The organism is Halorubrum sp. CSM-61, assembly GCF_003781945.1.
Classification (GTDB): Archaea; Halobacteriota; Halobacteria; order Halobacteriales; family Haloferacaceae; genus Halorubrum.
This window is the reverse complement of sequence record NZ_RJJW01000009.1, coordinates 1-165992: the sequence shown is the minus strand read 5'-3', so window position 1 is coordinate 165992 and position 165992 is coordinate 1. Positions and strand designations below refer to the sequence as shown.

Genomic DNA, 165992 nt, shown 5'->3' with positions numbered 1-165992 from the left:
GCCATCGAACGTGTCTTTTGGGAAATAGAAAGACGAACATCATCGTTTGCGAATAGTTTCAGCAATGTCGCGTTCGAGACAGCTCAAAATTGGCTCGAAGCCCTCGCAGTCTACCACAATTCACGCCAAACTTAACGCGACCGTCATTTTCTGAAGATGAGGGAACCGACCATAATTTCCAATTACAAGTTTCAGCAGAGCCCGTAGGTCAGGGTAGTAGCTGGGGGAGGGGGGTGCGTCCGACAAGACGGTAGGAGTGTAAGGAACGTACGTAGCGAGCACGTTACAACAGCGGAATCAGCAATCAGTTGGACCCGAGTGCAGAAATTCGTGGTTCGAACTCTTCCTGGAATTTTTCCATCGCATCTGCTCCCCACTCAATCATGTGGTTTTGCTGGTCAGCGGTTAATTCGGTAATTGTTCCGTCAATGTCTTGTGGCTGCTTGATACGAGATGCTTGTTTCTCAGGCAAGCGTTCCCACTCCAACTCAACCCCTAAATTCGTCTCAATATCTGTTTGTCCTTGTTTCAGTGCCTCAAATATCTCCTCGTTGCGTTCCTTATCCGGCGTGGAGATGTAGAGCTCGACGGAGAATTCCGGTCCCTGATGGAACGCCCAACCAAATCGGACTCTCGAAATGCCAGCGCTGAACGTCAAGTAACTTCGAGGTCCGGGCTTGAGCTTGTACCAGTTCGGACGTTTCTGGGAGTACGCCTCAACCATCTCGGCGAAGAACCGACGGTAGCTACGCTCGGAGTCGGAAAGAGACTCGTTACTCACCTCTCGTTCCCACTCGTTAGGCTCAACGACGACTTCGAACTCGAACCCACGCTCCTCAGATCCTTCAATACTCACGATGCGGGGTCTAATCGCGAAGAACTTCGCCCCTTTTGGCCCGGATTCGTTTAACCATTCGAGGACGCTCCGGTGTTCCGGCCGGAACTCCTCGGCGAGCCACATCGTGAATCCGGCGTTCTTTCCGGACGAATACGTCAGGAGCTTCCCCAAGTGATCGTGGTCCGTCCGATTGTATTGGTTCTCGATGACGACGGTCTCCCCCGTGTTCATCTCTCGTGCGACGATGTCGGCCGAGAAGTCTCCGACGGCTTCCTCGGCTCGTGTGTCCTCGATCTCTATCCCCAACTCGGACGCGAGCAGGTCGATGTTCTCTGTCAACCATCTCGTGAAATCCCGCTCTTCGTTCTCCCACACCGAGCGGAGGTCGTGCTCTTGGATTCGCGAGACGTTACGATCCATAGACGAGCTTCCCCGGGAGCTTTGATAAAATGTTGTGAGCTGTATGCTCTTGGAGCGTAATCCGTTAAGCTTCGTTGCCGGACGCATCCCCCTGCCCCCGGGGAAAGATTGGCCCGGATCCGAAGAACATGACCACTGTTCCAGATGCAGAGGGGCTCTGAGATCGTGTCTCGTTGATGGGGGGACTGGATTCGCAGTCAGATGTCTCGACGACTTGCTGGACGCACCCCCCTCTGTCGCCGTCTTCCAGCCAAAGTGCAGTAGAACCACAAAAGAACCAAAGAAGCATTCAGGACGCTATCCCGTCTGCTAGACAGGAAGACATGTAGGACACGGGGGTTTATATGTAATACCTAAAAACGGGAGCGTATGAAGGCGTTCGGCGACGAGGACACGATTTTCGAGGACATGGACGTCCTCAACCCTAACGAGCAGACGTATCAGCCCGAGTCGCTGCCGGAGCGCGAGGTCGAACTCGATCAGATCCACTCCGCCCTCCGTCCAGCGACGATGGGCTCAACCCCACTCAACCTGATCGTATACGGTCAATCCGGGCAGGGGAAGACCGTCGGAATCCGTCTCAAGACCGACCAACTTCAGGAGTACGCTGACGACTCCGAGATGGACCTCACCGTCGTTCACATCCGTTGTAAGGGCATGGATGGCTCCTACCACGTCCTGACGCATCTCGTCAAGCGACTCCGTGAGAAGCGGTTCGGCCCCGGTGAGGAACTCCCGAGCGGTCACCAGCGGAAGACTCTCCTCAACATGGTGATCGAGAACCTGGAGAAGGTCGGCGGGACGGTCATCGTTGTCCTCGACGAGATCGATGCCATCGGCGACGACGACTACATCCTCTACGAACTCCCACGGTCGAATCCTGACGGTGTCCGTCTCTCGCTCATCGGGATTACGAACGACCTCCAGTTCCGCGAGAACCTCGACGCCGATGTCCGGTCGAGCCTCGGTGAGGACGAGGTCCGTTTCGAGCCCTACGACGCCGATCAGCTCCGTAACATCCTCGCACGGCGTGCCGTCGGTGCCCTCCGGGACACGTATTTTGAGGACGACATCGAGGACTACCAGCACCTCCGAAGCGAGATTCTGAGCGACGACGCGATCCCGCTTGCCGCGGCGTTAGGCGCACAGGACACGGGAGATGCTCGCGAAGCGATCCGACTGCTGTTCCGTGCGACCAGATTCGCCGACGATAGGGGTGAGACGACCGTCACAGAAGAGCACGTGCGCGAGGCACGTGACTTCCTCGAGACGAAGGCCATCGAGTCGGGAATTCAGACACTCCCGAATCAGCGAATGCTCGCGCTCATGGCAGTCACGTATCACGGGATCCACGGCGACACGCCCGTGACGACGACGCCGATCTACACCCAGTACAAGACCTTCTGTGAATACGCCGATGTGAACGTCCTCTCGAACCGGCGATTCCGTGATCGGCTCAACGATCTCGCCGATACGAACGTGCTCAATAAGCGGCAGGGGCGGGGTCGTGGAGACGAAAATCAGTATTCGCTGGCGGTCGAACTTGATACGGCGCTGGAGAACCTCCCGAAGGAATCGGAGCGCCTCGGGGATGTCGCAAAGGTTCTCCGAGAACAGAGTGGATAATAAAATCTGTTGGCCTTGTTTAGACGTGGTAAAGATCCCTGCTACAGCTTTCATCAAAGGACAAAATCGAAAAGAGATGCTCATAGGCAGCTCTGGTCTCGCCAAACGAGATTCCCACTTCTATACCCGGTGTTATATGATAGCGGAGCAGTAATCGAAGTTCTATGACTCAGGGGTCTCCTACTGTTGGCCAGGATAAAGATTCTGTTCCTCGTGCTTGGCATATCGGATTTAACAACGAGACGTGGATGGATCTATTCCTCAGTTCGGATAGCACCAGTATGGGATGGCCCCAAGTAGATAAGGATATTTCTAAACTACAATCTCACGAGTCAATCGTCGACGCAACTGATGCAAGTGAATCAGTGCATCCTCGAAATCCGGCTGTCCAACTTCGAAAGTTCGCCCACGAAGCGGAGATCGGTGACATCATCGTTCTCAAAGATGGATTACGCTATCATTCAGATGATGAGTGGGGTGGCAACGGAAATATCCGTGCGATAGGCGTCATCGATGGTGAATACACCCACGCAGATGCTCGCGACTATCACGGGGAACTCCCGATAGACGCGACCAATAAAATGAACGAGCACCATCGTAGCGTCCGGTGGGTGATCAATTTCGATGAACAACTTGGTGGGCCCTTCACACCAGAGATTGCGTTCAGTCAATGGACATTCGACGAACTCGATGAATATCCCACCTTACGAGAACAGATCATCTCTAGTCGTGGACTTCACGAGAAATTCGCTGAGCTAGAGGAGTACGCCGCCAGTGTTGCTCAATCACGGAAAGAGGAGAAAGAAACCACAGTCTGGATCGAAAAGAGCTACCACAATCGTGAGGACCGCGAAGAGCCGGGGTGGGGACTTGGAGACGCGTTGTGGTGTCCCCAAACACGGACAGACGGTGGAGGCTCAATCTACTACGAGAACGCGACGGGTGTCAAGAAAGGCGACGTCATTATCCACCTCGACCAGGATCAGCGAGCATTCACCGGTGCATCGATAGCCGCAGATGATTATGAGGAAACTACGTGTCTTGAAGACACCGAATGGGATCGGAAGGGCGTTTCCGAAATGGAATATAATTCAGGAGAGCGCCCGGCCTACCGTGTTCCACTCAAAGATTATCGGGAATTGGCCTCTCCTCTCGATGTAGACGCTGTTCTGGACGAAGAGAACAAGGAGGTACTACACAAGCTTCGGGAAGATCACACGGTCGTCTACAGTAAAAATCTGAATCTCAACCAGGGGGCATATCTTACGAGATCCCCTCCAGCCCTGGTCGAGCTCATCAACGATACGGCTCACCAGAAGGTGGGCGAATCGATTCCTCATCTCGCGACCAACACCTCGAACCGCGACGTGCAATCGGGCAACGACGAGGATGAAGAGAAATCCAAGGCTCGAGAGACCGTTGATTCAATCTCCAAAGCGACATCACTCGTTGTTGAACGTCTCGCCGAGACTGAGTATGCGAATCCTCTCCGAGAAGTCTCTGCTGACCGCATCGAGCCTTGGACCCTCGCACTACGCGGGTTCAATCCAGGAGACTTTGTCGTACCCGAAGAAGAGATCGATTTTCAGGATCTCAAATCGTATCTCAAGACGAATAGAGAACACTTCGACAGGATCGCATCGGAAATCTCGATAACAGGTCTTGACAACATGAACCCCGCAGAAGTCGTTTTTCTCGCACTGCTGCGGGATCGTCAGAAGTCGCTAATTGCAAGTCGTGATCTTGACATACAACCGAACGCGAGCCAGCCCAAGCTCAACGCGATACTTCGTGGTGCTTACCAGCACTTCGAGAACCCGACGCACCCAATCATCCAGCAGGTAAGGAAGGACGATACTACCGTTTACAGGCAGAGTGCCCCAATCGATTACTGGGAACCAGTACTCCGACACCGTGCCTGCGGAGTCGGTGAGGCCGACTACGGTCTATGGGCCGGGTTGAACCGCGGGGACGTAATTGTGTTCCACGCGAACGCCGAGACAAGATTCTCTGATCCTGAGTACGACGATGGCTTCCTGTTTGGGATCGCTGTCGTGGGAGAGCGATTCGAGAGTAATGAGAAGTGGTGGAAAAATAACTATGCACGTGACGAGCAATATCCTTATCGGGTCGCATTTGACCGTCTGTTTCTCACGTCCGGTGCAGCGAACGCGTCTAACTTGACTGTGACTGATAGCGTGACGCAACTCCGCAAGGCATCTGTCTTTAGTTAAGCGAGAAACCGCGAGATAGCGGCGGCTTATCGAGGCATCTTTCGGAAGGAATGAGGAAGTCCAGTCTGTGCACGACAAGGACTCCTCATCTCGAATTATGCGTCGACTCACTACACTGTTTCCCTCTGAGTTCCTCGAAGAGCACGCCGAGGAACTCGGCGTGGTCGAACGTGACCGCAAGCTCCAGATCCCTGCCTTCGTTTGGGCGTTCGTGTTCGGCTTCGCCGCAGGCGAAAGCCGAACACTCGCCGGGTTTAGACGCTGTTACAACTCTACTGCCGATGAGACGATCTCTCCGGGTGGATTCTATCAGCGGTTGACACCGACGCTTGCAGAGTATCTCCGCGACCTCGTCGAGCGCGGTCTCGACGAGGTCGCTGTTCCTAACGCTGTTGACGCTGATATCGACCGATTTAGAGACGTGATGATCGCTGATGGAACGGTGTTGCGGTTACACGAATTTCTCTCAGACCAATTCGAAGCCCGCCACGAGGAGCAGGCTGGAGCGAAGCTCCACCTGCTCCACAATGCCACAGAGCAGACGATTGAACGGCTCGATACTGCTAACGAGAAAACGCACGACAGCACCTTGTTCAAAACAGGGCCGTGGCTTGAGAATCGCCTCGTGTTGTTCGATCTTGCCTACTTCAAGTACCGCCGGTTTGCGCTGATCGACGAGAACGACGGCTACTTCGTGAGTCGGCTGAAGCAGAACGCAAACCCGGTGATTACGGCAGAATTACGGGAATGGCGCGGCCGCGCCATTCCCTTAGAGGGCAAGCAGCTCCGAGCTGTTCTCGATGACCTTGACCGGAAATACATCGATGTGGAGGTCGAAGTCGAATTCAAACGGGGGCCGTACAATGGGACACAGTCGCTGGATACGAAGCGATTTCGCGTCGTCGGCGTCCGCAACGAGGACGCCGACGACTACCACCTGTACATGACGAATTTAGCTAGGGAGGAGTTCTTTCCGGCGGATTTAGCGGAGATCTACCGCTGTCGGTGGGAAGTTGAGTTGCTGTTCCGGGAGCTGAAGACGCAGTACGAATTGGACGAGTTCGACACGAGTGACGAACACGTGGTGAGGATCTTATTGTACGCAGCGCTGCTGTCGCTGCTTGTAAGCCGCGATCTGTTGGATCTAGTCACTGAGCAGGCGGATGATGAGCTTGTGTTTCCGACAGAGCGCTGGGCGGCGACCTTCCGGTCGCACGCCCAGCTCATTCTCCACGAACTCGGTGAGTTCCTCGGCTACTCACCGCCGCCGCTGCTCGACCGGCTGATCGAAGACGCTCAAAAGATCCACCAGCAACGACCAATCTTACAAGAGACGCTCGCTACCGCTACACAACCGAGGTGTGAGACTTAACTAAAGACGGATGCTCCGCAAGGGTACGGTCTCGACCAATACCGTTAACGATTGGTGTCAGGATGTAACTGACAGCGACTTCCCAGTGAACCACTTTCTCATCTCACTCGATGATGACAACAAGTACGGCCGTGGAGAGATAATTGCCGACCGACTCGTAAACTCAACCACCAGTGTATCTCCAGTTGCAACCACAGCCGAATTCACTGGTACGATCGACCCAGACACGTTCGACGGGATCGTGTTTCCGGAGACGTACGATCTCCCGACCGCTACGGAAATTTCCGAGCAAATTACTGCTGCTGTCCGCGCTGGCGACCACATAATCTTCACTGGACCTCCTGGAACTGGGAAGACAGAAATCGCCCAGCATGTCACGGCTGATCTCGTGGAGAACCACCCAAACCTCTACAGCGGATATCAAGTCACGACTGCGACGGCTGATTGGTCAACGTTCGACACTGTTGGGGGCTACATGCCGACAGAGTCCGCTGGTGACGACTCAAACGGAGACCTCGAATTTACCCCGGGAATTGTCCTAAATCGGCTCAAAGATCCACAGACTGGCGTACAGTCGAATGAACCCATCATTATCGACGAACTAAACAGAGCTGACATCGACAAAGGGTTTGGACAGCTGTTCACACTCCTATCTGGACAGCCTGTCAAGCTTCCGTACACGAAAGACGAGCAGGAGATTGAGCTCCTCCCGACAGACCATGCCGAAACTGTCCCGGCAGATCATCAGTACGTTGTCCCCGATTCGTGGCATATCTTTGCGACGATGAACTCATACGATAAGACGTCACTGTACGAAATGAGCTACGCATTCATGCGTCGCTTTGCGTTCATCCGCATTCCCGCCCCTAACCTTCCTGAAGGGGATGACGAAGAAGCACTAGATACGCTCGACGAGGGCATGCAGCAGTACATTGACGCTTGGGAGGAGATCAATCCGACACCCGAAGAAATTCGCGCTATCGGGCTCGTTTGGAAGCATACCAACCAGGCAGTAGAGGATCGAGCGATCGGCCCGGCGATCGTGAAGGACATGCTTGGCTACATAACCAACCATCACGACACCCAAAACGGCAATCTCAAAAGCCGCGTCACGAACGCTGCCATCAGTTATATTTTCCCTCAGTTAGAGGGGGTCCCTGAGCGCACGCAGATCGTCTCACACATCGCCGATGTCGATGAAGTTGACCGGGATATGATTGAGACAGCAGCGCGTGACATGCTCCAAGTCACGCTTGATACTGAGTCATGAATCGTGAGGAGCTCATTGAGGGTCTCACCGAGGATATCCTGGCGTACGTGATGAATGGCGGGTTTCCACAGCGGGAGCTTGCAGACTCACTAAAGTACGAGGCACTCGATGAACGATTCGAGGACTATGAAATCCTCCTCGACTTACACTTCATCCTCAAACCAGAGGTCGTCGAGTTCGTCGAAAAGTTGTCCCAGCGGTTACGAAATATTCGTACTGAAACGAAGACTGTTGCCAAGACACAACGAGGCGGAATCGATGGACACATCAACTGGGGATCTACCGTGAAAACTCGGTACGCGACTAATCCCCATGATCGGTCCCTGTTCGTCACAGAAAACCGATCAGAGGACTACGACATCCCCGAGAATCTCGTCCTCAAAAAGCTTCTTTCTGTTATTTATGCCACTCTTCGAGACGCTGACGAGTACCTCAAAACTAACTACGAATGGGTCTCTGATCGCTGGCAACAAAACGGAGAACTCATAGATGATCTTCAAAGAATTGTCGACCGTAATGTCCACGTCCGCCGTATTCGCGACCCTGAATCGTACGAACCTACTGAACGCATGCTCACCACTGCGGAGCACTCGCGGCAGGTAGTCTATCGAGATGCCGCCGCGTTATTACGCACTCGACAGCGACTCCATGACGGCCATCCCGACGAACTACGTGACCTCCTCGATGAAAACGCGATCACCCCTGATGACCAAGCAAGACTTTTCGAACTATACGTTCTTTTTCGATTTATTTCTACACTCGAAAAACTCCAAGATACCCAACCCATCTTCCAGACGATCAAAAGTGGTCGACAGGAAATTGCTCGTATTGACGGTGAGCAAGAAATCGTCGTGTATCATGACAAGTCTGCAAGCGATCGTAAGCTCTCTTTCCACACAGAGTCGGATCCCGATGACCGTGAACTCACACGAGCAGAGCAAGTCCAGAAGACCGCTCGCTCAGTCGCCAGCAACTACTTCAACAAAGAGTTCCGGAATCACACCGGCCGCCCTGACGTTATCGTCCTAGAAGTCAAAACAGACGAACCGCTCCAATACGAATACCTCATCGCTGAGGTCAAACATAGCACCCGAGAAGAGACTATCCGAACGGGGATCAAAGAAACGCTAGAGTACCTCGCTTTTCTCCGCGTTAACGAAGAGTACGTCTTCGGAGAGCATGCCGAAGAAGAGAATTACTTCGGCAGCGGATGGAACGGTCTCTTAGTCGTACAGGACCTCGACCAAGACACTCCGTCAGTTGCAGAGCAGGTCGATGAACCAATTACAATTTTACAAGCGAATAACCTGGATGAAGATCTTGAACAAGTTCTTTCGAGTGTGTTGAGATGAGATCCAGTCAAATTGGCTAATTCTTTCTGCTGAACTCAACTTCCGAGTACGCATACGTGTAGCGCTTGATCCCGTTTTCCTCACAGTAGTCAACCAACTCGCTCGGCAACACGTCCATCTCCTCAGACTCATCCAGAAACGCAACCACCACATCATCACTACCGTCGGAGCTCTCGACCACGACCGCCGTATCTGGGTCGTTGTGGCTAGTTTTGACCACCAGATCGGCGGGTACAAACGGATTTTTCGCAAATTCGAGATTTTCGTGTTTGTACGTCCAGAGCTTGATGTCCTGATCGTCACAGTATGATGCGAGGATCGCGGGGTGGTAGTCGCGCCACGCACCAGGCCCTTCATCGAGCGAACTCGGGAACGCAACCCGCACCGCTTCCCCGTCCATTTCGTGTCCGAACGCCCCGGTGTTCTGCTCCGGTGGCAACACCTCAATGACGATCCCCACCGATGGCTCCGCGTCGCTTGCCTTCACCACCCGATCCCCCGGCGAGAACGGATTCTCCGGCTTCTGGTTCATGTGAGCGGTGTTGGGCCCGAGGTCGATCAGTTCGTTCATCGGTCGGGCTGCAAGGTGGTCGAGTTTCTCCGGGGAGTCACCGGAGAAGGCCGCCTCCGTTTCGACCTTTGACTTCAGCGTCTCGAGTCGCTCCCACCCGAGTAGCATCAGACTGTCCTCGTTGTCCCGGTGCCAGACCATGACCACGATGTCGTCGTCGGGGTCCCGTTCGACCAGGGACTCGGGGAGAAAGGCAGAGACGTCTCGTGAGGATTTTACGTCGACCGTGTAGCCGAACACCTCGAAATCATGCCCGGAGAAGCTCTCGGGGTTACACCGCCGGATCGCCTCCTCGTTTTCCCACTCCCACATCTCGACGGGGAGGTACTCGCGACAGAACTGCTCGAACGCGAGCTCGCCGAGGTTACCGATCCGCTTGACGTCCAGGTCGTCGGCTCCCTGAATGACCGCTTGGTGGTGGGCTCGCTCGTGATCGATCTCGTCCGGGGTGAACCGGTACATTAGTTGAGTATCAGGCACCAGATAGATATATTTTCAGTATGAAATATCAAATCAAAGAAAGAGAATGACGAAGGCGCGTTGCGACTTCGCCTCCCGACGATAGCGGTCGGTTGATCATGGGGCCTCGGAACTGGACTGACCTCGCACGAGGAAACTACCAACCACCCAAAGGACTTTACCGCGACTCCGTCACGTGTATCTCGCGAACCGCACGAAGGCGACGACCCCCGTCACGCTGCGTGACGAACTCAAACCCGTCACTGGGGGTTCGCCTTATATACACCCGGCTGCCGTCCTGTCAATTCACCCCGTCAGAAAACGTGACGGGCGCGACGGGATCCTCGCGAGTGAGCGGAGCGAACGAGCGAGGGTCAGTCGCGCCCGTGACTGAACGAAGTGAAGGAACGGGCGCGACGGGATTTGAACCCGCGGCATCTTGGTCCGGAACCAAGTGCTCTGTCCGCTGAGCTACGCGCCCTCACGCTCGGATATCCGCGGCGAGCGTTTAACGCTTCTGACTGCGGTCGTCGAGATCGGTGCCGTCGTTCCGACGACCCGCCTCCTCGAGGATTGGACTCCACTCGAAACGGTCCCCTTCATCGCCGTCGACGACCCCGCCGTCGGTGCGCGCGTCCTCGGCGGTGCGGTCGGCGCCCTCGCTCCCGGACCCGACCCCGCCGATCACCCGCCCGATCCACAGCAGGCCGGGGCGACGCTCGACGGCGGCGGCCCAGACGACGAGCGCCGGGGGCAACACCACCAGCGAGGCGACGTACGCGAGCGAGATGCTCGCGGCGGTCAGGAGGCCGAACTGGCCGAGGATCGGGGTGATCGCGAGCACGAGCACGCCCGTGCCGAGCGCGGTGGTCGCCATGGTGCCGGTGAGCGCGCCGCCGGTGCCCCGGAGCGTGGTCTCGACCGCGGCGTCGGCGTCGCCGCACTCGACGTACTCGTCGTGGAAGCGGTGGGCGACGTGGACCGTGTAGTCGACCCCGAGCCCGATGGTGATAGAGAGGATCGTCGCCGTGAGCGCGTTGAAGGGGATCCCGGCCAGCCGCATCGTGGCGGTGAGGGCTGCGACGGTGACCGCCACGGGGAGGAGCGTGACGAGCCCGAGCGCCGGACTCCCGAGGAACAGCCGGAACAGGACGATGAGGAGGAGCGCCGAGAGCCCCAGGGCGGCCGACAGCGAGACGATCGCCGAGTCGAAGATCGTCTCGCTCACCGCTTGGAAGACGACGATCTGGCCGGTGGCGGTGGCGTCGCCGCGGTAGCGGTCGGCCACCGCGCGGGCGTCGGCGGTGATCTCCGCGTCGGCGGCGTCCGACTCCACGTCGTACACCACGCGCGTGGCCCGGTCGTCGTCCGCGAGGTACTCGCCCGTGAACCCGGCGTACCCGGAGTCGCGCAGCTCGCCGTAGATCCGGTCGAGGTTCCGGTTCGGGGGGCCGTCGTCCAGCGACGACTCGTCGACGAGGCGTTCGAACTCGGGGTTCTCGTCGGCGTAGCCGTCGATCGCGTCGGTGACGCCGGTGGCGCTGGCGCGGCCGTCGGCCTCGACGAACGTGTCGGGCGGGTCGCGCTCCGCGCGGTCGAGGCTCCGGAGGGCGGCGTCGCTCGTCATCCGCCGCTCGACGTAGACGGTCACGGTGTCGTCCTCGCTCGTGGCGAAGTTCTCGGAGAGGAAGTCGATCGTCTCGGTCGCGGTGTACTCGCCGGGCCGCATCGGGCCGGGGAAGTAGTCGACGTAGCCGGGCTGGTCGCTCGGCGGCAGGAAGTCGTCGTCGTCGAAGGTGGTGTCGACGCCCGCTCCGTACCCGGCCGCGCCGGCGGTCAGGAGGAGGACGACGGCGAGGAAGACCGCGGGGGCCGGCCGGGAGATCGCGGTCAGCGACGGGAGCAGTCGACCGAGCGCCGAGTCCTCGGAGCCGAGCGGGCGGGAGCCGAACGCGGGGATCGACCGCTCCGCGCGCCAGCGGTCGACGAGCAGCTTCGCCGCGGGGAGGAAGCCGACGAAGATGACGAGGGTGAAACAGATGCCGATTCCGGCGACGAGCCCGAACTCCCGAAGCGGGTCGAGCGCGCTGGTCAGGTTCGCGAGGAACCCGATGATCGTCGTCCCCGCGATGATCGAGTACGCGACCGTCAGCTGGCCGAGCGCGTCGCGCATCGCGGTCGTCGGTTCGACCCCCTCCGCGCGCTCCTCGCGGTAGCGGTTCACCGTGTGGATCCCGAAGTCGATCCCGATCGCGAGCAGGAGGACGGGAACCGAGATCAGCACGTCCGAGAAGGCGATGCCGGCGTAGCCGGTGAACCCGAACGTCCAGACCACGGTCATCAGGAGCGCGACACCGCCCAAGACGAAGTCGAACGGGTCTCGGTACGCGTACGCCAACAGCCCGAGGATGACGGCGAGCGCCGCCGGCACGACGATCGCGAGCGAGTCGAAGATCACCTGCGCGAACTCGTCGTCGACGACGCCGCTCCCGAAGGCGGTGACGTCGCCGGGGCCGCGCTCGGCGACGTCGCGCGCCTCCAGCTGGAGCGACTGCGCGTCGGCCGACGCCGGGAACGAGTGCGTGACGACGCCGAGCGCGGCGGAGGCGGTCTGGGACTCCCGGTTGTAGTCGTCGGAGAGCAGCGTGTCGAAGCCGGGGTCCTCGGCGGCAGCGTCGACCGCGTCGTCGATCTCCCCCTCGCTGGCGCGCTCGACCGCGTCGCGCGCGTCGGCCGCGGTCTCCACGTCCCCGTCGAGCTCGGTCGCCACGTCCATCGCCGGGGCGGACACCTCGGTCACCCGGAGGTCGTCTCTGTCCTCCAGCCGCTCGGCCGCCGTCAACATCGCCAGCAGGCCGCGCCGGTCGAGCACGTTGCCGTCCCGCTGGATCAGCTGCGTCGTCGGCTCGTCGCCGCCGAACGCGGGCTCGAACTGCTCGTTCACCCGGTCGAGCGCGTCGGCCTCGTCGATCCCCTCGGTGAACTGGTCGCTGCCGGCCTCTGACTCCAGCAGGGCCATCCCGGGCGCGAAAAGCGCCGTGACGATCAGGCAGGCGACGACGACCCGCTTCGGCCGGTCGACGACGCGGTCGGTGACCTCCAGGAAGAGGCGCTCTGCGCCCGACATCTACCGGTCGCCGCCGAACCGGTCGCGGGCCCGCTCGCGGAGCCGCGAGAGCGCTCGGCTCACCCGGCCGCGCTTCCAGACCGCCGCGGCGCCGAGCGCGAGCGCGCTCAGCAGGGCGACGATCCCGGTCGGGGACCGAAGCACGCTGCCACCGTCGTCGGTCGCGACCTCGACGGGGAGCCGGTAGGTGTCCGAGAGCTGCTCGTCGCCGTCGGCGTCGTCGTACCGGAAGTCGACAGCGGCGGCGTACGTCTTCCGTGCGGCCCCGCCGTCGGCGCTCACCTCGAAGGTGAGCGTCGTCTCCTCGCCCGGGTCTAACGAGGTGACGAACGCCTCGTCGTCGTCCGAGGAGACGGGCTCGTCGACGAACAGCTTCGCCTGCACGTCCGAGACCGGCTCCGAGCCGGTGTTGCGGACGACCACGTCGTACCGCGCGGTCTCGCCCGGCGCGACCGAGGTCCCGGTCCCGTTACCGCCTTCGTCCGCCTCGTCGCCGCTCGGCGCGGCCAGCGAGACGGCGAACGCCTCCCGCTCCGGGGTGACTCCGACGACCACGTCGGACGCGTCGGAGACGACCACGTCGTCGTCGAGCCCGCGGTAGCGCACGGCGAGGTTGAGCGTCCGGTTCCCCGGGTTCGCGTCGCTGCGGATCCCGGCGTCGAACGTCGCCGTCGCGGTCTCGCCGACCGCGAGGTCGCCGACGGTCACCCGCGTCTCGCGGGGGACGACGTTCTCGTCGGCCGGGACCGTCTCCGCGCCGACGCCCTCCGGCGCCGGCGCCTCGTTGTCGAAGGCGACGACGGCGTTCTCCACCGGACGGGGGCCGTCGTTGCGGACCTCGACCGCGAACGAGCCGTCCTTGCCGACCTCCAGCGAGCTGTTCAGGCCGGTCACGTCGAACGCCTGCCGCGAGAGCGGCGTCACCCCGGTCCGGACCGTCCGGGCGGTCGCGTCGGCGCGCTCGGCGTCGCGGTACTCCACGTCGAACTCCAGCGTCGAGGCGCGCGGCGTCGCGTCGGCCGCGGCGTCGAGCCGGTACGTGAGCGTGCGATTCTCGTCGGGCGCCCAGTCGTCGACGTACGTCTCCGTGCTCTCGGCGTCGGTGGCGAAGGTGAGGTCGGCGTCGACAGGCGTCGCCGTCACCGAGGCCTCGCGGGCGCTCTCGTTCTGCACGTTCCGCATCGTCACGTTCACCACGCCGGTGTCGCCGGCCTGCACCGCGCCGTCGACGGCGGTGACCGCGAACTGCGCGCGGTCGGTGATATCCACCTCGACGAACACGGTCTCGGTCACGACGCGCTCGTCGCGGAGGGTCGCGCCGCTGTCGTCCTCCGCGTTGTAGACGTTCCGGTACTCCAGCCGGATCGGGACTCGGTACACGCCCGGCTCCGCGTCCTCGTCGGGGACGACGGTGAAGTCGATCGGGCCGGTGACCCCCCGCGGCACGTCGCCGACGGTCTGCTCGTCGGTGCGCACGTCGAAGGGCACGTCGCGGTCGGTCTCGTCGCCGGCGAGGATCCGGGCGGTGGTCTCGTGGGCGGTCACCACCTCGCTCTCGAGGTCGTCGAACCCCTCCTCGTCGACCTCGCCGCGGTTGTTCAGGCTCACCTGCAGCGTCGACTCCTCGCCGGGGACGAACGCCGTCTCGGGCGCGAACGCCTCGATGTCGGGGTCGCCGCTGACCGTGTCGTTGGCGGCGACCAGCGCGGTGCCGGCCGTCAGCAGACAGCAGACCAGCGCGACGACCGCGACCCTCCGGATGCGACTCATATCGGTTGTCCGTTGTTTGCCGCGCCGACGTAATACCCTTCGGGAACCTACTGAAACATCGTATCAGTTTTCAGAAAATTCGCGGAATGATCAGAGGTGAGGAACCGCGTTCTCTCGGCTCGATTCGGATTCGTTCCGAGACGGCGGCTCGTTGCCACCGAAACCGATCCTCGTTTTAGCGCCACTCATTTATATAGCCTCGGCGTAGCTCGCCGCATGGAGTCGCTTCGCGATCTGGGACTGTCGAGCTACGAGGACCGCGCGTACCGCGGGCTGCTGGCGCTCGGCACCGGGACCGCCGCCGACGCCGCCGCCGAAAGCGACGTGCCGAAGGGACGCATCTACGACGCGCTCGGCGGGTTAGAGTCCCGTGGGCTCGTCCGCGTCCAGGGCGACCGGGAGCCGAAGCGGTACGCGCCGGTCGAGCCCGCGGTCGCCGTCGACCGGCTCGTCGAGGCCAAGCGCCGGGAGCTGGAGCGCCGGATCGAGACGTACGAGTCGGGGAAACGCGAGCTGATCGACCGGCTGGCCGACGCGGAGACGGCCGACGACCGGTTCTGGACCGCCGCCGTCGGCGCCGACGACTCGCTCGACCTCCTCTTCGAGCGGATCGACGCCGCCTCGGAGTCGCTCGTGGTCGTGGCCACCGAGGTCTCCTCGCAGTTCGAGGTGGACCGCGAGGGGCCGGTCCTCCTCGACCGGCTGCTCTCGGCGATCCGGCGCGGCGTCGACGTCTCCGTGCTGCTGTCGCCCGCGATGTTCGACGACGCGCTGGTCGCGATCGACGAGGACCACGCCGTGCTCGCGATGGCGCAGGGCGCGTTCGCGCTCCGCGTGACCGACGACGTGTACGGGAACTTCTACCTCATCGACGGCGAGGAGGTGTGTCTGGAGGTGTCCGACCCGCTCGCGCCGGACCGCCTCTTCGGGATGCTCGACCTGCGCGACCGCGGCTTCGCGACCCGCGTGAGCGACGGGTTCGCCGACGCGTGGGAGTCGGCGGACGTGGTCGAGGAGGTTTAAAAGTCGGAACGGGTGACTCTCCGATCCGATGACAGGAGATCGGCCGCAGGCAGCGGAATTCCCTTCTCGTTATCACATTTGATATATTTAAGGCGCAGCTTTATCCGATCGCGTCCGAAGGAGGAACCGAATCAGCGTGACTCTCCGTCCAACCGACCGCCCGTCGACCGCCCGCGCCGACGACGACCGCCGGAAATCGACCGGCGACGGCTCCGTCCCCGGATCGGCGGGTGAGGGCGGCGAGTCCTGGGCCGGCGAGGATGGACGGTCAGACGCGGTCGAATCGGCCGGCTCCGCCGCGTCGACCGGTCCGTCCGTTCCGGGCACCGACCGATTCGTCGCGGCCGTCGCGGTCGACGGCGAGGTGCTGTTCGCCGGGCCGTCGGTGCCCGCGGTGCTCGGGGTCGAGCGGGCGGCCCTCGTCGGCGAGGACCTGCTGGAGCGCGTCCACCCGAACGACCGCGATCCCGTCTCGGACGCGCTCTCCGCGGTCGCGACCGACCGCGTCGTCACCCACCGGCTCCGCCACGCGAACGGCGGGTTCGTCTGGGTCGAGTCCGTCGTCGACGAGGAGCTGGCCCCCGAGTTCGGCGGCCGCGTCGTCACCGCGCGCCGCGTCGACTCGGAGGCGACCTTCCCGGAGCGGTTCCGGGAGTTCCTGGAGTACGGGACGGACCTGGTCACCGTCGTCGACGAGGACGGCCGAGTCCGGTACGAGAGCCCGTCCGTCGAGGAGGTGATCGGCTACGAGCAGGGGTCGACCGTGGGGCGCTCGCCGCTCGGCTACGTCCACCCCGACGACCGCGAGCGCGTGACGGAGCGGTTCTACCGCGCCCTCAACGAGCCCGACGCGACGCCCACGTTGGAGTACCGCTACCGCACCGCCGACGGCGACTGGGTCTGGCTGGAGTCCCGGACCCGGTCGCTCCCGGCCGACGCCTCGGTCGGACACCTGCTCATCAACTCGCGGGACGTGAGCGAGCGGAAGGCGCGCGAGCGCCGCCTCACCGACCGCAACGAGCGGCTCGACCGGTTCGCCAGCATCGTCTCGCACGACCTCCGGAACCCGCTGTCGGTGATCCGGGGATCGATGGAGATGGCGCGGCTGAAAGACGACACCGAGCCCTTAGAGCGCGGCGAGCGCGCCGTCGACCGGATCGACCAGCTGGTTTCCGAGCTGCTGACGCTCGCCCGACAGGGCACCGGGATCGACGAGCCGACCGAGTTCGCGCTCGCCGGCGTCGCCCGCGAGGCGTGGGACACCGCCGGGAGCCCGGACGCGAGGCTCGTCGTGGGCGCGGACGCCCGAGTCCGCGGCGACCGCGGTCGCCTGCGGCAGGCGCTCGAGAACCTGTTCCGGAACGCGACCGAACACGCCGTTCCGGGCGATGAGAGAGGCGGTCGGCCGGTCGACGTCCGGCGAACCGACGGCGGCGAAGACGCCCCCCTCACCGTTCTCGTGACCGCGACCGAGGAGGGGTTCCTCGTCGCCGACGACGGGCCGGGGATCGATCCCGAGGACCGCGAGGCGGTCTTCGATCCGGGATTCACGACCCGCGAGGACGGGACGGGCTACGGCCTCGACATCGTCCGCGAGGTCGTCGAGTCGCACGGCTGGACGGTCGAGCTCCGGGGCGACGACGCCGCCCCGGCGAGCTCCGACGACGTGGGAATCCCCGACGACGTGCGGGTCCCCGACGGGGCGTGCTTCGTGGTCCGGGGTCCCGACCCGGACGCGGCCGACGCGGGCGAGCCCTGGATCGACGGGTGACGGCGGCGGCGCGGTCGGCGCGGCGGCGTCGCTTCGGGGGCGCCGCGCCGTCCCGTCGCGTTTATTTTTCCCGGCCGCCAATCCGGCCCGTGACCCCCGTGGACGCGACCGTCCGGCCGGTCGAGCGCGCCGACCTCCTCGCCGTGGTGCGGATCGAGCGCGCGTGCTTCTCGGACCCGTGGCCGTACGACGCCTTCGAGCGGTTGCTCGACGAGCCCGCGTTCCTCGTCGCGGAGCGGGAGGGGGCGGTCGTCGGCTACGTCGTCGCGGACTCGACCCCGAACCACGGGCGCGACATCGGCCACGTGAAGGACCTCGCGGTCCACCCCGAGGCGCGCGAGGAGGGGCTCGGCCGGACCCTGCTCCGCTCCGCGCTCGCGCGCCTCCGCACCGTCGGCGTCGCAGTCGTGCGACTCGAGGTCCGCGAGGGCAACGCGGCCGCGCGCTCGCTGTACGCGGACGAGGGGTTCGACCCGATCCGGCGCATCTCCAACTACTACCGGGACGGCGAGGACGCGCTCGTGCTCGTCGTCGACCTCGCGGAGTGGACGGCGGGAGAGTGAGACCGTCCACCGCTCGCGCGGACTTCCGCGTTTGACAACGCTTAGTGTCCCGGGGGCGAACCCCGTGGTATGAGTTCGGTTCCCGAGCGATCCGATATCGACGAGTCGTACAAGTGGGATCTGGAGAGCATCTACGCCGACGACGAGGCGTGGGAGGACGCGTACGAAGAGGTATCTGACCGGATCGAGGAGCTGGCGGCCTACGAGGGCCGCGTCGCCGACGACGCCGCCACCCTCCTCGAACTGCTGGAGCTGCGCGAGGAGATCTTCCGCGACCTCCAGCGAGTGACGACGTACGCCCGGCTCCGCAGCGCCGAGGACACCCGGAACCAGGAGTACCAGGCGATGTCCGCGAAGGCGTCCTCGCTCGGCTCCGAGGCGTCGAGCGCGGTCTCCTACCTCGAGCCGGAGCTCCAGTCGCTCTCTGAGGAAGACGTATCGGCCTTCCTCGACGCCGAGCCAGCCCTCGAAGAGTACGAGCACTACCTCGACGACGTGTTGCGGATGAAAGCGCACACGCGCTCGGCGGAGGTCGAGGAGGTGCTCGCCGACTTATCGGAGGTCACCGACGCACCGAGCGAGATCTACTCGATGCTGACGAACGCCGACATGACCTACGGCGTCGTCGAGGATCCCGACGGCGAGGAAGTCGAGATCACGCAGGCGAACTTCACGAAGCTCCAGAAGAACCCGGACCGCGAGTTCCGCGAGCGCGTCCACGAGACGTTCTACGACGAGTGGGCGAGCGTCCGAAACACGGTCGGCACATCCTTGGAGAAGGCCGTCCGCGAGCACGCGACCAGCGCCGAGATCCGCGGCTACGACTCCGCGCGCGAGGCCGCGCTCGACGGCTCGAACGTCCCGGTCGAGGTGTACGACACCCTCGTCGACAGCGTCGGCGACAACCTCGACGTGCTCCACCGCCACGCCGAGCTGAAGGCGGAGGCGCTCGGCGTCGACCAACTGGAGAGCCACGACCTCTACATGTCGCTGACGGGCGATCAGGGCCCCGACGTGGAGTACGAGCAGGCCCGCGAGTGGGTGATCGAGGCGGTCGCGCCGCTGGGCGAGGCGTACCAGGAGCGGATGGCCGAGGGGCTCGACTCGCGGTGGGTCGACGTGTACGAGAACCGCGGGAAGCGCTCGGGCGCGTTCTCCTCGGGCACCTACGACACCCAGCCGTTCATCCTGATGAACTACCAGGACGACATCTCCTCGATGTACACCTTAGCCCACGAGCTCGGCCACTCGATGCACTCCGAGCTCGCGGGCGACGCCCAGCCGTGGCACGACGCGAGCTACGAGATCTTCGTCGCCGAGATCGCCTCCACCGTCAACGAGACCCTGCTCACCCACCACCTGCTCGACACGGTCGAGGACGACGAGCTCCGCACCCACGTGCTCGACGAGTACCTCGAACGCTTCCGCTCGACGCTGTTCCGCCAGACGATGTTCGCGGCGTTCGAACAGCGGATCCACGAGCGCGTCGAGGCCGGCGAGGCGCTCACGCCCGACGCCTTCGACGAGATCTACGCCGACCTGAAGGGCGACTACTACGCGCCCGCGGAGCTGACCGGCGGCATCGAACGCGAGTGGGAGCGGATTCCGCACTTCTACTATAATTTTTACGTCTACCAGTACGCGACCGGCATCTCCGCGGCCGCCGCGATCGTCGAGCGCGTCTTGGCGGAGGGCGAGGAGGCCGCGGCCGACTACCGCGAGATGCTGCGGGCCGGCGGCTCCGACTACCCCCTCGACGTCGTCGAACTCGCGGGGATCGACATGGCCTCGCCCGACCCGATCGAGTCGGCCGTCGGGATCTACGACGGGTACCTCGACGAGGTCGCGGCGCTGCTCGATCTGGAGTAGACCGAACCACCGGTCGCCGAGGACCGTCCGTTGATCGAGTGCGGGAGTGAGTATTGCAGATCGGTGGCGGCGAGAGAGTATTTAAACGACCGTGAGCGGCCTCGACGATCACTTATAAATACGGTGGCGCGTGCCTCCGAGCGGCCGACAGGCCGCGAGGAGCACGCGCGAGGGAGTCGCTGGCGGCGATCGCCGCCAGCGACGAGGCTGGGGAGGCGTGAGGCGCGGTTGCGGTGCTGTGCGGGTGGGATTCAAAGGGGCAGTCGCTGTGGGCGGCGCAGGCGACGTAAGCACCGCAAGGAGCGAGTAAAACGAGCGACTGAGGCGCGCAGCGAGCGTGCGCCGCCCACAGCGACTGGGGCTTTGGAGGTCTTCGCCGCAACACCGTCGATCACTTATAAACAGCCGCCAGCAACACCACTCGATCGCTTATAAACAACCGATCAACCAATGTGCTATACCCACTCCCGAAACCGCTCGCCGCTGCGTCTGTGCCGACCGGAAGGAGACAAAACGCATCACTCGCTGACGCTTTCGGAAAGCCGAAACGATCGAAACTCGCGCAGGGCGACGCTCCCTTCGACGGCCGGTTCGGCGGCTGGCGTCAGAGGTACGCGTCGTCCCACTCGTCGGCCCGATGGACGTTCCCGCAGTTCCCGCACTCGAGCCTGTCGAGCCCGTCGGTAGCGACGTTCGTACTGCCGCATTCCGAGCAGAAGTACCCGTACTGTTCCTCTTCCGCTTCCCCGCTGTACAGGGTGAAAAACGGGGCCTCACTGCCGGGGACGGTGTCGTCGCGATCGGCGAACCGTTCCGCCCCGTCGACGGTGACCGACTCGGGGACCGAAACGGAGGGCTCGTTCGCCCGCTCCGCCGATTGCCCCTCCGTGAACACGGTGACTTCGAACTCCTCACCGCCGACCAGCAGCTGGTCGTGATCGCCCTGTTTGAGGCCGAACTCCTCGAGAAACTCGCCGCCCTCGACGGCGTCGTCGAGGATGTACGCCGACAGCGGCTTCTCGGAGAACTGGTCGCGAACGCGGTCGAGCAGCGCCGTGGCGATGCCCTCTCCCCGCGCCGCCGGGTCCACGTGCAGCCACCGAATCACGGCCTCCGTTCCGGTTTCGAGGGTGACGAACCCGCGGACGGCTTCGACGTCGTCGATCGTCGCCTCGACGACGAGCACGGTCGTCTCCGCGTCGTCGAGCAGGTCCGCGAGCGCCGCGTCGCCGAACTCCTCCTCGAGTATCACCTCGATCTGTTCCGGACTGAGCGAGTACGACGCCTGCAGCGAGTCGCGCGTGATTGCTCTGATCTGTTCCCGGTCGTCCGACTCCGCAGCGCGTACGTTCATGTGATTTGTGGCGTTGAATTCGAATGTATCGTCCGTGACTGTCTGTCAGTACGTCGATGTCCCACACTGAAAAGAGGGGTCCAGCAGGAGACGGACCGGTGAAGGCCTGTGGGAAACGCTACCTGCTCAGGTGGATCTCGTCGTCGGAGACCCGCTCGATGCTCGAGGTGTTGAGCACGTAGTCCTCTTGGTCGGCGTCGCCCCAGCCCAGTTTCGATCGGATCGTGTCCGTCAGTCCCGGGTCGGGATCGACGTGTGCCTTGCCGTGTTCCACCTTGACGACGCGGCCGATCATGTCTCCGTCCGCATTCACTACCTCCTTCCCTTCGTCGGTCTCGGTCAGCGTGTGATCGTCTTGCATTGCGATCGAACTGAGGGCGCTTTCGAGGCTAAGGATTCTGCTTGCTCGTGACGGGTGTATTTACGTGGCTCCCGAGCGATGCGATCCGCCCCCCTGTCGTCGCCGGTCGAAGCCCGGATCGGCCGATGCGGATCCGAAGCCGGTATCAGCGGTACCGGGAAGGGTCGCGACCGCTAGAACGTCTCCGTCTCCTCCGCGTCCTGGTCGTCCTCTGCGTTGCCGCCCCGGTCGCTGTAGTTCTCTCGGCCGACCGCCTCGTCGCCGACCATGTTGAGGATGGCCTGCTTGACGCCCTCCGCGTCCTCGTACTCCCCCTCGTTCTCCGGAGAGAGCACCTCCCGCACCGTGACCGGTTCCCCGACGAGCTCGAGCTCGCGATCGCCGTACCGATCGAGGACCGCCTCGTGAGACAACGGGTACGACTCCCCTTCCAGGTCTTCGACCAGACCGCCGAATTCGACGCCGTTCTCCCGGGTGTTGTCAGGCTCGTTCGCCATGGGGTAGCTTCGGCGGATCGAGTGTGAAAGGCTTCTGCACGCACACGCAAGGTCATGTCCCTCTCTACGTCTCTCTCGGACCGCCCACAGCGCCGATTCGAGCGCACATACCGGCGATCGACCGGTAATCGTCTCTTAGACAGACGTGAGTCCACACACGTTGGCCCCACATTGATCACACGAACAGGCGACGGCGAGGTATGGGTACCCAGCGCGAAGTTCAGGACGCGTCGATCGAACCGGGAGAGCTCGTGTACGACAGCGACAACGAGGTGGTCGGACGGGTGATCGGCTTCACCAACGAGGGATTCGAAGTCGAGGTGGTCGAGTCCGAGGGGGAGGTGGAGTCCGAGGAGACAGAGGTCGAGGAACTGCCGGGCAAGGAGTTCGGCGAGGGATACCTGATGTGGCGGTGCGAGGAGTGCGGGGAGATGGACGAGCTGGACGAGGGGTTGCCGGAGTCGTGTCCGAACTGCGGCGCTCCGAAGGAAGCGATCTCGGCCGCCCGCGAGGACTAGAACGCGATCCGCCGGAACCGCGATCCGCCCGTGTTCGGAATCGCGAGATTCGGGAGCGAGAACGCGCTGAGCGGACGTTTCGGTGCGGTTAGTGATCCGATTTCCGATTAGTATACTTATAATTAATACGCCGTATCTCGTGAGCGAACGTGAACCACATGACCGCAGTCAAGATCATCAAAGTGCTGGGAACTTCCACCGAGTCGTGGGAGGACGCGGCGCACGAAGCGGTTCGCGAGGCGAGCAAGACCGTCGACGACATCAGTGGCATCGAGATCCGAGACCACACGGCGGAAGTCGAAGACGGTTCGATCTCGACGTACAAGGCCACCGTCGAAGTGGCGTTCCCGGTCCGAGAAGAAGAACAATAGGCCGATAGCCGCCCGACCGCCGCGGGTTCCGAGCGGATCGCGCTCCGCGAAACGACGAACTCGCTTCTCCCACCCCCGAGATCGACTCCCCGTCGGCGATCGAGGGACCCTCGATGTCGCGGGGCGAAGCGTCTCGGGCGTACTCTTCTCGTCGTGAGATCCGCGTATCCGATCCCGCCAGCTCGCGTGTGTAAGGAGTTTCGGTTTCAGGACCGCCGACGACTCGGATCTGGCCCGTTTCCAGCTAAAGACTTAGGCCGAGGTTTCACCCGAGTCACAACAGAACCTCCAATCGGAGACAAAGTATGTCAGACACAACGGGGGAAGCCCAGATTCGGATCGGCGGATCGGGCGATCGGTCACTGGTCGTGGAGGCGGAGATGGCGTCCGACGAGGTGCTCAGCGCCATGGCAGACGAACGACGCCGCCAGGTTCTCGCGGTGATCAGCGGGGAGTCCGCGCCGATAGACCTCTCGACGCTCGCCGAGCGAGTCGCGGACCGACTGGGGTCGAGGGGCTCGAAGACGGAGTCCGATCAGGGTATCGATCGGCTCAGCGTCGCGTTACATCACCGGCACCTCCCGAAGATGGCGTCCGCGGGGCTCATCGACTACGATGCCGAGAGCCAGACCATTCAGGCGAACAAAGCGGTACTGGCATGACCATGTACTCACTCAGCGTCGGTATCGAACTGGAGCTGTGGGTCGTCGACGAGACGGGGCGACTGTGTGACGGAACGGACATCGCCCGAGCCCACCGTCGGATAGAGCCAGAGTTCATCGATCCGCTCATCGAAGTCAAGACGGAGCCACACACCAGCGAACGCTCCCTGCGACGCGAGCTTCAGTCGACCCTCCAGACGGCGATTCTGGCGGCGGAGGGCGAGGGGAAACGCCTCGTTCCGCTCGGGACGCCCTTGACCACGTCGGACGCCCCCGCGAACTGCGAGCGCGGACGGGCCTTTGAAGCCATCTACGGTAGCAACGTCGAGAGCTCGAAGAACTGCGCCGGAACGCACGTCCACTTCGAGCAGGTCGACGTCGTGGACCAGATCAACCTGCTGACCGCCCTCGATCCGGCGCTCGCGTTAGTGAGCTCCTCGTCCTATTACGACGGAACGCACGGGGCGAACTCCTCGCGCGCGCTCGCGTATCGAACGGACTGCGGAGAGGAGTTCCGCTGTTTCACCGACCTCTGCCACTACGCGGACAGCCTCTCGGAGTGGCGAGACCGCGTCGATCGAAAGTACGACCGGTTCAAGCGGCTGGCCGCCGAGGAGGGAGTCGATCCCGAGACGGTGGAAGACCTGTTCGCGCCCGAGAACACCGTGTTGAACCCGGTCCGCCTCCGCGAGTGTCAACCCACGGTCGAGTGGCGAGCGCCGGACTCCACGCTCCCCAGTCAGATCCTCCAACTCGCGACCGACGTCGAGGGCCTCGTCGCACGCACGCAAACGGAGTCCGTCGAGTTTGGGGAGCCTGACCTGAGAGACGATCGCATCCAGATCCCGGAGTTCGAGGAGCTCCGAGATCTGAGCTGGCGAGCGATCGAGTCCGGGCTCAACTCGGACGAAGTCGAGTCGTACCTCCGGACGATGGGCTTCGACACCGCCGAGTACGAACCCCTCGCGTCACGGCTTCACGGTCCGTATCAGCTCAGCGACTCGGAGGCCCGAACGCGGCGGTTACAGCAGGCCGATCGACTGGAGGCGGACGTCCAAGACCTGACCGAAGACGAATCCGAGTACTCTATGTACCCGGCCTGAGGCACCGCGATATCGGCGACGACGAACCCGCCGGGTAGATCGACAGCAGCTCCGCTTCCCTCCTCCAAACGACCCCGTCGGAGTCCCCATACGGTGGTACCTCTCCTCGAAGTGGCCAGTAGGCGTCGATCGGAGGCGTTACCGAGGATCGACGGTGTCGCAAACGGTCGGATCGGGCTGGGGTCGAAGTTGATTATTCGTATAGCGGTATGTAGTATACGAAGAGCTAATGCCGAGTGTACGGTCTCCCGCGATCGGAACCGGAGCCGTCCCATCTCCGGACGGATGGCTATTCTCGCGTTCCCTCTCCGCGGCACGACCGAATTGGGCTGACCTTCCTGACGAGGCGATCTCGGCGAGTCATCGGTTCGGCGACCGGCGACGCTATCGAGAGAGGAGAAGTGAACCCGCCCTGGTACGGTGTGCTGAAAGAGTTGCGAGTTTGACGCGCAAGGTGACCACAGCGGACACCGTCAGCGGCGGGTTCGCTTCGACCGAGATACCGTCGGCTCAAGAGGATTGCGATCACGGCCATAAGCGGGGTAGCTTGGCTCCGCGAGCTCCACGAGGGCCTCGATCTGAGCGTCGCTCTCGGGTCGCGATAACAATCGCGATAACAACGCGAGTAACGCGAGTACCCGACTGCGTGATGAGTCCGAGACCTCGATCTCGACCATCTACCCCTCTATCTGTCTTCTCGATCTAACTTATCTAAGACACATATTTAAGATATGTATCTAAGATAGACGAGTGGGGTGTCTAAGATACATAGGTAAGTGTCTGACGCACATTCATTAGCTACGAATCCCATCTGGCGTACATGCTTGCCTACACGGTATACAGCGAAGCGGGCGGCGTCGGCAAGACCTCGCTCGCGGCGAACGCGGCCGTCGCTCACCAGCGAGCCGGTCTCGACGTGCTCGTCGTTCCGCTCGATCCGCAGGACGGGGACCTGAGCCGCCTACTCGGCGTCGACGCTGATCGCGCGGACGCGGACGCGGACAGCCTGGTCCGTCACATGGTCGGGAGCCCGCGCGGCCCCTTCGAGGACCTCATCGAGACCGCCGAGGGGATCGACGTCATCCCGGAACACAACTCGCTGTCCGATCTCACCCAACACCTCGATCGGGAACAACAGAAAGCCGAGGACTTCGGCGACGCGTACAACGTCCACGCACAGTTGCGCCGGGTCCTCGGTGAGGCGGGCGTCCCCGAGAGGTACGACGTTCTCGTCTGCGATCCACCGGCGACGGAAGGATCGCACCTCTACAACGCGATTTACGCGACACGGAACCTGCTTCTTCCGGTCGAACCGTCGGCGAAGGGACGAGCCGCCGTCGAGGGACTGGAAGATCTGGCGTCGAACTTCGCCGATCAGCTCAATATCGACGTCGGGGTGTTAGGCGCGGTCCCGATCGGAGTCAAGGGCACACGCGATCAGGAAGAGACGCTGGAAACGATTCCGTACGAGGTCCCCGAGGTCATCGGCGATCGGACGTCGTTGATAGAGGGGTGCTGGCGGCAGCAGTGTTCCGCGTTCGAGTACGTGCAGACCCATCGCGATCGACGCCGCGATTACGAGGTGGAGACGCTCGCGCAGTTCGATCGCATCGCCCGGTTCATCGAAGCCCAAGGCGGGATCGAAGCCCCGAGCCCCCCCGAACCCGGCGCGCTCGATGAGAACGAACGGGAGGTGACGGCCTGATGGGCGGCTTCAAGAGCGGGGCCGCCGACGACGACTGGGGGACGGAGACGGACGACGAGACGACGGCGACCGAGACGGACGATAGCGAAAGTACGGCTGAACAGACGAGTGATAAACCGAATAACGCGATACAAAGTTCATCAGGGCGCGTGTCTCGATCGGCTCAGCGAGATCTCCCGTGGGTGCTCACGCGGAACAGTATTACGGACGGCCGCGAGCAGACCGTACAGCTCCACCTCCAACAGTCGACGGTCGACTCGCAGCGCGAGACGACGCGAACGCTGGAGTCGGAGCTCGGGGAGCCGATCAAGAAGGCCGATCTCCGTGAAGCCGCGTTGCTCGTCGGGCTCCGACACACGGACGAGATCGCCGCAACGCTCCGGGAGTGGGGATACGACCTGGACTGAGTAATCTGCCGCGCGGTTGAGACCCGAATCGCTTGCTCGCCTCGTCGGTCAGGGGAGTCGACGACGGTTCACGGCTCGCCCGATGCCTCCCGAACCGAAGCCGTATCGGTGACAGCTGCGAGACGCGAATGCCGTCTCTCTTCTTTCGGATCGGCCGAACGCTCCTGACGGTCGCCGTTAATACAACGATATCCCGCGTTCTCACTGTGGGGGAACAGAACCGATTGCCACGGGAGACACCCGGTCAACCGGAGAATCACCCGCAGTTCGATGCATCGATAGGATAGAAATTACAGTAGTACATATGTAATTCTTAGCGGTGAGGTCATTCTATCATAAAAAATATAATTAATTATCGGAGACGGTATCAGACGTGACCAGGGTGCTCCATAGTGGTATTGCCAGTAATACCGAGCCGAAAGAGAGCGGAACGAAAGGCGTGGAGTATCCGGCTCCTAATACCCCCTGCCGCTCTCGTGTGGGACATATGTTCCGCATACTGTACTCAGGTTGAGCTCGAACACCCGGTACGCCCGGTTATGACTGAAGGCAATTATCCGTAGACGGACTCGGAGGCATCGACCGGTGCGCGGGTAGTCGATCGCCTCGAACGGGCGACGATCGAGAGTTCGAGGCAGTATAGCGACCGATTAACCGTGCAATCCCGCGGCGACACGCGATCTGTAGTGGGAAAGTGATACACAGCAAAGAATAACTTTTTAACGGAGGACTTCATCGGGCGAACTATGGCGTCCAACACGGACAATCCTGACAAGTCTGCAGATTCACGTGACACGACCGCGTTCGATCGTCGTTCGGTGCTCGCCGCGGGTGCCACCGCGGTCGCCGGAACGACGCTCGCCGGCTGTCTCGACGGTGGGGACGGCGGGGACGGAGCGGACGGTGAGGACGGAGCGGACGGCGGCGACGGCGGTAACGGAAGCGACGGCGGGGACGGCGACGACGGCGGCGGCGGCGGATCCACCACTAACATCGCGATCGTCTCCAGTCCGGCCGGGTTCGACGACAGCGCGTTCAACGACCTCGCGGTCGAGGGACTGGAAAGCGCACAGGAGGAGTACGACATCGAGATCAACCAGGTCGAGGAAACCGAACAGTCGAACTATCAGTCCACGCAGGCGAACCTCGCGGAGAGCGGCGACTACGACCTCATCGTGTTGGTCTCGTACAACCACACGGAGGCCCTCACGCAGAACGCGGCGGAGTACTCGGATCAGAACTGGATGCTCATCAACGACCACGTCGACGAGCCGAACGTGGCCGGGTACACGTGGGCCAACCACGAGATGTCCTATCTGGCGGGCGTCCTCGGCGGGACGATGACGACCGAGGAACTCTCCCACGAAGGGAGCTCGACCGACCCGGGCAACGCCCACATCGGCTTCGTCGGCGGTGTCGACGGCTCGCTCATCAACGCGTTCGAGGAGTCGTACGTCGCCGGGGCGGAGTGGGTCAACTCCGACGTCACGGTCAACGTCGGGTACATCGGCGACTACAGCGACACCGACACCGCCGCCAACATCGCCTCGTCCCAGTACGACAACGGCGCTGACATCGTCTACCACGCCGCGGCCGCGGCCGGACAGGGGGTCTTCGAGGCCGCTCAGGACAACGACCGCTTCGCGATCGGCGTCGACGCGGACCAGTCCGTGACCCTGGAGGAGTTCCAGGACGTCATCATCGGGTCCGCGGTCAAGTACATCAACGAGGGGACCCGCGAAGTCGCTTCGGCGGTCGCCGAGGACGACTTCGAGAGCGTGACGGGCGCGAACACGCTCGGCCTCGACGAAGAGGGGGTCGACGTCGTGATCGGGCAGGCGTTCGAAGGGGAGATGCCGGGCGTCGTCGAGGAGAACATCCAGGACGCGAAGGACGGAATCACGAGCGGCGATATCGAGGTTCCCTGTTCCGCCTCCGGCTGTAACTAACCCGCCTGCAGCCTCTATTGGTACTCATGATCATATTTCCGACGAAGGACAATGGCGACTGAACAGACACCGACCGCCGTTCGCATGGAGGGCATCACGAAGCGGTTCGGCGACGTCGTGGCGAACGACGACGTCGATTTCTCGGTGGAGAAGGGGTCGATCCACGCCCTCCTCGGCGAGAACGGGTCCGGAAAGACGACGCTGATGAGCGTCCTCTACGGGCTCTACGAGAAGAACGCCGGAACGGTCTCCATCGACGGCGAGCCCAGGGAGTTCGAGTCGCCCAGGGACGCGATGGACGCGGGCGTCGGCATGATCCATCAGCACTTCCAGCTCGTGGAGACGATGACGGTGCTCCAGAACATCGTCCTCGGCCGGGAGCCGACCGAGATGGGCCTCGTCGACACCTCGACCGCCCGGAGCGACATCGAGGAGATCTGCTCGCGCTACGACTTCCACGTCGACCAGTACCTCGACACGAAGGTTCAGGACCTCGATCTCGGTGCCCGTCAGCGCGTCGAAATCGTAAAGAGCCTGTACCGCGGCGCGGACATCCTCATCCTCGACGAGCCGACCGCGGTCCTCACCCCGCAAGAAATCGAAGACCTGCTCGACCTGATGGAGGAGCTCGCGGACGCCGGTCACTCGCTCGTCTTCATCACGCACAAACTGGGCGAGGCGCTCGACGCGGCCGACGAGGTCACCGTTCTGCGAGACGGTCGGGCCATCGGCACCGTCGACGCCGCCGGAACGACGGAAGCGGAACTCGCGCGGATGATGGTCGGCCGAGAAGTGCAGTTCGATCGTCCGCCTCGGGATCCGCCGGAAGGCGACTTCGTCCTTAACGCCGAGGGGCTCCACGTCCGAGGGAGCCGAGGCCTCGAACGGGTGACCGACGTCGATCTCGGCGTCCGAGAGGGGGAGATCCTCGGGATCGCCGGCGTGCAGGGGAACGGCCAGACCGAGCTGGTCGAGGCGCTGACCGGGCTCCGCGACGTCGATTCCGGCACCGTGCGCTTGAACGGCGAGGACATCACCGAGGCGAACCGGCGACACCGTATCGACGCCGGCATCGCGTATATCCCGGAAGACCGGACCACGGAGGGGCTCGTGCAGGACTACACGCTCGTTCGGAACGCGCTGCTGGGGAACCAGACCGTCGAGCCGTTCGCCGACGGCGGGATGATCGACTGGTCGGTCGTCAACGACCACGCCGAAGCGATCATCCGTGAGTACGACGTGCAGCCGCCGGACGAGGGCGCTAAGGCGAAGTCGCTGTCCGGCGGGAACCAGCAGAAGTTCATCGTGGGCCGGGAGATCGAACACGACCCCGACGTGATGATCGCCTCTCACCCGACGCGAGGGGTCGACATCGGTTCGATCGAGTTCATCCACGACCGGCTGTTGGAGCTGCGTGACGCGGGGATGGGGATCCTCGTCGTGTCCTCGAAGCTCGACGAGATCCAGAAGCTCGCCGACCGGATCGCGGTGATGTACGAGGGCGAATTCATGGACACGGTCGATCCGGAGACCACGACCGAAGAGGAACTCGGACTGCTGATGGCCGGCCACGACGCGGGTTCGGGCCACGGCGGGGGTGCGGGCGACGACGCGCCCGACGGGGGGTCCGGCCGTGAGTAGCTCGTCGGGACGCGTCTCCGACGTGGCCGACCGAGCGGCGGCCCTCATGCTTCGTGCGTCGGTGATCGAGCGGTTGGCGATCGCGACCGCCTCGACCGCGCTGGCCCTGCTGATCGGCGTCACCATCGTCGCGGCGGCCGGGTACGATCCGGTGCAGTTCATCACGAGCATGCTACAGGGGGCGCTCGGCGGGCAGTCGGCCGTCGCGCGAACGCTGCGGTTCTCGACGCTGTTCATCCTCACCGGCGTCGCGGTCGCGGTCGCGTTCCGGGCCGGCGTGTTCAACATCGGCGTCCAAGGCCAGTTCGTCGTCGGCGGCTTCATGACCATCATGTCGATAGTCTGGACGGCGCCCCTGTTACCGGAAGGCGCCGTCGGCGGCGTCGGGCTCATCCTCATCGGATTCGTCGCGGGGGCCGGTTCCGGCGGTCTGTACGGAGCGTTACCCGGCGCGCTAAAGGCCTACGCGGACGCGAACGTGATAATCACCACGATCATGTTGAACTTCATCGCGACCGGCGTCGTCGGGTGGCTGGTCCAGAACCCGTTCCGCGGCGAGGGAAACGCCGCGCCGAACACGGAGCGGATCCCGGAGTACGTCTCCTTTCCCAGCATCCTGTTCGACAGTTCCGGGTTCTCGATCGTGGGGCTCGCGATCGCGCTCGCGGTCGTCGCGGTGATCTACGTCGTGATGGAACGCAGTCGGTTCGGGTACGACATGGTGACGAGCGGCCATCAGGAGTCGGCGGCGACGTACTCCGGCGTCGACGCCAAGCGGACGGTCGTCTCGACGATGACCCTCTCGGGGATGGTCGCGGGAATCGCCGGCGCGGTGTTCGCGATCATGATCCAGGGCTACTACACCGATCCGAGCGGCATCGGAACGTACGGGTTCGACGCGATCGCCGTGAGCCTGCTCGCCGCGAACAACCCGCTCGGAATCATTCCGGCCGGCCTGCTGTTCGGCGGCCTCGAGTCCGCCGGGTCGCACATCGGGATCTACACGGACGTTCCGGTACAGCTCATCGACGGCGTCATCGGGCTCGTCATCCTCTTCGTCGCCGTCCCGGAGCTGTTCCGGATGGCCGCCGTGCGAACCGGCCTCGGGGGTGAGAAGCGATGAGCGACGACGCCGCCGGAGACAACCGCGTTCGGAACGCGGCGCTCGTCGGCATCCTCGTCGTGGCGGTATTAGCGGCGACGGCGCTGGACCTCCCGATCGTGGACATCGTCACGATCGGGTTCGTGGAGCGCTCGCTCCAGGCCGCGACCCCGATCGCGCTGACGGCGATCGGCGGGCTGTACGCCGAGAAGAGCGGCGTCTTCAACATCGGCGTCGAGGGGTTCATGATCTTCGGGGCGGCGACCGCGGCGACGACGATGTGGATCATCAGCGGGGGGTCGCCCGGTCAGGGCGACGTCTGGCTCGCGATCCTCGCTTCGGTACTGGTCAGTCTCGCGTTCGCGGTCGTCTTCGCCGTCCTGCTGATCAGATACGAAGCGGACCAGATCGTCGCGGGGTTGGCGCTCTGGTTCATCGGTCTCGGGTTCGGGCCGTTCATGGCGGTGCTCGTCTGGGACAGCCGAAACAGCCCGAGCCTCGAGGGGATCAACGACCTGACCGTCCCCGTGCTCGCAGACGTTCCGGTGCTCGGTCCGATCTTCTTCGACACGTCGCCGCTGGTGCTGTTCACCGCCGTCTTGGCCGTCGTCGCGTGGAAATTCCTCAACGATACCAGATACGGCTACTGGATCCAGGCGGCCGGTGAGAACCCGGAAGCGCTCGATACCGCCGGTATCGACGTCACGCGCGTCAGATACGCCGCCGTGATCTTCTCCGGCGTGATGGCGGGTCTCGGGGGGGCGGTGTTGCTCGCACACGCGGGGTCGTTCACCGGCACCGGCGAAACGATGGTCAGCGGCCGCGGTTGGATCGGTATCGTCGCCTACCTGTTCGGGAACTACAACCCGATCGGGGCGGCCGTCGCGGCGCTCGTGTTCGGCGGACTGGACATGCTGCAGATCCAGTTACAGACGGTCGGTATCGAGGTCCCCAACCGGCTGGTCAACCTGTTCCCGTACGCCGGCGTGATACTCGTACTCACGGTCTGGGGCTCCACGCGGACGCCCTCTGCGGTCGGTGAGACCTACGAGAGCGAGGAGTGACCGCCCGCGTCGCGGTCCGTTCCGGCGTTCGATCGGATCGGCGTTCGACGCCCTCTCGATCGCGGCGGATCGGCGGACGAGCACCGTGAAGGAAAGTGTATCGGCGGCAGACAGTTCCGTTTCGGTTGGTATGTGCTACTTTGTCACACTCTCCCCAAAGCTTTTCTACACTCATCGTACATAACGTTTCGTATGCCTGACCAACAGTCGGACGACTCGGAAGACTCTCATAACAGACGCCGGCGTCTCTTTCAGGGCCTCGGTGGAATCGGTGCCGCGGTCGGCCTCGCCGGGTGTAACGATTCTCCCAACGGCGACGACGGGACGGACGGCGACAACGGAACGGACGGCGACGACGGAACGGACGGCGACGACGGGACGGACGGCGACGACGAAACGGACGGCGACGACGGGATGGACGGCGGTAACGAGACCGACGGCGACGACGGAACCGACGGCAACGAGACGGACGGCGACGACGGAACCGACGGCGAGGATTCGGACGGCGACGCCGAGGCGGCCACGAACTGGGACAACTACTCCGTGACGGAGCTGGTCGTCGACGAGACGATGATGTCGCTGGACGTGGCGCCGGACGGTCGCGTGTTCTACATCACCCGGGGCGCGCTCTTCGGCGCAGACACGAACACCGGGACGGCCAAGGTCGGCTATATCTATCCCGACGAGGAGGAGACGGGGACCGCACTCGAACTCCCCGTCGGCACCGTCGAAGAGGACGGCGGTCAGGGGATCACGTTCGATCCGGACTTCGAGGAGAACGGTTGGGTGTACATCTTCTACGTGCCGCCGGAAGACGAACTGGAAGACCCCGACGACCCGTACATGCTGGTGTCGCGGTTCACGATGGAAGACGACTCGATCGATCCGGAGTCGGAGACGGAGCTCCTCCGGATCCCCCATCAGCGCGAGACGTGTTGTCACGTCGGCGGGTACCTCGAGTTCGACCTCGACGGCAACCTCCTCATCACGACGGGCGACGACACGAACCCCTTCGAGTCCAGCGGCTACACGCCGATCGACGGCCGAGACGGTCGCAAGAACTTCGACGCGCGGCGTTCCGCCGGGAACACCGCCGACCTGCGCGGGAGCATCCTACGGATCACTCCCGAGGACGACGGCTCCTACTCCGTTCCGGACGACAACCTGTTCACCGACGCCAACGACTACGGCGAAGAGATCGAAGAGGACCTCGTCAAGCCCGAGATCTACGTGCTGGGCTGTCGGAACCCCTACACTATCTCCGTCGACGAGGAGAGCGGTAACGTGTTCCTCGCCGACTACGGGCCCGACGCCGACAGCTGGGACACCGAACGGGGCCCCGTCGGTATCGTCGAGTACCGCGAGATCTGCGAGGCGCACAACGCCGGGTGGCCGTTCTCTCGCGGGTACAACTACCCGTATCGCCGTTACGACTTCGAGGAAGAGGAGTCCGGCCAGCCCTACTGGCCGCGGAACCTGCGGAACGAGTCCCCGAACAACGACGGGCTCACGGAGCTCCCGCCCGTCAAGCCGGCCGACATCTGGTACCCGCGGTCGTGGGAGGGGTATCTCGAGGCCCCCGACTGGGTCGACACCCCCGTCCCCGGCGAGCGGAGCTTCCCCGACCTCCCGGCCGGCGGCGCCCCGATGGCCGGACCGCGCTACCGGCACAGCGACGAGTTCGGCGAGGGCGCTCTCGACCCCCACTTCGACGGGAAGCAGTTCATCATGGAGTGGGGCGTGAACTACATCAAGTACATCACGTACAACGACGACGGCAGCGTCGAGTTCAACGACTTCCTCCCGGACGAGGAGTTCGTGTCGCCGAACGACATGGCGGCCGGTCCGGACGGTCGCCTGTTCCTCCAGACGTACGGCCCGCCGTGGGCCGGCGAGGAGGGCCGCGTGTACATGATCGAGTACGAGGAGTAACCGTTCTCCGGGGAAGCTCCGCGTTCGCGCCGGTCCCGTTTTTCGATTCCGCCTTCCTGAAAGGCGTCCGTACGCCGATCGGTCGCCATCTCCGTTCGCATGGCTGCCGACGCGTTTCAACCGCCGGTCTCGGCGTTACCGTCTGTGACAGCCGAAATACCGGTTCTTCAGCCGTGAGACGCCGGCCATACGCTCTCCTCTGCGGCCCGGTTTCCGGACCGTCGTCGGTTACTCGATCTGAACGTCGCCGATCATCGACGAGCTGTGGGGATCGCAGACGTAGCTGGCGATCTCCGACGTCGCCTCGGCAGTGAACGACAGCTGTTCGCCCTGCTCGCTCATGAGCTCCGTGCTGTAGTCGTCGACGACGCTCCGGTCCTCGTCCCAGAGTTCGAGGTTGTGGCGGCCGCCGTCGCCGTTCTCGTAGATGAACTCGTACTCGTTGCCCTCGAAGAGGACGATCGTCGGGTTCTGCTCGTCAGTGATCATCTCCGGAGCGACGCCGTTCCAGTTGACGCCGTCGCTCTCGAGGTGGATCACGCCGACGTCCTCCCACTCGGCGGAGTCAACCGAGCTACCGCCGTCCTCGCCGTCGGCGGTCTCGTTCGTTTCTCCGTCGCCGTCGGTCTCGTTCATTTCCCCGTCGTCGGTGGTCTCGTCGGTTTCTCCATCGCCGTCGGTCTCGTTCTCTCCGTCGTCCGGAGACCGCCCGTCGGTCTCGTTCGCGTCCTCGCCGTCGGTGGTCCCGTTCGTGGTCTCGCCGTCGGTGCCGTCGGTGCCGTCGGTGCCGTCAGTTCCGTCGGCGGCCCCGTCCTCGTTATCGCCCGAACAGCCCGCGAGGAACGTTACCGTCGCGACGCTACCTGCGATCTCTAACGTTCTACGGCGTGTTGTGTCGTCTGCCATCGGGAAGAATCGGGTCGCCACGTTGATAAACATTGTTTTCATTCAGTGAGACATTAACAAATAATCTGCTGAAGGGCCGCGGTCCGCCTCGGTCGCGGGTGAATCACCGAAACAGTTATTGGTAGACAGTCAGTCGTTAGCACGTAACCTACCATCGCGATCAGTGGTAGGAGGAATACCGATCACGGCGGAGACCGCACAACTCCAGACACAATGAGCAATTCAACCCAATCCGACGCAGAAGAGACCAGTAGTAACGAGACTCTCTCCACGAACCGCCGCCGCGTCCTGCAGGGCATCGGCGCGACCGGCGTCGTCGGCGTCGCCGGGGCATCGTCGGTCCAAGCCCGCCAGCCCCCCCTCGACAACGCCTCCATTCACGGAGAGGAAGACGAGATCGCGATCGGGAACCAGTTCTGGACGTACAACGAGAACTCCGACATGTCGGTCGCGGAGCTGATCCGCGAGAGCGCCGACGCGGGGTACGACATGGTCGAACCGTTCCAGTTCGACGATAACGAGGCGATCAGCACCGCACTGGAAGAGGCGGACATCGAGATGGGCAGCGCCCACGTCGGCGTCGGCCAGTTGGAAGACAACGACGAGCTCATACAGACCATGTCCGACTTCGGCGTCAACCACCTCGTCCACGCATATCAGGGGCCCGACACCTTCTCCGACGAGGACGCCCTCGAGGAGTTCGCCGGCCGGCTCAACGACGTCGCCGACACGCTCGCCGAGGAGGACATCCTGTACGGCTACCACAACCACAACCACGAGTTCGAGGAGACGATCGGCGACACGCCCGCTTTCGACGTCTTCGTCGAGAACCTCAACGACAACGTTCACCTCCAGATCGACGCGGGATGGGTACTGACGGGCGGCTACGACCCGATCAACTACATCCAGAAGTACAGCGACAGGACCTTCTCGATCCACATGAAGAACATGGCGGACGGGGAGTTCTACGAGATCGACGAGGGAGACGTCAGCATGGAGGCCGTCGCCACCGTCGCTCGGAACGCCGCCGAGGTCGACTACCTCATCTACGAGTACGACGCCGCGCCGGAGCCGATGGAGAGCCTACAGACCGGCGCCGAGTGGCTCGAACGGCTGAACAGCCGTCCCCACTACGGAGGCATCTGCGGAACCGGCTCCGACACCCACCCCGCGCTGTTGTAGTCGACATCCCTACGGGCATCTCCCTTTTCGACGACCGATCGAAGTCGGCGACACGGTGTGTTCGCCGCCCGCCAGGCGGCTCAGCGAACGTACTCTTCGAGGTACGCCAGCGCCTCCTCGGCCGCTCGGTCGGGAGCGTCGGGATAGGTGTACAACTCCAATGTCGCGAAGCCGTCGTAGCCGACGTCGGCTAACGCCCCGAAGATGCTCTCGAAGTCGATGTCCCCCTCCCCGGGGATGAGGTGGTAGTGTTTCCCCCGGCGTCCGCCGGCGATGTCCTCGAGGTGAACGCCGGTGATGTTCCCCGCACACTTCCGGACGCTCTCGGCCGGGTCCTCGCCGTAGACGGCCGCGTGGCCGATGTCCAGGTTGACGCCGAGCGCGTCGCTCCCGACGTCGTCGATCAGTTCGAGGACCTCGTCGGTGCACTCCACGAGGAGCTCCGGCTCGAACTCGATCCCCACGTCGACGCCGGCCGACTCGGCGTAGTCCGTGATCTCCGCCAGCGAGTCGAGGAGGTACTCCCTGGCCCGTTCGGGCGGGTTCCCGGGCAACGGTCGCCCGGTCGCGACGCAGACGGCGGGCGCGTCGACCGTTTCGGCCAGGTCGATCGCGTCTTTCGTGTACCGGATCCGCCAGGCGCGCTCGTCGTCGTCCGCGGTGACGATCGTCGGATCGAAGAACGACGACGGGGGCGCGTCGTCGTAGTATCCCGTCACCGTGTTCGCGTTGACGTTCGACACGTCCAGCCCGGTCTCGTCGAGCGCGGCGCCCAGCGACTCCCGATCGGACTCGTCGAATCGCGGCAGATAGGCGTGTGGCGTGTCGGCGAGGAGCTCGACGCCGGCGTAGCCGTGGTCGGCGATCCGTTCGATCGCTTCCGGCAGTTCGAACCGCGTGTACGCGTTGGTCGAGAAGGCGAGTTCCACCATAATCTCGTCTTCATCCCACGGGATCATATTCTTTGCGCTCATGACACCGCCCCCACGGCGGCGGATGGCCAGCCGATCGACGAGCCGCGCCGTCAGCTCACGTCGAAGACCTTCGAGAGGCCGACCGCCGGAACGAAAAACGCGACCGCGGCGATGGCCCAGCGCGTCCCGACCGTCGCGGCGAACGCGGCGGCCAAGATGGTCAGTCCCAGTACGCACGCCCCGACCGCCGGTCCGATCACGTCGGGCGACGGGTGGAGGTACGCCCTTCGCAACGGAAGTCCCGTCCAGACGACGAAGGCGGCGAGTAACGCGACCACGAGAGCGGCGTCAACGAGGGACATCGAGGCGACCGCGCTCGCGCCGACGACGCCGAGGGCCGCGATCGAGGTCCCAGCGACGCCGAGAGAGACCGCTCGACGTTCGGCCGCTCCGGTCTCGCTTTCGGCCATCTGTGTGACGCTCCCGATGTACAGCGCGACGATCGCCGGTATCAGAAACGCCCGTAGCGGGAGCGCGGTCGGTGCTACCGCTGCGGTCATTCCGAGGACGACGTTTATCCCCCTGTTGCCGCCCATGACCGCGGAGCCGATCAGCGATCCCTTGGCGACCCCGTCGTACACTACAATCCCCAGCGCCAGGACCGCGGCGACGGCGCCGGCGGCCGCGCCGGCGGACAGGAAGGCGACGCCGACGCCGCTCGCGAGCAACGCCGCTCCGAAGGTCAGCGCCCTATCGCGGGGGATCTCGCCCGACGGGATCGGGCGTTCCGGACGGTATCGAGCGTCTTCCTCGACGTCGAAGTAGTCGTTCAACGCCATCCCCGCGGCGTACAGTAGCACGGACGAAACCGCGAGGCCGACGACCGTCCCGACGGGGACGGCGTAGCCGAAGCCGCTGACGACGGCCGCGCCCAAGATGACGTCCGGCGGGGCGGTGAAGAGGTTCGGGACGCGAACGAGCCTGGCGTAGGCCGCGAGCGAACTCCGCCACCGACCGGTCCGGTGGAACCGGTCGCCGTTCCGCTTCATAGCGGTCCGAACGGAGCACAGACCGTCTCAGGTCCAACCATGCTCTTCGAGGTAGTCCATCGCCTCGCTCGCGGTCTCGTGCGGGGTCTCCTCGTAGGGGTACAGTTCGACCGTCACGAAGCCGTCGTACCCCCTGTCTCCGAGCGCCCGCAGGAACCCGTCGATGTCCATGCCGCCCTCGCCGAGTTGGGTGTGCTCGTGGGTCCTGTCGGCGGGAATGTCTTCGAGATGGTAATGACCCGTGTGGGCGGACAGCTTGTCGATCAGCTCGATCGGGTCCTCGTCGACGCAGTAGAAATGGCCCGCGTCGAAGTTGCAGCCGATCCGCGGCGAGTCGATCCGGTCGACGAACTCAAGGAAGTCGTCGGACGTCTCGATCAGCAGCTCGGGCTCGGGTTCGACGAGGACGTCGACGCCCACCTCCTCGGCCGTCGGCATGACCTCTCGGATCCCCTCGAGGAACAGCGCCATCGCGTCCGCCTCCGAGGTCCCGTTCGGGATCGGTCCGCCCGGCGTGAGCGAGATGCTGTCCGCGCCGAGCGCGTCGGCGGTCTCGAGCGCGTTCTTCGTGTGCTCCACGCGCGCGCGCCGGTCCTCGGCGGCGGGTTCGAGGAACGACGGGTGGTGGAACGCCTCCGTGTCGCGGTCGTACTCGGCCGCCGCGCTCTCGGCGGTCGGTTCCAGCGCCTTGAGCATGAACGCGTTGCAGTTGCTCACCGCGAGCCCGTTGGCGTCGAGCAGGTCGCGGACCGCCGCCACGTCGCTCTCGTCGGCCGTCCCCGGGAACAGATGGGGCTCGTCGAGCAGGATCTCGACGCCGTCGTACCCGATATCGCCGAGCGTCTCGAGGCTCTCCTCCAGTCCGTGTCGCTGGAACGCGTTCAGCGAGAAGCCGAACTCCATCAGTGGCCCTCGTACTCGAAGTTCGGCGACTGGTCGAAGAACTCGTAGGGGTTCTCGAAGACGACCTTCCGGACCGCCTCCCGGTCCCAACCGCGGTCGAGCATCTTGTCGCGGGCCTTCGGCACGGCGAGCGGGTCGGACGGGTCCCAGTCCGCCGCGCTGTTGAGCATCATCTTGTCGGTGCCGTACTCCTCGAGCAGGTCGATCGCGGTGTCGTCGTCGATCTTCCCGGGATAGAGCGTGAACCCCATCCAGCAGTCGGTCTCCGCGGTGATGTCGACCGTGTTCTCCGTGTTGTGATCGATGACGATCCGCTCCTGCGTGACGCCCTCGTCCCGGATCATCTCGACGATGCGCTCGGTGCCCTCGGGCTTGTTCGTGTGGGGCGTGTGAACGATGACGGGAAGCTCGCGTTCCTCTGCCATCCGGAGCTGTCGCCGGAAGGCGTACTCCTCTTCTTCGGTCCCCTGATCGAGCCCGATCTCGCCGACGCCGACGACGTTGTCGCGATCGAGGTACTCGGGAACCCGATCCATCACTCGCTCGGCCATCTCCGGGTAGTTGGCCTCCTTCGGTTCGAGCCCGATCGTCACGTAGTGGTCGATACCGGCGGCCCTGTCGGCGCGCTTCGTCTCGAACTCGATGATCTGCTCGAAGTAGTCGAAAAAGGACTCCGCGTGCTGTTTGTCCTGCCCGCTCCAGAACGCGGGCTCGATACAGCACTCCACCCCCGCCAAGCGCGCGCGGTCGTAGTCGTTCGTGTTCCGAGAGATCATATGCATATGCGGATCGATGATCGGGATTGACATGACGTACGATCGATGTTCGTCCTACTATACTTATTTTTTTGCCCCCTTATTCGACCGGCCGGGCGATCCGCCGCCGCGGCCGGCACGGAGATATATACCGATCCGCTCCGAACTGAGAGGTATGCCCGAGTACTGTCCCCATTGCGGCGCCGCCGTGAGTTCGGTTCGGCGAGAGCCCGAAGACGGACGCCCCTACGAAGTCTGGGTGTGCGAGGACTGCGAGGAGGAGTGGCGACATCCGGAGGAGACGGTTCTGGACAGGGAACTGGACTTCAGCGGGACCGGAGAACAGCTCTCGCGTCGGGAGTCGGACACGGACATGACGTGGTGACGCTCGAACGCGCTACCGGGCCGTACTAACGAGGCGGATTAAACGGAGCCAAATTATATGTGTACATGGAGTGATCGGTTCGTATGACGACCGGTGTGTGGTTAATCGGCGCGAGAGGGAACGTTGCGAGCATCTCGATGGCGGGAGCGCGAGCGATCGCCAGGGGCGTGGTCGACTCGACCGGAATGGTGACAGCCAGGGAGCCGATGGCGTCGCTCGACCTGCCGAGCGTCGACGACCTCGTCTTCGGCGGTCACGATATCCGGGCACAGAGCATCGAGGAGACCGTCGAAGCGGCGAACGAGGCCGGCGGCGTCCCGAACAGAGAGACACTGGACGCGGTCCGCGAGGACCTGCGAGCGATCGACGAGCGGGTGACCATGGGGACGGCGAGGCAGTGCGGACAGGTCGTCGAGGACCTCTCCGACGACGGGGTGACCGACGAGGGAACGCTCGCGGACATCGTCGCACGGATCCGGAGCGACTACGAGGCCTTCGCGGCGGACCAAGACGTCGACCGGCTGGTCGTCGTCAACGTCGCGTCGACCGAACCACCGGTAGGGGGAGCCGAGCGGTTCGACACCCTGGAGAAGCTCGAAACGGCGATCGAAGACGACGATCCGGATCTCCCGGCCAGTTCGCTGTACGCGTACGCCGCGCTGATCGACGAGCGCCCGTACGTCAACTTCACGCCGAGCACGGGATCGGCGCTCGGCGGACTGCGAGAGCTGGCCTCGCAGAATGACGTTCCGCACATGGGTCGCGACGGGAAGACCGGAGAGACGCTGGTGAAGTCGGCCCTCGCACCGATGTTCGCCGGGCGGAACCTCCGCGTGCTCTCCTGGGAGGGTCACAACATCCTCGGCAACAGGGACGGGCTCGTCCTGGAGGACGACGCCAACAAGGAGGGGAAAATCGAGAGCAAGGGGAACCTCCTCGAACAGATCCTCGGCTACGACCACCACAACGCGGTCCGGATCGATTACACGCCGTCGCTCGGCGACTGGAAGACGGCGTGGGACCACATCCACTTCCGGGGGTTCTTAGGGACCGAGATGAAGATGCAGTTCACGTGGGAAGGGTCTGACTCGGCGCTCGCCGCCCCGCTCGTGCTCGACCTGATCCGGCTCGTCGCGTTCGCCGACGAGCACGGCGAGGGCGGTGAACAGCCGCAGCTCGCCTCCTTCTTCAAGTCGCCGCAGGGCGTCGACGAGCACGACCTCTCCCGGCAGCTCCAGCGGCTCTACGACTACTCAGAACGACATCTGAACGACGCGCGGCCCTCCGGGGGGACCGCCGAATAATGTCGGGGCCCTCGGACCCGACCGCCGGCCGCGCGATCGTCCTCGACGTCGTCGGCCTCCAGCCTCGGCACCTCGAAGCGGGGCTCGCTCCCAACGTCAAACGGTTCGTGAACGGCGATTCGGTGGCGTCGCTCGAACCCCCGTTCCCCGCGGTCACCGTCCCCGCCCAGACGACGCTCGCGACCGGGCAATCGCCGGCGGAACACGGCGACGTCGCGAACGGGGAGTACGACCGCGACGAGAGGTCGGTCGCGTTCTGGGAGCGAGACCGGGGGTCGCGGAACCGGCTGTGGGAGGCGGCGAGCGACGACGCGGGGCTGACGACGGGTGCGCTCTTCTTCCAGCACCTCATCGGGACCTCGGCCGACGTCGCCGTCACCCCGTCGCCGATCGAGGACGAGAACAACGACATGATCGAGATGGACTGCTGGACCAATCCGGACGACTTCTACGACGCCCTCCGGGAGGAGCACGGCCACTTCCCGCTGCACAACTACTGGGGCCCGGCGGCCGGCGAGGCCGGCAGCGAGTGGATCCTCGAGGCCGCGCGGGAGTCGATCGCCCGGTACGACCCCGACCTGCTCTGGATCTACGTGCCCCACCTGGACTACGACGCCCAGCGACACGGCCCCCGGTCGACGGAGTTCGAGGAGGCCGTGGCGACCGTCGACGACATGCTCGGAGAGTTCCTCGCGTGGCTCGTGACGACCGACCGCTGGTCCGAGACGGTCGTCAACGTCGTCAACGAGTACGGGTTCCACCCGGTCGACACGCCCGTGTTCCCGAACCGCGCGCTCCGCGAGGCCGGACTGCTCTCGGTGGAAGACGACGGGTCGGGCGGCGAAGAGGTCGACATCCCGGCGTCTCGGGCGTTCGCGATGGTCGATCACCAGGTGGCTCACGTGTACACCGGCGCGCCCGACGAAGCCCGTCGCGTCCTGTCGGAGCTGTCCGGAGTCGCCGCCGTACTCGGCGCCGAGGGGAAACGGGAGCGCGACCTCGATCACCGGAACGCAGGCGATCTGGTGCTCGTCGCGGAGTCGAACGCCTGGTTCCAGTACTACTGGTGGACGGACGACGAGTCGGCCCCGTACTACGCGACGGACATGGACATCCACGCGAAACCGGGCTTCGACCCCTGCGAACTGTTCTTCGGGGACGCGGGGCTCGCGTCGCTCGATCCGACGAAGGTGTCCGGATCGCACGGGCGAGTCGACGAGGAGGCGTACGGGATGTACGGGCTCGGCGGCCCCGCGGCCCCGGAGCTCGCGCTCGACGACACCGCCGTCGACGCGCGAGACGTCGCCCCCACGCTCGCGGACCTCCTCGGGATCGACGACGCGGTGTCCCTGTCGTTCGACCGGCCGTCGCTAGTGCGGTAGAACGTCCGCAGCGGTGCCCCTCCCCCCGCGAGCAGGTCCGAGTTTCCGGTTCACACTGTCCGTGCCCGCTGCGAGCCCGTTCGTCGGTCCGTACGTCACGGCTCGACGAGAACGCCCTCATCGACCGTTACCTCATTCAATCGACGTCCGAGGTCGACTCTGCGACCGGTAACTCTGCGTGAGTGTCCCTCGCGTGCACCCGATAGTACAGTGCACCTCCGGGTCGCGTCGCGAACACGAATACCGATACCCAGAAACATAATTTAATAAATAGGAATGTAGCGGATAACTCGATCAGCGGGGAAACACCCGGTGTATTACTCGTCGACGAAATCGTCGAACGTCATTAGTAGCTTATTAACGTCGCTCGGTATCGGTCTCTCACTCCCGTCGCGCAGCTGGACTCCGATCTAAGCGCCGGTCGAGTGCCCTCGCACTTGAAATGCATTCACCCAAATATCGTAAATAAGCAGTCACTCAATTACGGACGTACTTTTGTAATGGTGAATAGTCACACCCTCTATGCGCTATTAATACTATTTTTCTCGTTGGTGTTGCGTTGAACTCTCTGTGCAGACGTCGTTGCCCGCCCCGAATTGTTCGCTCATTTGGCGCCAGGGTCGCAGTAGCGTTCCGCGCGGACCGCGCTCGGCCCCTAGTCGAGGACATCCGCGGAATCGTCCCGCGGTCGATACTCCAGCCGCTGCATCGTCTCCGTGAGGGAGAGGTATCTGTCGCCGTTGGCGGAGATCCCGTGTGCGACGACCGGCGAGCCGTCGATCGGCGTCCGGACGGCCGCGCGCAACAGCGCCCGACAGTCTCGGTGACTGAGCCACATCGCGCGGGCGAAGCGGTGACGGTCGGCGGGCTCCGGCCCCAGGTCTCGCAGGCCCTCGCGCGACAGCAGCCATCCGATGCGAACGACGACGACCTCGAGGTCGTACCGGTCGGCGGTGTACGAGCAGAGCGCCTCGGTGGCGACCTTGGCGACGCCGTAGTGGGAGTCCGGGCGCGGCGGGGCCTCCGTGTCGACGACCGTCGTGGGACTCTCGACGGTCGATTCGAACGCCGAGGGGTCGTCGCGGTTGTACATCCCGTGGACGTGCGCCGAACTGGCCACGACGACCCGGTCGAGGTCGTTCTCGCGGGCGGCCGCCATCGCGTTCGCGACGATCCGGAGGTTCGCCTCCTCGCCCCCTTCCCCCCACTCCGACCCGTCTTCCGTCACCCACGCGAGGTGGACGAGCGCGTCGACGCCGTCGAGCGCGTCGACGAAGGCCTCTCTGTCCGTTGCGTCGAGCAGGTCGCTGTCCATCTCCTCGTGTTCGCGGTGCGTCAACAGCGTGAGTTCGTCCCGGTCGAACGCGTCGACGGCGACGCGGCCGACCTTACCGGCCGCCCCAGTGATCGCGACGTGCATACCGAGCCGATACCGTTCCAGCACCGTAACTTGCCGGTGTGTCAGTGCGTCCGTATGCCCGTCCGCGTGTCGAACCGATCGCGGCGCTCCCCGTGAATACACCGCCGATCCACACTTTCTCCGAGTAAGACGCTATTTCCGAAATACTCGTCGTCTAACAAACCGTCGGGACACCGTTGACGTTCTCGTCATGGACTCGTCCTCCTCTGATCGAGACTCCAATACGGCGGCAGACGACCGGATTCCGGAATCGCCCGTAAAAGGAGAGACGCTCGATCGGACCGTCGACGAGACCGAAGCGGTGTTTCACGCCGAGACTGACCGAGAGCAGCGACGGATCCGGACGCTGATGTACGAGACGGATATCTTGGAAGCGGTAGTGGAGTCTATATCCCCCGACGACGTGTTCTACGATATCGGAGCGAACGTCGGCGTGTACACGTGTTTCGCCGGTCAGCACGCGGACCGCGTCGTGGCGTTCGAACCGCACGAGGAGACGGCGGCTCGGCTGCGCGAAAACGCCGAGTTGAACGATATCGACGTTACGGCGTTCGAGATGGCGGTCGCCGACTACGAGGGGACCGCGTCGCTGACCCACCCGCGTCGGTCCCCGGACGAGCTCGGAACCGGCGAGTTCTCTGTCGCACCGGTCGACGACGCGACCGACGTCGCCGACGTCGCCGTGACGCGAGTGGACGCGGTCGTTCGAGAGAACGACCTCCCCCGGCCCGCCGTCGCCAAGATCGACGTGGAAGGCGCCGAACGAGAGGTCCTCGACGGGGGCGAGGAAACGCTCTCAGCGTGCCGAGAGCTCTTCGTCGAGGTCCACACCGACCACGTCGGCGTCGACGGCGTCGTCTCGCGGTTGACGGACGTCGGGTTCGAAGTGACGACGCTGAGAGAGCGAGGTAACACGGAGTTTCTGCGGGCGACGACGCCTCCTTCGGCCGGTTCTCCGAAATAAGCACCGTATAGTCTTCACCCGTCCCGGGATGCTACCGCCATGGAAGACATACCGGGTGTCGTTACGCTCAGCGACGGCGACTGGACCGACGCGTTCCGACGCCTCGACGCGCAGCGGGGCGGCATCGTCTGGGTCCCGCCGGGAGTCCACGACTGCGAACCGACGACCGTCGACCTCGCCGACTACGAGTCGCTCGGCGACAACTTCGCGATCCGCGGTGCGGGGCTCGGGGCGAGCGTCCTCGATTTCGGCACGGGCGTCGGCGACGGCTTCTCGATCCTCGACTCCAACGGAGGGGATATGTTCTACACCGAGATCACCGGCGTCGGGTTCCAAGGCGCCCGCGACGGCGTCCTCTTTCGGCTGGGCAACGACGAGTGCACCGACGCGTACAACAGCTGTCGGCTCTCGTTCGCGACGAACAACGGTTCCCCCGACGGAACCGCCGCCTGCCGACTCAATCACGTCCTCAACAGCCGCCACTTCGGGGTTCACAACTGCGACGGCGGCACCGCGCTCGAACTCAGACAGTTCCAGTTCGGCGGAATCACGGGGTCGGTCAGCAGTAGAGAGGGCCTCTCGATGGATTTCCGGGGGTACTCGATGGCGAACGTGGTAGAGTGGCTCAACGTCGAGGCCTGCGCCGACGGGGTCAGGATCGTCGGCGAAAATAGCGGCATCAACCGATTCGGGATGCTCTACGGCGCGAACGTCCACGGAACCCTGTGGCGACACGAGGCGCCCGTCGAGACGCGAATCGACGCGGCGTTCCTCGGGAGCAACATCGAGAGGGTCGGCCGATCGACCGCGGGATCGGTCTCGGTCGGCCTCACGAACGGATCGGCGTCGGCCTTCAAAAGGGAATGACGGTTCCGTGAAACGATCAGTTCACTGAGTGCCGTCGGGGCCAGATCCCGCGACGTGCCCGTTTGTGTGAATTATAACTAATGGGCCCTGCGGCGATGCACCAATGATGCACCGTCAGAGACACTCGCAGGTCGCCGAGCACGTTCAGGGTCGCTCACAGGTCAGCGAAGACGAACGGTCGCGCGAACGGAAGCCATGAGCAAGCCGGCACAGCGGCGCGAGTCCGAGGTCGCTCCGGCGGAGGAACCGACGGTATCGCGATCGAGCCGGAGCGATCTGAAGCGTATCACGATGGTAGCGACGCCCGACGACGGGTCCTGCGGAATCGGCACGTACGCGCGGGACCTCATCAAGGGGATCGGGGCGGTCAGCGCGGACACCGTGGAGATCCCACAGGACGATCGCTCGATACCCGCCTTCCTCCAGCTCGCGGTACGCGCGGCACGGGGGAACGGGGACGTGGTTCACGTCCAACACGAGTACGGGCTGTTTCGCCGCGAGGGGAGCAAGTATCCGGGAGTGCTCGGCCTCCTCTTCTTCCCGGTGCTCTACGTCGCGTGCGCGCTCCGGTCGAAATCGATCGTCGTGACGATGCACTCCGTGCTCGATTTCGAGCCGGACGAGGCGCCGTTCTCGGTGAGGCTCTACCTCCTGTTGATGCACAAGCTCCTGGCCGTCTGCTCGGCGCACCTGATCTTCCTGGCGCCCGATTGCGCCTCGAAGTTCCAGGGGGACATCGCGCTCGAATCGGACGAGTACAGCCTGCTCTCACACGGCGTGAACACCGACGTCTCGCCCGATCTGTCGAAGGCGGAAGCCAAGCGACGGTTCGGTTACGACCCGGACGAGCCCGTGGTCGCCATCCCCGGATTTATCCGCCCGCCGAAGGGCCACGACATCTTCCTCGAGGTCGCGTCCAAACTCCCCGAGTACGAGTTCATGATCGCGGGCGGCGCGCGCCCGAAGGGCGAGGACTTCGAGTTCGCGGAACAGATTAAAGCGGACGCGCCGGACAACGTGACGGTCACGGGGGTCCTCGACGACGACGACTACTGGGCCGCGCTCAAAGCGCCCGACCTCGCCGTGCTTCCGTACCGCGTCGTGACGCAGAGCGGGACGTTCAACGCGTGTGCGACACAGGAGCTTCCGGTCCTCGCCAGCGACGCCGAGTACTTCGAACGGATCGAGGGGGCGTGGGGCACACCGGAGACGGTCGACGTCTCGGACGCCGACGAGGTGGCCGAGCGCGTCCGACAGCTCATGGAAGACGAGAGCCGCCGAACGAAGCTCGCCGACGTCATGGCCCAGTACAAACGGGCCAACAGCTTCGAGCAGGTCGGCACCGATCACCGTCGAATCTACGATCGCGTGCAACCCGACGCGGAGAGCGAGCTCGAACCGTCCGTCGAGTCGGCGTAGTTCGCCGGACGCCCGAACGAGTCGCGAACGTTACGCGCGACATCCGAATCGGACGGTCGACTGCCGCCCGGCTCGCTGACCGACGATCGGGTCGCAATCGGCGAACCGCACTGGCGCAGAGTGAGGCGACAAACGGGTTCGGAACGGAGCGATGCGATCCGCGCGAGTACCGCTAAATATGACCTTTGTCCGTGTTAAGCAGAGCGACACCGCCGTTGGTGGCCTCGGAGAGGGCGTCCACGAACGACGTTACTTCGGGTGATTGTCCGGATTTAACAGAGCGATACGTGAGCGAACGGGTGTGCGTTCGACCCGTGTTCGCCCGGTTACAGGAATCGATCGCTAACCCGCCAGTGAGCCGCGACCGGCGGCGCGCCTACGCGGCTTATATTAAAGCCCTCACACGGAAATCAAACGGACATGGAAACCGTTGTAGTTGCCACCGTCCCAACTGACCGGTTCATTCTGGAAGAGACCGTCGAGCAGGTCCCGGACGTCGAATTCGAGTTCCTTCAGTCCGCCATCCACAGTTCGAACAGCACGATGCCCTTCCTCTGGACGTCGACGAGCGAACCGGACGAACTGGACACCTCCCTACAGGACGACCCGTCCACGCAACGCGTGCGCCGCCTGTCCATAGACGGGAGTCGCGCCCTGTACGAAGTCGACTGGACGGCGTCCGCGGCGCGTCTCATCGACGAGTTCGCCGAGACCGACGGCTCGGTGCTCGACGTCCAGGGGATGTCCGACCACTGGGAGTTTCAGATCCTGTTTCCCGACCGCGAGACGGCGTCGGAGACCTTCCAAGCGTGGTGTGACGACGGCATCAGCCCGTCGCTGTCACGTATCGGCAACCTGTCGTGTCCGGAGGACAACAAGGGGGGGCTGTCGCCGACGCAACACAGCACCATCACCCAAGCGTTCGAGGCGGATTACTACAAAGTTCCGCGGGGCACGACGCTAGAGGAGCTGTCCTCGGGCTTCGACGTGTCTCACCAGGCCGTGTCCGAACGCCTCCGGCGAGGCCACTCCCACCTCGTCGAGCAGATGCTCTCGGAAACGACGGCCGGAGTGGAAAGCCGGCTGTGACCGTCGCTCTCCCCGTCACCGAAGGCGACGGTCGGGTCGCGCTCACGTCGCGGGCCCGCTCCGAAGGACTCCGGCTCCCGTCTCGTTACCGGCTCCCGTCTCGTTACGCCGCCGATCTCTCGTGAAGCGTTCACACAGCAGAAACCGTCGGTACGTCGCGAATTAGAGGGAACTATCGAATATGGGTTCACGACACACTCACACGGCCGAAAATGCGGTCCACGTAGTGCGGGGAATCGCTCGCGAATCGAAGGAGAAGAACGTCCCGTTCATGGCGGGGAGCATCGCGTATTCGGCGTTCGTCTCGCTGCTTCCGCTCGTGCTGCTGTTGACGATCGCGGCGTCCGTGCTCGGCGGCGAAGTGCTGGTGAATCAGGTTCAGCGGGTCACGGAGAGCTACCTCACGCCGAGCGGACAGTCCCTCTTGGTCGACAGTATCAACCAAGCCGGCAGTCAGACCGGGCTTTCGATCCTCGGGTCCCTCGTGCTCCTCTGGGGGATACTTCGGGTCTTCCGGGCGCTCGACACGGCCTTCTCGGCCATCTACGACACCCAGTGGAAAAACGATCTCCCCAATCAACTCAAAGACGGGATCGTGGTACTGGTGTCGTTGGGGATCGCGCTGGTCGTCGTCGTCGGCGCGGGACTGCTCCTCCATCTCGTCCCGAACCTCCCGTTGCCCGGGCTGGTGAGGGGGGCGTTGTTGATCGTCGGTCTCACGGTCGTGTTTCTCCCCATTTACTACGTGTTTCCCGACGTGGATCTGTCCCTCAAGATGATCCTTCCGGGGACGATGGTCGCGGCCGTCGGGTGGGCGGTTCTCAACGCCGGCTTCGGGATCTACGTCGCGTACTCGTCGACCCAAGCGCTGTACGGCGTCGTCGGCGGCGTGATACTCCTGATCACGTTCCTCTATTTCGGCGCGTTGGTGATCCTGATCGGGGCGGTCACGAACATCGTGCTCATGGGCGGCCGGTCTTCCGCCTCGGCCGAGCCGTCGAGCGCTCGGTGACATCCCGAACGCGAACGACGCTCCGGCCCGCGGGAATCCCTGTCGGGTCCCGGTAGTATCCGTTCACTCCGACGGCCGTCGATCGTCGACGTAGAGGTACAGCCCGACGTTGACGAGGACGCCGGCGGCGAGCAATCCCCAATTGGCGAGGGGATCGTTGTACCAGACGACGTCGATGCCGAGGGAACTCGGGTACACCGGCCAGAACGGTTCGATGGAATCGGCGATGTCCGGCGCCGAGAGGATGTCCGCGAAGAGGTGGGCGATTCCGGGGATCCAGACCGCCAGGAAGCCCAGGCGGACGCTGTTGTCCACCGCCTGGGGGGACAGCCAGGCCGTCTCGTCACCGATCTTCTCGAATATCTTTCCGACGACGGGGGCGATGACCGCGGCCATGAGCGTCACCGCGAGCACGGTGTGGATCGTCCCGTGGTGCTTGACGGTCGGAACGACCCCCTCGAGCACCAAGTCGATGTCCGGTAACATTCCGAACGGGACGCCCGACAGGACGAACGCCGCCGCCGTTCCCCGGTGGTCGAGGACGAGCCACGCCGGCGCGAGCCAGAGCAGCGCCATGCCCAGGTGGCCGCTCACGTCTACCATGCGTGGGGCGCTCCGATCGTAGTGGATTCCGGTCGCCGGCCGGTCCGCGAGAAACGACGAGTCACCGTTCCGCCCCGTCCTCGGATCGGCGCACGTCCTTTTCGATCTGGTCGGCGCTCCCGAGAGTCCAGACGTTGATCTCGCCGCCGGTGTTGACGTCGCGCTCTGTCACCGTCTCCAGCGTGTTTCGCACCGCGGCGGCGGGGTCGTTCGCCGCCTCGTCCGCGTCGAGCGCCTCCAGCAATCCGATGGCGATCTCCCTTCCGGAACCGAGCGCGACCTCGCCCCCCTCGAGTACGCGTCCGTCGGAGGCGACCTCTCTCAGGGTCGCGGTCCCGTCGTCGTCGCGAGCGCCGATCACGGCGTCGACGCCAGCGTCCTCCGCTTCCCTGGCCGCGATGCGAGCGATGACGTCGATATCGGGAGTCTTCTCGCTCCGCAGCCCCCGATCTCGGAGTTTGACCTCGAACTGACGGCGGAACTGCTGAACCGCCCCCGATTCACCCACGACGCCGACGCCGACGCCCTTGAGGCCGAACACGCGCCGGAACTGATCCGACGACACCGCGTCGCCGTCGACGAGCCGAGTGTCCCCGGCGATAGCCACCCCTGTCGGCGTCTCGATCGCTACTACAGTGCTCATCACTCATTGAGGACTGCCCTCAGCCCATTAATATCGTGGCCTGCGTGTGCAGGGGGAGGCGGAGATACGGGATCGGGGACCGTTCGAGAGCGATGGACGGAACCCGGATGACCGGAACGTCGGGTGCTCTCGGTCGGTCACTGGACCTCGTTGTACATCTCGTCTATCATCTCTTTGAGATCGGGGCTGCCACCGCCGGGCTGACGGGGCGTGTAGCTGAACTCCCCTTTCCCGTCGGGCGCTTCGCCCTGCGTCCACGGCTGTTCCGGGTCGGGCCGCTCCTCGCGAGCGGTGGACATGAACGAGTAGTTGTACTCCTGATTCTCCTTCTCCTGATCGAAGCTCGCCGGGACGGGGCGGTGTTCGCCGAGGCTCTCCAAGGCGGCGTGCCACTGGTTCTGGTGCATCGTGTCCCGGGCGATGAGGTACTCCAGCATCTCCTTCATGCCGGGGTCGTCGGTGAACTCGTAGAGCCGGGTCGCGAGCACGCGTCCCGTGGACTCGGCCATGACGTTCGCGTACAGGTCGGCGGCGAGGTTCCCGGAGGCGACCACGTAGTTCCCGGTGAACGGGACGCCGTTGCTGTCGACGGGCATCGCGTGTAACCCCGCCGAGAGGGCCTGTCGCGGCTGGCCCGACCGCATCATCTCGTCGACGACGGCGTCCTCGCGGGCGGCCTCGCGGGCCTCCTCGGACGCCCCTTCGAGGTTCTTCGAGACCGCGGTCGCGAGCATCTCGATGTGGCCGAGCTCCTCGGTCGCGGTCTCCATCAGGAACTGCCTGATCTCCCGTTTCTCGGCCGGGATCGCGAAGGCCTGAAACATGTACTGCAAGGCGACGCGCATCTCTCCCTCCGCGCCGCCGATGGCCTGCTGGAGCATCTTCGCGAACCGGGGGTCGGGGTTCTCGACTTCGACCTCGAACTGGAGCTGGTTGTCGTGGTAGAACACGGCATGGGCAGTAACGTCAGAGGCCGATAATAGCGTCCTGCTTGCGCATGCCGGGAACTTTTGCTATCCCGAGCGTCACGCCCGTCAGCCGGGTCTCGTCGCTCAAGACGGGGCGAACGTTACTGACGGTAACATCGGCTGGAGCCCGATCAGAGCCTCGACGGCATCTCGGGCGTCAGAACTGGCGCAGCCGAATCTCTTCGTTGGTGATCTCGTCCACTTCCCCCTCTTGAAGCGGATAGGCGTCGTCGTTCACGTCCTCCCAGCCCATCGCCGCCTTGATCCGATCGAACGCGTCCGGGTCGGGATCGATGTACGGCGTCCCGTGTCGAACCGCCGTGACGGTTCCGACGCGGTCGCCGTCGGCGGTCACGACGTGCTTTCCGACTTCTTCGTCCGTGTACGTCGTCTCGTCCATACCACTACCACGTGAGGAAACGCAGATAAGCGCACACCTTGCTCGTGAAAGCATGACATCAGCGGGTCGCGTCGTGGTACCGTTCGCTCTCCTCACTGCGGGCACCGGGTAGGCTATCGGTCGTGGGACTGAAGCTCGCCTTCGCCAACCGGCGACGAATGTAAACCGATCCTGACGCAGATATATAAGTAATCGTAGTAGTATTTGAAACAGATAGGTAGTCGGATAACCCGCGCTCCCTCCGAGCGGTTCTCGAGGAGAAGGCCTCGGCGCTACCGAGCCCGTCGAACGCGTCGACGGCTCCGCCGGCCGCTTTCCTGACAGAATTCGGGTGCGGACCGGTTTCGCAGGTGTGTAGGCATCTCGAATCGGTCACCGGTTCGTGTGTCGAGACCGCCCGAACGGACGGCTCTCGCAGACTTGCACCCGCGTTTGCCGAACGGAACCCGATCGCGGCCTCGATCGACTCGTCCGACCGGCTCTTCTCGATCGTTCTCGGGTTCGCCGCCAGTTACCGCGTGGTCCGCCGGTAGGTCTCCGCGATCTCGGCGAGGAACACCGCGCCGTCGGCACACCGCTTCTCGTCGATTAGGGCGTGTCTCTCACGGCACGCCCTTCCAGACGTTCCGCCGACTCCGACCGGCTCGCCGTTGATCCGGCCGCTCTCAAAACATACGTATAGTTATAATAATCTCTAAGTACCCGATTTTGTATATATTTGTCTGGCTGATCGTGTCGACCACCCTTGCTCGAGCCGGGGGCTCGTCGGACTGACTGGACGGCGACGGTATCGATCGGAACCGAGAGAGGTTCGAGGAGACCGAGGCCCCGAACGCCGCGCTCAGGCGTACGGGTCCTCGGCCTCGAGGTCGCGTTCGGCGCGGTACTGGTCGACGAACTCGCTCACGTCGAACTCGACCATCTCTCGTTCGAACGCCGAGAGGGCCTCGTCGTCGTCGGCGTGGCTCACGGCGTGTTCCATCAGCTCGACGACGAGCTCGACGACGATCTCGTGGAGCCGGCGGGAGTCGAAGTCGGTCACCCACGCCATCGCGTACCCCACGTCGGCGTTCTCGCTGGCGTCGTGCGCGACGACGGCCTCCGGGAACTCCTCCAAGACCACGCCGAGCAGGTGCGGCGTGTCGAACTCCGGCATCTCCTCGCTCGTGGTCTCGATCGCCTCGCGGAGCACCTCGACCAAGAAGTCAGGGAGGAACCGCTCGGGGGGATGCACGTCCATCACGACCGCGTGCGTCTCGCCGCAGTCGCACTCGAACTCGCGCATCCCGAGGTCCAGTTCGCCGGACGCGATCGTCTGCCCGCACGGCAGCTCCAGCGTGTTCTCGTCACCGCCGGGGACGCGCGGCTGGGACATACCCGCCGTTGGTCGCTGTCGGGGTTAAAAGGCGCGGAACGGGACGGGTAGCGGAGCGCCGCGGAGGCGGCCTCCCTACTGGAATCCGATCCGGCCGCCGGTGTCGCGGATCGCGTTGCCGCTGCCGCCCTTGAACTGCTCTTCGACCTCCTCGTAGTACGAGAGGATGTCGTCGGTGATCGTGGGGCGCACCGACTCCATCGCGCGGCGGAAGTGCTTCATCTCGACCTCCTCCGCGTCGTCGTCGTCGCGCAGCGCCTCGATGGCGGCCTCGCGGGCGATTCCCTCCAGGTCGGAGCCGACGTAGCCGTCGGTGATCTCCGCGATCTCGCGGAGGCTCACGTCGGGCGCGAGCGGCGTGTCCTGCGTGTGGATCTCGAGGATCCGCTCGCGGCCCTCCTGGTCCGGCTGGCCGATCATCACGAGCCGGTCGAACCGGCCGGAGCGAAGCAGCGCGGGGTCGATCATGTCCGGGCGGTTGGTGGCGCCGATCACCATCACGTCGCCCATCTCCTCTAACCCGTCGAGCTCGGTGAGCAGCTGGTTGACGACGCGCTCGGAGACGTTGTTCCCCATCTCCTGTCCCCGCGAGGGCGCGAGGCTGTCGAGCTCGTCGAAGAAGATGACGGTCGGGCTCACCTGCCGGGCCTTCCGGAAGGTCTGTCGGATCGCCTTCTCCGACTCGCCGACCCACTTCGAGAGCAGCTGCGGGCCCCTGACCGAGATGAAGTTCGCGTTCGTCTCGTTGGCGACCGCCTTCGCCATCAGCGTCTTCCCGGTGCCGGGCGGGCCGTACAGCAGCACGCCCTTCGGGGCGCTGACGCCCATCCGGTCGAACTTCTCCGGCGAGGTGAGCGGCCACTCCACCGACTCCTGGACCTGCTGTTTGGCGCCGGAGAGGCCGCCCACGTCGTCCCACGAGATCTTCGGCAGCTCGACGAGCACCTCGCGCATCGCCGACGGCTCCACCTCGTTCAGCGCGCCCGAGAAGTCGTCGCGCTTGACGATCATCCGGTCGATGAGGCTCGGCGGCACCTCCTCCTCGTCTAAGTCGATCTCGGGGAGGTACCGTCGGAGCGCCTTCATCGCGGCCTCCTTGGTGAGGCTCTCGATGTCGGCGCCGACGAACCCGTGGGTCTCGTCGGCGAGGTGGTCCAAGCTCACGTCGTCCGAGAGCGGCATCCCGCGGGTGTGGATCTGGAGGATCTCCTTGCGACCGACCTCGTCGGGGACGCCGATCTCGATCTCGCGGTCGAACCGACCCGGGCGGCGGAGCGCGGGGTCGACGCTGTCGACGCGGTTGGTCGCGCCGATGACGATCACCTGTCCGCGCGTCTCCAGCCCGTCCATCATCGTCAGCAGCTGGGCGACGACGCGGCGCTCGACCTCGCCGGTCACGTCCTCGCGCTTGGGCGCGATCGAGTCGAGCTCGTCGATGAAGATGATGCTCGGGCTCTCCTCTTTCGCGTCCTCGAAGATCTCGCGGAGCTGCTGTTCGGACTCGCCGTAGTACTTCGAGATGATCTCCGGGCCGGCGATCGAGAAGAACGACGCCGAGGTCTCGTTGGCGACCGCCTTCGCGAGCAGGGTCTTCCCGGTGCCCGGCGGGCCGTGCAGGAGGACCCCCTGCGGCGGCTCGATCCCGAGCTTCGAGAAGATCTGCGGGTGTTTCATCGGCAGCTCCACCATCTCGCGGACGCGCTGGATCTCCGACTGGAGGCCGCCGATGTCCTCGTAGGTGATCCCGCCGCCGGTCTTCTCGAACCCGGAGATCGGCTCCTCGCGCAGCTCGACCTCGGTGTCCTCCGTGATCAGGCAGACGCCGTCGGGCTCGGTCTCCACCGCGATCAGCGGGATCGCCTGCCCGGGCGACCGCATGAACGGGTGGTTCGTCGACGACATCACGGGGACGATGTCGCGCTCGACGACCGGGCGCTTGAGGATCTGGCGTTTCACCATGCCGGCGGCGTCGGAACCGAACTGGACCGACGCCTCCTCGGGCGGGGCCAACACGAGCTTGTCGGCCTTCTCTGCCTCCGCCTTCCGGATCGTCACGCGCTCGCCGATGCCCACGTCGGCGTTCTGCCGGGTGAACCCGTCGACGCGGACCGTGTCGGTGTTCCAGTCCTGACGGTCCGCGCGCCAGACCTTCGCGGCGGTCGTCTCCGCGCCCTCGATCTCGATGATATCGCCGGGCGAGAGCTTGAGGTGCAACAGCGTGTCGGGGTCGAGTCGGGCGATGCCGCGACCCGAGTCGTTCGGGTACGCCTTCGCCACTTCGAGTTGGACTTCGTTCATAATTCCCTGCGGGGGTTGTCCCTAACTGCACCCGGTTCGGGAATAAGCCTGTTGCCCCTGTCGGCGCCTGTTCCGCCGAGCGATTCGAGAGATGCGGCGATCTGTGCCATCATATAGCACGGTACAACATCCGCGGTTAAAACGCCGTCGCATGGGCGGGTTTTCGCCGTCGACGCGGAGCGTTCGGGGGCGTCGGTTTCCCGTCTCTCAGGCGATCTTCATCATCCGCGTCTCGAACTTGCCGACGCGGACGCGCACCCAGCCGGCGAGCTCCGCGTCGAGGTCGGGATCGTCGGTGTCGACGCGGAGCGCGCGCACGTCGTCGAGCTTCGCTCGCGAGGCGACGATCCGCAGGTCGCAGCGCCGGATCACCGCCGGCGACAGCTGCGGGTTTCCCCGGCCGAAGACGAACCCCTGCCCGCCGATCGGCGAGACGACGATCACGTTCTCCTCGCCGAGCGCGTCGAGGATCTCCCGCTCGGTCCCGTCCCGGACCACCACCTCGCCGTCGCGCCACACGTCGACCCCGATCGGCGACGGCTCGAACCCCAGTTCCGCCTTGATCGCGCCGACCGTCGAGCCGGGACCGAGCACGAAGGTGACGCCCTCCCCCTCGCGGGCGCGGATGTCGTCGGCGACGCCCTCGGCCAGCGACTCGACGGTCCCGCTCGCGGTCTGTTTCGACGACTGGAGGTCGTCGGCGACCGGGACGCGCGCGACCGCGCGAAGCTCCGGGTGGACCTCGCCCTCCCGGTAGGCGTCCTCGTCGATGTCCATCACCTCGCGGCGCTCGGTCCGGGAGAAGGCGGCCGCGACCTCCGCGGCGTCCTCGGGCGAGACGGCGAACACGGACGAGTACACCTTCACACCGGCCGGAACGCCGAGCATCGGGACCTCGGTTCCGGTCCGTTCGAGCGCCGTCGCCACGTCGGTCGCCGTGCCGTCGCCGCCGACGAACAGAACGAGGTCCACGGGGCCCGCGGCGTCGTCTCCCCCGGCGAACGCCTCGACGACGCGCGCGGTGTGCTCGGCGGTCGTCTCCGTGGGGCCAGGCGGGTCCGCCCCGTCGCCGCGGTCGTCGCCGAACGGGTCGACCACGCGGGCCGGCTCGAAGCCCGCTTCGCGGACCAGCCGCTCGCCCATGGGGTCGGCGGCGGTCGAGACGCGCGTCTCGGGGGCGACCGCGGCGAGCCGATCCAGCGCCCGTCGCGCGCGGTCCGGCGCCCGGGGCTCCGCGCCCCGCGCGACCGCCTCCGCCACCTTCCCGTCGGTGCCCTTGAGCCCGACGCGGCCGCCCATTCCGGCGACGGGGTTCATCACGAATCCGACGTGCATGTCCGGTCCTTCGGCGGCGCGGACTTAAGCGGGACGCGTCTCGCCGCCGGAAGATCAACGTTTAAGACGCCCCCAGAACAAGCGCGAGTCATGATCCTCGAAGCCGCCCCGACCGAGCCGCTCCCGATCGACGCGACCGCGACCGCCGTGCTCGTCGCGAGCCTCGTGATCACCGCGGTGTGGCTCGCGTACCTGTACCGCTAGGTCTCCGGTCTCGGACCGCTTCCTCAATTCTTCGAATCGACCAACACCGACCGCTCCCGGACCCACTCGGCGGCGCGCTCCGCCTCCTCGGCGGTCGGCGCCGTGATCTTCACTCGCACGCTCTCGCCGGGGTAGGAGCCGACCGTCACGTCGAACGCCTCCCGTAGCTCCGTGAACCGCTCTAAGAGCGCGCTCTCCGGCTCGTCGACGTCGACGACGACGGTGTGGGTCGGGGTCCCCTCGAACTCCTCGATCACCGACTCGAACATCGCTTCCATCTCCGCCGGGACGCCGGGTAGGACGTACGTCGATTCGACGACGGCGCCGGGCGCGACTCCCTCCTCGTTGGGAAGCGGTCGGCAGCCGACCGGGAGGTGGGTGGTCTCGGCGACGAGGTCGCCCGCGCTGTACCCCCGCTCCGCGAGCCACGCCGCGGCCTCGTCGTTGGCCGCGAGGTCGCGTCCGAACGCGGCCGCGACCGCCTCCATCGTCACGTCGTCGTGGGTCGGTCCGAGCCCGCCGGTGACGATCACGGCGTCGTACTCCGCGCGGTACTCGTTGACGACGCGCGCGATCTCGGCGACCTCGTCCGGGACGACCGTCACGCGCCGGACCGTCACGCCGCGGTCGGCGAGCCGGCCGCAAAGCCACGTCGCGTTCGTGTTCTCGGTGTCACCGACGAGGAGCTCGTCCCCGACGGTGACGATTGCGACGTCCATACCCGCACAAGGCGTCGCACACTGAAAAAGGGCGTCAGTTATTCGTCCTCGTCTTCGTACACGCCGAGCCCCAGCTCTCGGCGACGGTCGCGGAGCTCCTCCAGCTGTCGCCGGAAGTACGCGGTCCCGATCACCGCGGCGACCGCGGCGATCGCGAGGATCACCCCGAAGACGAGCAGGTCGGTCTCGCGGTACGACTGGACTACGACCGACCCGCTCGTGACCGAGTCCCACGTGATCCGGTCGCGACCGTCGACCGTCTCGACCTCGTGGCCGCGCGGCGACACGTGCCCGACGATCGGCATATCGGTGCTGAACCCGGGCGGGAGCGTCACCGCGTACGACCCCTCGACGTAGGTGAGCGTGCTGAACCGGCGGGGCGACCCGGACGCCGAGAGGGCCATCCGCCCGCCCTCCATCCCGTCGCCGAACCGGACCCACGTCTCGTCCGGGGTGCGCTCGATCTCGCCGCCGCGGGCGCGGAACTCGCTCCCGTTCACCACCTCGCCGTCGGGGTACTGGTACCGGAACGCGTCGAACTCGAAGGGCTGGTCGCCCGCGTACGGGGTCTGCCGGTAGAACCGTATCTCGTCGACGCCGGAGACGTCGTACACCGCGGTGTACCGCGTCCCGGTCGACAGGTTGATCGCCGCGTCGCGCTCGGTCTCGAAGTCGTACGCGTGTGGCGGCTCGGCGTCGAGCGTCTCGTTCGCGACCTCGCCCCCGTCGTTGACGTAGGTGAGACAGCCGGCGCTGACGGCGAGCAGCGCGACGACCGCGAGCGCGAGGGCGAAACGTCGGTTCACGGGTCAGACGACGCAGCGCATCTCGGCCGGGAGGTACGAGCCGATCGCGGCCAACAGCCCCGGCGGGTCGGTGTCCTCGGTGCAGACGACGCTCTGTTCCAAGAGCCCCAGCCGCTCGACGGTGACGATGTCCTGCGCGTGGCCCGCGCGGTTCACGGTCGCTCGGACCTCGCCGCGGGTCGCGGAGTTGACGTTGAGGCGACCGTCGCCGCGCTGCCAGTCGTACAGGCGGTCGCGCTCGGCGTCCGCCAGCCGGCTCGGCTCCGAGTCGGGGTCGCCGACGTCGCCGCCGTAGACGAATCGGACGGGGAGGTGCTGAACCAGCCCGAACCGCTCGACGACCTGCTCGGGCGAGCCCCTGCCGAGGCCGATATCGTCGGCCGGGATCCGCACGTCGACGCCGGCGTCGAGGACGAAGCCGTCGTCGTCCCACGACTCGAGGGTCCCGACGTACTCCTCGCCGGCCTCCAGCCCCTCGTCGTGGGAGACGATCTCGCCCCACGTCTCCGCGAGGACGTTGCGGGCGACCTCGGCGTCCTCGCCGCTCACGTCCACCTGCACGAAGTCGTCGTCGCGGACGCCGACGTGCCAGTCGACGTCGAGCTCGCCGACGTCGTTGGCGACCAGCGAGTTCATGCCGTCGAGCGCGCGGTCGCGGGCGTCGCCCTCGACGTAGCACTTGGTTGCGAGGACGACCATCAGCCCGTCACGTCCGCGTTGAGCTCGTCACGGAGCTTCTCGACGCGCTGGCCCATCGCCTCGCGGAGCCGGTCGTTGTCCATCGCCTCGACGGGAGAGCCGCACTCGGGGCACTCGAAGCCGAAGTCCATCGCCTCGCCGAACTCGAAGCGGATCGAACACACCTCACAGAGGTAGAACTCGTGGGTGCGCTCGTACTCCTCGCGCTCCTCTAAGGCGTCGAGCAGGCGGTACATCTCCTCTTCGAGGTTCTCCGGGATGTTGTCGTAGTGGAACGTCCAGAGGTACGTGAGCCATCCCGAGTCCTCGTCGCGCACCCGGCGGTAGGTGGCGAGGTCGTTCTCGTAGAGGATGAACAGGGCGCGTCGGACGTCGTTGAGCTCCAGTCCGAGCTCCTCCGCCAGCTCCTCGTCGGTGACCTCGCCGTCGGGCGGCGCGGCCGCGACCGGCATCCCCGTCGGCCCCACCAGCTCGTGGAGGTACTTCTGGATGACGGGGTCGTTCAGTAGATCCTCAAAAGCCATTACGTGGATCTGGTGGAGGAACCGGGTTAAAAGCTCCGGAAGGAGCGGTGACCGCCGCCCGCGGTTGTCGGGGGTCCCGCTCCCGACCGCCTCCGGCAAAGCTTTACCCGGCGTGTGACAGGACACGGTCGTATGGCATCGACCGGGGTCACGGGGGAGGGGTCGGACTCGTCAGCGCGACCGGACGAGTCGAGCGAGTCGGACGTATCGAGTGGGACCGGCGGGTCCGGCTCCTCGGGAGCCGGAACGCGGGTCCGCCGAGCCGCCGGCGCGCTCGCGCTGCTCTCCGTCCCCGTCCTGCTGGCCGCCCTCCCGCTGGTCCCCGCCGCCGCACTCCTCGGACCGGCCGGCCTCGACGTGGCCGGCCCGGGGGCTCTCGGGGGACTCCTCGCCGCCGTCGTCGTCGGGCTCGGCGGCTCCGCGCTCCTCGGGCCCATCGTCGTCGACCGCCGGATCGCCCGGCTCCCCGAGGCCGAACTCGACGACCGCCCGGCCGACTTCGTCGCGGACCGCGTCGCGACCCTCGCGGGCGAGGTCGGCGTCGACGCCCCCCGGGTGACGGTGGTGCGCGCCGACGCCGCCAACGTCGCCGTCGCCGACGGTCACCGCGGCTCGCGGCTCGTCGTCTCGACCCGCCTGCTCTCCCTGCCGAAGGCCGACCGCGACGCGGCGCTCCGCCACGCGCTCGTCCGGCTCCGGACCCGGGAGGCGCTCGTCGCGACCGCGCTGCTCCCGGCGCTCGGGGCCGTCGAGACGGTGGCGCTCCTCGCGACGCTGCTCGTCGGGCGGCGCGGCGAGCGCACCGCGGCGGACCGACGCGTCAACCGGATCCACGGGTACGAACCGGAGCGCGACCGGATCCCCTCGTGGGCGTACGCGGTCGGGGGCGTCGCGCTCTGGGCCCTGCTCCTGCCGGCGTGGATCCCGGCCGCCGTCGGCGACCGGTTCTACGTCGCCGGCGGTCGTCGGGACGCGGACGGGGCAGTCGCGCGGGCCGGAGCCGCCGAGCGCGACGGGCTCGGCAACGCGGTCGCGTTCGCCAGCGACGCCGCGGGCGCCGCCGACTGGCCGCCCCTCCTCGACCGGCTCTCGCTCGTCTCGATGGCTGACGCCGAGACCGGGCGGGTGCGGGGGACGAGCCGGCAGGAGGCGCGGACGCGGCTCGCCCGGCTCCGGTCGAAGCGGGCGCTGTGAACTCGCCCGGTACGGTCAGGGGCGCGTCGTCAGGAGCGCGTCGTCAGGGATTCGCCGGGACGGCCATCCGGAGGAGCGTTCCGCCCCCCTCGGGCGCCTCCACCGAGAACTCCCCGCCGGCCCTGCTCACGACCAGTACATCAGCCAGATCCCGAGCCGGTCCGCGTGCTTCAGCGACGTCTCGCCGCGTTCGAGCACGTGGGTCTCGTGTTCCGGGATGCCCGGACCGTCGTCTTCGATCTCGATCTCGATCCACTCTCCGTCCCTGCGCTCGACCCGTATCCGGACCGTCGGGCTCGGGGAGTCGTTGTGTTTGACCGCGTTCTCCACGCCCTCCTCGATCGCCGTCTCGAAGCCGACCACGCTCACGGAGAGGGGATCGCCGTCGGCGAGCTGATGTCGGGGATCCGCGGCATCCTGAGCGGCACGCCGGAAGTCGTCGATCGGGAGTCGAATCGAGAATCGAACCGGGGATCGAAACGGAGATCGAAGCGCGGCGACTACGACGAGTAGGGCGGCTCAGCCGCAGTCGGCGATCCCGGAATCGTCGGTCCCGGAGTCGTCGGTCCCGGAATCGTCGGCGCCGGGTTCGGCTTCCTCGCCGTCGCCTCCTCCCCCCTCGTCGGCGTCGATCACCGTTTTTCCGGTCGCCTCCGGCAGCACCCGCCGGTCGGCGTTTTCCCACTCACGGTCCAGCTCGGCGCCTTGGAACAGCCGGTCGAGAAAGACCGCGAGCCCGGCGACCTCGGAGTGCGGCTGGTTCGTCACGCCCACGTTGAAGTCGGCGCGCTCGTACAGCGCCCACGGGACCTTCTCGCCGCCGACCACGACGAGGAGGTCGCGGGGCGTCGACTCGCCGTCGAGCCCGATCGACTCCCGGACATCCCTCTCCACGTCCTGGACGCGCTCGCCGTACATCGTGAGGTGGACGACGGTCCCCTTCCAGTTCCGGACGATCGCCTTCTGGTCGCCGCGGAGCTCGACCGCGAACGGGCCGCCGAACCTATCGGTGATGTCCCGCACCGTCTCCGCCGACTGCCCGGCGTTGTCGGGGAAGATCACCCGGTCGGCGCCGAGCGCTCGGGCCGTGAGCCCGACGTGCGTCGTCATGCGGTCGTCGCGTCCCGGCCGGTGACCGTACCGGAGGACGACGACCTCGCGCGCATCGTGCATACCGGCCGTGCGCCCGCGAGCGGCGTGGTCCTTTCGATGCGAACTCGGCGGCGGCTCCCGTTTGCGGTTCGCCGCTGTTACCACACACTTATGGATCGTTTATCGAGGCAGAGTCGAGAGGTGACCACGTAAGTGAAAGATTCATTGGGGAGGCGGTCACCGGATCGGGTATGACGAGCGTCAAGGAGTTCCGCGTCGACGAGCCCGCGACCGCCGACGCGCTCGGCCGCGGCCGGTTCGTCTTCACGGACGCCTACTCGGTGTTCGACTGGGGGCAGATGCCGGACGCGATCCCGCGGAAGGGCGCGAGCCTCTGCGCGATGGGCGCGTTCAACTTCGAACTGTTGGAAGACGAGGGCGTCCCGACCCACTACCGAGGCGTCGCGGACCCCGGCCGAGACGCCGACGCGGGCGGAGAGGGCGAGCCCGAAGCCGTCCCGCTCGCCGACGCGACCGCCCCGCCGACGGAGATGGCCATCGACCTGACGCAGGTTCCCGACCTCCCGTACGAGGGCCCCGAGGCCGGCTACGACTACGACGCCTTCCACGCCGCGGGCGGCGAGAACTACCTCGTCCCGCTGGAGGTCGTCTTCCGCAACCGGGTTCCGGTGGGGTCCAGTCTGCGGCGCCGCGCCGACCCCGCCGACTTCGGACTCGACGCGGAACTCGGTATCGACGCCGCCGAGTGGCCGGACGAGCCGGTCGACCTCCCCGAGCCTGTCGTGGAGTTCTCCACGAAGTACGAGCAGCAGGACCGCTACCTCACCCGCGAAGAGGCCGACCGGATCGCGGGCAAAGCGGATGTCGACGCCCTCGCGTCGCTCGCGCGAGACGTGAACCTGACCGTCACCGAGCGCGCCGAGTCCGCGGGGTTCGTCCACGAGGACGGGAAGATCGAGTGCCTGTACGCCGACGGAGAGCTCCGGGTCGCGGACGTGGTCGGCACCTTCGACGAGAACCGGTTCTCGTACGGCGGCCGGGGGATCTCGAAGGAGGTCGTCCGCCAGTGGTACAAGGCGAACGACCCCGCGTGGGTCGAGAGCGTGAAGGAAGCGAAGGAATCCGTGGCGGGTCGGGAGATCGACGACTGGCGCGAGCTCTGCGAGCGCGACCCCGAGCCGCTGCCGCCGGCGGTCGTCGAGGCGGTCTCGAACCTGTACGCGGCCGGGACGAACGCGTACACCGGCCGGGAGTGGTTCGACGTCCCCGACATCGAGGCGGCGCTGGACGCGGTCGACGAGTTATAAGAAACGGCGAGCGGATCTCTTTCCCTATAAACCGCCGACGTCGCGGCGACTACCGCGAAGGCCCCGACCGCTCGCTTATAAACGGCTGATTATGGATCGGCCGTGACGACCTCCAAAGCCCCAGCCGCGAGGCGCTTCGCGCCTCTGGCAGCCGGCGGCACAGCCGCCGGCGACTGCCCCTTTGAGTCCCACCCGCACCGCACAGCCTCACGCCTCCCCAGCCTCGTCGCTGGTCCTCCGCGTTGCTCCGGACCAGCGACTCCCTCGCGCGGTGCTGCTCGGCCGCGGGGCGGCCTCGCAGGCACGCGCCGCCGCACCGCATTTATAAACGATCTGCGCTATCGCTCACCGGTGTGAGCGAATCGGGTCGATACCCGCGTCACCGCCGCGCCCAGTCGAGCATCCGCGCGTAGAAGGGGTCGGATCCGAGCGCGTCGGCGTCGCCGACCAGCGTCAGCTGCTTTTTCGCCCGCGTGAGCGCGACGTTCATCCGGCGGTGGTCCTCGAAGATCGGGCCGTCGAGGTCGCCGGTCGCGACCAGCGAGACGACGATCACCTCCTTCGAGGAGCCCTGGAAGCGGTCGACGGTGTCGACGGTGACTCCGGTGCGCCGGCCGATCTCGGCGACCTGCGCGCGGAACGGAGCGATCACGCCGATGTCGCCCGGGTCGACGCCGGCCGCGACGTAGGCGTCGACGACCTCGGCGACGCGCTCGGCCTCCCGGACGTTCCGGTTGCCGTCGCGGCTCCCGTCCGGGTCGACGAAGCCCACGCCGCCGGCGAGCCCGTCGGGGAGGTCGTCGGGGTCGACGCCGAGGTCGCGGAGGGTCTGGCCCGCCACCTCGGGGGTGGCCGGGCGGAGCGCGCCGTCGTAGAACTCCGCGGACGCGAACGCCTGGATGCGCTGGCTCATCCGGTACTGGCGGTCGAGCATGACGCTCGCGTCGGGGTACCGCTCGATGAGCCGCTGGAAGAGCGACGTTTGGAGGTCGTTCTCCGCGCGCACGACCGGCGGGAGCTGCTCGTGGTCGCCCACGAGCACGAACCGGTCAGCGCGGTTGATCGCGGCGTGGGTGCCCGGCTCCGTGAGCTGCGAGGCCTCGTCGACGAGCGCCACGTCGAACTCGCACTCGCGGAGGACGCGGGAGCCGCAGGCCGCGGTGGTGGCGGCGACGACCGGCGCGTCCCGCAGTTCGGCGGCCTTCGCGTTCGGGTCGCCGCGCTGGACGAGCCGCACGTCCTGCATGTCGCTGCGGACGCCGGTCTCGGACCCCACGCGGAGGATTCCGCCGGTTTCACCGGCTCCATCTGGTCGCGAGGACGCGACCCAGTCCTCGAAGCCCTGATCGCGCAGCGCTTCGAGGGCGTTGTCGACCGCGCGGTTCGTGAACGCGGAGAGCAACACGCGGTTCCCCTCGGCGACCAGCGCGCGGATCGTCCGTGCGATGGTGTACGTCTTCCCGGTGCCCGGCGGCCCGTGGATCAGCGCGCAGTCCTCGGCGTCGACGGCGAGCTCGACGGCCTCGTTCTGGGCCGCGTTGTTGTCGATGTAGGCGTCGGGGGCGTCCGGGTCGGCGCTGTCCGGCGCTCCCGCGGGACGGTCGTCGGGCTCCCGAAACTCCGGCTCCCGACGCCCGAACAGCACGTCCTTGCGCGCGTCGCTCCCCTTTAAGATCGCGTCGTGGAGCGCGGTGAGCGAGCGGTCGACGGAGATCTCGGAGGGGTACACGTCGAGCCGCCGGAGCTCGACCGGCTCGTCGGTCTCCACGACGACCTCGTCGCCGTCGAGCGCGGTGATCCGGCCGAGTTCGCCGTGGCCGGTCACGGGGTCGCCGTCGCTCGCGAGCGCCACGTCGCCCTCGCGGAGCTTCGAGACGGCGTCGCCCGGCTTGCGGGCGCGGAGCTCCCACCGGGCGTCGTCGATCTCGGTCTGTGAGATCGGCTCCAAGTCGATCAGCGCGCGGTCGTCGGCGGCGCGCTCCTCGGGCGTCTGCTCCCACAGCTTCCGGTACTCGGCGTGGGTCTCGCGGCGCTCCTCTTCGAGGGCGACGTAGAAGCGGTCGAAGTAGTCGCGCTCCTCGTCGGGGACCGGCGTCCCGACCGACCCCGCCTTCGACTCCTGGTCGAGGCGGCCGGAGACGACCATGCAGGTGTCCTGCTCGAAGCAGTACTCGCACTTCGCGTCGGCCTCGTACCCGGTCGGGACGGTGGGACGCTCGCCGGGGTCGTCGAGCGCGCGCCACTCCATCGCCGCGAGGGCGTTGCGCTCGCGAACGACGAACTCCAGCAGTCCTCGACCCACCGAGAACTCCTTGGCGGGCGCGAGATCGCCCGACTCCTCGTTGCGGTCCAAGGCGGTGTTCTTGGTGTACAGCAGGGTTCCGATGTCGGGGTCGACGCCGCGCTCCTCCAGCATGAGCGCGTAGCAGGCCGCCTGAATCTTGTCGTGGAAGCGCGGCTCCCGCTTGGTGTTCTTCCCGGTCTTCAGCTCGACGGGGGTCCCGCGCCGGAGCGCGTCCGCCCGGCCCTTCAGCCCGAACGTCGGCGAGATGAGTGTGAACTCCGACCGCCACGTGTCCTCGTCGGTCAGCGTCCCCTGCGAGAGCCACCCCTCGATCGCGGCGGCGTTGCGCCGCACCTCGTCGGCGACCTCCTCGGGCTCGTACCCGAGTAAGCCGAGTTCGAGGCCCGCCTCCTCGACGCGGTCGGCGACCGACTCCTCCAGCTCCATCCCGCGCAGCAGGTCGCCGAACACCTCGTGGACGACGGTCCCCTTGACCACGGGGTAGTTCAGCGGGATCCCGGAGAGCTTGTTCAGGTAGTACATCCGCGGGCACTGCACCCACGACCGGATCCCGGTCACGTCGACGAGGAAGTCGGGCTCGAGCACGACCCACGAGTCGCCGGTGGTGGCGTACCCGGTCTCGCCGCCGAACTCGTCCTCCTCGGCGTCGGTGACCAGCAGTTCCATGCCCGGCTCGGCGTGCTCGGCGGTCTCGGTCCACTTGCCCCACAGCGTCACGTCGACCGCGTCGCCCGCGCCGCGGTCGGGGCGGATCCGAAGCTCGCGGAGCTCGCGGTCGCCGTACGACGTCGACACCGTCCGCGCCTCCCCGACGGAGAGGATCGGCCCCCGAACGTTCACGGCCGTCATCGGCGGCGCCCCCGAAAAACGCTGTCGGTGGGTCACAACGACTTTGTCGATACCCCGCGTCGGGGGCACCATGGCCGACACCGAATTCGCCTCTCTGTTCCGCTTCGACGAGGTCGGTTCGTGGGGCCCGTTCCACTGGCTCGGCCTGCTGTGTTCGGTCGCGATCGCCGGGATCAACCTCTACGTCTGGACGCTGACCGCCATGCCGCAGTTCCTCGCGATCGCCGGAAGCTTCGTGTTCGGCATCGCGCTCTTTTTCACCCGGTTCTGGAACTCGATTCTGTATCTCGTCGGGACGGTGCACGTTGTCGCACTCGGCGTCGTGTGGGTGCTCGACGGTCGCGGATTCCTCGTCCTCGGCGTCGCAAACGGCGTGTTCAGCGTCGGACTGCTGTTAACCGCGCTGTCGCTGTTCTTCGCGGAACTCCGCGCGGGAGACGACTGATCCGGTCGGCGGTCGCGCGTGGCTGATCCGGTCGGCGGTCGCGCGTGGCTGATCCGGTCGGCGGTCGCGCGTGGTTGATCCGGTCGGCGGTCACGCGTGGCTGATCCGGTCGGCGGTCACGCGTGGCTGATCCGGTCGGCGGTCACGCGTGGTTGATCCGGTCGGCGGTCGCGGAGAGCCGACGTAGCTCCACGGCCGATGCGGCCGCTCCGCGGCGGGGTCGCCGCGACCGACACGCTCATGCGGCTCTCCCCGTTAGGATACCCCGACATGCGCGTGCGAGACTGGGACGACATCCTCGCCGACGTCGCGAGCGACTCGACCGACCCCGACGGCTGGCGCGCGGTCGCCGGCTCCAGACGCGCGGGGCTCGGCGAAGACCTCTACTTCGGCCACCCGAGCGTCGGCGTCTACCACCTGAAGACGTACGCGAAGAACCCCCGAGACCTCCGCGGCGTGGGCGCGAAGATCGCCCGCAGCGTCGACGACGAGCTCGATCCCCTGCTCCCGGACGAGGAGTCGGCCGGGCGGTTCGCGGTGCAGTCGCCCCCTGAGGACGAGTCAGAGGCCGAGGACGTGGCGACCCGACTACGCGAGACGCTGAAGGTCCACGCGGAGGCGCCCACGAGCCCCGACCACCTGTTCGAGGACGTGATGGAGGCGGTCGACTCGCCCGCGTTCGGCCCGATGGACTACGAGTTCGACGGGCGGCCGGACGAGCTCGACGAGCTCTCGGACACCTTCGAGGAGGCCGAGGAACTGCTCTCTTCGGAGCTGGAGGACCTGATCGACGACGACGACGTTGACCGCGGGTTTCACTGAGCGGTCGTTTATAAGTCAGATTTCGGTGCTGCTTGTGGATGTTTATGCGTGGGTGACTGCCGATCGACGGTGAACGCCTCCAAAGCCCCGGCCGCTCGCTTATAAGTGGTCGACGGCAGATCCGCAGTGAAGACCTCCAAAGCCCCAGCCGCGACGACTCGCGCGCTTTGCTGCGCTCCTCGTCACTCGCTTCGCTCGTTCCTGCGGTGCTTGCTGCAGCGTGCTTCGTCCTCGCGGCTGCCCCTTTGAGTCCCACCCGACTACCCCGCACCTCACACCTCCCCAGCCTCGCCGCTCACGCCCTACGGGCGTTCGCGGCGTCCCTCGCGCGGCGCTCCTCGCGGCCGCCTTCGGCGGCCACTCGCAGGCACGCGCCGCCGCACCGCTCTTTATATTCGATCACAACCGGGTCAGCGGCACACCCGTCGACGCTCATTTATAAACGACGACCGTACGGATCGCATGGGCTATCCGGTCACCTACTACTGTCCGCACTGCGGGACTCTCGTCGAACTGGAGCGCGACGGCTACCTCGCGGACAAGTCGGTGACGCCGTACCCCCTCGAAGGGTGGTCATACGTCGACCCGACCGCGCCCTTCGAGGGCGACGAGGCCGACGGCGTCCGGTTCGTCTGCGGCGAGAGCGACGGCGTCGACTGGGACCCGCACGACGGGGTCCGCGGGTCGGACGTGGGCGGTGACGAGCCCTATCGAGACCCGGACGCCGAGGGCGACGGCTGCGGCGAGCCCTTCTACCTCTCGTTCGTGCGGTACGAGGAGGGCCGCGAGATCGACCCGCGCACCGAGTCGGAACCGGTGGAGATCGACCCCGATCCCCGCCCGGGCGGGCCGCGGGGACCGACCGGCCCGTCGGGGCCCGACGGAGCGGACGGGGGCTCGGACGGCGGGTTCTGGTAGGATCGGAAGGGATCGGGGTCCGAACCGCCCGTGGCGTTATCCCGCTTCGGCGCGACGATCGACGTATGGGGGACACCAAATCCGGACGGGAGGAACAGGCGCGCGACGAGGAGCGACGACGGATACGGCGCGACATCTCGGAGGCCAGGGAGCGCGGCGACGAGCCGGACCCGACCGCCGACCCGCCGGCCGAGTGCCACCGCCGGGGCTGTTCCGAGCCGGTCGCGTACTCGGTCACGGAACGGTATCAGGAGGAGACCGGGAAGGGCGCCGTGGAGGCGACCGCGTTCCTCTGTGCGGACCACACCGCCGAGGAGTCCCCGGTGAACCTTGACGACGCGTACGAGGGGTACGTGTTCCACGTCGAGCCGGTCGGCGATGGCGGCGACGGCGAGCGCGACGACTGAGACGCCGAGGCCGACGCGGACCGAGACGCCGACGACTGACAAACCACTTACTGCGGGAGCCAGAAGGACCGGGCATGGAAAGCATCAACCGGACCGCGATCGAGCTCGTCGACGAGGCGCTCGACTTCGCCGGCGAGCTCGACGTCGTCGGCTACGAGCTGGACAACGGCGCCACCGTCGTCGACTTCGGCGTCGACGCCGCGGGCGGAGTCGAGGCGGGACTGCTGCTCGCCGAGATCCAGACCGCCGGCCTCGCGAACCTCCGCACCCGCATGGGCGAGGTCGCGGGCGCCCCGCGCCAGTACGTCGAACTGTCGACCGACCACCCCGCGATCGCGCTGCTCTGCTCGCAGAAGGCGGGCTGGGAGCTCGCCTTCGAGTCCGGCTTCGAGGGACTCGGCTCGGGGCCGGCCCGGGCCTTGGTCGGACAGGAGACCGAGTTCGAGCGCGTCGGCTACTACGACTCCTCCGAGTTCGCGACGCTCGCCGTCGAGTCGACGACGCTCCCGACCGAGGAGGTCGCCGAGCACGTCGCCGACCTCGCCGAGGTCGACCTGGAGGGCGTGTTCCTGCCGACGTACGCCACCGGCTCGACCGCGGGCTCGGTCGCGACCGCGGCCCGCGCCGCTGAGCTCGCCGTCTTCCGCCTGCTGGAGCTCGGCTACGAGCCGACCGACGTGCTCCACGCCTCCGGCGCCGCGCCGATGGCCCCGGCCACCCGCGACGAGGACCTGGCGATGGGGCGGACGAACGACGCCTTGGCCTACGGCGGGGAGGTCCACCTGCAGGTCGCGCGCGACGACGACCGCTTCGACCAGATCGTCTCGACCGCCCGCGAGGAGTACGGGACGCCCTTCGTCGAGGTGTTCGAGGACGCCGGCTGGGACTTCTACGAGGTCGACGAGCGCGTCTTCGCGCCCGCGAAGGTCACCGTCGACGTGATCGACGGCCCCGTCTACACCGTCGGCGAGACCGACGAGGAGCTTTTGGCGGAGTCGTTCGACTACCGCTGAGCGGCCCGACGATGCGCCTCAAACCCGTTCCCGAACCCCCCGACTCGCTCGACGACCTCTGCGCGTTCCAGCGGGCGGTCCCGCTCGTCCCGGGGAGCACCGACGACTGCTGCGCCCGGCTCCGCGAGCGCCGGGGACTCCCGGACCGGCAGACCGCGAACGACTGGCTGGCGTTCCTGCGCGCGCTCGGGCTGGCCCGGGAGACGCCGCGCGGGTTCGTCAGAGCCGACGCCGAGCCGACACCGGAGCGCGTTCGCGAGGGGCTCCGCGAGGGCGTCCTCCTCGTTCCCGAGGCGCTCGCCGCTCTCCGAGAGGCCTCGCCCGCGAACCCGCTCACTCCCGACGACCTGTTCGCGGCGACGCGGGAGTCGGTGCCGCGACACGACCGCGCCCGCGACCCGAACTGGGAGGCGACGTGGCGCGAGCGCGCCGACCGGCTCCTCCGGTGGCTCGCGCTCGCCGACCTCGCCGAGGCGGTCGAGGCCGGCGGGGACGGGATTCTGGGAGCGAGTTCCCCCGGCTACGTCGCCGGCGACGCGGCCTGAATCGGCGGTTTGTGACGGGCGTCGACGAGCCGTAACAAGCCTTTTACTCGGAGCCGGAGAGGTACCCCCATGGGAGGATTCGACGGGCGGGACGGACCCCTGCGGGTCCGGTACGAGCCGACGAGCGTGAAGGACCTGCTCGTGGAGATGAAAGACACCGCCGAGCTGTTGATCGACCTGTCGTACTCCGCGGTCCTCCACGGGAGCCCGACGATCGCCCACGAGGTCGTCGAGCTCGAACATCGGATGGACGTGCTCCAGATGCGGGCGCGGATGAGCCTCATGCTCGCGGCGCGGAGCCCGGACGAGGCCGAGACGCTCGCACCCGTCCTCGGCGTGGTCGGCGCGGCCGACAAGATCTCCGACGCCGCCGGCGACATCGCCAAGATCGTCACCGAGGAGATCGGGCTCCCCGACGCGATGCGCGGCGCGCTCACCGAAGGCGTCGAGACGCTGGTCCGGGCAACCGTCTCGTCCGACTCCGCGTACGCGGGGCGGACGCTGAAGGACGTCGACCTGGAGTCGAAGACGGGCGTGCGCGTCATCGCGATCCGGCGCGACGACGACTGGATCCTCAACCCCGGCCCGAAGACCCGGATCGAGGCCGGCGACGTGACGCTCCTCCGCGGACCGGAGACGGGCGTCGTCGACGTACACCCGACGCTGACCGGCGACCCGTTCGAACCGAGCGACCCCCCGGAGCCCGCCATCGACGACTTAGAGCGCGCGGTCGACTCCATCCTGTTGATGAAGAACCTCTCGGAGCTGGCGGTCGATCTGGCGTACGGCTCCGTCCTCTTCGACAACGAGGCGCTCGCCGAGGAGGTGTCGAACCTGGAGATCGAGGTCGACGCGCTCCAGTCGCGGTTCGAGGCGTGGACGCTCCGGGCGGCCCGCGAGGCCGACGACCCCGTCTCGCTGCGCGGGCTGATCCACCTCGGCGTCGCGACCGAGGAGATCTCCGACGCCGCCTTAGAGATCACCGAGGGCGTCATGCGCGACATCGGCGTCCACCCGGTCGTGGAGATGGCGGTCCAGGAGTCCGACGAGATCATCGTCCGGACCGTGATCGGCGAGGGGAGCGACCTCGACGGCACCCGGGTCGAGGACGGGATCCCCGCGACCGACATCTCGACGAGCGTCATCGCGATCCGCCGGCCCGACGAGGGGTGGCTCGTGGGCCACGACATCGACACCACGCTCCGCGCCGGCGACGCCGTGCTCTCGAAGGGGACTCGAACGTCGGCCGAGGAGTTCGGGGCGCTCGCGGCGTGACGGCACCCGAGACCGACGACCCGGCCCGACTCGCCCGCGCGTACTACGACGCGCTCGACGCCGGCGAGTACGACCGGCTCGCAGCCCTGCTCGATCCGGAGTTCGTCCAGCGGCGTCCCGACCGCACTTTCGAGGGACGCGACCGCTTCGTCGCGTTCATGCGCGACGAGCGCCCGATGACCGACACGACCCACGCCGTCGACGCGGTGTACCCCGAGGGCCCCGGCGTCGCCGTCCGCGGGCGGCTGCTCGACGCCGACGGCGACGAGGTGTTCGGGTTCGTGGACGTCTTCTCGATCGCGGACGGGCGGCTCGCGGCGCTGGAGACGTACGCGGCGGCGGACGGCGAGTGATTTCTCGTGAGTTTCCCATCTGACATGCTCTGTCTGTGAATTTTTAAACAAACCCGATCTGTGGCTACGATCGTTTATAAATAACACTGCGGTGGCGCGTGCCTGCGAGGCCGCCCTGCGGCCGAGCAGCACCGCGCGAGGGACGCCGCGAGCGGAGCGAGCGGCGAGGCTGGGGAGGCGTGAGGCTGCGGTTGCGGTCAGGTGGGTGGGACTCAAAGGGGCAGCCGTGAGGCGGGCGCAGGCGATGCAAGCACCGCAATGAGCAACGCGAGTGAGGAGCACAGCTAGCGTGCGCCCGCCTCACGGCTGGGGCTTTGGCGGTCCTCGCCCTAATGTCGTTGATTGCTTATAAACCGCCGCCAGCGACATACTCGACTAGTTATAAACGGCTACCCTATCGTATCGAGACACCGACTCCCGCTACCGCTCACTCCTGTGCATGTACGTACCGCAGTCGAGTCTGAACGCATCACCGGAGGGATCTCTCCAAGAGAACACGCGATCGACAGCACCATCTTCTGACAAATGGGCGTCCGAGGATTCGACAGTTTACGACTCGTACTCCGCCCACACGTACCGCGTCCCGTAGCTCCGGTAGGGCCGCCACGCCTCGGCGATCTCGCGCATCTCCGCGCGGGTCAGCTCGTCCCCGTCGTTGTACACCCGCTCGATCCCCTTCCGCACCGCGAGGTCGCCGAGCGGGAGCACGTCCTCGCGGCCCAGCGCGAAGATGAGGTACATCCGCGCGGTCCACTCGCCGACGCCGCGGATCTCGGTGAGCGCGGCGACGACCGCCTCGTCGCTCGCGTCCGCGAGCCCCTCCCGCGTGAGGTCGCGGTCGCCGTCGCTAAAGGCCGCGGCGACGTTCCGCAGGTACTCGACTTTCGTGCCGCTGAGCCCGGCCTCGCGGAGGGCGTCCTCGTCGGCCGCGAGCACGAGGTCGGGCGTCGGATCGCCGCCGAGGGCGTCGAGGAACCGCCCGTGGATCGCCGCCGCGGAGGCGGTCGAGAGCTGCTGGTTCACGATCGAGGTACAGAGGCGCGCGAACTCGTCGCCGGCCGGCTCGACCGCCAGCGGGCCGTGTCGGTCGATCAGCCGGGCCATCGTCTGGTCCTCGCGTAAGGTCGCCGCGACTCGCTCGTTCATCGAGGGTCAGTAGGGCCCGGAGACGGGAGTGGGTTTCTCCCGCGAGCCGCACGCGAATAAACTTACAGTACGTTTCCCGTTTGGAAGATGAAAACGTTCAACCATTACGGTTCCGACCGTTCCGGTATGCAGCTCGAAGACGTCCAGCGCGTAGCGGTCCTCGGCGCCGGGAACATGGGGCACGGCATCGCGGAGGTGGCCGCGCTCGCCGGCTACGACGTGGCGCTGCGGGACATCGAGGAGGAGCTCGTACAGGACGGCTACGACCAGATCGAGTGGTCGCTCGGCAAGCTCGCCGAGAACGACCGGATCGGCGAGGAGGAGGCGGAGGCCGCGCTCGACCGCGTGGAGGCCTTCGTCGACCTCGAAGACTCGCTCGCCGACGCCGACGTGGTGATCGAGGTCGTCCCGGAGAAGATGGCGATCAAGAAGGACGTGTACGACGAGGTCGTCGAGTACGCGCCCGAGGAGGCCGTCTTCGTCACCAACACCTCCAGCCTCTCGATCACGGAGCTCTCGGAGGTGACCGACCGCCCCGAGCGCTTCTGCGGGATGCACTTTTTCAACCCGCCGGTCCGGATGGACTTAGTCGAGGTCATCTCCGGAAAACACACCGCGGAGGACACCCTCGAGCTGATCGAGGGGCTCGCGGAGTCGATGGGGAAGACCCCCGTCCGCGTCCGGAAGGACAGCCCGGGATTCATCGTCAACCGGATCCTCGTCCCGCTGATGAACGAGGCGGCGTGGATCGTCGAGTCCGGCGACGCGACGATGGAGGCGGTCGACTCCACGACGAAGTTCGACATGGGGCTCCCGATGGGCTCGTTCGAGCTCGCAGACCAGGTCGGCATCGACGTGGGCTACCACGTCTTGGAGTACATGCACGAGGTGCTGGGCGAGGCGTACCGCCCCTGCCCGCTGCTCGTCGAGAAGGTGGAGGCCGACGAGCTCGGGAAGAAGACCGGCTCGGGGTTCTACGACTACGAGAACGGCGGCGCACAGGTCCCTTCAGACGCGATCGACGCCGACGTTCGCAAGCGACTGCTCGCCGTGATGGCCAACGAGGTCGCCGGGCTCGTCGGAAACGACGTGGCCGACCCGCCCGCGATCGATCGCGCGGTGATGCTCGGCGCCGGCTTCCCGGACGGCCCGGCGAAGCTCGCCGACGGCGAGGGGCTCGACGCGCTCGTCGACGTGCTCGACGAGCTCCACGAGGAGACGGGCGAGGAGCGCTACGAGGCCACCGACTACCTCCGCGAGGCCGCCGAGGCCGGCGGCTTCCACGGGGGGAGCGGCGGGGACGCCGAGGACGGCGAGGGCGCCGAGGGCGACGCGTTCGCCGCCTACGACACCCTCGACGTCGCCGTCGAGGACCGCGTGGGGCACGTCGAGATCGACCGCCCGCACCGGATGAACACGATCAGCGGCGAGCTGCTCGAGGAGCTGTCCGACGCGATCGACCGCCTCGACGCCGACGACGAGGTGCGGGCGATCCTGCTGTCCGGCGCCGGCGACCGCGCGTTCTCCGCCGGCGCCGACGTACAGAGCATGGCCGCCGGGGGTGCGGAGCCGATAAGCGCCGTCGAACTCTCGCGGCAGGGCCAGCAGACGTTCGGGAAGCTCGAAGAGTCCGACAAGCCGGTCGTCGCCGCCATCGACGGGTACTGTCTCGGCGGGGGGATGGAGCTCGCGACCGCGACCGACATGCGGATCGCCTCCGAGCGCTCGGAGCTCGGCCAGCCGGAGCTCGATCTGGGGCTTCTCCCCGGCTGGGGCGGGACCCAGCGGCTCGCCCGGATCGTCGGCGAGGGGCGCGCAAAGGAGATCATCCTCACCGCCGATCGCTACGACGCCGAGACGATGGCCGACTACGACTTCGTTAACGAGGTCGTCCCCGACGACGAACTCGACGAGCGCGCGTGGGAGCTGGCCGAGTCGCTCGCCGCCGGCCCGCCGATCGCCCAGAAGTACACGAAGCGCGCGATGCACGCCGGCCGCACCGACGGCGAGGCCGGCCTCGAAGTCGAGGCGATGGGCTTCGGCCACGTGATGAACACCGACGACCTCATGGAGGGCGTCACGGCGTTCATGGGCGACGGCGAGCCCGAGTTCGAAGGGAAGTAGGGCGCGAGCGGATCGGCTCTGGTAATTGGGCCGATCGCGTCTCCGACGGCTTATTTATAAATGGGTACTCGCGGAGTGGCAAAGAACACCGCCGAAGCCCCAGCCGCTCGGCCGAACAATAATGCGCCTTATAAACAACTGATCGACACGGACACCGCCTCGCGGCTGCCCCTTCGAGTCCCGCCCCGCACGGCACCACCCCGCACCTCACGCCTCCCCAGCCTCGTCGGTCGCCGTCGCTTCGCTCGGCGACCGACTCCAGCGAGGGACCGGAGGTCCCTCTGGCAGCCGGCGCGTAGCGCCGGCGACCTCGCGCGTGCTGTCTCGCGGCGCTTCGCGCCGCTCGCAGGCACGCGCCACTAGGAAAGGTCGGAATTCCGATCCGCGGTCCGGTTACTGCCGGTTATTTAAAAACAGTCGCGGTCGCTGGGCTCGCTAGCCGCCGATTGGTTCGACGCTTAGACGTACCCTTCCTCGACGAGCAGTTCGCCGTTGAGCAGCGAGGCGCCCGCGGCGCCGCGGATCGTGTTGTGCGCGAGGCAGTTGTACTTCGCGCCGGCGTCGGTCGACTGGACGCCGCCGGCGACGATGCCCATCCCGTCGGCATACGTGCGGTCGAGGCGGGGCTGGGGGCGCTCCGGCTCGTCCTCGCCGAACACCTTGATGAGCTGATCGGGCGAGCTGGGGAGGTCGCCGGTGCCCTCGAACGAGCGCATCGCCTCGCGGAGGTCCTCGGGCGAGGGGTCCTCGGCGAACTCGGCGAAGACGTTCTCCAGGTGACCGTCGAGCGTGGGAATCCGGTTACAGGAGGCGGCCACGTCGGCGCCGTGGAGGTGGACCTCCGCGCCGTCGAACTCGCCGAGGAGCTTGCGCGACTCCGTCTCCATCTTCTCCTCCTCGCCGCCGATGTGCGGGATGGCGTTGTCGATGATCTCCATCGAGGTGACGCCGGAGTAGCCGGCGCCGGAGACCGCCTGCAGGGTGGAGACGCGGACGCTCTCCAAGCCGAACTCGTCGATCGCCGCGAGGGTGGGGACCATCGTGATCGTCGAGCAGTTCGGGTTCTTGACGAGGGCGCCGTCCCAGCCGCGCTCGTCGCGCTGGACCTCGATCAACTCGAGGTGACCGGGGTTGATCTCGGGGATCGTGAGGGGCACGTCGATCGCCATGCGGTCGTTCGAGGAGTTCGAGGAGACGACGTATCCCTCCTCTAAGAACGCCGGCTCGACCTCGGCGGCGACGCCCGAGGGGAGCGACGAGAAGAGGAGATCCACGTCGTCGTCCGCGATTCCCGCGGGCGTCGTCTCCGCCACCTCCATCTCGGCGACGTCGTCCGGGATCGGGGTGTTCACGCGCCACTTGGCCGCCTCGCGGTAGGTCTCGCCCGCGCTGTCCGCGCTCGCGGTGACCGCGGCGAGGTCGAACGTCGGGTGGTCGTCGAGGAGCTGGATGAACCGCTGTCCCACGGCGCCGGTGGCGCCGAGGATGCCGACTCGTACAGACATTGCGCGTGGGTCCGTGACAGGGACGTAAGTGCGTTCGGATACGCGTCGATTCCCCGGCCGCCCTCGGCGGTTGCGCGGCGTCGCGCCCTCGCCGGTCCCGCGACGTTGCGCCCCCGGCCGGCGTCGCGGCACGCGACGTTTATATACTTGCTCGTGACAGTACGTGACAATGAGTGATTTCGGAGCGCTGTCCGTCGTCCCGCCGGTGCTCGCGATCGTGTTGGCGGTGATCACCCGCAAGGCCGTGCTGTCGCTGTTCCTCGGGATCTGGTCGGGGGCCGTCATCGTCACGGGCGGGCTCGGGATCGTCCAGACGTTCGAGTGGATCGTCGCGGCGGTCTCCGACGAGTTCCAGGCGACCATCCTCGTGTTCACCCTGCTGCTCGGCTCCGGCGTCGCCATGGTGTGGAACCTCGGCGGCACCGCCGCGGTCCGCGACTGGGCGCTCGAACGCCTCGACTCCCAGCGGAAGGCCGGGCTCGTCGCGTGGGGGCTCGGGATCGTCCTCTTCTTCGACGACTACGCCAACACCGCGATCGCCGGATCGGCGATGAAAGACGTCTCGGACCGCCTCCGTATCTCCCGCGAGAAGCTCTCGTACATCGTCGACTCGACCGCCGCCCCGGTGGCGACGCTGGGGATCTCCTCGTGGGTCGCGTTCCAGCTGTCGCTCATCTCGGAGGGGTACGACGCCGCCGGGGTCGCCGAGGCGAACCGCCCCGGCACCTTCGAGGTGTTCCTCTCGTCGATCCCGTTCAACATGTACGCGATCTTAGCGATCGTGATGGTGCTGTTGATCGTGGTATCGGGTCGCGACTACGGCGAGATGCTGACCGCCGAACACCGGTCGTGGACCTCCGGAAAGGTGACTCGCGACGAGGCCGTACCGATGCAGGACGTGGCCGGCGAGCTCGGCGAGCCGCCGGCGTCGACGCCCCGGCTCGTCAACTTCTTCGTGCCCGTGGCGGTCCTGATCGCGGTCACGGTCGCGACCGCGCTGTGGTCCGGCGGGCTCTCGCCGGCGGCGTTCCTCGGCGACCTGCTCGCCGCCGAGTTCGGCTCGGCCGGCGGACAGTTGTGGGACGCCGCGCTCAACGCCTCCTACGAGGTGGCGCTGATGATCGGCTCGTTCGCGATGGTCGCCAGCGGCTTCGCCCTCGGGAAGGCGTACGGGATCTTCGGGGTCGCCGACGCGACCGAGTACACGATCGACGGGTTCGGAATCATGCTTACCGCGGTCTCCATCCTCGCGCTGGCGTGGGGGATCGGCGAAGCCATCGACGCGCTCGGCACGGGAGATTACGTCGCGACCGCGGCCGTAGGCACCGTCTCGGCGGCTCTCCTCCCCGCGCTCGTGTTCGTCGTCGCCGGCGTGATCGCCTTCTCGACCGGCACCTCGTGGGGGACGATGGGGATCGTCACCCCCATCGCGATCCCCATCGCGTGGGAGATCAGCGGCGGCGGCGCGGCGGGCCACACCCTCGTGGCGGCGATGGTCGGCGTCATCTTCTCGGGCGCCATCTTCGGCGACCACAGCTCGCCCATCTCCGACACCACCGTCCTCTCGGCGACGTTCACCGGCGCCGACCTGATCGACCACGTCCGCACCCAGATCTACTACGCGGTCACCGTCGCCGCCGTGGTCGTCCTCCTGTTGGTCGTGTGGGGATTCACCCGGGTGACGCCGCTCGCGCTGCTCCCGCTCGGCGCCGTCCTGCTCGCCGCGCTCGTCTACCTCCTCTCCGAGTTCGACGCCGCCCGCCGCGGGATCGACCCGGTGTCGGTCTCGGAGCCGCAGACGGACGACGGCGAGCGCGTGGTCGTCGCCGGCGAGGATCAGCGCGACTGAGCGCCCACCCGACCTTTTAAACGCGCTCGCCGGCTACCGTCGGATGCGCGCCCTCAGTCCCCGCCCGAGTACTCCCCGATGGGAGCGATGACAGCGCGGAGAACCCAGGCGCGTCACATGTGGTCGCTGACGCGACCCGCCCGTCGCCGCGCAGGCGACCGCCCGCCACGAGGGTTTCCCGGTCGACGCGGCACGCCGCCGGAGATGAGACCGGTCGTTAGTGTTGCGGGCGACAATCTACTAGTAGAGAGCTACCGCCACGAAACAACTCCACACACGACGGTTGTATTGTAATCCTCAGCAGATGATATATTTTGCCTCGGTTGTGATCAAGACAGACTGAGGAGTGAGCGATAGCGGGAATGGGTGTCGCAGATCGGTGACTACGAGACAGTATTCAAACAGCCGTGAGCGACGACGATAGCTTATAAATACGGTGCGGTGGCGCGCGCCTCCGAGCGCCCTGATAAGGGTGCGAGGAGCGCGTGCGAGGGAGCCCGCGGCCGCCTCTGGCGGCCGCGGCGAGGCTGGGGAGGTGTGAGGCTGCGGTGCGGGGCGGGACTCAAAGGGGCAGCCGCTGAGGGCGGCGCAGGCGATGTAAGCACCGCAAGGAGGGAGCGAACACCGTGAGCGACTGGGGAGCGTGGTTCGAGAGAGCAAAGCCCTCTCGTCATCACGAAAGGCGCTTCGCGCCTTTCGAACGACAGCGAACGTGCGCCGCCCTCAGTGGCTGGGGCTTTGGAGGTGTTCACCCCAGCACCGTCGTACACTTATAAACAGCCGCCAGCAACACCACTCGATCGCGTATAAACAACCGTTTCACCAATTCGCTATACCTACTCCCGCCATCGATCAAGAAGCACTCTTCAGCGACCGGCTGTTTCAGACGATAATATGTCTCTGAATAAGAGGATTTCAACAGAGCCGAGACTATTCTGTGGTGATCTTGATCTGCTATCACTAGGCAATAGCTTTACATTCTAACCAGATAGATTCCACGCAACTTGCTGCCAGCGAGCCATATAGATGACTGGAACAGGCAGTGACGAAACAGACGATGATTGGACTGACGTATTTGACCCGATGCGGGTTGAGCAGTCAGTAGAATACGATCAAATAGAGAATGCCATAAATCGGTTTGAGCGGACGATTGACCATCAGATCGATCTGTTACGGGAAATCGATAACAAAGCCCAGCGTGTAGTTCAATACACAGCTGTTCTGATTGGTGTTCTCTTCACTGCAATTTCACTCATCCCAGAAACGGATAGTGTCTCACTCGCAGATGGTGGATTGATCGCAACCATTTCGTTCTTGATTGGGTTAGGGGGTTTTCTCTTGGCGATCTGCGCGGCAATCATTACCTTCCTGAGTAGCGTTCAAGAATATGGACTTGCGCGAGAGTTTGGGTATAACGTTTCGGACGAAGTTTTTGATGATCAGACATACAAGCAGGCCATCCTGAACAGCTACGCTGATGCCGTGGCCGAAAATCGCCGTGTCATCGCTGTTAATGCCCAACGATTCGGATACTCCTTGGCCGCGCTTTTCGTAGGGATCGTGTTTTCGTCGCTTGCCGGATTTCTCTTCCTCACCTCATTCAGTCTGAGAATAAACGTTTCTCTCGTGGGGGTGGCGACAATCCTTGTAGCCGTAGTAACCTATGGGATATTCACGGAACGATTTTTAGTGCTGGAGCGTGACCTTCCAAGTGATGACTGACCCAGAAAAACGGACATCCGCGGCCGAGCTGGAAGATGCGGACGGGGTCACAGTAGATGATGATGGTCGGGTTCGGGCGAAGATGGTAAAAAACGCTAAGGGTGCGGCCGCCGAGGACGACGAGTAGTTGTTACAGCGGGGCAAGACGGAAGCCCACTCGCTTTAGCGGTAGGATGAGACCGACACAGATCCATCAACTATTGTCCTGATTGTCGACAGGATATTTACACACGATGTCGGCGTATCAAGTTGTGGCTGGTCTCAGTACGATGGCCGATACGTATCCGAACCGAGACGCGTTCGGTGGGCAAGAAGAACACACCCCCATTAGATTTGATTAGATCTGCGTTTTTGTGGGTATAAGGCCTTCAAAACGGGTACTACACTTTCTCCGAGCCTACTAGTAGATTTTCGTCCGGTAGTGTCGCGGGCGACATTCTACTCCAACAGCACCGAGAACCCCCACTCCGCGGAGGACTCCGGCTCGGCGTCCTCCGAGACGACCGAGACCGTCGTCTCGAAGCGGTGCTCTCCCACCGGGAGACACCCGTCGGCGTCGGGGGTGGCGTACAGGTCGACGAGGCGCTCACTCGACTCGCCGGCCCCGATCTCGAACGTCCGGTACTCCTCGGTGATCGCGATCCGCTCGGTGAGCCGCCAGCAGTCGGGCTCCGCGGGATACTCCCGATCGCTCCCTCCGGGGAGGAGGATGAGTACCCCGGAGTCGCTGGTGACGTATTCGAAGTGGACGGCTCGGCCCTCGCCGACTCGCAGCGTCTCGTCGCTCGCGTTCTCGAGCGTCGTCCGGAGCCGCGGCGGGTGGTCCGACGTGGCGGTGTCGCGGACGACCTCCACGGACGGTCGGATCGGGAGGTCGGTGTCCTCGTCCACGGCGGCGACGGTGATTCCGGGACCGCCCGTTCCCGGGGGGCGGGTCCCGTCGTCGCCGGAGCCACCGTCGAAGCAGCCGGCGAAACCGCCCACGAACGCGGTTCCGATTCCCCCGACGTACTGCCGCCGCAGTGGGTGCATGCGTCACGTATGGCCCACAGCGCGTATGGTTATTCGTGCTCAAACCGTCGGTCCGGTCGTTTTCCGCTCGCACTCCGGTTTTGCGGATATCTCGCACTCCGGTTTTGCGGATATCTCCGACTCGTTACTGGACCGGCCCGTCGAGGAACTCCCGCACCGCTTCCGTGAAGAACGCCGGGTTGTCGATGTTCGACGCGTGTCCGGCGTCGGGGATCTCGGTGACCGAGACCGCGTTCGGGATCAGCTCGCCCATCAGCGCCGCGTGATCGCGCATGAGGGACGGCTCGTTCTCACCGTAGAGGACGAGCGTCGGGACGTCGATCCGGGAGAGCTCGACGTCGCCGCCGCGGGGGAAGGCGACGAGCGAGTCGACGATCTTGACGAACTCCGCGTGGGAGATCGTCGGACCCGTGTCGATGAGTTCCTGGACGGTTCCTCCTTCGCCCGCAACTCCGGGCTTGATGAGATCGCCGACGGCCATCTGGATCCGGTTGAGCGACTTGTACCGGACGACGCGGTCGAGAGCGGCGAAGACTCGGAGGTTGGCGAAGAGGAGCCGCCCGGTGAGACCGAGCGGGGCTTGAGTGAACGTGTCGGCCAACACGAGCCCCGAGAGCGTTTCGGGATACGTCGCGGCGTACGCCTGGGCGATGCATCCGCCCAGCGAGAGCCCGCACAGCACGGGCCGATCGAGGTCGAGGGCCGCGAGCAGCGCGTGCAGATCCTCGACGTAGAGGTCGACGGTGTAAGTCGGTACGTCCGACCCGCCGGTTCGGCCGTGACCCCGGACGTCGTAGGCGACCGTTGTGAACTCGTCGGCGAGCGCGTCCGTCTGGGGCGCCCACATACGGCGGTCCATGATCGCGCCGTGAACGAAGACGATCGGGCGTCCCTCACCCCGTCGCTCGTAGTACGTCTCGATCCCGTTCGTTCGAATCGTTGGCATGGTTGTGATATAGTTAGTTATCTAACGAACGGGAGTTCATTCCCGCAACACCATTGGCCCGATGGCGAGCGTCCGCTTCGCGAGGGTGAGGACGCGGAGCACGTAGGAGACGAAGAGCAGGAAAGGGAGGAGCGTGACCGCGAACGCGCCCCCGACCACGAGCGTCAGGTGGTCGATCCCGAGGGTGCTCCCGGGGAACGTCCCGGCGTCGACGACCGCGAGCATGAGGCCCGCGACGACCAAGGCAGGGACCGCGGCGTAGAGGATCTGCCGCGAGAGGTCGATCAGCGCCCACTGGAAGTAGATCGTCTTGACGTGCTCGCGGCCGGGACCGAACAGCGACAGCGACTCCTTGAGCTCTTCGAGCAGGTCGCGCTCGCCGTCGGTGAGCGCCTCGCCGTGGTCGTGGGCGATGTCCTCGATCCGGCCGATCTTCGGGCCGTAGTCGAAGTCGAGGGCGGCGAACACCACGTCGAAGGTGCCGAACTCCGCGCCGTCGAGCTGTCCGCGCACTGTGTCGGCGTTCTCGACGACTTCCGCGGCGAGCTCGTCGACGTCCTCTCGGAGGGCGGTTCGGTCCGATTCGTCACCGTTGTCGCCCCGCTCGCGGACCGGCTTGTGGACCGACTCGCGGAGGCCCCGAGCGCGATGGGACGCGGCCGCGATGATCGCGTCGAGGAACGGAGCGGGGTCCGTGGGGACCGGCGAGCCAGTCAGCTCCTCGATGGAGTCCCGGACCGCGAGCGTTCCGTTCATCCGCTCCTGCTGGTCGCCGAGCGGGCCGTTCTCCTGCGTGAGTACGACCTGACCGATCGTGACCACGAGCGTCGCCCCGGTGACGATCACCGTGATCATCGAGGCGAACAGCGTCTCGATCGGGTCCTTCGCCTCGACCTTGCCGGCGAGGGAGGGGGAGAAGGCGGTCGCCGCGGCGACGAACGCGACGAAGACGGCGACCGTCAGGACGCCCGCGACGAGGAGCCGGTTCGCGCGCAACAGCAACCAGAGCTTCGCCCGGTTCTCGTCGACGCGCTCCCGCATCGTGTCTGCGGTATTCGCGTCGCTGTCGGCGTCGGGGGAGGTATCGGTGTCGCTGTCGGCGCCGTCGCCCGCGCCCGACGCCACCTCTGAGTCTTCGCTCATCGCGCCTCGACGGTCACGGAGAGGTCGTCGACGTAGTGGGTCGCGTCGGCCTCCCAGATCACCGCCGTGCCCACGGCGAGGTGGAGCGTGTCGGTCGACAGCTCGGTGGTGGTCCACTCGAAGGCGTACTTCCGCCACCCGTCGGCGAGCCACAGCGCGTCCCGGAGCCCGCCGTAGGGCGTCTCACCGAGGTCAGTCGTGTTGAGCCCCGGCTGGGGGAAGTCCTCCTCGGTCTCGGGCGGCTCCGGGCCGAGGCGCATCAGCGCGTGCCGGATCGTGTTGAACGACTCCGACTCGCTCCAGAACTGCCCGCTCACCTCGATCCGGTACGCCTCGCCGGAGTCGACGGAGATCGGGTGGGTGGCCCACGTGACGCCGTCGTCGTAATCGCCCTGGTTCCAAATTCGGAGCGAGCGCTCCCCGGAGGCCGCCTCCTCCTCGGAGACGGACGCTTCCCAGTCGAACTCGTCGATGTTCACCTCGGGACCGATCGCGGCGCCGAACTCCCAGTCGCCGATCCCGTCCTCGAACCCCTCCTCGAAGGCCGGACCGTCGCTCCCGCCGGTACACCCCGCGATCCCGGCGAGACCGGCGACCCCGATCCCGCCGCCCCTCCGGAGCAGCTCGCGCCGTCTCACGGCGACTCACGTCCGTCCATGACGAACGCCAAAACGCCCGACCGACACATAAGTAGAAGGTGCGTTACGGGTCTGAGCGGGTCGGGTGACCGCAGTTCGGTGGATCGATTTTAACACCGGCGTTCGAGAACGAGTACGCACATGACACCGGGAGGGTCGACCGCTCAGCTCGCGGTCATCGCGCTCGCGGTTCTGGGCCTGTGGATCGGCGCCCGCGCCCTCGTCGACTCGACGGTGCGGATCGCCCGGCGGTTGGGAGTCAGCGAGCTCACGATCGGGCTGACGATCGTCGCGGCGGGGACCTCGACGCCGGAGCTCGCCGTCTCGCTCGTCGCGATGCGACAGGGTCACGTCGGGATGTCCGTGGGCAACGTCGTCGGGAGCAACGTGTTCAACGTGCTCGGTATCCTGGGGATCGCCGCTCTCCTCCGTCCGCTCACCGTCGGCGGCGCGGCGATCGAGACGCTCGTCTGGCTGACGGCCCTCACGGTGCTGATGGTCGCGGCGCTGTGGTCCGGACGGCGGCTCTCCCGCGCCGAGGGCGCCCTCTTCGTCTGCTCCGAGCTGGCTCGATGGGTGCTGGGGCTGTTTCGGATATTCGGGTGACGCGGGCCGCCTCGGATACGGTCTACGCCTCCGAGCACCCGTCCGTCGGACGGATATCCGAACCGTTATCGGTGGCGGCGCGGAGGGCGTAACCGTCGCACGATGAATCCGGTCTTTCTCGCGCACGTCTCCGTCTTCGGGCTCTCGGCGCTCGCGTGTCTCGCGGTGATCCCGCGTGCATTGCGGATCCGCCGACACGACACCCGAGAGGGACTCGTCGCACTGCTCGTGTCGGTCGTCGGCTGGGCCGGCGGCTACGTCGGGTACCTCGTCGCCCCGGGCGAGTCGACGAAGATGGCGCTGTACATCGTCGGGTTCGTCTTCGCGCTGTTCGCGGTCGCCGCGTGGCTCTACTTCTGTGCGGCCTACACGGGACGATCGCCGCGGCACGCGCCGTACCGCCGGGTCGTGATCGGGACGTTCGTCGCGACGGCGGCGCTGAAGGTCACCAATTCGGTCCACGGACTCTACTTCACGACCGCGTGGGCCACGGAGCCGTTTCCCCACCTCGCGATCCGCCACGGTGTCCTCTACTGGGCGGTGCTCGGGATCTCGTATGCGGTCATCGCCGTCGGGTTCTTCATGCTGATCGAACAGTTCTACTACACCGGCGCCGACAGTCGGCCGCTGATCGTACTCGCCGCGCTCACGGCCCTCCCGACCGCGGCCACCGTCTTCGGCGGGACCGCCTCGTGGCTGCTACCGCTGATGTACGAGCCGCCGGGTGTGGCGCTGTTCGCGGTCGGCACGCTGTTCGTCTACTTCCGCCGGTTCGAGGCGATCCAGTTCGCCGCCGAGAGCGACGACGCCGCGATCTTCTTAGACCAGTCCGGCCGGATACGCGACTACAACCGGGCCGCCCGCGAGCTGTTCCCGGCTTTGGGGGGGTCGATCGGCGACCCGTTGGAGTCCGTCCTTCCCCGGATCGCCATCGACCGCGACGACGACGAGGTCATCGAGATCCGGACCGGAGACGAGGCGTCCCGGTGCTACCAGATCTCGCGCAACGCCTTCACGTCTGGCGGCGCACCCGCGGGAGAGCTGCTCACGATGGACGACGTTACCGAGCGAGAGCGCTATCGAGTCCGACTGGAGGAACGGACCGAACAGCTGGAGGAACGGACCGGACAGTTGGAGGCGTTGAACCGCGTCGTCCGCCACGACATCCGCAACGACATGACCGTAATCCACGGTTGGACCGAGACGCTCCGCGACCACGTCGACGAGGAGGGGCAAGACGCGATCGAACGCGTGGTCAGGGCGTCCGCGCACGTCATCGAACTCACCGAAACCGCCCGCGACTTCGTCGACTCGCTCGCCGGCGACGCCGTGCTCGACGTGAAGCCGGTCGCGCTCGACGAGGTGTTGACCGCCGAGGTCCAGACCGCTCGCGACTCCTTCCCGAACGCGACGTTCCGGGTGTCCGAGGACCCGACCGGAGTCACGGTGCTCGCCAACGAGATGCTCGCGTCCGTCTTCCGGAACCTCCTGAACAACGCGGTCCAGCACAACGACACCGACGAACCCGAGGTGACGGTCGCCTGCGAGGAGGTCGACGACCGGATCCGCGTCCGAATTGCCGATAACGGTCCGGGCGTTCCGGACGCGGAGAAAGACGAGATCTTCGGGAAAGGCGAGAAGGGGCTCGAAAGCGCCGGCTCCGGGATCGGGCTCTACCTCGTCTCGATCCTGACTCGGCAGTTCGACGGCGAGGTGTGGGTCGAGGACAACGACCCGCGCGGCGCCGTCTTCGTCGTCGAGCTCGCACGGCCAGAGAGGACGCGGACGGCCGAGTAGCCGACGGCGACGCCACGGTGGAAAAAAACTGCGGTCGGGGACGACACCCATTTAGAAACCGACCGGACGGTTCGCTCCCCGCTGCGGTCTCGCCTTCCGGACTCATCGCTCCTCGCTTCAGTCGTCGGAAAAGGTCCGGGTGCGAGAATCGAACCCGATTGCGAGACTCGCTACTGCTCGTCTCGCGTGGTTCGATTTCGCCTTCCGGCTTTCTTCGTCACTACGTTCCTCAGAAGGTCCGGGTGCGAGAATCGAACCCGCGTCTCAGCCTCCACAAGGCTGAAGGATAGTCCACTACCCTAACCCGGACACGCGTCGATATCTATCCCGCTTTGATAAATAACCGTTACGACTCCCGGACGGGCGTGTGGTGCGGTGTCGTTCGGGGAACGGATCGGGTCATCGGAGATACGCGTCGAGCGAGTCGACGACGAGATCGACGAATGCGTCGCCGACTCGGCCCTGCCACGCGATCAGGTCTTCGCCGCGCTCCGGTCGCATCACTCCTCGCGCTCGCTGACCTCGCGGAGCGCGTACGCGTCGGCGTCGATCTCAGCGGCGATCTCCGCCCGAGTGAACGCCTTGTCGCGATGCGCGTAGAGGTGTGCGACCACGCGTTCCGGGACGCTCGGCCCGTCCGGCAGGTCGCCGGACTCGAACTCCTCGATGCGAACGGGCATGGTATATACTTCGTGTACTTTTGAAATAAATGTACGCCCGTACCGTATCCAGTCGGCCCCACGACCACGCCGTTTTTACTTCCAGCCGGCGTATTCGGGGGCAACCGTGGCGTTCACCGACAAGATCTACGTGAAGAACCACCGGCAGCTCGCCTCCCAGCTGGAGACGAACATCCCGAAGGGAGCCTTCGCCGGCGCGACCCTCGACATGCTGTTCACCGGCGACGGGCTCTCGAAGCTCGACTCGACGACGCGGGACCGAATCTTGGACTTCGCGGAGGACTTCCTCGACTGCGACTGTCAGGCGAACCCGTACTGCGGCTGCCCGGAGGAGAAGTTCATGCGGTACGTGTTGGAGCTCCGGGCGGAGGGGCTCGGCCCGCAGGCGATCGTGGACGTGATGAGCGACGACTACATGGTGTACGCGTACACCGGCGACGTGCTCTCCTTCCTCGACGACTCGGTGCGGCAGCTGGAGGCGTTAGAGACGCTGGCCGACGTCGAGGGCAACGAGGAGATGTCGGAGCGAGCAAGGAGAGCGAAACGCGAGCTGGCGGGATAATCGGTATTCGCGAGTAGAGTCCCTGTCGGTTATTTATAAACGGTTATCGACGGATCGATGGTGAAGGCCACCAAAGCCCCAGTCGCGAAAACGGCGCACGCTCGCTGCGCGCTTCAGTCGTTCGCTCCGCTCACTCCTTGCAGTGCTTACGTCGCCTGCGCCGTTTTCGCGACTGCCCCTTTGAGTCCCACCCGACCGCACAGCACCGTAGCCTCACACCTCCCCAGCCTCGTCGGTCGGCCTCCGCGTTGCTCCGGCCGACCGACTCCCTCGCACGCGCTCCTCGCGCCCAGAGGGCGCTCGGAGGCGCGCGCCACCGCCATTTCTTTATAAGTCGAAAGCGATCGATGGAGGTACTCACGCCGTTCACCGAATTCCCGCCTCCCCGGAGCGTCCGAACGGTCTAAGTGCGCTCACACCCGAACTCGACCAATGAGTCTTCGGCCCGCGTGGTTGACCTTCAGGCGGTACGCGGCGACGACGACCGGGATGACCCTGGTGCTGTTCGCGCTCGGCGTCTACACCGCGGCGACGGGCTCGGGGCTGGCGTGTCAGGCCCAGTGGCCGCTCTGTTCCGACCAGCTCATCCCCGCGCTGACGATCAACCCGGACTTCATCGAGTGGTTCCACCGCGTGTGGGCGATGGTCACCGGGTTCCTCATCGTCGGCGTCGCGGGCTGGACGTGGATCGGCGACCTCGACCGCCGCACCCGGCTGGCGGCGACGCTCGCGGTCGCGATCCTCCCGCTGCAGATCACGGTCGGCGCGATCACCGTCACCGTGGGCGGCCTCGTCCCCGGCGGGTACACGGTGTCGACGCACGCCGCCCACCTGATCGTGGCGCTGGGGATCTTCACGCTGCTCGGGCTGACGACCATCTGGGGCGGCGGCCGCGGCTCCCCGCGGCTGCTCCGGGCCGCGGTGGGGATCGCCGCGGCCGGGATCGTCGCCAGCGCGGTCTTCTCGCGGGCGGTCCCGTTCGTCACCTACTCGCCGGGCGCGCAGGCCGGCTTCTACGCGACCGGGCTCGCCGGCCACCTCGGGCTCGTCGCCGCCGTCGCGTACGCCACGGAGGCCGTCCGCACCGGCTACCCGGGTCTCGATCGGTCGACCGCGAGGACCGCCCGCCTGCTCGTCGCCGGGTCGATGGCCGCGCTGGTCGGCACCCTGCTTCTGGGCCGCGACCTGGTGTTGTACACCGCGTTCTGGCAGCGGCTCAACCTCGTCGCGCTCGGCGTCGCCGCTGCGCTCGCGCTCGGCGCCGCGTGGACGGTCAGGGGCGTCGGGTCGGAGGGGACGACGGCGAACCCCGTCCGCGGCGACTGAGGGCCCTCTCCGCCCGAGGAGGAAAGCTTAAAATCAGTTCACGTTCACCCTCAGGTATGTCATACCGCGCGGAGACGGACATGAGCCGTCGTACGTACCTGAAGCTGACCGGCGGGGCCAGCGCCGTCGGGCTGACCGGCGTCGCCGGCTGTCTCGGCGACGACAGCACCACCATCACCCCGGGCACCGCGCCCGGCTTCCCTCCGTTCGAGATGCAGGAGGACGGCGAGCTGGTCGGCTTCGACATCGACCTGCTGGAGGCCGTCGTCGGGGAGACCGAGTACGAGCTGGGCGAGTGGGCCACCTTCGAGTTCGACTCGCTCATCCCCGCGCTCACCCAGAACGAGGAGATCGACGTGATCGCCGCCGCGATGACGATCACCGAGGACCGGCAGGAGACGATCGCCTTCTCGGACCCCTACTGGGAGTCCGATCAGGCGATCCTCGTGCGCGAGGGCGGCGACTTCCAGCCGTCGTCGTGGGAGGACTTCGAGGGCGTCCGCGTCGGCGCGCAGTCGGGGACGACCGGCGCCGACCAGGTGTCGACGAACCTCATCGAGCCCGGCATCATCTCCGAGGACGACTACTCCTCGTACGACAGCTACGTGTTCGCGGTCGAGGACCTCGCGAACGAGAACGTCGACGCGGTCGTCATCGACCTGCCAGTCGCGGAGACGTTCGCGGCCAACCGCGACGTGGAGGTCGCGTTCGTCGAGGAGACCGGCGAGCAGTTCGGCTTCGGCATCCGGCAGGGCGAGTCGGAGTTCCAGTCGGCGCTGAACGACGGGCTCGCGACCGTCCGCGACGACGGGACGTACGAGGAGATAACCAGCACCTGGTTCGGACAGGAGTAGGATGTCGGACCCGGGGACGCTCGCGCTCGCGGCGGCCGCCAGCGTCGCGACCGACCTCCCGGCGGGCGACGGCCTCGCGGCGCTCGCGGCCGCCGGCGGGTCCGCGGACTGGTGGGTCGTCGGCGAACCCGCCGACTGGGGGTTCGTCCGGCGGAACGCCGACTACCTCGGGGTCGGCGCCCTGCTCACGATCGGCCTCACATTCGCGTCGATCCTCCTCGGGTTCGTCGTCGGGTTCCCGGCCGGCGCGGTCGAGGTGTACGGCGACGGGCTCCTGAAGCGAGCCGTCAGCACGGTCGGGATCGTGCTCCGCGGGACCCCGATCGTCGTGATCCTCATCGTGATGTACTTCGTCGTCGGCGTCCCGCAGATCAACCTCGGCGTCGCCTCGATATCGTCGGCGATGACCGCCGGGATCTTGGGGCTCGGCCTGCGCAGCGCCGCCTACCAGTCGCAGATATTCAGGGCGTCCCTCTCCAGCGTCGACGAGGGGCAGCTCGAGGCGGGTCGCTCGATCGGGCTCTCGCGGTTCGAGGCGGTCCGGTACGTCGTCGTTCCGCAGGCCCTGCGCCGGTCGATCCCGGGCTTTCAAAACGAGTTCACGATCGTGTTGAAGGACACGAGCATCGTGTTCGCGATCGGGCTCGCGGAGCTGCTGACGCGGGGGTACGACCTGTTCTCGGAGCAGACGACCGCGGTGCTCGAAGTCATCCTCTTCATCAGTGCAATCTACTTCGTCCTCACGTTCACGACGAACCGCGCGCTCGACTACCTCGGCGACCGCTACGCGATCCCGGAGGGTGAGTCGGCGTGAGTGACGACGACTTCCTCCGCGTGACGGACGTCTCGAAGTGGTACGGCGACGAGAAGGTGCTGGAAGACGTCTCCTTCGAGATGGATCGGGGCGACGTGACCGTCCTGATCGGCCCCTCCGGCTCCGGGAAATCGACCATGCTGCGCTGCGTCAACCGGCTCGCGGAGGCGCAGGAGGGGTCGATCCTGCTGGACGGCGAGGAGGTGCTCTCGCCCGATCTCGACGTCGACGAGCTCCGCCGCGAGGTCGGGATGGTGTTCCAGGGGTTCAACCTGTTCGCGCACCTCACCGCGGTCGGCAACGTCGCGCTCGGCCCGCGCCGCGTCCTCGGGCTCTCGGAGACGGCGGCCCGCGAGCGCGCGGAGGAGCAGCTGGAACGCGTCGGACTCGCCGACCAGCTCGACTCCTACCCCGCGGAGCTGTCCGGGGGCCAACAGCAGCGGGTCGGCATCGCCCGCGCGCTGGCGATGGAGCCGAAGCTCATGCTGTTCGACGAGCCGACGAGCGCGCTCGACCCCGAGCTCATCGGCGAGGTGTTGGAGGTGATGCACGGGCTCGTCGAGGAGGGGATGACGATGCTCGTCGTCACCCACGAGATGAGCTTCGCGCGCGAGGTCGCCGACGAGATCGTGTTCCTCGACGACGGCCGCGTGGTCGAGCGCGGACCGCCCGAACAGCTGTTCGATCGCCCGGAGGAGGAACGGACCGGCCGGTTCCTCGAACGGATCGCGAGTCACGACTGATGGCGAGCGCGACGAGACCCGCGACGGTACGGGAACGCGTGGCCGACGCCGACCGTTCGGTCGGCCGGCTCCTCCTCGTCGCCGCCGGCGCGCTGTTCTGGGGCTGGCTCGTCGCGAGCTGGGTCAACCGGTGGCTCGGCGGCGTCCTCGTGCCGGTCGGCCAACCGCTGATCCCGGCGGGCGCCGTCGAGACGGCCTTCGCGGCGATTCCGGGATTCGCCGCGTACGCGGCCGACGCCGCCTTCGTCGTCGAGCTGACGCCGGAGCTGTCGCGGGGCACGTGGCTCACGGTCGTGATCACCGCCGTGAGCCTCGTTCTCGGGTTCTTCATCGCCGTCCCGCTGGCGGTGACCCGCGTGTACGGCCGGTTCTCGGCGTGGCTCTCGCTGGCGTACACCGAACTGCTGCGCGGCACGCCCCTCCTCGCGCAGCTGTTCGTGCTCTACTACGGGCTCAACCTCGCGAGCTACGTCCCCGGCGCGTTCTCGGGCGTGTTCGCGCGGGACGTGGTCTGGGTGGCGATCCTCGGGTTTACGCTCAACGGGGCCGCGTATCAGGCCGAGTACATCCGCGGGGCCCTAGAGAGCGTCGAGGAGGGGCAGATCACCGCGGGCCGCGCGATCGGGCTCTCGAAGCTGGAGACGATCTACTACGTCGTGCTCCCGCAGGGGCTCCGGTACGCGATCCCGTCGTGGACCAACGAGTTCGTCTACCTGATCAAGTACTCGTCGCTGGCGGCCTTCATCACGGTCCCCGAGCTCTACTACCGGGCCGACCAGATCGCCTCCGAGACGTTCCGGTACACGCTCATCTTCGTCGTGACCGGGGTGACGTACCTCGCCTTGGTCCTCACCGCCTCGAAGCTGATGGAGCGCGTCGAGGAGCGCGTCTCGATTCCCGGACTCGGCGCCGATAGCGAGGAGTGAGAGGCTCCTCCCGGGGACCCGACCCTACCTCGTGAAGTCGGTGACGACCTCGACGCCCCGCGCGTCGTACTCGCCCATCACGGCGAGCCGGTCGGAGACCTCGGAGAGCGAGATCTCTCGACTCACCAGCGCGGCGGGGTCCACGTCGGTCGCCTCGATCAGGGCGAACAGGTCGCCGTAGCTGGTCGGTGACATTCCGCGCGAGCCGACGAACGACACCTCCCACCGGGTCATCCAGTCGGTCGGCAGCGACACCTCGCCGCGCTCGGCCTCGGTGGTCAGTCCCACCTGCACGTGCGTCCCGCGGGGGCGCACCGAGCGAACCGAGTTACGACACGTCTCGGCGATTCCGAGCGCGTCGACCGAGACGTCGGCCCCGCCGTCGGTGCGGGTCCGGATCCAGTCCGGCACCGCCTCCTCGTCGTCGCCGAGCTCGTTCGGGTTCAGGGTCTCGTCGGCGCCCAGATCGCGAGCGAGCGAGAGGGCCTCGTCGTCGACGTCGACGGCGAGGACTCGCGCGCCGAGCGCGTCGCCCAGCTGGACCGCCGAGAGCCCGACGCCGCCGCAGCCGTGGACGGCCAGCCGCTCGCCGCCGCCGAGACCGGCCCGCTCCGCGAGGGCGTGGTAGGCCGTCATGTACCGGCAGCCCAAGGCGGCCGCGGCGGTCGCGTCGAGCCACGGCGGGCGCTCGACGAGGTTGTAGTCGGCGTCCGGGACGGCGACGCGCTCCGCGAACGCGCCGGGGGCGTCGGGCTCGAAGCCGAGCGCCCGCCCGTCGTCGCAGACGTTCCCGTGTCCCCGCCGGCAGCGCGGACAGGTGCCGTCGCCGAGCGAGAAGGGGACCACGACGCGGTCGCCCGGGGCGAACCGGTCGACGGAGTCACCGACGGCGACCACCTCGCCGGCCGGCTCGTGGCCGAGCACCTGGCCGCGGGGGACCCGGTCGTCGGCCCACTCGCCGTGGCCCGCCCACGCGTGCCAGTCGCTCCGACAGACGCCGCAGGCCGCCACGCGGACCACGGCGTCGTCGGGACCGGGCTCCGGCTCGGGGACCTCGCGGATCGCCAGCGATTCGCCGTACTCGCGGAGGATCGCCGCGCGCATACCGGACCCACGACCCCGCGGGGATTAAAACCGATCTCCGGGTACGAGCGGCGTCAGACACGTGATGTGATAGTGATAGGACATTCGGTAGCGACGAGGGGTGTACTTTGTTTCACTCCGTAAACGCTCTTTTAACGGCTCTGAACTGGATATTATGAAAGCTCGCCACCCGTACGACTGATCCCTGAAATGATATTCTAGAAAGGTTTATTATCCTATAGTAGCACGGATCGGACGTGACGCAGCCGATGGAGCGTCGACCGGGCGTCGCGTATCGGCGACCGGACGGCGACCCGACGCAGCTCGTCGTCGAGGCCGGCGGCGAGTCGGGCTTGAACTCGGAGGCGCTGCCGCGGTCCGACTGGCTCCGAATCGTCGAGTCGGACGACAGGGACCGGCTCCGCGACGCGCTCGACGAGGGCGCGGTCGACGTGACGTACCGGCTCGCGGTCGGGGACGAGCCCGAGTGGGTCCACGAGCGCGGCGCGCGCGACGAGAGCGGCGACGTCGTGGGCTACCTCTTCCCGGCCGACGACCGGGTTCAGCGCCGCAAACGGCTCGAACGGCAGCGGGAGCGGTTAGAGGAGTTCGCGAGCGTCGTCTCGCACGACCTGCGGAACCCCCTCTCCGTCGCCGCCGGGAACATCGAACTGGCCCGGAAGCTCGAGGGCGAGGAGGCGGACGAGCGGCTGGACCGCGCCCGCGACGCGCTCGGCTGGATGGACGATCTCATCTCCGACCTCCTCGCGCTCGCTCGCGAGGGCCGAACGGTCGAGGAGACAGCGACGACGGATCTCCGGAGCGTCGTGGATCGGGCGTGGCAAACGGTCGACGCGCCGGAGGGCGTCGCGCTCGTCGTCGACGAGTCCCTGCCGTGGGTCGAGTGCGACCGAGGCCGACTCCGACAGGCGTTAGAGAACCTCTTCCGCAACGCGATCGAACACGGCGCGGAGGACAGGCTCTCGGTCGATTCCGGCGAACGGAACGCCGAGGAGGCGATCGACGGGACCGGTCCGGCCGCCTCCGGCGGAGCCGCGGAGCGTCCCGGTTCCGAGATCGACGACGCGGAGACCCGGACCGGTCGCGACCCCTCGCTCCGGGTGTTCGTGGGCCGACTGCCGGACGGCTTCTACGTCGCCGACGACGGCTCGGGGATCGACCCGTCCGAGCGCGACACGGTTTTCGAACCGGGCCACTCGACCGAAACGGACGGGACGGGGTTCGGGCTCGCCATCGTCGAACGCATCGCGGAGGCCCACGGCTGGGGGGTGTCGGTGGCCGAGAGCCGGGCGGGCGGCGCCCGGTTCGAGTTCACCGACGTCGACCTCGTCGATCCCGAGGGAGCGGGCGCCGTCGACCCCGCACCGAACGAAAGCTCCGTCTCCCAGTCCGAGAGCACCGGCTCCCGAACGGGTTCGGAAACGCCGCCGAGCGAGTGAGCCGCGGCGACCGACACATCCGTGAGTCGCCCCACGCCCGCTTAGACGAAGTCGCTCAGTCCCGCCTGTCCGTCGTCATCGTCTTCGCGGCCGTCGTCGCCCGCGGAACCGTCGGTCTCCTCGTCACCCTCGTCAGCGACCGGCGCGCCGGTCTCGACCGCCTCGTCGTCGGTCGGGGAGTCGGTCTCGCCCGTCGCGCGGCGGCCGCCGGCGAAGGCGCCCTCGGCGTGGTCCTCCATCCGCTCCTCGCGGAGCGCCTGCGCGTCCTCCACGATCGACTCCACCTTGTTCGTCGACTCGCCGGATCCGGTGACGAAGGCGACCCCGGACTCGTCGAGGTCGTAGGCGGCCGCCATCGCGACCGTCAGCTCCCGAGGCTTGCAGTGGTGGGTGACCGCCTGTAGGAACGGGAGGACCTCGCGGCGCGCGGTCGCCACGCTACACCCGCTCGCGGCCGCGATCCGTCCGACGACCTCGTCCGCGGTCGCGTCCGAGGACGACCAGAACTGCGGGCGGCCGTAGCGCGTCCACCCGCCCTTCTCGCCGTCGCGCGCGGCGGCGACGCCCGCGGCCGCGTTGTCGGTGGCGTACCGCCAGTAGGTGTAGTTCTGGGTCGCCCGGACGCGCCCGAGCCACACGTCGGCGTTCGCGAGGAAGTCGTACGCGCGGACCGCCTCCATCGGCTCGTACACGTCGAGGACGTTGTTCTCGATCCACATCGTTAGGTCGTCGGGGGTCTCGTCGACGGCGTACGCCGACCGGAGCGCCTCCTCCGCCGACTCCTCTTTGAGGACCGCGTCGAGGAACGGGAACAGGCCGAGCGCCTTGTCGCGGTCGCCGGTGACCACGTCCTCGACCGCGATCGAGTCCCGGCCCTCCGTGGCGGCCTGCAGGTCGTTGATCGCGCCGCGGAGGTCGCCGCGGTTGCGCTCCGCGATCCGCTCGAGCGCGTCCGACTCGAACTCAATCGACTCCTTCCGGCACACGTCGCGGAGGACGGGGACGATGGAGCGCGCGGAGACGTCGCGGAACTCGATCTCCTGGGTGGCGTTCCGGAGCCCGCGCGCCATGTCGTAGTAGTCGTTGGCGATGAGGACGATGGGCTGGCCCGACTCCTTGACCAGCTCCGTGATCGCCGAGGCCCCGCCGCGGTCGTAGTTGCCGTGGATGTTGTCGGCCTCGTCCAAGATTACGAGCTGGCGCGAGGCGGTGTCGCCGCCGCCGGCCCCTCCGCCGGCCGCGCTCCCGCCGAGGGTGGCGTTTCGCGCGGCCCGCCCCGCGAAGCGCTCGATGACGTCGGCGGTGCGCTGGTCGGAGGCGTTCAGCTCGACCGTCTCCCACCCCATGTCGTTCGCGAGCGCGTGGGCCGCGCTCGTCTTCCCGACGCCCGGGCTCCCGTGGAGGACGACGGCCTCGCGGTGGTCGTCCCACGAGCGCGCCCACTCCGCGAACGCGTCGCGGGCCTTGTCGTTGCCGCGGACCTCCGAGAGCGTGCTCGGGCGGTACTTCTCCGTCCAATCGGCCATTACCGGGGCAAGGAGCGAGCCGCGTTTAGTGGTTGCGGAGGCGCGCTCCGGGTGTCGCGTCGGGATCCGGCTGTCGGGCCGGCGCCGTTCGGGCGGCGGCGGACGCCACCGGCTCCGATCACTCCTCGGACACCGCTCGGAGGTCGAGTCGCGGAGCGAACCCCTCGTACGCGCCGTCGCTCGAAACGATCGTGTCGCCGTCGGACTCGACGAGATGGAGCGCGTCGAACGGGGTGAAGCCGTGATCTTCGACGTACGTGGCCGCCGCGACAACCGTATCGACGTCGCCGCGGACCTCGACGAGCCTCGACGCGTTCGTGACGACGCGTTCGGTGTCGCGGTCCTCGCGGTAGGCGACCAGGAGCAGCTCGATGAGCGTGAACCGCGAGGTCCAGAGCTCGTCCCGGTGGGTTCGATACACCGCCTCGGCGGCGTCACCCAGCCAGTCCTCGTCTTTGATCAGCGCGAGCAGAAAGTCCGTTTCGGCGTACATTCAGCGTCCCGCCTCGTCCAGCGCCGTTTTCCGAGCGCCTTCGCGGAGCTCCTCGGCCGTCTTCTCGACGTCGGCGAACTCGTCTCGAAGCGCGTCGAGGGGGTCGTCGGAAATGGGAATCAGCTTGATCCCGTCGCGGAGGTCGACGACGTGGTAGCGATCGCCGTATCGCTCTCGGATCTCCTTCGGGAGCGTCAGCCGCCCACGGTCGTCGAGCGTGGCGTCGGACATACGCTCCTGTACGATGGGTAGATACAAAATCGTTCCCCAGATCGAGAAATACACCCACCAACAGGTTCGACGAGTCCTTCGCGTCCCCAACGCCGATCGACGAAATGGCAGGACGATCGGCGAGTACGGGAGCGTTCCGTGCGTAGTCGAATGTGACGGAGGCATACGCGTTGCAGGCACTCGAGGGTCCGACTTCCGTCGCGTGACAGCCGCACACAGCAGTCGGCGTCGATCGTGTCACTGTCTCAATCGGAGCGTGCTGAGCCGTTGCGCGCAATTTTCGGCGTTGATATTCATGCCAATAAGTACATAAGCGAGGTCGCCATCTCTGCACGTAACCAGCAACCGATCGGAACGGGTTCGGGGTTTCCGCGGCGTCGACGACGACGCGCGATTCGCGGGCTCGCTCCTCGGTGGACCGCTGGGTTCAAACTATGAAACCAAGCAATCTGTTCAACACGGACGACCGCGCAGTGAGTCCCGTGATCGGGGTCATTCTGATGGTCGCAATTACAGTCATTCTGGCCGCCGTCATCGGGACGTTCGTGCTGGGTCTGGGCGACTCGCTCGGAGACAATCAGCCGACGGCGCAGATCAATGCAGATGTCACCGAGGATGATGCCAATGGCGCAACACTCAGTCTTGAGCACAGCGGCGGTGATGAAATAGCTACGGAATCTATGCGTATCGTGATTACTGGCAACAATAACAGTGCTCAAGCAGAGAACAACAGCGTATTCAGCAGTAGATTTACCGTTGGTGACATAGAATCGGCCGACTTCGGTGGCGGTAGTGATGCACAAGAGGAAATCCGAATTCGTGTGATTCACACTCCCAGTGATTCTATTCTTCTCGATCGGACCCTTGAGGTTCAGGATCTACAAATGGATTCGGACGAAACTCTCAATTTCTAAATTGAGCCAATAGCGTTACCGATTTTTTTTAATCGCGTACGATACTGATACCCGTGATATGACGTGTCACAGCGTTCCTGAATAGTCGCTAAGTCGAACTCACCGCGGCCATTTCGGCTGTTCTCCTCACTCCCCCACTGCCTCCTCGACGATCGCGATCTCCTCCTCAGTCAGCCCGTACAGTTCGTAGACGATCTCTTCGATGAGCCGGTCCGTCTGCTCGATCTTCGCATCTAACTCCTCGGCACGCTCTTCCGGTTTTAAGTAGTTCTCTATGTCGTCAGCCACGCCGTTGACAGCCGCCAACTCGATCGCCTTCGCCCGATTGACGAGCGAGTTCGTCTTCATCGCCGTCTCGAACTGTCGAAAATTGAATACACGCAGTTCGGCTACAGCCGGGCCGATCAGGTGTCGTCAGTGTCGTCAGCGTCGTCGCTGTCACGCTGGCGACCCTTTGAGACCCGCTCGCCGCCGCTACGAAGGCTCTCACGCGCCTTTTCTCGGTCAGATTGTTCCTCACTTTCTGCGCTCATACTCCCGACTTATACGGTGAGGTGTATAACCGTTGGGTCAGCGCCACTCTCGAAGGTCAGCGATCGCTCGACGGACCTGCGTGACCAGTCCGGACACCGCGACGACTCCGCCGAGCAGTACGATCGACGGCAGCCAGAGCCAGATCGGAACGGATCCCGAGACACCGTGGTAGAGCCCGAGCACGAACGAGACGATCGCCGAGACGATCAGAACGATCGTCAACTGGATCAACGGGATGTTCCGGAGGTTCGTACTCCGGTTGAAGTTGATCCGCATGATGTAGTTCTGTACGAGCAGCTCTTCGGTCTCTTCCCGTGTGAAGCCGGCTTTAAGTAGCCCGGTGAGATTCTCGGAACTCACACCGACATCGAGTTCCGACGCGGTGTACGTCATCGCTGCGAAGGCGGTCGAAAGGACCAGCGCACCGAGTCCGATCTCCGTATAGACGTTTACGAACGGCTCGACGTTCCCGAGTCCCGTCTCGGAGTCGGGACCGACTTGGATCGCGATGGACAGCACAGAGATGAGAATCCCTATCAGTGCGACGTTAAGCCGGAGTATCTTACTCGCCTTCGTATCGATGTCGTTGAGCGTCTCACGCTGTGCATCGACAGTTTCGCGAGCCTCCGAGCGCAACTCGGCGAGCTGCTCTGGGTCGCCGTCGAAGTCCACGTCTTCGAGTTCCTCGCGTAACTCGGCCGGATCGCGACTCACCATCGTCAGTTAACCGCCTCCTCGACGATCTCGATCTCCTCCTCAGCCAGCCCGTACAGCTCGTAGACGATCTCGTCGATAAGCTCGTCCGTCTGCTCGATCTTGGCGTCTAACTCCTCGGCGCGCTCTGTCGTTTTTAAGTAGTTCTCCAGATCGTCGGCCACGTCGTCGACGTCGGGCAACTCGATCGCTTTCAGCCGATCGACGAGCGAGTTCGTCTTCGTCGCCGTCTCCCGGAAGTTCGCGAACCCGCCCGCCTCGTCGACGGCGACCGGAACGAAGTGCTCGATCAGGTCCGCCTCCCGCTCCGTGAGGTCCGTGATTCGGAACGCCGGTAGGAGGTCGGTCTCAGTGTAAGCGTCTTTTCCTTTTTTATTCGGATCCGGCTTGTGACGAGCAGTGGCCTTTATCAAGACAGCGTTTGGGGATTCGCGGTCCACAGCAACATCACTAAGGCGGAGGCTGTGTAGATCTGATTTTGTTTTACCTAGTTGTTTTATCCTCTCTTGAGGTGGTTGTATCAAACCAAACTCATCGATCGGGTGGCTAAATTCGTGCGTTGAAAAGTAATCATATGCTTCTGTATTCAACTGATGACGCTTTTCAACTAATTTTTGAATGTCCTCAACGGCTGCGACAAGTCGATCTGGTGAATAAGCATCTGGTAGCGGGAACTCCACGACATCTTGAATCAATATCTTCTGGAAAACCTCCTTATTCTCGTCTAGGTACTTCTTCCTGTGATAGAATGCGATTGTTTTCGAATTGAGAAGTCCTACAATTGCTTTTGCGAGGTCACTCTGTCCTTTCTTTGGAAGTAGAACGAATCCAACCTGTGTATGGAACAGTTCCTCCTCGGAATAAGCAGCACAAATTCCGCGACCATCTGTAGAAATTATTTGTCTGACGACACAACGTGGTTCCGTGAAAAACCGACGCTCACGAGCTGCTCCCAAGTGCTCTCCATATCTGATCCATTCCCCACCTTCCCAAGAAATATTATATCGCCTAATTCCAGTTCCGGTGGTAATTCTATGGTGGTCCTCTGACTCTTTTTCGGTAGAATGGAATACTCGATTATCTATCTGGTCTTCTGTATGGCCCTGGTGTTTGTCATAAGGGGTTAGTCCAAGACATGATTCAAACTCAGTACCTCACAAAGCATCCTCAGCTAGCTGTTTCTGAAGCCTGAGTTCTGTGGTGGAGCGGTTGTGCTGGGTGGTCTTGACGAGAAGATCGTCGACGAACCGACGGAGAGCTGTCGCTGTCGGCGGCGGCTGCCGCCGACGCGACAGCGTCGCCACTCCTGGCGGAGGCTAGCCCGGTCGGAGATTAGCGAGTAAACCGGTCGTCTGGTGGTCGGTTTGCGGGGACGGCCCGACGCGTCGCGAGGGCCGTCCACGCTGCCCGTTGAATCATGTTGATGAACTCCTTGAACGACCACTTCCAGAGGCGACGCCCTCCACGGCGGGGCGTCGCCACGTACTCCCAGTGTAAATACCGCCAGACGTTCTGTAACAACAAGCTCACCACGACGTACAGCAGCCGTACGACCGGATTTTGTGTCGAGGTCGTCGCAATACTTTGCTCGGAGAGTCGGTAGCTGGCCTCGATACCAAAGCGTTTCGCGTAGTGGTATCGAGCGTCTCGTGGTGAATTGATGAACGGCGCGTCAGCGGCGTAGCCGTGACGCGCCACTCCATGTTCGTCGTACCGTCCGTTTTGGTACGTACAGTCGATGTAGACGGGAAACTCGACGGTCCAGCTGTGACCGTCGAGTTTCGCCGTCATGTCGTGTTGAATCACGCGACTCCAGCCTTCCGAGAGTTCTTGCTTGATCGTCTGTCCCCAGCGGACGATCGGCATGACGTAGGCGTGGTTGTGTGCCTGAAGCAGCGTCAAACACTTGCTGTCGTAGAATTCGCGGTCAAGAAAGACGGCCTTGACCTCGAGGTCAAGGCCGTCGAGGATACCGAGAAACTCTGCGAGGACACTGCTGGCGGTGTCGCCGTCTTCGAGACGGCGCACCGCCAGCGTGTAGCGTTTGTTCTTCACACGCGCGTAGAGTGTGGCGTAGGCGTGGAACGCAGTCGTTCCACGCTTCGCTTGTGAGTGATACAAGCCGTCTGTCCCATCTTCGTCGCCGTAGTAGGGCCGCAGGTGGAGGTCTGAAACGACCTCCACCTGCTGGGGAAGGACGTCGAGGACGTCCTTCTGAAGGAGCGCGTTTCCGACTTGTTCGAGCGTCTCAAGATCGAACTTGGTGCGGAGATGGTAGAGAACCGAATTTTCGTGGGGAGCATCTTCGCTTTTCTCACAGAGCGTTGAGACCGAGGTCCCGTCGGCGCACGCGCCGACGAGGACCTCGTAGATGTCTTCAGCATCGAGTTCAGCGTTTTCAGCGAGTGTGAGGGCAACTTCCTCGTCAAGGGAGTTGACGAGGAAGTTAAGAAGCTGGTCCTCGTGAATTTCACCGTCTGCTTGCTTGGTATTAGACACACCTTCAGCAAGCAGACGTCTCAACTAACCGGCTTTGTGATGTACTGAGCCTCGTCGCTGGCGGCGATAGCCGCCAGCGACTCCCTCGCACCGTCGGTTCGCGGCCCTACGGGCCGCTCACCGGGGCGCGCCACCGCGTTGTTCTTTATAAGCGATCGTCGCCGTCGCTCACAGTCGGTTTAAACACTCACTCGCCGCCACCGATCTGCAATACTTACTCCCGCTATCGCTCGCCACGGCTCCTGTATTGGCCGGAGCCGGAGCGACAGATCTCGCCTGCTGAGTTCAAAGAGTCGGGAAAGTCGGCACGCCGCTTTCGCGTCTATTTATAGTCGCGTTCGAGGTTCGCTTACAGTTCGTCCAGCAGCGTCTCTGCCGCCTCGGCCGACGACCCCGGCCCGCGCGCGGTGATCAGGTCGCCGTCGACCGTGACGCTCGTGTCGGCGTCGAGCTCGGCGTCCCAGTCGGCGCCCGCGATGACGACCTCGTCTTCCACCCAGTACGGGAGCTTCCGGCCGTCCGGCATCACGTCGTGCTCGTCGACGATGTCCTCCTCCCACGCGTTCGGGAAGCCGGTGACGGAGCGGTCCTCGACGAGGGGCGTCCCGTCGGCCTCGCGGGTGAACGCGAGGATGCCGACCGCGTGACAGACGACGAGCGCGACGCCCTCCTCGCCCGCCACCGCGTCGAACAAGAGCTGGCGCGCGTGCCGGTCCTGGTTCACGTCCCAGACGGTGCCGTGGCCGCCGGGGAACACGACCGCGTCGTAGCCGTCGGCGTCGACCGTCGCGATCGGCTCGGGGTCGTTGAGCTCCGGGTGCTCCTCGTCGACCTCGCGGAGCTCCGCGACCCGCTCCTCGCCGCCCGCGGCCTCCGGGTCGAGCGACCGCTCGTCGACGACCGGCGGCGACCCGGAGGGGGTCGCGACCGTCACGTCGACGCCCGCCGATTCGAGCGTCGTCAGCGGCTCGATGCACTCCTCGGCCCAGTACCCTTCCTCGCTTACGACGAATAGCGCCTCGGTCATGCGTGGCACCACGTTGGGGCGCTCGACGTAAAAGACGCCCGCGCCCGGAAGCGACGAGGGGCGTCGCGAGGTTTATAAGCCGCTAGGAGGGGAGACCGGTTCAGGTCGTGAACAGCTCCGTGTCGTCGGGGACGGCGAACAGCCCCATCCGGACGCCGGCGTCGAGCCAGCCGTAGCCGTACGAGTACGACGCGAGCGCGTTGACGGGGTCGCCGGCGTCGCGGAAGTGCCGCCCGTCCTCGAAGTACGACTCGGCCATCTCCAGCACGTCGGCGGCGGCCTCGCCGAGGGGGGTGTCGGCGGGCGGGCGGGGCTCCGCGAGCGCGAGCGCGTCGGCGAGCATCCGCTCGTAGCGGTCCGTCTTCTCCTCGAGATCCGCGGCCATGCGAGCTGTTCCGGAGAGCGGGGCAAAAACCCGTCGGCGGAGCGCAGACTGGAAACGCAACCTCGATACCCCCGGAGCCGAAACGGGCGGGCATGTACGAGGCCGTCCACGCCCGCCCCGACGGCGACGCGACCGCCGCCCGCCACGCCGCCACCGCGGCGCAGTACGGGTACGAGGGGGTCGTCGTCCGGACGCGGGAGGCGCTCGAGCCGGTCGGCAACGCCGGCGGCTCCGGAAGCGGTGGGGGCGCGGTCGGCGACCGGTCCCCGGAGGCCGCCGCCCTCCGCAAAGAATACGGGATCGACGCCGTCGACGCGGTCGAGATCGACGCCGACGACGCCACGAGCGCCTCGGGCGCGGTGGGGAACTACCGGCCCGAGCGCACCGTGGTCTGCGTCGTCGGGGGCGACGACGGCCTCAACCGGTTCGCGGTCGAGGAGCCCCGCGTCGACGTGCTGGTCCGGCCGATGGACGGCTCCGGCGACTTCAACCACGTCCTCGCGAAGGCCGCCCGCGACAACGGGGTCCACGTGGAGTTCGACCTCGGCCCGCTGTTCCGCGCGACGGGCGGGAAGCGGGTCCGCGCGCTGGCCGACCTCCGGAAGCTCCGCGAGATCGCGACCTACTACGACGCGCCCCACGTCGTCAGCGCGAACCCGCGGTCGCACCTCCAGCTCCGGGCGCCGCGCGAGGTCGTCGCCGCGGCCGAGGCGGTCGGGTTCGACGCCGAGTGGGTCAGGGAGGGGCTCCGAGCGTGGGGCGAGATCGCGGCCCGAAACCGGGAGCGTCGCTCCGAGGCCTTCATAGAGCCGGGGGTCCGACGTGGCAGGTATGAAGAAGACGGTTGAGGAGCACGCCGCGCGCTTCTCCGAGAAGGCCGCCGAGTACGACGACTCGAAGAGCGACGAGTACCACGCCTGTGCGAGCCTCGTTATCGACTACGCCGACCCGGACGCCGACGACGTCGTCCTCGATCTGGGCGCCGGCACGGGCGCCATCGCGCTCGCCGTCGCCGAGGACGCGGAGCGCGTGCTCGCCCGGGACATCAGCGAGGGGATGATGGACGAGGGGCGCCGCAAGGCCGACGAGCGCGGCCTCGCGAACGTCGAGTTCGCGTACGGCGAGTTCCGCGAGCCCGAGGTCGACTCCGACCGGCGGATCGATATCGTCACCTCGAACTTCGCGCTCCACCACCTCGCCGACGACGAGAAGCGCGAGGCGATCCGCGTGATGGCCGCCACGGGCGCGCGCCGGATCGTCCTCGGCGACGTGGCCTTCTTCGAGGACCCCGACCCCGGCGCGCCCTTCTACGGCCCCGAGGTCGACGACCCCGCCACGGTCGGCACCCTCGTCGAGGCGTTCACGGCGGAGGGGTTCGCGGTGACCGCGGTCGAGCGCGTCCACGATCAGGTGGCGGTGATCGTCGCGGAGCGCGGCGCGGCGCTGGCGGACCGGTGATCCGGCCGTGAAACACCTCCCCAAACACCTCCGGCCGCGCTGGCGGTACCTCGCGGTCGGGATCGAGACGTGGCCCGACGCGGACCTCGGGCGGCGCGCGTTCCAGCGCGCGCTGTGGTACGCCGCGGGCAACCTCCTCGGCGACGCCGGGAGCGCCGACGCCGACCTCACACTCCTCTCGTTCTCGCACGCCGACGGCGAGGGCGAGGCGATCGTCCGGGCCCGTCACGGACACGTCGACGACGCGCGCGCGGTGATCGGCTGCGTCAGCGAGGTCGACGACGACCCCGTCGGGATCCGCGTTCGCGGGATTTCGGGGACGGTACGTGCCTGTGAGGAAAGATATATGGGTCGCGCGGGCGGTAGTTCGACACAGCGAGACGTCGCGTTCGAGGGTGCCGAGCGGTCCGCGGTCGTGCGCGGCGACGCGCGCGACGTGCGGACCGAGTCGGGGTACGTCGGCGCGGCGAGATTCGACACCGAGTGATATCATGCAGGGCCAATCCCAACAGCAGGCGTACGACCGAGGAATCACAATCTTCTCTCCCGACGGCAGGCTCTATCAGGTCGAGTACGCCCGGGAGGCGGTGAAACGCGGGACCGCGAGCGTCGGCATCCGCGCCGAGGACGGCGTCGTCCTCGCGGCGGACAAGCGCGCCCGGTCCTCGCTGATGGAGCCGGAGAGCATCGAGAAGTTGCACAAGGCCGACGACCACGTCGGCGTCGCGAGCGCGGGCCACGTCGCCGACGCCCGCCAGCTCATCGACTTCGCGCGCCGGCAGGCGCAGGTGAACCGCCTGCGCTACGGCGAGGCGATCGGCATCGAGACGCTCACGAAGAACATCACCGACCACATCCAGCAGTACACGCAGGTCGGCGGCGCGCGCCCCTTCGGCGTCGCGCTGATCGTCGGCGGGATCGAGAACGGCGAGCCGCGCCTGTTCGAGACCGACCCGTCCGGCACCCCCTACGAGTGGCAGGCGCTCTCGATCGGCTCCGACCGGAGCGACCTCCGCGACTACCTCGAGGAGGAGTACGAGGAGGGCCTCTCGGTCGACGAGGCGGTCGCGCTCGCGCTCGACACCCTCGCACAGTCGAACGACGGCGAGCTGTCGCCCGACGGCGTCGGCGTCGCCACGATCACGGTCGACGAGGCGTACACGGAGCGATCGGCCGACGAGATCGAGGCGATCCTCGCCGACCGCGACCTGCTTCCGGAGGAGGAAGGCGAGGCGAGCGACGCAGACGACGCGGACGCCGAGGCCGACGACGGGAGCTCCGACGAGGAGTAGCCCGTCGGTCCACTCTCCGTGCGGCCGCCCCGGTGCCGGCTCGGAACGTCTATTTCGTTCGACGGCGTCGATCGCGTATGAGCGACAGCGACGCCGTCGGATTGCGGTCGGTTCCCGAAGGGTACGCGCTCCGCGAGTCCCCGCCGTCCGTGGCGGCGTTCCGCCGTCTCCGCCGGGAGGCCGGGATGGCGGAGCGGAGCCGCGAGGCGGTCGCGCGCGGGCTGCCGAACACCACGTACGGGGTTCACGTCGTCGAGGAGGCGTCCGGCGAGCCGGTCGGCATGGCCCGGATCGTCGGCGACGGCGGGTCGGTCTTCCACGTCTCCGACACGGCGGTCGCCGAGCCGCATCAGGGTCGCGGGATCGGGACCGCGATGATGGACGCGCTGGTCGCGTGGCTCCGAGCGAACGCGCCGGAGGGCGCGTACGTCAACCTCTTGGCGGACGTCGACGGCTTCTACGAGCGGTGGGGGTTCGAGCGCTCCGCGCCGGCCTCGAAGGGGATGTGGGTCCGAGCCGGCGACCTGTAGTCGGCGGGTGACGGACGTGGCGCCGGCGACGGACCGCCGGTCGGGAGAGTTATGCCGCCGGAGACCGACGCACGACGCGTGCAGAAGACGGTACTCATCACCGGCTGTTCCTCGGGCATCGGGCGCGCAGCGGCGCGCGCGTTCCTCGACGAGGGGTGGACCGTGTACGCGACCGCGCGGAACCCCGCGGACATCGAGACTCTCGGCGAGGCGGGCTGCGAACTGGCGACGCTCGACGTCACGGACCAGAGCGACATCGACCGCGTCGTCGACCGCATCCTCGACGAGGAGGGCGCGATCGACGCGCTGATCAACAACGCCGGCTACGGCCAGTTCGGGCCGGTCGAGGACGTGCCGACGGCCGAGGTCCACGAGCAGTTCGACGTGAACGTGTACGGCCCCCATCGGCTCATCAAGGCCGTCCTCCCCGGAATGCGCCGCGAGCGCGACGGGACGATCGTCAACCTCTCCTCCGTCGCCGGCCGGCTGTCGTTCCCCGGCGGCGGCGTGTACAGCGGCTCGAAGTTCGCGATCGAGGCCATGTCCGACGCGCTCCGCAACGAGGTCGCGGAGTTCGGGATCGACGTAGTCGTCGTCCAGCCCGGCCCCGTCAAGACGAGCTTCTCGGAGCGCGCGGAGCGAGAGGCGGGCACCGGCGACGCGGACGGCGAGGCGGCCGACGGTTCCCGGACGGACGACTCCGGACTCGACCGCTCCGGCGCCTACGAGGAGTTCTACGAGATCTTCGCGGACACGCAGCTGATCGGGGGCGACGGCCCCGGAGCGATAGAGCCCGAGGCCGTCGCCGCCGCGATCGTCGACGCCGCGAGCGCGACGCAGCCGCCGGCGCGGGTCCAGCCCGGCACGGTCGCACGGATCGGGGTGCTCGCGCGGTTCCTCCCCGACGCGGTGCTCGATCGCGGGTACGAGTTCGTCCGGAAGTTCACGAGCTGACCTCAGTCGTCGACCGGCGGCCTCACGGCAAACGGACTCTCTCCCTCCCGCCACTCCCACCCGGGAAGCCGCGTCTGAAATCCCGCCGCGAGCGCGGCGTCGAGGTCGTCGGCGCCGGCCGCGCCCGCGCCGTCGACGGTCGCGTCCTCGCTCACGTGCACGTCGGCGACGTGGAACGTCGCCTGCGCGAGCAGCGACAGGGGGCGGCCGCCGGCGATCGTCGCCGCCAGCTCGCGGCCGAGGACCTCGTCGACGACGAACCCCGGGTAGTCGCCCGCCACGTCGAGCTCGCGGAGCAGGGCGACGCAGCCGGCGACGTTGACCGCGACCTCCCCGTCCGCGAACACCGCGTCGACCTCGCGTCGGTAACTCTCGGGCGGGACCGGGGCGACCTCGGTCTCGAAGAGCCGACCCAGTCGCTCGCGCGTCTCGTTGATCGCGGGGACGATCACCGGAGCCCGCTCGCGGACCCACTCGCGTTCGTCGCGGACCGTCTCGGGCGTGATTCGCATGCACTCGCCGTTCGGGGGGAGGGGGTTTGCCATTTGCGAAGGGTTTTATAACGACCGGGATAATCATCAGCTAAGCGGGTTTTCGCCGGCTGTTCCCGCACGGTACCACCTACGGACAGTACTACCACTATGCCTACCCCGTCACGGTCGACCGTTCGGCGCCGAGTCGCGTACCGGAACGCGAGACGACTCGACGGCGACGGCGATCGCGGCGACCCGCGGTGAGATATGAGTCAAGTCGATAAGCAACTCGATACCCTGAAATCAGAGATCGAACAGGAGATTCCGAACGACATCACGGTCACCGACGTGAAATACGAGGGACCGGAACTGGTCGTGTACACGCGCGACCCCAAGGAGTTCGCCGGCGACGGCGACCTGATCCGCCGGCTGGCCTCCAAGCTCCGGAAGCGGATCACGGTCCGCCCGGACCCGAGCGCCCTCTCTCCCCCGGCGCGCGCCGAGGAAGAGGTCCGCGAGGTGATCCCGGAAGAGGCCGGCGTGACCGACCTCGACTTCCACGAGGACACCGGCGAGGTCGTCATCGAGGCCGAGAAGCCGGGCATGGTGATCGGCCGCCGCGGCTCGACGCTCCGGGAGATCACCCAGGAGGTCGGCTGGACCCCCGAGGTCGTTCGGACGCCCCCGATCGAGTCCTCCACCGTCTCGAACGTGCGCGGCTTCCTGAAGAACGAGCGCGAGGAGCGACGCGACATCCTCGAACGCGTCGGCCGGCAGATCCACCGCGAGGAGATGTCCGACGACGAGTGGGTCCGGATCACGACGCTCGGCTGCTGTCGCGAGGTCGGCCGCGCGGCCTTCATCCTCTCGACGCCCGAGACGCGGATCCTCATCGACTGCGGCGACAAGCCCGGCGCGGAGGGCGAGGTGCCGTACCTCCAAGTCCCCGAGGCGCTCGGCGCCGGCGCTGCGACCCTCGACGCCGTCATCCTGACGCACGCCCACCTCGACCACTCGGCGCTCGTCCCGCTCCTCTTCAAGTACGGCTACGACGGCCCGATCTACTCCACCGAGCCCACCCGCGACCTGATGGGCCTGCTCACGCTCGACTACCTCGACGTCGCCGCGAAGGACGGGCGCACGCCCCCCTACGAGTCGGCGCAGGTCCGCGAGGCGATCAAACACACGATCCCGCTGGAATACGGCGACGTGACCGACATCGCGCCGGACGTGAAGCTCACCTTCCACAACGCGGGCCACATTCTCGGCAGCGCCGTCACCCACTTCCACATCGGCGACGGCCTCTACAACGTCGCCTTCTCCGGTGACATCCACTACGAGGACACCCGCCTGTTCAACGGCGCCGTCAACGACTTCCCGCGCGTCGAGACGCTCGTCTTGGAGTCCACCTACGGCGGCCGCGACGACTACCAGACCGATCAGGCCGACTCCGAGGAGGCGCTCAAGGAGGTCATCAACGAGACGTACGAGCAGGGCGGGAAGGTCGTCATCCCCGCGTTCGCGGTGGGGCGGTCACAGGAGATCATGCTCGTCTTGGAGGAGGCGATGCGGAACGGCGACATCCCGGAGATGCCCGTCCACCTCGACGGGATGATCTGGGAGGCGACCGCGATCCACACCACCTACCCCGAGTACCTCCGCGACGACCTCCGCGACCGGATCTTCCACGACGACGAGAACCCGTTCCTCGCCGAGCAGTTCAACCACATCGACGGCGGCGAAGACGAACGGCAGGACGTCGCCGACGGCGAGGAGTGCATCATCATCTCCACCTCCGGGATGATCGAGGGCGGACCGATCATGTCGTGGCTCCGCCACATCGGCCCCGAGCCGGACTCGAACCTCGTGTTCGTCGGGTACCAGGCGCAGGGGACGCTCGGCCGCCGGATCCAGAACGGTTGGGACGAGATTCCGGTCGACGGCTGGGGCGGCGGCGGCCGCGGCGACACCCTGACGCTGGAGATGGGGACCGAGGTCGTCGACGGCTTCTCCGGCCACGCCGACCGGCAGGGGTTAGAGAACTTCGTGAAGACGATGAACCCGCGCCCCGAGAAGGTGCTGTGCGTCCACGGAGACGAGCGCTCCGTACAGGACCTCTCGTCGGCGCTGTATCACGACTACAACATGCGGACGTTCGCGCCGAAGAACCTGGAGACGTTCCGGTTTAAGTAGATTCGCGCTCCGTTTTCGGATCGGCGGGACCACGGTCGAGCGACCGTGCGTCGCGCCGAGGGGAGTTTTTAAGCGCCGCCGTGGCGACCGTCCGTTTATGCGAATCGCGCTCATCGCTCACGACGAGCTGAAAGACGAGATGGTCGAGTTCGTCACCGCCCACGCCGACGCGCTCGGCGAGTGCGAACTCGTCACCACCGGAACGACGGGCAAACGCATCGCCGATGAGACGGGACTTGCGGTGAACCGGCAGGCCTCCGGACCGCTCGGCGGCGACCTCCAGATCGGCGCGAGGATCGCCGACGGGGCGATCGACGGCGTCGTCTTCCTCCGCGATCCCCTCACCGCGCAGGCCCACGAGCCCGACATCTCCGCGCTCCTGCGCGTCTGCGACGTGAAAGACGTCCCGCTCGCGACGAACGTCGCCTCCGCCGAACTGCTCGTCGACGGACTCCTCGAAGAGCCGTGACCGCGGGAGCGGCGTTCGCAGTCGCGGTCTGACGTACTCCGTCCCTCGCCGTCCCGAGTATCAGGCGGGATAACCGACCCCGCGTCGTTTTTACCCCGTCCGAGCGTACGCTCTCTCGATGACGCGCCGCTCCCAGTCCCGACTCACCGCCCCCGCCGCGATTTCGGTCGCGCTCCTCCTGGTCGTGGCGACCGTCGCGAGCGCGGGGGTCGTCGGCGCCGCGGCGGCGGCACCGGGCGGCAGTGACGGGGTCGCGGCCGACGCGAGCGCGGGCAGTGCGGGTGACGCGGCCACGGTGGGCTCGAACGGCGGAATCGACGAGGCCCCCGCCGACCGCGTCGATCCCCCGACGCGGTGCTTCACCGGCGAGGGGTACCCGATCTCCATCGGCGGGGACGGCCCCGCGATCGAGGCGCTCGTCCACCTCTCAGTGTTGACCGACCCGGCCGCCGGAAACGAGTTCGGGCTGGAGGCGGCCGGGACGCTCGACGGCGAGCCGATCGTGGTCCTCGGCGCGGGGGTCAGGCTGACCGCGCGCGAGGCGATCGCGAACGGCGTGGACCCGTTCGCGGCGTTCGACGTGCTGTACGCCTACGAGCTGCGGCTCCCGATGTTCGAGGGGTCGATCGGCGACTCCGAGTACCGCGACGACGGGTCGCCGATCGGATCGAGCGCGGGCGCGGTGCCCTGCTAGTTCACCCGTCGCGGTCGACCGGCGGCCCGATCCCCCGCACGATCCCGAGCAGCTCTCGCCGCGCGTCCGCGGGCCCCCTCCCCGAGGGATACGACCTCCCGTCGAGGGGATACGCGCCGCCGCCGAGCAGGTACTCGTCGGTCGACCACACCGCGAGCAGCGCCTCGACCGGCACGGGCCGGCCGTCCTCGGAAGCGGCGCGCGCGACGCCGCGGAACGTCGAGAGCGTCGCCCGCGACGCCGCCGGGTCGTCGATCGCGATCTCCCGGTCGCCGCGGTGCTCGACGCTCTCGATGTCGCGCTCGGCGAGCCGGTCTCGGAACCCCGACCGCGCCTGCCGCTCAACGAGGGCGGTGAGGGCCGGGTTCGGTGCGGTCGCCGGGCGGATCCGCAGGCGACTCGCGAAGCAGAACGGGCGCGGAGGGGTCGACGCGGCGCGCTCGTACCGCACCGTGCTCGCGTCGACGGAGACGGGGCCGGCGGCGAACGCCCGGTCCGTCGCCTCGTCGACGCGCCGCCAGCCGTCGAGGCGGTCGGGCGGAACGACGGGCGGTTCCATGGGCGGCGTTCGCCGCCGAGGTACCTAAAAGGAAGCGGCGATCGGGGGTCGTCGGCGGTTCGGGCGCTCAGTGGTCGTCTTCGCGCCACTTGTGCTCGCACTCGGTACAGACGAAGAATCGGGTCTCGGACTCGTCGGCCGAGCGGATCTGCTGCATGTACCAGTACGCGCGGTCGTTTCCACACTCCGGACAGTGGGCGGTCGTCTGCGGGAGCCCCTTGTCCTCCGCGTCGCTCACGTCGACGATCTCCGACTCGACCTGCGACTCGGTCGTCCACTGGTCGTCACCGTCCTCGCGCCCGATCTCGTGGCCGCAGGAGTCGCACACCCAGTGGTCCTCGCCCTCGCCGGACTTCATCATCGATCCGCACTCGTCGCAGAACTTCATGGCGGAACCAACCGCGGATCGTATATAAACGGCGGGATCGCGGGCCGAGGAGTGCGACTTCGTGCCGCCGCCGTCAGTTTCCGCCGTCGACGTGCTCGGCCAGCGCGAACCGGACGCGCTCCTCGTCGCTTCCCTTCGTCTCCCGACCGGTGACGACGACCTCGCCGATCTCGGCGGTGTTTCTCACGTGGGTCCCCGCGCAGGCGGTGCGGTCGTAGGGATCGGCGCCGGTGTCGCTCAGGTCCTCGTCGGTATCCACTCTCTCGACCCCGCCGATCTCGACGATCCGAAGCTCCGCGATCGAGGCGGGCAGCAGGTCGATCCGGGTGCGGTCGGTGTCGAGCGTCGCCTCCGCCTCCTCGCGGTCCATGGCGTAGCTCCGAACGGGGCGCTCGTCGGCCACGAGCTCGTTGAGTCGGTCCTCGATCCGCTCGAGGTCGCCGTCGTCGAAGCGCTCGTAGGCCGCGTCGAGGTGCGCGTGGTCGTCGTAGAGCTGGTTCCCCGTCGTCCGCGCGTCGAACTCCGCCAAGAGCAGCGTCGAGAGCAGGTGCTGTGCGGTGTGATACCGGGAGTGCGCGCGCCGCCGCGCCGGGTCGACCTCGCCCACCACGGTCGTCCCGGGCTCGGGCGGCGCGACGGCCTCGGTCGCCGAGTCGGGGTCGGCCGCGGTGGTGGCATCTCCCGCCGGTTCGAGTGTGTGGTACACGGTGTCCTTCTTCTGTACGTCGACGACGCGCCACCGCCGGTCAGTGGCGTCCGCGACCCGGAGCGTCCCCGTGTCGTGCGGTTGCCCGCCGCCGGTCGGGTAGAAGTGCGTCCGGTCGAGGACCACCCGGTCGTCGAGGGCGCGCTCGACGGTCGCCTCGAAGGTCGTCACCGCGTCGTCCGCGAGGTACAGCTCCTCGGTCATACCTGGTCGTTGCGGTGCCGCGGGCTTCAGTGGTGCGTTCGGGGGACTCCGACGTGATCCCCGATCAGCGCTGGAGCCGGACGTCGACGGCGGCGCCCGTGACGAACACCTCGTCGCCGTGATCGAGGTTCGCGACGACTGTGTCGTTGGCCGTGTCGGTTGCGGAATCGACGTCGAACCCGTCCGTCCGCTCGAAGTATCGCTTCCACGCCTCCGCGTGCGGTGACTCGATCCGGAGGGTGAAGGGATCGTCGTTGGCGTCAGCGGTGGCGACCTGAACGAGACGTGGCGGTGAGCGTCGGTCCGCCGCGACCTGCACCGTTCCGTCTCGGTCGACGGTCTCGGGTCCGAGCGGGTACAGCCGGACGATCGGGAGCGTCGTTCGCCCGTCCGCGGCGACGAACCGAGGCTCAGAGCGCATCACCTCCCCATCGCCGTCGCCGCGGAACCAGGCGCCGCCCTCGTACGCGATGGTCGTGTCCCCGTTCGTGTACGTCAGGCTGTGGAACTCGAACCCGCGAACCACGCCACCGGTCGCGTTGAGCAGCTCCACGCGGGTCGTCTCCCCGATCGACAGCGTTCCGTCGCTGAGCCGGATCTCCGTCGATCGGCTCGGGTCGCCGTACCGCTGGACGTCTCGGAGATTGTCGTCGAACACGTCGAAGGCGCGCTCGACGTTCTCGACCCGTTCGGCCTCCTGTCTGTCCTCGATACCGGTGATGCCGACCGCGAACACTGTTCCGATAGTCACCGTGACGAGCGAGAACACCAGCACGTAGCCGACGACGTTGCTCACGCCCCGCTCGTCGTCCGCGAACGCCGCGAGCCCGCCGTCGCCGACCGAAACGGTCGGCCGCCGGCGGTCGGTCATCGCTCGACCACCGTCAGATTGCCGGTGCCAGTGCCGTCGTGGTCGTACTCGATCCGTATCGGCCCCCCGCGGACGCTCGATTCCGTGACGTTCAGCCGCGCCGCGTGAGGGATTTTCAGCGTCGCCTCGGGGTCGGTGGTGCGTAGCGTCACGGCGTCGTTATCGACCGTGATCCGGTAGGGAATTCCCGCCGCTCGGGTCGGGAGGTCGACGGCGACGGAGACGTTCGCCGCGCCGGTCGCGTTCGATCGGTCGGCCTCCGCCGCGCGGGCGAGCCGGTCGGCGCTCTCGACGTTCGCGGCCGCGGTCTGTCCGAAGACCGAGAGGTCGCCCCGGACGGCTCGGTCCGTCTGGGAATCGACGACGCCGCCGACGCCGATGGCGACGCCCGAGAGCAACACCGCTCCGATCGCGAGCGTCAGGACGTATCCGACGGTGACGCTCACGCCGCGCTCGTCGCACACGAGGTGCGTCGCGCCGGAGTCGCGGGGCTCACGCATCGGGCTCACCCGGGGCGACCCGAACGGCCGTCTCGAACCGGAGTTCTGCGGTCCGGTAGCGGAGGTCGATGGTCGTCTCGTACACCGCCGGTTGTCTCCCCGTCGCGAAGTCGGTGTCGACGGTGTCTCCCGAGTCGGGGCGCGCGGTCACGGCCGCCTCGCCATCGGTCGCGCTCGCGTTCACGAGAGCGATGTCGTAGGGATCGCTGGGAACGACGAAGAGCGTCGGCCAGACCCCCGGACAGGGGCGGTCGCCGAGGCGTTCGCCGGTCAGGTCGACGGTGACGTTTCCGTCGGGGTCGTCCGGGGGGGCCTCACAGCGCACCGCGGGCTCGTTCCCGTCGTCGCCCACCGCGACGGTGACGTTGCCGTCGGAGCCGTTGTACACGTACACCTGTCTACTCCGGGTCGAGTTGTCGAGGTCGACGTGGAACGCGTCGGCGGGGGGCCCGGCAGCGTCCGAATCGGCGAGCGACTCGTACTCGACGTCGAGCACGAAGCCGCGTGTCCGAGTGACGCTGGCGGCGAGCGTCGAGGTGTCGGGATCGCCCGTTCCGTTTCCCGCGATATCGCCCGTGATCCGGCTCCCGTTCCGAATCTCCAGCAGCTCGATACGCGCCACGCCACCGCGTTCCGCGTACGACCGTGAGACCTCCCTGTCGAGGTCATCGACGCCGTCTCGGACGGTCGTGGCGGCGTCGACGTGGGTGTCCGGTTCCGCTCGGTTAGTCGCGTCGAGCAGTTCGCCGGTTGCCTCGATCACGGTCGATCTCACCTCCAGCGCCTCGCCGTCGGCCGATTCGACGCCGCGGGTCGCGACGTTCTCGCTGTAAATGGTCGCGTTCAGAAGCACGACCAGCGTCACGAGCGAGACCGCCATCACCAGCCCCGCGACGAGCAGGAGTTGTGCGCGATCGGCGTCGCGGGCGCCGTCGCCGCCGAAGAGGCGGTCCCCGTCCGGCGGTCCGATGCTCACATCCGCCATACGACGATGCGCACCTCCACGTACGTGAACAGCGGCCCGGACCCGGTCTCGTTCGCGTAGAACTCCCCCGTATCGGTTCCGTCGGCCAACCCCCGGAGCGTCGACTCCTCGTACCCCGGAGCGGTCAGGTTCGCGTCGGCGGAGAGCGCGACCGTCCGAGTCGCGCTCACCGCGTTGTTGCTCGGCGAGCCCATGTGTATCAGCGATGTCGTCTCCCGCTCCGTCCGGTCCGTGGTGTTGTAGTGGCGGAGATCCACGTTGACGGCGATCCGCCGATCGACGAGCGACCGATTCAGCGACTCGCCGAACCCTCCGAGCGCGGCGGCGAACCCGTTCGGCCCCGCGGCCCGCGTGTAGTATTCGAACTCCGGATGGCTCGACGCGAACGTCTCGTTTTCCGGATTCCAGTGGAGCATCGCGTCTCTCAGATCGCCGTTCTCGGCGCTCGTCGCCAACAGGTCGGTCGCGACCGCCCGCTGTTGGTTCTCGATGTGCTGGTTCGACGTGCTGGCCGACAGGGGGGTCACCGCGGTCGCCTGCAGCGCGAACGTGAGCCCCGCGACGAGCAGGATCGCCGCCGCGAACGCCTCCAGCGTGTGCGCCTGTGCCCGGTTGTGTCGATCGTTCGTTGAGTTCATGGTCACCACACCCGCACCGTGAGCCGGTACTGCTCACCATCTATCGAGACGAGCCGCTGTGAGACGGTGACATCGTCGGCCGCGGTCCCCGACGGTCCGTCCGCGGGCCGGATCAGTTCGACACCGTCGAAAGTCTCCTCGGCCGTCGCGATCGATACATTTGCGGGGTTCTCTCCGGGATTTCGCTCGTTGAGTGCGTGGACGATCACTTGGACATCGCCGTCGATCCCGAAGTGGTCCGCGGGGTCGTCGTCAGCGTCGAACCGACAGTCACTCGCCGGTGCGCCACGTTCCGGCGCAAAGAATGCAACCGTACAGAGAGGATCTAATACGCCTGGATCCGCCGGTGACGTCGCGAGCAAGTCTCCGGCGACGCCGGCCGCGACCCGATCGCTCACCATCGGCGAGGCGGTTTCCGCCGCCGAGAAGGGGTCGAAAAGCGTCGGGACGAAGGCGATCACGAACGCGAGCGTCAGCAGGAACACGCCCGCGCCGACCGCGAAGTCGATCGGCGTCTGCGCGCGGGCGACCGTCGGGGACCGGTGGCCGCCCGCCGCGGAGCCGCTACCCCACATAGATCCACACCCCCAGCGCGAGCGTCATCAGGACCACGGCGAACTTGACGCCGGAGATGATGTCGGCGTTCCGGATGTACCCGCTGATGAACCCGGAGAGGACCGCCTGCAGCGTCACGGCGTGGAAGAACAGAAGCGAGAGCACGTCCGGGTCGACGCCGCCGCCGCCCCCGAAGCCGGCGCCGCCAGCGCCGCCGCCGCCGTCGGCCTGCGAGGAGAGCCCGCCCATCACGTCGATGAACTGGGTCTGGAGGATCGCCATCACGCCGAGTAAGGTGACGTACGTCATCACGATGATCGCCACCTGCATCCGGGTCTGCGAGATCCGATTGCGCTCGATGTCGTCCTGGTTCTCCGAGGCCTGCGCCGCCGTTGTCAACACGTCCGTGATCTGCGAGGACGCCTCCTGCGCCTCCGAGATGAGCTTCACCGTCCGGGCGAGCCGAGGGACCGCGTACTTGTTGTTGAACTCCACTAAGGCGTCGCGCAGGCTCATCCCGTAGTTCACCTTCGCGTGGACCACCTCGAACTCCTCCGCGAGCTTCCCGCTCGACGTCTCCGACACCGTCTGTACGGATTCGAGCAGCGTCTGGCCGGTGTCGTTCGCCGAGGAGAGCTTCCGGAGGCTCTCCGAGAGCTTCCCGGTAATCGCGCGCTTGGACCGCTGGCTCCACTCGTGGAACACCGCGAGCGGCGTCAGAACGAGGTACGCCGGGAGGTACACCCAGACGAACGTCGACCACACCGGGCGATTTACCCAGCCGTCGAACGAGGTCGGCGCGTTCCCCGAGGCGACCGCGACGCCGACGACGACGAGCGCGGTCGGCACCGTCAGCGCGAGCGTGTACAGCGGGTTGTCCCGGAGGAACAGGTGGGGCGCGGAGACGATCTGTTTGGTCTTGTACGTCCCCTCTCGGTCCCGGATCCGGTCGAAGACGCCGAACTGACCGACGAACGCCTCGATGAGCCCGAAGTGGAGCAGCCCCTCTTGGCTGGTCTGCCGGAGCCGTTCGCTGCCGCCGTCGGGGTGGAGGTAGCCGTCGCCGGGCTCGTCCTGCTTGACGGTGGAGACGAGCACGAGGAAGCCGACCCCGGTCAGCGGGATGAGGGCGTACACGGTCGCGTACAACAGGAAGTCGTCCGACTCGCCCATCATCCCCATGATGACGAGGATGATGATGAGAAGCAGCGGGAACAGCGACAGCGTCATGTACATCTCGCCGAACAGCTCCAGCGTCTCCAAGGTCATCTCGCGCTCCTGTTTCGACGTGCGGAGGTGTTTCTCCTTTTTGTCCTTCAGGAAGCTCTCCATGTCGCCGCCGGAGTTGACGATAGAGAGCATGTCCGCGAGGAACTGCGAGAGCTCGTCGGAGGGGGTCTCCATCGACTGCTGCCGGATCGCGTTCCGGTAGTCGGTGCCGAAGTACTCCGTCTCGTTGACGATACTCTGGAATTCGCGGGACACCTCGCCGTAGGTGTCCTCCGCCGTCGCCATCGAGCGCAGGATTTCCAACTGGTTGAGCCCCCCGACCGACAGCGCGTACATGAACGACACCGAGTCCGCGAGCAGGAGGTTGATCTCGCGTTCCCGCGCCGACGCCCGAGAGTAGGGGATCGCGAGCACGCCGCCGAAGCCGATCGCGAACCCGATCGACCCGAACACGAGCCCGCTGACGAGGACCGCGGCGGGCACGACGAGCGAGCGCAGGAACTCCTGGACCGCCGGCGTCGGCGCGGGCATGCCGAGCGAGAGCGCGTCGGGGTCGATCAGCCCGAGCGAGAACACGCCGTAGCCGGTCAGCGTCCCGAGCGCCCAGAGGAGCCCGCCGACCAACAGTCCGACCCCCAGCGCGCGGGAAACGTACATCTCCACCTGATCCGGCATGCGCGCCTCGGCGAGCTTGCGCTCGATGTCGCCGACGAAGTCGCCGCCGGCGTCGAAGAGCAGCTCGAAGACGGGGTAGAACAGCTCCGCGAGGAGGTTCCCGTCGACGGAGCCGTCGCCGACGCCCGTGTCGAGGCTCACGCGACCCACCCCGTTTTGACCATGGGACTACCGCTCCTCCGGGGACTCGACGGAGCCGAATCCCCAGTCGTCGATGTCGTCGCCGTCGTCTTCGGCATCGCTCTCGCCGGCGTCGTCCTCGCCGCCCGCGGCGTCATCCTCACGCTCGGCGTCGCTTTCGCCGGCGACCCCGTCTCCGCCCTCGGCGCGGATCTCTCCCCCGTCGGCGTCCGCCCTGACGTCGGACTCGGCCTCTCGCGAGTTCGCTACCGGTTCCGACTCGGCTTCCTGTTCGGGTTTCGGATCTGGTTCCGGTTCCGGCTTCGTTCCTCCTTCCGGGTCCGAGTCAAGCACGTCGATCCCCTCGTCGAACGGGTCGTCGAAGTCGATGCCGTCCTCCGCGTTCTTCTCGTCTTCCGCGTCGTCTCCGGAAGAGAGAACATTTTCCGCCGCCGGTCCGGACCCGAATCCCTCGGACGCAGCGATCTCGTCGGGCTCCTCGCTTCCGTCGATCTGGTCGCTCCCCCCGCCCTCGTCGAACGCACCCGATACCGCGTCGATCGGTGCGTCCGCGTCGGCCGGCGCCCCCGAATCGACCGGTACGCCCGAATCGTCCGGCGCGTCCGCCTCCAGCGCCGCGGCCTCGTCCGCCGCCTGCGCGAGCGCCTCGCGGTCGGCTCCGGGCTCCGCCTCGACGTCACGGGCCGGCGCGACGTCGAGCAGGGCGTCGGCGACCGAGTCGGGCATGCGGCCGCGGTACTCCGCGAAGAGGTCCTCGGCCTCCGCGAGGATCCGCTCGACCTCCTCGCGGCCCGTTTCGTCGGGGTCCGGCCGCGGGACCATCTCCTCTTTGTCGCGGTCGACGTTGATCAGCACCGACTCCATCTCGCGGAGGTCCTCCAGCGATCGCTCTAACTCCTCGTTCGCCATCAGCGCGAGCACCGTCTCCGGGTCGTTGATGAACGCCTGGAACGTCGCCGCCACCTGCGCGTAACTGTTGAGCCCGCGATCGATGAGGTACGCCAACACGACGCGGCGCTTCCGGAGCTCCTCGTCGAGCGTCTGACGGCTCCACCCGCGGTCGAACATGATGTCCTCGAGAGTGTTCGAGTCGCCCATCTGGAGGAACTCGTCCGTCTCCGCCTGCCACTGGAACACGTCCTGGACGTTGATCTCGTCGTTCTCGGCGTCGTAGTGGTTGATCTCTGTCAGCGACTTGTTCCGGCGCACCTTCTTGCCCTGCACCCGCGTGGAGGTCTGGACGGAGACCAGATCGAGCGCGGTGAACATCGTCTTCGAGACGTTGATCGGGTCGGTGGTGAACCGCTTGAGCACCTCGCCGACCGAGTCGGCGTGGAACGTGGTGTAGGTGGTGTGGCCCGTGGACATCACCTGGAAGGCGGTCCGGCCCTCCTCGCCGCGGATCTCGCCCATCACGATGTAGTCGGGGCGCTGGCGGAGCGCGGCCTCCAGTAAGTCGAACTCGTCGATGTCGCCCTTGTCGTCGTCGGAGAAGGAGGGGCGCGTGACGGAGGCGATCCAGTTGCGCTGGGGGAGCTCGACCTCGCGGGTGTCCTCGATCGAGACGATCTTCGCGTTCGAGGGGATGAAAAGGGAGACCGCGTTCAGGCTCGTCGTCTTCCCGGAGGCGGTGCCGCCCGCGAAGATCAGGCTCTTGTGGTTCTCGATCGAGAGCCAGAGGAAGGCCATCTCGTCGAGCGAGAACGTCTTCCAGTTGATCAGGTCGATCGGGGTGAAGGGGACGTCGTTGAACTGCCGGATCGTGTAGTTGGTCCCGTGGTCGGAGACCTCGCGGCCGAGCGTGAGCTGGGCGCGGGAGCCGTCCGGGAGGGTGGCGTCCACCTGCGGCCGCCGCTTCGAGATCCCCTTCCCGGAGCGCTGTGCGAGCTTCACGACGAAGTCGTCGAGCTCGTCGGTGCCGTGGTAGACGTTGGTGATGATCTGCTCGTAGTCGGAGTGATAGACGAAGACGGGCGAGTTGTACCCGTCACAGGAGATGTCCTCGACGTTGATGTCGTACTTGATCGGGTCGATCCGCTCGTAGCCGATGAAGTCCCGCTTGAGGTAGTACAGCAGCTTCTCGACTTGATGCTCCGAGAGCGTCTCCGGGTCCTCCGCGAGCACCGCGGGCTCGGGGCGGGCGAGGATCTTCGCGGGACCCGTCTTCGATTCGGTCGGCGGCTCGTAGCCGAGCGATTGGGTGATCCGGTGTGCGATCCCCTCGGTGAGGTCGAATCCGAACCGGTCGACCGCCTCGTCCACGAGGTCGTCGATCACCCCGCGGTCGTCGTCGTCGCGTTCGTAGAGGTCGTACCGGTCGAGCAGCGTCAGCGTCTCGTCGACGATCACGTCCTCGCGGAACGCCTCGTCGCCGCCGGCGATCGACTCGTCGGCGTACTTGATCGAGGTCCGGAGTTTTCCAGTTAAGAACTCGACCAGGTCGGTCTCGATCTCGGTCCGGTGCGGCTGGACCGCGTAGTACTTCACCTCGTTCTCCTTCCTCGACCGGAACACGATCACGAACGCGTACGGCTTGTTCACCCAGTACCGTTCGATCTCGCGGAAGTGGCGCTTCTTCGGCATCGGCACCGCCTTCTCCAGGTCGTACCGGTTCGCGAGGGTCGTGTCGCCCTCGTCGGTCGAGAAGAACGCGTCCTCGTCGACCTCCGGGTTCACGTCGACGGTGCGCTCGTCGACCAGCTCCGCGAGGTCGGCCGCGGCGCTCCCGCCCGCCCCAAGCAGCTCCTCGGTCCGGTCGGGGTCGAACCCCAGCGCCTCGACCTTGTCGTCATGCGTGAACTCCAGCGGCACCGCTTCCCCCTCCTCGTTCACTTCGGTCGGCGGGTTCCCCTCCTCGTCGAGGAAGTACTCGTCGCGGTAGTCGTCCCACGTGTAGTACCCCTTTAGCACCGGCACCGAGTACAGGTCGTACCGGGCCGAACACAGGTCCCAGAGAACGTCTCCGACCGCGGCGGCCGCCCCGACGCGGTACCCCGTCTCCGAGGGGTCGAACCCGAGGAACTCGCTCGGGTCGACGCCGATCCGGTCCCACTCCTCGCCGGTCGGCGCCCGGCGCGGCACCGACTCCACGTCGGCGCTCGCGGCGACCACGACCCCGGAGACGCCCGGGCCGTCGACCGCGATGCCGGGGCGATCCTGCGGCTCGTCCGGTTCTGTGGGCTCGATCGCTGCCGGTTCGCCGGGCGTTTCGTCTGCCGGTTCGTCGTCCCCGTCATCCACTTCCTCGCCGCCTGCTCGCTCGTCGTCTCCCTCGCCGCTCGCGGCGCCGTCACCAGCTTCTCCGTCGCCAGCGTCGCCTCCGTTCTCGTCGTCCTCGCCCTCGCTCCCGTCGTCGGCCTCCGACTCGCCACCCGACTCCGCCTCGGGTTCCGGTGTCACCGCCGCGGTCGAGGTCCCCGCGGGGACGACGGCCGTGCCGCTGAGCACGACGTGGTCGGAACCGATCACGAGCGTGCCGGCCTCGGGCGTCCCGTGTCCCGGAACGGCGGTGTCGCCGTCGACCTCGTGCGGTTCGTCGACGCCGGTGGCACGGACCACCCGATCGACGCCATCCTCGACGTGGGCGTCGACGGCGGTCGCCGGGACGACCGGCTCCTCGCCGATGTCGGCGTACAGCTCGGACGCGTCGTCGTCGCGGCCGCGGTCGCGGAGGAACGAGCGCCACGAGTACCGTCCCACCGACACCGGGCGATCGGAGGCTGGGCGATCGGCCGTCGGGCGATCTGGCGCCGATCGATCGGACGCCGGCGGTCCCGCCGTCTCGTCGGGTGAGAGGGGCGAACGCTCGGCGTCCTCGCTTGTCATACGCACATTCACGCCTCTCCCGTTGAAAAAGGTGTCTCGCAAAACACCGCGACTGATAATCGCGTTTTCGAGTCCTGTGATGCGTATTTACAACCGTTTTTGAAGCTCACTAAATGTCAGTCGGCTATATATAAGTCGAGGTCACCACGGCCAGTTGGCGGACGGTCGCGGAGCGTTCAGTGGCCGACGACGACGAGGCGGAATCCCACACGGCTCTCGACGCGTTCCGCGGGGGCCTCGGCACACTCAAGATCCCCGGGCCCGTAGCCGCCGACAGTGAGTCAGAGTCTCCTTACGGTGTTGTTCGGCGACCCGTTCGCCGTGATGAACACGATCGGGTTGGTCGCGTTCGCGCTCGTCGGGTCCTCGAAGGCGATCCGCGAGGAGTTCGACCTGTTGGGGATCGTCATCGTGGGGTTGGCGATGGCGTTCGCCGGCGGGGCGACCCGCGACCTCCTCGTGGCCCGCGTGCCGCTCGCGCTGCAGTCGCCGATCGAGATCTGGCTCGGGCTCCTCGGTGTCGCCTTGGCGATCGGGCTGAACGCCGTGCTCTCCGCTCCGGAGACGCATCCGGTTACCCTCGTCTCGGACGCCATCGGGCTGGCGGCCTTCGCGACGGCCGGCGCGATCGTCGCGACCGACGTCGGCGTGTCGGCGTTCGGCGTCGTCGCGATCGCGACGATCAACGCGGTCGGCGGCGGCGCGTTCGCGGACATCCTCCTCGACCGGGCCCCCTTCATCCTCTTCGAGGACTTCTACGCCAGCTGTGCCGTCCTCGGCGGCAGCGCGTATTGGGTCGTGGGAGGGCTGGGAGCGACTCCCGGGACCGCCGCCGCGGCGTGCGCGGCCGTGACGGTGGGGTCCCGGCTGGCCGCGGTCACGTACGGCTGGAACCTCCCGACCGCGCAGAACCTGGACCTCCGACGGGAGTGACCCGATCGAACCGAGAGGGCGATATTTAGGTCGTCGCGGTCGAAACGAGCGATGTGACACGTCCCGACGCCTTTCGAGGGCTCCGATCGCTCGGTCGGCTCCGGCGCGCGCCAGTCAGACGACGCGTCCGGGACGCGATCGCCGAGGAGCTGCTCGGTACCCCCCGGAGCCTCGCCGTCGTGTGCGGGTTCACCGCGTTCATGCTCGCGGTCGGAATCGGATACTATGCGCCGACCGCGGGGGAGGTGCCGCTCCCGCTGTGGCCCCTCTACGCGGACTCGGCCGTCGCGGTCGCGCTCGGCGGGGTCGCCCTGTTGAGCCTCGTTCCCACCGTCCGCCGCGGAGAGGGCGTGACGGACGCCCCGACCTCGCGCGGGCTCGCGTACCTCCAGACCGTCGCGTTCGTGTGGCTGGTCCAGTTCGGGCTCTGGCCGCTCGTCTCGCTGAACCTCGCGTTCGGCGACTACGTCGCCGCCCCCGACGCGTGGATCTACTACTGGGGCGTGCTCGGCACGCACCTCTGTTTCGTCGGGCTCGCGCTGCTGTTCCCGGCGTTCGGCCGGACCACTCGCGGCGCGCTGGCCCTCGCGCTGGCGCTCGTCGTCGGCAACGTCGCCCTCGACTACGGCGTCGGCTATCACCCGCCGCTCCTCTACGAGCCCGGTCCCCTGCTGGCCGGCGCGACGCTCGCGATCGGCGTCGGATCGGTGTGGCTCGCGAACCGGTCGTTCCGGCGGCTCGGCGAGGGAAGGTGAGCTCGGCGCGACCGCCTCGTCGACCCCGTCACTTGTCACCGCTGAGCACGAACGGTACGTATGGGTAGCGATGGTCTCATCGAACTCGATCAGGACTGTTGGGTGGCGTTCGCAAAGTACAATCTGCTGCTGGCAACGATGTTCGGCGTTCTCGCCGTGGGCGCTCGGACGATGCTGGCCGACAACGTCTTGTTGATCGTGGAAAACGGTGCGCTCGCGCTGCTGTTCGGCGCCGTCCAGACGTACGCGTGGCTCTCGTCGTGAGGCGTTTCGGTTCCGGCGATCGAAGAACCCATCCGGACCCGCAGACAGCGGGCGCGGCGGGATCCACGCGAGCGGGTGAAGCGAGCGTGGAGCCAGTCGCGCCCGCGACTGAGCGAAGCGAAAGAGCGGGCGCGACGGGATTCGAACCCGCGATCGAGAGGTTAGGAACCTCTCGCCCTGTCCGCTAGGCCACGCGCCCGAGGCGTGAGAGAAAACGTCGCTGCGGGGATCGGCCGGCGCCGCGGAGCCGATTACGCTCTGGTCTCTGTCTCGGTCTCCGTCTCGAACTCCTCGTCATCGTCGACCGTCGAGTCGGCGTTGACCGTCGAGTCGGCGCTGACCGCCGACTCGTCGTCGTCCCCCTGCATCTGCTGTAGTTCGTCCTCGACCTGTTCGCGTCCCTTCTTGAACTCGCCCATCGCCTGGCCGGTCGACCGAGCGAGCTTCGGAATCTTGTTCGCCCCGAACAGCAGGACCAACACGAGCAGGATGATGAGGAGCTCCGGGCCCGCCGGGATGCCGCCGATCAGTGGAATCGCACTTGCCATCTCTATACGACCGTAGCTCTCTGGCGACTATAGTCTTTTTGCCTCGATGAGTGGGGGAGTAGATGCCCCTTAACGTGGCTGAAACCACCGATTATGGCGGTATCGCACTCGAAAAAATTCGTCCAAAAACCGACGCGAACCGCCTGCCGACGACGAAACGATGATACCTCGCTACCGCGACCGATCGGTATGACCGACGTCGGCGACGACGCTCCGACCTTCACCGCCTCGCTCGTGACCGACGAGATCGAACCGTTCGACCTGTCCGAGCGCCTCGGCGAGGAGCCGGTCGTGCTCGCCTTCTTCCCGGCGGCCTTCTCGAACACCTGTACCGACGAGATGGAGGCGCTCCGCGACGGGTTCGACCGCGACGGCTGCAGTCTGCTCGGCGTGAGCACCGACCTCCCGCACGCGCTGGCCGCCTATCGGGCGCAGTACGACCTCCCGTTCGCGCTCGTCGCTGACCCGGCCCACCGCGCGATCGAGGCGTACGACGCGATCGAGTCGTTCGAGGGCTACGGCGTCGACACGGTCGCGCAGCGCGCCGTGTTCGTGATCGACGGCGACGGCGTCGTGACGTATCGGTGGTTCGCGGACGACTCGGGGCAGGAACCGGACTACGACGCGCTCGACGAGGCGGTTGCCGAGGCGAGCAGTTAAAAAGGGATTCGCCGCCCTCCGGGCGGTCAGCCGACCGCCCGCCTCCGACTCTCAGGCCGGATCGCGGAGGTCCTCTAGCGCCTCCGGGTTCTCCATCGACGAGAGGTCGCCGGGGTCCTCGCCCCTGTACACCGACTCGATCGCGCGCCGGATGATCTTCCCGGACTGCGTCTTCGGGAACGCGTCGACGAACAGCAGTTCGCGCGGCCGGAACGGCTTCCCGTGCTCCTCGCCGACCAGCGCCCGCAGCTCCTCCCGCAGGTCGTCGCTCGGCCCGACGCCCGGTTCGAGTACGACGTACGCGACCACCGCGGTGCCGGTGGTGTCGTCGGGGACGCCCACCGCGGCCGCCTGATTGACGGCGTCGTGGTCGATGAGCACGCCCTCGATCTCGGCCGGGCCGACCTTCCGGCCGGCGACGTTCAGGGCGTCGTCGGCGCGCCCGTGGAGGAACCAGAAGCCGTCTTCGTCCTTCTGCGCGAAGTCGCCGTGGTCCCACAGGTCCTCCCACGTCGACCAGTACTCCTCGAGGTAGCGCTCGTCGCCCGACCACAGCGACTTGGTCATCGAGGGGCAGGAGTCGCGAGCGACGAGGTAGCCGCGCTCGCCGGACTCCCTGACCGACTCGCCCGTCTCGTCGACGATGTCGATGTCCATTCCGAGCCCCGGTCCGCCGAGGGTACAGGGCTTCAGGGGCTGGTTCGGCATCGGCATCAGGAAGCAGCCGCAGATCTCCGTGCCGCCGGAGATGTTGATTATCGGGCACTCCCCGCCGCCGATCGCGTCGTAGAACCAGCGCCAGGACTCCGGGTCCCACGGCTCGCCGGTGGAACCGAGGATCCGCAGGCTCGAGAGGTCGTGATCCTCCACCCACTCGTCCCCGTGCTTGCGGAGCGCGCGGATCGCGGTCGGCGAGATGCCGAACTGCGTGATTCCGTGCCGATCGATCATCTCCCAGAACCGGTCCGGCTCCGGGTGGTCCGGCGCGCCCTCGTACATCACCACCGTCCCGCCGAAGGCGTGGTTGCCGATCAGGGTCCACGGCCCCATCATCCACCCGATGTCGGAGACCCAGAAGAACCGGTCCGCGGGCTTCTGGTCGAAGCCGAAGTGGATCTCCTTGGCGCACTGCGTGAGGACGCCCGCGTGGGTGTGGACGATCCCCTTCGGTTCGCCGGTAGTCCCGGACGAGTACAGCAGCATCGACTCCTGATCGCTGGGGAGCCGCTTCGTCTCGTAGCCGACCGGCTGCGACCCGACCGCCTCGTCCCACGTGGCGTCGCGCTCGGAGTCCCACGGGACCGGGTCTTCGGAGTCGCCGGCGACGCTCTCGGCTCCCCCGTCGCCCGCGGGCGTCGCGCCCAGCCGGTCGTACACAACGGTGTGCTCGACGTGGCCGGCCTCCTCGATCGCCGCGTCGGCGGTCGCTTTCAGCCGCACCTCGTCCCCGCGGCGGTAGAAACCGTCTCCGGTAAAGAGGACCGTCGGCTCGGCGTCCGCGATCCGGGTCGCCGTCGCCTCCGTGCCGAACCCGGAGAAGATCGGCACCGCGATCGCGCCGACCTTCAGGCAGCCGTAGAGGATCGAGACGACCTCGGGCACCATCGGCATGTACAGCCCCACGGTGTCGCCCGTCTCGATCCCCACGGATTCGAGGTAGCTGGCGACGCGGTCGCTCTCGCGTTTGAGCTCGTGGAAGGTTATCTCCCGGACGTCGCCGGGATCTCCCTCCCAGATCAGCGCCACCCGGTTGCGGTTCGGCGAGTCGACCGCGGCGTGTCGGTCGACGACGTTGTGCGCGACGTTGATCTCGCCGCCGGGGTACCAGTCGGTGAACTGCGGGCCGTCAGTATCGTCTCGGACGGCGTCGTAGTCGGTGTAGAAGTCGATGTCGAGGTACTCAGTGATCTCGTCCCAGAACCAGTCGACGCCGGACTCGGGTTCGCCGGCGACCTCCGAGGTTGTCCGAGCGATCAGCTCCTCGTAGTCGTCGATCCCGTACTCGCGCATGAACGCGGCGACGTTGGTCGACTCGGCGAACGCCGCGCTCGGCTCGTGTACGACCTCGTCTATCCCCTCGTACTCGTCCATCTCGTCCGGGAGTTTTCGCGGTGACGGTAAGTAATTTTCCTGAACGTTCGGTTATCGCGGATCGACGCACTCGCCGGCGACCGAGACGGTCTCGGCGTCGACGGAGACCGTCCCGTCGTACAGGCCGCAGACCCCGGCGTCCCACGCGAGTCGCCCCTCCCAGTCGGCGCCGGTCACGACGACCTCGTGACGGCCGGTCTCGCCGACCGTCGCCTCGAACGCGCGGGCGACGCCGGGGTCGATCCGGTCGGTCTCCTCCGCGTACGTCGTCCCGTCGTCACCCTCGACGACCACGTCGACGTCGACCGGCTCGTCGCCGTCGTTCCGGACGGTCAGATCGAGTCGGCCGGAGTCGGTCTCTCCCAGTCCGAGACAGCCGGCGGCCGCGGTCGTGGTCGCCATCGCGGCCGTCGCCGCGAGGAGTTCGCGTCGATGCATGGTAAGAAATCGTCACGATAGAACTTGAACACCGGGCACACGATCGATCGAACGATCGATGGCGGGAGTGAGTATTGCAGATCGGTGGCGGCGAGAGAGTATTTAAACAGTCGCGAGCGGCGGCGACGATCGCTTATAAAGAACGATGCGGTTGGCGCGTGCCTCCGAGCGGCCGACAGGCCGCGAGGAGCACGCGCGAGGGAGTCGCTGGCGGCGATCGCCGCCAGCGACGAGGCTGGGGAGGCGTGAGGCGCGGTTGCGGTGCTGTGCGGGTGGGATTCAAAGGGGCAGTCGCTGTGGGCGGCGCAGGCGACGCAAGCACCGCAAGGAGCGAGTAAAACGAGCGACTGAGGCGCGCAGCGAGCGTGCGCCGCCCACAGCGACTGGGGCTTTGGAGGTCTTCGCCGAAACACCGTCGACCACTTATAAACAACCGACAGCAACACCACTCGATCGCTTATAAACAACCGATCAATCCACGTGCAATACCCACTCCCGCTATGCATCGTCGCTGTCTCCGTGTCGATCGAGCCCGAGAAGACTGAATCACCTGAGGATCTCGCCGAAGCCGGATCGCGGTAAAGGCGATCGAGCCGCGAGATATCGAATCGGACGACTCGGTCGACGCGTTTACTCGGCGTCGCCGTCGGCCGTTTCGTCGTCTTCGTCGTCCCCGCCGTCCTCGTCGCCATCGGCCTCGTCGGCGTACGCCGACTCGGGAACGATATCGACGGAGGCGACCGCGTCGTCCGGGTCGAGGTTCATCACGATGACGCCCTTCGTGTTGCGGCTCACGGTCGAGATCTCCTCGACGCGGGTCCGCATGATCTGGCCGTCGTCGCTCATCGCGAGCAGGTGGTCGCCGTGGGTGACCGCCTCGATGGCGACCGCCTCGCCGTTGCGGTCGCCGGTCTTGATGTCGATCAGCCCCTTCCCGTTTCGGGACTGCAGACGGTACTCGTCCAGATCGGAGCGCTTCCCGTAGCCGTTCTCGGTGACGGTGAGCACCCAGTTGTGGTAGTCGTCGTCGATGGCGGCGACGCCGGCGACCGCGTCGCCCTCGCGCAGGTCGATGCCGATCACGCCGCGGGCCGTGCGCCCCATCGCGCGCGCCTCCGACTCGTCGAACCGGATCGCCATCCCGTTCCGGCTCCCGATGACGATGTCGGTGTCGCCGTCGGTCACCTCCACGTCGACCAGCTCGTCGCCGTCCTCCAGCCGGATCGCGCGGATCCCGGTGGTGCGGATGTTGCCGAACTCGTCGACGGCGGTCCGCTTGATGTACCCGTCGCGGGTGACCATCGTGAGGAACTCGTCGTCGTCTAAGTCCTCGGTGTTGACGACCGCCTCGATCTCCTCGCCGTCGTCGAGATCGAGGAGGTTGACCGCGGACTTCCCGCGGGCGGTCCGGGACATCTCCGGGATCTCGTAGGTCTTCAGCTCGTAGATCTGCCCGCGGTTGGTGAAGACGAGCAGGTAGTCGTGGGAGTTGGCGGCGAACACGGAGGAGACGCGGTCGCCCTCCTTCAGATCGGTGCCGATGATCCCCTTCCCGCCGCGGTTCTGCGCGCGGAAGGTGTCGAGCGACATCCGCTTGATGTAGTCGTCCTCGCTCATCACGACGACGCACTCCTCCTCCGGAATGAGGTCCTCGTGAGTCACGTCGCCGACGTCCTCGATGAAGCTCGTGCGACGCTCGTCGTCGTACTCGTCTTTGATCTCCCGGAGCTCAGTGATTATCACCTGATCGAGCTCGTCGGGGTCCGCGAGGATCGTCTCCAGTCGCTCGATCCGGGCGGTCACGTCCTCGTACTCCGACTCGATCTCCTGGGTCTCCATCGAGGTGAGCGACCCGAGCTGCATCCGGACGATGTGTTCGGCCTGCGCCTCCGAGAACTCGTAGTCGGCCTCGAGCGCCGCCTTCGCGGCGTCGCGGTCGTCGGAGTTCTGGATCGTCTCGACCACGTCGTCGACCTGTTCGAGCGCCTTCAGCCGCCCTTCGAGGATGTGCGCGCGGTCCTCGCGCTCCGCGAGCTCGTGCTCGGAGCGCCGCCGGACCACGTCGCGGCGGTGCTCGACGTAGTGTTCGAGCGTTTCCTTGAGGTTCATCACCTGCGGCGAGCCGTCGACCAAGGCGAGGTTGATGACGCCGAAGGTGCGTTCGAGGTGGCTCTCCAACAGCTGGTTCTTGACGACCTCGGCCATCGCGTCGCGCTTGAGCTCGACGACGACGCGGATCCCGTCGCGGTCGGACTCGTCGCGGAGGTCGCGGATCCCCTCGATCGCGCCCTCGTTGACGTCCTCGGCGATGCGCTCGACGAGCCGGGACTTGTTCTGCTGGAAGGGGAGCTCCGAAATGACGATCCGACCCTCCTCCTCGTCGACCTCGAACTCGGCGCGGACGCGGAGTCGACCCCGCCCCGTCTTGTACGCCTTGTGGACCGCGTTCCGCCCGACGATGTTCGCGCCGGTCGGGAAGTCGGGGCCCTTGACGTGCTCCATCAGGTCCTCGACGGTGCAGTCGGGGGTCCGGATTAGCTCGACGGTGGCGTCGATCACCTCGCCGAGATTGTGCGGCGGGATGTTCGTCGACATCCCGACCGCGATCCCCGAGGAGCCGTTGACGAGGAGGTTCGGGAACGCCGAGGGCAACACCTCCGGCTCTTCGAGTCGATCGTCGTAGTTCGACGAGAAGTCGACCGTGTCGCGCTCGATGTCGGCCAGAAGCTCCTCCGCGATCGGCGCCATTCGGGCCTCCGTGTACCGCATCGCGGCCGGCGGGTCGCCGTCGACGGAGCCGAAGTTCCCCTGCCCGTCGACGAGGGGGTACCGCATCGAGAAGTCCTGGGCCATCCGCGCGAGGGTGTCGTAGATCGCGCTGTCGCCGTGCGGGTGGTAGTCACCCATCGTCTCGCCGACGACGGAGGAGGACTTGCGGTGGGCGGAGTTGCTCGTCACGCCCGACTCGTGCATCGCGTAGAGGATTCTCCGGTGGACGGGCTTGAGCCCGTCGCGAACGTCGGGGAGCGCGCGGCCCGCGATCACCGACATCGCGTAGTCGATGTACGACTGCTCCATCTCGTCTTCGATGCGGGCGTTCGTCACCTGCGCGGCGCGGACGTCGTCGGGGTCGACGTCGGGGACGTCCGAGCTCATATGTCCACCCACTCCGCCTCGGTGGCGTGCTCCTTGATGAACTGCTTGCGCGGCTCGACTGCGTCACCCATCAGCACGTTGAACATGCGGTCGGCGGCGGCGGCGTCGTCGACGTTGATCCGCTTGAGCCGACGGTTCTCGGGGTCCATCGTCGTGTCCCACAGCTGGTCGGGGTTCATCTCGCCGAGCCCCTTGAACCGCTGGACCTGCGTCGGGTTCCCGTCGCACTCCTCCTCGACGATGCGGTCACGTTCCGCCTCCGTCATCGCGTCGTACGTCTCGCCGCGGTACCGGACGCGGTAGAGGGGCGGCTGGGCCGCGTAGACGTAACCTGCCTCCAAGAGCGGCTTCATGTGGCGGTACAGGAGCGTTAAGAGGAGCGTTCTGATGTGGGCTCCGTCGACGTCGGCGTCGGTATTGTGGGCGCACAGTCCGCCCATCCCCGCGACGAAGTTCTCGTCGGCTTCGACGGAGAAGTCGTACACGTACCGTCCGGACGGTTCCACTTCTTCGACCCGTCTCACCTCCAGTCCGACGAGATCCTCGGATATGTCACGGTACTTCCGCGTTCCGTGGTTGTCCCAGCCGTTCTCGACCTTCGAGAGCAGACGGTCACCATTTCGGTGTGGCTCCCAGACGTCCCGTATCTTCGCGAGATCCGACCGCGCCGACACGGTGACGGTATGGCTAGCCGAGTTCGTCTTGAATCCGCCGTCGAGGTCATCGGCGTCCATCTTCGAGTGGGACGCTACCACGCCCTGTGCGGAGAGCAGGTACATCACGCCGCTGGCGAGGTGACGCGAGGTCGTCGACCACGCGATCCGCTCTTCGTTGACTGTCCCATCTCCGTGGAGATAACCGCGGAGGAACGCCTGCTGGCAGTCCGACGAAACGTCGAAGACGAGGTCCGGGATCGTTTTTTCGCTCGCTCGGGAGTCGTCGAACCCGAACACGCGTTCCCAGACGACGGCCGCAACACGGTTGACGAGCTTCACTTCGTCGACGCGGTCGTCATTTCGGCTGCGCTTCGCCGGAATACCGAACACGTGATCGAACGCCTCCTGATACGTTTCGGCAAGCGACTCGTTGTTCGAGCCTATCGCGAGTCGAACGCCGTTCCGCGGTGAGCTCGACCCGTCCGCCGCGTAGATACCGAGCAACTCGAAGAGGGTCTCGTCGAGTTCGACGTACCGATCGACACCGTGATCCGCGTGGTGTCGCGGCGTCAGTTCCACGGTCGCGTCGTCGGGTATCTCGTCGAGGTCGTCCACGGAGAGTTCGCTCACTCGGACGTAATCGCGAACGCGGTTCGCTTGTGCCCCCTCGTACTGGTTGTTCCAGCGCTGATCGAGGAGCGAGTCCGTGACAGACACGTTTTCCATCACGGCAGGCGCCGAGACGCCGACCGCATCACAGTACGCCTGGAAGTTCGAGACGGTCGGACGCGAGTTCCCTCGCTCCCACTGCGACACGGTGATGGGCTGGGCAATTCCGACCGCGTCGCAGACGTCCTGTTGAGTGATCCCGGTCTCCTCTCGCTGTTCGCGAAGCGTCGACCGAACCGATTCGGGAACCTCGACTCGCGGCTCGGCCTGAGCCACGGCACCGCCGTCCGTCGCGTACTCCTCGCGGACCCGCTCTTTGAACAGTTCCTCGATCCCAGGGCCGCGCGCGAACAGTTCGGAATCGAACTCGTCGGACCGTTCGACGAGTTCCGCGAGAAGGTCGATCCGTTCCCCGTCACGCGTGCCGGAAAGCGGTACGGACCGCGGTGCGACGACCTGATCGCCCGCGTCGATCTCATCGCCTCTCGCGAGTTCGATCTCACCATCGCGGTGGACGAACACGCTGTGCGAGGCGGTGACTTTCAGGTTTCGTCCGTAATCGGTCTCGATTTCGTACAGCGGCTCGTCGATCTCGTGTCGGATGACCTGATCGATCGGTCGGAATTTCGTCCGATTGTCGTCCCTCCCGAAGCAGAGGACCTCATAATCCTCGTATCCGCGTCCGTCGGCGTCGACCACGCGATCGACGAACTCCCCGATCTCCACGAACCGCGTGTTTCCGTCCGCGTCGCGAACGAATCCGTGTTCCTCGCCGTCGACGCTCATCAGGATAATCTTGTTGTACCGGACGTCGTCGATATCGAACTCCTCGCCGATCCCCGCGCCGATCGCGGTGATCAGCGCGCGGATCTCGTCGTTCTCCAGGATGCGGTCGAGGCGGTGTTTCTCGACGTTGAGGATCTTTCCCTTGAGCGGGAGGATCGCCTGATTCTCGCGGTTGCGGCCCTGCTTGGCCGAGCCGCCCGCGGAGTCGCCCTCGACGACGAACAGCTCCGCCTCGGTGGGGTCGCGCGTCTGGCAGTCGGCGAGCTTGCCGGGCAGCGCCGTCGACTCCAGCGCGGACTTCCGCCGGGTCAGCTCCTCGGCCTTCTTCGCCGCCTTGCGCGCCCTGGCGGCCTCCGCGGCCTTGTGGACGACCTTCCGGGCGGTGTCGGGGTTCTCCTCGAAGAAGGTCCCGAGCTTGTCGTGGGTCGCGGACTCGACGATGCCGCGGACCTCGCTGTTGCCGAGCTTCGTCTTCGTCTGCCCCTCGAACTGCGGGTCGGGGTGTTTCACCGAGATGACCGCCGTGAGCCCCTCGCGGACGTCCTCGCCCTTGAGGTTGGCGTCGAGGTCGTCGACGAGCCCGTGCTCGTTGGCGTAGTCGTTGACGGTGCGTGTCAGGGCGGTCTTGAAGCCGGTGAGGTGGGTGCCGCCCTCGCGGGTGTTGATGTTGTTCGCGAACGCGTGGACGGAGCCCTGCAGCTCCTCGGTCGCCTGCATCGCGACCTCGACGTGGATGTCGTCCTGCTCGTCCTCGAAGTAGATGACCTCCTCGTGGATCGGCGTCCGCGTCTCGTTGAGGTAGCCGACGAACTCCCGGATTCCCCCCTCGTAGCGGAACGTCTCCTCGTCGCCGGCGTCGTCGACGGCCTCGTCGTCGCGCTCGTCGACCAGCGCGACGGCGACGCCGGAGTTGAGGAACGCCAGCTCGCGCAGGCGGTTGGCCAGCGTCGAGAACTCGAACTCGTCCGTCTCGAAGATGTCGCCGTCGGGCCAGAACCGGATGTACGTCCCGGTGTCCTCGCCGTCGTCCATGTCCCGGACGCGCTCGAACCCGTCCTCCGCAGGCTCGCCGCGGGCGAACTCGTGGCGGTAGACGCCGCCGTCGCGCTTCACCTCGACCTCCAGGCGCTCGGAGAGGGCGTTGACGACGCTGACCCCGACGCCGTGGAGCCCCCCGGAGACCTGGTAGGACTTCGAGTCGAACTTCCCGCCGGCGTGGAGGACGGTCATGATGACTTCCAGCGCCGGTCGGTCGTACTTCTCGTGGGTGTCGACCGGGATCCCCCGGCCGTCGTCGCTGACGCTGACGGAGCCGTCGTCGCGGATCGTGACCGTGATCTCGTCGCAGTACCCCGCGAGCGCCTCGTCGATGGAGTTGTCGACGACCTCGTAGACGAGATGGTGGAGCCCCCGACCGTCCGTGGACCCGATATACATCGCCGGACGTTTACGGACGGCCTGCAGGCCCTCGAGGACCTGGATCTGGCCGGCTCCGTAGTCGCTCTGCTCTGACATAGAACTTGGTGGAGCTAATCCGTGCCGGGTTATAAAGCCGGCGCACGCGCGCGGGCGTGAGAGCGGCGATCTATCATAAGTGACGAAACCGGAGATCTACTGCTCGGCGAGCGCGGCTCGCGCCCGCTCGACGACCGCGACGCGAACCCGATCCGGGTCCGCGCTCCCGCCGCCGGCCCCGAACCGAACGGGCGTCTCCCTCGCGATCGACTCGACGACCCGGTCGGCGACCGCGTCGACGGTCGATCCCTCGCCCCGGCGATCGAGGTCCGCGACGACGCGCTCGATCCGTCCACCGGTGGCGTACGTCGCGGCGATCGTCTCGGGGTCGTCGAGCTCCGGGGCGTCGCGGTCGCCGTCTGGACCGTCCTCGCCCGCGTCGGTCACCGCATCCTCCGCGGGGATCTTCCCCCGCCCCCCGCGCTTGTTGCGCACGACGACCCCGGCGGCCGGGCCGTCGCGCCACACGGACTCGGGGACGGCGTACTCGTACGGATCGAAGTCGCGGGCGTTCACCTCGCGCTCGATCGCGTTCACCGCGTCGAGCCCGATGCCCTCGAAGGCGGCCCCGGCGGCGTCGGGCGGGCGGAACGCTCCGTCTCCCGCTCCCGCCCACACGTCGGTCCCGAGGAACGCCGGGAGCCGGTCCCAGTCGTAGTCGGTCCCCCGGTGGTGGGTGGCGACGCCGAAGAAGACCACCGCCTCGGGGTCGTCGACAGCGTCCCGGAAGGCCTCGCGGTCGAACCGCTCCCGAACGCGCCTGACGGCGGGCCGGAGCGCGACCGGAACCGCGTCCGGGTCCGCGTACGTTGTTTCGGGGTCGCCGAAGCGGAGGAGACCGGACTCGTCCATCCGGAAGCGGAGCCCCGTCCCGTCGATCAGTTCGAGGAGCCAGAGGTGACCCGTGAGGAGGTCCTCTGTGCCCTGCGAGCCGCGAACGTCGGGGAGGGGTGGAAACGAGCGCATGGTTGGGCGACGGTGAGTCGTCGAAGCGTGGGTTCCGGAGGGGGTTGGCTCTTGGGGGTCGCCGGCGCGAGTCGACGCTGCCACGGTTCCGACGAGCGTGCCGCCCGTTCCCACAGCTACAAGCCGCCGCCCGGCGTACCGACGCCCGATGCTACCGATCGCGGACTCCTTCGAACACGACTATCAGGGCTGTGAGATCCGGTACGGCCGCGGGCGCGTCGCCGAGCTCGGCGACGTCCTGGACGAGCGAAACCTCGGCGACGCGCTCGTCGTCTGCGGCTCGAACGTGGGCGCCAACGACGACCTCATGGACCCGATACGCGAGGGGCTCGGCGACCGGTTCGCGGGGGTCTTCGACGGAACGACCCCGGACAAGCGCGTCGAGGAGGCGTTCGACCTCCTCGACAAGCGGGCCGAGGTCGGCGCGGACTCCCTCGTCGCGGTCGGCGGCGGGAGCAGCCTCGACGTGGCCCGGCAGGCGACGCTGCTCGACGTCGACGGGCGGGACCTCGCCGACCTCCGGGCGGACGCGGAGGAGGGGACGGACGCGCTCGGCGAGCTCGCGCCCGAGACCGACCCCGCCCTCCCGTTCGTGGTGATCCCGACGACGTTCGCCGGCGCCGACGTCTCCACGGGCGGCTCGCTGGAGGTGCTCGCCGCGGACGCGTCGCCCACCGGTCAGCCGATGACCGTCAGCGGCGCGGGCGCGATGCCGACCGTCGACCTCGCGGACCCCGCCCTGTTCGAGACGACCCCGCGGTCGGCGCTCGCGGGCTCGGCGATGAACGGGTTCAACAAGGGGATCGAGACGCCGTACGCCGCCGACCCATCGCCCGTGAGCGACGCGACCGCGGTCCACGGGACGCGGCTCCTGCGGGACGCGCTCCCGCACGTCGCCGGCGACCGCCCCGACGACCCGGCGGCGACGGACCGCGCCGTGGTCGGCGCGCTGCTCGTCCAGCTCGACCGGAAGATCTCGGTGATCCACGCGTTCGGGCACGGGTTCGCCCGCCGGTACGACGTCCAGCAGGGGGCCGTCCACGCGGTGGTCGCGCCGCACGTCCTCGCGTTCCTCTTCGACGAGGTGGACGCGAGCCGGCGGGCGCTCGCGAACGGGCTCGACGTCGCGACCGCCGGCCGCGACGACGACGCGATCGCCGAGGACGTGGTGCGCGAGGTCGCCGCGGTCCGCGACTCCCTTCCGGTCCCCTCGCGGCTCCGCGATCTCGGACCGGTCGAGGAGGACGACTTCCCCGCGATCGCGGAGTACATCGCCGACGACTGGTCGATGGACCGCGCGCCAGCCGACCTCGACGCGACGCCCGAGGCGATCGAAGGCGTGTTGCGGGAGGCGTGGTGAGGCAATTATAAACGGTTACTGGCGGCCGCGGCGATCACTTATAAGGACCGCGCGGTGGCGCGTGCCGGCGAGCGGCCGAAAGGCCGTGAGCCGCACGCGCGAGGTCGCCGGCGCGTAGCGCCGGCTGCCAGAGGGACCTCCGGTCCCTCGCTGGAGTCGCTGGCTCCCGGAGCGAAGCGGAGGGTGCCAGCGACGAGGCTGGGGAGGCGTGAGGCGCGGGGCGGTGCTGTGCGGGGCGGGTGGGGCTCAAAGGGGCAGTCGCGATTTCCGCGAGCGGAGCGAGCGGAAAGACGGGAGACGAAGTCTCCCGGAAGGACGAAGCACGACGATGTAAGGACCGCAGGGAGCGAGCTATGCGAGCGACTGAGGACCGCAGCGAGTCGCGCGAGTCCTCGCGGCTGGGGCTTTGGCGGTGTTCATCGCGGAGCCATCGATCACGTACGGCCGAGCGGCTGGGGATTTGGCGGTGTTCGTCGTCGGTCCGCGACTCTCTATTTATAAACGATCGGCTGAGGGTTTGAAGCCGTTCGCCGTTGATCCGCGATCACCTGGATAAGAACTTCGATCACACCTTTAAAAACGATCGTCCTAATCGTCGGCGGGCGCGTCAGGTCGGTACGCCTCGCTTATCGCCTTCCACTTCCCGGAGTGGAACCGCCAGTAGTTGATCGCGGCGGGGATCGTCGTCTCGGCGAGGAACGCGAGGTAGACGCCCCACAGCCCGATCGCCGGGAGCGCGACCTCCGGAATCGTCACGCCGATCCCCGGCACGTCGATCGCCGGCGTCGCCTCGTGGGCGCCGACGTACGCCAGCGGGATCGACACGCAGAACATCCCGAGGAACTGGCTCGCGAACGGGATCTTCGTGTCGCCGGCCGCGTCGAGCGGTCCCGCCGCGCCGCCGGAGATCCCCTGAAAAACGACCGCGACGCAGGCCGCGTACACGAGGTTCACGGCGATCGGGATCTCGGGGCTCTCCGGCGTCTCGGCGAACAGCGTGACGATGTCGGTCGCGAAGACGGCGGTCAGCGCCGCGAAGATCACGTACGTCGCCACGGAGAAGCGGATGATGTCGCGGGCGTAGGCCTCCGCCTCCGCGGGGTCCTCGCCGCCGAGCTCCTGTCCGACCAGGCTGGAGGAGGCGAGCCCGAAGCCCCAGCCGGGGGCGTTCATGATCCCCCAGATCCGGCGGGCGATGACGAACGCGGCGACGGTGTTCTCGCCGAACACGTCGAGGATGGCGAGCATCGGGAACTCCGCGACGGTCCAGACGAGGTTGCGCGCGCCCACCGGGAGCCCGATCTCGACGAGGTCGCGGAGCATGTCCGGGTTCACGTACGAGCCGAACGGGCTGATCGAAATGGGGAACTCGCCGATCCCGGGGACCCGACCTCGCACGAGGCCGATCGTGAACGCGGCGACGGCGAGCACGTTCGAGAGGACGGTGCCGAGCGCGGCGCCCTCGACGCCCCAGCCGAGCCCGAAGATGAACGCGGCGCTCAGGACGATGTTCGCCAGCGCGCCGCCCGCCCGGACCTGCATCGCGGTGTACGCGTCGTCGCAGCCGACGAGCACCCGGCTTCCGACGAGGTTGAGCGCGGCGAAGGGGACGCCGAGCCCCACGATCCGGAGGTAGTCGGCGCCGAACGCGATCGCGGTCTCGTTGCTGCTCAGCACGTCGATGAAGCGCGTCGGGAACGTCCAGAAGGCGGCCGAGACGGGGATCGTGATGACGATTGCGAGGAGGACGCTCGCCCGGACGGCGTCGCCGAGCTCCTCGTACGCCTCCGCGCCGAAGCGCTGGGAGACGAGGGCGATGGTGCCGCCGGCGACGCCGCCGCCGAGCGCGAACGCGAGCCCCCAGTAGGGGCCGGCGAAGCCGACGCCGGCGACCGCGCTGGTGCCGACGGCGACGCCGACCATCGCCACGTCGACCGCGTTCTTCGACATCCGGGCGATCCCCGTGACGATCCGCGGCCACGCGAGGTCCGTGGTCCGGACCACGCGGTGCCGGTCGATCAGCCCCGCCCTCGCGAGGGCGAAACCGATGTAGAGGATTAGCGCGCGGAAGGGGTTCGGAAGGCGGGCCACTGCGGATACGCTCCTTTCACCGTGGGTAGTAAAGGGATTTCGTCACGCGGCGGGCGTTTCCGGATCGGGAGATCGAACTCGACGTCGGGGCCGGAAAACGCCCTCGTGCGCCGGGACCGAGACCGGACCCCGAGCGTCGATATCGGACCGGCCTCAAGCGCCCGAGACGAGGTACACCGACGCCGCGGCGAACGCGATTCCCAGCGCCTTCCGCGCGGTGAACGACTCGCCCAAGAGGAGGAAGCCGATCACGGAGGAGAACACGAGGAACATCGCGAAGATGGGCGTCACGACGCTCACCGGGCCGAGCGCGAGCGAGCGGTACAGCGCCAGGATGCCGATTCCGAGGAAGACGCCGGCCGCGAGCACGTGCAGGATCTTCGGGGAGGCGAGGTGTTCGGTGAACCCCTGCCCGGTGTACGCGAGCACGGCCACGGCCATGCAGATGAGAAGCGTGTTCGAGACGACGACGGCCACGTCGCTCGGGACCGCGTCGGGGCCCGTCGTCGCGACGCGCATCAGCGGCGAGACCAACGCGTACGCGCCCATCGCGAGCAGGGCGTACGGGAGATACGTGTCCATGGTCCGGAATGACCGGCGGCGGACAAGTGCCTACCGACCCGCGTCGGAGAGGTGCCGTTCGCGGGCCGTCTCGCGGCTCGCGCCCTCCCCGTCCGCGTCTGCCCACCCGCGTCGCCCCTGATCGGCACCGAAACGGTGACGACCGTCCCGCGGGGCGCTCGGTCCTCGAACCGGACGTTCCCCCCGACCTGATCGGCGCCCCACTTCACGATCCACAGCCCCAGCCCGCTGCCGTGTTCGAGGGGCGTCTCGGTGCCGCGTTTCAGCACCTCGCGCTCCGCCTCGTCGATTCCGGGACCGTCGTCCGCCACGGAGAGCTCGACCCACCCGTCGTCCGCGGCGGCGCCGAGCCACACGGAGGGGGGCTCGCTGTCGTTGTGCCGCACCGCGTTCGAACACAGACTCTCCGCGATAACCCGCAACACCGCCGGAACCCGGACCGAGGGCACGTCGCCCGCGACGGAGACGTTCGCGTCCGGGAACTCCGACCGGCACTCTTCCGCCACTTCCTCGACGAGGGCGTCGAGCGCCACCGGCGGCGACGGCTTCGCCATCGGATCGAACAGCTCGCTCGCGGTCCGGGTGCGCTCGCTGAGATCGAGGATGCGCGAGGCGCTCCGCTTGACCACTTCCAGGGCGCGCTCGTCGGTCGGGTCCGCGCGGAGGCGGTCGGCGTACCCGTGGATCAGGTTCGTCTCCGTCCGCACGTCGTGTCTGAACACCCGGTTGAGCACGTCTAACCGCTGCTGTTGGCCGAGGTACTCGCCCACGTCGTGGAACACCACCACCTCGCCGGTCGGCCGGTCGTGCCCGTCGGCGATGCGCCTGACGGTGACGTCGTACGGGTGTCGACCGTTCGTCCCCACGATCGAGAGCGGGGACCGGTCCGACTCCTCGACCGAGACCTCGTCGTACCGCGGGACGACCGCGTCGGCCGGCTCTCCGATCGCGGCCCGGCGGTCGATCCCGAAGGTGTCCGCGGCGCTCTGGTTCAAGTCGATCACGTACCCCTCGGTCCCGATCACGAACGCCGGATCGTGGAGGTGCTCGAACACCAACTGCCGAGCGCGACGCCGAGGGGCCGGGGCGAGCGTGAGCAGCCGGAACCGGGAGAGCGCGAGGAGGTACGCCACGCCCGACACCGCGAACGCGAGCGGGGTCGGGTCCAGTCCGGCGATCGGGAACGTCCCCGCGAGGTGGAACACGCTGCTGGCCCACGGCGCCGCCGTCCCCACGAGCAGCGCGGCGCTCTGCCCCCGGAAGGGGCGCGCGTCGTCGCGGACGAGCCGGAGGATCGGGACCGACCCCAACAGCCCGAGCAGGTACGTGTACCCGGCGATGACGTAGTACCACGGCCCGGTCTCGACGCGGAGGAACGAGCCCACCGCGGTCGCCGCGACCTCCCGGTCGACGACGATGAGCCCCCACGGGTCGCCGGCGGCGACGACGCCGAGCGTGACGACGGGGGCGACCGAGAGCGCCGCCACGACCCCGGGCGTCACGTACCGTTCCCGCCCCGTGTACTCCAGCGCGAACAGCAGCCACCCCACCGGGATGACCACCACGCCGATCCACTGCACGTCGTACCACAGCGACTTCGCCGCCAGCGTCGACGCCTCCAGCTCGAAGACGAGGAACGTCGTCCACCAGACCTGCCCGACGAGCAGCACCGTCAGCCACGTCGCGCCCGCCTCCGGCCGCTCGCGCCACGCGAGGATCGCCGCGGACGTACCGGTGACGACGGCGGAGAGCAGCGCGACCGACAGCGGGCTCAGCCCGATCACAGTTATTTGCATGCGGTCGAAATATAAATCATTTTGTTTCAATGATTGGATGTATTCGGCTTCAAAGAGAACCGGTCGCGGTGAGAACCGTGAGATGGCGAGGGGAACCCGTTCCTCCCCGCCACTTCTCGCGAGCCAGACCCGTCAGCTCCGTCGGTTTATCACGCCGCGACGACCGCGAGCGCGGCCGCGACGACGAGGTAGCTGCAGTCCGGGGCGACGCCGAGCACCGCGGCGTCGTCGACTCGGCCGGCGAGCGCGGTGACCGCGAGCGACGCCGCGAGTCCGACGCCGAGCGCCGCGGCGACCCCCGGCGAGAGGACTCCGGTCGCCGTCGCCGCGGCCAGCGTCGCCGCCGTGGCGAGGTCGACCCCGTACAGCACGCGACGAGTCCGGGCGACGCCGAGGGCGATCGGGAGCGTCGAGACCCCCGCCGCGGCGTCCGCCTCCACGTCCCGGACGTTCGGGAGCTCGGCGTCGACGAACGACCGCAGGAAGAAGTAGGCGACCGCGACCGCGACGACCGGTTCGACCGGCGCGGCGCCGACCGAGCCGGAGCCGAGGGCCGCGGACCCGGCGAACGCCAGCGGCAGGAGGGTGACGGCGATCGCCCAGCCCGCGGCGACGACGGCGGAGCCGACGACCGGCACCTCCTTCAGACGCGGGAGCCGCACTCCGGTCCCGAGATCACCGTCCGGCGCGAGCGAGCGGAGGGCCCGCCCGGCGTTCGGGAGCCAGTCGGAGGCGTACGCGATCCAGAACGCGCCCGGGAGCAGCGCGACGCCGAGCGCGAGCGGTCCGCCCGCGACCGAAAGCGCCAGAGCGAGCCCGTAGGCGAGGGCGGCGGCGAGCATCAGCTGATCGCCGTACCGGCGCGCGATCCGCGCGCGTCCGGGCGTCGAGCGGGCGTCCGCGGCCGCGTCGGCGACGTGGTCGACGGTGTACACCGCGAACGCGACGAGTCCGACCACGGCCGGCGCGGGCGAGAGCGGCACGCCGAGCAGGACGGTCGCGATGACCGTCTCGACCGCGGCGATGGCGGCGACGAACGGGGAGCCGGACGCGAGCTCGACGAGCGACTGCAGGAGCCCGGAGGCGGAACTGGTCGCGGTCGGTTCGGTCGTTCCGGTCGCGGCCGGTTCAGTCGTTCCGGTCGCGGCCGGTTCGGCCGAAACCGACTCACCGGGTGGCGTCCGTTCCGCGGCCGCGGCCGGTTCGGCGGATCGCGTCGGGGGTGCCCCGACCGCCGCTCCGGTCGGAGCGGCTCCGGTCGCGGTCGGCGCTTCGGTACCGATCCCTCCCGCCTCGGGAGCCGTCGACTCGGCGTCGAGAGTCGGTTCAGCGCGATACGTCTCGTCGGTGCCGTCGATCGCTGTCGACGGCGGGTCTCGTGTGTCTTGCATCGGTCGGCGAGCGGTCGTTCGGAGCGCCCGCCGATTACGTATCAGAGTGCGTGACTATCTATTAATCCCCGAACTAACTGTAGAAAACACGGCCAGTTCGTCGCGAGATCCGCTCCGCGGCGTCGGATCGCGGTCAGCCTCGTCCCCTTCAGTACGCTTTTGGGGCGAGCGACCGACGGATCGGGTATGGACGGAACTTTCGACCACGTGATGATCCGCGTCGAGGACTTAGAGGAGAGCCTCGACTGGTATCAGACCCACCTGAACTACGAGGAGAAGGGTCGCTGGGAGGCCGACACCTTCACCAACGTCTTCCTCGGTCCCGAGGACGTCCACGAGGACGGCGCGCTCCTCGAACTCACGTACAACCACGACGGGCGCAGCTACGAGATCGGCGACGCGTGGGGCCACATCGCCGTTCGCGTTCCCGAAGACGCGCTTCAGGAGTCGTACGACCAGCTGATGGAGGAGGGCGTCGAGGACTACCGCGACCCCGAGTCCTGCGGGAACCGCTACGCGTTCGTGAAGGACCCCGACGGCCACGAGATCGAGATCGTCAAGCGCGACCACGGCGCGAAGTGGAGCATCGACCACACGATGGTCCGCGTCGAGGACGCCGACGAGGCGCTCGGCTACTGGACCCGCAAGTTCGAGTACGCGGAGCAGCCGTCCGGCCGCTGGGAGGCCGACAGCTTCTCGAACTACTTCGTGGCCCCCGAGGACGCCCCGCAGGAGGCGATGCGACTGGAGCTCACCTACAACTACGACGGCCGCGAGTACACGATGGGCGACGGCTGGGGCCACGTCGCGGTCCGCGTCGACGACCTCGACGAGGCGTGGGAGACGCTGATGACCCGCGAGGCGCCCGACTACCGCGACCCCGAGTCCTGCGACCACAACTACGCGTTCACGAAGGACCAGGACGGACACGAGATCGAACTGGTCACTCGGGAGTAGTCGGATCGCTTCGCGGTTTGCGGAGCCTTGATACTTTTTGTACTGTTGGGGTCCGCAATAGCGGAGCGTCTGGGGCTGGACGTGGCTAGTACGGACATGGGAACGAGCGATAGCGGGAGTGAGTATTGCAGATCGGTGGTGGCGATACAGTACTTAAACGACTGTGAGCGACAGCGACGATTGTTTATAAAGAGGATGCAGTCGGCGCGTGCCTCCGAGCGCCCACTGGGCGCGAGGAGCACGCGCGAGGGAGTCGCCCGGCGCTTATAAGCGCCGGGCGACGAGGCTGGGGAGGTGTGAGGTGCTGTGCGGTTGCGGGGCGGGTGGGACTCAAAGGGGCAGTCGCGCTCGGCGAACCCCAGCGACGCAAGCAGCGTGGCGCTACGCGCCACGGGTAGCCGGCGGCGGAGCCGCCGGCGACACCACAGGAACGAGCAACGCGAGTGACGAGGAGCGCAGCGAGCTGTGGGAGCCGAGCGCGACTGGGGCTTTGCGGGTCTTCACCGCAGAGTCGCCGATCAGGTATAAACAGCCGCCAGCAACGTCACTCGACCATTTATAAACAACTACCTCACAAATGTGCTATACCCACTCCCGCTATCAGCCACGGAGGAGCCGCTATCTCACTCGCCCGCCTGCTCTACACCCGTAACCTCGAACCGCGCACCGCCGTCACGTCCCTCCGTGACCCGGATCGACCAGCCGTGAGCCGTCGCCACCTGCTCGACGATCCGCAGGCCGAAACCGGTCCCCTCCTGCGAGGTCGAGTAGCCGGCGTCGAACACCTGATCGCGGTCCGCCGCCGGGATCCCCGGCCCGTCGTCCTCGACGAAGAACCCGATCTCGTCGCTCCCGTTCGCCTCGCCCCCCGGCCCGCCTCCGTCCTCCGTCCCGCCTCCGTCCTCTTCCCCACCGCCCAGCGCGCCCACGGTGATCGCCACGTCGTCGCCCCCGTGTTCCACGCTGTTCCGCACCAGGTTCTCGACGAGCTGCCTGAGTCGGCTCTCGTCGGCCCGGAGCCACAGGTCCTCGTCGACGGTCAGCGTCGCGTCCGCGGTCTCGACCGTCTGCCAGCAGGACTCGACGACGACCGAGAGCCGGACCGGCTCCGTCTCGCTCACCCGCTCGCCCTCGCGAGCGAGCGTGAGCAGATCGGCGATCAGCGTGTCCATCCGCTCGTGGGCGCCCGCGGCCGCGTCGAGGTGGTCGCTGTCGCACTCGTCGCGGGCCAGCTCGATCCGTCCCTGCGCCACGTTCAGCGGGTTTCGGAGGTCGTGTGAGACGACGCTGGCGAACTCCGCCAACCGGTCGTTCTGGCGCTCCAGCTCCGCGCTCCGCTCGTGGAGGCGGCTGGTCCGCGCCGCCGCGTTGAGCGCCGTCTCGGCCGCGGTCGCGAGGATCCGCGCGAGGTGCTCGTCGGTCCCGTCGAAGACGCCGGGTTCCATCTCACCGACGGAGATGGTCCCGTGCTCGCCGACGGGGAGGATCATCAGGCTCCGGAGGCCGGTCCCGGTGTCGAGCGCGCCGGCGGTCTCGATGTCGTCGTACACCTGGGCCTCGCCCGCCTCGAAGGCGTCCCAGTTGAGGCTCCCGCCGTCGGGGGTGAACACCTCCCGGTCGGGGAGCACCGCTTCGACCGCCTCCGAGACCGCGACGGGGACGAGCCCGCCGGCGTCCTCGTCGTACAGCCGAACGGTGACCACGGAGAACCCGAGCACCTCCTCGGCGGCGTCGACGACGCGCTCGGCGATTTCCTCGGGAGAGTCGGCCCGGATCAGGCCTCGGGTCGCGTCGTGAAGCCGTTCCAAGCTGGTCTCGCGGGCGACGCGATCCAACGCGGCTTCGAGGTGGTTCGCGAGGATCTCCGCGATGAGCACGTCCGTCTCGGTGAACGCGCGCGGCTCCGACGAGGAGATGACGAACAGCCCGCGGTCGCCGATCGGGTGGAGGACGATGCTCTCGGCCGGCGTCTCCTCGTCGAGCCGGTCGAACGCCGACAGGGCGCCGACGGAGAGCGGCTCGTCCCCGCGGTACGCCTCCCACGCGAGGGCCGCGCGCGTCCCGGCGGGGGCGTCCCGGTCGTAGACCGGCTGTTCGTCGAAGAGCGCCGGCACCGACTCGGCGAGCGCGGCGGGCTCGAGCGCGTCGCCGTCCTCGTTCACGAGGTGGACCCCGCTCAGCCCCGCGCCGACGATCTCGTCCGCGGCGTCGACCGCCAGCTGCGTCGTCTCCGCCGCCGTCCGCGTGTAGTTGAGGTCCCGCGTCCACTCGCGGAGCCGCGACAGCTTCTCCTCGCGCCGCTTGCGGTCCGAGATGTCGCGGGTGTTGATCACGAACCCGCCGACGCCGTAGTCGTCGAGCCGGTTGCTCCCGACGGACTCCACCCACAGGTAGCCGCCGTCCGCATTCTCTAGCCGGTATTCGACCGTCGGATCGGGCCCGTCGCCGGTGACCGACCGCGCGAACGTCTCGACCACTCGCTCGCGGTCCTCCGGATGGACGTACGAGAACGCGTACTCCCCGACCAGATCCGTCGGGTCGTGACCGAGGATCCGCTCGACCGAGGGACTCGCGTACTGGAACGTCCCGTTCGCGTCGAGCGCGGTGACGATGTCGCTGGACTGCTCCACGAACGCTCGGTGACGCTCGCGTTCCGCCACGTCGCGGACGATCCCGACGAAGCGTCGCTCGCCGCCTTCCTCGAACTCTCCGAAGGATATCGACAGCGGGATCTCGCGGCCGTCGCGGTGCTTCCCGGGAAACTCGACGGCCGACCAGTCGATCGAGCGCTCGCCGGTCTCGCAGTACCGCGTCAGGCCCTCGCGGTGCGCCTCCCGCTCCCGTTCCGGCATCAGCGTCGCCAGCGGCTCTCCCTCCAGCCCCGCGGGCGCGTAGCCGAACAGCCGCTCGACCGCCGGGTTCGCGAACCGGATCCGGCTGTCGGCGTCGATGGTGACGATCGCGTCCATCGAGTGATCGGTGATCGCCTGCAGGTGCGCCCGCGTCCGGTCGGCCTCGCGTTCGATCCGGCACTTCTCGACGGCGTCGACGACGCGGTTCGCCAGGATCTCGTACTGCTCCGTGCCGCCGCCCTTCTGGAGGTAGTCCGTCACGCCCGCGGAGATGGCCTCGCTGGCGACCGACTCCGACCCCTTCCCGGTGTAGAGGACGAAGGGGATCTCCGGGTCGCGCTCGCGGACCCGCTCTAAGAACTCGATCCCGTTCGGTCCCGGCATGTCGTGGTCGGAGACGATACAGTCGACCTCGGCGTCCGGGTCGTCGAGGCGTTCGAGCCCCTCGGTGGCGTTCGGAGCCGTCTCGACCGCGATCCGCGAGTCCTCTCGCTCGAGGAACGACGCCGTGATCTCCGCGAGATCCGGGTCGTCCTCGACGTGGAGCACGCGGATGCGGTCACTCATGGATTCCGACTACTCGTGACCCCGCCATAACCGTTTGGACCGTCTCCGACCGATCGGTCCCTACTTCCCGTCCGTCGGCCGGAAGGCGACGAGCGGCTCCCCGTCGGTGTCGCGTTCCTCGACGCCGACCGCGACCCGGTCGCCGATCGCGACGGCGTCGGTCCCGGGTTCGACCCCGCGCAGGACGCCCGTGAGCCGGACCGGTCCGAAGTCGACGATCGCGTTCGCGTAGGGGGTGTCGTCGGCGAACCGCGGCCCGGCGACGTGGACGACGCTGTGCGTCTCGACGCTCCCCGTCTCGGCGAGCGGCTCCTCGGCGAGCGCCGCGGCCCCGCACTCCGGACACACCCGGCGCGGGGGAAGCGACCCGTGTCCGTCCGGGCAGACGAGGGCGTACCCCTCGCCGTCCGCGAGGGCGTCGAGCCACTCGTCGTAGCCGGCGTTGTCCGCCGGCGCCGGGGCGTCGTCGCTCATTCGGCCACCTCCAGCACGTGAACGACCGCGCTGGCCACCGTCCCGCCCGCGTTGTGCGCGACGCCGACCTCGGCGTCGGCGACGTGCTCGCTGTTCGGGTGGTCGCCGCGCAGCAGTCGGGTGAGCTCCGCGATCTGCGAGCCGCCGGTCGCGCCGACCGGGTGCCCCTTCGCCTTCAGCCCGCCCGAGAGGTTCACCGGGAGGTCGCCGTCGGCGGTCGTGATCCCATCGTGTGCAGCCCCGATCCCCTCGCCGGGCTCGAAGAGGCCGAGCGACTCCAGCGCGAGCACCTCGGCGATGGTGAAGCAGTCGTGGACCTCCGCCACGTCGACCTCGTCCGGACCGATCCCGGCGTCGGCGTAGGCCGCGTCGGCCGCGTCGTCGGCGGCGGGCGTGCGAGCGAGGTGATCGCGGTCGGCGAGCGCCATCCGGTCGGTCCCCTGTCCGGTCCCCGTCACCGCGACCGGGGCGTCCACGTCGTTCTCGGCCGCGTACTCCTCGGAGACGATCACGAGCGCGCTCGCGCCGTCCGTGATCGGGCAGGCGTCGTAGAGGTGGAGCGGCTCGGCGACGGGCGGGGCTTCCAGCGCCTCCTCGACGGACACCTCCTCGCGGTACTGTGCGTACTCGTTGGGCACCGCGTTCGCGTGGTTCTTCGCGGCGACGTGCGCCAGATCCTCGCGGCTCCCGCCGTACGCGTCGAAGTAGGCGGTCGCCATCAGCGCGTACGCGCCGGGGAACGTCACCCCGGCCCGCACCTCGAACAGGTCGTCGGCGGCGATGGCGAGCCCCTCGGTCACCTCGTCGGTCGGGAGGTTGGTCATGCGCTCCATCCCGCCGGCCAGCGCCACGTCGGCCTCGCCGGCGCGGACGGTCCGGACCGCCTCGCGGACCGCGACGCCGGCCGAGGCGCACGCCTCCTCGTAGCGCGTCGCCGGGCAGTTCACGCCGGCCGCCTCGGCCATCAGCGGGGCCTGATGGCCCTGGTGCTCGGCGAGCGCGCCCATGAAGTTGCCGTAGTTGAGCTCCTCGACGTCCTCGCGGGGGACCCCCGCGTCCTCGAACGCCCGTAGCGCGGCGGTCGCGAAGAGGTCGCGGCCGGTCCGGTCCGGGTGGCTCCCGAAGCGCGTGAGCCCGACTCCGGCGACGCGTACGTCGGTCATACACGAACGATGATCGGGGACCGGTTTATCCCTGCCGGAACCGGTGGAGGACCGTCGATATCGAGGTCGCCGGGCTGTTCGCTGTACCGCAGGTCGCTACCCGATGTACCGCAGGTCGTCGTCCGGCACCGCCGGCCCGTCCTGCATCTCCTGGATCTTGCCGACGACCTCCTCCATCTCCTCGGCGCGGTCCTCCAGGCTCTCGTAGTCGACGGCAAACTCGAGGCGGTCCGCGAGCACCTCCAGCACCGCCTGCGCGCTCTTCGGGTCGACGAGGTAGCCGCTGGTCTCGCCCATCAGGCAGGCGGCGTCGAAGCCGCGTCGGCCGCCGAGCCCGAGCACGAGCCCGGAGACGCCGACGATGCCGCCCGCGGGCTCGTCCGGCCGGAACTCCACGCCGACGTCCTTCAGCTCGTCGACGAGGTCGCCGTTAGAGACCGCGCCGAGCACGGTGTACTCCTCGACGAGCTCGCCGGTCGGCACGCCGCCGAGCGCGTACGCGCGGGTCGCGCCGAACTCCTCGGCGACGTCGAGGAACGTCGTGGTGAGCGTGTAGTGGCCCTTGTTCGACCCGGCCTGGTGGTCGCCGGTCAACACCAGCAGGTCGGCGCCGTCGGTCTCGACAGCGTGGAACTCCGCGCAGGTCAGCTCGGCGACGCCGTCGCCGTCGACGTTCACCTGCGGCGGGAACTCCGTGGTGTAGACGCGGCGGACCAACTCGCCGTCGAACTCCTCTAAGAGGTGCTCGGCCGCGAGCTTCCCCACGTGGCCGACGCCCGGCAGCCCCTCGATGAGCACCGGGTCGTCGAGCTCCGGCGTCGCGACCTCGTCGATCTCGATGTCGTCCATACCGGGGTACTCCGGGCGGCGCTCACAAGAGGGTGGCTATTCCGGCGTTGGGGTCGGGACGGCACCGAGCCTCCGACGGGTCACTCGGAGCCGCGACGGCGCCGCGCCCGGCGTCGATACTCTCCGTAGGGATCTTCCGGGCTGAACGGCGCCGGCGCGCTGTTCTCGGTCGCCCCGTCGCACTCCGGGCAGCGGTCGCCGAGCGCGTACACCGGGCGGTCGTGGGCGGTCTCCCAGTTCGCACAGACGCGGATGTCGGATTTCACGGGTTCGGGGTGGAGGGGGTAAAACCGGTGGGGGACGAACCGCTGGCGACTACTCGTCGTCCTCGCGGCGCTCGCGGTGGAACTCGCCGGCGCCGCCGGCGGCCTCGATGGCCTCGCGGGCGCGGGCCGCGGCGGCCTCGAGCTGGGTCTCGGCCGTCTTGTAGTCGGGCGCGCGGACCTTGATCCGGTACTCGGGCGAGCCGACGTAGCCGACCTCGAGGTCGACGCCGTCCGGGACCTCGCCGTTGCCCTCGGCCGCTTCGAGGGCCTCCTTCACGTCGTCGACCCCGTCGGGGGCCGCGGACTCGAGGTCGACGTAACCGGTCACGTCGACGTACGGGACCGAGACGTTGTCGCGGGCGGCCTCGACGACCGCGTCGAGGGCGTCGTCGTCGATCTCGACGTCCTCGAGCGCCTCCTCGCCGCTGATCGCGGCCGCCTCGAAGGCGTCGTACAGGGAGTCGTACTCGGCGAGCAGCGCGTTGGCGACCTCGGTGTAGCGGTCGTCTTCGACGTCCTCGCCGAGCGCGATCAGCATCCAGTTGTCGGCCTTCTGCGAGTTCTTCCAGTCCTGTATCTTGTCCTTGCGCTGGTGTTCGTTGACGTCTTTGATCGAGAGATCGATCTGGTTCGCCGACTCGTCGACGTCGAGCACCTTCGCGACGACCGTCTGTCCCTCGCGGACGTGGTCGCGGACGTTCTTGATCCAGCCGGAGGCGACCTCGCTGATGTGACAGAGGCCGCGCTTGTCCTCGTACTCGTCGAGGTCGACGAACACGCCGAAGTCGGCGATCTCGTCGACGTCGCCGACCACTAACTCGCCGGGTTCGGGCCAGCCGCTGTACTTCATACGGGGGTAGTGAGGCGGTTACCGCGCCTCAACGGTTTCGACGATCTCGCCGTGGAGCTCGGCCTCCCCGCCGGTCGGGGTCGCGAGGGTCGTACCGCAGACCGCACACGACACCGTCGAGGAGGCGTTGCCGAAGACGACCTGTTCGTTCTCGCAGTCGCCGCAGGCGACGCGGTGGAAGCTTCCCGCCATGCTTACTCCTGGAACGTGAGCCGGCCGGCGCGCCAGCCCTCGCGCATGTGGGCCTTGCCGCAGTCGCCGCAGCGGTACTTCAGGTGGGTCTTCTTGGTCGGCTTGTCGCCACCGGGCACCTTCGAGTACCCGCCGGCGTTGCCGATCGTCGCGAGCGCGCGGCGTCGCTGGCGCGCGTCGCGTTTCATTCCGGTCGCCCGACCCGATCGAACCTTCTCCACTTCGTGCTCCTGGTGGGAGTCACAGTGTGGACAGTACGTGTTGAAACGACGTGGCATCTCCATGGATATCGACCTTGAATCGCGGTTCGTCGCCGACGCTTAAAACGGGTTTGGTCTGGCTCGGGGGCGGCGGGACGCGCTCCGCGTCACCCTCTCTCCCACTCCGCGACCGCCCGCACCGGCGACCCGTCCCCCCCGCGGAGCCGGAGCGGGAAGGCGTACAGCCGGAACCGCGTGGGGAGGTCGTCGAGCCCGCACAGGTTCTCGACGATCGGCAGAGAGTCGCTCAGAAGGGCGTCGTGGGCGGGGGTGCCGTCAGGCTCGTCGCTCGCGGCCGTGACGTCGCTCCCCGACCCGGAGGCAGTCGGGTCCGGACCGAACGTATCGAGCCCGACGCCGACCCCTCGGTCCCGACACCACGCGGCGGCCGCCTCGGTCAGGTAGGGGTGGTCACGGTACCGGTCGGTTCCCCAGCGGGCGGCCCAACCGGTCCGGAGGACGAGGAGGTCGACTGCGTCCCCGAGCGTGCCACTTCCGTCTCCGACGGCCCCTGAGAGCGCCTCGGTCCCTATTGCTTCCCGCGGCGCCAACGCCCGGAGGTCCACGAAACGGGCGTCGAACGCGAACCGACCCGGATCGGCCTCGTCGATCGTCGTCCCGTCGGAGAGCGTGTGTCGCGGCGCGTCCACGTGAGTCCCCGCGTGGGTCCCCGTCCGAAGCTCGCCCGTCGCGTAGCCGTCGGCCTCGTGGGTCGCGTCGGGCGCGAGCGTCACCTCGGGGTCGCCCGGATACGTCGGCATCCCCGTTTCGATCGGTCGCGAGAGGTCGCGGAACACGGCCGGAGATGAGGGCCGCGACGGGTAAAATCCGGCGAGAGCTGCGCCGCCCTCAGTGCTCGACGAACTCCACGAGCACCCCGCCCGTCGAGCGCGGGTGAAGGAAGGCGACCTCGTGGCCCCACGCACCCGGTCTCGGCTCCTCGTCGACGAGGTCGATCCCGAGGTCGCGAGCGCGGTCGAGGGCTCCCGAGATGTCGTCGGTCGCGAGCGCGACGTGGTGGATCCCCGGCCCCTCGCGGTCGAGGTAGTCGGCGATCGCGCCGCCTTCGGTCGGTTCGAGCAGCTCGAAGTAACCGCCGTCGTCGAGTTCGAGGAAGACGACCTCCATCCCGTCGAACGTCTCCTCGTGGGCGATCGGCGCGTCGAGCAGCCCGTCGAACAGGTCGGCGAGGTCGGCGGCGTCGCGCGTCGCGACGCCGACGTGGTCGAATCGCATGCGCCTCGCATCGAGCGCCGGCGACTTATAACGACCGAGGGGCCGAGGAGACGGATCCCTCCCGCTCTCCGCCCGGACCCAAAGGTTTGGGTACGAGCCGGGTGAAGGAGAAAGGGAACCGTCCAGTGAGCGACTCACAGACCGATCCGTCGACGGCGCAGATGTCGTCCCGGAACATCCTCGACTCGCTGCTCGAGACCGGGCTCCACGAGATGCATCGGGACCGCTTCGGGCTCCTGCTCTCGGGGCTGTCGGCGGGGCTCGACATCGGGTTCGGCCCGCTGATAATGGCGGTGGTCCTGACGCTCTCGCCCGGGAGCTTCGGCGATCTGGGGACCGAGCTACTGCTCGCCAGCGTCTACTCCATCGGCTTCATGTTCGTGATATTGGGCCGCTCGGAGCTGTTCACCGAACACACGACGCTAGCGGTGATCCCGGTGATCGACCGGCAGGCGTCGCTCCGAGATCTGGGCCGGCTCTGGGGGCTGGTGTACGCCGGGAACATCGTCGGCGGCCTGTGTTTCACCCTGCTCGTGACCCTGTTGATGCCGGAGCTCGGCGTCGTCGACCCGCAGTCGTTCGAGACGATCGCCTTGAAGCTCGTCGATCACGACCTCCCGTGGCTGTTCGTCGGCGGCGTCTTCGCCGGGTGGCTGATGGGGCTGCTGGCGTGGCTCGTGACGGCGGCGCAGGACACGACGAGCCGGATCCTCCTCGTGTTGATCGTCACCGGGACGATCGGCCTCCTCCACCTCCCGCACTCGATCGCGGGCAACGTCGAGGTGCTGTTCGGACTGCTCGTCTCCTCCGCGATCACGCCGGCCGATTACGCCGCGTTCCTCGTGTTGGCGACGATCGGCAACGCCTTCGGCGGCGGGGTGTTCGTCGCGCTGCTGAAGTACGGGCACGTCGTTCGCGGCGCGAACTGAGGCGACGGGAGCGGTCGGTGGGGAGACCGGTCGCTCGCAGTCGATATTTAAGTGCGTTCCCCGGGAAGCGGAACGACATGGAGCTCTCCAACACCGAGTCGATCGCGGGCAGGGAAGTGGTCGAAACGCTCGGCGTCGTCCGCGGCAACACGGTCCGTGCACGCAACGTCGGCCGCGACATCACTCAAGGTCTCCGCAACCTCGCCGGCGGCGAGCTGAAGGGCTACACCGAGCTGATGACCGACGCTCGCAATCAGGCCCAAGATCGCATGATCGAGGAGGCCGAGGAGCTGGGTGCCGACGCCGTGATCAACGTCCGGTTCACTACCTCCTCGATCGCCGACAGCGGCGCGGAGATCCTCGCGTACGGCACCGCGGTTCGCCTGCGGTAGGCCGGCGGCCTTACGGAGAATCGAGGAGAAAGCCTCGCGCTTCAGCGCGGTGAGGATGTCAACGACCCGGCTTGTACTCGCCGAACTCGTCGCGGAGCACGTCAGACACCTCTTGGACCGTCGCGTACGCCTTCACGGCGTCGACGATGTGCGGCATCACGTTCTCGGAGCCCTGCGCGGCCTCGCGAAGCGACGAAAGCGCGTCGTCGACGGCGTCGCCGTCGCGGTCGGCCTTCACCTCCTGAAGGCGCACGCGCTGGTTCCGCTCCTGTTCCGGGTCGACCTCTTCGAGGTCCATCTCCGGCTCCTCGTCCACCTCGAACTCGTTGACGCCGACGATGACGCGCTCGCCGTCCTCGATCTCGCGCTGGCGCTCGAAGGCCACGTCCTGGATCTGCCGCTGGACCCACTGGCTCTTGACCGCCTCCAGCATGCCGCCGCGGCGGTCGACCTCCTCCAGTATCTCGAAGGCGTCCTCCTCGATCCCGTCGGTGAGGTTCTCGACGTAGTACGAGCCCGCGAGCGGGTCGATCGTGTCGGCGGCGCCAGACTCGTGCGCGAGGATCTGCTGGGTGCGGAGCGCGGTGCGGACCGACTGCTCGGTCGGGAGCGCCAGCGCCTCGTCTTTCCCGTTCGTGTGGAGGCTCTGGGTCCCCCCCAGAACGGCCGCGAGCGCCTGGTACGCCACCCGGACGACGTTGTTCTCGATCTGCTGGGCCGTGAGGGTGGAGCCGCCGGTCTGGGTGTGGAACTTGAGCTGCTTCGATTTGGGGTTCTGGGCGTCGAACCGCTCGTCCATGATCTGCGCCCACATCCGGCGGGCGGCGCGGAACTTCGCGGCCTCCTCGAAGATGTTGTTGTGCGCGTTGAAGAAGAAGGAGAGCTGCGGGGCGAACTCGTCGACGTCGAGCCCGGCGTCGATCGCGGCCTCGACGTACTCGATCCCGTTGCCGAGCGTGAACGCGACCTCCTGTGCGGCGGTCGAGCCCGCCTCGCGGATGTGGTACCCCGAGATGGAGATGGTGTTGAAGCTGGGGGTCTCGGCGGCGCAAAAGTCGAAGATGTCCGTGATAAGGCGCATCGAGGGCTCCGGCGGGTAGATGTAGAGGTTCCGCGCGACGTACTCCTTCATGATGTCGTTCTGGATCGTCCCCCGGAGATCCTCTCTGGGAACGCCCTGCTCGTCCCCCATCGCGACGTACATCGCGAGGAGGACCGCGGCGGGGGCGTTGATCGTCATCGACGTGGACACCTCGTCGAGCGGTATCCCGTCGAAGACGGTCTCGAAGTCGTCCAAGGTGTCGATGGCGACGCCCGAGCGACCCACCTCGCCCTCGGCCATCGCGGCGTCGGAGTCGTACCCCATCTGAGTCGGGAGGTCGAAGGCCATCGAGAGCCCGGAGGAGCCCTGATCGATGAGGTAGTTGAAGCGCTCGTTGGTCTCCCTCGCAGTGCCCATCCCCGCGTACTGGCGCATCGTCCAGAGCCGCCCGCGGTGCATCGTCGAGTAGACGCCGCGCGTGTACGGTTCCTCGCCCGGGTTCCCCAGGTCCTCGCGGTAGTCGTGATCGGCCACGTCGGCGGGCGTGTACAGCGGATCGACCTCCTGCCCGCCCGTATCCGTGGTGAACGACTCCTTGCGCTCCCCGAACCGGTCGACCGTCTCGCCGTAGGTCCCCTCCTCCCACGACTCCTTGGCGTCCCGGATCGCGTCCAGTTCCTCAGGATCGTACATTGGTAAACGGGTCGCGCGAGCGCGACTTAACACTTTTCGGGGGCTCGGGGGGCGTCGTCGTTTCCGTCCCTCTCGAACGCCACGAGCGCCCCGAACCCCCGCCGACGGTCGGTTTCAAGTGTCGTCCGGTCGAACGCGGGCCATGGACGTTCTCCCCGACGCCACGGAGCGCTTCCTCGCCGCGACGGCGCCCGAGCACACCGCGACGCAGGCGGAGATGGCGGCCCTCGCGGACGACTGGGGCTTTCCCATCATCGGGCCGGAAGCGGGCGCGGTCCTCCGGCTGCTCGCCCGCCTGACCGACGCCGGGAGCGTCTTCGAGTTCGGCTCCGGCTTCGGCTACTCCGCGACGTGGTTCCTTCGGGGCGGCGCCGACGCCGTGGTCTGCACCGAGTTCGACGAGGAGGAGGCCGAGCGCGGCGTCCGGTTCGCCGCCGACGGCGGCTACGCCGACAGCGTCACTTTCGAGGTCGGCGACGCGATGGAGACGGTCGAGCGCTACGACGGCCCCTTCGACGTGGTCCTCATCGATCACCAGAAGCACCGGTACGCCGAGGCCTACCGCGCCGTCCTCCCGAAGGTCCGGACGGGCGGCGTGATCGTCGCCGACAACGTCACCAGAGGGCCGATCGACTTCGGCGACCTCGTCGCGCACTTCGAGGACGGCGCGCCCCTTCCCGACTCCGAGATCGACGGGGAGACCCGCGGAGTCGGCGAGTACGTCGGCACCGTGCGCTCCGACGACGCCGTCGAGACCGCGATCCTCCCGGTCGGCTCCGGGCTCGCGGTGTCGACGAAGGTGGAGTGAGGAAGCGGCGTCGCAGCTATTTATAAACGGAGTTGCGGTGGCGCACCCCGGTGAGCGGCCCGGAGGGCCGCGAACCGACGGTGCGAGGGAGTCGCTGGCGCCTTATAAGGCGCCAGCGACGAGGCTGGGGAGGCGTGAGGCTGCGGTGCTGTGCGGGGAGGGGTTCAAAGGGGCAGCCGCGAGGGCGACGCCTGACGACGCAAGCACCGCAGGAACGAGCGGAGCGAGTGACGAGGAGCGCAGCGAGTCACGCGAGCCGTCGCGGCTGGGGCTTTGGAGGTGTTCATCGTCGATCCGGCACCAACAACTTATAAGCGAGCGACGGGGGCCTTGTCGATCTCCGTCGTCGATCCACGGTCAGCTATTCCTATTTATAAGTGATCAACATCTTCAACACTCCCACACCCAGCCGCGTACGACACCACGTATCGGCCGAACCTATTCGGGCCTCGCTCCCGAACCACGACCCGATGAAGGTGGGGCTCATCTCGGACGTGCACGCGAACCTGCCCGCGCTCGAAGCCGTCCTCGACGACATGCCCGCGGTCGACCGGGTCGTCTGCGCCGGCGACGTGATCGGGTACAACCCGTGGCCGGCCGAGTGCGTCGAGCGCGTGCGCGAGGTCGCGACCAAGACCGTCCGCGGCAACCACGACCGCACCGTCGGAACCCCCGAGCGCTACCGGGCCAACCGCATGGCCGAGGCGGGCCTCGAACACGCGAAGGCCTCGCTGTCGGACGACCAGCGCGCGTGGCTCGACGGGCTCCCGCGCACCGAGACGTTCGCGGGCGGCCGGTACCTCCTCGTCCACTCCCACCCAGCGGCCGAGCGCGAGGACGCCTACGTCTACCCCGAGGAGTTCCCGACCCTCGACCGCCACATGGGCGAGTACGACGGGATCGTGCTCGGACACACCCACGTGCAGGGGACGCGCGCGGTCGCGGGCGACGTCGTGGTCAACCCGGGGAGCGTCGGCCAGCCGCGCGACGGCGATCCGGACGCGGGGTACGCCGTGCTCGACGCGCAGACCGGCGAGATCGACCTCCGGCGCGTCGCGTACGACGTCGATCGCGTGAGCGAGGCGGTCGCCGACGCGGGGCTCCCCGAGCGGACCGCCGCGCGGCTTTATAAGGGGGAGTGACGGGAGCGGGGCGGGCGACGAGCCGGTGCCGGCATTGAGCGGCCGACCGAATCACGGCCAGACGCCCGCCACGAGGAGGGCGTTCCGGGCCGCGGTCGCGAGCGACAGGACGCCGACGCCGGCGCACATCAGCGTCGCGACGAGCCGGCGGGTCCCGCCCGCGACCGCGACGGGGATCCCGATGATGACCATCCCGGCGGCCTTGGTGAGCAGCATGCCGGGAAGGAGGCCGAACGTCGCGATGAACGCGGCGCCGACCGGTGACCCCTCGACGTACTGGCCGCCGGAGATGGCCGCGTACGTCGAGGCGATGTCGGCGACGGCGCCGACGAGGAGGAGCGCGACGGCGGCGGCGAGTCGTGATGGCACTGCCACAGCGCACGTGATAATCCGTAATAAGCTTCCGGGGAGCGTCGGAGATCGAACGACGCGGCCCAGTCGGGCGCTCCGGCCGAGCGAACACGGGCTGGCCGCGACGCGCGCACAGCACGGCTCCTTTTAAACCGGCGCGACGCGTACGATCCGGTAATGAGTTCGTCCGATGACGAGTACGAGATCGCGGTTGTCGGCGGCGGCCCCGCTGGGCTGACGGCCGCGCTGTACGGCGCCCGGCTCGGGCACGAAACGGTGCTGATCGACCGCGGCGGCGGGCGCGCGGCGATGATGGCCGACACGCACAACGTGATCGGCGTCACGGAGGAGACCTCCGGCAACGAGTTCCTCCAGACCGGCCGCGAACAGGTGCAGTCGTACGGCGGCGCGTTCGAGCGCGGCTTCGTCACCGACGTCCAGCGCACCGACGACGGTCGGTTCCGGCTCTCGACGACCGACGCCGAACTCCTCGCGGACCGCGTCGTGCTCGCGACCGGCTTCTCCGACGAGCGCCCGGACCCGCCGCTCCCGCGGACGGGCAAGGGGCTCCACTACTGTCTCCACTGCGACGCCTACATGTTCGTCGACGAGCCGGTGTACGTGATGGGCCACGGCGAGGCGGCCGCCCACGTCGCGATGATCATGCTCAACGTGACCGACGACGTGGATCTCCTGACCCGCGGCGAGGAGCCGACGTGGAGCGACGAGACCGCGGCGCAGTTAGAGGCGCACCCGATCGACATCGTCCGCGAGGGCGTGACCGGCGTCGAGAACGACCCCGACTCCGGCTGGCTCGAGGCGCTGGAGTTCGAAGACGGGGCCCGCCGCGAGTACCGCGGCGGCTTCCCGATGTACGGCTCCGACTACAACACCGCCTTGGCGGAGGGGCTCGGCTGCGACCTGACCGAGGGCGGCGAGATCGACGTCGACGACCACGGCCGCACCAGCGAGGACGGCGTGTTCGCGGTCGGCGACGTCACCCCCGGCCACAATCAGGTGCCCGTCGCGATGGGACAGGGCGCGAAGGCCGGCCTCGCGATCCACAAGGAGATCCGCGAGTTCCCGCGCTCGAAGGAGGCGATCGAGGCGGACGGCCCGGTCGGACCCGACGAGGTGCCCGCCATCTCGCCGGAGCTCATGGCGACCGCCGTCGCCCACGAGGGGCACGCGGACGGTCCGCGCGAGGAGCGGATCGAGGCGGACGCGGAAACGCAGACCGCCGACGACGACTGACCCGACAGTCCCGCTGTTCCCGCGTGACGCGTCCCGACTCGCGGTCGCGCGGAAGCTCCGTCGGTCGGAGGTAACGTGCGAACCGTGACGACGCGATAGGTGACCGTCAACTGCTTGCATTCTCCGGGTGGACGCTTATTCGGTTATCTTTCGTCTTCTCCTCCGAGGAACGAATCATGTCAGAGAAGGATCCAGGCTCGGACGACACGGAGGCCGGAGAGAACGCCGTAGAAAATCCTGAGGGCGCGTCTGAAGCCGATAACGGAGGCGAAGGGAGTCGGAGCGAGATGACGGACGAGGGGTCGGACCGAACGGGAACGAGCGGCGACGAGGAGGGCGTCGACGAGCGGAGCAAGCAGCGCCAACTCGACGACGTGCGCGAGAACCCGGACGGAGAGGAGTTGACGACCGACCACGGCCTCAAGATCAGCGACACGGACAACTCGCTGAAGGCCGGCGAACGCGGGCCGACGATCATGGAGGATTTCCACTTCCGGGAGAAGATGACGCACTTCGACCACGAGCGCATCCCGGAACGGGTCGTCCACGCCCGCGGGACGGGCGTTCACGGCTACTTCCAGCCCTACGAGGACCCGGACCTCGGCGAGTACGACGACGTCTCCGAGCTCACGAAGGCCTCGGTGTTGACCGATTCGGACCAGAAGACGCCGGTGTTCGTTCGCTTCTCGACGGTCGTCGGCTCGCGCGGCTCGGCCGACACGGTCAGGGACGTCCGGGGATTCGCCACGAAGTTCTACACCACCGACGGCAACTGGGACCTCGTCGCCAACAACATCCCGGTCTTCTTCATCCAAGACGCGATGGAGTTCCCGGACCTCGTCCACGCCATCAAGCCCGAACCCGACAAGGAGATTCCGCAGGCGTCGGCGGCTCACGATACGTTCTGGGACTTCGCTTCGCTGAAACCGGAGATCACGCACATGATCCTGTGGGTCCTCTCGGGGCGCGCGCTCCCCCGGGCCTACCGCATGATGGACGGCTTCGGCGTCCACACCTTCCGGCTCGTGAACGACGACGGCGAGTCCGCGTTCGTCAAGTTCCACTGGACGCCCACGCTCGGCGTGAGTCAGCTGGTCTGGGACGAGACGCAGAAGATAGCGGGCAAGAACCCCGACTTCAACCGGAAGGACCTCTACGACGTCATCGAGGCGGGGTACGAGCCGGAGTTCGAACTGGGCGTCCAGATATTCGACGAGGCGCAGGCCGAGGAGTTCGACTTCGACGTCCTCGACCCCACGAAGCTCGTTCCCGAGACCGAGGTCCCGGTTCGACCGCTCGGCAAGATGGTCCTGAACGAGACCCCGGACAACTTCTTCGCCGAGGTCGAACAGGTCGCGTTCCATCCCGGGAACGTCGTGCCGGGCGTCGACTTCAGCAACGACCCGCTGCTGCAGGGCCGGCTGTTCTCCTACCAGGACACGCAGATCAACCGCTTCGGGGGCGCGAACTGGGACGAGATCCCGATCAACCGATCCCTCGCCGAACGGCACAACAACCAGCGCGACGGGTTCATGCGCAAGGAGATCAACGACAGTAAGGTCTCCTACAAGCCGAACTCCATCGGCGGCGACGACCCGCGGGAAGTTCCCGAGAGTGAGGACGGATACGGCCATTTCGCCGAGAAGATCGGCGGGGAGAAGATACGCAACCGCAGCGAGAGCTTCGGGGACCACTTCTCGCAGGCGCGGCTGTTCTGGAACTCGATGACCGAACCCGAGCGGGAGAACATCGTCGACGCCGCCCACTTCGAGTTGGGCAAGGTCGATCGCATGGAGATCCGCGAGCGGATGGTCTACGACCTGTTCAACAACGTCGACCACGAGTTCGCTCGGCGGGTGGCGGAGGGAATCGGCGTCGAGCCGCCCGAGGAGCCGGGCGAGGAACTGCCCGATCACGACGCCGAGGACCCGACGCTGAGCATGAACAAGCGCGATGTCGACACGATAGAGACGCGGAAAGTCGCCGTCCTCGTCGACGACGGCTTCGACAGTGACCACCTCGAAACCGTCGTATCGACGCTCGAAGACGAGGGCGCCCGGGTGAAGATCGTCTCGAAGGTGCTCGGCGACAGGGAGAGCGCGGGCGGCGACTCCGTCGAAGCGGACGAGAGCCACTCGACGACCGGCTCTATCCTCTTCGACGCCGTGTTCGTCCCCGGCGGCGAGGACAGCGTCGACGCCCTGCTGGAACAGGGCGACGTCAGACACTTCCTCGCGGAAGCGTTCAAGCACAAGAAGCCGATCGCCGCGCTCGGCGAGGCGGTGGAGCTGTTCGAGGCGGTGGACCTGCCGGACGTCGACCTCGCAGGCGACGACGGCGGACTCGTCGCGGACCGGGGTGTCGTCACCAGCCGCGGCGCCGGAGATCTCGACGAGTTCGCCCAGCAATTCAGGGACGCCATCGCCGCACACCGACACTGGGAGCGCGAGGAAACGGAAGTGCCCGCCTGATAAACCGGAGGTCGCGGACCGACTGCCGGTTTTACGGAGAATCAAGGAGAAAGCCTCGCGCTTCAGCGCGGGGATGAATCCGACAATTCTCTCCAGTAACCACGAACTTCTGGTCGGGTGTTTTAACTGAGTGATCGTTGTATTAATAGTTATCCGAGGCGGTCTATCCGCCCACTTAATCGGACAATATCGGGATTCCCGACCACACACAGAAAGCACCCTTTCTGTTGTAGTGTTCGGGTACAGTAAGAAGTACCTCTGAATCCCATRCCGGGATAGGAGTACCGGCTGATTGGCACAGYCWGTGGCGGTCACCGGGACAGCYACAAACCGTAAACACCCCAAACCAGCGGTTCGGGACCGTGGGAATCTTCGCCCTTCAGGGCGGAGAGGATGTCAACCCCTCTCAGGATTTTCCGAGCGAAGCGAGGAAAATCGCCGGCCGGGACTCCCGCGAGCGAGCGTAGCGAGCGAGTGGGAGTACGGGCGGCGCACTCACTTCGTTCGTGCGCCGCCCGGGATTTGAACCGGAGGAAGACGGTCCGGGCGTGCGGCGCTTCGCGCCGTTCCGGGCTGCGACTTCCAGGGTTTGAACCCGGGCCATGAGCTTGGAAGGCACAGGTCGCGCCTTCGGCGCTTTTCGGACATTCTGAGGCAAATTACGCCCCTTTCCGCAGATTACGACTCCGTATTGGTTCTTACACTAACTATCTGGTTTAAAGTATCGGAACAACCTGGTACCGCATTTCCCAGAAATCCGGTCTATACACTAAAAATCGGTAGTTAGTACCCATTCCATATCTCTGATATATTCTCATCGAGTCGGGCTACTATCCCGGTTCGTAGGGGATACACATACCTTCATTCGTTCAATTCAGATGAAGGATACACCGCACAAGCCTATAGGTGTCGGGAGATCAGCTGGGATACCCCTATCGTTACCGCGATCAGAGATCCAATCACAGCGATAACTGCCCAAATACTACCATCACCCTGTACAATCATCACTAGCATGCCTCCTCCGGCGATGACCATGGCTACGGTGGTCAAGATAATTCGTGTATTTGGTTCGCCAGAACTTTCCATATGTTCATCTTGTATCAACTGCTTAAAATTCTTGGTCAGTAAGCGCATCTACCTAACGGCGATTTCAGTAGAAGACCGTCGAATAAATAGAATCTCAACGGGTCTCCACTAATCTAGTTCTTCGACGAGCGCAGCAACCGCCTCGTCGACGAGATCGCTGTCAAGGCGACCTTGCCAGAAGTCGATATCTTCGTGGTCGATTGATTGGACTCCCCACGGGACAATCCGACTCACATCCGGGATCCCACCACGAAGCCAACTCCCACCAGGAATGTCGATCAGGCCGTCCATCCAGGATTTCGACGTCAACGTGAGCGCGGTATACTGCTCGCCGTGGAACGGACGGCCTTCATGATTCGAGAGAATGAGCCAGGGCCGAGCATCTTCCTCGCCTTTGAACGGATCATCCCCGTAGACGACGTCGCCACGCTCGAAAATCGGTCTCTCTTCGTCGGTCACTGTTCGTCCTCGACGCTCGGATGCGGTTCCTCGGGTGCGTGTTCGCGCCAGGACTCCTTGTCCTCTGTCCCGAGTCGCTGGTTGAACAGGGCGGTCGCTCGTTCGTACCCGCTGTATCCGTCGAGTCGCTCTGTGTCGTCGGTTATCGCCCAGTACGTCGCTTTGTGTTCGACGAGATCCCGGTCTTTCAGTCTCGAGAGCGCGGTGCTGACCGCGCCCTCATCGAGACCGATCTGAGAGGCGATTTCGCGGGCCTTGAACGCGCGATCATCGTTGGCCGCGAGAAATCCGAGAACCTGATCGGGGACGGAAAGTTCCTCGAGTTCGTCCTCGCTCGTCTTCTCGAAGGTATCTCGGTCGATGGACATCGTTGAACAGAAATACGGAGCCAACCGTAATGAGTGTTAGGTATGAAAGCGACGAAATTGCTGAAGGGAATACTCCGCCCCTAGCCTCGTCGAAGCAGTTCGAGAATCGTATACCTTGAGACGGCCAGTCTCAACTACTATGATCGTTGAGTACACCGTAACTACCTACCGGTGGTTTCGTAACCCAAAAATGACGAAACCAATACCCAGAATCTCAGCCAGAACATTCTCATTTTCGAGCAATTATATCGGGTGACAGAGACGGATTACCTCATCGAGCATCCGTCTTTAGTTAAGTCTCACACCTCGGTTGTGTAGCGGTAGCGAGCGTCTCTTGTAAGATTGGTCGTTGCTGGTGGATCTTTTGAGCGTCTTCGATCAGCCGGTCGAGCAGCGGCGGCGGTGAGTAGCCGAGGAACTCACCGAGTTCGTGGAGAATGAGCTGGGCGTGCG

General features: G+C 66.7%; 153 protein-coding genes, 3 tRNA genes and 5 pseudogenes. 75 read left to right on the top strand and 86 right to left on the bottom strand.

Annotated features, from left to right (window positions below; translation table 11 throughout):
• Nucleotides 1-135: pseudogene (locus EDM04_RS18855) on the top strand (IS6 family transposase); the annotation flags it as partial.
• A gap of 169 nt (nt 136-304) precedes the next feature.
• Here EDM04_RS18855 and EDM04_RS15420 read toward each other — a convergent pair.
• Nucleotides 305-1258, bottom strand: coding sequence for a DUF4268 domain-containing protein (locus tag EDM04_RS15420; RefSeq protein WP_123623650.1), 954 nt, complete (start codon nt 1256-1258; stop codon nt 305-307).
• Nucleotides 1259-1627: 369 nt separating this feature from the next.
• Between EDM04_RS15420 and EDM04_RS15415 the strand changes: the two genes are divergently transcribed.
• The 5 genes from EDM04_RS15415 (at nt 1628) to EDM04_RS15395 (ending at nt 9112) form a co-directional block, all read left to right on the top strand.
• Complete coding sequence (locus tag EDM04_RS15415) at nt 1628-2884, top strand: Cdc6/Cdc18 family protein (RefSeq protein WP_123623648.1); 1257 nt, start codon at nt 1628-1630, stop codon at nt 2882-2884.
• A gap of 281 nt (nt 2885-3165) precedes the next feature.
• Entirely contained in the window at nt 3166-5118 is a 1953-nt protein-coding gene (locus EDM04_RS15410; RefSeq protein WP_123623646.1) for a hypothetical protein, read from the top strand.
• Nucleotides 5119-5215: 97 nt separating this feature from the next.
• The gene (locus tag EDM04_RS15405) at nt 5216-6490 is read left to right on the top strand and encodes an IS4 family transposase (RefSeq protein WP_123622722.1); all 1275 of its coding nucleotides are present in this window, start codon (nt 5216-5218) and stop codon (nt 6488-6490) included.
• 85 nt (nt 6491-6575) lie between these two features.
• Nucleotides 6576-7760, top strand: coding sequence for an AAA family ATPase (locus EDM04_RS15400; RefSeq protein WP_206424476.1), 1185 nt, complete (start codon nt 6576-6578; stop codon nt 7758-7760).
• On the top strand, nt 7757-9112 hold the full coding sequence (locus tag EDM04_RS15395) for a hypothetical protein (protein WP_123623642.1): 1356 nt from the start codon (nt 7757-7759) through the stop codon (nt 9110-9112). The genes EDM04_RS15400 and EDM04_RS15395 overlap by 4 nt, the downstream gene beginning before the upstream one ends.
• 16 nt (nt 9113-9128) lie before the next feature.
• On the opposite strand, the gene EDM04_RS15390 is transcribed toward EDM04_RS15395, so the two are convergent.
• The 4 genes from EDM04_RS15390 to EDM04_RS15375 all read right to left on the bottom strand — a co-directional run bounded on the left by EDM04_RS15390 (nt 9129) and on the right by EDM04_RS15375 (nt 15039).
• Nucleotides 9129-10145 carry a hypothetical protein gene (locus EDM04_RS15390; protein ID WP_123623640.1) on the bottom strand — a complete coding sequence of 339 codons (1017 nt, stop codon included), beginning with the start codon at nt 10143-10145 and terminating at the stop codon, nt 9129-9131.
• A gap of 405 nt (nt 10146-10550) precedes the next feature.
• Nucleotides 10551-10623 (bottom strand) — tRNA-Arg (locus EDM04_RS15385).
• 27 nt (nt 10624-10650) lie between these two features.
• Complete coding sequence (locus tag EDM04_RS15380) at nt 10651-13269, bottom strand: RND family transporter (RefSeq protein WP_123623639.1); 2619 nt, start codon at nt 13267-13269, stop codon at nt 10651-10653.
• Nucleotides 13270-15039 (bottom strand): COG1361 S-layer family protein, encoded by a 1770-nt coding sequence (locus tag EDM04_RS15375; protein ID WP_123623637.1) that lies wholly within the window; start codon nt 15037-15039, stop codon nt 13270-13272.
• A gap of 216 nt (nt 15040-15255) precedes the next feature.
• Here EDM04_RS15375 and EDM04_RS15370 point away from each other — a divergent pair, with 216 nt between their 5' ends.
• From EDM04_RS15370 to pepF, 4 genes are all read left to right on the top strand, one after another.
• Nucleotides 15256-16062, top strand: coding sequence for a TrmB family transcriptional regulator (locus EDM04_RS15370; protein ID WP_123623635.1), 807 nt, complete (start codon nt 15256-15258; stop codon nt 16060-16062).
• A 136-nt stretch (nt 16063-16198) separates the two neighbouring features.
• Nucleotides 16199-17833 carry a PAS domain-containing protein gene (locus tag EDM04_RS15365; protein ID WP_123623633.1) on the top strand — a complete coding sequence of 545 codons (1635 nt, stop codon included), beginning with the start codon at nt 16199-16201 and terminating at the stop codon, nt 17831-17833.
• A gap of 89 nt (nt 17834-17922) precedes the next feature.
• On the top strand, nt 17923-18396 hold the full coding sequence (gene rimI, locus EDM04_RS15360) for a ribosomal protein S18-alanine N-acetyltransferase (RefSeq protein WP_123623630.1): 474 nt from the start codon (nt 17923-17925) through the stop codon (nt 18394-18396).
• Between the two features lie 69 nt (nt 18397-18465).
• Entirely contained in the window at nt 18466-20265 is a 1800-nt protein-coding gene (gene pepF, locus EDM04_RS15355) for an oligoendopeptidase F (protein WP_123623628.1), read from the top strand.
• Nucleotides 20266-20869: 604 nt separating this feature from the next.
• Here pepF and EDM04_RS15350 read toward each other — a convergent pair.
• From EDM04_RS15350 to EDM04_RS15340, 3 genes are all read right to left on the bottom strand, one after another.
• Nucleotides 20870-21619, bottom strand: a complete 750-nt coding sequence (locus EDM04_RS15350) for a GNAT family N-acetyltransferase (RefSeq protein WP_123623626.1) — start codon at nt 21617-21619, stop codon at nt 20870-20872.
• 118 nt (nt 21620-21737) lie between these two features.
• The gene (locus EDM04_RS15345; RefSeq protein ID WP_123623624.1) at nt 21738-21980 is read right to left on the bottom strand and encodes a PRC-barrel domain containing protein; all 243 of its coding nucleotides are present in this window, start codon (nt 21978-21980) and stop codon (nt 21738-21740) included.
• 173 nt (nt 21981-22153) lie between these two features.
• Complete coding sequence (locus EDM04_RS15340; protein WP_123623622.1) at nt 22154-22477, bottom strand: hypothetical protein; 324 nt, start codon at nt 22475-22477, stop codon at nt 22154-22156.
• Nucleotides 22478-22677: 200 nt separating this feature from the next.
• Here EDM04_RS15340 and EDM04_RS15335 point away from each other — a divergent pair, with 200 nt between their 5' ends.
• From EDM04_RS15335 to EDM04_RS15285, 11 genes are all read left to right on the top strand, one after another.
• Nucleotides 22678-22995 carry a rubredoxin-like domain-containing protein gene (locus EDM04_RS15335; RefSeq protein ID WP_123623620.1) on the top strand — a complete coding sequence of 106 codons (318 nt, stop codon included), beginning with the start codon at nt 22678-22680 and terminating at the stop codon, nt 22993-22995.
• A 158-nt stretch (nt 22996-23153) separates the two neighbouring features.
• Complete coding sequence (locus tag EDM04_RS15330; protein ID WP_123623618.1) at nt 23154-23366, top strand: dodecin family protein; 213 nt, start codon at nt 23154-23156, stop codon at nt 23364-23366.
• 305 nt (nt 23367-23671) lie between these two features.
• Nucleotides 23672-24028 (top strand): hypothetical protein, encoded by a 357-nt coding sequence (locus tag EDM04_RS15325; RefSeq protein ID WP_123623615.1) that lies wholly within the window; start codon nt 23672-23674, stop codon nt 24026-24028.
• A 2-nt stretch (nt 24029-24030) separates the two neighbouring features.
• Nucleotides 24031-25131 (top strand): glutamate-cysteine ligase family protein, encoded by a 1101-nt coding sequence (locus tag EDM04_RS15320; RefSeq protein WP_123623676.1) that lies wholly within the window; start codon nt 24031-24033, stop codon nt 25129-25131.
• Between the two features lie 820 nt (nt 25132-25951).
• The gene (locus EDM04_RS15315) at nt 25952-26836 is read left to right on the top strand and encodes a ParA family protein (protein WP_123623613.1); all 885 of its coding nucleotides are present in this window, start codon (nt 25952-25954) and stop codon (nt 26834-26836) included.
• Nucleotides 26836-27243, top strand: a complete 408-nt coding sequence (locus EDM04_RS15310) for a hypothetical protein (RefSeq protein WP_123623611.1) — start codon at nt 26836-26838, stop codon at nt 27241-27243. Before EDM04_RS15315 ends, EDM04_RS15310 begins: the two co-directional genes overlap by 1 nt.
• A gap of 818 nt (nt 27244-28061) precedes the next feature.
• Nucleotides 28062-29192, top strand: coding sequence for a BMP family ABC transporter substrate-binding protein (locus EDM04_RS15305; RefSeq protein ID WP_123623674.1), 1131 nt, complete (start codon nt 28062-28064; stop codon nt 29190-29192).
• 84 nt (nt 29193-29276) lie between these two features.
• The gene (locus EDM04_RS15300) at nt 29277-30833 is read left to right on the top strand and encodes an ABC transporter ATP-binding protein (protein WP_123623672.1); all 1557 of its coding nucleotides are present in this window, start codon (nt 29277-29279) and stop codon (nt 30831-30833) included.
• Between the two features lie 46 nt (nt 30834-30879).
• On the top strand, nt 30880-31956 hold the full coding sequence (locus EDM04_RS15295) for an ABC transporter permease (protein ID WP_123623670.1): 1077 nt from the start codon (nt 30880-30882) through the stop codon (nt 31954-31956).
• Nucleotides 31953-32999: an ABC transporter permease gene (locus tag EDM04_RS15290; RefSeq protein WP_123623609.1), complete on the top strand. Its 1047-nt coding sequence runs from the start codon at nt 31953-31955 to the stop codon at nt 32997-32999. Before EDM04_RS15295 ends, EDM04_RS15290 begins: the two co-directional genes overlap by 4 nt.
• A 192-nt stretch (nt 33000-33191) precedes the next feature.
• Nucleotides 33192-34931, top strand: coding sequence for a sorbosone dehydrogenase family protein (locus tag EDM04_RS15285; RefSeq protein ID WP_123623607.1), 1740 nt, complete (start codon nt 33192-33194; stop codon nt 34929-34931).
• 228 nt (nt 34932-35159) lie between these two features.
• On the opposite strand, the gene EDM04_RS15280 is transcribed toward EDM04_RS15285, so the two are convergent.
• On the bottom strand, nt 35160-35837 hold the full coding sequence (locus tag EDM04_RS15280; protein ID WP_164471148.1) for a plastocyanin/azurin family copper-binding protein: 678 nt from the start codon (nt 35835-35837) through the stop codon (nt 35160-35162).
• Nucleotides 35838-36050: 213 nt separating this feature from the next.
• Between EDM04_RS15280 and EDM04_RS15275 the strand changes: the two genes are divergently transcribed.
• Nucleotides 36051-37019 (top strand): sugar phosphate isomerase/epimerase, encoded by a 969-nt coding sequence (locus EDM04_RS15275; protein WP_123623602.1) that lies wholly within the window; start codon nt 36051-36053, stop codon nt 37017-37019.
• A gap of 80 nt (nt 37020-37099) precedes the next feature.
• Here EDM04_RS15275 and EDM04_RS15270 read toward each other — a convergent pair whose 3' ends face one another.
• The 4 genes from EDM04_RS15270 to EDM04_RS15255 form a co-directional block, all read right to left on the bottom strand.
• Nucleotides 37100-37951 (bottom strand): sugar phosphate isomerase/epimerase, encoded by an 852-nt coding sequence (locus EDM04_RS15270; protein ID WP_123623668.1) that lies wholly within the window; start codon nt 37949-37951, stop codon nt 37100-37102.
• Between the two features lie 92 nt (nt 37952-38043).
• Nucleotides 38044-38982, bottom strand: a complete 939-nt coding sequence (locus tag EDM04_RS15265) for a UbiA family prenyltransferase (RefSeq protein ID WP_123623600.1) — start codon at nt 38980-38982, stop codon at nt 38044-38046.
• Nucleotides 38983-39009: 27 nt separating this feature from the next.
• Nucleotides 39010-39885, bottom strand: coding sequence for a sugar phosphate isomerase/epimerase (locus tag EDM04_RS15260; RefSeq protein WP_123623598.1), 876 nt, complete (start codon nt 39883-39885; stop codon nt 39010-39012).
• On the bottom strand, nt 39885-40667 hold the full coding sequence (locus EDM04_RS15255; protein WP_206424478.1) for a TatD family hydrolase: 783 nt from the start codon (nt 40665-40667) through the stop codon (nt 39885-39887). Before EDM04_RS15255 ends, EDM04_RS15260 begins: the two co-directional genes overlap by 1 nt.
• Before the next feature lie 148 nt (nt 40668-40815).
• Between EDM04_RS15255 and EDM04_RS15250 the strand changes: the two genes are divergently transcribed.
• The 3 genes from EDM04_RS15250 to EDM04_RS15240 all read left to right on the top strand — a co-directional run bounded on the left by EDM04_RS15250 (nt 40816) and on the right by EDM04_RS15240 (nt 43711).
• Nucleotides 40816-41025, top strand: coding sequence for a hydrogenase expression protein HypA/HybF (locus EDM04_RS15250; protein ID WP_123623596.1), 210 nt, complete (start codon nt 40816-40818; stop codon nt 41023-41025).
• Between the two features lie 83 nt (nt 41026-41108).
• Entirely contained in the window at nt 41109-42329 is a 1221-nt protein-coding gene (locus EDM04_RS15245) for an inositol-3-phosphate synthase (RefSeq protein ID WP_123623594.1), read from the top strand.
• A complete protein-coding gene (locus tag EDM04_RS15240; protein WP_123623592.1) occupies nt 42329-43711 on the top strand; it encodes an alkaline phosphatase family protein in 1383 nt (460 codons plus the stop codon). Before EDM04_RS15245 ends, EDM04_RS15240 begins: the two co-directional genes overlap by 1 nt.
• 655 nt (nt 43712-44366) lie before the next feature.
• On the opposite strand, the gene EDM04_RS15235 is transcribed toward EDM04_RS15240, so the two are convergent.
• The gene (locus EDM04_RS15235) at nt 44367-45131 is read right to left on the bottom strand and encodes an NAD(P)-dependent oxidoreductase (RefSeq protein WP_123623590.1); all 765 of its coding nucleotides are present in this window, start codon (nt 45129-45131) and stop codon (nt 44367-44369) included.
• 190 nt (nt 45132-45321) lie between these two features.
• On the opposite strand from EDM04_RS15235, the gene EDM04_RS15230 reads away from it, so the two are divergent.
• The 5 genes from EDM04_RS15230 to EDM04_RS15210 all read left to right on the top strand — a co-directional run bounded on the left by EDM04_RS15230 (nt 45322) and on the right by EDM04_RS15210 (nt 50482).
• Nucleotides 45322-46095, top strand: a complete 774-nt coding sequence (locus EDM04_RS15230; protein ID WP_123623588.1) for an FkbM family methyltransferase — start codon at nt 45322-45324, stop codon at nt 46093-46095.
• A 39-nt stretch (nt 46096-46134) separates the two neighbouring features.
• Nucleotides 46135-46962, top strand: a complete 828-nt coding sequence (locus EDM04_RS15225; protein ID WP_123623586.1) for a hypothetical protein — start codon at nt 46135-46137, stop codon at nt 46960-46962.
• Nucleotides 46963-47253: 291 nt separating this feature from the next.
• On the top strand, nt 47254-48381 hold the full coding sequence (locus EDM04_RS15220) for a glycosyltransferase (protein WP_164471147.1): 1128 nt from the start codon (nt 47254-47256) through the stop codon (nt 48379-48381).
• Between the two features lie 420 nt (nt 48382-48801).
• A complete protein-coding gene (locus EDM04_RS15215; RefSeq protein WP_123623582.1) occupies nt 48802-49470 on the top strand; it encodes a helix-turn-helix domain-containing protein in 669 nt (222 codons plus the stop codon).
• Nucleotides 49471-49696: 226 nt separating this feature from the next.
• Nucleotides 49697-50482 carry a YihY/virulence factor BrkB family protein gene (locus EDM04_RS15210; RefSeq protein WP_164471146.1) on the top strand — a complete coding sequence of 262 codons (786 nt, stop codon included), beginning with the start codon at nt 49697-49699 and terminating at the stop codon, nt 50480-50482.
• Nucleotides 50483-50545: 63 nt separating this feature from the next.
• On the opposite strand, the gene EDM04_RS15205 is transcribed toward EDM04_RS15210, so the two are convergent.
• The 11 genes from EDM04_RS15205 to EDM04_RS15155 all read right to left on the bottom strand — a co-directional run bounded on the left by EDM04_RS15205 (nt 50546) and on the right by EDM04_RS15155 (nt 61056).
• Nucleotides 50546-51085, bottom strand: coding sequence for a metal-dependent hydrolase (locus EDM04_RS15205; protein ID WP_123623578.1), 540 nt, complete (start codon nt 51083-51085; stop codon nt 50546-50548).
• A gap of 61 nt (nt 51086-51146) precedes the next feature.
• Nucleotides 51147-51728 carry a 20S proteasome subunit A/B gene (locus EDM04_RS15200; RefSeq protein ID WP_123623576.1) on the bottom strand — a complete coding sequence of 194 codons (582 nt, stop codon included), beginning with the start codon at nt 51726-51728 and terminating at the stop codon, nt 51147-51149.
• Nucleotides 51729-51865: 137 nt separating this feature from the next.
• Nucleotides 51866-52678, bottom strand: coding sequence for a manganese catalase family protein (locus tag EDM04_RS15195; RefSeq protein WP_123623574.1), 813 nt, complete (start codon nt 52676-52678; stop codon nt 51866-51868).
• Between the two features lie 175 nt (nt 52679-52853).
• Complete coding sequence (locus EDM04_RS15190) at nt 52854-53096, bottom strand: PRC-barrel domain containing protein (RefSeq protein WP_123623572.1); 243 nt, start codon at nt 53094-53096, stop codon at nt 52854-52856.
• Nucleotides 53097-53937: 841 nt separating this feature from the next.
• A complete protein-coding gene (locus tag EDM04_RS15185; RefSeq protein ID WP_123623570.1) occupies nt 53938-54471 on the bottom strand; it encodes a DUF5815 family protein in 534 nt (177 codons plus the stop codon).
• 75 nt (nt 54472-54546) lie between these two features.
• On the bottom strand, nt 54547-56769 hold the full coding sequence (locus EDM04_RS15180) for a CDC48 family AAA ATPase (RefSeq protein WP_123623568.1): 2223 nt from the start codon (nt 56767-56769) through the stop codon (nt 54547-54549).
• 207 nt (nt 56770-56976) lie between these two features.
• On the bottom strand, nt 56977-58104 hold the full coding sequence (locus tag EDM04_RS15175) for an ATP-NAD kinase family protein (RefSeq protein ID WP_123623566.1): 1128 nt from the start codon (nt 58102-58104) through the stop codon (nt 56977-56979).
• Between the two features lie 227 nt (nt 58105-58331).
• Nucleotides 58332-59027: a molybdopterin-binding protein gene (locus EDM04_RS15170; RefSeq protein ID WP_123623564.1), complete on the bottom strand. Its 696-nt coding sequence runs from the start codon at nt 59025-59027 to the stop codon at nt 58332-58334.
• Nucleotides 59028-59065: 38 nt separating this feature from the next.
• Nucleotides 59066-59833 carry a DUF5803 family protein gene (locus EDM04_RS15165; protein ID WP_123623562.1) on the bottom strand — a complete coding sequence of 256 codons (768 nt, stop codon included), beginning with the start codon at nt 59831-59833 and terminating at the stop codon, nt 59066-59068.
• 3 nt (nt 59834-59836) lie between these two features.
• Entirely contained in the window at nt 59837-60532 is a 696-nt protein-coding gene (locus tag EDM04_RS15160) for a DUF2110 family protein (RefSeq protein WP_123623560.1), read from the bottom strand.
• Nucleotides 60532-61056 (bottom strand): transcription factor, encoded by a 525-nt coding sequence (locus tag EDM04_RS15155; RefSeq protein ID WP_123623558.1) that lies wholly within the window; start codon nt 61054-61056, stop codon nt 60532-60534. The genes EDM04_RS15160 and EDM04_RS15155 overlap by 1 nt, the downstream gene beginning before the upstream one ends.
• 132 nt (nt 61057-61188) lie before the next feature.
• Between EDM04_RS15155 and EDM04_RS15150 the strand changes: the two genes are divergently transcribed.
• Nucleotides 61189-62250, top strand: a complete 1062-nt coding sequence (locus EDM04_RS15150; protein WP_241154940.1) for a hypothetical protein — start codon at nt 61189-61191, stop codon at nt 62248-62250.
• Nucleotides 62251-62376: 126 nt separating this feature from the next.
• Here EDM04_RS15150 and EDM04_RS15145 read toward each other — a convergent pair whose 3' ends face one another.
• Both EDM04_RS15145 and EDM04_RS15135 read right to left on the bottom strand, forming a co-directional pair.
• On the bottom strand, nt 62377-62619 hold the full coding sequence (locus tag EDM04_RS15145) for a sensor histidine kinase (RefSeq protein ID WP_394338989.1): 243 nt from the start codon (nt 62617-62619) through the stop codon (nt 62377-62379).
• A 150-nt stretch (nt 62620-62769) separates the two neighbouring features.
• Nucleotides 62770-63423 carry a tRNA (cytidine(56)-2'-O)-methyltransferase gene (locus EDM04_RS15135; RefSeq protein WP_123623554.1) on the bottom strand — a complete coding sequence of 218 codons (654 nt, stop codon included), beginning with the start codon at nt 63421-63423 and terminating at the stop codon, nt 62770-62772.
• A gap of 170 nt (nt 63424-63593) precedes the next feature.
• Here EDM04_RS15135 and EDM04_RS15130 point away from each other — a divergent pair, with 170 nt between their 5' ends.
• The gene (locus tag EDM04_RS15130; RefSeq protein WP_123623552.1) at nt 63594-64670 is read left to right on the top strand and encodes a phosphoribosylaminoimidazolesuccinocarboxamide synthase; all 1077 of its coding nucleotides are present in this window, start codon (nt 63594-63596) and stop codon (nt 64668-64670) included.
• Nucleotides 64671-65049: 379 nt separating this feature from the next.
• Here the strand turns inward: EDM04_RS15130 and EDM04_RS15125 are convergent, their stop codons facing one another.
• The gene (locus EDM04_RS15125; protein ID WP_123623549.1) at nt 65050-67815 is read right to left on the bottom strand and encodes an AAA domain-containing protein; all 2766 of its coding nucleotides are present in this window, start codon (nt 67813-67815) and stop codon (nt 65050-65052) included.
• A gap of 79 nt (nt 67816-67894) precedes the next feature.
• Between EDM04_RS15125 and EDM04_RS15120 the strand changes: the two genes are divergently transcribed.
• From EDM04_RS15120 to EDM04_RS15085, 8 genes are all read left to right on the top strand, one after another.
• The gene (locus tag EDM04_RS15120; protein ID WP_123623546.1) at nt 67895-68269 is read left to right on the top strand and encodes a hypothetical protein; all 375 of its coding nucleotides are present in this window, start codon (nt 67895-67897) and stop codon (nt 68267-68269) included.
• A gap of 270 nt (nt 68270-68539) precedes the next feature.
• Complete coding sequence (locus EDM04_RS15115; protein WP_123623662.1) at nt 68540-69091, top strand: hypothetical protein; 552 nt, start codon at nt 68540-68542, stop codon at nt 69089-69091.
• A gap of 462 nt (nt 69092-69553) precedes the next feature.
• Nucleotides 69554-70009, top strand: a complete 456-nt coding sequence (locus EDM04_RS15110; protein WP_123623544.1) for a hypothetical protein — start codon at nt 69554-69556, stop codon at nt 70007-70009.
• A 65-nt stretch (nt 70010-70074) separates the two neighbouring features.
• On the top strand, nt 70075-70416 hold the full coding sequence (locus EDM04_RS15105) for a hypothetical protein (protein ID WP_123623542.1): 342 nt from the start codon (nt 70075-70077) through the stop codon (nt 70414-70416).
• 74 nt (nt 70417-70490) lie between these two features.
• Nucleotides 70491-71429, top strand: coding sequence for a methenyltetrahydromethanopterin cyclohydrolase (mch, locus tag EDM04_RS15100; RefSeq protein ID WP_123623540.1), 939 nt, complete (start codon nt 70491-70493; stop codon nt 71427-71429).
• A gap of 11 nt (nt 71430-71440) precedes the next feature.
• Nucleotides 71441-71974 carry a hypothetical protein gene (locus EDM04_RS15095; RefSeq protein ID WP_123623538.1) on the top strand — a complete coding sequence of 178 codons (534 nt, stop codon included), beginning with the start codon at nt 71441-71443 and terminating at the stop codon, nt 71972-71974.
• A 69-nt stretch (nt 71975-72043) separates the two neighbouring features.
• Nucleotides 72044-73249: a potassium channel family protein gene (locus tag EDM04_RS15090; RefSeq protein ID WP_123623536.1), complete on the top strand. Its 1206-nt coding sequence runs from the start codon at nt 72044-72046 to the stop codon at nt 73247-73249.
• Complete coding sequence (locus EDM04_RS15085) at nt 73246-73602, top strand: nuclear transport factor 2 family protein (protein WP_123623534.1); 357 nt, start codon at nt 73246-73248, stop codon at nt 73600-73602. Before EDM04_RS15090 ends, EDM04_RS15085 begins: the two co-directional genes overlap by 4 nt.
• A 549-nt stretch (nt 73603-74151) precedes the next feature.
• On the opposite strand, the gene EDM04_RS15080 is transcribed toward EDM04_RS15085, so the two are convergent.
• Nucleotides 74152-74748: a DNA-3-methyladenine glycosylase gene (locus EDM04_RS15080; RefSeq protein WP_123623532.1), complete on the bottom strand. Its 597-nt coding sequence runs from the start codon at nt 74746-74748 to the stop codon at nt 74152-74154.
• 126 nt (nt 74749-74874) lie between these two features.
• Between EDM04_RS15080 and EDM04_RS15075 the strand changes: the two genes are divergently transcribed.
• Nucleotides 74875-76872 (top strand): 3-hydroxyacyl-CoA dehydrogenase/enoyl-CoA hydratase family protein, encoded by a 1998-nt coding sequence (locus EDM04_RS15075; RefSeq protein WP_123623530.1) that lies wholly within the window; start codon nt 74875-74877, stop codon nt 76870-76872.
• Nucleotides 76873-77330: 458 nt separating this feature from the next.
• On the opposite strand, the gene asd is transcribed toward EDM04_RS15075, so the two are convergent.
• On the bottom strand, nt 77331-78377 hold the full coding sequence (gene asd / locus EDM04_RS15070) for an aspartate-semialdehyde dehydrogenase (protein ID WP_123623528.1): 1047 nt from the start codon (nt 78375-78377) through the stop codon (nt 77331-77333).
• Nucleotides 78378-78546: 169 nt separating this feature from the next.
• On the opposite strand from asd, the gene EDM04_RS15065 reads away from it, so the two are divergent.
• The 3 genes from EDM04_RS15065 (at nt 78547) to EDM04_RS19000 (ending at nt 82075) form a co-directional block, all read left to right on the top strand.
• Nucleotides 78547-80226: a Na+/H+ antiporter NhaC family protein gene (locus EDM04_RS15065; RefSeq protein WP_123623526.1), complete on the top strand. Its 1680-nt coding sequence runs from the start codon at nt 78547-78549 to the stop codon at nt 80224-80226.
• A gap of 1026 nt (nt 80227-81252) precedes the next feature.
• Nucleotides 81253-81948 (top strand): hypothetical protein, encoded by a 696-nt coding sequence (locus tag EDM04_RS15060; protein WP_123623524.1) that lies wholly within the window; start codon nt 81253-81255, stop codon nt 81946-81948.
• A complete protein-coding gene (locus tag EDM04_RS19000) occupies nt 81941-82075 on the top strand; it encodes a hypothetical protein (RefSeq protein ID WP_277424151.1) in 135 nt (44 codons plus the stop codon). Before EDM04_RS15060 ends, EDM04_RS19000 begins: the two co-directional genes overlap by 8 nt.
• Before the next feature lie 311 nt (nt 82076-82386).
• Here the strand turns inward: EDM04_RS19000 and EDM04_RS15055 are convergent, their stop codons facing one another.
• The 4 genes from EDM04_RS15055 to EDM04_RS15040 form a co-directional block, all read right to left on the bottom strand.
• Nucleotides 82387-82980, bottom strand: coding sequence for a hypothetical protein (locus EDM04_RS15055; protein ID WP_123623522.1), 594 nt, complete (start codon nt 82978-82980; stop codon nt 82387-82389).
• Nucleotides 82981-83104: 124 nt separating this feature from the next.
• Nucleotides 83105-83926 carry an alpha/beta fold hydrolase gene (locus tag EDM04_RS15050; protein ID WP_123623520.1) on the bottom strand — a complete coding sequence of 274 codons (822 nt, stop codon included), beginning with the start codon at nt 83924-83926 and terminating at the stop codon, nt 83105-83107.
• A 36-nt stretch (nt 83927-83962) separates the two neighbouring features.
• Entirely contained in the window at nt 83963-85069 is a 1107-nt protein-coding gene (locus EDM04_RS15045; protein WP_123623518.1) for a hypothetical protein, read from the bottom strand.
• Entirely contained in the window at nt 85066-85707 is a 642-nt protein-coding gene (locus EDM04_RS15040; RefSeq protein ID WP_123623516.1) for a hypothetical protein, read from the bottom strand. Before EDM04_RS15040 ends, EDM04_RS15045 begins: the two co-directional genes overlap by 4 nt.
• Before the next feature lie 141 nt (nt 85708-85848).
• Between EDM04_RS15040 and EDM04_RS15035 the strand changes: the two genes are divergently transcribed.
• Both EDM04_RS15035 and EDM04_RS15030 read left to right on the top strand, forming a co-directional pair.
• A complete protein-coding gene (locus EDM04_RS15035) occupies nt 85849-86313 on the top strand; it encodes a sodium:calcium antiporter (RefSeq protein WP_123623514.1) in 465 nt (154 codons plus the stop codon).
• Between the two features lie 102 nt (nt 86314-86415).
• Entirely contained in the window at nt 86416-88110 is a 1695-nt protein-coding gene (locus tag EDM04_RS15030) for an ATP-binding protein (RefSeq protein ID WP_123623512.1), read from the top strand.
• Between the two features lie 236 nt (nt 88111-88346).
• Here the strand turns inward: EDM04_RS15030 and EDM04_RS15025 are convergent.
• Both EDM04_RS15025 and EDM04_RS15020 read right to left on the bottom strand, forming a co-directional pair.
• Nucleotides 88347-88419 (bottom strand) — tRNA-His (locus EDM04_RS15025).
• A gap of 191 nt (nt 88420-88610) precedes the next feature.
• Entirely contained in the window at nt 88611-88790 is a 180-nt protein-coding gene (locus EDM04_RS15020; protein WP_123623510.1) for a hypothetical protein, read from the bottom strand.
• Between the two features lie 106 nt (nt 88791-88896).
• On the opposite strand from EDM04_RS15020, the gene EDM04_RS15015 reads away from it, so the two are divergent.
• The 6 genes from EDM04_RS15015 (at nt 88897) to EDM04_RS14990 (ending at nt 94015) form a co-directional block, all read left to right on the top strand.
• Nucleotides 88897-89352 (top strand): DUF5814 domain-containing protein, encoded by a 456-nt coding sequence (locus EDM04_RS15015; protein WP_123623508.1) that lies wholly within the window; start codon nt 88897-88899, stop codon nt 89350-89352.
• A gap of 432 nt (nt 89353-89784) precedes the next feature.
• The gene (locus EDM04_RS15010) at nt 89785-90678 is read left to right on the top strand and encodes a COX15/CtaA family protein (RefSeq protein ID WP_343198564.1); all 894 of its coding nucleotides are present in this window, start codon (nt 89785-89787) and stop codon (nt 90676-90678) included.
• A gap of 56 nt (nt 90679-90734) precedes the next feature.
• Nucleotides 90735-91532 carry a basic amino acid ABC transporter substrate-binding protein gene (locus tag EDM04_RS15005; protein ID WP_123623506.1) on the top strand — a complete coding sequence of 266 codons (798 nt, stop codon included), beginning with the start codon at nt 90735-90737 and terminating at the stop codon, nt 91530-91532.
• Between the two features lies 1 nt (nt 91533).
• Nucleotides 91534-92346, top strand: a complete 813-nt coding sequence (locus EDM04_RS15000) for an amino acid ABC transporter permease (RefSeq protein WP_123623504.1) — start codon at nt 91534-91536, stop codon at nt 92344-92346.
• Entirely contained in the window at nt 92343-93089 is a 747-nt protein-coding gene (locus EDM04_RS14995; protein WP_123623502.1) for an amino acid ABC transporter ATP-binding protein, read from the top strand. Before EDM04_RS15000 ends, EDM04_RS14995 begins: the two co-directional genes overlap by 4 nt.
• Entirely contained in the window at nt 93089-94015 is a 927-nt protein-coding gene (locus tag EDM04_RS14990) for an amino acid ABC transporter permease (RefSeq protein WP_123623500.1), read from the top strand. The genes EDM04_RS14995 and EDM04_RS14990 overlap by 1 nt, the downstream gene beginning before the upstream one ends.
• Before the next feature lie 24 nt (nt 94016-94039).
• Here the strand turns inward: EDM04_RS14990 and EDM04_RS14985 are convergent, their stop codons facing one another.
• Entirely contained in the window at nt 94040-95119 is a 1080-nt protein-coding gene (locus tag EDM04_RS14985; protein ID WP_123623498.1) for a zinc-dependent alcohol dehydrogenase family protein, read from the bottom strand.
• A gap of 248 nt (nt 95120-95367) precedes the next feature.
• Between EDM04_RS14985 and EDM04_RS14980 the strand changes: the two genes are divergently transcribed.
• On the top strand, nt 95368-96558 hold the full coding sequence (locus EDM04_RS14980) for a HAMP domain-containing sensor histidine kinase (RefSeq protein WP_123623657.1): 1191 nt from the start codon (nt 95368-95370) through the stop codon (nt 96556-96558).
• Between the two features lie 41 nt (nt 96559-96599).
• Here EDM04_RS14980 and EDM04_RS14975 read toward each other — a convergent pair whose 3' ends face one another.
• The 3 genes from EDM04_RS14975 to EDM04_RS14965 form a co-directional block, all read right to left on the bottom strand.
• On the bottom strand, nt 96600-98084 hold the full coding sequence (locus EDM04_RS14975) for a replication factor C large subunit (RefSeq protein ID WP_123623496.1): 1485 nt from the start codon (nt 98082-98084) through the stop codon (nt 96600-96602).
• A 118-nt stretch (nt 98085-98202) separates the two neighbouring features.
• Nucleotides 98203-98577, bottom strand: a complete 375-nt coding sequence (locus EDM04_RS14970; protein WP_123623494.1) for a PIN domain-containing protein — start codon at nt 98575-98577, stop codon at nt 98203-98205.
• The gene (locus EDM04_RS14965; protein WP_123623492.1) at nt 98578-98808 is read right to left on the bottom strand and encodes an AbrB/MazE/SpoVT family DNA-binding domain-containing protein; all 231 of its coding nucleotides are present in this window, start codon (nt 98806-98808) and stop codon (nt 98578-98580) included.
• Between the two features lie 473 nt (nt 98809-99281).
• Here EDM04_RS14965 and EDM04_RS14960 point away from each other — a divergent pair, with 473 nt between their 5' ends.
• A complete protein-coding gene (locus tag EDM04_RS14960; protein ID WP_241154939.1) occupies nt 99282-99722 on the top strand; it encodes a type IV pilin in 441 nt (146 codons plus the stop codon).
• A 126-nt stretch (nt 99723-99848) separates the two neighbouring features.
• On the opposite strand, the gene EDM04_RS14955 is transcribed toward EDM04_RS14960, so the two are convergent.
• The 7 genes from EDM04_RS14955 to EDM04_RS14925 form a co-directional block, all read right to left on the bottom strand.
• Entirely contained in the window at nt 99849-100070 is a 222-nt protein-coding gene (locus EDM04_RS14955) for a restriction endonuclease (RefSeq protein WP_123623488.1), read from the bottom strand.
• A 56-nt stretch (nt 100071-100126) separates the two neighbouring features.
• Entirely contained in the window at nt 100127-100255 is a 129-nt protein-coding gene (locus EDM04_RS18995) for a hypothetical protein (RefSeq protein WP_277424150.1), read from the bottom strand.
• Nucleotides 100256-100292: 37 nt separating this feature from the next.
• Complete coding sequence (locus EDM04_RS14950) at nt 100293-100973, bottom strand: hypothetical protein (RefSeq protein ID WP_123623486.1); 681 nt, start codon at nt 100971-100973, stop codon at nt 100293-100295.
• Nucleotides 100974-100975: 2 nt separating this feature from the next.
• The gene (locus tag EDM04_RS18850) at nt 100976-102001 is read right to left on the bottom strand and encodes a TaqI-like C-terminal specificity domain-containing protein (RefSeq protein ID WP_277424152.1); all 1026 of its coding nucleotides are present in this window, start codon (nt 101999-102001) and stop codon (nt 100976-100978) included.
• A gap of 301 nt (nt 102002-102302) precedes the next feature.
• A complete protein-coding gene (locus EDM04_RS14935) occupies nt 102303-103469 on the bottom strand; it encodes an ISH3 family transposase (RefSeq protein ID WP_123619147.1) in 1167 nt (388 codons plus the stop codon).
• A 349-nt stretch (nt 103470-103818) separates the two neighbouring features.
• Complete coding sequence (locus EDM04_RS14930) at nt 103819-104496, bottom strand: type 1 glutamine amidotransferase domain-containing protein (RefSeq protein ID WP_123623484.1); 678 nt, start codon at nt 104494-104496, stop codon at nt 103819-103821.
• A 100-nt stretch (nt 104497-104596) separates the two neighbouring features.
• A complete protein-coding gene (locus EDM04_RS14925) occupies nt 104597-104881 on the bottom strand; it encodes a DUF357 domain-containing protein (RefSeq protein WP_123623482.1) in 285 nt (94 codons plus the stop codon).
• Between the two features lie 92 nt (nt 104882-104973).
• On the opposite strand from EDM04_RS14925, the gene EDM04_RS14920 reads away from it, so the two are divergent.
• The 6 genes from EDM04_RS14920 (at nt 104974) to EDM04_RS14895 (ending at nt 109115) form a co-directional block, all read left to right on the top strand.
• Nucleotides 104974-105729, top strand: a complete 756-nt coding sequence (locus tag EDM04_RS14920) for an RNase P subunit p30 family protein (RefSeq protein WP_123623480.1) — start codon at nt 104974-104976, stop codon at nt 105727-105729.
• Nucleotides 105713-106339, top strand: coding sequence for a class I SAM-dependent methyltransferase (locus EDM04_RS14915; RefSeq protein WP_123623478.1), 627 nt, complete (start codon nt 105713-105715; stop codon nt 106337-106339). The genes EDM04_RS14920 and EDM04_RS14915 overlap by 17 nt, the downstream gene beginning before the upstream one ends.
• A gap of 7 nt (nt 106340-106346) precedes the next feature.
• Entirely contained in the window at nt 106347-106826 is a 480-nt protein-coding gene (locus tag EDM04_RS14910; protein WP_123623476.1) for an Rpp14/Pop5 family protein, read from the top strand.
• A 4-nt stretch (nt 106827-106830) separates the two neighbouring features.
• On the top strand, nt 106831-107631 hold the full coding sequence (gene psmA / locus EDM04_RS14905; protein ID WP_123623474.1) for an archaeal proteasome endopeptidase complex subunit alpha: 801 nt from the start codon (nt 106831-106833) through the stop codon (nt 107629-107631).
• 77 nt (nt 107632-107708) lie between these two features.
• Nucleotides 107709-108161: a GNAT family N-acetyltransferase gene (locus EDM04_RS14900; protein ID WP_123623471.1), complete on the top strand. Its 453-nt coding sequence runs from the start codon at nt 107709-107711 to the stop codon at nt 108159-108161.
• A 51-nt stretch (nt 108162-108212) separates the two neighbouring features.
• Complete coding sequence (locus EDM04_RS14895; protein ID WP_123623469.1) at nt 108213-109115, top strand: SDR family oxidoreductase; 903 nt, start codon at nt 108213-108215, stop codon at nt 109113-109115.
• 2 nt (nt 109116-109117) lie between these two features.
• Here the strand turns inward: EDM04_RS14895 and EDM04_RS14890 are convergent, their stop codons facing one another.
• Nucleotides 109118-109627, bottom strand: coding sequence for a hypothetical protein (locus tag EDM04_RS14890; RefSeq protein ID WP_123623655.1), 510 nt, complete (start codon nt 109625-109627; stop codon nt 109118-109120).
• Between the two features lie 228 nt (nt 109628-109855).
• On the opposite strand from EDM04_RS14890, the gene EDM04_RS14885 reads away from it, so the two are divergent.
• The 3 genes from EDM04_RS14885 to EDM04_RS14875 all read left to right on the top strand — a co-directional run bounded on the left by EDM04_RS14885 (nt 109856) and on the right by EDM04_RS14875 (nt 112944).
• Nucleotides 109856-111781 carry a beta-CASP ribonuclease aCPSF1 gene (locus EDM04_RS14885; RefSeq protein ID WP_123623467.1) on the top strand — a complete coding sequence of 642 codons (1926 nt, stop codon included), beginning with the start codon at nt 109856-109858 and terminating at the stop codon, nt 111779-111781.
• 97 nt (nt 111782-111878) lie between these two features.
• Nucleotides 111879-112250 carry a methylglyoxal synthase gene (locus EDM04_RS14880; RefSeq protein WP_123623465.1) on the top strand — a complete coding sequence of 124 codons (372 nt, stop codon included), beginning with the start codon at nt 111879-111881 and terminating at the stop codon, nt 112248-112250.
• A gap of 118 nt (nt 112251-112368) precedes the next feature.
• Nucleotides 112369-112944, top strand: a complete 576-nt coding sequence (locus tag EDM04_RS14875; RefSeq protein ID WP_123623463.1) for a hypothetical protein — start codon at nt 112369-112371, stop codon at nt 112942-112944.
• 1 nt (nt 112945) lies between these two features.
• On the opposite strand, the gene EDM04_RS14870 is transcribed toward EDM04_RS14875, so the two are convergent.
• From EDM04_RS14870 to EDM04_RS14825, 10 genes are all read right to left on the bottom strand, one after another.
• The gene (locus EDM04_RS14870) at nt 112946-113503 is read right to left on the bottom strand and encodes a hypothetical protein (protein ID WP_123623461.1); all 558 of its coding nucleotides are present in this window, start codon (nt 113501-113503) and stop codon (nt 112946-112948) included.
• A 67-nt stretch (nt 113504-113570) separates the two neighbouring features.
• Nucleotides 113571-113891, bottom strand: coding sequence for a transcription factor S (locus EDM04_RS14865; protein WP_123623459.1), 321 nt, complete (start codon nt 113889-113891; stop codon nt 113571-113573).
• 73 nt (nt 113892-113964) lie between these two features.
• The gene (locus EDM04_RS14860; protein ID WP_123623457.1) at nt 113965-114801 is read right to left on the bottom strand and encodes an alanyl-tRNA editing protein; all 837 of its coding nucleotides are present in this window, start codon (nt 114799-114801) and stop codon (nt 113965-113967) included.
• Between the two features lie 64 nt (nt 114802-114865).
• The gene (locus tag EDM04_RS14855) at nt 114866-115672 is read right to left on the bottom strand and encodes a hypothetical protein (RefSeq protein ID WP_123623455.1); all 807 of its coding nucleotides are present in this window, start codon (nt 115670-115672) and stop codon (nt 114866-114868) included.
• Nucleotides 115669-116172, bottom strand: coding sequence for a hypothetical protein (locus EDM04_RS14850; protein WP_123623453.1), 504 nt, complete (start codon nt 116170-116172; stop codon nt 115669-115671). Before EDM04_RS14850 ends, EDM04_RS14855 begins: the two co-directional genes overlap by 4 nt.
• Nucleotides 116165-117157, bottom strand: coding sequence for a hypothetical protein (locus EDM04_RS14845; protein WP_123623451.1), 993 nt, complete (start codon nt 117155-117157; stop codon nt 116165-116167). The genes EDM04_RS14850 and EDM04_RS14845 overlap by 8 nt, the downstream gene beginning before the upstream one ends.
• Nucleotides 117145-117795: a hypothetical protein gene (locus EDM04_RS14840; protein ID WP_123623449.1), complete on the bottom strand. Its 651-nt coding sequence runs from the start codon at nt 117793-117795 to the stop codon at nt 117145-117147. Before EDM04_RS14840 ends, EDM04_RS14845 begins: the two co-directional genes overlap by 13 nt.
• A gap of 2 nt (nt 117796-117797) precedes the next feature.
• On the bottom strand, nt 117798-118370 hold the full coding sequence (locus EDM04_RS14835) for a hypothetical protein (protein WP_123623447.1): 573 nt from the start codon (nt 118368-118370) through the stop codon (nt 117798-117800).
• The gene (locus tag EDM04_RS14830) at nt 118360-120396 is read right to left on the bottom strand and encodes a type II secretion system F family protein (RefSeq protein ID WP_123623445.1); all 2037 of its coding nucleotides are present in this window, start codon (nt 120394-120396) and stop codon (nt 118360-118362) included. Before EDM04_RS14830 ends, EDM04_RS14835 begins: the two co-directional genes overlap by 11 nt.
• Before the next feature lie 27 nt (nt 120397-120423).
• Nucleotides 120424-124221, bottom strand: coding sequence for an ATPase, T2SS/T4P/T4SS family (locus tag EDM04_RS14825; RefSeq protein WP_123623443.1), 3798 nt, complete (start codon nt 124219-124221; stop codon nt 120424-120426).
• A 276-nt stretch (nt 124222-124497) separates the two neighbouring features.
• On the opposite strand from EDM04_RS14825, the gene EDM04_RS14820 reads away from it, so the two are divergent.
• Genes EDM04_RS14820 through EDM04_RS14810 form a run of 3 tightly spaced genes read left to right on the top strand, consistent with a single transcriptional unit; the run spans nt 124498 to nt 126173 of the window.
• Nucleotides 124498-125154, top strand: a complete 657-nt coding sequence (locus tag EDM04_RS14820) for a trimeric intracellular cation channel family protein (RefSeq protein ID WP_123623441.1) — start codon at nt 124498-124500, stop codon at nt 125152-125154.
• A 53-nt stretch (nt 125155-125207) separates the two neighbouring features.
• A complete protein-coding gene (locus EDM04_RS14815; protein ID WP_123623439.1) occupies nt 125208-125909 on the top strand; it encodes a DUF1405 domain-containing protein in 702 nt (233 codons plus the stop codon).
• Between the two features lie 60 nt (nt 125910-125969).
• Nucleotides 125970-126173 (top strand): hypothetical protein, encoded by a 204-nt coding sequence (locus tag EDM04_RS14810; protein ID WP_123623437.1) that lies wholly within the window; start codon nt 125970-125972, stop codon nt 126171-126173.
• Nucleotides 126174-126299: 126 nt separating this feature from the next.
• On the opposite strand, the gene EDM04_RS14805 is transcribed toward EDM04_RS14810, so the two are convergent.
• A tRNA-Arg gene (locus tag EDM04_RS14805) sits at nt 126300-126372 on the bottom strand.
• 52 nt (nt 126373-126424) lie between these two features.
• Nucleotides 126425-126721: a twin-arginine translocase TatA/TatE family subunit gene (locus tag EDM04_RS14800; RefSeq protein ID WP_123623435.1), complete on the bottom strand. Its 297-nt coding sequence runs from the start codon at nt 126719-126721 to the stop codon at nt 126425-126427.
• Nucleotides 126722-126910: 189 nt separating this feature from the next.
• Between EDM04_RS14800 and EDM04_RS14795 the strand changes: the two genes are divergently transcribed.
• Nucleotides 126911-127381 (top strand): redoxin domain-containing protein, encoded by a 471-nt coding sequence (locus EDM04_RS14795; RefSeq protein WP_123623433.1) that lies wholly within the window; start codon nt 126911-126913, stop codon nt 127379-127381.
• Between the two features lie 51 nt (nt 127382-127432).
• On the opposite strand, the gene EDM04_RS14790 is transcribed toward EDM04_RS14795, so the two are convergent.
• The 7 genes and pseudogenes from EDM04_RS14790 to EDM04_RS14770 all read right to left on the bottom strand — a co-directional run bounded on the left by EDM04_RS14790 (nt 127433) and on the right by EDM04_RS14770 (nt 137658).
• A complete protein-coding gene (locus EDM04_RS14790; protein WP_123623431.1) occupies nt 127433-129472 on the bottom strand; it encodes an AMP-binding protein in 2040 nt (679 codons plus the stop codon).
• A gap of 51 nt (nt 129473-129523) precedes the next feature.
• A complete protein-coding gene (locus tag EDM04_RS14785) occupies nt 129524-129910 on the bottom strand; it encodes a hypothetical protein (RefSeq protein ID WP_123623429.1) in 387 nt (128 codons plus the stop codon).
• A gap of 630 nt (nt 129911-130540) precedes the next feature.
• On the bottom strand, nt 130541-133066 hold the full coding sequence (gene gyrA / locus EDM04_RS14780; protein ID WP_123623427.1) for a DNA gyrase subunit A: 2526 nt from the start codon (nt 133064-133066) through the stop codon (nt 130541-130543).
• A pseudogene (locus EDM04_RS19075) lies at nt 133063-133482 on the bottom strand (DNA topoisomerase IV subunit B); the annotation flags it as partial. The pseudogene EDM04_RS19075 and the gene gyrA, both read right to left, overlap by 4 nt.
• 6 nt (nt 133483-133488) lie before the next feature.
• Nucleotides 133489-135177: pseudogene (locus tag EDM04_RS19070) on the bottom strand (LAGLIDADG family homing endonuclease); the annotation flags it as partial.
• Nucleotides 135163-136692: pseudogene (locus EDM04_RS19065) on the bottom strand (DNA gyrase subunit B); the annotation flags it as partial. The pseudogenes EDM04_RS19065 and EDM04_RS19070, both read right to left, overlap by 15 nt.
• A gap of 96 nt (nt 136693-136788) precedes the next feature.
• Nucleotides 136789-137658 (bottom strand): hypothetical protein, encoded by an 870-nt coding sequence (locus tag EDM04_RS14770; RefSeq protein WP_123623423.1) that lies wholly within the window; start codon nt 137656-137658, stop codon nt 136789-136791.
• A 148-nt stretch (nt 137659-137806) separates the two neighbouring features.
• Between EDM04_RS14770 and EDM04_RS14765 the strand changes: the two genes are divergently transcribed.
• Nucleotides 137807-139018 (top strand): iron-containing alcohol dehydrogenase family protein, encoded by a 1212-nt coding sequence (locus EDM04_RS14765; RefSeq protein WP_123623421.1) that lies wholly within the window; start codon nt 137807-137809, stop codon nt 139016-139018.
• 588 nt (nt 139019-139606) lie between these two features.
• Here the strand turns inward: EDM04_RS14765 and EDM04_RS14760 are convergent.
• From EDM04_RS14760 to EDM04_RS14745, 4 genes are all read right to left on the bottom strand, one after another.
• Nucleotides 139607-141109 (bottom strand): MATE family efflux transporter, encoded by a 1503-nt coding sequence (locus EDM04_RS14760; RefSeq protein ID WP_123623419.1) that lies wholly within the window; start codon nt 141107-141109, stop codon nt 139607-139609.
• 153 nt (nt 141110-141262) lie between these two features.
• On the bottom strand, nt 141263-141691 hold the full coding sequence (locus EDM04_RS14755; protein ID WP_123623417.1) for an EamA family transporter: 429 nt from the start codon (nt 141689-141691) through the stop codon (nt 141263-141265).
• The gene (locus tag EDM04_RS14750) at nt 141628-143475 is read right to left on the bottom strand and encodes a histidine kinase N-terminal 7TM domain-containing protein (protein ID WP_123623653.1); all 1848 of its coding nucleotides are present in this window, start codon (nt 143473-143475) and stop codon (nt 141628-141630) included. The genes EDM04_RS14755 and EDM04_RS14750 overlap by 64 nt, the downstream gene beginning before the upstream one ends.
• Before the next feature lie 161 nt (nt 143476-143636).
• Entirely contained in the window at nt 143637-144878 is a 1242-nt protein-coding gene (locus EDM04_RS14745; RefSeq protein ID WP_241154937.1) for a UbiA family prenyltransferase, read from the bottom strand.
• 186 nt (nt 144879-145064) lie between these two features.
• Between EDM04_RS14745 and EDM04_RS14740 the strand changes: the two genes are divergently transcribed.
• The gene (locus tag EDM04_RS14740) at nt 145065-145835 is read left to right on the top strand and encodes a VOC family protein (protein ID WP_123623415.1); all 771 of its coding nucleotides are present in this window, start codon (nt 145065-145067) and stop codon (nt 145833-145835) included.
• A 623-nt stretch (nt 145836-146458) separates the two neighbouring features.
• Here EDM04_RS14740 and EDM04_RS14735 read toward each other — a convergent pair.
• The 10 genes from EDM04_RS14735 to mce form a co-directional block, all read right to left on the bottom strand.
• On the bottom strand, nt 146459-149254 hold the full coding sequence (locus EDM04_RS14735) for a PAS domain S-box protein (protein WP_123623413.1): 2796 nt from the start codon (nt 149252-149254) through the stop codon (nt 146459-146461).
• Between the two features lie 60 nt (nt 149255-149314).
• Nucleotides 149315-149728, bottom strand: a complete 414-nt coding sequence (locus EDM04_RS14730; RefSeq protein ID WP_123623411.1) for a Zn-ribbon domain-containing OB-fold protein — start codon at nt 149726-149728, stop codon at nt 149315-149317.
• Nucleotides 149725-150891, bottom strand: coding sequence for a thiolase domain-containing protein (locus EDM04_RS14725; protein ID WP_123623409.1), 1167 nt, complete (start codon nt 150889-150891; stop codon nt 149725-149727). Before EDM04_RS14725 ends, EDM04_RS14730 begins: the two co-directional genes overlap by 4 nt.
• Nucleotides 150892-150987: 96 nt before the next feature.
• Nucleotides 150988-151740 carry a proteasome assembly chaperone family protein gene (locus EDM04_RS14720; RefSeq protein WP_123623407.1) on the bottom strand — a complete coding sequence of 251 codons (753 nt, stop codon included), beginning with the start codon at nt 151738-151740 and terminating at the stop codon, nt 150988-150990.
• Nucleotides 151741-151820: 80 nt separating this feature from the next.
• Nucleotides 151821-152006 carry an RNA-protein complex protein Nop10 gene (locus EDM04_RS14715; protein ID WP_123623405.1) on the bottom strand — a complete coding sequence of 62 codons (186 nt, stop codon included), beginning with the start codon at nt 152004-152006 and terminating at the stop codon, nt 151821-151823.
• Between the two features lie 49 nt (nt 152007-152055).
• The gene (locus EDM04_RS14710) at nt 152056-152856 is read right to left on the bottom strand and encodes a translation initiation factor IF-2 subunit alpha (RefSeq protein ID WP_123623403.1); all 801 of its coding nucleotides are present in this window, start codon (nt 152854-152856) and stop codon (nt 152056-152058) included.
• Nucleotides 152857-152874: 18 nt separating this feature from the next.
• Nucleotides 152875-153048, bottom strand: coding sequence for a 30S ribosomal protein S27e (locus EDM04_RS14705; protein WP_123623401.1), 174 nt, complete (start codon nt 153046-153048; stop codon nt 152875-152877).
• A 2-nt stretch (nt 153049-153050) separates the two neighbouring features.
• Nucleotides 153051-153332 (bottom strand): 50S ribosomal protein L44e, encoded by a 282-nt coding sequence (locus tag EDM04_RS14700; protein WP_053771189.1) that lies wholly within the window; start codon nt 153330-153332, stop codon nt 153051-153053.
• 83 nt (nt 153333-153415) lie between these two features.
• The gene (locus EDM04_RS14695; protein WP_123623399.1) at nt 153416-154105 is read right to left on the bottom strand and encodes a cyclase family protein; all 690 of its coding nucleotides are present in this window, start codon (nt 154103-154105) and stop codon (nt 153416-153418) included.
• Between the two features lie 52 nt (nt 154106-154157).
• Nucleotides 154158-154544, bottom strand: a complete 387-nt coding sequence (gene mce, locus EDM04_RS14690) for a methylmalonyl-CoA epimerase (RefSeq protein ID WP_123623396.1) — start codon at nt 154542-154544, stop codon at nt 154158-154160.
• A 125-nt stretch (nt 154545-154669) separates the two neighbouring features.
• On the opposite strand from mce, the gene EDM04_RS14685 reads away from it, so the two are divergent.
• Nucleotides 154670-155473 carry a formate/nitrite transporter family protein gene (locus EDM04_RS14685; RefSeq protein ID WP_123623394.1) on the top strand — a complete coding sequence of 268 codons (804 nt, stop codon included), beginning with the start codon at nt 154670-154672 and terminating at the stop codon, nt 155471-155473.
• A gap of 77 nt (nt 155474-155550) precedes the next feature.
• Nucleotides 155551-155865: a YbjQ family protein gene (locus EDM04_RS14680; protein ID WP_123623392.1), complete on the top strand. Its 315-nt coding sequence runs from the start codon at nt 155551-155553 to the stop codon at nt 155863-155865.
• Nucleotides 155866-155923: 58 nt separating this feature from the next.
• Here EDM04_RS14680 and EDM04_RS14675 read toward each other — a convergent pair whose 3' ends face one another.
• Nucleotides 155924-157600, bottom strand: coding sequence for a methylmalonyl-CoA mutase (locus EDM04_RS14675; RefSeq protein ID WP_123623389.1), 1677 nt, complete (start codon nt 157598-157600; stop codon nt 155924-155926).
• Between the two features lie 142 nt (nt 157601-157742).
• Between EDM04_RS14675 and EDM04_RS14670 the strand changes: the two genes are divergently transcribed.
• Nucleotides 157743-158408, top strand: a complete 666-nt coding sequence (locus EDM04_RS14670; RefSeq protein ID WP_123623387.1) for an O-methyltransferase — start codon at nt 157743-157745, stop codon at nt 158406-158408.
• 470 nt (nt 158409-158878) lie between these two features.
• Nucleotides 158879-159550: a metallophosphoesterase gene (locus EDM04_RS14665; protein ID WP_123623385.1), complete on the top strand. Its 672-nt coding sequence runs from the start codon at nt 158879-158881 to the stop codon at nt 159548-159550.
• A 51-nt stretch (nt 159551-159601) separates the two neighbouring features.
• Here the strand turns inward: EDM04_RS14665 and EDM04_RS14660 are convergent, their stop codons facing one another.
• A complete protein-coding gene (locus EDM04_RS14660) occupies nt 159602-159919 on the bottom strand; it encodes a hypothetical protein (RefSeq protein ID WP_123623383.1) in 318 nt (105 codons plus the stop codon).
• A gap of 159 nt (nt 159920-160078) precedes the next feature.
• On the opposite strand from EDM04_RS14660, the gene EDM04_RS14655 reads away from it, so the two are divergent.
• Both EDM04_RS14655 and EDM04_RS14650 read left to right on the top strand, forming a co-directional pair.
• Entirely contained in the window at nt 160079-161155 is a 1077-nt protein-coding gene (locus EDM04_RS14655) for an NAD(P)/FAD-dependent oxidoreductase (protein ID WP_123623381.1), read from the top strand.
• A 176-nt stretch (nt 161156-161331) separates the two neighbouring features.
• Nucleotides 161332-163626, top strand: coding sequence for a catalase (locus EDM04_RS14650; protein ID WP_123623379.1), 2295 nt, complete (start codon nt 161332-161334; stop codon nt 163624-163626).
• A 1194-nt stretch (nt 163627-164820) separates the two neighbouring features.
• Here the strand turns inward: EDM04_RS14650 and EDM04_RS14645 are convergent.
• The 3 genes and pseudogenes from EDM04_RS14645 to EDM04_RS14635 all read right to left on the bottom strand — a co-directional run.
• Nucleotides 164821-165171, bottom strand: a complete 351-nt coding sequence (locus EDM04_RS14645; RefSeq protein ID WP_123623377.1) for a type II toxin-antitoxin system PemK/MazF family toxin — start codon at nt 165169-165171, stop codon at nt 164821-164823.
• Complete coding sequence (locus EDM04_RS14640) at nt 165168-165539, bottom strand: helix-turn-helix domain-containing protein (protein WP_094530790.1); 372 nt, start codon at nt 165537-165539, stop codon at nt 165168-165170. Before EDM04_RS14640 ends, EDM04_RS14645 begins: the two co-directional genes overlap by 4 nt.
• A gap of 292 nt (nt 165540-165831) precedes the next feature.
• A pseudogene (locus EDM04_RS14635) lies at nt 165832-165992 on the bottom strand (IS4 family transposase); the annotation flags it as partial.

Bases quoted from the DNA above. Each gene is read 5' to 3' on its own strand.
- EDM04_RS15065 (WP_123623526.1), top strand. From the start codon at position 78,547: ATGAGTGATTTCGGAGCGCTGTCCGTCGTCCCGCCGGTGCTCGCGATC.
- EDM04_RS14965 (WP_123623492.1), bottom strand. From the start codon at position 98,808: ATGTCCGACGCCACGCTCGACGACCGTGGGCGGCTGACGCTCCCGAAG.
- EDM04_RS15010 (WP_343198564.1), top strand. From the start codon at position 89,785: ATGAGTCTTCGGCCCGCGTGGTTGACCTTCAGGCGGTACGCGGCGACG.
- EDM04_RS15260 (WP_123623598.1), bottom strand. From the start codon at position 39,885: ATGGAGTTCGGCTTCTCGCTGAACGCGTTCCAGCGACACGGACTGGAG.
- EDM04_RS14725 (WP_123623409.1), bottom strand. From the start codon at position 150,891: ATGACCGACGTACGCGTCGCCGGAGTCGGGCTCACGCGCTTCGGGAGC.
- EDM04_RS15295 (WP_123623670.1), top strand. From the start codon at position 30,880: ATGCTTCGTGCGTCGGTGATCGAGCGGTTGGCGATCGCGACCGCCTCG.
- EDM04_RS15405 (WP_123622722.1), top strand. From the start codon at position 5,216: ATGCGTCGACTCACTACACTGTTTCCCTCTGAGTTCCTCGAAGAGCAC.
- EDM04_RS14975 (WP_123623496.1), bottom strand. From the start codon at position 98,084: ATGGCCGATTGGACGGAGAAGTACCGCCCGAGCACGCTCTCGGAGGTC.
- EDM04_RS15285 (WP_123623607.1), top strand. From the start codon at position 33,192: ATGCCTGACCAACAGTCGGACGACTCGGAAGACTCTCATAACAGACGC.
- EDM04_RS15205 (WP_123623578.1), bottom strand. From the start codon at position 51,085: ATGGTAGACGTGAGCGGCCACCTGGGCATGGCGCTGCTCTGGCTCGCG.
- EDM04_RS18995 (WP_277424150.1), bottom strand. From the start codon at position 100,255: ATGAGCGCAGAAAGTGAGGAACAATCTGACCGAGAAAAGGCGCGTGAG.
- EDM04_RS14825 (WP_123623443.1), bottom strand. From the start codon at position 124,221: ATGACAAGCGAGGACGCCGAGCGTTCGCCCCTCTCACCCGACGAGACG.
- EDM04_RS15020 (WP_123623510.1), bottom strand. From the start codon at position 88,790: ATGCCCGTTCGCATCGAGGAGTTCGAGTCCGGCGACCTGCCGGACGGG.
- EDM04_RS14990 (WP_123623500.1), top strand. From the start codon at position 93,089: ATGGCGAGCGCGACGAGACCCGCGACGGTACGGGAACGCGTGGCCGAC.
- EDM04_RS14640 (WP_094530790.1), bottom strand. From the start codon at position 165,539: ATGTCCATCGACCGAGATACCTTCGAGAAGACGAGCGAGGACGAACTC.
- EDM04_RS14920 (WP_123623480.1), top strand. From the start codon at position 104,974: ATGTACGAGGCCGTCCACGCCCGCCCCGACGGCGACGCGACCGCCGCC.
- EDM04_RS14860 (WP_123623457.1), bottom strand. From the start codon at position 114,801: ATGACCGAGGAGCTGTACCTCGCGGACGACGCGGTGACGACCTTCGAG.
- EDM04_RS14650 (WP_123623379.1), top strand. From the start codon at position 161,332: ATGTCAGAGAAGGATCCAGGCTCGGACGACACGGAGGCCGGAGAGAAC.
- EDM04_RS14880 (WP_123623465.1), top strand. From the start codon at position 111,879: ATGCGAATCGCGCTCATCGCTCACGACGAGCTGAAAGACGAGATGGTC.
- EDM04_RS15245 (WP_123623594.1), top strand. From the start codon at position 41,109: ATGACGACCGGTGTGTGGTTAATCGGCGCGAGAGGGAACGTTGCGAGC.
- EDM04_RS14705 (WP_123623401.1), bottom strand. From the start codon at position 153,048: ATGGCGGGAAGCTTCCACCGCGTCGCCTGCGGCGACTGCGAGAACGAA.
- EDM04_RS15310 (WP_123623611.1), top strand. From the start codon at position 26,836: ATGGGCGGCTTCAAGAGCGGGGCCGCCGACGACGACTGGGGGACGGAG.
- EDM04_RS15280 (WP_164471148.1), bottom strand. From the start codon at position 35,837: ATGGCAGACGACACAACACGCCGTAGAACGTTAGAGATCGCAGGTAGC.
- EDM04_RS15370 (WP_123623635.1), top strand. From the start codon at position 15,256: ATGGAGTCGCTTCGCGATCTGGGACTGTCGAGCTACGAGGACCGCGCG.
- EDM04_RS15160 (WP_123623560.1), bottom strand. From the start codon at position 60,532: ATGGTCGTCCTCGCAACCAAGTGCTACGTCGAGGGCGACGCCCGCGAC.
- EDM04_RS15090 (WP_123623536.1), top strand. From the start codon at position 72,044: ATGGGAGGATTCGACGGGCGGGACGGACCCCTGCGGGTCCGGTACGAG.
- EDM04_RS15300 (WP_123623672.1), top strand. From the start codon at position 29,277: ATGGAGGGCATCACGAAGCGGTTCGGCGACGTCGTGGCGAACGACGAC.
- EDM04_RS15095 (WP_123623538.1), top strand. From the start codon at position 71,441: ATGCGCCTCAAACCCGTTCCCGAACCCCCCGACTCGCTCGACGACCTC.
- EDM04_RS14875 (WP_123623463.1), top strand. From the start codon at position 112,369: ATGACGCGCCGCTCCCAGTCCCGACTCACCGCCCCCGCCGCGATTTCG.
- EDM04_RS15380 (WP_123623639.1), bottom strand. From the start codon at position 13,269: ATGTCGGGCGCAGAGCGCCTCTTCCTGGAGGTCACCGACCGCGTCGTC.
- EDM04_RS15250 (WP_123623596.1), top strand. From the start codon at position 40,816: ATGCCCGAGTACTGTCCCCATTGCGGCGCCGCCGTGAGTTCGGTTCGG.
- EDM04_RS15110 (WP_123623544.1), top strand. From the start codon at position 69,554: ATGGGCTATCCGGTCACCTACTACTGTCCGCACTGCGGGACTCTCGTC.
- EDM04_RS15130 (WP_123623552.1), top strand. From the start codon at position 63,594: ATGACGAGCGTCAAGGAGTTCCGCGTCGACGAGCCCGCGACCGCCGAC.
- EDM04_RS15255 (WP_206424478.1), bottom strand. From the start codon at position 40,667: ATGCATATGATCTCTCGGAACACGAACGACTACGACCGCGCGCGCTTG.
- EDM04_RS15390 (WP_123623640.1), bottom strand. From the start codon at position 10,145: ATGTACCGGTTCACCCCGGACGAGATCGATCACGAGCGAGCCCACCAC.
- EDM04_RS15235 (WP_123623590.1), bottom strand. From the start codon at position 45,131: ATGCACGTCGCGATCACTGGGGCGGCCGGTAAGGTCGGCCGCGTCGCC.
- EDM04_RS15265 (WP_123623600.1), bottom strand. From the start codon at position 38,982: ATGAAGCGGAACGGCGACCGGTTCCACCGGACCGGTCGGTGGCGGAGT.
- EDM04_RS15180 (WP_123623568.1), bottom strand. From the start codon at position 56,769: ATGAACGAAGTCCAACTCGAAGTGGCGAAGGCGTACCCGAACGACTCG.
- EDM04_RS15200 (WP_123623576.1), bottom strand. From the start codon at position 51,728: ATGAGCACTGTAGTAGCGATCGAGACGCCGACAGGGGTGGCTATCGCC.
- EDM04_RS15055 (WP_123623522.1), bottom strand. From the start codon at position 82,980: ATGCACCCACTGCGGCGGCAGTACGTCGGGGGAATCGGAACCGCGTTC.
- EDM04_RS15290 (WP_123623609.1), top strand. From the start codon at position 31,953: ATGAGCGACGACGCCGCCGGAGACAACCGCGTTCGGAACGCGGCGCTC.
- EDM04_RS14980 (WP_123623657.1), top strand. From the start codon at position 95,368: ATGGAGCGTCGACCGGGCGTCGCGTATCGGCGACCGGACGGCGACCCG.
- EDM04_RS14850 (WP_123623453.1), bottom strand. From the start codon at position 116,172: ATGCGTGAGCCCCGCGACTCCGGCGCGACGCACCTCGTGTGCGACGAG.
- EDM04_RS15190 (WP_123623572.1), bottom strand. From the start codon at position 53,096: ATGGACGAGACGACGTACACGGACGAAGAAGTCGGAAAGCACGTCGTG.
- EDM04_RS14670 (WP_123623387.1), top strand. From the start codon at position 157,743: ATGGACGTTCTCCCCGACGCCACGGAGCGCTTCCTCGCCGCGACGGCG.
- EDM04_RS15345 (WP_123623624.1), bottom strand. From the start codon at position 21,980: ATGCAAGACGATCACACGCTGACCGAGACCGACGAAGGGAAGGAGGTA.
- EDM04_RS15335 (WP_123623620.1), top strand. From the start codon at position 22,678: ATGGGTACCCAGCGCGAAGTTCAGGACGCGTCGATCGAACCGGGAGAG.
- EDM04_RS14710 (WP_123623403.1), bottom strand. From the start codon at position 152,856: ATGAAGTACAGCGGCTGGCCCGAACCCGGCGAGTTAGTGGTCGGCGAC.
- EDM04_RS15230 (WP_123623588.1), top strand. From the start codon at position 45,322: ATGGACTCGTCCTCCTCTGATCGAGACTCCAATACGGCGGCAGACGAC.
- EDM04_RS15320 (WP_123623676.1), top strand. From the start codon at position 24,031: ATGTACTCACTCAGCGTCGGTATCGAACTGGAGCTGTGGGTCGTCGAC.
- EDM04_RS15060 (WP_123623524.1), top strand. From the start codon at position 81,253: ATGACTGGAACAGGCAGTGACGAAACAGACGATGATTGGACTGACGTA.
- EDM04_RS14755 (WP_123623417.1), bottom strand. From the start codon at position 141,691: ATGGACACGTATCTCCCGTACGCCCTGCTCGCGATGGGCGCGTACGCG.
- EDM04_RS14865 (WP_123623459.1), bottom strand. From the start codon at position 113,891: ATGAAGTTCTGCGACGAGTGCGGATCGATGATGAAGTCCGGCGAGGGC.
- EDM04_RS14800 (WP_123623435.1), bottom strand. From the start codon at position 126,721: ATGGCAAGTGCGATTCCACTGATCGGCGGCATCCCGGCGGGCCCGGAG.
- pepF (WP_123623628.1), top strand. From the start codon at position 18,466: ATGAGTTCGGTTCCCGAGCGATCCGATATCGACGAGTCGTACAAGTGG.
- EDM04_RS14840 (WP_123623449.1), bottom strand. From the start codon at position 117,795: ATGAACTCAACGAACGATCGACACAACCGGGCACAGGCGCACACGCTG.
- EDM04_RS14700 (WP_053771189.1), bottom strand. From the start codon at position 153,332: ATGGAGATGCCACGTCGTTTCAACACGTACTGTCCACACTGTGACTCC.
- EDM04_RS14720 (WP_123623407.1), bottom strand. From the start codon at position 151,740: ATGGACGACATCGAGATCGACGAGGTCGCGACGCCGGAGCTCGACGAC.
- EDM04_RS14675 (WP_123623389.1), bottom strand. From the start codon at position 157,600: ATGTACGATCCTGAGGAACTGGACGCGATCCGGGACGCCAAGGAGTCG.
- EDM04_RS14765 (WP_123623421.1), top strand. From the start codon at position 137,807: ATGCTACCGATCGCGGACTCCTTCGAACACGACTATCAGGGCTGTGAG.
- EDM04_RS14895 (WP_123623469.1), top strand. From the start codon at position 108,213: ATGCCGCCGGAGACCGACGCACGACGCGTGCAGAAGACGGTACTCATC.
- EDM04_RS15170 (WP_123623564.1), bottom strand. From the start codon at position 59,027: ATGGACGTCGCAATCGTCACCGTCGGGGACGAGCTCCTCGTCGGTGAC.
- EDM04_RS14970 (WP_123623494.1), bottom strand. From the start codon at position 98,577: ATGTACGCCGAAACGGACTTTCTGCTCGCGCTGATCAAAGACGAGGAC.
- EDM04_RS15340 (WP_123623622.1), bottom strand. From the start codon at position 22,477: ATGGCGAACGAGCCTGACAACACCCGGGAGAACGGCGTCGAATTCGGC.
- EDM04_RS15150 (WP_241154940.1), top strand. From the start codon at position 61,189: ATGGCATCGACCGGGGTCACGGGGGAGGGGTCGGACTCGTCAGCGCGA.
- EDM04_RS15030 (WP_123623512.1), top strand. From the start codon at position 86,416: ATGAATCCGGTCTTTCTCGCGCACGTCTCCGTCTTCGGGCTCTCGGCG.
- EDM04_RS14790 (WP_123623431.1), bottom strand. From the start codon at position 129,472: ATGGACGAGTACGAGGGGATAGACGAGGTCGTACACGAGCCGAGCGCG.
- EDM04_RS15270 (WP_123623668.1), bottom strand. From the start codon at position 37,951: ATGGTGGAACTCGCCTTCTCGACCAACGCGTACACGCGGTTCGAACTG.
- EDM04_RS15050 (WP_123623520.1), bottom strand. From the start codon at position 83,926: ATGCCAACGATTCGAACGAACGGGATCGAGACGTACTACGAGCGACGG.
- EDM04_RS15420 (WP_123623650.1), bottom strand. From the start codon at position 1,258: ATGGATCGTAACGTCTCGCGAATCCAAGAGCACGACCTCCGCTCGGTG.
- EDM04_RS15240 (WP_123623592.1), top strand. From the start codon at position 42,329: ATGTCGGGGCCCTCGGACCCGACCGCCGGCCGCGCGATCGTCCTCGAC.
- mce (WP_123623396.1), bottom strand. From the start codon at position 154,544: ATGCGATTCGACCACGTCGGCGTCGCGACGCGCGACGCCGCCGACCTC.
- EDM04_RS14735 (WP_123623413.1), bottom strand. From the start codon at position 149,254: ATGAGTGACCGCATCCGCGTGCTCCACGTCGAGGACGACCCGGATCTC.
- EDM04_RS14885 (WP_123623467.1), top strand. From the start codon at position 109,856: ATGAGTCAAGTCGATAAGCAACTCGATACCCTGAAATCAGAGATCGAA.
- EDM04_RS15315 (WP_123623613.1), top strand. From the start codon at position 25,952: ATGCTTGCCTACACGGTATACAGCGAAGCGGGCGGCGTCGGCAAGACC.
- asd (WP_123623528.1), bottom strand. From the start codon at position 78,377: ATGTCTGTACGAGTCGGCATCCTCGGCGCCACCGGCGCCGTGGGACAG.
- EDM04_RS15000 (WP_123623504.1), top strand. From the start codon at position 91,534: ATGTCGGACCCGGGGACGCTCGCGCTCGCGGCGGCCGCCAGCGTCGCG.
- EDM04_RS14955 (WP_123623488.1), bottom strand. From the start codon at position 100,070: ATGAAGACGAACTCGCTCGTCAATCGGGCGAAGGCGATCGAGTTGGCG.
- EDM04_RS14925 (WP_123623482.1), bottom strand. From the start codon at position 104,881: ATGGCCGCGGATCTCGAGGAGAAGACGGACCGCTACGAGCGGATGCTC.
- psmA (WP_123623474.1), top strand. From the start codon at position 106,831: ATGCAGGGCCAATCCCAACAGCAGGCGTACGACCGAGGAATCACAATC.
- EDM04_RS14890 (WP_123623655.1), bottom strand. From the start codon at position 109,627: ATGCGAATCACGCCCGAGACGGTCCGCGACGAACGCGAGTGGGTCCGC.
- EDM04_RS15375 (WP_123623637.1), bottom strand. From the start codon at position 15,039: ATGAGTCGCATCCGGAGGGTCGCGGTCGTCGCGCTGGTCTGCTGTCTG.
- mch (WP_123623540.1), top strand. From the start codon at position 70,491: ATGGAAAGCATCAACCGGACCGCGATCGAGCTCGTCGACGAGGCGCTC.
- EDM04_RS14915 (WP_123623478.1), top strand. From the start codon at position 105,713: ATGAAGAAGACGGTTGAGGAGCACGCCGCGCGCTTCTCCGAGAAGGCC.
- EDM04_RS15350 (WP_123623626.1), bottom strand. From the start codon at position 21,619: ATGAACGTACGCGCTGCGGAGTCGGACGACCGGGAACAGATCAGAGCA.
- EDM04_RS15075 (WP_123623530.1), top strand. From the start codon at position 74,875: ATGCAGCTCGAAGACGTCCAGCGCGTAGCGGTCCTCGGCGCCGGGAAC.
- EDM04_RS15120 (WP_123623546.1), top strand. From the start codon at position 67,895: ATGGCCGACACCGAATTCGCCTCTCTGTTCCGCTTCGACGAGGTCGGT.
- EDM04_RS14810 (WP_123623437.1), top strand. From the start codon at position 125,970: ATGGGTAGCGATGGTCTCATCGAACTCGATCAGGACTGTTGGGTGGCG.
- EDM04_RS14795 (WP_123623433.1), top strand. From the start codon at position 126,911: ATGACCGACGTCGGCGACGACGCTCCGACCTTCACCGCCTCGCTCGTG.
- EDM04_RS14900 (WP_123623471.1), top strand. From the start codon at position 107,709: ATGAGCGACAGCGACGCCGTCGGATTGCGGTCGGTTCCCGAAGGGTAC.
- EDM04_RS14845 (WP_123623451.1), bottom strand. From the start codon at position 117,157: ATGGCGGATGTGAGCATCGGACCGCCGGACGGGGACCGCCTCTTCGGC.
- EDM04_RS15105 (WP_123623542.1), top strand. From the start codon at position 70,075: ATGGGGGACACCAAATCCGGACGGGAGGAACAGGCGCGCGACGAGGAG.
- EDM04_RS14665 (WP_123623385.1), top strand. From the start codon at position 158,879: ATGAAGGTGGGGCTCATCTCGGACGTGCACGCGAACCTGCCCGCGCTC.
- EDM04_RS14870 (WP_123623461.1), bottom strand. From the start codon at position 113,503: ATGGAACCGCCCGTCGTTCCGCCCGACCGCCTCGACGGCTGGCGGCGC.
- EDM04_RS14655 (WP_123623381.1), top strand. From the start codon at position 160,079: ATGAGTTCGTCCGATGACGAGTACGAGATCGCGGTTGTCGGCGGCGGC.
- EDM04_RS14950 (WP_123623486.1), bottom strand. From the start codon at position 100,973: ATGGTGAGTCGCGATCCGGCCGAGTTACGCGAGGAACTCGAAGACGTG.
- EDM04_RS15330 (WP_123623618.1), top strand. From the start codon at position 23,154: ATGACCGCAGTCAAGATCATCAAAGTGCTGGGAACTTCCACCGAGTCG.
- EDM04_RS15395 (WP_123623642.1), top strand. From the start codon at position 7,757: ATGAATCGTGAGGAGCTCATTGAGGGTCTCACCGAGGATATCCTGGCG.
- EDM04_RS15225 (WP_123623586.1), top strand. From the start codon at position 46,135: ATGGAAGACATACCGGGTGTCGTTACGCTCAGCGACGGCGACTGGACC.
- EDM04_RS15410 (WP_123623646.1), top strand. From the start codon at position 3,166: ATGGGATGGCCCCAAGTAGATAAGGATATTTCTAAACTACAATCTCAC.
- EDM04_RS15185 (WP_123623570.1), bottom strand. From the start codon at position 54,471: ATGTCCCAGCCGCGCGTCCCCGGCGGTGACGAGAACACGCTGGAGCTG.
- EDM04_RS14985 (WP_123623498.1), bottom strand. From the start codon at position 95,119: ATGCGCGCGGCGATCCTCCGCGAGTACGGCGAATCGCTGGCGATCCGC.
- EDM04_RS14855 (WP_123623455.1), bottom strand. From the start codon at position 115,672: ATGACCGACCGCCGGCGGCCGACCGTTTCGGTCGGCGACGGCGGGCTC.
- EDM04_RS15325 (WP_123623615.1), top strand. From the start codon at position 23,672: ATGTCAGACACAACGGGGGAAGCCCAGATTCGGATCGGCGGATCGGGC.
- EDM04_RS14745 (WP_241154937.1), bottom strand. From the start codon at position 144,878: ATGCAAGACACACGAGACCCGCCGTCGACAGCGATCGACGGCACCGAC.
- EDM04_RS14930 (WP_123623484.1), bottom strand. From the start codon at position 104,496: ATGACCGAGGCGCTATTCGTCGTAAGCGAGGAAGGGTACTGGGCCGAG.
- EDM04_RS15215 (WP_123623582.1), top strand. From the start codon at position 48,802: ATGGAAACCGTTGTAGTTGCCACCGTCCCAACTGACCGGTTCATTCTG.
- EDM04_RS14785 (WP_123623429.1), bottom strand. From the start codon at position 129,910: ATGCATCGACGCGAACTCCTCGCGGCGACGGCCGCGATGGCGACCACG.
- EDM04_RS15275 (WP_123623602.1), top strand. From the start codon at position 36,051: ATGAGCAATTCAACCCAATCCGACGCAGAAGAGACCAGTAGTAACGAG.
- EDM04_RS15080 (WP_123623532.1), bottom strand. From the start codon at position 74,748: ATGAACGAGCGAGTCGCGGCGACCTTACGCGAGGACCAGACGATGGCC.
- EDM04_RS15115 (WP_123623662.1), top strand. From the start codon at position 68,540: ATGCGCGTGCGAGACTGGGACGACATCCTCGCCGACGTCGCGAGCGAC.
- EDM04_RS15415 (WP_123623648.1), top strand. From the start codon at position 1,628: ATGAAGGCGTTCGGCGACGAGGACACGATTTTCGAGGACATGGACGTC.
- EDM04_RS15045 (WP_123623518.1), bottom strand. From the start codon at position 85,069: ATGAGCGAAGACTCAGAGGTGGCGTCGGGCGCGGGCGACGGCGCCGAC.
- EDM04_RS15155 (WP_123623558.1), bottom strand. From the start codon at position 61,056: ATGGCTTTTGAGGATCTACTGAACGACCCCGTCATCCAGAAGTACCTC.
- EDM04_RS15005 (WP_123623506.1), top strand. From the start codon at position 90,735: ATGTCATACCGCGCGGAGACGGACATGAGCCGTCGTACGTACCTGAAG.
- EDM04_RS15135 (WP_123623554.1), bottom strand. From the start codon at position 63,423: ATGCACGATGCGCGCGAGGTCGTCGTCCTCCGGTACGGTCACCGGCCG.
- EDM04_RS14770 (WP_123623423.1), bottom strand. From the start codon at position 137,658: ATGCGCTCGTTTCCACCCCTCCCCGACGTTCGCGGCTCGCAGGGCACA.
- EDM04_RS14835 (WP_123623447.1), bottom strand. From the start codon at position 118,370: ATGTGGGGTAGCGGCTCCGCGGCGGGCGGCCACCGGTCCCCGACGGTC.
- EDM04_RS15220 (WP_164471147.1), top strand. From the start codon at position 47,254: ATGGTAGCGACGCCCGACGACGGGTCCTGCGGAATCGGCACGTACGCG.
- gyrA (WP_123623427.1), bottom strand. From the start codon at position 133,066: ATGAGCTCGGACGTCCCCGACGTCGACCCCGACGACGTCCGCGCCGCG.
- EDM04_RS15175 (WP_123623566.1), bottom strand. From the start codon at position 58,104: ATGCACGTCGGATTCGTGATGAACCCCGTCGCCGGAATGGGCGGCCGC.
- EDM04_RS14680 (WP_123623392.1), top strand. From the start codon at position 155,551: ATGGAGCTCTCCAACACCGAGTCGATCGCGGGCAGGGAAGTGGTCGAA.
- EDM04_RS14740 (WP_123623415.1), top strand. From the start codon at position 145,065: ATGGACGGAACTTTCGACCACGTGATGATCCGCGTCGAGGACTTAGAG.
- EDM04_RS19000 (WP_277424151.1), top strand. From the start codon at position 81,941: ATGACTGACCCAGAAAAACGGACATCCGCGGCCGAGCTGGAAGATGCG.
- EDM04_RS15035 (WP_123623514.1), top strand. From the start codon at position 85,849: ATGACACCGGGAGGGTCGACCGCTCAGCTCGCGGTCATCGCGCTCGCG.
- EDM04_RS14730 (WP_123623411.1), bottom strand. From the start codon at position 149,728: ATGAGCGACGACGCCCCGGCGCCGGCGGACAACGCCGGCTACGACGAG.